Here is a 206,628-nt window from a genome sequence, read left to right as displayed (position 1 = left end):
CTCGATGATGAAGGCGAAGTTGAACTGGCCTTCCTCACCGGGGGCGTCCCAGCAGAGGGTTCCGGTGAGGGGGTCGATGGCGAAGGAGGGTGAGCCCCCGCTCTCGCCCGAGCGGCTGAAGCGGGTCGGGTCCTGGTAGGCCGAAATAAACCGACCCCTGCAGCCGGTGTCAGCGAAGCCTTCCTGTGGTACGCTCAGTCGGTAGGCTAAGCTGTCGCCATCGGCATCGAAGGCGGCTGGGTTGTGGCAGAAGCGCTGACCTACCCGGGCCGAGTCCAGAGGTGGGTTGAGCATGACCGGCGTAGAGTTGGTCAGCAGGGCGGGGTTGATCAGGATCGTCGTTGTAACAAAGAAGCGAATCGATTCGCTGGGTTGCGGTAGGTTTTTGGTATCGTCGTTGCGATTCGGTACCGTCACCGCAATCGTATACGGACCAGGTCCCGGATAGGTATGAACAACCCGGTAGATATTGATTGACGATGAGCCCCGGTTAATATATATTCTGGGTAGCCGTCTCACAGATTGCGACGTACCATCCCCAAAGCAGATGGTGTATTCTTCACCCGCATCAGCAGCCGGTTTGCCACCCGGAGTTTCGTCGAAGTAAGCGGTAAAGGTTATTTCGTAAGTCAGTGAGGTTTGGGAGATCCGTCGGGTGGTGATCTCCCCGGCCCGCACATGGGTCGCCTGGCTGAGTTGAGGCCATAGCAGCGCCCCAGCCAGCAGGCTCACCGTTCCTAGCAGATAAAACAAGCGCATAGATGTATCACATTTTACCCAAAACGAACAATGTGAGAAAAGTGTATTTGTAGGTCACAAAGTATACTTAGCGCCCAGCCTTAAAATCTAGCTGGTACGTAACGAAGCCGTCGCTTCGGCCGAATGTGGTTAACCAACCGAAAGCACAAGCCGGTCGGAGTGGCCCTCAGACTTTGTAGAAGCCTTGCCGGTTAAGCAGCGTTTTCCAGAAGAAACGAAAGAAGATACCAACCTGAGTGGCAAAAGCACGCTGGTTGTCGAGTTCAGCCCAGGGCGACTGGCCGTTACGTAGATTCACGGCTATTTTCCAGAAAAACACTATAGGAACCATCAGCAGGTAGTGAAGCATCAGAATCAGGTAAGCCATTGGACCGTACTGCTTACGGACCCACAACAATTGAGAAACCTGTATCTGGGGTTTGAAGCGGTTGATGTACGTAACAACGTGCTGCTGGTGGTCGCTGCTGCCGTATTCGAAGTGAACAAAATGGTCGTCGGAAATCAGCAGTAAGCGGCCGTGCTGGCCCAGGCGGTGCCCCCACTCTACATCTTCGCCGTACATGAAAAAACTTTCGTCCAACGCACCGGCGCGGGCGATGACTTCAGGCCGGGTCATTAAAAAAGCGCCCGACAGCCAGTCAACCTGCTGCGGGTCGGGGTACTGCGTGTCCGGAAATAAGCGGTACAGTACCTGCTGAAAAGCGGGTTTAATCGGTAAAATGTAAAACGAGCGACGTATCTGGCCGAACGTAGTAAACAGATTTGGGCGCAGACGGCCATCCCGGCCGACCTGGAGCGCGCTGAGTGCGGCTACGTCGGGCTGTTGATCCATCAGCCTGACGCAGTTGGCGACTAAATCACTGACGAGCAGCGTATCCGAATTCAGCAACAGGATATACCGTCCCTGTGCCTGACGAATGCCATAGTTGTTGGCGCGGGCGAACCCGGAGTTGTACCCCATCTGGAACCAGTGAATGCCCGGATGCCTGGCCTGAATGAGGTGCTGGCTGTCATCTTCGGATTGATTATCGACAATGAGTACCTCATACGAAATGCCACGGGTATGAGCTTCAAGCGAATCCAGACAGCTATTGATTAGCTCTGGTGTTTTGTAATTGACGATAATAATACTTAAGTCGAGCAAGACTTACTGGTTTAGTCAAGCTACAAAAATAGGCATAATCTAAGTGGCTTATTGACAACTTATTAAATGGGACCGCATCTCAATACAACACCCAGGTATCCTTACCGCCCCCGCCCTGCGAGGAATTTACGACCAATGAGCCTTTACGGAGCGCTACGCGGGTTAATCCGCCCGGAATTACGTTGACGCCGTCGCCGTACAGGATATACGGGCGCAGGTCAACGTGGCGTCCCTCGGCCTGGCCGCCCACAATACACGGCACTCGGGAAAGCGAAATGGTCGGTTGCGCGATGTAGTTACGGGGATTTTCCTGGATTTTCTTCCGGAACAATTCGTGCTCTTCGGGCGACGCTTTGGGGCCAATCAGCATACCGTACCCACCCGCTTCGTTCGCTTCTTTCACCACTAGTTTTTCAATGTTTTCCAATACGTACCGGCAGTCTTCTTCTTCGCGGCAGATATAGGTCTGAACATTAGGAATAATTGGCTCTTCGTTCAGGTAGTATTTAATGATACGTGGTACGTAGGCATAAATCACTTTATCATCAGCGACCCCCGTACCTGGGGCATTGGCCAGCGCAACGCGTCCTTTTTTATAGACATCAAAGATGCCGGGAACCCCGATCATGGAGTCAGGATTAAAGGCTTTCGGGTCGAGGAACGTATCGTCAATACGTCGGTAGATCACATCGACGATCTGAAACCCTTTGGTCGTCCGCATCTTAACGTACCCCCCCGACACCACCAGATCGCGGGCTTCAACCAGTTCAACGCCCATTTGCTGGGCCAGGTACGAATGCTCAAAATACGCTGAATTGTAAATGCCGGGCGTCAGCACAACGACCGTTGGATTCGGGCGGTCGGCAATGAACTGAAGCATCTGAAGCAGTCGGGTCGGGTAGTCGGATACGGGGCGCACACCGGTTTGGGCCAGCACTTCCGGGAACGTTTGTTTGGTCAGCTCCCGGTTTTCGAGCATGTATGACACCCCCGACGGGCAGCGCAGGTTATCTTCAAGCACCATATATTGCCCATCGTCGCCCCGGATCAGATCAGTACCGGTGATGTGGCACCAGATGCCCTTGGGCGGCTTAACGCCTAGACAGGGAGGCAGAAATGATTTACTTGACTCGATCAGATCGCGGGGAACGATACCTTCATTAAGAATATTCTGTTCGTTATAAACATCGTCCAGAAACATATTCAACGCTTTGATGCGCTGGATTAGTCCGGCTTCCATCTGGTTCCATTCCGCCGATTCGATGACGCGCGGGATGATGTCGATGGGCATGATACGCTCTGTGCCTTCTCCTTCGGAGTAGACATTGAACGTAATCCCCATGCTCATCAGCGCTCGCTCGGCCGCGTGCTGCCGTCCAATCAGGTCTTCCCGCGTTAGCTGCTCAACGCGCTGCCGGAACGGCGCGTACCCTGAACGGACCTGCGTTTCATTGGCAAACATTTCATCAAAAAAATTCTCGATTTGATAGTCAGCAAATGAAAAGTGGGCTGAGCTCTGGCTTTGTGACTGGCTCATACCGTTCATTGTTTGCGATTGAGATTGCAGGCGAGAATTCTTTTTCATGCAACAATGTATTGTTAAAGCCGCTTATGGCAAAATAATATGATGTTAATAGGAGCTATGTGCAAATTTTACCTTGAAAAAGTCAACCTGCTTTTAAAATTAAGTTTTGTATTGTCTGAAGAACGTGTGCTGTTCGGGAGTAGTCTTGTACTTGTAAAACGTATGCTCTTAGCTATGAAGAAGATTCTTTTGACAGCCGTATTTCTTTGTATAGTCTCATGGGTGGCGTCGGCGCAAACCGAAACAGGTCGCTGGATGGTGGGTGTAAGTGTTGGTAGCCTCACCTATCAGGACCAGCCCAGCACGGGTTACAAAACCTTTTCGGTGAGTTTATCGCCATCGGCGGGCTATTTTGTGATGGATAATCTGTTGGTCGGAACCGGTTTGCCGCTGAGCGTATCTACCTCGAAAACGGATAACCCAGGGCTGTTGCTCAAAACGACGACCACGGGTATTGGGCTGGCTCCCTTTGTACGGTACTACTTCGGCGAGTCGAAACTGAAACCTTACATTGGCGTTTCGTACAGCTATACGGCTAACCACTATACGTACAAAACCCGACTCGACAAGGCATCAGGGTCGGGTCACACAAGCCTGCTGGTGCCGGGGATTGGACTGGCTTACTTCATAAACCGAAACATTGCCTTAAACGCCGGTTTAAATTACACCATCCAAACTACGCAGACGCCTTATATACAACTCGCCCCCGCGCCCACGATCATTAACTCATCGTCTGATTTCAAGCTGATCACTCTGGGTGTTGGCTTCCAGCTATTTCTGGGTAACTAATCAACGTATCGGGCAGCCAATAAGACTGCCCGATACGTTGGCTAAGGAACTTTACCAGAGGTAATGAACCGGATTTCTGATGTGCTCGTCGTAAATCGTTTTTACGGCGGCCATCTGCTCCGCTGTAGGGGCGGGTCGGTTGGCGGCTTGCAGGTTCGATGTCAGGTGTTCGGGTTTCGACGCGCCGGGAATAATGCAGCTTACGGCATCAAACGTCAAAATCCAGCGCAGGGCGTCGGGAGCCAGGTTGGTATCATTCGGGAAAACAGTTCGTAGCTTATCTACGGCGGCCAGCCCTGTTTCGTAATCGACGCCGGAAAACGTTTCGCCTTTGTCGAAGGCTTCGCCCTGCCGGTTAAAGTTGCGGTGATCGTCTTTCGAGAAGGTTGTTTCCCGATTAAACGTACCCGTCAGCAGACCGCTTGCCAGCGGAACCCGGACAATGACCCCCACATCCCGGCGCTGGGCTTCTTTGAAGAACAATTCGGCGGGCCGCTGCCGGAACATGTTGAAGATAATCTGAACCGAACAAACGTTTGCGTATTCAATGGCTTTCAGCCCTTCTTCTACCTTTTCGACACTGACGCCCAGATGCTGAATCTTACCTTCGGCTTTCAGCCGGTCGAACTCCTCGAATATCTCGGGCCGGTAGTATACTTCCGTAGGCGGGCAGTGGAGCTGAATGAGGTCCAGCGTTTCCAGTCCCATGTTTTGCAGGCTGTCGTCAACAAATTTGCGCAGAGCCGCTGGCTGATACGCTTCGTTTACGTGGGGCTGCAACCGTCGTCCGCATTTGGTGGCTACGTAGATTCGTTCGGAGCGCGAGCGTACAAGTCGACCAACCGCTTTTTCGCTTTCGCCATCACCATATACATCGGCTGTATCGATGAAGTTGATACCCGCGTCAACGGCGGCATTAAGGATTTGGTCGGCATTGTCGTGGCTGAACGGGTTACCCCATTTCCCGCCGACCTGCCAGGTGCCTAAGCTTATTTCTGATACGTTAAAGCCAGTTTTGCCGAGTTTACGGTACTGCATATAAAGTGGGTTAATGAATTAGGAAAAGCATACACGGGTGTAACCAGCCTAACCGCAAAAAGGGTTATAATTTTACGCCAAAGCGCTCGCCGATTTCTTCCAGACTCTTCAAAACCGGTTCCAGCAACGGGATGCCATTGGCCAGCCGCTCGGCTTCCATCATCCGTTCGGGATCGCCCGGAATCAGTACCTGCCGGCCTTCAACCGCTTTGGCTTGTCTGAACCGTTGAATCCAGGTGTCCATGTGCGATTTGAACTCATCGGCAGGCCGGAATGCATCAATGCGCATGGCTCCGAAGAAATGCCCCGTTCCCTGACCAACGCCTTCGTTGGCCTGCATAAATCCGGCCGTCGCGAAGGGCGGAACCCACGGCCCGTAATTCGCGCCCGACAATACGCCCGAGAAAATATCGACGATGGCCCCTAGCCCATACCCTTTGTGGCTGCCATGCTCGCGATCGGTACCGAGGGGAAGCAGGGCTCCGCCGTTACGTATCGCGTTCGCGTCGGTCGTCGGTTGCCCGTCGGCATCCTGGGCCCAGCCCGGCGGAATATCCTGCCCTTTACGTTGCAGGATTTCCAGTTTGCCGTAGGCCACCGCTGTTGAGGCAAAGTCAGCCAGGAACGTTGGCTCTGTGGCCGCCGGTATGGCTACCGCGATGGGGTTGGTGCCCAGTAGTTTATCGAGTGAAAAGGTCGGTGCTACCAGAGGAGCCGCGTGAGTCATGGCCTGGCCGATCATGTTGTGGTCAGCCGCCAGCAGGGCGTGATAGCCCGCAATGCCAAAGTGATTGGAATTCCGCACGGCTACCCAGCCGGTACCCGCCAGCCGGGCTTTCTCGATGGCTACCTGCATGGCCCAGGGGCCAACCACCAGACCAAGCCCTTTGTCGCCATCCACCACGGCCGTCGATGGCGTTTCGTGCACAATCCGAATGGACGGTTGTGGGTTAATTCGGCCGTGGTCGTATAGTCGTACGTAACCGGGCAAACGGGCTACGCCGTGGGAGTCTACTCCACGCAGGTCGGCACTAACGAGAACATCGGCGGCTAGACGGGCGTCGGCTTCGGGACAGCCCATAGCGGTAAATATGGTTTCCGTAAAGGAACGGAGCTGGTTCGCATCAATCATGGCCGCAAATTAGCCAACCTGCGCCGAAAGGTTAAACTTTACTAAAAAATCAGCCAACTCGTCAATTTTTAGGTTTATTGGGAAGCTGTTACTGGTTTTTGCTTATGATCGCCACCATCGTTCGTTACGTCGTTAGAGCTGCCTGCTTTTTGTTTTTTTGTGTAAATGCTACCGCCCAGCCTCGTGATACGTTGAGTACAGAAGAGTTACTGCAACGCAGGGGCACGTCGTACGCGGCCTTGTTACGTCCCTCGCGGTACCTGGCGTTGGACGTCAATTACACCTTGGGCGGCTTTCGGCGATACCGTTTCTTTCAGGGTGATGAGATTCATTTTAAAGCGCGAAACGAGAAATTCCGGGAGCAGCTCTACGATGTTTCCGACAGTACGTTCACGATCCTGATGGCTAATGAAGTGATGAACCGCGATGAGCCCGTTACGTTCCGGCTCGATGAGGTACAGAAGATCATGCTCCACCGCCGGATTCCGTTTGTAACGGCCGCCGGTACGCTTTTCCCGATAGCCGGGGGCGTCTATCTGGTAGCCGATCTGGTCAACAATCGAGGATTTTATGCAAATACCTTGCCCGTGGTCGGTTCGTTGGTCGTAAGCGGAGCCCTATTCCACCTGATCAGTAATCCGCACGTTCGGATTAACAAGAACCACCGCCTGAAGGTACTGCGGACGTATTGAGGAGCGTGCTGTTTATACCTCCACAATTTCTCCATGTGTTTGCCGCATGACGCTACGTAAGGCGGGCCGGAATGTGCCGAACAGCCAGATGCCCGCTTCGGTCAGCCGCGGATGCCCAAATAGTTTCTGTACGTTTCGCCCCACCCATAAGCGTTGCGCAAACAAGGCTGACCAGCGTTGCTGGTATTGATATTCCAGCTGCGGCCGGGTGATCTGATTCCGAATGAACTGGTCGGCTAATCCGCTGGTCAGTTTAGACGCATGAATGGCCATGGCCATGCCGTTACCGCAAAGCGGAGTAATCAAGCCCGCCGAGTCGCCCGCCATCAGGATGTGGTTGTCAACGGCTCGCTTTGGGGCAAACGAAATTTCGTTAATCACCTCTGGCTTATCGAAGAGGAAATCAGCCTGCTGAAAAACGGTGTTCAGGTGCGGATTTTGGTGTAACACGGCCCGTTCCATGTCGGGAATATTGCCGTACCGACGCAGGTTTTCGCGGGTCGTCAGGTAGCATACGCAATATTTCCCATCTTCAATGGCCGACATGCCGCAGTAGCCATCCGGGAAATTGTGTAAGGCGATCACGTCATCGGGGAAATCCATCCGTACGTGATATTTAACGCCGATATAAGGCGAACGGGAGGCTGCATTGTCGTGACGCGTGAACGTACGGTCGAGGGTTTTGTCCAGCTTCGCTCGTTTTCCAAACGCGCCAATGACTACTCGGGCGGTCAGCACCTGCCCGTCCGTAAGACTGACCCTAAAGTGGTTGTCGGCGAAACGAACGTCGTCCACTTGTTTGCCGAGTTGAAACTGGACGCCTGCCAATTGGGTCAGCTGGTATAGCTCATGATCGAGTACGTAGCGGCTAATGCCAAATCCACCGAGGTCGAGGTTGCTTTCGAGCATCCGACCCGACGGGGCTGACACCTGGAAGCGCCTGATGTCAGCCACACCCAGACCTGCCAGATCGACACCCAGCGATTCGATATAGGCCCGAACTTCATTCGATACGTATTCACCGCATACCTTGTGAAAGGGGTACGTTTTTCGTTCGACGAGCGTAACGCTATGCCCGCCCCTGGCCAGTTCCAGCGCGCTGACCAGACCGGCTAGTCCCCCGCCTATAACAATAACATCCTGCATATCGTACGCTATACTCACTGCAAAGAGTAAACGCAGTCGACGATAAACAGTTTTACGCCTTACCGAATCAGGAGCCGTTGAACGAGCGTCTGGTCGCCAATGCGTACGTGAACCAGGTAGACCACAGCCTCAATTTGTTCCAGAGACAGAGTTGCTTCGTACATTTCTCTTGAGCAGACCAAGAGCACCGGAGCCAGCACGTTCATATCCGGTCGGTACAGCTCGCCGTTAGCATCCCTAAGGGTACCGTTGTATTCGCAGCCGTTGTTTAGTGTTCCGGGATTGGTCACGTCGTACGGGTCAGCGGGCGTATCGCGAACCAGGTCTCCGGCCGTTGAGCAGTTCGATCCATTGACCAGTTTCTTACCCGTGCCGCCAAAATCGAACGTATGCATCAGATTGAAGTAATGGCCTACCTCATGGGGCAGCAAATTCATCTGACGGCCTAGCCAGTAGGCGCTGACGTACACTTCGTTCGGGGATTGACCCACATACGGGCTGGGGTAGTAGGCGTAACCGGCTGCGTTGATCAGGGTGGGCGTCACCACAATGTTCATCGCGTTTTTGGGTAAACGTAACGGAAACGTATAATTGAAACCGTCCGACGGATCCCACGTTCGATTATTGAGCGCGTCCTCATCAATGAGGTTAACGTAGGCAATGTAATAGCTGATACTACTCTCGCGGTGGTATCGGGTCAGCCAGTAGAAGCTTTAGTTCATGTCCTCGTACTGATTCCGGCTTAGGGGCGGGCCCTGGCTGGAAGTCGGCCGGATGAACGTATACATGACGGGTACGTTAACGGAAGAACCAATGCCCATCCGGGCGCTGGGCGAGGTCCTGAGCCAGACAACCATTTGCTGGTATGTAGCCGGATCAGGGGGTAAGGTACCGCACGTAGCCGCGCCGTGCTGGGCCATAAGCACGGAAGCATGTAGGGCCATAAGGCCTATAAATAAAGTACGTAAAAGCAAGGGCAGGGATAGAGGTAAAGTGTATTCGATACGCTGATCAGGTGTATATAACCTCAAATGTGACCATTGCTTGATTCCGAAAATCAAGCAAATAGTAAAAACGAAACGAAGTAGGGGAGCCGTTTCGACTTCCCTGAACAGTTCGGCGGTTCTGGTGTTTTTATCTTTGTTCTATGTCTACAACCCTTAATGACCTGCAAGCCGACTGGGGTAAAAATTATACCCACTCCGTAGACGCCTATCAATCCGGCTACGCATCGTTCATTGCACATCTGCCCCCGCAAACGGCACTGCAGTTTTCTGTTTATCAGACGCTTGAGTTGCTGCACAAGCGTCTGGGTAACGAAACGTTACGTCGGGCATTAGACCCGGCCGAGACGGTAGACAGCCCGGCGAAAAGGTTCACGGATGGTACGTGGCTGAAGCAGAGCAATATGGTGGGCATCAACGTCCGGACCGTTGGCTCATTCTGGCGGGTCATTAAGTACGTACTGACCATACCGGCTTCGCACGATAGTATTCACCTGCTTCCGATCTGGGAGCCCGGTGTCGTGGGCAGTTTATACGGCATGGTCAGCTGGCAGATTAATCCGGAGTTTTTCGACGTTGAACTGGCTCAGTTTATTCCCGCGCTGAATACCGTCGAGAAGCAGCTCAAAGTCGTTACCAATCTCTTGCATGCCCTGGGACGTACCGTGGGGATGGACGTTATTCCGCACACGGATCGGTTTTCGGAGATGGTGCTGGCCTGCCCGTCGTTGTTCGAGTGGATACAACGCAGCGGGCCCAATCTGGTTGACCATTCGAGTTCGGTGTACCGCTACGTAGAAGAATCGATCTGGCAGTTTCTGAAATGCCACGGAGCGGCCGACGGCACACCGCTCACGTTTGCCAAAGACGGTTTTTTCTCAACGGAAATCAGCGTTCTGACCGATGAGCAGCGGCTAGGCATTTTATTTGGCAATCCACACGACTATGGCGTTCGGCTGAGCCGACGGATTGCGTTGATCCGCCACCTGACGGCCCAGGGGCTGGAAACCGTTCCGATGACCATGGGGCCGCCCTATCGCGGACTGCACATAGACCCCGCCGATTATGTGGTGGACGATTACGGTCAGATCTGGTATCAGTACGCCTTCGATAAGCCGCAGGCGATGTCGCGGGTGTTTGGACCGCTGGCTCGTTATCGGTTCTACGAATCGGAAGACAACAATCAGGCCTGGGAGCTTGATTTCGATCAGCCAAATCGTCCGGCCTGGGCGTACGTTTGCCGCAAGTTCAGTGATTGCCAGCGTGCGTATAACTTCGATTTTATGCGGGGTGACATGGCGCACGTGCAGATGCGGCCGGAGGGCGTACCCGCCCTGTCAGCCAGCGACCCTTCGGCTGACTTTTACGATCCGTTACGGGCCATCAAGAAGTATATACAACAGAACGGCGTACCGTATTATGGGTTCTTTGCCGAAACATTTCTGGCTCCCCCGGATACCATGGCGTATGGCGATGAGGTAGAGCATCTGGAAGCGATCGAGGCCGACTCGACGCTGGGTGATTTGCAATCAATGGTTGTCGGGTCCAAGGAGTTTACGAGGCAGTTTTGTCAGTATTACACCTACCTGAAAACGCGTCGGTTTGCGCCTAATTTTACGGTCATGACGGCCGATAAGGACGACCCGCGCTTTGATGAATTTTACCGGTATGGCAACGTGTTTCGGTATTTTACGGCTTTGTTCGTAACGGACATGCCCAGCTATGTAGCTTTAGGGTTTGAACTTCGGAACCGGCACGAGAAGCGCGGAGCGAATGAAGAATACAGCAAACTGTACGTCTTCCAGATCGAAGATGATAACCAGCCGGACAAGGTAACGCACGGTCCGTATCAATGGGGACAGAATGCCGGACAGTTTGTGGCGATCGCACGTATTCGTGAGTTTGCCGAACGGATCTGGCCCGAGATTAGGGGGAAAGAAACCCGTTGGCTGGCAGCACCCGGCGATGAATCTGATTATATTGTCTGGACCCATGTTGAGCCCACCGGCTATAGTTTCGCAGCCAGTATGACCGGCCACTTACCTGAATTAATTCCTGAATTGGCCACCAGTGAGCTGGTTTTTAAAGCCGAGAGTTGTCAGGTTTGGAACCATAAGTAACCCTTATCGGAACTTGTTCGTAGTAGTTCGTAGGCTTTGAGCGTACCTTTGTTCCATGAATCGCAACATCCAGGACGGTCTTAATTTTGCTTCCAAACTGACACCCAGGCGGGTGGCTAATGCCATAAAGGTACTATCGAGTTATTACGTAGCGAAGCAAACCGGTAAGCCGACGCACCGGGGCTTGCCAATGTCGGTGTCGTTCGAGCCGACGACCTCCTGCAACCTGCGCTGCCCCGAATGTCCCAGCGGCCTGCGGTCGTTTAGCCGACCCACCGGCATGTTGGGCGAAGACCTCTATAAACGGACCATCGACGAGCTGCATGAGACCTTACTTTACCTTATTTTTTACTTTCAGGGCGAGCCGTATCTCCACCCCCAGTTTCTGGATTTGGTCCGGTACGCAACCGAACGTAACATCTACACCGCCACCAGCACCAACGCTCATTACCTGACCGATGCCAATGCCCGAAAAACGGTGGAGTCGGGGCTCGATCGGTTGATTATTTCCATTGATGGCACCACGCAGGAAGTGTACCAGCAGTATCGGGTAGGCGGGAAGCTGGAAAAAGTACTCGAAGGTACCAGGAATATCCTCCGCTGGAAAAAAGAACTGAAGTCCCGGACGCCCCACGTCGTGTTCCAGTTTCTGGTGGTTAAACCGAACGAGCACCAGATTGCCGAAGTGAAACAACTGGCCCGCGACCTGGGCGTCGATGAAGTCGGATTGAAAACGGCTCAGATCTACGACTACGAGCACGGGTCTGACCTGATGCCAACGCTCGATCAGTACAGCCGGTACGCCCAGCAGGCCGACGGAACGTACCAGATCAAAAACGGCTTCGGCGACCATTGCTGGAAGATGTGGCACTCCTGCGTCATTACCTGGGATGGCCTGGTGGTTCCGTGCTGTTTCGACAAAGATGCCCACCACCGGCTCGGCGATCTTCAGACCGAATCGTTCGCTGACCTTTGGCACGGAGCCTCGTATACCGATTTCCGTCAGACCCTGCTTCGTTCGCGTTCCGAGATCGAGATGTGCCGCAACTGCACCGAAGGCACCAAGGTCTGGGCGTAATCACTTTTAAAAATAACCTCAACGGTTAGTTTGTAAGACCCGGTTGCGCCTGGGTACGACGGATCGAAACTGGCCGTAACGGATGACCGATAGTCCTGATCCTGATTGCGAATCCAAACCTTCAGTAGCTTGTTGTCAGGAACGTAACGTGCGGTGAGTTTACTTGCCCATCGGTTCCTGCGGGGTGCTCGCAGGCTATGCCGCTAACTAAAAGTAACGTAACAAGTACTGGGTAAACTCGTAGTTTCATGGCGAAAAGAGGTTGTCTGGCCCGGCAGAATTGCGCGGTTACTGTCCGATAACCTGTCTGCTTTGGGCTGAAACAACAGTTTAGGCAGGCGAACCGTAAAAGACTGACGGTAAGCCCAATGCTCTTTTCATTTAATGCTGTATCTTAGGCCAGTTTCCTGCTGGCCTTCCTGAATCGATGACGTACGAAGCGTGGTCTCCTCTTTTCCTGGGTATGGTGCTGGCCATGCTCCTGGCCAACTCCGTGCAGTGGTTTATGTACCGCGAACGGATCTACGGTATCTACTCGATCTATACCTCGATTTGGGCGGTTTACTTCGTGATCAACCACGTCCAGCTTCCAACCAACATTGCCAATTTCTGGAAGTTGCTGCTGTCCTATACTGGCTACATTCTGTATCTCGAACTGGCCAAGCTTTTCCTGACGCTGCGGGAGCGCCCGGCGTTTCTGAAATGGGTAACCCGGGTGCAGGCGCTACTCGTGCTGTACTGCGTCGTGAAAACGTATGTCTACCTGTTCACGGACTTCTGGCAAACGGGGTTGCACCAGCTTTTGCTTCAGCCCGTACGGCTGGCCTTACTGGGCGTTGGTACGTACATCGTTTTCTCATTTTATCGATCTCAGGACGTAGTAGCGCGCTTTTTTGTGGCCGGTACCGCTTTGTTATTGGTCAATCACGCCGTAACGACCGTACTGCTTTTGCATGCGCCGAACCTCAGCCTGAGTTTGCCTTTATGGCGTCATCCCGATTCGTTTGTGCAGCTCGGGGTGGTATTGGACCTGATCTGTTTTTCGTTGGGCATTTCGTACCGTCACCGGCGCGAAGCGGTACGGAAAGCGGTGGTCGAAAAGAACCTGGAGCAGGAGCGCGAACAACGCCAGCGCGAACATTTGCAGGCTGATCTGGCGCTGCAGCAACTGAAACAGGAAAAAACCGAAGCGCAGATGCAGGCGCTGCAAAGCCAGATCAATCCGCACTTTTTGTTCAACAGCCTGAATACACTTTCCTCGCTCATTGACGAAAGCCCCAACCAGGCGAGCAGTTTTGTGGATGAGCTATCGAGTGTGTACCGCTACCTGCTCCGCAGCAACGAAAACGATCTGACAACGCTTGGCGTCGAGCTGAACTTTATCCGTTCGTATTTTCATTTGCTGCGTACGCGCTTTGGCAACAGCATTACGTTGGAAATTGATGTCGCCGATCAATACGTCGAATCGCTGTTACCGCCGTTGACGCTGCAACTACTGGTCGAAAACGCCGTCAAACATAATATAGTCATGGCCCGGCAGCCGCTCCGGATTCGGATTCGTACCAATCCGGAAGAGCAGCTAATTATTGACAATACGCTTCAGCGCAAACGACTTAAAGTCGAATCGAATGGGGTGGGGCTGTCAAATATCGCTACCAAGTACCGCCTGCTGAATCAGCCGGAGCCACTGATCGAAGAGCGGGAAAACTGGTTCAGCGTAACGCTGCCTATTCTGCTGCCCAGGCCAGTCGTAGTCTCGACCCGATAAGAGATTTCAGTTCACTACGCTATCCCCGTTGTATCCCTCCCGGCCTTCCCTCGAAGGTGAGTCGGAAGGGCCAGCATCAATACTTTTTCATGATTTTGACCAGACTCCGACTGATGATGGCGTAGCCTTCGTCGGAGGGATGTAAACCGTCGTAGGTTTTCGCAACGGATTCGATTGGATACGGGTATTCGTCGGTGTCAGGGTTAAACGGAACATCAACGAACTTGGGGTAGGGATAATTGGTGTAAGCGCCCGTTTGAGGGTCTTTAAGTCGTTTATATTTAACTAATTTCTTAGGACTCAGTCCGCTGGTGTGGTACAGGTCAACCACCGGAAATTGCTCGTGCCGCCCGATTGAATCGATAGCGTTGGCAAAGGTTTCGAGCGACTGGCCGTTCTTGGATTTGTACGAGCCGAAGGCATTGTTTTTGAAATTAAACAGATACACAAAATCAACGCGCTGCATAGGTGTGATCAACAGGATGCGGGCCTCGGGATTGAGGCTCCGCAGCTTGTCGATAATGATTCGGAAGGAGCCGTATACCGTGGCCGTGCCGGTGTTGTTCTGGTAATCGAGGAAGCGGCCCAAAGGCTTGCCGCCCCACCAGTCGTTGGTGCCGAGAAATATAGAGTAAATGTCAGATTTTGTAATGCCCAGCGTATCAATCGACTGCGCAATACGTACCGCTGTCCACCCATTATGCCCCTGATTTTTATAGGTAATGTTGGGTAACTTCTCAACGACCCGCGTCATGTAGCCCTTGGTGACCCGGTTGCCTGTTTCGTTGAGGTGGTCGTTCAGGTACGTAATGGAGTCACCGATGGCTGTCCAGGTAAGCGGTTTCTGATCGAAGGAACTGAACAGGCAAACCAGGGCTGAGAGTAGTACGAATTTTTTCATGCGATCGTCTTTGGGCGAGTTGGCATAACATCGACCCGCATTTGCGGAAAAGACGTACGAACAGGTCGTTTACTGCTTTTCCAGGATTCAGAAACGCGTATTGCAGTGAACCGCTTGAGTTGCGTACCGACAAGCTCACCTTAACAAAAAAAGGCCAGTACCGACGAACGGACTGACCTTTTTGGCTTACTTCAGGCGTACTTACCCGACCGTAATCGTTTGGGCTGGTTGGTTCGTAGCCGGATTTTTGGGCAGAACCACTTTTAAGATACCATCGGCGTAGCTAGCCGAAATGCTGTCGACCAGCACTTTATTGTTCAACTGGAACGACCGCTCAAAGGCCCGCTGGGTGTACTCCTGATAGGTATAGGCAGTGGTTGACGCTGAATCAGCCTCCTGGTTTATGCCGGGGTAAGCGATTGCCAGTACGTCGTTTTTTACGGTCAGCGTTACGTTCTCTTTAACAAGGCCGGCTGCGAACAAAGAAATTACGTACTCACCATCAGTTTCTTCGATGTTGACGGGTGGTTGACTAAAACCGCCCGCATGGCGACCGAATCCGGGGCCACCCCAGAAGTTACCAAACTTGCCGCGTCCCCACGGACCACCGAATTTGCCACGGCCACGCGACCCGCAATTACCTGTATGTTCTGACTGAAATGCTTGTTTCTGATACATGGTTGTGTGTGTGTTAATCTTGTGTTTACTGATTGTACATGGCTACATACTAGCCGATTGGAATTACCCGGTCGACGCTGACCCGACTCATGGGAGAGCGATAAGCGGGATTGTCGATAGCAATGACATTCGTTGACTGCCAGCCACCCCGACCCAATGAACCTGCGGTCCGGCTCCAGATATACCCGCCGACCACCCGCACCACCAGCACGGCTGCGAATGTTACCAGGAGTAACTTGATCAGTACGGATAAGAGAAACAAAGCCAGTCCAGCCGCCAGGGCAAGACCCGCTACTCGATACATATTCATGGTGTTGTCTTGTTTAAAAGTTTGTGAAGCTGCAAACACCTGGGCCCAGCGCAGAACCGTACAATTCATTAATTACTTGCGTCTGCGGCTTCGAAAGGATAGTCGGAATCCGGGCGAACGATATTGTAAGCCGTCTTAAAATTTTTTGAAGAAAACGATTTGTCACCGCAGGTTGCTCACCTGTACATGGCTGGCATACGTTGCCCCGACAATACCGTGCCTTTCCCCAGAGAACCATACTTTTCAGCAGGTCGAACGAAGGAACGTAATGGATAATATTACCTTGGCGATTAAAGTTACCCCCGCGAGTTGCGCAACGTACCGCTTTAAATCTAGCTAAAGATCTCTTCCCCGATACTGAAACCAAAGGTACCTACTTGCCACGCGTCAACTCGCTGGCCAATATGATAAGGTAGCGAGGTAGATTCGAAGGTCAGTGTGACTTTTTGGGTGAGTAGTTCACTGACCAAGCTATGATTAGACTATCCGTACTCTTGTTCGCTGCTGTTCTGCTGGTCGGATTGTCGGCAGGCCGAAAACCAGGTAACAAGCGGCTGGCGCGGCCGAAAGCCCCCAACATCATTTTTATTCTGACGGATGATTTAGGCTACGGCGACGTAGGGGTTTTGTTTCAGAACGGACGGCCCGGCCGGGGGCAGCCCGCTCACCAGACCCCGCAGCTGGACAAGATGGCTCAGGAAGGGTTGATACTGACGCGCCATTACGTACCGGCTCCCGTGTGCGCTCCTTCGCGGGCATCGCTGATGCTGGGCAGGCACCAGGGCCACGCGAATGTCCGCAATAACCAGTTCGACAAGGCCTTGGCCGACGATCACACCTTGCCCTCTGTACTGAAACAGGCCGGATACGCTACGGGCCTCGTTGGCAAGTGGGGACTACAGGGCACAACCGGCAACAGCCCGCAGACCTGGGAGGCTTACCCAACCAAACGCGGATTCGACTACTTTCTGGGGTACGTTCGGCATGGCGATGGGCATAATCATTATCCGGCTCATAAAGCCCGGCAGCGGCAACCCGTTCAGCTCTACCAGGGTAACGACGAAATAGCGCAGCAGCTCAAAGGCGTTTATACTACTGATCTGTTTACGGCGGCCGCTAAAAAGTGGATAACCGATCAGCGGCAAAATCAGCCCGAAACGCCTTTTTTTCTGTACCTGGCGTATGATACGCCACATGCGGGCTTGCAGGTTGCTTCGTCGGCCTATCCGGCAGGGGGCGGGTTGAAGGGGGGAGTGCAATGGAAAGGGAAAGCCGGTCAGTACGTTAATACCGTATCCGATACCATTGATACGTATATACACCCCGACTATGCCGATCAGAACTGGCCGGATCACCAGAAGCGGTATGCCAGCATGGTTCGCCGGATCGACGATGGGGTGGGCGACATTATGCAGCTGCTGAAAGATCTGCGCATCGATGAGGAAACGCTCGTTGTGTTCACTTCCGATAATGGTCCGCACAAAGAATCGTACGGATATGGTGATTATAGTCCTGATTTTTTCGACAGCTACGGAGCTATGGATGGCATTAAGCGCGATGTGTGGGAGGGCGGTATTCGGGTGCCGACCCTGGTCCGGTGGCCGGGGCATGTTCGAGCCAATCAGCGCTCCGATGCGCCCAGCGGATTCCATGACTGGCTGCCTACATTTTCCCAACTGGCGAACGTACCCGCACCTGCCAGTACAGATGGGGTGTCGCTGCTCCCGACCCTAACCGGAAACGGAACCCAACGGCCGGGTACCGTTTATATCGAGTATCAGGTTGACGGCAAGACCCCCGACTATGCGGACTTCGAGCCGGCACGTAGAGGGCAGGCTCACGGCGAAATGCAGGTCATTTATCTGGATGGCTACAAAGGTGTTCGGACTACTATCCAGTCGGCCGAGGATGATTTTCAAATTTACGACACCCGAGCCGATGCGAAAGAACGTAACAACCTGGCCGGCAGCAGCCCCTACTTTTCGACGCTTCAGAAACGGATGAAACAGCGGGTGCTGCAAGTGCGTCGGCCCGATTCGAGCGCCCGCCGTCCGTACGATGAGGTTCCCGTTCCGGCGCTGAATACTGCACGTCCTTTAGTTGCCGGACTTCGTTACCGGGCGTATGAACTCGCTACGCCCTGGGTACCCGACATCGCCAGCTTACCCACGAAGCCCATTAAAACCGGAATCAGTAAGGGCATAGATGTAGGCGTGCGGACGCGTGACAACGATATCGTTCTTGAGTACGGCGGTTTGCTCGACGTGCCGCAGACGGGCGCATATACCTTCTCGTTGCAGACGGACCGGGGCGCTTTGGTTCGTTTACATGATGCTACGGTTCTGCACACGGAGAAAAGCTATAAACCGGGTGAGACTCTATCCGCTACCATTCAACTCGAAAAAGGCCACCATCCAATTCAGATCATCTACGCTGGAAAGAGTCAGGGAACACCCCAACTACGATTACAATGGAGCGGACCGGGATTCAACACTAAGCCTCTGGCCCCCGAACGCTTGTATCATTTAAACAATAAGGCCCGGTCAGGCCGGTAGTAATCCGACACTTATCCGTAACTAGTTGTTCAGAAGCCGGATGATGCTACAAAATACTTGTCAGAATGAACCTGTTGACCCCCGTATATACCAAAAGCTAAACCTTTGCTTTAAGATTATAAATTTTGTATTTATATATTTGATTCTTATATATTATTTCCATTAGCTTTAGGCCATGAATAAGGGACATAAAAACCGAGCTCTGTCTAAAGCTAAACATTATGTGGCGTAACTATTTGATCATTAGCAGGCGTAATTTATGGCGTAACCGCAAGGTGAGCCTAATTAGTATTGGTGGACTGGCCATCGGTCTGGCCGGAGGACTTGTCCTTTTTCTGCTCGTTAGTTACCTGTTCAGCTTTGATCGATACCACGCCAAAGCGGACCGTACGTACTGGATCGTTACAGACATCCGCCACGAGAATGTCATGCCCACCGACGCTACGCCCCGGCCGCTTGGTGAGGTACTGAGGCAGAACTACCCATTCGTGGAAAGCGCCGTTCGGCTCGACAATCTGTTCGGACGTATCATTAGTGTGCCAAATGGGAAAGGTGGCTTTTCGAAAAAGTTTGAGGAGTCACGTATTCTTTGCTTTACTGAGCCCCAATTCTTCGACATTTTTGACGTCAAATGGCTGGAGGGCGACCGCAAAACAGCGCTAGGCTCGCCTAATTCGGTTGTTTTGTCGAAACGGTACGCTCACAAATACTTTGGGGATGTGAATCCTTTAGGCCGCGTTTTAAAGTATGACAACCAAGCCAACCTGACCGTAACCGGACTTATCGATACCCCGCCCTCCAATACGAAGCTAAGGTATGAGGTGCTGATTTCGTACAGCACCATTCCGGTGGTTCTCGGCGCTGGAGGTAAAGCCCAGATGCAGCAGTGGGGCGATGTGAGAACCATGTGTTTTGTTACGTTGCGCGAAGGGACATCGCCGGAGCAGCTGACTAATACGTTCCCGGCTATCCAGCAAAAGTACATGAGTTCCGAAGAGGCCAGGAAACTGGAATTTCATGTCTTACCCCTGGGAGAGCTGGATCACAATCCTCAATACGGCGGTCGTACACCCCGTCCCGTCTTGTATGCACTGATTGTTGTTGGCTTGTTTCTGGTAGCGGCTTCCTGTATCAATTTCATTAATCTCGCTACGGCACAGGCTCTGAAACGTTCCAAGGAAGTTGGGGTGCGCAAAACGGTAGGCAGTACGCGCGGGCAGCTCATTGCACAGTTCATGATTGAAACATCGATCGTGGCACTGGCCGCTGTTGTGGTGGCTTTAGTACTGGCTCAGCTAAGCTTGCCCATCTTAAACCGGGCCTTGGCTGTTTTGAACGCTGACCTGTCGATACTGGATGTGTTTCGGCCCCGGTCTTTAGTTTGGTTCAGCGGATTGGTCGTTGGGGTAATTCTGCTGGCCGGTCTGTATCCGTCGCTGGTGCTGGCTCGTTTCAACCCCGTGGCTGCTCTGCGGGGGCGTCTGACTACGCAGCAGGTAGGCAGCGTGCGGGTTCGACGGGGGCTTGTAGTAATTCAATTTTTCATTACGCAGCTCTTTATCATTGGCGTCATTGTAATGATAGCTCAGGTACGCCACATGCGACAGGCGGATCTGGGTTTTACGAAAGACGCAGTTTTAACAGTCCCCGTGCCGACGACTAATCCACTTAAGCAGCAAACGATACGTGAGCGGCTGGGCCAGGCGCCCGGTGTTGAGCAGGTTGCCCTGGGGGCCGAACCACCAGCCGCTCAGCCGAGAATGCCAGTGCCTTTTACGTTCGATACGCACACGATACCCGAAAAATTTCCAGCTGTAGTTAAGATTGGCGATACACGTTACATATCGCTGTTCGGATTGCGTTTGTTGGTGGGGCATAACTTTCGTAACGATGACACGACAAACCGGGAAGCGATTGTTAACGAAACCATGGTGAGGCAATTGGGCTTACGCTCATCCGGTGACATTCTGGGTAAACGATTGCGGATCTGGGGCCGGGACGAAACGATAATCGGCGTCGTGCAGGATTTTCATACAACGGGCTTGCGCATGGGTATTCAGCCAATGGTTTTGCTTAACGATCCATCTGAAAATCATATAGCTGCGCTAAAAGTTAACCCTGCCAATCTGCATGCAACGACTAAATCCGTTGAAGCGAGCTGGAATAAACTGTTTCCTGAGCACGTATTCAAATCGAGTTTTGTCGACGACCTGGTTGCTGAGTTTTACCTTACCGAACGTATCCTGTTGGGCTTAGCCGAGGTGTTTGCCCTTCTGGCCATGCTGATCGGATGTCTGGGTCTCTACGGGCTGATCACATTCATGACAGAAGCCAAAACAAAGGAAATCGGCGTTCGGAAAATACTGGGTGCTACAGTACGTCAACTCCTGTGGTCGTTCGGCCGCGAATTCGCCAGGTTGATTGCAATCGGGTTCAGTCTGGCAGCGCCAATCGGCTGGTTTCTGATGAATGGCTGGCTACAAGGCTATGCCTACCGGATCAACGTAGGGTGGTGGGTGTTTGGAGTAACAATCATCCTGGCCGTATTCATTACGTTGCTTACGGTCGGTTACGAATCCATGAAGGCAGCTCTGCGTAATCCGGCCCAAAGTCTGCGGACGGAGTGATAAACGTAATACGTGAGCAATACCGGTTGAAGGCCAATACAACAGATAAACGAAAAGCGATAGTCTATCGGAAAACCTGGTAATTGATTGGTGCTTACGTAGATTCCCTGTTCACTTCCCGGATGGATTAGCCCATATTCGCAGCTATTGGCTAATCCTAGATTTTTATTTGTGGAACATTCCGTGGAACAGTCTTGGATTCGTGAAAACTATCCGGCATATTTGGGACTGCAACGCACAGACCCATGGGTAAAGTCATTGCTATCGCCAACCAAAAAGGGGGCGTCGGTAAAACTACGACAACAATTAATTTGGCCGCCAGCTTGGCCGCCCTCGAATTTCAGACGCTCATTGTTGACGCGGACCCTCAGGCGAACTCTACGTCGGGGCTGGGTTACAATCCAAAAGAAATCGAGAACAGCATTTACGAGTGTATGGTTGAGGGCGTACGCCCCCACGATGCAATTATCCAGACGGACTTTCCGAATCTGGATCTGTTGCCATCGCATATCGACCTCGTCGGGGCTGAAATCGAAATGATCAACCTCCAGAATCGGGAGGATAAAATGAAGAACGCGCTGGATAGCATCCGCGATTCCTACGACTTCATTATCATTGACTGCTCTCCTTCGCTGGGGCTGATTACGATCAACAGCTTAACGGCTGCCGACTCGGTCATTATTCCGGTGCAATGCGAATATTTTGCGCTGGAAGGGCTGGGTAAGCTGCTCAATACCATCAAGATCATTCAATCGCGCCTGAACACACATCTGGCCATTGAAGGTATTTTGTTGACGATGTACGACCTGCGCGTGCGTTTGTCGAACCAGGTGGTGGGCGAAGTAACGACCCATTTTCAGCAAATGGTCTTTAGCACCATTATTCCGCGTAATATCCGATTGAGCGAGTCGCCCAGTTTCGGTGTGCCAGCACTGGCGCAGGACGCCGACAGTAAGGGAGCGGTTAGTTACCTGAATCTGGCCCGCGAAATTCTGATTAAAAACGGCTTGATGCCGCAGGAAGCGTAAACGTCATTCGCCGTCAAGTGAAGTCATTCGCTGGCCTTGATCGTCAGACTGACAGTTGATGACCACCCTTGACACGTAATGACAAGAAATGACCTTTTGGTATGGAAAACGCGAACACCAAAGCACCGAATAAGAAGATGATTGGATTGGGCCGTGGCTTAGGTGCCTTGCTGCATGACAGCGAAGCGGTGAACCGGCAAACAAAAACATCTCCGTTCGAATCGATCAGTACGATGACCGAAATCGGTTTGTCGCTGATTGAAACGAATCCGTTTCAGCCGCGTACCCGATTCGACGAAGAAGCTCTTCAGGAGCTTGCCGAATCCATTCGCGTTCAGGGAATTATTCAGCCGATTACAGTTCGGCAGCTTGGTAAAGACCGCTATCAGCTTATTTCAGGCGAACGGCGTCTGCAAGCGTCGAAACTGATTGGCTTAACGACCATTCCGGCTTACGTTCGTACGGCGAACGACCAGCAAATGCTGGAAATGGCCCTGATCGAGAACATTCAGCGCGAAAATCTGAACTCGATCGAAATTGCCCTTAGCTATCAGCGGCTCATCACGGAGTGCAGCCTGAAACAGGAAGAATTAGGCGAACGCGTTGGCAAGAACCGCACGACCGTTAATAATTATATTCGGCTGCTCAAGTTACCACCGGTAATTCAGGCGGCTTTGCGCGACAATAAAATTTCGATGGGGCACGCCCGGGCCATCATCAACATCGAAAACCCCGACTCCCAGATTCGGCTCTTCAACCGGGCGGTTGATGAAGAATGGTCGGTACGGAAGGTAGAGGAAGCGGTACGTAACCTGTCCGATGAACTGGACGAACCCGCTACGAACCGTCGCGTCACGCTTCCTAAGCAGGAAATGCGTAGCCTGCAGTTTAAGCTGTCGTCGTTGTTCGGTACTAAAGTCTCTATCAAAGCCGACGAGAAGCACAAAGGCGAAATCAAAATACCGTTCACCTCGCAAGAAGAACTGGCTAAGATCTTAGAGGTGCTGAACTCACAGGCCTGATCGTGTTAAAGTATCTTAAAGAGAGCGAGCAGTGGGCGAATCAAAGATACGTTGACCGTTATAGAGGTATGAGATCGCTCATAAACCTCATTGCTGTCGTTTTTCTGGTGATGCTGCCGACCTGCCTGCTCTTCGCTCAGCAACCGGCCATTGCACCGGCCCCAACGCCACAAGCTACTGATTCGACCAGACAAGCACGTACCGCACTCGATTCAATACCCGCTTCCGCGCAGCCCGGCAATCAGTCCGGTGCGCCGATTCGGGTCGGCTCGTCTGAGCTGACGCTGGACGACAGTAGCTCGGTCAGGACCGATACGGTTCGCCTAACGAGTAGACAACAGGACCGGATCCATAAAATTATTCCTAAAAAAGCGACGCTGCACTCGTTGGTGTTGCCAGGATGGGGGCAAGCCTACAATCGACAGTATTATAAAATACCCTTTATTTATGCCGGTTTCGGCGTAATGGGCTATCTGTTTGTTAAATACCGGGGGCTGGCTAATGAAGCCGCCAACGGCTATCGGCTATTGTTATACGGTCTTCCAAGCCAGTCCGTTACTGCGCCCTTACCCACTACGGAAGCAATATTTAAACCCGTAACAATTCCCGGTGAAAAGGTAACAGAAGTCCAGATTGGCGAATTTATTTATCGTTCAACGGCGGGGGCCAAAAACGCGTATGATACGTACCGTCGTTACCGTGATTTGAATATTCTTCTGTCGGCCGCGCTGTGGGGTATTAATATTGTGGAAGCAAACGTAGCGGCACATTTAAAAACATTCGATCTGACCGACGACATCTCGATGCGGGTTGAGCCGAACGTATTGCCCATGCCGGGTACGGGATTTGTGCCCGGTATTCGCGTTGCTTTTACGTTTAAATGATTTATTGATCAATGAAGTAAAGAAGCGGGACGTAACGATTTGCCCAACGTAACTGGGGTTATTTGTCTCTCTTCCTCCTCGATTTTAATTATGAATATTCTTCTATTAGGTTATGGCAAAATGGGTAAGACAATCGAGAAGATTGCCCTTGACCGCGGTCACCAGATTGTTGGCCGGATCGATGCCGATAACCGTGACGAGTTGCTTGCTTTAAAAACAGACGGCGTCGATGCAGTCATCGAGTTCAGTTCGCCCGAGTCCGCCGTTGAAAATATCATGTACTGCTTTGAACGAGGCTGGCCAGTTGTTTGTGGAACGACCGGTTGGCTAAGTCACCGGCCGGAAGTTGAGCAGGCCTGCCTGGAGAAGAAGGGCGCTTTTTTCTACGCATCGAACTACAGCATCGGCGTAAATCTGTTTTTCCGGCTAAATAAAACGCTGGCTCAGTTTATGCGGAATTACCCGTCGTACCACGTATCGATGACGGAAATTCATCATACCGAAAAGAAGGATGCGCCCAGCGGTACAGCCATTACGTTGGCGGAAGGCATCGTAGAACACTTGCCAACCAAGCAACGTTGGGAGAGCAAAGAGGCTGACAGTGCCCGTATTAACTCAACCGACGCCGTTGAAATCGAGTCGCTTCGGGAAGGAGCTGTGCCGGGGACCCATGTAGTACGGTACGAGTCGGATGTCGACCGAATCGAGATTGCCCACGTGGCTCACAGCCGTCAGGGGTTCGCACTGGGCGCTGTAATTGCCGCCGAATGGATTGCCGGTCGTGAGGGTGTATTTGGTATGGATGACCTGCTGGGGAATGATGAACGTTAACCGATAGTGATGAATGGTTGTTAATCAGCCACTCATCTTTCGTAACTTCGCATTTCGTTACTCCTTCGTCAGCGCTCGTTTATCATTTGTCATTTACTGTTTAAGATACCGTGTCAGAAGTAAAAATCAGAGCCGCTCAGAACCCGGCTAAGCCGCAAAAGTCAGCCTTCCGAGAGTGGTTTGACTCTATTTTGTTCGCCGTTGTGGCCGCGACCTTGATTCGCTGGCTGTTTATGGAAGCGTTTACGATTCCGACGCCCTCGATGGAGAATAGCCTGATGGTTGGCGATTTTCTGTTCGTGAGCAAGCTGCATTACGGTACCCGGACACCCCGTACGCCTTTGCAGGTGCCGCTGACCCACCAGAAAATCTGGGGTACGAATATTCCGTCGTACAGCACGGCGATTCAACTGCCCTCGTACCGTTTGCCGGGTTTTACCCATGTGAAGAACGGAGACGTAGTGGTGTTCAACGTACCGCCTAAGTATCTGAACGACAACATCGATTATCCCGTCGATCTGAAAACGAATTACATCAAGCGGTGCATCGGTATTCCGGGCGATGTGCTTGAGGTTCGGCAGCGCGAAGTCTTTGTGAATGGCAAGCCTTTTGCGAAACCGCCCCGTTCGGAACAGAAGTATTTCGTAAAAACAACGGAGGTGCTCGACGCAAACTTCTTCCGTAAGTATGATATCGTAAATGATTACCGGGACCCCAGCCAGCCAACAGAGAACTGGAAGCCTCTGGAGCAGTACAACGATTCAACCAAAACATCGGCGATGGTTGGCTACAGCATCAACACGACCGAAGACGTAATCGCTAAATTCAAGCAGTTTGATTGGGTAAAAGGCATTGAGCCTATGGCCGATACGCCCGGTGAGATGTCACCCGGCATTTACGGGACGCCAACGTTCAAATGGAATCACGATAATCTTGGGCCGATTACGATCCCCAAAAAAGGCGCTACCATACAAATCAATCCACAGACGATTGCCTTGTATGGTCCGGTAATCGAACTGTACGAAGGAAATGAAAACGTTGAGCTGACACCGACCAGCGTTAAAATTGGCGGACAGCCTATTACGTCGTATACGTTCAAGCAGGATTATTACTTCATGATGGGCGACAACCGCGATAACTCGCTGGATTCGCGTTTCTGGGGATTTGTACCTGAAGACCACATCGTTGGCAAAGCGGTGTTCGTGTGGATGTCACTCGACCCCAACCCGGCCAACATCTGGAATAAAATTCGCTGGAACCGCCTGTTCCGGACGATTGATTAAGGAATAGGAGGAAAGGGAAGAGGGGGACGAATGGGACTAAAGAAGGCTTATAGTAAGCTCCTTTTCCCATGCGTCCCCCTCTTCCCTTTCCTCCCTTCCTGGTTTTACCAATCAATCGGGGCCAGCCCCTTGCTGATGAGGTACTCGTTGGCCTGGCTAAAATGCTTGTTGCCAAACCAGCCGCCCCATTGTGCGGCCATCGGCGAGGGATGCTTGGATTTCAGGATCAGGTGTTTCTTGCCGTCGATAACGGCCCCCTTTTTTTGGGCGTAAGCGCCCCAGAGCATAAAAACGACATGCTCTTTCTCATCCGAGATCAGTTTGATAACCTCGTCGGTAAAAGTCTCCCAACCTTTGCCCTGGTGCGAACCCGCCTGACCGGCCCGGACGGTGAGCGTAGCGTTGAGCAGCATAACCCCCTGACTGGCCCATCGTTCCAGGTTTCCTGATTTGGGAACCGGTTTTCCTAAGTCATCCTGGATTTCTTTAAAAATATTGACCAGCGAGGGTGGTTTGGTAATCCCGTCAGCAACGGAAAACGCCAGCCCATTGGCTTGTCCTTCGCCGTGGTACGGGTCCTGCCCCAGAATGACGACGCGGGTATCGTCGAATTTACATGCATTGAAGGCATTGAACATCAGACGACCCGGCGGATAAACCCGTTGGGTACTGTATTCTTGCCGTAAAAATTCGGCTAACTGGCGAAAATAAGGCTTGTCAAACTCCGGCTGTAGTCGTGACTGCCACGATTCTTCGATAGATACTTTCATGCGGGGAACTGATCGTAATGATTCGGCATTATAGGCCCATAAACGCCGGAATCCACTCCCCGAAAATTTTTTGAAAGTGGTTCTTGCGTAACAAAACTAATCAACTTAATTTTCGTTCTAAGGTTGCAAACGACACTGAATTTATGGTTTCGTCAGTCACAGAAGGTGTAAAGGTAAGCGTGAAAACAGAATACCAGTCGGACTACTCCAGTCCGCTCCAGGCACACTACGTGTTCACCTACCGAATCACGATCGAAAATGCCAGCGACTACACCATCCAACTGCTTCGGCGTCATTGGATGATCTTTGATTCAAACGGTACGGTCCGGGAGGTTGAGGGCGAAGGGGTAGTTGGTCTGCAACCGGTGCTGGAGCCGGGGGAAGTTCACGAATACGTATCAGGCTGCAACTTGCGCTCAAGCATGGGCAAAATGGCTGGTACCTACCTCGTCGAACGCATTATCGACGGAAAGCAGCTTCGCGTAACCATTCCCGAGTTTACAATGGTTGTGCCCTACCGGTTGAATTAATCCAGTAAGTACCGATCAATCGGCCTTCACCTTATCTTGAATGATGCCCGACAGTGTAGCGCCTTTGGCTCTGCGCCGGTTACGAGTCACCGTTCATTGCCAATGCTTCTTGCTTATCTTCGCTACTTAAGTCGTGCCCGCGACGAACATTCGCTTCACTCTCCGTTCTTATTTGCCTTATACTGTCAGGTTATTCGGAAAGACAATCGGCGGGAGCCCGCTTTCGCGCCACTGCGTGCGTTGCGTAAACAATTGCGGAAGAATCTACAGACAATAACCATCACCGATTACGGGGCGGGTTCAAAAGTAAACTCGTCGCGCCAGCGAACGATTCGTGACATTGCCCGCCATTCTCAGAAACCGGCTCGCTTTGGCCGGTTGTTATTCCGGCTTGTCGACCGATTCCAGGCGAAAACCGTTCTTGATCTTGGCACATCGCTGGGCTTAACTACGGCCTATCTGGGCGAAGCCACTAAACGTACTGCGGGTCAGGTGCTGACGTTTGAAGGATGCCCCACTACAGCCGCTGTTGCGCAGCAGAATTTCGCTCAATTAACGCTGCACCACGTAACGACCGTAGTCGGGAATATTGACGATACGTTGCCTAAGCAGGTTAAGGCACTTTCAAAACCAATCGATCTGGCTTTCTTCGATGCCAACCACCGGTACGAGCCAACAGTCCGCTATTTTGAAACCTGCCTGTCGAATATCCATAATGACACGGTGTTTGTCTTTGATGATATTCACTGGTCAGTTGAGATGGAACAGGCCTGGGCGTATATTCAGCAGCATCCCGCCGTCAGCGTAACGGTTGATTTGTTTTGGGTGGGGCTGGTGTTCTTCCGAAAAGAGCAACCCCGGCAGGATTTTGTGTTGCAGTTCTAAAAAGATTGCAGAGCTAATTTGTTACCTTTCAGGAGCTTTTAAGCAACCTCCTGCATGAACTTCTGCAACGTAACACGTTTCGCTTTAAACGCGCTCACCCTGGCCTTTGCGTTAAGTTCCTGTCAAAAATCGGGGACGGCTGTTGATGATCCCGATGCGCTGGCCTCGTTCGATCTGATTCAGCAGCGGATTTTAACGCCTTCCTGCGCTACGTCGGGCTGCCATGCTTCCGAAAAAGATGCTGATTTTCTGCAGCACGGCCTTGTGTTGGCCGTTGGGGTAGCCTACCAAAACCTGGTTGAGGCTGATCCGAGAAATAGTGCCGCTAAAGCCGATGGCCTGAAGCGGGTTAAGCCGTTTTCCTCGCTGGAAAGCTTACTTTATCACAAATTGAGCGTTGCCCAAAATCACCACGGCGGGAAGCAGTATGGCAATCCGATGCCGTTGGGTGGTAATCCATTGTCGGATGGGCAAGTCGATTTCGTTCGACGATGGATTGAAGCGGGCGCTCCTAAAACCGGCAGTGTGGCGGATGCAAAATTGCTGGATGACAAAACAAGTACGTCCACTACGTTCGAGCCGCTACCGGCTCCCGCTGCGGGTACTGGTTTTCAGATGAACATTGCTGCGTTCGACATTCAGCCCCAATTCGAGCGCGAACTGTTTATGCGTAAGCTGGTGGGCAATACGCAGGACCTGTATGTTAACCGGTATGAGATAAAAATGCGCAGTGGAAGTCATCACTTTGTGGCCTACGATTTCCGCAATAAAAATCTCTTGCCTGGCCTGAATGATGTCCGTGATCTGCGCAATGCCGACAACTCGCTGAACTTGCTAACGGCGTTAAGCATGTCGAACCACGTGTATCTGGCGGGCTCTCAGGCGCAGTATCAGGACTATACGTTTCCGGAAGGAGCGGCTTTACTGATACCGGCGGGGGCTTCGTTAGACCTCAATTCACACTACGTTAACAAGACCGATGCGGTGATGAAAGGCGAGGCCCAAATCAATCTGTATTCGGTCGACAAGTCGAAAGTTAGTATTGTAGTGCAAACGCTCGACTTAAGCAATATGGATCTTGATATTCCGGCCAATAAGCGGGTAACGCTCACGAAAACGTTCACGGTCAGTAAACCACGGAAGATTCTGACCCTGACCTCGCACATGCATAAGCTGGGTGAGAAGTTTGTCATTAAGATCAAAGGAGGATCTCGCAATGGCGAAATAATCTACACGTCTACGGACTGGGCCCATCCAGACATTGTTACGTTTAAAGCACCGATCGAATTGAAAAAAGGCGAAGGACTTACTTCCGAAATTACATATAACAACACAACGAATAAGACGGTAAACTTTGGCCTGACCAGCGAAGATGAGATGGGAATCATCTTTGGCTATTACTTCGAGGAATAAAAAGAAAACTTCCTGCTTCTGGCTGTAAATAACAAGAGCCGACCATAATGGTCGGCTCTTGTTATATCAATCTATTAAGTCGAATAATTCTAACCCTGAATTACCGCGCTACTTCTACGTTTACCCGGCGACCTTTGATGGTGTTACCTTCCATAGCATCGAGAACCACGTTGGCCATGTCTTTTGGCACGTCTACGTAGGTGAACTTATCAAAGATATCGATGCTGCCGATGCTGCTGCCCGGAATATTCGCTTCGCCGGCAATGGCACCAACGATGTCGCCAGGGCGGACAAAGTCCTTGCGGCCAATGCTAACCATTAACCGGGTCATGTTGGCATCACGTTCGCGCGGAGCACGCTCACGTTCAAACTTACCCCGGTCATTGCTACGTTCGCGGTCCGGTCCGTCACCACGGCCGAAGCGTGGACCCCGGTCGTTGTCGCCAAAGCGGGAACCTCCCCGGTCACGGTCGCCAAAGCGAGACGATCCTTCGCTACGGCCACCCCGACGGTCTTCAAAACGACCTCCGCGGTCATTCCGGTCGCCCCGACGGTCTGAGCCTTCACGTCGACGATCGTCTTCAAGACCCAGGTTCTGCTCAGCGAACTCATTTTTCTCAAGACCCATGCTGCGTTTCACCAGAGCGGCTACAACCTGTTCGGTCGAAAAACCGGCGTGGTGCAACTGATTCAGCATATCTTCGTAGAGATTAAGGTCCTGACTTTCCTGAATCGTTTGTTGAATCTGCTCAATAAAGCGTGCCTTGCGAACGCCTACGATGTCTTCGAAGGACGGAATTACGCCTTTTTCAACCCGTACTTTCGTATACGACTGAATTTCGCGGAAGCGGTATTTTTCATCCCGGCCCACCATTGAGAAAGCCCGGCCTGATTTACCCGCCCGGCCTGTCCGGCCAATACGGTGTACGTAATATTCTTCGTCAAGCGGGATGTCAAAGTTGATCACCGCGTCGACATCGTCTACGTCGATACCACGGGCGGCTACGTCAGTTGCAACCAGGATGCTGGTTGTACCTGAGCGGAACTTGCTCATTACGTTGTTCCGCTGTGCCTGACGCAGGTCGCCATGTAACCCTTCAGCCTGATAGCCCCGGATTTGGAGGTCTTCAACGATTTCGTCAACCTTGCGTTTCGTGTTACAGAACACGAGCAGCAGTTTAAGGTCATACATGTCGATCAGACGGCACATTACCTCAACTTTCGCCTTCGGTTTCACCTCGAAGTAAACCTGCTCAATGTTGGTGTTGGTCAGCTCTTTCTTAACCACCTTCACCAGCACCGGGTCTTTCTGGAACTTCTGGGTGATCTGCATGATCGGCTTCGACATTGTAGCCGAGAACAGAATGGTTTGCCGCTCTTCGGGCATCTCATCCAGAATGCTTTCGATATCTTCGCGGAAGCCCATGTCCAGCATTTCGTCGGCTTCGTCAAGAATCATCATCTTCACGTTGCCCAGTTTCAGCGTGTTACGTTCCATGTGGTCCATAACCCGGCCTGGCGTACCAATAACGATATGCACACCGCTCTTCAACGAACGAATTTGCCGGTCGATCGAATCGCCACCATAGATGGCTTCGATGCGAATACCCCGCTTATACTTGGCTAATTTCTTGATCTCGTCTGCTACCTGAAGCGCTAATTCACGCGTAGGGCAAAGAACAAGCGTCTGCACGGAGCGATCCTGCACATCGATCAGCTCGAGCGCTGGGATACCAAATGCGGCTGTCTTACCGGTACCGGTCTGAGCCTGACCAATCACATCGCGGCCAGCCAGAATTGGTGGGATAGCCTCGGCCTGAATGGGTGAAGGGCTAACAAACCCCATATCGGTAACCGCCTGTAACAACTCATCGGAGATGTCGAGGTTGGAAAACAGAAGTTGGTTTGGATCAGCGGCCTTTGGTGCGTCAGCGGGAATTGCTGCTTCAAGGCTGGTATTCTCTACATCAACGGGGTTATTGCCATCGTTGGCGTTATCCGTTGCAACTTGATTTACGTCCAGAACATTGTCCTGTTCGTCAGTGTTTGTGTTGTTCGTTTTCATTACTTGGAAAAATGATAAAAAACCATCCAAGCGAAGACGAGAATGTGCCTGTGAACGGCGCGATACTGCAGGAATTGCCCAACCAACGATTGCCCCAACGACCCAACAAGGACCACCAAACCACTTTGGCGACCCGGCCCAACCTACTAAAGGTAACAAGACAATATACCGAAATGTCGGTATGACCGATTGATGATTAGCCCACGCGCTATTGCTCTATACAAGAGCGTCCACACAGAAAACCCATCTGTACATCCGTACTGGCTCTGTTAGACCTAACTCAGCGTGTAAAAGGAGAGAAACAGAGATACGACGGATGTCGCTTGTAAAATTCTGGTACAAAAGTACGGATAAGTTTGTAAATATGCAAGCAGGGCTTAATTAAAATTGCATTTATTTTAGAATACGTATCTGGCCTACCCAGAATCAGCGCTGCTCGGCCAACCCGTGATTAAAGGGCTGTTTTTAGAAAACCTATGGGAATAGCCTAGTGTTATTCGAGAGCGCTACATTAACTTGAGTTATGAATTCGTCCGTTGGCAAATACATTATTCTGGCCGGCCTAGTGTTAGTACTTGTTGGCGCGGTCGTATATTTTTTAGGGGACAAGCTGAACGGGCTGGGGCGGCTGCCGGGCGATATACGTATCGAAGGCAAAGACGGGAGCGGGTTTTACTTCCCAATCGTTACGTGCCTTGTTGTCAGTATTCTCCTGAACGTTATTATCGCTCTGGTCCGTCGTTTTTTCGGGTCGTAGCATTGGAACCGGACTTTGTCGATTCGGCGCTGTAGGTCAGCTTGTTCAGGTAGAATACTTCACGCTGATTGGTGTAGTTTTTTGAGGGAGCGATTTTCTGAAAGCCACAGGCCAGGAAATGCCGATCGTACCACGCCAGTAAGTTATCCTGCGCCGAAAACGTCACTTTTTCATCCTCCGCACTGGTCTGCAACTTATACTTTTCCGTCTCTTTGAGGACTTTGCTGCCCTGGATGACTTCGGTGGTGATTTCGCCATCGTTCGGGTAAGCTAACACCATCTGGTCGCCCTGCTGGGAAATTTGTACCATCTCGGCTAATTCAGGGCTCAGCAGTTCTTTGATGGGCAGGCAGTTATCCCACAGCAGGGTCCCCTGTTTGTCGAAGCCGCAAACAAAGGCGTGGGTATAATGAAATCCTTCGTAGCGGTCAGCCCCGCGTAGGTAGCCCCCGTAGGCAAGGGTGCTGCCCCGATACTGCGGGTAGTAGACTTCAGCGACCAACACCAGACCCTCGGGCGTGGGCTGAAGGTCGTGCACCAGAAGTCGGTAATGAAATTTATAATCCTTGCCTTCTTCTTTTTTCTTCTGGGCCTTGGCCAACAGCTTCTGCTGCCGGTGGGGCTTTAGGTAGTTAAAGAAGTTTTTGAGCTGCGAGAACTCGATATACTGAATGTTGCTGACGGCTTCGGCTGATGCGTCCGCCGATTCGCCGTGCCGGATGCGCGTTACGTAAATCCCCTGCGAATACGGTGTACAGTCGGTAGAGTAGTTGCCAACCAGCAGTGATTCGTGCTCATCGACCGGCAGAAGCTTCCCTGAAATCAGGCTGTTTTTGGCCCCGTCGAAATCAATGGTACGGATGAGCTTGTTGTCGTAATTATACGTTCTGATCAGGAACTTGCAGTGACGTTTCAGCGAATGAACCAGGACGTTTACTTCCTGACGGCTTTCGTCAATTTCCAGGCTGCTTAACTCCATGCGGTTGACGTACATGCCGGGCAGTACTTTGGCGGAGCCGTCAAAAAAAGAGTACGCCATCACTACGGGCCGCGAGTGGTGGTAGCCACCCACAAACGCCCGGTTGCCCATCACTTTGAACTGCTGAATCGAAAACTGGTCGAGCAGACGCCCTTCAAACGTTTCGATCACGCCATCGTCCAGATGCAGCCGAAGAAATTGATATTTATCGGTGTCGTACTCGCGGAACAGATGATATATGTACTGGTCGTTTTCGTACGACAGTAAAGGCCGGTAGCGAATGTCCTGCTTATACTCAACGCGCCAGAGCGATTTCAGATTTGTATCAAATTTCTGGAACGTATACTCAGCGGGCGAATTGTCATAAAATCCGCCGGTCCGAATGGTAACGAGAACTCCGTGTTCGTTGAGGGGCGTTACGTCAAAAGCTTCGGCTTCGTTGGGATCTGATGGAATTTCGATACGTAACGAGTGTTCCAGTTGGGCCAGAGCGGGGCCCAACGTAACGAATAAAAGCACCAGACTAAGTATGTGACGAATTCGAAGCATATAGCCAAATTTACGAATTACGGGCCAGGATTTCTTAATACGTTACCGTACCAAATCGATTTCGCTACGTATCCAGCAAAAATCATACGGTAAGACGATATTACGTCACTTGTCCTGCCACCGTTTTCTAAGAAAGTCTTTCATAAATACGTTGATGTCCCACTGACTGGCAACGGGCTGATTGGTGTACGGGATGGTCGGCAGATAACCGGGAGCCGGGCCAAACTCACAGGTAACGGTCAGGGTAGGGGCATTCGCTTTTTGCAAACGCTCCCGAATGGCATCCCACCATTTGGCATGGGTTTCCAGCGCATCTTTCCATTCGGGAGCCCGTGGATCACTGACCTGGGGCGCTTCGGGCTGACCAACCCGACAATGAATGTGGTCACTGACGGCAATGGCCCGGTTGACGTTGTCGGATTGATCGCCGAGATACGATTCCGCTACGTTGACCCAATGCGAATAATCGGCCGTGAGCCGCAACTCAGGTAGTTTGAGCAGGTAATACTGAATGGCGGGGGCACTATATGAAAAGCGGCCCCGGTGCGTTTCGTGCAGAATCCGAATGCCGGTTTGCTTTTGAACATCCAGCGCGGTTTGAATCAGTTCGGCGTTCTGCTCGAACGTAAAGTAGTCGTGGCCGGTATGCGCGTTGATGAACGAGGGCTTATGCGAAGCAATGTCCAGCAGGTCGTCGCGGTATTTCTTTTTGTGCTCAGCGAATTTACTGCCCTCACCGAACGCCATCAGGACTACGTCTAAACCGTTATCGCGCATCACCTGAACGGCTTCCCCGCGTTTGCCTGGTCCGGCTGAGATTTCCATGCCGTCGTAACCAGCCGCTTTGACCCGTTTCGCGGCTTCAGGATACGGTATGCTTTCCATGCCCCACATCGGGCAGAAGAATGATGTTTTCAATGTTTAAGGGCTTATGTTTATCCACCCAAATATGCTGTAAAAAGTGTTAGGTAAAAAAGAACAGATTGCTTCAGGAAATCCATATCATCTCTGAACCGATCACCAGCCACGTTTTTGACCTTTTTTCCAGGAAGACTATATAACCGGCTCCTGCTTCGCCATCACTTACTTCGGAGGAATAGCATACCGCTTTAGTGCCGTTTGTTGAGTAGGTAACTTTAGAAAATTCTACTATCGTAGCAAAGTTTTTGTAGTCTCTGCGCAAGCCAAAGAACCCACGACCTTCACCGTTCTTTCCAAAATAGTAGTCACTAAGCGCCTGCGTGAACAAAATTGTTTGGTTTGTGAGTTAAACTTGTTTTCGACTGCTGATTTTCTGAACACCTATCTTAATAGTCAGTATAAAGTACACCCATGACGAATCGGGCACGAATGAGATTAACTTCCCTTGTTTAATTAGCTGCTCCTTTAAGTCAGTCAGGCGATGCTCATCCAGATACTGAGTATCCGTAACTGGTCGAACAAATACAAGGCAGCGTTCGTGGGGCACCCGTACCTGGTTACAATTGATAAATCGATTGATGAGTAACGATTGAATTTCATAATCTCCATCCGGAAGAGGTGGATAATCTGCCTGGCCGAAGGCGGATAGAAAAGACATGCTCCAGATTGTCAGCAAGCGGAGAACTGCATACATGGGATAAGGTGTTTTCAATGTGGAGGGATAGTAGCAATATTTCCATAATATCCCCAACTTTACCAACCGAAAACCAATAATTCGGCTGGTCGGGTTTCCATCGAATTATTTCTTGAACGAATCCAAAATTAGCCCTAATTATGAGCGAAGTAGCCACTCGTTTTGCCCCCGGCGTTGTAACCGGCGAAGGCGTCACCGAAATTTTCCGCCACGCCAACGAAAATGATTATGCCCTGCCAGCCGTCAACGTTGTTGGAACGGACTCCGTCAATGCTGTATTAGAAACGGCTAAAGCCGTCAACTCACCAGTAATCGTTCAGTTCTCAAATGGCGGTGGTATTTTTTACGCGGGAAAATCACTGCCGAACGACAAGCAGCAGGCGGCCATTGCCGGGTCGATTTCGGGTGCACTGCACGTTCATCATGTAGCCGAATTGTACGGCGTACCGGTCATTCTGCATACCGACCACTGCGCCAAGAAACTGCTGCCCTGGATTGATGGTTTGCTGGCCGCTGGCGAAAAGCATTTCGATCAAACCGGTAAGCCCCTGTACTCATCGCACATGCTCGACCTGTCGGAAGAGCCGCTCGAAGAGAACATTGAAATCTGCGCGAAGTACTTCGAGCGCATGGCCAAAATCGGCATGACGCTGGAAATTGAGTTAGGTGTAACTGGTGGCGAAGAAGATGGCGTTGATAACTCCGACGTTGACGATTCTAAGTTATATACCCAGCCCTCTGAAGTAGCGTATGCATACGAAGAGCTGAGCAAAATCTCGCCGAACTTCACCATTGCGGCTGCATTTGGTAACGTACACGGCGTTTACAAGCCCGGTAACGTGAAGCTGTCGCCGATCATTCTGAACAACTCACAGAATTATATCCAGGAGAAATTCGGCACCGGACCGTTGCCCGTAAACTTCGTATTCCACGGCGGGTCGGGCTCGAGCCGCGACGAAATTCGCGAAGCGATCCGCTACGGTGCGGTGAAGATGAACCTCGACACCGATATGCAGTGGGCTATGTGGGAAGGCGTTCTGAACTATTACAAAGCGAAAGAAGGCTACCTGCAATCGCAGCTTGGTAACCCCGAAGGTGCCGATTCGCCGAACAAGAAATACTACGATCCGCGCGTGTGGCTCCGTAAAGGCGAAGAAAGCATGGTGCAGCGCCTGAAAGTTGCGTTCGAAGATTTGAACTGCATCAACCGGCTAGCCTAATTCATTGCAAATTCAGTAAGATTCAAAAGTGTCGGGCCCTCACCCGGCACTTTTTTTACGGGCTGATGTAGGACAAAACCAATGGAATTTAGCGTGTGAATGCGTAACTTTTAGAAGCGTTTCTCTTTGAATGTAAAGGATTCAGGGAAAAATAGTCTTTTGCCTTAACCTAGTGCCGGAATCGAGTAAAAGCACTGAGGTATAATTACTTAACTGGCTCATTCGAGTTATGAATTTAATACGATCTGCGTTACGTAAACCGATTACCGTTCTTGTCTTAGTAGCGAGCTTGTTCTTTTTTGGTATCGGTGCCGTTCGAACAATCAAGATTGACATTTTCCCGAATCTCAACTTACCCGTCATCTATATTTCCCAACCCTTTGGTGGCTACACCCCCAACCAGATGGAGTCGTTCTTTGGGAAACAGTACGTGAACCTGCTGCTTTACGTATCGGGCGTAAAGAGTATTGAAACCAAAAATATTCAGGGCATCACCCTGCTGAAACTGTCGTTCTACGAAGGAACGAACATGGCGCAGGCGGCCGCTGAGGTATCGGCCTACGCCAACCGGGCGCAGTCTTCGTTTCCACCGGGTTCGCAACCGCCGTTTATTCTGCGTTTCGATGCGTCGACCTTACCGGTTGGGCAGCTGGTGTTGAGCAGTCCGATACGTACTAACAATGAGCTACAGGATTTAGCGAACGTATATATACGTTCGGGCTTTACGTCAATTCCGGGTCTGGTATCACCGGCTCCGTTTGGCGGCAACTCCCGGTCTATTGTCATCAAGGTCGACCCGGATCTGATGCGGTCGCATAACCTGACACCCGACCAGCTGGTGGCTGCGTTACGTATCAATAACCAGGCAACTCCTGCCGGAAATGTGCGGATCGGTGACCTGAACTATTTTACCCCTGCCAATACAACCGTCGAGAACATCAAAGATTTTGGCAACATTCCGCTCTATACGGGGAGTGTACAGAATTTGTACCTGAAAGACGTAGCATCGATTGAAGACGGGGCCGATATTACGCAGGGTTACGTACTGGTGAACGGAAAACGGTCGGTATACCTGCCGATTACCAAGTCTGCCGACGCGTCTACCTGGGAGGTCGTACAAAATTTAAAGGCGGCACTGCCCCGCTTTCAGGCGCTTTTGCCAGAGGACGTAAAGCTGACGTACACCTTCGACCAGTCGGTATACGTAATCAACGCCGTAAAAAGCCTGATGACGGAGGGCGCTATCGGCGCTATCCTGACGGGATTAATGGTGCTTTTGTTTTTGGGCGACTGGCGGGGGGCGTTAATCGTTATCATCACCATTCCGACCTGTATTATTTCGGGCGTATTGTTCCTGTCCTTATTCGGCCAGACGATCAACATTATGACCCTGAGCGGTCTGTCGCTCGCAATTGGTATCCTGGTCGATGAGTCTACCGTAACGATTGAGAACATCCACCAGCATCTGGACATGGGCAAGCCCAAAGCGTTAGCTATCTGGGATGCCTGTAAGGAAATTGCCTTTTCGAAACTGCTGATCCTGTTCTGTATTCTGGCGGTGTTTGCACCGGCTTTTACCATGAGTGGGATTCCGGGGGCCTTATTCCTGCCGCTGGCGTTAGCGATCGGCTTTTCGATGATTACTTCGTACCTGATGGCTCAGACACTGGTGCCGGTGCTGGCGAACTGGATGATGAAAGGGCATCACACCACCAGCAACGGGAAAGCCCATCAGCATGAGCCCCTGAACGGAAATCTGATCAAAGCGAATGGCAACGGAGCTGCTGCCAAAAATGGAAAGGGCGTGACCAACGATGTGCTGCATCAGAAGCAAGTGCTGGCGCATCAGCTCGATCTAAACCATGATGGCAAAATCGGTTATTTCGAGCGGGTTCGGGCGCGGTTTGTCAGGTTTATCAACCGCACAATTCCGTACCGGAAACCCATCGTTCTGGTGTACGTCGTTGGTTCGTTAGCTGTGGCTTTTCTGCTAATTACGTCGATCGGTCGGGACGTATTGCCAAAGGTGAACGGCGAGCAGTTTCAGGTACGTTTGCGGAACCCCGACGGGACCCGGCTCGAAAAAACCGAAGCGACCATGCTCAAGACCATCGGCGTACTCAACAAGCTCGTTGGCAAAGAAAATATTGAGATCACCTCAGCTATGGTTGGGATGCACGGCGCTCAGTTCTCGACGAGCCCGATTTATCTGTTTATGGCCGGACCGCAGGAGGGCGTTTTGCAGGTGAGTATGAAAGAAGGGTACGACGTTGACCTGGACGAACTGAAAGATCGGTTCAGAGCCAACATGAAACAGGCGTTGCCCGACGTGAAGCTCTCCTTCGAACCGATTGAATTAACCGACAAAATCCTTAGCCAGGGATCGCCTACGCCCATCGAAGTGAAGCTGTCGGGTAAGAACAAAAAGCAGAACGAAGAATACGCCAATAAGGTAATTGCCAGGCTGCAACGGATTCCGTATCTGCGCGACGTACAGATTGGCCAATCGACAAAATACCCCACCATTAACGTAGCGATTGATCGGACGCGAGCGGCACAACTTGGAACCGATATATCGGCCATTTCGCGTTCGCTGATTGCTGCTACGTCGTCGTCACGCTATACCGAGAAAAGTGTTTGGATTGATCCGAAATCGAGCCAGAGTTATAGCGTACAGGTGCAGATTCCCGAGAATCATATGACCAGCATCAACGACCTGGGCGAAATTCCGGTGTTGTCCAACGCAAACCGACCGGTCCTGAGCGACGTAGCCACTTTGCAGAAAGGAACGACCTACGGCGAAAACGATAACGTGGGCGCTATTCCAGTACTGTCGGTAACGGCAAATCTGAACGATATGGACCTGGGAACGGCAGCCCGGGATGTGCAGAAAGCCGTTGATTCGCTGGGGGAACTACCCCGCGGATTAACTGTAAAAATGCAGGGTTTAACCCAGGTCTTGATCGATACGCTGGACAGTCTGCAAACGGGTTTATTGACGGCTATTGTGGTGATTTTCCTGATGCTGGCGGCAAACTTCCAGTCATTTAAAGTATCGTTGGTGGTTTTATGTACCGTACCGGCCGTGTTGGTCGGCTCACTGGTTTTGCTGATGCTGACCGGCTCTACACTGAACCTGCAATCGTACATGGGCATGATCATGTCGGTCGGTGTGTCGATTTCCAATGCGGTATTGATGGTTACGAATGCCGAAGAGTTACGAATACGGCATGGCAACGCCCTACTGGCGGCTAAAGAAGCGGCTTCGGTACGTATGCGGCCAATTATCATGACGAGCGTAGCCATGGTTGTAGGAATGATTCCAATGGCTTCGGGTCTGGGTGAAGGCGGTTCGCAGGCGGCTCCGCTGGGCCGGGCCGTAATTGGTGGTCTGGTGGCTTCAACCTTTGCCGCCCTGTTTATTCTGCCGTTGGTGTTTGCCTGGGTACAGGGCAAAGCCACTACAGAATCTGTATCACTCGACCCTGAAGACAAAGAAAGTAAATACTATATTCCAGTACCGTATGAATCGGTTAATCCATAAATCAGTGTATAATCTGCTTGCCGCCGTTGGTGGCTTCCTGCTTATCAGTTCGCTAACTGGTTGCCACTCTTCCGAAGGTAAAGAAGAGGCTGCTAACGCATCTGAGGTGGAAGCGCCCGCGGCTACAGAAGTCATACAATTACAGCGTGGTAAACTGGCGTCTTCACTGAAAGTGCCCGGCGAATTAGTTGCCTTCCGCGATGTCGACATTTACGCAAAGGTCAGCGGATTCATTAAAACGATGTATGTAGACGTTGGTTCAGAAGTGAAACAGGGTCAACTGCTGGCTGTAGCCGAAGCGCCTGAACTGAGTGCACAATTGTCCTCGGCCCAATCGAAGCTGAAAGCGCAGGAAGCCCTTTCCATTGCCAGCAAAGCAAACTATGATCGTGTGCTGGAAGCCAGCAAATTTTCGGGTGCCGTATCAAAGAACGATGTCGACCAGGCGCTCGCTAAACGCAACGCGGATTTAGCCCAGCTGGAGGCTGCCAAGTCGGCTTATCGGGAAGTGTCTGATCTGAAAAGATACCTCGAAATACGCGCTCCGTTCAGTGGCATAATCAGCGCCCGGAACACCAGCACGGGCGCTTATATAGGCCCGTCGGGCAAAGGGTCCGAGTTTCCGCTGTTTGTCCTAACCGAGCAAAAGAAACTCCGTTTGGTGATCTCGGTCCCGGAAGCGTATACGGGTTACGTTGATTTGAATCATCAGGTTAGTTTTACCGTCAAGGCATTCCCCGAAAAGAAATTTACGGGACAAGTGAAACGCCAGGCGGGTGCCCTGGATAAACGACTACGTTCGGAACGGGTAGAAGTAGACGTTCTCAACGACGATCGAAAGCTTCTGCCCGGCATGGTGGCTGAGGTAAATGTGCCGTTGCCGACCAAAAGCAATACGTTGATTGTGCCCAAATCCGCCATTGTGAATTCGACAACTGGTGTCTTTGTGATTAAGGTTATCAATGGTAAGGCGGAGTGGGTGCCCATAAAGAAAGGGCTGGAAGCTGACGATAAAGTTGAAATATTTGGCGAGCTAAACGAAGGTGACCCCATCATCGCATCAGCCAACGAAGAGATTCGGAATGGTTCACCCGTTGCTGTGAAGTAACGTAAATTTCGAGTAGAGACCCCGTTTTCGGGAAAGCATTACGTTCTGCTCCCGGTAAATACCCCTCCCCTGGGGAGGGGTATTTACCGGGAGCGTTTTCAGGAAAGAAGTACGCAGAATTTACCTTGAAGTGTCATAATTTACCAGAGGGCCATATTCTCACTGCCTTTACTTCACATAGCCCAGCTTCCGGGGGATTGTATAGATTTCTGTTTGCCGTCCGTCGATGTAGCGGAAGGTCTGGCCGTCGAAAAAGCCGTCTTCTTCCAACATGATGCGGATGGTTTTCTTCCAGGCGGGTAACTCCACAGCAGCATTCAGCTCAATGGAGTATGCCGTATTGGCGAGTAGTGGATAGTCGCCGGAGCCGGAAACGCCTTTCTGCTGATCCCAAAGTCCGATAGTTGGACCAGCCGCGTGACCATGTACACCAATCGGGTGCGAATAGATCGTACCGTTGATGCTTTCTTTCTTGGCCTGATCCAAAGCTGCCAGCAGCATCTGGTTACCGGTCTTTCCGGCTTTGAATTGCTCCGTCAGAATATCCTGCAAGCGATTTCCCTGCTTGAACGCGGCTTTAATAACTTCAGGAACATCCGTTTCGCCGGGCTTCAGCACATAGGCATGCTGTTGCTGGTCGGTGTTCAGGCGCAGGTATGTAATGCCAAAATCCACGTGGAGTAAGTCACCGGGCATGATGATCTGTTTGTCGGGTCGCTTTGAAAAGGTTCGTAAATGGCTGAATTCCTTTTCGTCGGCGCGTTGTACGTCCACGGTTGGATGAAACCAGGTATCCAGTCCAAGACTGGTGATTCGTTGGCGAAACCACCACACTACGTCGTCCGTGGTTGTAACGCCAGGCTGGATAACGTTTTCCGAAAAACCCTCCTGAATGATCTGGTGCGACAGCCGACAAATCATCGGGTAGATGGCCATTTCTTTCTCGGTACGTGTTTCGAGCCAACCTACTGCCACCTTCTCGGCGGAGACAATGCGTTGCTGATACTCGGCTGGTAGTTTATTCAGGAATTCTTCATGTTCTGTAAACGACAAGCCATCGGCATGGCCGTAATTAGCCGAACTGTTCAAGCCAATCTTCCTGGGCTTACGGTCTTCGATGATCTTAGCCAGCGCTTCCCACTGATTCGGCCGGACGTCGATGTCCCAGGCACCTTTCAGGAGATTACCAACGTCGTACCGGGCGATGGCCAGTTTCTCAATGGCATCCGCTCCCTGCTTACCGGTATCAAAAAACACCATAATGGTTCGTCGGCGGGCCGACAGCCAGGTTGATGGCAGCATCGTGCGCAGAACGGGATCTTCATTGTATTCGCGGGAAATGATGATCCACATATCCAGCCCTGCCCGGCGCATAAGTTGGGGAAGCAGATTTATGAACCGATCTTCCAAGATTTCATCAACGACTCGTGCCCGTTCGCGTTCGGGAAGGATGGTGGTAGGCTGGGCAAATGAGGCAGTGAAGGCCAACAAGCTAAGTAGCAGTGAGTAGATCAGTTTAATCATCACTAGTTTTAGTGGTTGCGGAGCAAGATACGTAAAGCCGTTAAACATTTTTAACGTAAGCGGCAGGCAACGCTTTCCTAAATGCGTGCATCTTGCAGAGGAATGGCTATCTGGGCCGTTACTGCATAAAATCAATTACCTAATAATGATATACCGATGTCTATTCGTTAGTATACTACATTCGGGTGATAAAGACATTCTGATCGGTTCATGAAGACTTTTCTACTAGCGCTGTTGACTATTGGTTACGTTTCATTGGCTCATGCGCAGTCGACAACTACGGGCCTGCGCGGCAGCGTCAAGAATGCGCAGGGGGAAGCCCTGCCGTACGCAGCCATCATTGTGAAGGGCACTTCTACTGGTACCATTACCAATGCCGAAGGCCGATATGAAATAGCTTTAGCGCCAGGTAAGTATACGATCGTGTTCCAGTACTTAGGCTTTCAAACGATTCAGAAACCGGTTGAGATTGTCAGCGGCTATGCGACGTTGGACGCGACTTTAGAAGAACAGGCGTATCGATTAGCCGAAGTTCAGGCAAAAGCGGGGAACGAAGATCCAGCGTATACGATCATGCGCCGGGCCATTGCCAAAAGTCGCTTTCACCAGCTACAGGTGCAGCGCTTTAAAGCCAGAGTATACACCAAGTCATCGTTTACGGTGCTCGACTTGCCGAACCTGGCGGAAATGGCGTTCCGAAAGCAACTTAAGGAAGCCGAAAAAGAAGCTAACTTCAAAGTAGGCGTGCCAATCCTGAACGAAACAGTTTCTGAAGTTACGTTCACGCAGCCGAATACGTATCGTCAGCGCGTGATCGCGAACCGGAATTCTCAGGGTGACTTTTTAAGTCCAAGTCAGTTCTACAACGCGAGTTTCTATAACCCCACCATCGCCGGAGCCGTATCGCCACTGTCGCCCAAAGCGTTTGCCTATTACAAGTTTGAGTACAAAGGCACGTACCGCGAGCCGGGACCCGACGGCAATCCGGTTGAGGTCAGTAAGATTCAGGTGATTCCCCGACAGTATGGGGAAGGCGTGTTTCGGGGTACTATTTTCATTATTGAAAACACCTGGGCCATTCATAGTTTACAGTTAGAAACCATCACCAGCATCGGTGTGTCGTTTACGGTCCGGCACGTGTGCAGCCCCGTGAAAGGGGTGTGGATGCCGACGAATCAGCGCTATAACGGCTCCGGATCGTATCTGGGCGTAAAGGCAACCGGACAGTACGTTCGCAGCTTAACCTTCAGTGAATTTGTCGTTAACCCTGCCTTTGTTGAGGAGATCGAAGTGGTGGATGAAAAGAAGGCACCACCTACACAAACCTTAAGCAAAGGTGACATCAAGGGGAAGCAGTTCGACGAGTTGGTCAAGAAGCAGAAAGAGTTTTCGACCAAAAACCTGCGTCAATTAGTCAAGGAATACGAAAAACAGGAGAAGCAGGCTCGTAAGAATCGGAAAGAAGACGTAACGGTGGTGCGTGACGATTCGCTGGTGGTCGATTCGCTGGCTCGAAAACGGTCGAATGTCTTCTGGGATTCGCTACGTTCAGTGCCGTTAACGACGGCTGAAATCAAGAGCTATCGCAAGGCCGATAGTCTGGGCCTCGTTCGGGAAATTAAAGTGCCCGGCCGTGCCGATAGCACCAAACGAGACAGTACGCAGCGTAAGAAATCGCCTAAGTTCTCGGTGGGGCAGCTGCTCAGTGGCAACACGTGGCGGTTAAGCAAGCGCAGTTCACTGATCTACACCAGCCCGTTGATGCGCCTGGAGTATAATACCGTGGAGGGCTATTCGGCCGAAGGTGGCCTGAATCTTCGGTATCGGGCACGCGTGGATTCCGTCAATCGGTTTACGCGGATTTTGCTGGGCGAATGGAACGTTGGCGGGAATGCCCGTTATCAGTTTGGGCGAAAGCAGTTTGTGGGCTATGGACTGGCGAGTTATCAGCACAAGAACACAAAGATTGGCCTGTCGGGCGGACGTTATCTGTATCAGTACAATCCGGACAACCCGATCAGCCCGTTTCTGAACACCTTCACAACATTGCTGTTCGAGCAGAACTTTGCAAAGCTCTACCAGAAAGATTTTGTTAACCTGACCATCAATGCGACACCGTTCAAGCAACGGCTGACCTTGACGGGTAGCCTGGATTACGCGCAACGTACCGAGCTGGCGAATTTTAGGGAAGATATTAAACCCTGGATCAATTGGCGGAATCGCATTTTCACGCCGAACCGCCCGGACAATGCTGAGGTAGAAACCACCGCGTTCCCAACCCACCAGGCGGTTGTGTTAACCCTGACTGCATCGGCAAAGCTGGGAACAACGCAGTACGTGATCCGTAACGGTCGGCGAATTGCCCGGCGTGATAACGACAGTCCCTTGCTCAGCCTGAATTACCGGAAGGGGATGGGCGATGTGGATTATGATTTCGTGCAGGCTACGATCAGCCATTCCTTCGAAACGGGTATTCGCAGCCGGTTGAATTATCAGCTCAGCGCCGGTGCGTTTGTGAATGACCGGAAGCTGTATTTTCCTGACTTTAAACATTTTGCGGGTAATCAGTTCTTTTTCCAGCAGGGGGACGTAGTGTCGACGTATCGTTTGTTGCCGTATTATCAGTACAGCACCGGTAAGCGATTCGCCGAGGCTCACGTGCTAGCTGAGTTTCGTAAGTTTTTCATCACGCAGCTGACGCTGGTCCGGCTCGTCGGATTGAAAGAGAACCTGTTCGTACACTACCTTTATACGCCCGCTTCGAAGAACTACACAGAGATAGGATATGGGCTGGACGGGCTCGTTCCGCAGGTGCTGCCGTTTTTCCGGGTCGAGGTGATTTCGCAGTGGCAGGATGCGCAGTACAAAGGGCTTGGTTTTCGAATCGGTACCACACTTAAGTTTGGTCGGTAGTATAAACTCCCTATCGTCTATAAAGCCTCCTCAAAACACAATGGCCAAAGAAGCACTAATCACGTTTATTCAAAGTGACATATCTGTTTCTGGACCAGCCCTGACGCATATCATCGACCACTTTGAGGAGCGGATTATCAAGAAGAATGAGTTCTTTCTCAAAGAAGGTAAAACGAGTAATGACTATTTTTTTCTAGAAACAGGCTGTATGCGGACCTTTACTCATGACCCCGACGGAAACGAAGTGACCACCTACTTTTATTCAAAGCAGAGGTATGTCTTTGAGGTATCGTCGCTGTTTATGCGGACTGTCTCAACCGAAAGTATCCAGGCCTTGACCGACTGCACCGGTTATGCTATTACGTTCGAGACCTTAAACAAACTCTTTCATTCGTCACCCGAATTTCGGGAGTTTGGCCGCATGATGCTGGTCAAAGCATTTGCGACCTTTAAACAGCGAACGCTGGAACTCATCAACAAAAGCGCCGAAGAACGCTACGAAAACTTGATGAATACCGAACGGGAGGTATTTCAATATGCCCAACTCAAACACATTGCGTCCTATCTCGGCATTACCGACACGTCGTTGAGTCGAATTCGGCGCGAATTCGCTAAAAAATAGGTTGTGGTTCTTTCTTGCCAAATGGCAAGCAGCCTGATTTGAGTACTTAGTTCCTTTGCGTTGTCATCAAACAACAAGGTCATCGAGCATCTTCCTGTTTACATTCCTATTGTCTTCGGACTTACCGTTCTGGCAGGTAGTTGGCTATTCGCCAAAGCCACACGTTATAACCGAACGTTTCTGGTTGTCCTTACTACCTGGATTGGGTTTCAGTCGGTTATGGGCCTTGTCGGGTTTTATGCTGATAGAACCCCTGGTCTGCCCCGAATCCCGGTGCTACTACTGCCGCCTGTGCTCACGATCATTGTGCTGATGAGTACAACGCGAGGCAAAGCGTTTGTCAATCAGATCGACATGAAAACATTGACGTTGTTTCACCTCGTCCGTGTTCCCGTTGAAATCGTATTGTTCTGGTTGTTTACGTATAAAACCATTCCCCAGCTTATGACGTTTGAAGGCCGTAACTTCGATATTTTCTCGGGCTTGTCGGCGCCATTGATCTATTATTTTGGCTTTATCGGCAACCGGCCTAACAAACCGCTGCTGTTGATCTGGAATTTTGTCTGCCTTGCCTTAGTCGTTAATATTGCCCTTAATGGACTGCTGTCAGCGCCGACGCCGTTTCAAAGATTAGCCTTCGATCAACCTAATATTGCCATTGGTTATTTCCCTTTTAATCTGCTGCCTTCCTGCTTGGTACCGTTAGTCATTTTGGCTCATGTGGCATCTGTTCGGCAGTTGCTTCGCCAAAAAACAGTGACTACAAACGTAAATTCTCTACGAACATGAATATCTATTCTGTTCCAAAGAGCGTGCGTAGTGACAAGATCTCTTCCTATTTTCTTACGGTGACTATCACCCGCTGATACCGGGTCAGCGAGGGTGTTCCGTTGTCGGTTGCTTCCAGGATGAGATGAATCGTTTGGCCCCCTTTGGCATCTTTGGGGATCAGCACTTCCGTCCGAAGTGAGTCAGGATTCGCGATCACCACTTGATTCGGATAGCTGCCCGCCCGAAGTTGCCACCACCGGGTCGAGACGGCATGCCCATCCGGGTCAGAAACTACTCCATTGATACGTATCGTTTGGCCGGGCGTTACCAGGACCGTTAGCGGCCCTTCAAGGCCAACTACAGGTTCGTGGTTGGCCTCCGTGTATTTAGCCGTCACCGACCATTTCATACGGGCCGCAAAATCTCGCTGGGCCTGAGGAAAGAAATTTGGGAAGGCCAGTTCACCGGCATTTTTACTTTGCTGGGTATTCAACATGCTCAACGTAGTGGCCATGGCGTTGGCGCTGGTATCCGAAGAGGTTGCAACTCCGAACGGAGAGCTTGTTGTGGCTTCCGGCCTGCTCATCGCCTGACCTCCCCAACCTCCATACGTACCGACTTCGTAGGCGCGCAGGCCATTGCCCAGCATGTTCATGAACGTATGGTTATCGCCCTCGCCCAGCCAGGAGCCTTTCGGCTGCACGGGCATCCACACCACGTAACCCTTTTTCTTTAACTCCTCATTCGAGGTGCCCGAGAAGCCAAAATAATCCAGCTTGTCGTCTTTGACCATCTGCCTGCCATCGCCCCACACCCGATATAAGGCACCCAGCGGGCCCCGATCCGATATGTTCTCCTTCATCCAGGAGGCCGTCAGATAAGGGGCATTCTCCGGTTTAGCGCCCAACTGCGCCCCGTAGCCATAGTTAGGGCCAGCTTTAAATTGCCGGTACTCGATATCAGGCCAGTTCGGCTGGATGTAAGTGGCATACATGTCATCCTGATCGCCGGAAGGTAGCAGCACTACCTTCCGGGATACTTTTTGTTTAATCGCTTCCCATTGGGTGGTGTATTCATACTGCTCCTGAATCGATTTGAGGGCGCGGGCAATTGTGCTGTGTCCACCCCAGGCCGTAATGAAAAGCGGCCCTGGTTTATCATCCAGGATCAACGCTTTTATCAGGTCCGAACCCGGTGAATCTTTGCTGATGTCGCCGTCAAACTCAATGTTGCCATAGCGAATCCTTGCTTTGAGCTGGGCGGGAGCGGGATACCGGGAGTTATGTACTTTCAGGTTCGGATATACGTTCGCATAGGCGTCGACGATATCGTGGATGAAGCGTTCGTCTTTTGCCCAACGCCACGACTCGCAGGGGCACAGATTTAAGCCAAACCGGGTGTATTCCCTGCCGGGCACAAACCACTTGGTGCCCTTGCCATCGCCTTTCCAATGGAACTGACTACTGGTATAGATAAGTCCTTCGATATCTAAGTCGCTGCTGTAGAGCAGAAAGCGGATCAGCGAGTTGTTGTCGTCGAGTTCCGGGTCAGCCGTAACCACGATTCGGGGACGTACCGCTTGAGCAGTCGGCTGTGCATTAGTGTGCGTAGCAAAAAGGTTTAAACAAATGAAGCCAATAGCAACAGCTTTCAGTAGGCCGAGTGAATAAAGTTTCATAGATGGGAAGTACAGAGGTTAGGGCTATTGTCGGCTTTCAATATACTAAATCGGTATAACGTTTTGACCAGTTAGATAATCCACTAATCCGAAAGCGGTCAATGTATTACGTCAATACATAGTCTGACCTATTACCTGTCTACTCAAGAACGATGGTCATACGTAATAGCATTACTAACCTCAGGGGGTGAAGAAGCGCCAAACAAATCCGCTTATGTACCGTTCAGAAAGTATCCATTACGTCTGAAACCGACTGTTTCAGTTACAAATCATGCAACGTCGTCTGTTTTTGCAAACATCACTTACTGCGGTTGGCATGAGTCAGCTTACTCCTCTGATAGGCGCGGAAAACAACAGTCTGCCGGACCCAAAACCTGAAAAGCTGCCCCGGTGGCGGGGCTTTAATCTGCTCGAAAAATTCGTGGCCGGGAAGACCGGTCCGGAGCCGGAAGGACCGTATCAGGAACGCGACTTTGAGTGGATAGCCGACTGGGGGTTCAATTTCGTGCGGTTGCCGATGTCGTACCACTGCTGGGCGACACCCGATCCGGCTCACTGGACCGAGTTAAACGAACGGGTGTTAAAAGAAGTGGATGCGGCCGTTGAGTATGGGCGGCAACATACCATTCACGTAAACCTGAACCTACACCGTATTCCGGGTTACTGCGTTAACCCACCGGCTGAACCGCTGAACCTCTGGACCGACGAACGAGCCTTAGAAGCAGCTGTATTTCACTGGAAACACTTGGCCGAACGCTACAAGGGCCGTCCGAATAGTGAAGTATCGTTCGATTTAATCAATGAACCAAATACAGACGAGTCGAGTTACGTTCGGGTCGTGAAAGCGTTGGTAGAAGGCATTCGATCGGTTGACCCCGACCGGTTGATCATTGCGGATGGATTGCAGTTTGGTAATCAGCCGGTCGGTAAATTAGCCGATCTGAAGATAGCCCAGAGTACGCGTGGGTATCTGCCCATGAACGTAAGTCATTATAAAGCCTCCTGGGTGCCGATGCTGCAAGAGACACCGCCACCGAGCTGGCCGACTACCTGGATGAACGTAAAATGGGATGCCAACTTTTTGCGTAAAGCGGCCATAGAGCCCTGGCAGAAACTTCAGAAGCAAGGCGTAGGCGTACACGTAGGGGAGTGGGGCTGCTTCAACAAAACACCCCACGACATTGCCCTGCGCTGGATGGAAGATCAGCTTAAACTCTGGAAAGAGGCTGGCTGGGGATGGGCGCTCTGGAACTTCCGTGGAGCATTTGGCATCCTTAACAGTGATCGTGACGACGTTACGTATGAAACCCATCAGGGTATGAAACTGGATGCTAAAATGCTGGCGCTGTTACGTAGGTATTAACCCAACGGTGTATTTTCAAAGACAGGCAAGAGCAGATAAACAGTTTACTCAGACGACAGCCAATCATCATCACACGATGATCGGTTCAGACAGTATGCAGAATATTAAAGACTTATTCGAGGTATTCCCACAGGCCGGCAGGGTGGAGTGGATTGGTATCCGTCCCGAACGGGCAACGGCCGTTGAGGTGGTGCCATCCGCAGAAGTTTCGATTAAAAAAGGAATTCTCGGTGACCATTACAGCGGGCAAAGTGGTAATCGGCACGTAACGCTGATCCAGGCTGAACATCTGCCGGTTGTTGCCGCGTTAATGGGCCGCCACGCCCTTGATCCGGGCCTGCTCCGCCGTAATCTGGTAGTGTCGGGTATTAACCTGCTGGCCTTAAAAGATCAGCAAATTCAGATCGGTGATTCGGATCACGATCCGGTGGTTTTGCAGATTACCGGACAATGCCACCCCTGCTCGAAGATGGAAACTACGCTTGGGCCGGGTGGCTATAATGCCATGCGGGGCCACGGGGGTATGACCGCTAAAGTGTTGCAGGGGGGCACCATACGGGTGGGGGATAAGGTCACCGTTCTACTCGTAACTACTTCTGCTTAGTTTGCTCCGGGTCGGGCGAAATGCCGCTGGGCCGGTTGAAACCATATCGGAAGCGATTCCGAAGCTGCTGAATGGTGTTGATGAGGTCGTAATCCGATGAACGTAGCAAAAACTCATCGTTCAGTTCGCAGAAGTCAAAGAAACGGTCGATGTCAGCGCCTTTCAAGTCCGTGGCCTGATCGACCAACAGTCGAAAACGTTCGAGGGCCAGGGCGTGTCGCCGGTCCTGCTGCATAATGTAATACGCCTTTCGGTCCGATTTGGGGCGTTTCCCGAACAGCTCATACAGGAGCGTTACCCCGGCCCCGTCTGCCACCCGGTCGAACGCCTGCTCACCGGTTACTTTTTTAGACGCCGTTGGCTCATCGAGTATCTGTTGAATCTCTTTTTTGACTTCTTCGTATCGTTTCGCCGTAACGGTCACTTCGGCCAGATCAACCACGCGATACGGCATGGGCGGTAGGGCTTTGGCCACAATGGTCGGATTTTCGGAACCGTCGTATTTAATGCCTGTGCGATTGTAAAGCTGGCTCGTTAAAATCAGCGAATCGCCCGGCTGAACGGTCATGAAAAAGCGCCCGGCGGTATTGGTACGGGCCCGCTGGCGCGTCCGTTGGTTAATCACGGTAGCGCGGTCAACCCCCTGCTTGGTCGTCTGGTCGACAACTGTCCCGATCACGTACTTGCCCTGCGCCCATGCGTTGCTCGACCCGCTTAGCAAGCCAAACAGGCAAAGCAACAAAAGGCAGCGGCTCAGGGGCATGATAGCAAGGGTTGACGTTTACAAAATTAGGGATTAGACCGGAGCAGGCAGACGTTGATGCTGTTAAAAAACGTTAATCAGCCGCTGAACCCGCTCCAGGCTCATCTCCGAAAAATCCCGGATGGCGTCGTCTACAAACGGAAACAGTTCGTCGGTACTTTGCGTGGTTGCTACGCCCACGACATAAGCGCCTGAAGCCTTAGCCGCCTGGATGCCCGTCATCGAATCTTCGAAAATGACGCTTTCACCTGGTTCTACACCGAGTACAGCCATCGCTTTCTGATAGATTTCCGGATCAGGCTTGGGATGACTGACCATACTTTCGTTCAGCAACGCATCAAAGTAAGGGCGCAGAGCCAGCGCATCAATCACAAAATCAAGGTTTTCGACCGGGGCCGAGGTGGCAACGGCTGTACGGATACCAGCGGCTTTCAACGACGTTAAGAAGTCGACCAAACCCGGAACCGGCGTAATATCCGGTTGGTACAACTCTCGGAATAAGGCTTCCTTTTCGTGCGCTAAACGTAGTACGTCCTCCGGAGCCAGCGTCTCATTGGCAAATAGGTGCGCCACGATATCGTTGTTGTGTTTACCCGATACGTAGTTCACAAAATCCTCGTCGCTGAGGGTTTTGCCGTTCCGTTGGTAATATTCTCTCCAGGCGGTACGGTGGTGTGGGTTCGTATCAACGATAACCCCATCCATATCAAAAATAACTGCTTTCATGTTTTTAGTCATTCATGGTCCTTGATGCTCTTCGTCATGTGTAGTCATTAATGTGGCTTTGTGCAACCAATGACTATAGATTACGAATGGCTATCAAGAACCAATCGTTTATTTCATCTTTACAATCGTGACCCCGGCCCCACCGCGGTCGGCATGTTCGTCTTCCATGCGGGCCACTTGTTTATAGCCGCGCAGATGATTGCGTACGAGTGTTCGCAGAATGCCGTCGCCTTTGCCGTGTACAATACGTAGTTCAGGATAGCCAAGCATCAGTGCATCGTCAACGAAACGGTCGACTTCGCCCAGCGCTTCTTCGCCACGTTTGCCACGGATGTCGAGGTTGAAGCTAAAATTCTGCATCTTCTCGTTCATGTCGACACCCTGGCTACGGGGGCGATCATCCCTTACCTCAGTTGCTTCTTTGAACGTCTTTTTGCTGACTTTTTCAAGCCGGTTCAGTTTTATCGTCGACTTCAAATCACCAATCCGAATTTCAGCGTCTTTGCCCCGTACCGACAGCACTTCACCAATTGCATTCTGACCGGAAATGCGCACGTAGCTGCCAACCGTGATTGCGCCATTATCGGCCGAATCCACGGCGGCCACAAATTCTTCTTCGGCTTGCTGGGGTTTCTCAACAACGAGGACTTCCGGCTTTAGTTCTTTCTGTTCAAAGCGCTCTAACTCATGCCTAACCTGCTTCGTTGCGTCGCGCTCGGCTTTGTTCTCTTTAATCTCACGAATGGTGTTCTCAATCCGTTGATTGGCTTCCTGCACAAGCGCTTTAGCCTTTTGCTTCGCGTCGTTAACGATCTTTTTCTGCTCGTTGTCCAGGCGGGTCTTCAGCGCTGTGTACTCAGCAAGCTGCTGAGCCAGTTTCCGTTGATTGATGCTGACTTCAAGGTTCTTCTCGGAGAACACCCGCTTCTCAATATCCAGCTCTTTCAGCAGCTTCTCGAAGTTGACCTGCTGGCTGCCGAGCTTCTCTTTCGCCCGGTCAATAACCCCTTTGGGTAAACCGATCTTCTGCGCAATTTCGAACGCAAACGAGCTGCCCGGACGGCCAATCTCCAACTGATACAACGGTTCGAGGTGCTCGCCATCAAAGCGCATGGCACCATTCATCAGGCCCGGCGTCTTATCGGCAAAGACTTTCAGGTTCGTGTAGTGCGTATTGATGACGCCATACGCGCCTGACTTGTTGAGGTCTTCGAGGATCGACTCCGCAATGGCACCACCCAGCCCCGGTTCCGTACCCGTACCAAATTCGTCGATCAGGAACAGCGTCCGCTTGTTGGCACCAACCAGGAATTGCTTCATAGCGGTCAGGTGTGAGCTATACGTACTCAGGTCGTTTTCCAGCGACTGTTCATCCCCAATGTCGATGTACAGATTCTGAAAGATACCCATCTCTGAATAATCGGCCATTGGCACCAGTAAACCGCATTGCAGCATGTACTGTACAAGGCCGATTGTCTTCAGCGCCACCGACTTACCACCCGCGTTCGGACCCGAGATGATCAGGATACGGGCTTTTTCATCGAGCCGGACACCTAGCGGAACGACCGTTTTGCCCTGCTTCGTAAACGACAGGTGCAGCAGCGGGTGACGCGCACCGGTCCAGTTCACGAAAGGCCGTTCATGCAGTTTAGGCATAACGGCGTCTAACTGTACCGCCAGCTTCGCTTTTGCCCGAATAAAGTCGATCTGAGCCAGGAAGTTAACGGCTTTTTTCAGGTCGTCGAGGTGCGGCCGAACCTGATCCGTTAAAGCCAATAGGATGCGGTAGATTTCGCGCCGTTCTTCGTATTCTAACTCACGGATTTCGTTGTTCGCGTCGAATACTTCGGCAGGTTCTAAAAAGACGGTTTGGCCGGTTTGCGACTCGTCGTGTACAAAGCCTTTGATCTTGCGCTTGTGTTCGGCTGCAATCGGAATGACCAGTCGGCCACCACGTACCGTCAACGACAAATCATCCGGAATCCAGCCATTTTGCCGGGCCTGCCGAAGTATCGAGTCAAGGCGTTTGCGCAGGTTCGCCTGTTCGCTGATAATCCGTCGGCGAATGCTAGCCAGTTCAGGCGAGGCCGAATCACGGACTAGTCCGCGATCATCGATCACGCGCTCGAGCGCATCTGTCAATTTTTTATCGACACCAATCGGACCGGCTAATTCTTTCAGAAATGGGAATGCCGTTACGTCGTCGCGTTTGTTCAAAAAGCGCAGACAGTCCTGAATGGTACGTAATGCAAGTTTAAGATCAAAGAATTCGGCCTCGGTTAAGGCCAGGCCTTCTACACGGGCCCGGTTTAACTGAGACCGAACGTCGATATAATTGCTGCTTGGGAAGTCAGGTTCGTATTGAACAATCTGCTTGAACTCGTCGGTTTGGCGAAGCAGTTTATCGATCAACTGAGGGTTATCCGTGAACCGGATCTTCTCGACATAGTCTTGGCCAAGTGGGCTGACACAAGCTTCTTTCAGGCGTTCGCGGATGGTATCGAAACCTAGTTTATTTTCTAATGTGGTCGGGTAAAGCATCAATCGGATGAAAACGGGCAGTGGATAATAAGGCCCTATCTAAGAGAATAACGTTTAGCGAAGCTAGTGGGTTCGTGTGCATTGACATGGTAAATGTAGGGTATACTAATCAAACAAGGCAATCGTCACCGCAGGTGTTCCAGACGTTCGAGCATTTCGAGGCAGGCCCGGCTATTGTGGTAAGAGCATTTCCACATGCTTATTTTGTCGTTACCTACGACTTTATGGTTGGCATCAACGCCCATGAACCATTCGCCGTTTTTTGTGTCGAGCAGGTACTTTTTGATAAATTCCCAACTCTGCTCTGACTTGGCGAGGAATTGTTTTTCGTGGGTGAGCTGATACGCATTCATGAACCCGACCATGGCCTCGGCGATAACCCACCAGGAGCGTTCACGATTGAGGTGACCCGTTTTCGTATCGAATTCGTAGTTCATGCCGCCGTCCGGCTCTAAACCCGTGGAGGCAGCCCTGGCCATCTGTACTGCTACGTCATGCACTCGTTTTTGCAGGGCTTTATCTTCCTTATTCTTACTGGCCAGCACATCGGCGGCCTCGGGCAGGAGCCAGGAAGCTTCAATGTCGTGCCCGTATGAGATGGCCGTTTTCCGAATCTGCCAATCGTCGTTCAGAAACATATTCATCCGATACGTTTTGGGATCGACAATATGTTTTAGAAATACGTCCAGCATCCCACGAATTTGGGCGGCAACCGATTTGTGAGGCCAGACCCGGTACAGGCACGTAAACGACTCCAGCAGGTGGAGATGGGTGTTCATGGTCTTGGTTTCCTGATTCTCGTAACTGCTCATGACAAAATTACTGGTGTCTGACCAGTCACGGGCGTACGCATCCCGATACCCACCTCGCTTTGGATCGTAGGCATGCTCTACCATGGTTTCGAACTGTTCTTTGGCCAATGCAAGCGCCGGAGCCGATTGGGTGGCATGGGCGTACTCACTCAGGCCGTACAAGGCAAAGGCTTGACCGTATAAATGTTTGATCGGTTGCTTAGGTTGGCCATCAGCTGTGACAGACCAATACACCCCGCCGTATTGCGGGTCGATAAAGTACTTTCGGATGTAGTCAAACGATCTATCGGCAGTGGCGCGGTACTCGTCGTGCTGCGTGTGGCGAAGAGCCGCCGAAAATGTCCACAAGATGCGGGCATTTAAAACGATGCCTTTGTCGGCATTGGGGTCAGGGCGATTCTGATAATCGACGCGGCCATAAAAACCGCCTTTAGCCTCGTCAGGAGCGTAACGCTCCCAGTAAGCAAGAATGTCTTTATGTTCCTGACGGAGTTCGGCCCGCCACTGATTCAAATCGCCCATAATACAACGAAAAATGGATAATGAATAGGTAAGCAGATTTGAGTACATGAATACTCATAAGCCACTTCTTATTCATCATCCATTACGTTGCTGTACAGCTGTTTATTTGCGGCTGCCGTTCCGGCTGCTGCTATGCCCCGAATGGCCATGGCCACCCCGCTCGTCTGCGAGTTCGCCAGGTGTTTTATCGGTTACTACGTGCTCTTCTTCCGGACCTTGCTTGCTCTTGTTCGATGGCTGCATGGTCCGTTCGCCATTGGGGCGGGTGAAGCTTGTGTCATGTGCTTCATGGTTGCGGGTCCGTTCAGAATGCGGTTGCTTATCATTCGAACCCGGTTGATCGGTGCTTTTGTGATTAGCCATGACGTTGTGGTCTAGTTGTTGTGTAGATTACTAAACCGGCTCCATGCGGTATTGTTCAATAAAAAAAGCCAGCCTCACTCTATGGCAAGACTGGCTTTTTAACTGGATTAATTGAGCTAATTAATAGCCAGGATTTTGTTTCAGTACGCCTTTCTGAAGGTCAAGCTGAACCAGCGGGATTGGCATGTACTCGTCGCGTCCGGCGGTAAACTTAGCTCCTGCATAACCTAACGGAAGCTTCGTGCTTTCGTAAGCCAGGAACGAGTTCAGTACCGGAGCCGCTATGCCCCAACGAACCAGGTCATAGAAACGGTGACCTTCGCCCGAAAGCTCAAGCTTGCGCTCAAATTGAACAGCCGAACGAGCGGCTTCTTTGCTGGCGAAAGCAGTCGTATAGTTGCTGATTACGTAGTTCGCAGCGTTTTTGCCATCAGCTGTTTTAACCCAGGCGCTTTGGTTAGCGGCACGGGTCCGAATCTGGTTGATGTACGTACGTGCCGTTTCCAGGCTGCCAACTTCAATCTCTGCTTCAGCAGCCATCAGCAACACATCGGCAAAGCGAATGATGTTGTAATTGATCGCTGAGTAACCATCTGTCCATGAGCTACCATCGGTCAGCGTCTTATCCTGCGACCGGTAGAAGATAAACTTCTTCGGTGAATAAGGGCCAGCAAAGCTTTGGTCACGAATCCAGTCGAGACCGGGGTGATTCTGCCAATCGAGGTATGGAATGCCCCGGCGGCCAATCGACCAGTCGAGACGTGGATCGACTGGACCTGCATCCGGCGTAAATGCCGCTTTTGATTCAATACCCTGGTCGTTTTTCAATTCATTGCCAGCCTGGCTGTATAGACCGTTCGCCTGATCTTTTTCAGAGACGCCCGTCAGCAAAGGTAATCCAGTTGCATTAACCCGGAACGAGTTAGCCATATCGAAGCTGGGCGCGAAGAATCCGCAGCAACCAGCCGGTCCATTCGAACCGGTATTATACGGGAAGTTCAGATCCAGCTCCTGAGCCGAGTTAGCTACGTCGCCGGTGTTAACAGCTGCCTGAATGGCAAACACTGACTCTTCTGTATTTTCTCTTTCTGCGTTGAAAACATCAGTGTAGTTAGCGACCAGACCATACTTCTTACCATTGGAAGTAGCACCACTGGCGATTACCTGATCGAACAGAGCTTTCGCTTCAGTGTATTTCTTCTGATACAAATAGGTTTTAGCCAGATAAGCAGCTGCGGCCCATTTGTTCGCCCGACCAGCGGCCGTTTGTGTTGCCGGCAGGTTGTCCTGAGCGTATTTGAAGTCAGCTTCGATCTTTGGCCAGATGTCTACGTCGTTCTTCACTTGGTCTACACCAGTACCGTAGTCGAGGGTTTCGTCAACGTAAGGTACCATGTTGAACGAACGCTTCAGCTCAAAGTAGTAGTGAGCGCGTAGGAATCGAGCTTCGGCACCAATGCGTAGCTTATCAGCAGCCGATACGTCAGCGGAAGCCGAAGGAAGCGCACGGAGCACCGCATTCGCCCGGCTGATGCCTTCATACATACCCCGCCACTTATCGTTTACGTCCCCGTTACTAGGAAGCAACTCATAGCGCTGGAAGGTCGTCCAGTTACTGTTACCACCTCCATCACCAGGATTTGAGCCTTTGTTAGCTTCGCCCCCCGACATACTACCTCGAACGAAGTTGTAGGAGCTGGCGATCCGGGCAAAGCCCCGGCCGTTTAGTTGAGCGTACGAAGAAAGCAGTATACCCTCCAGCCCGGCCTTTGAAGTCAGCTGTGAGCTGGCTAACTGGCCCGTAACGGGTACCTCCAGAAATTTGTCTTTACAGGCGAACGTAACCAGCGTAAGCATTGCCGTTATCGCTGCGCCCTTAAAAATGGTTTTTTTCATGATATAATTCACCTGAATTATGAGATTGATTAACATGTTTGGAGAATCTGTCCGACGATTCATTCGCCGGACAGATTGCTCATTTTTGCCGGGTTTAGAAACCAAAGCTTAAACCTACGTTATAGCCGCGGGTAACAGGGTAGTTACCTACGTCGATACCGAAGTTCTGATCGGCTGCACCACCTACGGCTGGATCTAAACCTGAGTATTTCGTGATGGTAAACAGGTTCGTAGCTGACAGTGACAACCGTAACCGGCTCAGGTTAAGACGGCTGAGCGTGGCAGCTGGGAAGGTGTACCCTAAGGTCAGGTACTGCATCCGACCAAACGAGCCATTTTCAACGTAATACGAGTTTGCCTGCGTATTCGTACTGAAGTTCGACGTGTTTTCGAAAATCGGTACGTTCGTGTTCATGTTCGTAGGCAACCACGAATCTTTCACCCGAGCACTAACAGCCGCTCCTGGGAACGATGGATAAAAATCGGTGTACCATTTCTGGTTGTTGAAAATTTTGTTACCCAAGGATGTATACACGTTGGTATTCAGGTCAAAGCCTTTGTACCGAAGTGTCAGCGTAAGACTACCCGTGAATTTTGGAATTGGGCTGCCCAGATACGTACGGTCATCATCGTTAATTTGACCATCACCGTTAACATCAGCAAACCGGAAACGTCCCGGAGCAGCTCCGCTCTGCGTAGGCGCAGCATCAACTTCAGCTTTGCTGTTGAATAAACCCAGCACTTGATAGCCGTAGAACGAAGACAGATCATGGCCAGGCTCATTCCGAACAACGGGCGTACTTAACCGCTGACTGCCACCGCCGTAGAAGTACGGTACAGATGGCGCGATTGCCGTGATTTTATTGTCCAGGATACTACCAATTGCCGTCACTTCGTAGCTCAGGTCACCCGTTACGGTACCGCGGTTCGTTACTAACAGGTCAATCCCCTTGTTCCGCATGCTGGCTACGTTAACGTAGGGCGCATTTGCCCGAACCCCCACAACGCCGGGAAGTGCCAGCGGATACAGCAGGTCTCTGGTATCTTTCTGCCACACATCAAGAACGACTTCTAACTTGTTGTTGAAAAACGCTCCATCGATACCAATGTTAGAGGTAACCGAGGTTTCCCATTTCGCATCAGGGTTTCCAATCTGGCTCCGGTAATAACCGGCCTGTACAGAAGTGTTGGCACCGGTAATATCATAGCTGTTACCCGCATTTGACGCGAACAGGTTGAACTGGTTGGTCGAACTCAGGTAGTTTGAGTTACCCATTAAGCCATAACCACCGCGAAGTTTCAGGTCAGATACCCAGGGAAGGCTCTTCATGAAGTCTTCCGAGGAGATACGCCAGGCGGCCGAGAACGCTGGGAATACCCCGTAACGATTGTTCGAACCAAACTGCGATGAACCATCACGACGTACAACAACTGTTCCGATGTATTTGTCATTGAACGTGTACCGAGCCTGACCAAAGACCGAGAAGAACTTGTTACCAAGTCCGTAGCCGCTATTCACCTGACGGGTTGCGCCTGGTGTGGTCGTTGCAATCGTCACATAGTTCGGATCGGTTGTGAACGGGTTTAAGCCAGAACCGTTGATGTTACGTCCTGAGCCGGTGTTCAGCGCTTCTACACCTGCCAGTACGCTGATGTCGTGAATACCGAACCGCTTTTTGTATTGAGCAGTGTTCGTAAACGTCCATGACAATCCATAGGCTGCGTTTTCGCTGTAGGTGAAGTTGGTGTTGTTCTCCGAGTTTTCGTACTGCGAGCGCGAGTAATTGTTGCCATAGTTAGTGAAGTACGTACCACCCAGGCTGCTGCGCAACGTTAAGGCTGGAATCACATCGTACTCCAGATACGCGTTACCAAAGGTAATGAAGTTGTAGCTCAGATTGTTAGCTGCACCAATACGGTTGGCTACCGGGTTCCGGGCGTTGTTAAAGCCAGGAGCTGCTGTACCAGCGTATCCGCCAAATGAGTTGTAGACGGGTATGATCGGTGCCTGCCGGAACGCTAACAGGATGTCGTTTTCGTCATTGGCTGTACTGGAGTTGTTGTTAGTGCCATTACCAAGCGTACTACCCGTACTTCCCTGCAAGCCAGTGGCCGATACGTAGGCAAGCTGAATGTTTTCGCCAAACCGCAATTTTTTGGTAATGTCAAATTCAGTATTTGCCCGTAAGGTATACCGGTTGAAATTGTTGTACTGGATAATACCGGCCTGTTGCTGCATACCCAAGCTGAGGTAATAGCGGCTATATTCCGTACCACCCGAGAAGCCTAACGAATGACGCATCAGAGGAGCAACCCGCGTGATCTCCTTGTACCAGTCCGTTCCCTGTTTGTTAGATGGAATGACCAGGTAGATGGCACCATTGGCAGGGTTAACGTTGTATTTAGCCTGCTCAGCTGCTAAGTCAACAGCACCCGTCACACCTGAACGGTTACCTACCAGCAGGTAGTCTGGTAAAACAGGAGTCTGACCAGATCCATACTGGTTATTGGCGATACCCGTGAAGCTATCCGGACCAACTGGCGTTCCTGTTTGGAACAGATCGTTTTTACGTGCCTGCCAGGTCCAGTCAGCCTGTTCTTGTGGAGTTAAAATTTTCGGGCCATGTCCCGGATCTGTAACGCCGTACAAACCATCGTAGCTTACGCTCAATTTCTGAGCCCGACGCTGGCCTTTTTTGGTCGTTAACACAATAACGCCGGAAGCTGCCCGCGCTCCATATACCGATGCCGAAGCCGCGTCTTTCAGTACCGTTGTGGTCTCAATATCATCAGGGGCTAAGAAATTGATGTTTTGAGTTGGCACTCCATCGACCACATACAGTGGCTGATTACCGCCGAACGACGTAAAACCACGAACCCGAACCTGGCTACTTGTACCTGGTTGCCCGTTTGTGATAACCGTTACACCGGCTACCCGGCCCTGTAACTGCTGCTCCACGTTTGTAGATGGCACAACTTTAAGTTGCGCTGGTTTCACTGTCGATACGGCTCCGGTCACGTCCCGGCGATTTTCCGTCGAGTAACCCGTTACCACAACTTCCTGCAGAGCCGTTGCATCTTCGGCCAGTGAAATGTTGAGGGTTGACTGATTACCGACTGGAACTTCTTGTGTTTTGTAACCAATTGCCGAAATAACTAACACAGGATTTGTGCCCCGAATATTGAGACCAAAATTACCTTCAGCATCCGACGAGGTACCCGTTTGGGTACCTTTCAAGACAATGTTAGCTCCAGGTACGGCACCATCAGTACTAGAAATCTTTCCCGTTACACGTCGGTCCTGAGCGAAACCGCTCAAGCTGCATAACAGGATGAACAAGCCGAGCAATCCTGGCTTCAAACACCTGTAAAGTGTCGCTTTCATAGGTTGTAGAATTGGGTTTATTATTTGTATTTAACTTATGGATTTGTAAAACATGCAAAGATTATATCAGATAAATCATATTCCAAGTGCGTAAATGATTAAAATTTGAGTGCTCAGTGTCGATAAGTACAATTACTTGTAATAATTACTTAGCAATTAGTGAAAAATATTGAGTAATTAATTATTTAAATATTTGACATAATTTCTAAGTACTTATACTCAATCTTGTGTTCGTGCTGTTTGTTTATTATGCGGAAAGTTATACGGATCTTTCGTCTGATATAGACCAATAAAAAAGCCCAGACTGAATGTTCAGTCTGGGCTTTTTTATTGGTAGTAGGAATTAATATCCTGTATTCTGTTTCAGCACATCTTTGCCCTGAAGATCAATTTGAGTTTGTGGGATCGGAAGATATTCGTCCTGATTTGCGGTAAACCGAGCACCACCTAACGTTGTCGGTAGCTTGGTGCCTTCGTAAGCCAGGTAAGCATTGATGGTTGGCTCCGCGATTCCCCAACGTACCAGATCGAAGAACCGGTGTCCCTCGTCGCCAAGTTCCAGTCGGCGCTCGAATCGAACGGCCGTACGAGCTGATTCTTTGCTGGCAAAAGTTGACGAGGGATATTCCGCGATGACGTATTTGGCCGCTGGTGCACCGCCCTTCGTGACGAAGCTGGCTGGGTTAGTTGCACGCTTCCGGACCATGTTCGTATACTCCATTGCTTTAGGCAACGATCCTACCTCAATTTCTACCTCGGCAGCCATCAGCAGCACATCGGCAAAACGCATAAGTGGTACGTTTAGAGCGGTATAACCTGGTGTCCAGGAGCTATTATCCTGAAATTTGCCAACGTCTGACTTGTAGTAGGTAAACTTCTTTGCTGAATAAGGGCCGCCATTGGGCTGGTTCCGAATCCAGTCAGCGCCTGGGTGATCCTGCCAATCCAGATAAGGAATACCCCGACGGCCAACGGTGTGGTCAAGGCGAGGGTCTAAATTACCTGCGTCTGGCGTAAAGGCATCTTTCGATAGAACCCCCATGTCATTCTTAACCTCGTTTGCGGCAGCGTTGTAGGAGTTATCCAGCAAGGGCAGACCAGCCGCTGTTGTCCGGAATGAGTTTACGTATTCAAAACTGGGCTGGTTAAATCCGCAGCAGTTACCTGGTCCGTTCGGGCCTGTATTGTACGGATAGTTCAGGTCAAACTCTGGATTCGCATTGTTCACATTACCTGTGTTCGCGGCTGCCTGAATTGCAAAGATCGACTCTTCGTTGTTGTCGTTCGCTGCTTTGAACAGATCCGGATACGAAGGAACAAGGCCATATTTCTTTCCACCTGACGTTTTACCGCTCGCAATCACGAGGTCGAACAGCGCTTTTGCTTCGTTGTATTTCTTCTGATAAAGATACACTTTAGCTAAGTAAGCAGCTGCCGCCCATTTATTTGCCCGGCCAACCGCAGCCTGTGTTTCAGGAAGGTTATCGTAGGCGTATTTGAGGTCAGCTTCGATTTTTGGATATAGATCCGTGGTGTTGGCTACCTTTTCTATGCCCGCTCCGTAGTCGACCGTTTCGTCGATATAAGGGGTGTTGTTAAACAGCCGTTTCAGTTCAAAATAGTTGAATCCACGCAGGAAACGCGTTTCTGCCGAAATACGCTTCTTGTCGTCCGCCGTTACGTCAGCTCCAGCGCTGGCCAACAGACGTAACGTTGCATTAGCCCGGCTGATGGCTTCGTACTTACGCTGCCAAGAGCCACCGATTTCACCTGAGGTAGAGATGGTTTCGAAACGCTGCAGGGGGTTAATTGTAGAGAAGTCCCCTGGGTCAGTGCCTTTGTTAGCATCCCCACCACGGATTCCACCCCATACCCAGTTCGAAGCGGAAGCCAACCGGTCTCCACGACCACTAAGCATCGAATAGACCGAAACCAGCGAGCCTTCAATACCAGCTTTAGAGTTTAACTGCGCGTTACTTAACTGACCAGTTACGGGTACCTCCAGAAACTTATCTTTACAGGCAACCGCCATAATTGATAAGGCTGCAGTTACCCCGATAATGGAAAACTTGTTTTTGTAGTTCATGATATGATTTTACGGATTTGCCGACACCAGATGCGTTTACGTACCCAGTGTCGGGTTATCACTTGATTTAATTAGAAGCCAATGCTCAAACCGCCGGTGAAGCTCCGTGTGATGGGGTAGTTACCCACATCGATGCCGAAGTTAGTATCCGCGTTTCCGCCTACGCTTGGGTCTAAGCCCTGGTACTTGGTAACGGTGAACAGGTTGTTCGTCGAGGCAAATACCCGTACGCGCTGTAATTTCAGCTTGCCGAGCAGGCCAGCGGGCAGGTTATAGCCGATCGACAGGTTTTGCAGACGGAAGTACGAGCCATCCTCAACGTAGAAAGAGTTCGACTGCGTGTTCGTGCTGAAGTTCGATGCCGACTCGAAAATTGGGATATCTGTGCCGGTGTTCTGTGGAGTCCAGGAGTTCTTCACACGAGCACTAATAGCCGCTCCGGCAAACGATGGATAGAAGTCAGTAAACCACTTCGATACGTTAAAGATTTTGTTGCCAATCGACGTATAGGCATACGTCTCAATGTCAAACCCTTTGTAGGTGAACTTAAGGCTGAAACCACCGGTGAATTTCGGAACGGGGCTGCCCAGATACGTGCGGTCGTCAGCCGTAATTTGGTTGTCGCCGTTTATATCCGCGTATCGGAAACGGCCTGGAGCGGCTCCTTCCTGTTTAGGGGCGGCATCAACTTCAGCTTTGCTGTTGAACAGTCCCAGCACCTGATAGCCGTAGAACGATGAGATCGAGTAGTTTAACTGATTTCGGATTGGGTTAATACCCCGGAATCCAGGGTTTACCGTTGTCAGGTAAGTCAGACCAGGGGCCAGATACGTAATCTCGTTCTTCAGGAAGCTGCCTGTTACGTTGGCTTCATAGCCAACATCAGAACCAATCTTGCCACGGGTAATAATCTGTAAATCAAGGCCCTGGTTTAGCATTTTGCCGATGTTGACCGATGGGGCTGAAGCATACGTACCGATAACGTCAGGAATAGGTACGGCAAACAGCAGGTCTTTGGTATCTTTCCGCCACAGGTCCAGAATAACATCCAGCTTACCGTTGAAGAACGTTCCGTCAATACCAATGTTGGTTGTTACAGAGGTTTCCCATTTCGCATCGGGGTTACCAATCCGTGAACGGTAGAAACCGGCGACTGTGCTCGAGTTGGTGCCATTGATGTCGTAAGCGGAGTTACCCAAATCGCTGGCATACAGGCTGAATTGGTTGTTCGGGTCTACGTTGTTCGAGTTACCCATGATCCCGTAACCACCGCGGATCTTCAGATCGGTAACCCAGGGCAGGTTCTTCATGAAGCTCTCCGACGAGATACGCCAGGCTGCCGAAGCCGCCGGGAATACCCCGTACCGGTTGTTGGCACCAAAACGGCTCGAACCGTCGCGACGAATTAGACCCGTGACAATATACTTGTCGTTATAGGAGTAATTTACCCGACCGAACACAGAATTAAAGTTCACACCTTGTCCATAGTCACTACCAACGACACGACCGGTAGCCGATACGGTGTTGAGTGTAATGTAGTTCGGGTCGAACGAGAAAGGGTTCTGACCATTACCGTTGATATTCCGGAAAACGCCCGTGTTCAGGGCTTCCTGACCAACTAATACGTCTACGTTATGAATACCAAACCGGCGCTTATAGTTGGCAGTATTAGTTAATACCCATTGGAATGAATACCCACCACCTTCGTTAAACCCTGTTGCTGAGTTGTTTTCTGAGTTTTCGTACTGCAGACGGCTGTAGCCAACATTGTAGAAGCTGTTGAACTGACCACCGATGCTGCTACGTAGCGTCAGGTTATCGATAGGATCATATTCGACGTACAGGTTACCAAAGCCGTTCGCGTTAAAGGCCTTGTTGTTTTCTTGGCTCTGACGGCTGGCTACTGGGTTACGTGGGTTGTTAAAGCCCTTGGCCGCTGTACCAGCGTATCCGCCAAACTCATCGTATACCGGAATAATCGATGGCATACGGAAGGCCTGAAGAATATCGTTTTCGTCCGCTGCTACGCCCTGGCCACCGCTGCCACCACCCTGACCACGCACTGAACGATACGTAAATTGCAGGTTTTCACCGATGCGAATGCGTTTCGACAGGTCAAATTCCGTGTTGGCCCGGAAGGTATACCGTTTAAAATCGTTAGCCAGTAGGATACCTTGTTGTGTTTGTGCGCTTAAGCCGATATAATACCGGCTGCTTGTTGTACCACCCGAGAAGCCCAACGCATGACGCTGTAACGTGCCTGTACGGGTAATGGCCTTATACCAATCTGTACCTTCTTTATTCGCCCGCACAGTCTGAAAAATCGGACCGGCTCCAGAGTTGTTGTTGTAGAACTTTCTGGCGTAGTCCAGGTCGATATTGCCCACCACACCATAGTTGGTGCTTGGATTGCCACTGGCATCGGGCCGGGTCGCGATGAGCCAGTCAGGAATAACCGGGCTTGTGCCATTACCAAACTGAGGGTGGCTGTAAACAGGAGCCGTACCTGCCTGCGTACCCGTATTCCGGGCGGCATTCCAGGTCCACTCGGCAAACTCTGTCGGTTTAAGCATATCCTGACCTTTCCCTGGATCAGTTATACCCATTTGACCGTCGTAGCTGATAGACAATTTACGAGCTGTTTTAGAGCCTTTCTTGGTGGTGTATACGATAACGCCGTTAGCCGCCCGCGCACCGTAGATAGAAGCGGAAGCCGCGTCTTTTAGGACGGTAGTCGTTTCAATGTCATCAGGCGCTAAAAAGTCCGTTGACCCAACTGGAACCCCATCGACAACATTCAGCGGAGCGTTACCACCAAAAGCACCGAAGCCGCGTACACGTACCTGGCTGGTCGTACCTGGCTGACCATTTGAGATCACCGTCAGACCGGCAACACGGCCTTGCAATTGTTGTTCAACGTTTCCAGAGGGAACAACTTGTAGGGCTCTTGCTTTTACCGTTGATACAGCACCTGTAGTTTCGCGTTTGTTTTCGGTGGTGTACCCCGTTACAACCACTTCCTGCAGAGCTGTAGCATCATCTTCAAGCGAAACGTTAATCACCGACTTGTTACCAAGGTTAATTTCCTGGGTTTTGAAGCCAATTGCAGACACGACAAGAACAGGGTTAGTGCCCCGTACGTTAATAGCAAAGTTACCGTCGGCATCAGAGGAGGTCCCCGTTTGGGTGCCTTTCAAGACGATGTTGGCCCCCGGAACGGGACCGTCAACACCCGAAATTTTACCCGTAATTCTACGGTCTTGCGCCGAAGCGTTTAAGCTCCATAACAGCAAGACTGCACATAGTGAAGCACCACGCAGAAGCTTGTAGAGAATTGCTCTCATTATCATTAAGGTTGGTTATAAATTAGGTAATCGCAACAATGTTAAGCAGTTTATGTAAAAATGCAAAGAGTAATTATTACTTAAGTTAAAATGTTTTAGGAAAAAAATTAAGATTATTATTAAAATATTTATATTTGTAAATAACTTAAACTTTTGTTAATCAGGAAATTATGAAATTGTTCATATAAGAATAGAAAAATTACTTAAACAAATATTAACTCAATTTTTAATAGTTAATAATACTTATTTTTTGAAGTTTATTGGACAGCTATAGTTGAATTCGAACATGCATACAAATTTCTATTTCTTACGTCAGCTTGCTCCGGCTTTGGCCGCTCAGATCAACGGTTTGCGGTTCATGGAGTGCTACAGTCAGGACCGCGATGAGGTTATTCTGGTGTTTGCGCAGGCAAAAGGGAAGGTCAATTACTACAAACCATTCTACGTAAAAGCTAGTCTTCGTCCTGACTTTTCGGGGTTGGTATTTCCGGAGGCAACACGTAGGGCGCGAACCAACAGCGTTGATTTGTTTGGTGACGTTATTGGAGAAAGCGAAAAAGAACCGCTGGTGGTCGGTACGCGCTTCTTTGCAAATGAGCGTTGTCTGGCAATCCTGCTGGAAGATGAGTGTGCGCTCGTGTTCAAATTTTTCGGCAACCGACCTAACTTACTTGCCTTCCGGGGAGAACATGTAATCGACATGTTCAACCACAGGCTGGCCGCCGACGAAGAGTTAACGTTCAGCGCTTTCGATCGTCAGATCGACCAGTCTTATCTGGCGTTTGAGCAGGCTAATTTCGATCATCGCTCACTTTTTCCAACGTTTGGTAAGGTTGTGAATCAGTGGCTGAATGAGCAGGGACTGGATAAATCCTTAGCCGGGCCAGATAAATGGGCGATTATTCAAAACACACTTGCTCAGTTAGAACAACCCAACTTTTACCTAACCCGAATCGATCATAAACCCGCCCTGAGTCTGCTGCCAGTGGGCGAGGTGCAGCGGGAGTTTCAGGATCCTCTTGAAGCGGCAAACCGATTTTATACCGCCTTTTCGGGGCTCAGTACGTTTGAGCAGGAAAAAGCAAACCTACTTCGGCTCATTGAGAAACGACGAAAAAAGGCGCTGGCTCAGATTGAGGCTACTATGCAGCGACTCATTAGCCGGGAGGAAGGAGCAAGTCACGAAGAAATGGGTCATATCCTGATGGCTAACCTTCATGATATTGCTGAAAGCCCCGGCGCAAAATCGCCCGAACGGCTGACTCTGTTTGATTTCTACCGCGATGAGCCGATCACCCTCAAGTTGAAACCGGATTTAAGCCCTCAAAAAAATGCCGAGAACTTTTATCGTAAAGCCAAAAATGAAAAGCTTGAGGAGGAACATCTTACCAATCAGGTGGCGCTTCGCGAAGCTGAAATTACCCGGCTGGCGCAGCACAAGACAGAGATTGAAGCTATTCAAACGCTCAAGGAGTTGCGACGTTACGTAAAACAGCAGGCTTTGGTTGGCGAGCGGGACAGTCTATTAACAGGGGAGAGTACAAATGAGCTATTCAAGGAAGTAACGGTAGACCAGTTTCGGATTCTGATTGGACGTAATGCGAAGAACAATGACTTGCTAACGCAGAAATACGCTTACAAGGATGATCTATGGCTTCACGCTCGTGATGTGGCCGGATCGCACGTTATCATCAAATACCAGGCCGGTAAACCGTTCCCTAAAAACGTAATCGAACGGGCCGCCGAGTTGGCTGCCTGGTATTCGAAGCGACGTACCGATAGCTTATGTCCGGTTACTGTAACGCCAAAGAAGTTTGTTCGAAAGCCAAAAGGACTCGCCGAAGGGCAGGTAATCGTTGAAAAGGAAGATGTAGTGATGGTTGTGCCCCGAGGAGAATAAAGAAGGCCCGACTAGATGCTAGCCGGGCCTTATATAGACAGTAAACGTTTACTGATCGACAACCATAGAGAGTTGAGCCATCATCAACCGGTTCATATCGCGCCAGGTATGATCCCAGGAATTTTCGATCAAGAACGAATCAATGGATGACCAGTTTGTTGGGTGCTTCTTACGGAGTGCCAGCTCAATAGCCGTTTCAAAAGCCTGAGCTGTGTCGGCAATCTGCACAAAGTCTTCAGTTCCGTAGGTACGTACCACGTCGCGGATTGGGGTCGAGACAACGGGTAGACCAGCGGCCAGGTATTCCGGTGTTTTCGTAGGGCTGATGAACCGAGTGGAGTCATTCAGGGCGAAGGGCAACATCGCTACGTCCCAATTACTAAAATACGTAGGCAAGTCCTTATAAGACTTCATACCTAAGTAATGGATATTTGCTCCCTTGGGTAACAGCGCCTGATTTATTTTTACGATTGGGCCCAGCAACACAAACTGCCATTCGGGACGGCGCTGCGCCAGTTGACCCAGCAGTTCGTAATCGAACCGTTCATCGATAACACCACTGAAGCCGATTCGTGGATTGGGTAGCTGGCGTTGATCAACCGGATCGGGTTGTGGGCGCCGTGCCGCCGAAAAATGGGTGAAATCAATACTGCTCGGAAACGCAAAAACCTTTGGATGTCGCGTTTGTTTCGCTTCGTACAAACTATATCCACCCGTAAAGACCAGTTGAGCCTGCTTCATCAGCGTTTTTTCCTGCTCCAGCAGTTGAGGTGGGGCCCCCCAGAAAGCCGACAGTTCGTCCATGCAGTCATAGATAGTAAGCTTAGGACGAAGGTGATTGCTGAAGAGCAGAGCCATCGGGGTATAATACCAGGCAATGAATTCCGTGATTTGCTCACTCTGTATGAACTCATCCAGTAGTTGACGCTGTAGAACCAAGGCCTCTTCCGGACTGGTGCCCTGCGGCAGATGAGGTACCAAAACCGTTAAACGATCGGTTTGGCGGCAAACGTTCATCCGCTTATTACCATCGTAGATTGGCTCTTCAATAAACCAAACCCGGTAATTTTTAGTAGCCCGTTCGAGCAGGTGCTGCGGACGCTGATAAACAAAATTCCAGCGTAAATGAGAGAAACAAATTAAATCACGGACCTCACCAAATGGTAGTGGCACGGCAGCTGTTACCGTATTAGCTGGCCGATTTGTGTTTTGCGTAACAGCGATTGAATCTGGTGTTGAGTCCGTTATTTTCATATATTTTAGGAGAGGCTTAAACGAAGTAAGTTCGGATGGATCCTGTACTTCGGCATGTTCTTGTTGAAAGAACATAGCCCCCTCTAAAATGTTAAAGCGCAAAAGGATAAGTTAGCAAATGGCCCCAAGCTCTATTGCATCGGTAGGTGTAAAACAAAGGTAGCCCCTTCGCCTTCGCGGCTCACCGCCGTAATGTGTCCGCCATGAATATCAATGACTTTCTTGCAGATCGCCAATCCCGTGCCCGTACCGGTATAATGCATCCGGCCATGAAGACGTTGGAAGATGGTAAAAATGCGATCCAGATATCGTTCATCAAATCCTATGCCATTGTCCTGAATTTCAATACAAGCGTATCGACGACCGGCCTGTGACGAATCCGCAGCCAACAGGCTGGATGGCAATTCCTGAGAAGCCGCAACCCGTCCGCGGGCGGTTATTTGAGGCAATGCCAGTTCATCTTGTCGATTGGGATGCTGGAATTTCAGAGCATTGCTAATCAGGTTCTGGAACAACTGACGTAGCAGTGATGCATCGCCCCAAACGGCCGGTAAACTCTCTAGCCGGACGGTTGCCCGCTGATCCTGAATGGTTATTTCCAGGTCATCGACGATGGAAGCCATGAGGTGGTTTAAATCAACCAGACTGAACGTTTCTGTATTGCCCGACAAGCGCGAAAAAGCGAGTAAGTCCTGCACCAACGAGCGCATCCGGTTAGCCGAACGCTGCATCCGGCGAATCAGGTCGGCGGCTGATTCACTCATGCCGTCAGCAAACTGATCATTCAGGACGTCGCCAAACGAAACAATCTTCCGAAGTGGTTCCTGTAAATCGTGACTGGCTACGTAAGCGAACTGCTCCAGGTTCTGATTCGAACGGTGGAGTTCTTGCACGGTTGCCTCTAGCTGTTGCTGCACTTGCCGCTGGGTAGTAATGTCCTGAATGGTAGCCACAAAGCCATCATTCAGCCGCGTGAGCGTAATGTCGAGCCAACGGCCCAGAGCCGCTACAAACTCATCGAAATGAATGGGTTCGCCGGTGTCCAGCAGATGCTGCAGCCGCTGAATCCGCTTCGGACCGATCGGGTAAATGGCCATCAGCGTAGTGGCGGAGAAGAAAGCCGCATCGCGTCCGGTCATGGTTTCAAACACGCGGTTAACCAGCGAAATATGAAAGTCAACCAGTGCGCTTTGGCCATCCCGTATGGCCTCGAAAACCACAATGGCGTTAGGCGACGAGTTAAGTACCCCGTTCAGAAGCGCAGTTTGCCGGGAAACCCGACGGGCGGCTAAATGTAGATCGCTGGTTTCGGTATAGGATAACAGCAGTCCATCCTTTCCAAACGACGACGCGGACTGAATGATCCAGATGTCGCGTTTGTCAAGGGTGTACTGATGCTCGAACCGGTGGGTTTCTCCGGTTTCTACTACGTTGATGTAGGTTTCCCACAACGAACTGTGCTGGATGACTGGAAAAAAATCGGTTAAAAGCCCACCGATTAAATTCGTATGATTTGCCTTAGCCTGGATTGTGTCGCGGAGAGCAACCTGATTGACAAATCGATAGCGGAAATTGATGATTTGTTGGGCATCATCTCGAACAGCTTCTAATCCTACCAGGCCGTTCACAGAATAGTTCAGCGTTTGCTGCCACAACTGGGCCTGTTCCTCAAGGGTAAGATTGTCTGTATATGACGTATCCTGACTTACTGGCCCAGGCGGGGAGCCAAGTAATACATTATTCATAAAAGTTACGGTCGAAGTATGGTGTTTACGTATAAGAACAACTAGGAGATTGCTCTTTTTCGTATATATTTTTAAGGAAAGGTAGTTAAAAAATCTACCGTCTAATAAACATATTCGCCAGGCTTTAGTAAACGGCTTTCGGGAAAACAAACGGGAGGTATTTATGCAATCGGTTGCTAATTAGCTTATTGGCCCACAGTTAATAAACTATGCCCTGTCAGACTAACACTACTTGCTCTGTATACAGAAGAAAATCCATTATGCGCGAACAGAAAAGCTGTAGTCGCTGAGGGAAGAAGGCTTGAAATCACTGATGGAACCGGAAATTACGTTCGAGAACAAGCCAAAGTTAACGGGTTTGACCAGGGCTAAACCTGTTCATCATCACGTTAACCGCCTTCTGCGTGTGTCCAAATAGCGAACCGGATTGTTATTAACGAATCAATACTGGCCGACTTACTAACCCATCCGGTGTTTCAACGGTCAGAGTATATCGTCCGGCAGTTAACCCTCTTAAACTAATGGTCTGCGTATGATCGCCCGCTGATAGGTTCGTTTCTTGCTGCGTACGTACGCGTTGACCGAGTAAGTTGCTGAGCGATAAGGTGACAGGTCCGCTGAGAGACGTAACGAAGTCGACCTGTAGCAATTCAGTAGCCGGGTTAGGATAGATGCGTAGACGTGCGGCATCTGGTTCGTTAATCGACGTAACGACACTGCTCGTTTCAGTCGCTTTCAAAATCCAGTTATTCGGATCAATGGTAACGCCGGTTACCGGGCCCCGTGTAGGTACGGCAACTGTCTGGTCAGCGCTGTTGCTGAACACCGTTACGGTAGTATCGCCCGCGGCCGATTGCACCCGAAGCTGCACGGGCATAGTAAACGAAGTTGGGTTGCTGGCTATGGTATTGCGTTGCTGTAGTCGAACCGTTACCGATGGGCCAGTGCTGGATGAATACGAAACCCGGTACGTAGGATACCCTTCGCCATACGTCCATTGTTTAAAGAAGTAATCCAGATTTTGCCCCGATACCTGCTGAGCAACGGCCTTGAAGTCTTCAGTTACCGCCGTTTGATAGGCAACGGTTGGCGTAGCCGCATAGGTACGTAGTATGCGAAAGAACGTACTGTCACCGACTACCCCACGTAACATATGCAGTACGGTAGCGCCTTTGGCATACGTACGGTTGCTATTGAATACGTTGTTTTCGTTAGAAATGTCCTGTACAACCAGCGTACCCTGAGCGTTCCGGGCCGGGCCCAAAAAGCCTTGCATAGTGGCGTGGTAATTCGCTCGCCCTCCCGTCGACTCGGCATAGAGGGCTTCAGCGTAGGATGCAAAGCCCTCATTGAGCCAGATGTGCTGCCAGTCGCGGCAGGTTATTTTATCCCCAAACCACTGGTGGGCCAGTTCATGAGCGATGATGCCCGGACTAAACGCACCCATCGACGATATTGTCTGATGTTCCATACCACCACTCCAGCCGAACTGAGCATGGCCATACTTCTCCCGAAGAAAGGGGTAGGGGCCAAACAGATCCGAAAAAAGCCGAAGCATATCCGTGGTCCGGTTCAGGTTCGGCTGAACACTGAGCAGCGTTTCCGGATAGATGTAATGCGTCACTGGCATTATCTGCCCCTGATACGTAAATGGCGTATCGTACCGCTCATAATTGGCCATCGCCAGAGAAATCAGGTACTGCGCAATGGGGTAGCTATTTCGCCAGCGATACGTACGGGTGCCGTCGGGGTTGTCGACTGTTGCGGCTAACACGCCGTTAGAGACTGAAACAAACTGACGATCGGCGGTGATACTTACTGAGGAAGAGTCTGCCTTATCGGCAGGCGTGTCTTTGCAGGGAAACCAGTCCGGCGCACCGTATGGCTCACTCAGGCTCCAGATTGCGGGCGCATTCGCCGGGCCGTGGGCCGAAAACGCAAAGCTGCCAAACCCGCGTTGACTGGCCGGGTTTCCCTGGTAATAAACAACCAGCGTGAGCGCCTGACCTGCGTTTAGCGGTTGTGACGGCGTAATGATAATACGGTCGGTGGCCCGGCTAAACGTTAGCCTGCGTCCTTCGCTTTTGACAGAGTCGACGGTTAACTGCGGACGAAGATCCAGAAAGAACTGATTTAGATTGGCTACCGTACTCTTTAGCGTAATTGTAGCCGCACCCTGTAAATAGTTGGGAGTGTACATAATACGTAAGTCGAGGCCGTAATACGTAACGTCAATAGTAGGATCGCCGGGATAAGCAACCCTGGCTTTCGGGTTAGTTGCCAGTCGACCGAAATAACGCACTTTACCCGCCTGACAAGCCTCGCTGCCGGTCGTGAATTCCTGAGCGCTGGAAAGAATTGGGAGTAAAAAGAACAGAAGGTAAACAAGACGCATATCGTTGAATACTAGGTGCTGACAGTCCCACAGAACAACGTCCGAAATCCGGAAAAGTTATTTGCCTTCGGGGAGTTGTTTTGGCTGATTGGCAGCGGCTTCGGCTTGCGCTTTGGCGGTTTCTAGTCGGCGCTGGTCGGCCTCGGGCAACTGGAGCTGCCAGCCCATCGAACTCGCCAGCTGATACATCATATACTGAATCTGGTTGTTGGCAATTTTGGGCAGGTCGCTTTGCATGGCGCGTTCGTTCATCGCCTGCTTTGCCTCATCCAGAATCTGCGTATAGTCGGCCCCGCTAAAGTGATTCAGGATGCCCGCCTGGATGTCGTAAAATTTGTAATCCGTATCGATTGATAAAACCTCAGGTTCAGGAAAGGATTCAATGATCAGTTTCTTTTCGCCTTCAGCGGGCGTATGAAAACGTACTTTGGCAAAATCGAAACCGACCAGAACCTTTGACTTGGCGATCACCATCGCCTTCTTAGGGTCGCTGAGTACGTACAGAATCTTTCGCTGATCCTGGTAATTATAAATCTCGGAAAAATAACCTTCCGCCATCACTACCTTGAATACCTTCTCGATGCGTTCGAGCAACAGGACGGATTCCCGGCGTACGTCCTGAACCCCCGAGCGGTTGCGGAGTACGTTTGACATGGCGACCCCCGAGCCTGCGCCTACAATGAGGAGTAAAAGAGTAGTTAAAAAGTCCATCGAGCGTAAAGCTATACTAAAAATGTACAGTGTATAACGAGCACAAGCCCATTATACACTGTACATTTTTCAAAGGAAAGTATCTCTTAAAACTTACTTTGCGTAAGCCACCGCCCGCATTTCCCGGATCACTGTAACTTTAATCTGACCCGGATACTGCATTTCTTTCTCGATTTTCTGCGAGATTTCGTACGATAAAACCCCGGCCCGTTCGTCAGATACGTGATCCGCATCGACCATAATCCGCAACTCGCGACCGGCCTGAATCGCGTAGCATTTGGTAACGCCGGGGAAGTTGCTGGCCAGTTCTTCCAGTTCCTTGAGTCGCTTGATGTAGGACTCCATCATTTCCCGACGGGCACCCGGCCGCGAGCCCGACACGGCATCACAGACCTGAACGATGGGTGAGATCATGCTCGTCATCTCGATCTCATCGTGGTGAGCGCCGATCGCGTTGATAACTTCTGGATTTTCCTTGTATTTCTTGGCCAGTTCCATTCCCAGAATAGCGTGGGGCAACTCGGCTTCTTCGGGCCAGACCTTACCAATGTCGTGAAGCAGACCCGCCCGTTTCGCCAGTTTTGCGTTAAGTCCCAGCTCAGCCGCCATCGTAGCGCAAAGCTTGGCTACTTCGCGGGAGTGTTGCAATAGGTTCTGGCCATAACTCGACCGGAAACGCATCCGGCCCACCATTTTGATTAGCTCAGGGTGCAGGCCATGAATTCCCAGATCAATCACCGTACGTTCGCCGATTTCGACAATTTCGTCTTCGATGTTCTTGCGGGTTTTCGCCACGATCTCTTCGATACGAGCCGGGTGAATACGACCATCCTGCACGAGCCGGTGCAACGAAAGTCGGGCAATTTCGCGCCGGACGGGATCAAACCCTGAAATGATGATGGCTTCGGGCGTGTCATCGACTATAATTTCAACGCCTGTAGCCGCTTCCAGGGCCCGAATGTTACGTCCCTCACGACCGATGACTTTGCCTTTAACGTCGTCGGATTCGATGTTAAATACAGATACGCAGTTTTCGATGGCGTGTTCAGTCGCCGTCCGCTGAATGGTTTCGATGACTACCTTTTTGGCTTCTTTGGTGGCCGTCAGTTTCGCTTCTTCAACGATGTTTTTGATGTAGGACGACGCCCGTGATTCGGCCTCGGCTTTGAGCGTATCGATCAGCTGCTCACGCGCCTGATCCGCCGACAGACCCGCAATTTTCTCGAGTTGAGCCACCTGATCTGCCAGCATCCGGTCGGCTTCCTGCTGCCGACGATCGACCTCTTCCCGACGTTTGTTCAGCGCATCTGTTTGCTGGGACAGGCTGTTTTTCTGCTGAGCCAGTTCGTTACGTTGCTGGTTCAGTTCCTGTTCCCGCGTACGTTGCTGATCGGCCTGCTGGCTCAGTTGCTGCTCACGCTGCTTAAGTTTATTCTCGTTCTGTTGAAGCAGATTTCGCTTCTGATTGGACGTTTCTTCAAAATCCGCTTTCAGCTTGAGGTACTTTTCTTTAGCCTCAAGAATCCTGTCTTTTTTTATATTCTCGGCCTGAAGCTCGGCGTTTTTCAAGACAAGAGCAGCTTGCTCCTGTGCTTCATTCAGGCGTTTGCTATTGACGCGCGCCAGCAGCTTCCTGCCGACAAATATGCCGATGCCAATCATGACAATATTATCAAGAAAGAGCATCAGCCAGCTAGATGTGTTCATTGGACTGATATCGTTAGGGTTGAACAAATAAGTCATTAACCTGTCACGATACGAGTGCCCGAACAGCAACTCGGGTATTTCGGGGTAGCCCGCCGTTTTCGATTTATGTTGTAATGGTCGGCGTAACGACCTGATCTAATTGAGTTATTTTGTCAAACACCAGTTGTTGTAATCGTTGTACTTGTCGTTCTCCTCTGAGCTTAGTGACCAGACAATCGAAGGCTATTCTTGCCAGGGCATCCTGCGTATCGTGGATTTCCATATCCCGGTATCGTTTCAGTTCCTCCTGAACCAGCTTGGCGGCTTCGCGCACCACAGCTTCCGACTCTGGCTCTACGTATAACTTGTAGGTCCGGTCGGCGATTTTTACGCGAATTGGCAGTTCTTCCATCGCTACTGTCGGCTTAGCTGGGACTAAAGCCCCGGAGCCAATTTGGGTTTATGACAAACTACTCAAATGAGCAATACACCGTTCTATTTCCCGGATATACTCGTCGAGTTGTTGTTTTAATTCGGCATTCGTATCTGTTCCAGACAGATTGTTATTGACAATAATACCAAAATCTATTGACTTCGGCATCTTTTTTTCAGAATTGCTTTGTTTTTTCTGTAACTGTTTAGCCTGCGTCTGTTGTTCCTTTATTTGATCTTGCAAAACGGTATTTTGGCGCTCAAGCTGTTCGATTCGTTTTTTGGCGTCGTCGCAAACGCCCTTCAGCAACCCGATTTTACGCTCAAGTTGCTCAATTACCGCAATGATTTGATGCTCGCTTGCCACGATTAGTCTGACTAAAAGAGCAGCCGAACGAATAAGTGACCAGCGCAGGCCCCGTTTTGTTCGCTCGTCTATTCTTTATTTTCGGATTACGGCCCCTAACTCACGCTCGAACGCAGCCATGAGCCGTTGCATAGTTTTATCAATGGTCGCGTCATTCAGCGTCTGAGTGGAGTCCTGCAGGGTGAAACTTACTGAGTACGCCTTTTTACCAGCGCCCAAATTCTCGCCCTCATATACATCGAACGCATTCACGGAGCGCAGCAATTTCCGTTCCGTCTGTTGCGCCAGCTTGCTGATTTGCTCAAATGTAACAGTTTTATCGATGACCAGTGACAAATCGCGCCGTACTTCCGGAAAGCGGGAAACTTCTTCGTACCGGGCTTTGCTTGTTGTCAGTTTCAGCAGAGCCGCCCAGTCGAAATCAGCGTAGAAAACAGGCTGTTTCAGGTCGACCAGTTTCGTCAGTTCTGACTGAACCAGACCTAAGCTGACCAGGGGCTTCTTATTGACAAGATACGTTAAGCCGTACTGGAAGATAGCCGGGTCAGCAGGCTGGGTATCAAAGTGTTTAATGCGCAACAAATTGAGCACGCGCTGCACTGCGGTTGCCAGATCATGGTAGGCAACCGGCTGCCCTTTCTGAAGCCAGCTTTCGGCCTGCTGATTACCAACCATGGCGAGTCCTAACCGCATCCGTTCAACGTACTTCGAGGGGCCGTCTTCCTGATTAAGTCTGTGATAGACCTTGCCAAACTCAAATGTTTTGAGGTCTTTCTGGCGACGGTTCAGGTTGTATATCAGCGTTTCGAGCGACGAGAAGAGCAACGTCTGCCGCATAACGGATAAATCGTCGCTGAGCGGATTTAACAACGTTACGTCCGATCCCGGTAGTATAGACCGAATGGCTTCGTTATAAGCCGGGCGGGTCAGCGATAAGGTCAGAATTTCGTAAAACCCATTGGCTGCTAACAGTTGACCAACGCGGCTCTGCCACTGGTTGGGGTCAGTCTTAGGGAATTCAGAAAGCGAATCAGCCGACAGTACCGGTGATAGGGGAACATTGTCGAGGCCATAAATGCGTAGGACTTCTTCGATAACATCCGCTTCGCGGGTTACATCAACCCGGTAGGGCGGTACAACGGCCACAAACTGTTCGTCGGTGCGCTCTTCTGCGGTGATGTCCAGGGCTTCCAAGATCCGGTGAATCTCGGTCCGGTCAATCTGAATGCCAATGAGTCGGTCAATGTTGCGGTAACGTACCGGTACCCGGAACGGCTCAACCGGCGTTGGGTATAAATCGGTAATGTCGGAGGTGATTACGCCCCCGGCTACTTTCTGAAGCAGCAGAGCTGCCCGTTTGAGGGCAAACACCGGCATGTTGGGATCGGTACCGCGCTCGAACCGAAACGAAGCATCAGTTTTCAGGCCGTGGTGCTGTGCGGTTTTGCGAACCGACGTCGCCGAAAAATAGGCCGATTCCAGGAAAATGCGGGTTGTTTGGGCCGTAACGCCTGAGTTCTGGCCGCCAAAAACGCCCGCGATGCACATCGGTTTTTCCGCATCGCAGATCATAAGATCGGTAGCGGTTAATTTACGTTCAACGCCATCGAGCGTAACGAAGGGAGTGCCTTCAGGCAGCGTTTTCACGATCACCTGCCGCGGTCCGTCGCCACCGCCGGCAATCTTATCACCGTCGAACGCATGGAGCGGCTGGCCCAGGTCGTGGCAAACAAAATTCGTTACGTCAACAACATTGTTGATCGGGTTCAGGCCGATACTTAGCAACCGTTGTTTCAGCCAGTCGGGCGATTCGCCAACAGTCAGGCCACTGATAGTCAGACCTGTGTAACGTGGGCAAGCCGTCGGATCTTCGACCCGCACGTCGAGCGTAAAACTGGTGTCGCTTACCGTAAACGCGTCGACGGACGGCAGCCGCAACGGGCGGTTAAGCGCGGCTTTCAGGTCGCGGGCCGTACCCAGGTGAGAGGCCGCATCAATGCGGTTCGGCGTCAGGCCGATAGCAATCTGGTAGTCGGCTTCCAGGTTAAAATACCGGGCGGCTGGGGTGCCGTTCGGGAGGTCGGTATCTAAAACCAGGATGCCGGCGTGAGACGCTCCTAACCCAATTTCATCTTCCGCGCAGATCATCCCCTCAGAAGCAAATCCGCGAATCTTGGCTTTCTTTATTTGAAAGGATTGGGCGGCACCCCGCTCGCCCGACGATGGATGCAACGTAGCGCCCACTAAGGCAACCACAACTTTCTGACCGGCAGCCACGTTGGGCGCACCGCAGACGATGGGCAGGGGGTGGTCGGTGCCAACGTCGACGGTAGTTAAACTCAACTTATCAGCGTCCGGGTGTTTGGTGCAGGTCAGCACCTCGCCAATGACGACGCCTTCCAGACCGCCCGGAATCGCTTCCACTTTTTCGATGCCTTCAACTTCTAGGCCCGTTCCGGTCAGGCGTTTGCCCACTTCTTCCGGCGATTCGGGTAACTCAATGAACTCCTGTAACCATTTATAGGAAATTTCCATACAGCGTCAATGCGATAAATGCCGCAAAGATAGCAGGCCGTGAGCAGTTGGCAGTTGACGCCCGACAGAAAAGTAGTGGATCGCGTCCTTAATCGTGGGTGACGTAACGTTCTCCCGCTTTAATCGCAATCGGAAGTGTGTTTTCGGCAGGAGGAATAGGACAGGCATAGGTAGGATTATAGGCGCAATACGGGTTATAGGCCGCATTGAAATCCAGCACAACATGGTTGTCCGTTAACTGGTCCGGAGCCAGTTCCAGATAGCGCCCTCCGCCATAAGTCTCCCTGGTCGACGTCGCATCCCGGAAGAGAACGGAATACGTATTGCCCAGTTTTACGATTAATAGGCGACATGCTTTGTCCTGGAGACTGAACACCGCATGGGCGTATTTCGTGTATACTTCCTCGCTGCCGTCGCTCATGCGCACCACCAATTTCTGCGTTTTATCGGCGAAGGGTTCCAGCCGGGCGACAACACGGTAAGAAGGGTCGGGGGTGAAGTAACTGAGTCCCTTGAACGCGGCCTTGTCGGTGATCGGTGATTCGCCACTGGTCCGGAGAAATTTATCCTTTTCGGCTCGTTCGGCCACAACCTGCTGTCGATAAGTCTCCGGCTCAACCGGGTCGGCTAAGCCATTCGCCGATGTCATATTGCCGCCATCGTAAAACACGTAATACAGGACGGTCAATGTCAGCAGGAACAGACCGGTCAGAAAAAATCTATTTCGTAACATAACGTAATAAGGAATCTAGTAAACCGTAAATCAACGAAAAGCTATTTCAGAACACAACACCCCGCGTATTCTTAGCATTATCTGAAACAACCCATTTATTTACCGTAGAACGGTTCCTGCATTGATTTCTTTTTTAATAATTTTAGAGCAGAATTACTTAGTGACTTATACTAAGAAAAATTTCCTCTGCTTATGGCCCACCTTTACGAGCTTAAAACATTTTCATCCGATACTGGCAATTTAACGGTTTTTGAAAACATTATACCGGGCGTTATTCAACGCGTTTTTTACATCTACAAAGCCGGGCAGGCCGCCCGTGCGGGTCATCGGCATCACAAAGCCTGGAACGCCTTAATCTGTTTGAACGGCACCTGTCGGGTTTACGTAGACAACGGTACCGAAGAAACAACGTATCATTTGAGCAGCCCCGACCAATGCCTGGTGTTAAAACCCGAGGATTGGCACACGATGGACCGCTTTTCGGAAGATGCCATTCTACTGGTTGTCTCGAATGAGCAGTATGATAAAAACGATTACATCTACGAACCTTATCCCAACAGCCTCCCAACCAGTAAAACGGACATCCGTACGCTGACCAGTCTGCTGCCGCTCGTAGCAACTGCAATATGATTCCTTTTCTTGACCTCAAACGAGTCAATGAACCCTATGAATCGGCAATTCGGAAAGCTATCGAACGGGTTGTGCAGTCGGGCTGGTACGTGCTGGGCCGTGAAGTAGAACAGTTTGAAACGCAATTTGCGCAGTACTGCGGAACCGACCATTGCATTGGGGTCGCGAATGGATTAGACGCCTTAACGCTGGTACTAAGGGCCTGGGACTTTCCATCGGGGAGTGAGGTTCTGGTGCCTTCCAACACCTACATTGCTTCCGTGCTCAGTATCACACAGGCTGGTTTAACGCCCGTTTTTGTGGAGCCAGATCCAGAGACGTACGTACTTGATCCGGCGCGCATAGAACAAGCCATTACGTCGCATACGAAAGCGATGCTGCCGGTGCATTTGTATGGCCGCTGCTGCGACATGGAACCAATTAATGCAATAGCCCAGGCTTATGGCCTGAAAGTACTGGAGGATGCGGCTCAGGCGCATGGCGCTACGTATAAGGGAAAGCGGTCGGGGGGGCTGGGCGATGCTGCGGGCTGGAGTTTTTACCCAAGTAAGAACCTGGGTGCGCTGGGTGATGCAGGTGCCATTACAACCCATGATCAGGCCCTGGCCGAGCGGCTCCGGGCGTTGCGAAACTATGGGTCAGCGCAAAAATACCTGAATCAGTACGCTGGGGTGAACAGCCGTTTAGACGAGGTACAGGCCGCTATTCTTTCGAGTAAGCTACCGGGGCTGGAACAGGGAAATGAACGTCGTCGGCAGATAGCCAGCCGATATATAGCCGGGATTAAGAACCCGGCGGTAACGTTACCGCCGACGGATCGGCTGGAACAGGATAGCTGGCATCTGTTTGTGATTCGTCACCCGGAGCGCGATGCATTTCGGGCGTATCTGGGCGAGCGGAGCATTGGTACTGACGTTCATTATCCTATTCCGCTCCATCATCAGCAGGCGTATGCTCACTACCAGCATGTATCGCTGCCCATTGCGGAGCAGTTGCATCGCGAGGTAGTCAGTTTGCCCCTGAATACGGCGCTGACTGATGCCGATGCCGATTACATCATCCAGACTATCAATCAGATGCCTAAGGGGCTGGTTGAGATTTAACTTTGTTCGTTATGCACGTATCGGTCGTTATTCCCGTCTTCAACAGTGAGCAAACCATTGGCCCCCTGGTCGAGCGGTTGCAGCAGTGTTTAACGGGGCTTGCCTTCGAGATTATCCTGGTGGATGACGGAAGCAGCGACCAGTCTGAACGAATCTGCGAGCGGCTGGCGCAGACGTATCAGACCGTGCAGGCAGTCTTATTACGTCGAAATTTTGGCGAATTCAACGCAGTTTTGTGCGGGCTAAACCAGGCGAAGGGGGACTATACCGTAATTATCGACGATGACTTTCAGAACCCACCCGAGGCCATTCTGACGCTTATTGATGCGGCCGAAACCGGACAGTACGATGTTGTGTATAGTCGATATGCCCAAAAACGGCACCACTGGTTCCGGAATCTGGGCAGTTGGCTGGTCAACGTCTTGACAACGTATTCGCTGGGAAAACCCCGGAATCTTTACCTGTCAAGTTTTAAGCTCATCCGGCGGGAAGTGGTTGCCGAGGTTATTAACTATACAGGCCCTTACCCATACATCGATGGACTTCTGTTCCGGGTCACTCGGAATATAGGCAGTGTAGACGTTCCGCATAACCCGCGTTCGGCTGGGCGCTCTACCTATACGGTGCGTAAACTGATCGCTTTGTTTCTAAACGTATTTATCGGCTATTCGCTCTGGCCAATCCGGGTATTCACCATACTGGGGGCTGTTCTGTTCGGGCTTGGCCTGGTCGGCGGAATCGGGCTGCTGATCGGCGCGTTATCTCGTGTTTTTTCGGTGGCTGGCTGGCTGATTATTGTGTGGGGCATTGTAACCGGGCTGGGCCTCCAGATGCTGTTTTTAGGCATATTGGGTGAGTATCTGGGCAAATTATTCATGGCCCACAGCGGACTACCGGCTTACGTGATCAAGAAGCAGGTGAAGCAGCGTGCCGCTAGGTTACCGGTCTGCCTGGTCATGCCAGTTCTCGTTGTTCTCCTGGCGACTTAGTTATGATTGGTCGTTACGAAGAATATCAGAAAATGTTTCGGCTGGAGGGCCAATTGTGGTGGTATCGCAGCCTGCACGAACGAGTCGAAGCGGCACTCCGAAACCACTTTCCCAATCGACCTGACGTAGCGCTGTTAGACGCTGGCTGCGGAACGGGGGGCTTACTACAATTTTTAACGCAAAAAGGGTATACTAATTTACGTGGGATTGACGGCTCCGCGGATGCCGTTACGTTCTGTCAGGAACGAGGTTTCGAGGTTACCCTGGTCGACCTGAATCACCTAAGTGAATTTGAGCCGGAAACCCAGTACGACGCCATTGTTTGTAATGATGTGTTCTGTTATTTTCTGGGTTCGGAGTTGGAGCGGTTACTGAACGAACTGGCCCGGCGCTTAAAACCCGGTGGGGTACTCATTAGTAATAACAACGCATTTCAGGTCTTTAAAGGGCAGCACGATCTGGCCGTAGGCATCAAGCGTCGGTTTACCCGGTCTGATTTTGAGTCGTTATTGCCGAAGTCGGGGCTTCGTATCCAGTATGCTACGTACTGGAGCTTCATTTTATCGCCGGTTATTCTCGCCGTTCGGCAATGGCAGAACATTCAGCTTCGACTGGGGTGGCGCGCCCCCGAAGCGGCTCAATCGGATGTGTATCTACCCGCAGCCTGGCTGAATGAAACGCTGTACCGGATCGTGAAGACCGAACAAAAGCTGCTGACCCGAACCCCCTTTGGTAGTTCACTGTTTATAATAGTCATTGGGCATCGCCAGTCGCCATAATCAATCATGTTGGCCGCAAGTCGCTGATGCCCATCAACGGCTAACTATTACTGATTTACAGCATGTTTACTGGTATTGTAGAGACCACCGGTCGGGTGGCCGCAGTTACTCCGGAAGGAACCAACCTTACGTTCAGCATCGAATCGTCGTTGGCACCCGAGTTGACGATCGATCAAAGTGTCAGCCATAACGGCGTGTGTTTAACCGTGACCAGCGTGTCGGACGGAAGCTATACCGTAACGGCCGTTGATGAAACCCTCCGAAAAACAAATCTGGGCAAAATCAGGGTGGGCGACCGCGTTAACCTGGAGCGCTGCATGCCCGCCAATGGCCGCTTCGATGGTCATATTGTGCAGGGGCACGTCGATCAGACGGGGGTGTGCACCAACGTACAGGATATGAACGGCAGCTGGCTGTTCGATTTTTCGTATGATCCCAATGAAGCCGATAATGTTACCGTTGAAAAAGGCTCAATTTGTATCAATGGGGTGAGTTTAACCGTTTTTAACTCGCAGCCCGACAGCTTCCGCGTAACCATTATTCCGTATACCTACGAGCATACGAGCTTCCGTGAGCTACAGGTCGGCGATGTGGTTAACCTCGAATTTGATATTGTCGGGAAGTATATTAAAAAAATGCTGACCGGGTATCGGTCAACGATGGATAGTTCTGTTACTTTGTAGGTGGTGCAGAAACAGCAGTAAGTAAATACAACTAACTTACCGTGCGTTTGCACCGATTCCACCAATTTCACCAGCTCGAATGACTAAAATCAGCACCCGCTCGTTTCCTGACCTGCTGATTCATCTTGGCATTATCATAGCCCTGTTGGCAGCCTTATTTCTGGCTTTCTTCTTTATCTACCTGCCGTTTACAACGAATCACGGGCAAACGATTACGGTACCGGACGTAACAAAGCTGAGCTTTGATGAGATGCAGAACATCCTGGACGACCGTGACCTTCGGTACGAAGTCAGCGACTGCACATTCGTTGCCGGATCGCAGCCCCTGACGGTCATTCAGCAGTACCCGCGGGCCAACTCCAAAGTGAAAGAAGGGCGTAAAATATACCTGACTATCACCAAACGGGTTGCGCCGATGGTGTCCATGCCGAAGCTGGTCGATATGATTGACCGCAGCGCCGAGCTGATGCTGAAATCGATGGGCCTGGAAGTAGGCGAGCTTACCTACGTACCGGATGTCGGAAAAAACAAGGTCTTACGCCAGTTGTACAACGGTAAAGAAATAACCCCCGGTACACCAATTCAGAAAGGCGCAAAAGTCGATCTCGAAATCGGGGATGGGCTGGGCAATACAATGTTTGAGATTCCGAACGTTGTAGGATTGCCCCTCGATGAAGCCGAAGCCGCGATTCGGGGGTCTAATTTGAAAGTTGGCACGAAAATTCCTGTTGATGACCCTGAAAAGGAAGTTGGCACGGTAGTTCGTCAACGACCTGAGGCTCGGTCTGGCGAGCGCATCCGCGTCGGTGAAACGATGGATTTGTGGATTGTAGGGCCAGTAGAGCCGGATCAATAAGAATTGCTTCTGGTACTATTCGATGAGAATTGCTTTCGTTACTCAACTATATACTGCGCCTGCCAGAAGCCGCCTGGTCGGTCTGGTGCTGGTTTTTTTGACCATAGTCCGTTCGTCCGTTTTTGCGCAAACACCACTAAATCTTCCGTTCTTCGACGATTTTTCGACGGCCGGTGACCCCGCCGGTCGGGCGCAGCCTGATCCGGCCCGGTGGCAGCCCGGCAGTGGCGTATACATCAACAATACAATGGCCATTAACCAACCTACAGTTAACGTGGCTTCGTTCGATGGGCTACGGGCCAATGGCCGCCCGTACGTATTAAGTAATCAGTTTTCACAGGGATATACCGATACGTTAGCGACTTTACCCATTAATTTATCGGGGCTCACGGTTACGGATTCGGTGTATTTAAGCTTCTATTGGCAGATAAAAGGGTACGGCGAACTGCCCGATGCCGGTGATTCGCTAACGGTTCAGTTTCTGGATCGGAACGGGGCGTGGCGAACCGTCTGGCAGCAGGAAGGGGGAACCCCCGATAATAACTTTGTGCTGCAATTTGTCCCCGTTCGCGACGCCGATTTTTTTCACGCCGGATTTGCGTTCCGCTTCCGTTCGTATGGGCGGGAGTCGGGGCCGTTCGACACCTGGCACGTTGATTATATTTATCTCAATCGGGGGCGGTCAATTACCGACCGTTACGTTAAAGACGTCGCGATTCGTCAGCCGCTCAGTCCGTTGCTGAAACGTTATACGGCCATGCCTCTGACGCAGTATCTGGTGAATCCAGCCGCCGAAACTGCCGACTCAGTCACGACGGAGATCAACAACATTTTCAACAATTTCAACTTTACGACCTTTCGGTTTACGGTGCGCGATGAGGTGTCGGGGCGAATCATTCAGGATACCCCGCAAACGAATTCGGTGCTGATCGGATCGCTGAGTTCGCAGGCGAAAAGTGCCAAACCGATTCCCGCCACTGATTTGGGCGCGGCTACGTCAGCCACGTTACGTTATAAATTCGATCTGCTGACGACCGACGATCAGAATCCGTCGATCGAGGGCGTTAACCTGCGCCAGAACGACACGATATCGGCCGTAGCTACACTTGGCGACTATTACGCCTACGACGATGGTACCTGGGAGTACGCGCAGCAGATTCGGCAGCGCGAACAGATTGCCGTGCGCTACACCCTCAATAAACCGGATGCCATTGCGGGCGTTCGGGCCTGCATTGTGCCCTTCAACACAAACCAGACCGGGCAGTCGTTCGTCATCAATGTGTACAGCAACCGGGGTGGGCGGCCGGGCAATCCCATCTACCAGAAGTCCTTTGCCACGCAGTATCCAACCAGCCGAAACGGATTTGTTGAGTACCGGTTTGACCGGAGTGTAGCCGTTGCCGATACCTTCTATGTGGGCTATCAGCAGATCAGCAACAGCGATACGACGTTGCTGCGGCTAGGCTTTGACAAGAACAGCCCCTTCGGCTCGCAGATATTCTACAATGGCGGTTCAAACTGGGACCAGAATCTTGATCCGAATGCACCGAACAGTACGCTTAACATTCAGGGGGCTTTTATGCTTCGCCCAGTTATGGGCGGCAAACCTGATACGGTTGTAACCGCAATTCCCAAGCCGGAGCCACTGGCACCCTTACAGGTGTACCCGAACCCGACAACCGGGCTGATTCGCTGGGATGAGCCGCACCTGACCCGCCTGGAGGTCACCAATCTGAGCGGTCGCCTGCTGCACACGATCGAACCAAGTCGCGGCCAGCAAACGTTAGATTTGAGCTACCTGCCCGACGGGTTTTACCTGATTCGCTTATCGACGGACCGACGCACGGTGGTACAGAAATTTATTGTTCAACACTAACCGATCACACATGGATATTACCGTACAGGAGCTGAAGGAACGGCTCGACAAAGGCGAAAAATTAAATCTCTTCGACGTTCGTGAGCCAAACGAATACGAAGCCGACAACATTGGTGCTACGCTGATTCCATTGGGCGAACTGCCTTACCGGATGGATGAACTCGACGGCCTGCAGGACGAAGAGGTAATTGTGCATTGCCGGTCGGGGGCACGTAGCGCGCGAGCACAGCAACTGCTGGAAGAGAACGGATTCAACAACGTCCGGAACGTAACGGGAGGGATGCTGGCGTATCGGGCGCAGTAAATTTTATCCATAACTTAAAGTAAGCCGTATAGACTGAGAAGAAGGACAAACCCTCGCTCTCAGTCTATACGGTTATAGATCCAGTCAATTAGTCCGTCGTCATCCGGGTGAAACCAGGTATATGCACCCTGGTTGCGGAACCACGTTAGCTGGCGTTTGGCGTACCGGCGGGAGTTTCGCTTCAGCAGCCGGACCATTTCCTCATCATCGTAAACGCCATCCAGAAAGGGGAATACCTCCTGATACCCCACCGTATGCAGGGCGGGTAGATGGCGATAAGGCAATAGGGACTGCACTTCCTCCACCAACCCGGCGGCAAGCATAGCGTCCATGCGAGCATCTATTCGAGCGTATAATTCATCACGGGGACGTTCGAGCGCTATCAATACCGTTCGGAAGGGGCGCTCCGCCGGTTGCTGCCGACGAAACGACGAATACGGCTGGCCGCTACTTAGGCAAATCTCCAGCGCCCGCGTTACACGCACCGGATTTTGCAGGTCGGCGGTTTGGGCGTACTGCGGGTCAAGCTGGCGAAGCTGCTGCTGAAGCGCTTCCAGACCCTGCTCATGAAGTCGCCGGAACAGCTCGTCGCGCAGAGCGGGATCGACCGGTGGGAGATCGTCGAGACCAACACAAACGGCATTAATATATAAACCCGTTCCTCCCGACAGAATAACGGTATTTTTAACCTGAAACAACTCATCGAGTACCGCCAGGCATTCCCGTTCGTACCGACCGGCATTGATGGGATCTGTGATCGTATGCGAGTCGATGAAGTGGTGCCGGACTCCGTTCATCTCGTCCGGCGACGGCTTGGCAGTGCCAATACTCAATTCCCGGTACAGTTGGCGCGAATCGGCTGAAACCACATCGGTTTGCAGCAAACTGGCTAAGCGAACGCATAAAGCTGTTTTACCAACGGCGGTAGGTCCCGCAATGATAACGAGTGTTTTCAAAACTGGCAGGTAATCTTTCGCCCACAAAAGTAATGCGGTACAGGGGAAGGTGCAGGCACACAAGCGAGATTCTCGTCTGTGGCAATACAAATAAGATTTTAGTTGACTTATATTCCGCGATTTAGGGCCGTAGTATTTATAGCCATTCTTTCCCGTATATTACTTAAAAAAACTTTTTCGTTTTGATAAACATATCATTTCTGATTAGTAGGTATTTATGTTTTTTACGGCCTGCTTATTTAGGTGCAATGCCTTATGTTTTAGGAATAGTATAGCGTAAATCTATATATTTGCTTTGAGTACAAATGCCTTCAAATCAATAAGTTACCCACCAAAAGGTTAGTGAAATGCTTTCTATGAATGATCAAATTCGTATTCAGAGGTTAGGTGATACTACACATCAGGCTCTGAAAAAAACGCTGGACATTATTTGTGGTAAATGGCGACTGTATATTATTTACCAGCTAGGCATGGAGTCGCGTCGATATGGCGAACTACGTCGTATGATTCCTGAAGTAAGCGAAAAGGTTTTAGTTCAGGAGCTTAAGGAATTAGTTACGCTTGGGGTAATTCAGAAAAAATCATACGGTGAAGTTCCGCCCCGCGTTGAATACAGTTTAACTACAAAAGGCCAGGAAGTACTTCCAACGTTACTAAAACTTACCTCGATTGGCGAAACGTTTCTGGAGCCGTAGCCGCGTTAACTATTTCTGACTCTATAGTGTTACCAGTAAGACTATATTTAGCCAGAATCAATGAATTTAAGACTATGCTGCGGCCTACTACTGACTCTGTGGACTACTCAGCCGGTCCATAGCCATCTGCAGCATACCCGTTTGGTTTCTAAAGCTGCCCAGCCTGCTCATAAAGCAGGCTGGTCGATGACTTACAGTAAATCGCTGCGATTTAATGTATATACATTCAGCGTAACAACTGCGGACAGCGGAGCTGTCCGCGACATGACGATCAAGGCCTACCGGGGCGAGTTGTTATTAACAAATTTTCAAACGCGTATTGATGGGGCGGTTGCTGGGGCCGAAGTGGCCGATCTGGACGGCAATCGTTTTCCGGAGTTATACGTATACAGCGCTAGTGAGGGCAGTGGTTCGTTTGGGCGGGTATATGGCTGGCAGTTCCTGCTCGAACGTAAAGCGGATGTTTCTCTGGTAAACTGGAATCTTAACGCTGCTGACGGGTATATGGGGCACGACAGCCTCTGGGTGGAGCGCGATGTACTCTGTCGCAAATACCCCGTATATCAATTTGGAGATGCGAATGCCGAACCTTCGGGGGGCGTTCGCATGATGCGTTACCGACTGCGGCCCGCGGGCGAAGGATTTGCCTTGGTGGCTGAGCAGTAAGTACTTATAGCGAGAACGGCCAGCCCTCATGAAGGCTAGCCGTTCTCACGTAACGTATTGAATGAAGCGCTGCCCTAGAACACCTTGAAGCCCAACGAAACTGTGGCAATACCCAAGAAGCCGGTGATGTTTTTGTCTTTATAAACACCACCAACCGGCACCGCATACCGTACGTCGACGTCCAGGAAGGGAACGGGCGTGTAGCCAACTCCCAACTCAACAGCATACGTGAAATCCAGCACCTCCAGGTTCTGAGCTTCGTAGCGGTTAAGCAGATTGGTCTTACTGGTGGTTGCCGGAATCTCGGTCTGCGGAAAACCAACGGTGGCGTTGGCGTTAATGACTCCGGTGTTCGTACGAGTAGCCTCGGCCTTTTGTACAAAGATGAGGTTAGGCCCAATGTAGCCCCGAAGTTTACCATCCATCCAGCGTTTGCCGAACAGGATCGGTACGTTGACCGACTCCAGCGCCGATGCCGATACTACGCTCAGTGAGGCATTGACCAGACCGGGCTGAACGCTAACCGGCAAGGCATTGGATAGCGCGGGGTTGGCGTTTACGTCGAGGGTAACAGCGGTTTTTTGCTTCAGCACGAACCGGTTGTAAGTAGCTTCGGCCTGAATAAAAAACGAGTTGAAGTTCTTCCGAACCCAGATACCACCGCTATAGCCGTAGCCAATGCCGTTATTCTTGTTTTCGAGAGCGGGTACCTGAACGCCGGAGCTGCCGACTGACTGCGACGGGATGTTGGTGAAACCGTGGGTGAACGTAGCGCCACCTTTAATGCCGAATTCAAGGCTGCGAACTGGCGAAGTACCGGAGCCGGTCTGCGCCTGAGCTATGGATACCGCCGACACGAGCAGCAAGCCGACTACTGAGAGTTTATAATGTTTCATGGGTGTGTTATTGTTGCAGCAGCACACGACGATAATTGGCTGCGTTTACCTGCGGAATCGTTGAACCATACTTAGCGTTGATGCCCTTGATAATTTCATTGGCGATCAGGGCGTAGCCTGCGGGAGTCAGGTGAATGCCGTCGAGGCTAAACACTCCGCCCTGAATAAAAGCGGCCGAATAGGTTACGCCATTCTGCGTATAACCGCCCGCCTGCGCCAGCTGCTGAAAAATAGGGTTGACGTCTACGTAAGCGGCCCCTTTGGCGTCGGCCTGGGCTTTCATAATGCCGTTGAATTCAGTAATCTTAGCATTCAGCGTTGCCACTTCGCCCGCGTCGAGTACAAACTGCGTGGGTAATGGATTGGTAGGACTTAACCCATACGGTCCTTGTTTGGTACCGACGTTGGTGCTGCCAATGTTTACGTATTGCGTTGCGGCATTCGACAGCATCAGCAGGTCCCCGGCCTGCGTTGGGCGAACCCCATTCGCCGTTTGAATAACAAGGGCCGTAATTGGCGTTGCGGGTTTAACCAGAGCATTAATCTGCGCCAGTACCAACGGCACAGTGACGGTTGTGAAGTAGGGGATTCCTGTAATACTGGGAATACCCATCACCACTCCTTTACGTCCGCCTTCAGCCAGCTTGTTCATCATGGCCGTGAAGTTCGTAGTGAAGAGGTCAGTAGCTGTAGTAGGCGTAGCGCCACCCGAAAGCGCATAAGTTAGCGCATCGTTATTGCCTAACCAGCTCGAATAGAAAGTGGCTCCGTTCAGGTTGTTGCTGACGTATTGGAAGTATGTTGTTCCGGCTGCCTGATCAGCCAGCAGTCGCTCGAAATAAGGGTTACCCTGGGTTGAACCGTAGCCAGTTGTCAGAACATTAGCCACCTGAATACCCGGAACACCTAAATTCTGGTTCGCATCGGTGAACTTGGTGAGTAGGGGAGCGGCTGGCGTGCTGCTCGTCATACCGCCCCGGGCTGCGCCGGGCCCAACAGGGGCAAGAGAAGTAACCAGGCTGGTTGGATCGGCGAGCGAGGGAACTCTGATCAGCTTTAAATAACCGGATCCGGCGGCCTGAGCTTCCGTGAACAAAGGCTGCACAAAGCTGCCTCCGCCTACGAGCTTAAACTGCCCGGCTAGAATATTAGGATAGGAGTTAAGCTGGCCGTCACGATACAGACCACCGTCGGCGTATCCAGCCGTTAACGAGTTGCCAACGGCTACGTATTTAGTAAAATCGGCACTACCCTGACTGGGTGTGCCACCATTGCCACCGAACGGGTCAATGTCATTATCCTTACAGGCTGTCAGGCCAACAAACATTGTCAGCAACAGCCCCCACCTCATGTTAAATTTCATGCTCAAAAGCCGCTAGTAGGGTTACAAATAAAAAAGGAACGTAAAAGTAAGGGCTTTTGCCTGCATGGGTGGGTTAAAAAGGGATAAAACTTATCGAAGACATACTATGAATTCTAAAACAATCACAAAACCAGAGGGTTGTTTCTGACGAGCGGACTTCCGTACTTGTACGCCGTTCAATCATTGTTCCATCAAACCATATTAAATCAATGGGAATCTTATCGTTCTTCAAAGGAGTTGGTGAAAAAATCTTCCACAAAGATCAGGTCGCTGCACCGGCTGATGCCTCGCAGGCAGAGAAGGTTGAGCCATTACGGGCCCAGGCGTTGCTTGATCACGTTAAACAACTCGGACTTGCCTACAACAGCTTAACCGTTAAGACCAAAGGCGACACGGTTATATTGAGTGGTTCAGTGAAGTCGCAGGAAGACGCGGAGAAGATTGCCCTGGCGGTCGGTAACGTAGAAGGCGTATCGGCGGTAGATAACCAACTGGCTGTCGATCAGCCAACCCCCGAAGGTAAATTTTACACGGTGAAGTCGGGTGACACTCTGTCGAAAATTGCCAAAGAAGTCTACGGTGATCCCATGAAATATGGTATCATTTTCGAAGCTAACAAACCGATGCTCAAAGATCCGGATCTGATCTATCCCGATCAGGTGTTACGTATTCCTCAGCTGTAGAAAACACGTATCACGACGGAGGCCAGTGATCCAGCGTATTCGGTTATACGCCAGGTCACTGGCTTCTTGTCGTTTACGCAGAATAGCCTTTCCGAACATTCATACGTTCGCCCGGTTTATGCTACGTAACCAACGTATGAAAAATGGCCGTTCATTTATTATCCTTACTGAAAGATCAGTTCACACCCGGCGTAATTGATCAACTCGGCGGTGAGCTGAACGAATCTCCGGCTAATACGCTCAAAGCCGTTAATGGATCGCTACCGGTGCTGCTTGGCGGCCTTACCCGACGGGTGCAGGCAACCGGCGGAGCAACATCCATCATTAATTTTCTCGAAAAAAACGATTATAGCCAGACACCGTTCGATGTATCGCAGGTGGTGGATACCCACCGCGAAACCGCTGATACGACAGCCGCTGGCCGCCCTTTTCTCGACGAGGTTTTCGGGGATTCGCTCTCCCGCACCGGCGAACTGATTGGTACGTACAGTGGCACAAAACCCCAATCGGTCCTGACGATCTTAGGCTTGGCGGGATCGGTGCTGATGGGCGTGCTGGGTCGGCAGGAGCAGGAGAAGGGTTTGACCGCCGAAAGTTTGAAAACACTACTGTTAGGCCAGGCCACCGAGTTTCGCAAAGCGGTGCCGAGTGGTCTCGATGGAGTGAGCAGCCTGCTCGGCTTCGACCAACTCGTTACGCCCGCCGGTCCGCAAACCGAGGTGCAGGGCACTGACAACTTCAGCGGAACGATCGTTAACCCAAACATTCCAAAAAGTGCCGAGGGCGATCGTCGGCACGAAAATGTTCGCTGGTTACGCTGGGCTATGTTTGCGCTGGCTGCCCTGGTGATTGGCTTGCTGGTGCAGAAATGCAGCGAAAATCAGAATGGCGTCGATGGCGTAAGCACTGATTCAACGGCCAGAGTGGAATCGGATGCCGCCGAAGATACGTCGGCTGCTACCAAACAAAGCATTCGGGATGCGAACGGACAGGTTGCCGACTCGACAGCACCGGGTGCGTTGGGTATTCGGGATTCTGCTACGTCGGATGCCGGCGGGTCATCCGGTCGTGGGCCAGAGGTGCGAACCCAGGTCGAACTGCCGGGGGGGCGTCGGCTGAATCTGGTCGAAAACTCATTTACGGCTAAACTAGCTCAGTTCCTGGGCAGTAAGCCGAAGCAGCCCGAGCGCACGTTTACGTTCGACAACCTTACCTTCGAAACCAACTCGTCGCGGATTACCGTCGAATCTCGTCCAAATGTGAATGACCTGATTGAAATCATGAAAGCTTACCCCGGTCTTCACATTCGGGTTGAAGGTCATACAGACAATACCGGTGACGCCAGTACCAACAAAAAGCTTTCGCTCGACCGGGCAAATGCCGTTAAAGAAGCTCTTTCGGCGGCCGGTGTTGAATCGGATCGGGTAACTACGCAGGGATTTGGGGCCTCGAAACCAACCGCCAGTAACGATTCGCCGGAGGGACGGCAGCAGAACCGGCGGATTGACGTAGCCGTTACGAAATTATAAGGCGGATAAATCAACTAACTCAATGAATGAAAACGATGACACGTATGAATGCAAACCGGATTAAACACAGTCTCTTAACGGGTTTACTGGTCGGGGCCAGTCTGACCGTCTGGAGTTGTTCCGGAAACAAAGAAAATAGCAGCGAATCGACGTCGACAGGTACCATGAGCGATTCGGCCAATGCCACTGCCGATAGTTCCGTATTTGGCCGCCAGGGCGATACGCTTAACTCATCGAGCATGAGTGCTCCGCAGCAGGCACCACCCGATAGCGCCAGTGCCGGTGGGGCCGTAGTGCCCGCTGAAATAAAGGTGAAAGCCAAAAAGTAGACGGATTGAAGCAGCTACAAAATCGGTGAGCAAGTAAGTTGGCGGGTAATCGTTTATTTTGCCAATCAATCGACTTGCTCACCGACTTACTCTGTTGCTTATGTTTGTTGACGCCATTGAACGCGTTGATCCGTTTACCCGACCTGTGCACTCCATTGTCCGGCTGTATGGTCACGATCAGATCGTACCGGGCAGTGCTACGTTATTTTTTGTGAATGAAGAAGGCTGTGCCGTCACCTGCAAGCACGTAGCCGAACTCATTGCACAGACCGATACAATTCATCAGAATTACCGGAGCTTTCAGGGTGCCCGCCGGGATGTGCTGCGCGAAAAGGACGCCGGGCAGCGCATCAGTCAGCTAGAAACAACGTTTAAGCTGAAATCCGACACGATAATTCGGGTGCGAAACAGCTTTATTTCCTGCGTAGATCAGTACAAAGAACTGACCATCGACGCGCACCCAACTCAGGACTTGGCCATTCTGCGCTTCAAGGGCTACAACCGAACCCTATACCGATCCCATGCCGTACTGCTGGGCGATACCAGCCGCGTAAAGCCGGGTCGCAGCCTGTGCCGGCTCGGATACCCTTTTCCTGAATTTACGAACTATCGCTACAATCCATCTACGGACGATATTGAATGGACTACGGAAGGACGTATCGCTTCACCCCATTTTCCGATTGATGGCATCATTACCCGATTACTGAGCGATCAGCAAGCCATTACGGGTATTGAAATGAGTACGCCCGGCCTGCGCGGACAAAGTGGAGGACCGCTGTTCGATCCTAAAGGCATTATCTACGGTATGCAATCGGCTACCCGGCACCTGCACCTTGGCTTTGATATTGAAGATCGTCAGGTACTCGTGAACGGCCGCAAAAGCCGGGTGTCGAACTACCCATTTCTAAACGTTGGCCAGTGCGTTCATGTAGATGTAATCAAGGCATTTCTTCGGGAGCGGGACGTAAAATTCTACGAAGAGTAGATTGATCAGTTGTAGTTTAGACGACGGAGTCGTGTGTATAGTGATTAAGGTGAGTCAATAAGTGTACTGAATTGCCGGGAAGTGTATCGAACACCACAGCGCTCATCGTAAACAATATACTTTTATGTGATTCACCCCAGCAGAAGTGCACGGCGCACTTAACACCTGGCGGCTGCGGTACTTATTGTTTCGCTCTGTGTACTATCCCTGTGCGCAGATTATAAAGCCGAACGACGAAGCCATTCTTGGTGGCGTTCCCTTATCCTGATAATGCTTGAAACAGGAGCTGTATTTACGACCGAAAAGTGCCTTATCGGCATGGTCAGCACGGTATGCATGCTGGTATGTAAAAAATAGCGCCGTAGCAATACGTATTGAAACGGGTTGCTACCCAGGTCGATATGTAGTTGCCAACCCGTTTTCTGTCTGAGCGTGCTGACAGGTAAATCAGACCGGTACGCTTTCAGGAGAAGGGGCTGGTGATAAGATCCGGTAGGCCGTTACCGCAACGGTACCAAAGAAGCCGATCAGGGCTACCGCCTGCATAATTCCGCTGGTTGCCCGCCAAGCGGTTTGCTGGTGCCAGTCGCCCATGAGTCGAATGAAAAGGGCAAGGCTGTTTAAGGCTATCCACCCGTAATAAGCCGGGTGGAACAACACTTTATGCTGGCCCAAAATTCCGGGCAGGATAATAGGCGCATGCGCAAAAATCATGGAGAACACGAAGCCCAGAAAAAAACTGTGAAGGGCCGCATCGTACCAGAATACGGTCTGCTCCGGAAGCAGAAATAACCCTCCGCTGACGAGCAGCCAGCCATACCCGACGATAAGAGCTATACCACTATAGCGAGGTTGACCAGGCTTGCGAATCGATTTAAAAGCCATGTCGTAGCGGAGCAGCCACGTGGCAATCAGCAGTAAGCTAACTCCCGCAATAGAACCGCCAAACCCATGAAATGGCAGGAATAAACTCACCACGAACAAAGCCAGTGCTAGCCATAAAAGGGTAAGTTGCCAGATAGTTACGGGTAAAAAACGGCTCAGTTCGAGTCGTTCGGCCACAATGGTTAGCAGCAAAAAGGCGATCCACCACGGAGCAGCAAGTGGATAAAATCCTGTGTTTAGCAGTAAGATGTGCCCTACAACCAAGCAGACACTTCCGCCGAAAAGAACGTAGTAATAGCTATGCCGATGGCGAATCAGAAACAGATAAGTCATTAGAGCCATACTTAAGCTCCCGGCAACCAGCAAGGCATGACCCAGCGCCGGCTGGTTGAGCCAGTAAGCCGGGAGACTCAGGCCGTTCAAGGCGGGGCCCACCAATGCCCAGCGGGTCTTGAAAACCACGGCCCGTTCGAGCAGAATGAGCGTAGCCAAAAAAGAACCAATCATCAAGGCGCCGTGCTGACCAAGAGCTTCAGTGAGCGGGACATTCCAGCCTAAACGGCCTAATCCACTAAAGATACCTAGCAATAAGGAGGCAATGGCTATTGGCAGCACCAGTAGCGAATGAAGGGAGAAAGATGGAGTTCTCATATCCGGATGGATGAATACCAATTAACGTCGATAAGCATCAGTACTTCACTCATTGAGTCAATCGGTCAAAATAAGTAGGTCGCAAAGATTAGGATGATGACCTAAATCAGCCGGATACCTTACTTTGGTCAAGTAGGGTACTGAATGGCTTCTTTACTTTTAAGGCTGAATTAAACAAGCCACGTTCTATCGGTTGGTCAGTTCATAAACCATTGCTAGTTAGTATTGGCCGTTGACCGGTCAGAACGTGTATACACAGAAATATGATAACAGCATCTGATTTTGACGCCAGCGCCATAACGGTCGGTGAGATTGTTGCCGACGATATACGGACGGCTGAAGTATTCAAACAAACAGGCATTGATTTTTGCTGCAACGGAAAGCGAACGCTGGCTGCGGCCTGTCAACAGGCTGAGGTAGCTGTGGAAACGGTACTTGATGCCTTGCACCAACTTCAAACCACCGAGCGCCTGCCGACCGAACGGTTCGACGAGTGGAACCTCGACTTTTTAGCTGATTACATCCTGAACGTTCACCATGGCTACCTGTATAAAAACCTGCCTTTACTCGAAGAACTGGCTATTAAGGTATCGACTAAACATGGCGATCGGTATCCCGGCCTGAAGGTAGTACGTCAGCTAGTTGAGGAGCTAAAGGCGGATCTGCTGGCGCATTTGCACAAAGAGGAGATTGCCTTGTTTCCCTTTATCAAGCAGTCAGTAGCGGCCCGGCGTAGCCCTGAGTCGATGTCAGACGTTCAGCTCCTCTCGCTGAAAGCGCCCATTGACTGTATGGAGCATGAACACGACTCTGCCGGGGTGCTTTTGTATCAACTTAAAGAACTTACAAACAACTATATTCCCCCGGTCGATGCCTGTAACTCCCACCGGCTGTTGCTGAGCAAACTGGCCGAGTTGGAGACTGATCTTATGCAACACATTCACCTGGAAAACAATATCTTGTTTCCGAAGGCACTGGCACTTGAGGCTAATCAGTTGTAAGGCATCCTACTGCCTTAATTGAAGGGACACCACCAGAGCGTCGTTGCGTAATACCGTATTTTGATGAAGATGAATGAAGCGGGCGTGGTAAATGCTCTACAACACGAGCAGCGAGGTTGGCGACTGGCAATGGGATGGTGGGTCGTGGCGGGCGCGATTGGCGTCCTGCTTCGGTACCAACTCGTATGGCCAATTACCGAATTGAACTATACGTTTCTGCTCCATACACACTCCCATGTGGTGTTACTCGGCTGGACATTCAATGCCCTGTACCTGGCTGTTGTCAACACGTTTGTGGAGTCGGGGAAATCGGTGGCTTACCGGCGGGTGTGGATTGGGTTGCAACTGGCCGTTTTGGGTATGCTCACATTTTTCCCGATGCAGGGGTATGCCGCCGGGTCAATCGCGTTTTCCACGTTACACGTTTTTATTTCCTACTACCTGGCCTGGCGAGTTTGGCAGGATGTCCGGTGGGATCGGCGCTTGTCGACTCGTCTGCTGCGGTGGGGCTTGCTGTTTCTGGTAGCATCGACACTAGGCCCTTATGCCCTCGGCGTTCTAAAAGCGCGTGATCTGCAAGAAAGCATTTGGTACAACCTGGCCATTTATTTCTATCTTCATTTTTTGTACAATGGTTGGTTTGTCTTTGGCTGCCTGGCGTTACTGTTCCGCTGGACCGAACAGCGCGGTTTAGCCCTTACTCAGCCCACCGAACGTCGCTTGGTTGCCGTGCTAGTTGGGTCATGTATAGGCACCACCGCATTGTCAGCACTCTGGACGAATCCACCGCTTCTTGTCTGGCTGCTGAGTGGTTTGTCGGCATTTGTCCAGGCAGGAGTAGGAGCATGGCTGATTCGCTGGTTACTTGCGCATAGGAGACAAGTAAGTGAGCCGCTCGACTCCAACGCTTACCGGCTTTTCAGGCTGGCCCTGTTCAGTTTTTGCCTGAAGTTAAGCCTGCAGCTCCTGTCAGCCTTACCGTGGGCGGCTGCGTGGACGTTTCAGCAGCGGCACCTGGTTATTGCCTATCTGCATCTGGTATTTATCGGCTTCGTTACGTTCTTTTTGCTGGCCTGGGCTTTGCAGCGCAAAACACTACGTTGGTCAACAGGCGCGTTTGGGGCAACAATCTTGTTCTTTACCTTAACGGAGGGCGGACTCGTTATCGAATCGGTGTTGCAGAAAGGGGGAAGCTATCTGCCTTATTTCGGCGAGATTATGTTGCTATTATCCGTTGGATTATGGGCTGGAGTCGTGCTGCTGTGGTTGAAGCAGGTTAACGGACGTTTTGTGCAGGCTGATAAAGCTGATGGTACGTCCATAAAAGCACACGTCTAACCCGAACCGCGCTCGTTTGCTTTGTACATAATATACTGCTTTCATAGACAACCGCCAGCCGCACTCCCGCTATTCCGCGGGTTGGTTGTATCTTTGAGCGGCCAATCTTTCTTTTTATGCCTCAATTGACGGATGTTACCTCTCAACAAAATAGCCTGTCTATCGACGCGCTTGCCCTGCTGAAACAATTAATTGCAACCCCTTCATTTAGTCGGGAGGAAGACAAAACAGCCGCTTTACTTGAAGTATTCTTTCGGGCGAAGCAGATACCGTATCAGCGGCTTAAGAATAATGTCTGGGCTAAAAACCGTCATTTTGACCCGGCGAAACCAACGCTGCTTTTAAACTCACACCACGATACGGTTAAGCCCAACAAATCCTGGACGCTCGACCCGTTTGAACCCCTTGAGCGCGACGATAAGCTGTTTGGGCTCGGCAGTAACGATGCGGGCGGATGTCTGGTGTCGCTGCTGGCGACTTTCGCTTACTTCCACGACCGACCCGATATGGCTTATAACATCGTGATGGCCGCCACCGCTGAAGAAGAAATCTCCGGCCGCGACGGGCTGGAGTTACTCTTGCCCGAATTGCCCCCCATCAGTTTTGCGATTGTTGGCGAACCCACCGAAATGCAGCTGGCCATTGCCGAAAAAGGATTGCTCGTTCTGGATTGTACCGCACAGGGTGTCAGTGGTCATGCCGCCCGCAACGAAGGCGATAACGCGATTTATAAGGCTATTCAGGATATAAACTGGCTGACCACGTATCAATTTCCGAAGGTGTCACCAACGCTGGGGCCGGTGAAGTTATCGGTCACGATCATTAACGCCGGCACGCAGCACAACGTAGTGCCCGATGCCTGTACGTTCACGATCGATGTGCGCGTGACAGAACAGTATACCCTCGAAGAGGTGATCGAAACCATCCGGACCAACCTCCAATCGGAAGTCAAACCCCGTTCCATCCGGCTGAAGCCATCGAGTATTCCGGCCGATCATCCGATTGTACAGGCGGGTATTGCGTTAGGTCGCCATACGTATGGCTCACCAACTACGTCGGACCAGGCGGTGCTAAACTGCCCGTCGCTGAAATGCGGTCCGGGCCACTCCGGGCGCTCTCACTCAGCCGATGAGTTTATCTACCTCCGCGAAATTGAGGAGGGCATCGGCGGCTACATCCGTATGATCGAACAAGTCGTCTGAACTGATTGAGGGGCTGGTTTAACGTGAGTGTTGGATAACTTCTTTTTGTCATGCCTCGGGATGACAAAAAGAAGTTATGTATGCATAGCTTAGCTGTTCTCTTTAGCCGTTTCGGCAATCATAAAGTCAACAACGTCTTCGAGGCTTTCGCGCTTGGCATATTCCTTACGCTGCCGGGTAGCTCCGTTACCGCGTTTAAATAAAGCTCTGACGAGCGCCGAAACTTCATCCCACTCGCCATATTCCTCCAGCGCCGGTCGTACATAGGCCAGCAACTTATCAATCATAGCCCGGGCCGGAATGGCCTGACTGGCCGACGTATCAATCAGATTTTGCTCAAGGCCAAAACGCGCTGCCTGCCAGTGAGCCGCACGTAAAATCTCCGGTCGAACGTGACGAATTTCCACGAATCGTTCGGCTTCGTCAGCACAAGTGCGGGCCAATGCGCGTATTAAACCGGCGAGAAGAACAGCTTCATCGACCGTCAGGCACACGTCAGATACCCGAAACTCCAACGTATTGTAATGCGATGAGGGGCGAATGTCCCAGTAAATCTTGGACGCTTCGTCAATTATACCAGTCGAGATTAGTTCGGCCACTACGCGTTCGTACTCCGACCACGATTCAAATACCTGGGGCACTCCAGTCGTTGGCCAACGCCCCCAGAGTTCGGTTCGGAAGCTGGCGTAACCGGTATCGACACCGAGCCAGAACGGAGAGTTGCTCGCTAAGGCCAGTAGCGAAGCCAGCCACGGACGCGAGCGGTTCATGACCTGAATCGCCAGTTCCCGGTTCGGTATACCGACGTGCACATGGCAGCCAAAGATAAGCTGCTCCCGCGCCAGCTGCTGGTAACTTGTGGCGATCTGTTCGTAGCGCTTCTTTGCCGTTAGTTTTTGATCTTCCCAGTGCGAAAACGGGTGGGTTCCGGCGGCAACGATGCGGCTTCCTTCTTTCCCGGCGGCTTCAATCACGTGCCGACGTAAATGCGTTAGCTCCTGGCGCACATCGCTGACGGTATGGCAGATAGACGTACCGATCTCAATCTGCGACCGGTACAGTTCGGGCGTCACCTGATCGCCCAGCGTCGCCTGCGCTTTGGGCAGAATCGCCTGTACGCGGGAACGTAACTCACGGGTGTCAGGGTGAATGATCTGATATTCTTCTTCAACCCCAATGGTAAACTCTTCAGATTTGGTAGCCACAGAATGGTATGTTTAATACGTTACCAGTCAGACGCTTGATTTGTTTCGGCGATCGGGAACTTGGTTGAAATTAAGATGAGCCGATAAGAAAATGCGGTCTGACTGCTTTATGCATTGTACTCTGTCTACTGATTGAATCTTACTTATGAAAAAGTCATTTCTGCTTCTCACCGTATTTCTGATAAATTACCTGGCCCAGGCGCAGTCATCGGGTTGGCAACCGGTGCAGGGTAAAATTATGTCGCCCTGGGCCGATAAAGTAAACCCGGCCAGCGTCCTGCCCGAATACCCACGGCCACAGCTCGTACGGGGTAACTGGCTTAACCTGAACGGACTATGGGACTACGCGCTCTTGCCAAAGGCTGCCTCAGATACGGCACCCGCGACATTCAACGGCAAAATCCTGGTTCCTTATGCGGTTGAATCTTCCCTGTCGGGCGTCGGGAAAACGGTGGGGAAAGACAGCGTTTTGTGGTATAAACGTACCGTCGCGATTCCGGCCAAATTCAAAGGGCAAAATGTGCTGCTGCACTTTGGAGCCGTAGACTGGCAGTGTGACGTGTACGTAAACGGCCAGAAAGCAGGGTCGCACCAGGGTGGCTACGACCCATTTTCGTTCGACATTACGCCATTTCTGAAAAAAGGAGCGCAGCAGGACGTAACGGTGCGCGTTTGGGACCCAACCAGCGACGGGCCACAGCCACGCGGTAAGCAGCTGAAGCGTCCACAAAGCATCTGGTATACGCCGGTAACGGGTATATGGCAAACCGTTTGGCTGGAAGCTGTTCCAAAAACTTATATCGCATCTACCAAACAGACGCCGGACATTGACAAGAAAACGGTGGCCGTAAAGCCGACTATAAGAAATCTGCGAAGTACCGACCGGGTACGGATTACGGCTTTTGCCGATGGTCAGAAAGTAGCCGAGCAGGAAGTGAATAGTGGGCAGGATGCGGTCTTAACCCTAAATGAGCCGAAACTATGGTCGCCAGAGAGCCCGTTTCTGTACGACCTGACCGTAGCCGTTGTTCGCAATGGAAAGGTCGTCGATGAAGCGAAAAGCTACTTTGCCATGCGGAAGATTTCGGTTGCCCCTGACAATAATGGTGTGCTCCGGATGCTGTTGAATAACCGCTTTGTGTTCCAGTACGGGCCGCTCGACCAGGGTTGGTGGCCTGATGGGTTGTACACCGCGCCAACCGACGAAGCCCTTCGTTTCGATATTGAAAAGACCAAAGCAATGGGCTTTAATATGATCCGGAAGCACGTAAAGGTTGAGCCGGCACGCTGGTATAACTACTGCGATAAGCTGGGTATGCTGGTCTGGCAGGATATGCCCAGTGGCGACATGGGTAACGAGTGGGAGCAACGGCCCGGCATCATTGGCAAAGCGACCGACCGGAACCGTACACCTGAATCGGAGCAGACGTACCGAACGGAGTGGAAAGCCATTATGGATGCTAACCACAACTTTCCATCGATTGTGATGTGGGTGCCCTTCAATGAGGCCTGGGGCCAGTTTAAGACCGAAGAAATTACGAAATGGACGATGGAATACGATCCATCGCGACTAGTGAACAGCGCCAGCGGGGGCAACTTTCATCCGGTTGGCCACATCCTGGATTTACACAACTATCCCGCACCCGCCATGCCTGATCCTGCCTATTTTGGTCAGAAGCAGGTAATCGTTCTAGGCGAGTTTGGCGGACTTGGTTTACCATTGGAAGGGCATACCTGGCAGTCGAAGAACAACTGGGGATACCAGACGTTTAAGAGTGCCGAAGAAATGACCACCCGCTACATGACATTCATGGATCGCTTCGAGGATCTTATAAAGCGCGGTTTATCGGCAGCTGTATACACCCAGACAACTGATGTTGAAGTGGAAACGAACGGGCTGATGACCTATGACCGGAAGGTGGTGAAAATGCCCGAAGCTCAACTCAAGCAAGCACACTCGAAGTTGTATAATCCGTCGCTGGTTAGCTTGAAATAACGCGGATTACAAAAGCTGACGCGCGTCCCCGTTACGGCGGATACGCGTCAGCAAAGGGTTGATCATTAGGTATTTATTATGACGTTTATCCATAACTCACGTTAGATTGGGTTGTTGGCTCGTTTCCAATTTGGAACGCATACCTGGGCGCTTTTACGTAGTATGCAAGCGTTCGAAAAGATTCCTTAAAAAAGCATGGTGCATTCCTTCTTACTAGTTGGGCAGTCCAATATGTCGGGCCGTGGATTTCTGAATGAGGTTCCACCCATTTACGACGAACACATAAAAATGCTGCGGAATGGGCGCTGGCAAACTATGACCGAACCTGTCAATTACGATCGACCTTTTGCGGGAATTGGTCTTGGGGCTTCGTTTGCCGCGGCCTGGCGGTTGAAAAACGGGACTGAAGAGATTGGTCTTATTCCGGCTGCGGAAGGTGGTGCGAGTCTTGACGACTGGTCGGTCGGCGGAGTGCTTTTTGACCATGCGGTATTTCAGGCTCGGCTGGCCCAGCGGAGTAGCCAGATTGAGGGCATTCTGTGGCATCAGGGCGAGAATGATTGCTTTCAGAACCGATCCAGCCGCTATTATGAGAAGTTCGCTGTTTTGGTAGAAGCGTTTCGTCGTGAACTCAATAGCCCTCAAATCCCTCTTATCGTAGGCGAACTCGGTCATTACATTCCCAACGGACGGTATGGTACGTATTTTACGGAGTTTGACGCCGTCAATCAGGCGCTGTTAGCATTCGCCCGCTCACAGCCCAGTTGTTATTTTGTAACGGCATCCGGATTAAGGGCCAACCCTGATGAGCTTCATTTCAATGCCGTTTCGCAACGACGATTTGGTATTCGCTATTTTGAAGCTTATCAGCATCGTCGGCATGTACTGGAGCCGGTTGCCGACGAAACGGATCAGTTGGACCGTATTTATAGCCGACCTTTGTCGAACAGCGAGAAGATGACCCTGGTGGAAAACCAGTTTGCGAGTGGTCACCTTTCTCTGGAGGATTTTGAGCGGCAATTAGCTAGCCTACGTGAAAGCTAACTACTTGAAACGATGCTTTTTTGTCATTCCTGCCAAAATCGGGCTGATAAAAAATTGTTTACTCTTATCTCTTTTTTCTAAGCCTAAACAGTCAGCTCAGCTAATAAAACCATGCTACGTTCGTTGCTCGTCATTGTATTGATAATGTGCCTGATGGCGAGCAAATGGCCGGGGGAGCCTATTCCGGATACTAACTGGATGGAATACAACGGCGACGGCGCACGGAGTCACTATTCAGCCTTGTCGCAGATCAATCCCCAAAACGTAACACAGCTTCGGGTAGCGTGGTCGTATGCGTCGGGTGGGGTCGACACGGCGCTGAACCGGACGCAGATGCAGTGCAATCCCATCGTTATTGATGGTGTGTTGTATGGCGTTTCGGCTGGAACGCAGGCATTTGCGCTGGATGCGGCTACGGGACAGGAACGTTGGAAAACAGCGATTGCCGATAATGGTGGAACAACCAGCCGGGGCGTTACGTATTGGGCCAATGGCACGAATAGACGTATCTTTTTCGGGGCGGGTAAATGGCTGTACGCCTTACATGCACTGACCGGGAAACCAATCGAGTCATTCGGCGAGGGCGGACGTATCGACCTTAAAAAAGGGATAGAACGTCCGGGAGCCGATGAGTACGTAGTATCGAATACCCCCAATACCGTCTATAAAAACCTGATCATTGTTGGCGCTCGCGTGGCCGAAAGTGAAACCGCCTTGTTAGGGGATATTCGTGCTTACGACACCCGGACGGGAAAATTAATCTGGACATTTCATACCATTCCGAAGGCTGGCGAACTCGGTTACGACACCTGGTCACCACATCCGGCGCGGCAGCACGTGGGTGGGGCCAATGCCTGGGCCGGTATGGCTATCGATCGGGAGCGAGGCATTGTCTTTATCCCGACTGGCTCGGCCGCTTACGACTTTTACGGCGGCAATCGGAAAGGGAATAACCTGTTTGCGAATTGCTTACTGGCCCTGGATGCCAACACGGGTAAACGACTGTGGCATTACCAACTGGTGCATCACGACATCTGGGATCGTGACCCGCCCGCTCCGCCAAACCTGCTTACCGTTGTGCAGAAAGATCCCGATGGACGACCCAGACGTATTGACGCGGTCGCCCAGATTACGAAGCAGGGCTACATATTTGTGTTCAATCGGGTAACGGGCAAGCCTTTATTTCCGGTAAACGAACAGCCGGTTTCTGAGAAGGCAGTTGTGGGTGAGCAGCCCAGCGCCACGCAACCCATTCCGGTCAAGCCGTACTTCGCCCGGCAGTCGTTTACCGAAACCGATTTGAATCCGTTTGCTGCGAATCGCGATTCATTGCTGAACGTACTGCGGAAGGCTCAAACGGGTCGGGTCTATATTCCCGGTACAGAGAAGATGACCATTTTCTTTCCGGGCACGGATGGTGGTGGCCAGTGGGGCGGGGCCGCTGCTGACCCGCAAGGCATACTATACGTACCGTCGAAGGAGATTCCGGTGTACACGTCGCTGGTAAAACGTGAACAGCAGCCGACGGGAGCTGCCATGACCGGCGCGCAACTGTATAGCGTACGCTGTGCTGCCTGCCACGGTGCCGATCGTCGCGGTAATCATGATGGGTCCTATCCATCGCTGGTGGCCGTTGACAAGCGATTGTCTACAGCGCAGGTGAATCAGATTCTCTTAAAAGGTCGGGGCATGATGCCCTCATTCGCCCATCTGTCTGAAACGGAACGTACCGCAATCATTGATTTTCTGGCTCAGAAGAACACACAATCGACCGTTGTCAATACACGGCAGGCGGCTGTGCCGTATCAGCATACCGGCTATAATCGCTGGTACGATGCGAATGGCTATCCCGTCAGTACACCGCCCTGGGGAACATTAACCGCCATTGACCTGAACACGGGTGAGCGCCGTTGGCAGATACCACTCGGTGAATATCCAGAACTCATTGCCAAAGGCATACCGCCCACGGGAACCGACAATTACGGCGGACCGCTGGTAACGGCCAGCAAGCTCTTGTTCATTGCCGCCAGCCGGGATGAGCTGTTCCGGGCTTTTGATTCAGAGACGGGCAAAGAGTTATGGCGGGCCCAGTTGCCAGCGGCTGGCTATGCCTCACCGAGTACGTATGCTGTTCAGGGCAAACAATATATCGTCATTGCCTGCGGGGGCGGTAAACTCAAAACAAAGTCCGGGGATCGGTACGTAGCGTTCGCGTTACCCTAAGCAAAAAGGCGTTCCAGATTATCCACGACACTCAATTTATTGGCTTCTTTGCAGTCTAGACGTAATCAGACGACATGAAACATAAGGTTATGAAGGGCTTGTTGCTAACGAGTCTGTTAAGTATCTCCGTTGCGTTCGCACAGCAAAAGAACGATTTTCCCAAGCCAACGGCCCGCCAGCTCAACTGGCAGCAGCTTGAGACAACGGCTTTTCTGCACTTTACCGTGAATACGTATACCGATAAAGAATGGGGCGATGGTACCGAAAGCCCGGCTATTTTCAACCCGACAAAGCTGGATGCGCGTCAATGGATTAAAGCGTTAAAAGACGCCGGTTTCAAAATGGCTATTCTGACGGCGAAACACCACGATGGGTTCTGCCTGTGGCCGTCTAAAATGACCGGGCACTCGGTTAAAAACAGCCCCTGGAAAGGTGGTAAAGGCGATGTTGTGAAAGAAGTTGCCGATGCCTGCCGGGAGTTTGGACTTAAGTTTGGCGTGTATCTGTCGCCCTGGGATCGTCACGAGCCCCGCTACGGTACGGCCAGCTACAATGACTATTACAAAAGCCAGCTTCGCGAGCTGCTAACGAACTACGGACCGATTTCGGAAGTGTGGTTCGACGGGGCGAAGGGCGAGAACGCCAAAGATATGACCTACGACTTCGATGGCTATTGGGCGCTCGTTCGGCAGCTACAGCCGAATGCTGTCTTGTTTTCCGATGCCGGACCGGATGTTCGTTGGGTCGGTAATGAAGCGGGTAACGCGGGCGAAACCTGCTGGTCGACAATCAACACCGAAGGGTTGGCGCCGGGAAAAGCCGATTCTAAGTACCTGAACCGAGGGGATGCTGCCGGAAAGCAATGGGTTCCCGCCGAAACCGACGTATCGATCCGACCCGGCTGGTTTTACCATGCTTCGGAGGATAGCAAGGTCAGATCACCCCAAAATCTGGTAAATCTTTACTATCAATCGGTTGGACGTAATAGTTTATTACTCTTGAACGTACCGCCAAATCGGGAAGGTCTGTTGGCCGATCAGGACGTAGCAAATTTAAAAGAGTTCAGACGTATCCTGGATGAGACTTTTAAAAAGAACCTTGTTTCGGGCAATTCCAAACTGACCGACAAACAACTGGCTACGTTTACAACCCTGGCGGCTACGCAGCCACTGACCATCGATCTGGGCTCGGAGCAGACGTTCGATCGGATTGTGATTCAGGAAAACATTGCGAATGGACAGCATATCGCTAATGGCCGTGTCGAGTACTGGAATGGCTCCGATTGGCAACCGCTTCAGTCGTTTACCACAGTAGGCCATAAGCGGCTGTTACGTTTCCCGGCGGTACGTAGCAATAAGCTGAGGCTGATGATAACGAATGCGAACGGTCAGGTGCAGCTAGCCGAGTTTGGTGTATATAAAGCATCTGCGCGAGAAGAGTAAGCTAACGTGAATTAAGTAGTGGAGCTGTGCGCCCGCGATTAGTACTGTCATCCAGCCAGGATGCAACTCAAGTTATTCTAAGCGTGGCTATCACGTATGTCGTACGTGATAGCCACGTTGCTTTACACGGTGGAGTATCTCCCCGGCTAATTATTTAGACTTATTTTAAATAATGCATTGTTGTTCGACGCTTGTCTATTTACTTTGCACTGTTTAAATATAGTCTAAATAAGAAAAGCGTCCATGAGTTCACTTCGCTACCTCTCTTTGATCGGGGTTTTGTTGTCTATATCAGTGCCGGTTGTTGCCCAGCAGTTGGCTGCCATCAAGGGAAATGTAACCACCTCCGATGGTAATCCGGCCGAAAGCGTTACCATAAGCCTGAAAGGAAAAGGACAGGGAACTCTATCCAACAGCAAAGGCGACTACACAATCAGCCGGGTTAAGGCGGGAACATACACTGTTCAGGTTTCGTCGGTCGGTTTGAAAACCACGGAAAAAGACATTACCGTAGCGGCCAGCGAGAACGCAACGCTCGACTTTGTTTTATCGGAAAGCGCGGCCCAATTGCAGGAAGTGATTGTGAGCGCTGGCCTGACCAATCGGTTTGCCCGAACATCGAGCGACTACGTATCGAAGATGCCGTTGAAAAACCTTGAAAATCCACAGGTTTACAACAGCATTGGCAAAGAGCTTTTAACTGAACAACTCGTTTTTTCGGTCGACGACGCCGTTCGTAACGCGCCGGGTGTTCAGCGCATGTGGGAAGCAACGGGCCGCTCAGGCGATGGGGGCAGCTTCTACGGCAGCCGTGGTTTTATCCTGCAAAGTTCGCTCCGCAACGGCGTAGCAGGTTACGTATCCAGTGGTATCGATGCCGTCAATCTGGAGAAGCTGGAAGTCATCAAGGGACCATCGGCTACCCTGTTCGGTAGCGCTTTAACCTCGTACGGTGGTCTGATGAACCGCGTGACGAAGAAGCCCTACGAAACGTTCGGTGGCGAGGTGACCTACGCAGGTGGAAGCTACAGCCTTAACCGGGTGAGTGTTGACGTGAACACACCCATCGATCCCGCCCGGAAACTAATGCTCCGGGTAAATACGGCCTACAACTACGAAGGTACGTTCCAGACCCAGGGTTTCAACCGCAGCTTCGCCCTGGCTCCTAGCTTACTCTACAAGCCTAACGACCGCCTGTCGATTTTGCTTGATGCAGAGGTATTCCGGAGCACGAACGTTGGCAAGCAGATTATCTTCTTCTATTTCCCGGCCGCTCAACTGGGCGCTAACCGGGCCGACCAACTGAACCTGGATTATCGCAATTCGTATATGGGAAGCGGCCTGACCCAGCAGTCGAGAAGTACCAACTTGTTTGGCCAGATCAACTACAAACTGTCGCCAACCTTTACGTCATCAACGTACGTTACGTCCAGCAAGAGCTTTTCGAATGGCTTCGGGCCTTATTTCTACCTGGTTCCTGATGCAATGGTTACCGGCAATCCGGCCGATGCAGGCAAAGCCAACTACCTGGCCCGTGCCGATCAGTCGACGGATAACAGTACGAACGACGTGTTTGAAGTGCAGCAGAATTTCAACGGAGACTTTCAGCTTGGCGAACTCCGCAACCGGATCGTTGTTGGGCTCGACTTCCTGCGTATCAACTCCAACCAGAAGTTTTTCGGCAGTAATTTAGATATCGTTCCACTTAATATTCCTGGATATGATTACAGCCGGTTCAGTGGTGCCACGATGGACTCGATCTACGCCAATGGGGCACCGGGTTTTACGTATCCGATCATTAACAAGCGAAACGTTTACAGCGCCTACGTATCGGACGTGCTGAATATCACCGACCAGCTGAGCGTACTGGCGGCTCTTCGGGTCGATCGGTACGATAACAAAGGTGGTTCGGAAGGAGGACCGGTTACTGCTTACCAGCAGACTGCCCTTTCGCCAAAGTTTGGTCTGGTTTATCAGCCGATTAAAGATAAAGTTTCCCTGTTCGCCAACTACCAGAACAGCTTCAACAACCGGGGTGTGTATAATGCGTATGACGTAACGGCGTCGGACAGCATCACGCAGCGTAATGCGAAGCTCGAACAGGCCAATCAGTTCGAGACAGGGGTTAAACTGGACGCTTTCGGCGGGAAACTAACGACTACCATCAGCTACTACAACATTCGGGTCAAAGACATTCTGCGTACCGATCCGAACCCTCTGGCGGCTGCCCGCTTTGCGCAAACTCAGGACGGCACCCAACTCAGCAAGGGTATCGAAGTCGACGTGATTGCCAATCCCTTTGCTGGTTTCAATGTCGTGGCTGGTTTTAGCTATAACGATTCCAAACTCGAACGTGCCGATGCCGATGTGGTGGGCCGCCGGCCTACTACAGCTTCGTCGCCGTACCTGGCGAACCTGTGGTTGAGCTATCGACTACCCCAGCACCTGGTTAAAGGCTTGGGCTTCGGATTTGGCGGAAACTACGCCAGCGACAACAAAATCCTGAACAGTATCAGCCAGGGTGAATTTGTGCTGCCAGCTTATACGATTCTGAACGCGTCGGCTTTCTACGACCATAAGCGGTTCCGGATTGGGGCCAAAGTAGACAACCTAACCAATCAGCGGTACTGGATTGGCTACACGACGGCTAACCCGCAGAAGCTGAGAAGCTTTGTCGGTAGTGTCAGTTTCAAACTTTAAGTAGTCGCAGTCGATCCCCCTCGGATCGACTGTGTTTGCCGTTTCCCGATTTACCAGTAACCCCCGCGACCATGAGTACCACAAAACAGGTAAAGACCTGGTTCCAGATCCATAAATGGACGAGCCTGATTTGCACCGCTTTCCTGCTGATGCTGTGCCTGACCGGTCTACCGCTCATCTTCCACGAAGAAATTGAAGAGCTGGAAGGCAAAGCGTCACTGGCTCCGCCCATGCCGGAGGGTACCCCGCAGATAGGCCTTGAACGACTGGCGCAAACGGCCCGGCAGCAATTTCCGTCCAAGGTGATCCGGTATGCGTATCAGGACGAACATGAGCCGAATACTATGACCTTCACACTGACGGATTCGGTAACGGCTCCGGCAGACAACTATAAGCTCGTCATTCTGGATACCCGCACCGCCAAAGTGCTCGAAGAGCCTAAAGTGCAGGAAGGCTTTATGTACGTCATGCTTCAGTTGCACGTCGATATGTTCATGGGGATTGGCGGTAAGCTGTTTTTGGGGTTGATGGGTATCCTGTTCGTGGTAGCCATTGTGTCGGGATTGATGCTCTACAGCCCCATTATGCGTCGCTTCAACTTCGGCGTGGTACGTACCGAAAAATCGACCCGGTTAAAGTGGCTCGATCTGCATAACCTATTGGGCGTAGTGACGGTAGCCTGGGCGACGGTAGTAGGCCTGACCGGAGTTATTAATACGTTAGCTGAGGTTGTCGTGGGCGTATGGCAGCAGGGGCAACTGGCCGAGATGGTGGCCCCTTACAAAAATGAGTCTCCACTGACCGGGCAATTAAGTCCACTCGATCAGGCCATGAAGGTGGCCTATGAGGCTGCTCCCGGCATGAGCCTGTCGTTTGTCGCTTATCCCGGTTCGCCATATTCCAGCCAGCACCATTACGCGGTGTTTATGAAAGGCAACACCCCACTGACCGAACGGCTGATTAAACCGGCGCTGGTCGACGCCAAAACGGGTAAACTCACCGATATGAGAACGATGCCCTGGTACGCCAACGCCTTGTTTATTTCGCAGCCGCTTCACTTTGGCGACTACGGCGGACTGCCCCTGAAGATCATCTGGGCATTGTTCGATATCATCACCATTGTGGTGTTGGCCAGTGGGCTGTACCTGTGGTTTGCCCGCAATAAAGCCACTAAAGCTCATATGGCCCGCATGACAGTCGCTGAGCAGAAACAGGCGAGCCTACAACTGGAAGAAGCCGAAATTTTAACCCTTAGCGTACAGAAAGGAGAAGCACAATGAAAAGCGATTTCTGGCATGTCTGGACCATTCCTTTGCTGCTGACGGCGCTGAGCCTGATCGGCCTGATTGCTGCTCTGGTGGGCGATAATTTCTGGGATGGCCTTTCCTGGCTTACCTTGGGTGTTCCACTCGTTGTGATCGGCCGGTTTGTCATGAAACCCCAGCAAAGCAAACGGAAACGGGTGTAAGGTTTTTCTGGGCTCAAAGATAAAGTGACCGTAGCGGGGCTGTGCGTCAGCAAATCCGGCCAATACCAGCACCCTGAATTTTGGCATACTCTCCTGATTCCGGTGCGTTCAAGCGGAGCAACAAATGCGTTACTTTGCGGTTGATTGAGGAACAACCAATGACTCAATAATTCGCTATGCTATATCCGCTTACGTTCGAGCCTATCTTCAAAGATAAAATCTGGGGTGGTCAAAAAATCAACACTGTATTAGGTAAGGACTTTTCGCCCCTGCCAAATTGTGGCGAAACATGGGAAGTTTCCGACGTTGAAGGGAACGTCTCGGTTGTGAAAGAGGGAGGCTTACAAGGCAAGTCGCTGCACGAGTTAGTCCAGCAATACAAAGGCGAACTGGTCGGCGAACACGTCTACGAGAAGTACGGGGATCGCTTTCCGCTACTGATCAAATTCATCGACGCCAACGACGACCTGTCTATTCAGGTTCATCCGAACGATGAGTTGGCCAAAAAGCGGCAGAGTGGCCACGGCAAGACCGAGATGTGGTACATCATGCAGGCGGATGAAGGCGCAACGCTTAATTCCGGATTCAACCGCGAAGTCACCAAAGACGAGTACGTTAAGGCCGTTGCCGACAATACGATTCAGGATATTCTGAACATTGAGCAGGCTGGACCGGGCGACGTATTTTTCCTGCCTGCGGGCCGGGTGCATTACATCGGTAAAGGGTTATTACTCGCCGAAATTCAGCAAACCTCCGACACGACATACCGCATTTACGACTTCGACCGTGTCGATGCGACAACCGGTCAAAAACGCGAATTGCACACCGAGCTGGCTGTCGATGCCATTGACTACCACCATTACGATCAGTACAAAACGCAGTACGAGAAAAAAGTCAACGAGAGCGTAAACGCCGTTACCTGCGACTATTTCGTAACCAATGTCCTGAACTTCAATCAGGAAGTCGAACACGACTACACCCACATCGACTCGTTTGTTGTACTGATCTGCGTAGCTGGGTCACTGACCATTAAAGCGTCGGGTGGATATGACGTGCCGCTCAAAATGGGTCAATGCGCCTTGATTCCGGCTTCGGTCGATAACGTAACGCTTGTGCCCGACGGCGACATGACCGTGCTGGAAACCTACGTTCCCTAACTGATTTTACGTCTAAACAAGCGGTGGTAGAAGGAGAATAGGCGATGAACTGTCTTTCTTCTTCCGTCACCGCTCTTTTTTTGAAAGAGCGGGCAGATACGTTTAAGCGAGTCGCATTATGAATTTAAACTTACAGGATAAACTAATTCTCGTTACGGGCGGGGCCAAAGGGATTGGCGAAGGTATCTCTACAACTTTAGCCGCTGAGGGGGCCATCCCGGTAATCATAGGCCGGAACGAAAACGACAATCGACAGACTGTCGAGGCCATTGAGGCAACCGGAGGTCGTGCTCACCACGTTGTCGCCGAACTTACCCGACCAGAAGAATGTCAACGGGCGGTAGAAGAAACGGTAGCCAGGTTTGGACGTATCGACGGGCTGGTGAACAACGCCGGTGTTAACGATGGCGTTGGACTTGAACAGGGTTCGTACGATGCGTTTGTGGCGTCATTGCACAAAAATCTGGTGCATTACTACCTCATGGCTCACCATGCACTACCCGCGCTGAAGCAGTCAAAAGGGGCGATTGTCAACATTGGCTCGAAGGTAGCCGAAACCGGGCAGGGAAATACGTCGGCTTACGCGGCTGCTAACGGCGGACGTAATGCGCTGACGCGCGAGTGGGCTGTTGAGCTGTTGCCCTATGGTATTCGGGTTAACTGCGTGATTGTAGCCGAATGCTGGACCCCGCTCTACGCCAGTTGGATCAAAACCCTGCCTGAACCCGACAAGAAACTCCAGCAGATTGTCTCAAAAATTCCGCTGGAGCAGCGGATGACCACTGCCGAAGAGATTGCGAATGCGGTTGTATTCCTGCTTTCGGACCGGTCAAGCCACACCACCGGTCAGTTGATTCATGTTGATGGTGGCTATACGCATCTTGACCGCGCAATCACGGATTAATTCGTTTATTTGTCCTTCTTTGCCATTCCGGCATACATAAATCAAACTTCCTAAACCTAAAAGAAACGAATTAATGGCTCTCGGACCCGCTCCCGAAAACGTTAAACTCAAAAATGGTCAGGCTTCGGGCAACTATGGTATTGCCTTCGCTCTGGTTACCAGCCTGTTCTTCTTGTGGGGACTGGCGAATAGTCTGAACGGCTCACTGATCAAGCAATTCCAGATTGCGCTGGACCTGAACCGATTTCAGGCGGGTATCGTCGACTTTGCTTTTTATCTCGGCTATTTCTTCATGGCCCTGCCCGCCGGATACGTAATGCGGAAATTTGGCTATAAGCGCGGCATCCTGTTTGGCTTGTTGCTCTACGGGGGCGGTGCCTTTTTGTTCTACCCAGCGGCCGAAGTGCGGGTATATAGCTTCTTCCTGCTGGCCTTATTCACGATGGCTTGTGGCATTGCCTTCCTGGAAACGGCGGCTAACCTATACGTAACGGTACTGGGTGACCCCGACAAATCGGAATGGCGGTTAAACTTCTCGCAGTCGTTCAACGGAATCAGCATCATCCTTGGGCCCATCATTGGTGCCTTATTTATCTTCTCGGAAACGGAATACACGCCCGAAATGCTGTCGGCAATGACACCAGCGCAGGCCGAAACCATTCGTGTAGAAGAAGCGCTGTCAGTGCAGGGGCCTTATCTGGTCATTGGGATCATCATCGCGTTGGTGACGCTACTATTTGCCTTTACCAAAATGCCCGAAGTTGGGGCCGAAGAGGAGCAGAGCGCAGGAAAGGTTTCGATTCTAAGCGTGTTACGTCATCGGCATCTGGCCTTAGGCGTTATTGCGCAATTCGCGAATGTAGGCGCACAAGCAACCCTTTGGGGCTACTTTGTTGACCTTAAACTCGACTTCTCCCGCGATGGACACTGGGCATTAGCGGAGGGCTATATGAATATTATCAACTCGTTGACGGGTTCGCCTACCGACCTGTCTCCGACGCAGATTGCCGGTTTTCACGCATCGTTCGCCTTGGTCTTGTTCATGCTGGGCCGTTTCGTCGGTACGGCGCTGATGACCCGTATTCGTCCGAACCTGGTGCTGGCTATTTACGCAGGCGGAGCCGTTGCTATGGTAGTGATTGCGATGTTGGTAGGTGGCTTAACCGCCGTTATTGCTCTCAGCTTCACGTACTTCTTCCACTCCATCCAGTTCCCAACGATTTTTGCGCTGGCGACAAAAGGATTGGGCGCAGAATCGAAGATGGCGTCTTCTCTGGTGATCATGAGCATTGTCGGTGGCGCGCTGATGCCGTTGGTGGCAGGCGCTTTATTTGCGAGTGGTGCTGTGTATGCCCTGCTCGTGCCGCTGGTGTGCTTCGGCTACATCGTATTCTATGCCCTGCAGGGGTATCAGATCAAGGCCGACGATCTGTACGGAGCGAATGCTCCCGCTGAAGTGGCTCCATAGGTATGCGTTACTGTTTTGCCCTTGACCTGAAAGACGATCCGGCGCTGATTGCTGAATACGAACAGCATCACGAACGAATCTGGCCTGAAATCGAAGCAAGTATTCGAGAGTCGGGTATTACGAACATGGAGATCTACCGCATCGGTAATCGGTTGTTCATGATTATGGATACGGATGATACGTTTTCGTTTGCGCAAAAGGACGCTGCCGATGCGGCTAATCCGATTGTACAGCAATGGGAGAACTTTATGTGGCAGTATCAACAGGCGTTGCCAATGGCGAAGCCAGGCGAAAAGTGGTCGTTGATGAAAAAAATATTTCAGCTATAGACCGTTATTATAGGTAGCACTAGGATGGTCTACTACCAGAAGAGACGCACTTTAGCACCTATATTGGCTGGCCTTGGAAGAGGCTTCTCTTACTTATGAACGTTGCCTTATTTGTTCCTTGCTACGTTGACCAGTTTTATCCGCAAGTTGGAATTGCCAGCCTGCGACTCCTCGAAAAGGCAGGTGTCCAGGTTTCATTTCCAATGCAGCAGACCTGTTGTGGTCAACCGATGGCGAACGCGGGTTGCGAAGCGGATTCCATTCCGGTCTATCAGAACTACGTTCGCACCTTCGCCGACTACGACTATATCGTTGCGCCGTCGGCAAGTTGCGTGTACCACGTCCGCAAGCACTTTAACATCATAGACCAGTCACCGGCAGTAAAGCATGTCCGCGAACGTACCTTCGAGCTGGTGCAATTTCTGACCGACGTATTAGGGGTGACAAGCCTTGACGCTGAGTTTCCGTACCGGGTTGGGCTGCATCAGAGTTGTCATGGACAGCGTGGTTTGCGGTTAGCTACTGACTCTGAACTGACGCCCGTTCGGGATGGACACATCAGCCGCCTGCTGAAGCAGGTGCGAGGCCTAGAATTAATCGAACTGGATCGGTATGACGAATGCTGCGGCTTTGGTGGTGCTTTTTGCGTATCTGAAGCGGCTGTATCAGCCCGGATGGGGCAGGACCGTGTTGATGATCACGTTAAAAATGGTGCTCAGGTTATTACGGGGGGCGATGTCTCCTGCCTGATGCATTTAGAGGGGATCGTCCGACGTAAAAAGCTCCCCCTTAAGGTGATGCATGTAGCAGAGATATTGACCAGTGCGCACCTATAAGTATGCCCGACCTATACATACTCGCTGGGCCAAACGGAGCTGGATAAACCACGGCTGCTTACACGTTATTGCCGGAAGTGCTGAATGTAGTTGAGTTTGTAAATGCCGATGAGATTGCACGAGAGTTGCCGCCATTCAATGTTGAGTCTGTAGTTTTTGAAGCCAGGCGGATTATGTTGCAGCGGATCGATCAGTTGATGCGTGAACGTATTGATTTCGCATTTGAGACAACTTTCTCTACCCGATCTTACGTTATTATTAATAATAGCGGTGTACAACCAGAGCAAATGGCAAATGGAGAACGTATTGGGAATGAAGTGACTGACCAGTAATTGTGGAATTGGTTAAGAACGTCCTATGAAAACGACAACTAGAGGAGAGACTCTGTCGGCAAAAGTGCTGGGAGGGTTTTGGCTAGTTCATAAACGGTTAGTCGAAAAGGCAAAACGCGATGACGACGAATTGGTCATTGCCGATAAAGATGGTAACCCTGTTCGTGTGAAAGCGCGTGATCTCTAAGTTATGACACATCCTGAAGCCGCCGAAGTATTTACTGCCGATGCCGATCGGACAACCTGGCACGATCAAACCTTGTGGTTTGTCCGTCAGAAACGCGACCGAATGGCCTACAAGCTGCCTGAGTGGGAGCAACTCCGTGAACTGGCATCGCAGATCAAGAACCATGCGCTTAGTCGGCTGGATGACTATTTAGAGGAATTTGAACGGAATGCACAGGCAAATGGCGTTCAGGTCCACTGGGCTGCCGATGCGCGTGAGCACAACCAGATCGTTTTAGATATCCTTCGGAAGCATAACGCGCAACGTATCGTCAAGAGCAAGTCGATGCTCACGGAGGAATGTCACCTGAATCCATTTCTGGAGAAGAATGGCATTGAAGTCGTTGACACCGACTTAGGCGAACGGATCATTCAGTTCAATCATGAGCCGCCAAGCCACATTGTGCTACCGGCGATTCACCTCAAGAAAGAAGATGTCGGACGGATATTTCACGAGCACCTCGGTACACCCGAAGGAGAAAGCGACCCGCAACGACTGACCGAAACCGCCCGCCAGCACCTGCGCGAAAAGTTCGTCGCTGCCGATATTGCCATATCAGGTGTAAACTTCGCCATTGCCGAAACCGGCGGCTTTGTGGTGTGCACCAACGAAGGAAACGCCGATCTGGGCGTTACGTTAGCGCCTGTGCATATTGGGTGTATGGGTATCGAGAAAATCATTCCCAGGTTCGAACACCTGGGGGTCTTTACCCGACTGCTGGCTCGCTCGGCAACGGGCCAGTTGTCGACGACTTATACCAGTCATTTTCATAAACCCCGACCCGGGCAGGAGCTGCACATCGTTATCGTCGACAATGGCCGGATTGATCAGTTAGGTCGCCCTGATTTCCGGAACTCGCTGAAATGCATTCGCTGCGGTGCCTGCATGAACACCTGTCCGGTGTATCGGCGGAGTGGCGGGCATAGCTACGACTTTACCGTACCGGGACCAATTGGAGCGATTCTATCGCCCAATGTCGATCTGAAAAAACACAGCTCGCTACCTTTCGCCAGTACGCTCTGCGGGTCCTGTTCCGATGTGTGTCCGGTTAAGATCGACATTCACGTTCAACTCTACAAATGGCGGCAGATCATCGGCCAGGAGCATGCTATGCCTGCTGGTAAACGGTTGGGCATGAAAGCGCTGGCCAAAGTGCTGGCTCGCCCTAAAGTGTATGCCCGACTCGGACGTATCGCCCGGAAGGTCTTGGCCAACACGCCACATGCCATCAGCCATGCGGGCTCCATTAACCCGTGGGCCATTGCTCGTGAGTTACCCGAACCGCCAAAGCAAAGCTTCCGGGAGTGGTACGCGGCTAATGCGAAATAGACAAGCCCTGAAACGCCTGCTGCAAGCGGGCGTTTTTTGTGCGTAAAGGATTTGTCCGCCCGCTATATTTACGGGTGTTTATACCAATTCTTAATTCATTAACAGCATGAAAAATTGGCTTTATTGCCTAATCGCGGTTGTAGCGACGGTTTCGGCTCAGGCGCAGAATCAGCCCGCTGGCAACTTCGTCCGCGAGAATTACCAGAAATACGAATACAAAATTCCAATGCGCGACGGTGTGAAGCTTCACACCGCTGTTTACGTACCCAAAGACGCGTCGGCGACAAACCGCAGCGACGGACCGAAGTACCCATTTTTAATGCAGCGGACGTGCTATAGCGTAGCGCCGTATGGCCCCGATGCCTATCCTAACCAAGTAGGGCCATCTGCTACGCTCATGCGCGACAAATACATCGTGGTGTATCAGGACGTACGGGGACGTTGGGCTTCGGAAGGGACCTGGACGAATATGACCCCCACCGTCACTGATCAGCAACCCGTTACAGCCGCCAAAGGCAAAAAGAAGTCGGCTAAGGCAACAGGGCCAGTCTTGGTTGATGAAAGTTCCGATACGTACGATACCATCGAGTGGCTCCTGAAGAACGTACCGAACAACAACGGGCGCGTTGGGCAGTGGGGCATTAGTTATCCCGGTTTTTACACAATTGCGGGGGCGGTTGCGGCTCACCCGGCTCTGAAAGCGTCATCGCCCCAGGCTCCGGTTTCCGATTTTTTCTTCGATGATTTTCATCATAATGGTGCTTTTATTCAGGCGTATCTGTTCACCTTCCCGGTGTTTGGCGTTCAGCACCCACAACCCACTACGCAGGCCTGGTATAACAACCAGATGATTCAGACCGGCTCGAAAGATGGGTTTCAGTGGCAGTATGATTTAGGTCCGCTAAAGAATGCCGACAAGTATTACAAGGATAATTTTTACTGGCAGGAAACCGTCGAGCACCCGAACTACGACGAGTTTTGGCAGAAACGGAGCATTATCCCTCATCTGAAAAACATCAAACCTGCGGTAATGACGGTCGGTGGCTGGTTCGATGCCGAGGATCTTTACGGCCCATTGAACATCTACAAAACAATAGAAAAGAACAACCCCGGTACGTATAACACCTTGGTGATGGGGCCGTTCGGGCATGGTCGCTGGTCGCGCGAAACGGGGCATACCCTGCATAGCAACGTCTATTTCGGCGACAGTATCGCCACCTTCTACCAACGTACTATCGAAGCGAAGTTCTTCAATCACTTCCTGAAGGGAGCGGGCGATGGCAAAACGGGGCTGCCCGAAGCGTATCTGTTCAATACCGGACGAAACGAGTGGCGAACGTTCGACAAATGGCCAGCTGCCAACGCACAGACAGTTCAGTATCACTTAGCGGCTAATGGCCAACTGGCGCAGCAGGGCGGTGGAAGTGCTTATTCCGAGTTTATCAGCGACCCCATGAAGCCGGTGCCTTATACCGAGGACATTACGACCACGCAGGGCTTTACGCCGTTCAATTACATGTCGGAAGATCAGCGTTTCGCGGGTCGCCGTCCGGATGTGCTGACGTTTCAAACCGACGTACTCACCGACGATTTAACGCTGGGCGGAGAAATTACGGCGAAACTGAAAGTGAGCACCACCGGTACGGATGCCGACTGGGTTGTGAAGCTGATCGACGTGTACCCGCCCGATGAGCCGAACCATGCGTACATGCCGAACAAAAACATTACGTTGGGCAACTACCAGCAGATGGTACGTTCTGAAGCGATGCGCGGGCGCTTTCGTAATTCGTTCGAGAAGCCAGAACCATTTAAACCCGGTGAGGTAACGGATGTTACGTTCCGGTTGCAGGATGTCTTGCATACGTTCAAGAAAGGGCATCGCGTGATGATCCAGGTGCAGAGTACGTGGTTCCCACTCATCGACCGTAACCCACAGAAATACGTCGACAACATCTTCAAAGCCAACACCGACGATTTCCAGAAGGCTACGCACCGGGTGTATGATAATTCAGTAATCGAGGTGCAGGTGTTGAAATAGGGGCGGTTATGCTTATTTCGATGTAGAACTAAAGCACTTTTGTGTCATCCCGAGATACGAGGGATGACACAAAACGTTGTCAGAGTCACAACTCAAAACTATATGTTATGAAAGCGATCTGGAATGGTCAGGTTATTGCCGAAAGCGACGATACGGTCGTCGTTGAAAATAACCATTATTTTCCCAAAGAATCGGTCAAAGCGGAATACCTGACCGACAGCGCAACGCACACAACTTGCCCCTGGAAAGGGCTGGCGTCGTACTACTCGTTACACGTAGATGGCAAAGCCAATCCGGACGCTGCCTGGTACTACCCCGATCCGAAACCAGCCGCCAGCCAGATCAAAGACCGGATAGCTTTCTGGAAAGGCGTTCAGGTGGTTTCATAATGATCGAGGTACGTAACCTGACCAAACGCTTTTCGACGCAGGCTGCTGTTGACGATGTTTCGTTTACCGTAGCGCCGGGTGAAACGCTGGTTTTGCTGGGTACAAGCGGTTGTGGTAAGACCACCACGCTCAAGATGATCAACCGATTGATTGAGCCAAGCAGCGGCTCGGTATTCGTCGATGGTACAGATGTGCGCAGCCAATATGGTCCTGACTTGCGTCGCCGTATTGGCTACGTAATTCAGGACGGGGGGCTTTTTCCGCATTACACCATTGCCGAAGCCATTGCAACCGTGCCCAGATTGCTCGGGTGGGACGCTGACGCCATCCGACAGCGAACGAATGAGCTAATCAAAACGCTTCGGCTGCCCGAAACCGTGTTAAATCGTCACCCCGCCGAACTGAGTGGTGGACAACGACAACGGGTAGGGTTAGCCAGGGCGCTGGCTGCCCGTCCGCCGGTGGTGCTGATGGATGAGCCGTTCGGGGCGCTCGATCCGTTCACGCGTCGGCATGTTCGTCGCGAATTGTTTGGCCTGAATGAGTTGAAAGAAACGACGGTTGTGCTGGTCACCCACGATGTGAACGAAGCCCTCGAATTAGCTGATCGGATCGCGTTGATGGACAAAGGACGTATTGTTCAGATCGGGCCGCCCGATGAACTGCTGAATAGACCGGCTACTGATTTTGTCCGCGATTTCCTGGATGAGCAGCCACAACGATTCAAGTAATTTGTTACGCTGACTGCTCCACCCATGACTGATTTCTTCGCCTTCGTCCGTGACCAATCTGATAAGTTGCTGGAGCAAACGCTGACCCATATCGGGTTAACGTTTGTGTCGTTGCTGTTTGCTTTACTGATCGGTGTGCCGCTGGGTATTCTGATCGCGCGTCAGAAACGGTTGGCGAGTAGCGTGCTGGGCGTGGCGGGGGTACTGCAAACCGTGCCAAGTGTCGCCTTACTGGGTTTTCTGATCCCCCTGTTGGGAATTGGCGTTGGACCAGCACTGGTCGCTTTGTTCCTGTACGCTCTCCTGCCGATCATTCGGAACACGTATGTCGGTATCACCGAAGTGAGTCCCCCCATTATAGAAGCCGCGCAGGGCGTTGGCATGACTGACAGACAAGTTTTAACAAAGATAAAGCTGCCTCTGGCGTTACCCGTAATCTTCGCCGGTGTTCGAACGGCAACGGTCATCAATGTAGGCGTAGCGACCTTGGCGGCTTATGTTGCAGCCGGAGGATTGGGTGAATTTATCTTTGGTGGTATCGCGCTCAGTAACGTCAACATGATGTTGGCAGGGGCTATTCCAGCGGCTCTATTGGCCGTTGGCTTTGATTTGGGCTTAGCCAGACTGCAAAAACTGTCTGGCCGGAGACTACGCATAAGCGCCATCGTATTCGTTATCCTCGTTCCTTTCTTGTCGGCTTTTTACCTGTTGCCCGGACGTACTGATAAGCTCATTGCCGGATTCGCCCATGAATTCTATGGCCGTGCCGACGGTTACCCAGGTTTGCAGAAAACGTACGGTTTGCAACTGCGCCCTCGACTGATTGATCAGAACCTGATGTATGAGGCAATTCGTCGTGAGCAGGTCGACATTATCAGCGGCTATTCTACTGATGGACGTATTAAAGCCTTTGATCTGGTCGTTCTGGACGATGATCGGCACGCGTTTCCGCCCTATGAAGCCGCTCCGGTCGTCCGTCAGTCAACGCTTACGCGCCACCCGGAGTTAGGCCCAACGCTCGATCTGCTGGCGGGCAAGTTGACCGATTCAGTCATGACAGCGCTCAATTATCAGGCGGATTATCTACACCAATCGCCCGAAAGCATTGCCCGTACGTACCTGAAAGCCGTTGGTTTGTACCGAAGTTCTCAACCCGGTGACCGTCCGGAAACAATTGTGATGGGGTCGAAGGTATTTACGGAACAATACATCCTGGCTGAGATTTACCGGCAGCTTATCGAAAGTCACACGCGGCTCCGCGTAGCGTCGCGCACGGGGCTTGGCGGTACGCAGATATGCTTCGATGCGCTCCGTACGGGGGCTATCGACTTTTACCCCGAATACACAGGAACGGGTTTACTGGTCATTTTGCAACCGCCCGCCAACACGCTTCAACGTTTGCCTATGCAATCGGATTCCGTGTATGCGTTCGTTAAGGATGCTTTTCTGAAGCGATACAGTTTGCTCTGGCAACGCCCATTAGGCTTCGGTAATAGTTACTGCCTGATGATGCGACGTAAGCAAGCCAATGCGTTGGGCATACAATCAATTGCTGATCTGGCTCGATATGTACGGTCAAAATAGACGTACCGCGTTCTACCGCGCGTTAGTTGTTGCCTTCACTCGATTTTTTATCGTCGTTACTGATCTTTTTCTTCTGGCGTTGGCTGCCGTTCATCTTTCCAAATTCATACTTTAAGTTGAGCCGCCAGCCCCGACGGTACATGGCTACGTCTTGCGTTTGCACAAAATTCGGACCCACGAAATCGTTCCGCCAGTTAATGGTTTCGCTGAACGGATTGTCGTAGCCGAAGCCGATAGTGCCTTTTTTCTTCAGGACCTCTTTTTGCAGCACGATGTTGTAGAAACCAAATCCTCCGTACGTCCCCTGCAAGTTCACCCTGGCCGAGTTGTAAAAGCCGAAAAGCTGGGCCTTAATCCCTTTGCCAAAGTCGATTGTCGAGTTGAGGTTGATGCGGTACATCCAGTCCTCGTTCCGCGTTTTCAACTCGGCACTCTCCAGTACGCTGTAAAACAAATTAACCGATCCATTAACTGTCCACTGTTTTAGGAGCTTCGTATTGGCGCTCAGGTTGACACCATAGGCCGAATTCTGCGCTACGTTCTGGAAAACTTGCAGGAGAACCCCTTCGCTATTTACGGTATTGACGCTTTCGATGGCGTTGTTGGTCTGGCGCAGAAAGAACGAAGCGTTCAGGCTCGTTTGCTTAATGGAAATGCTGTAATTAGCCTCAATGGAGTGCGTTAATTCAGGTTTTAGGTAGGGGTTACCACCGTACAGATTCTTGGAATCCGCCTGATTTATGTAGGGATTCAGGTAAAAGAACTGGGGCCGTTGAATGCGCTGTGAATAGTTCAACCGGATTTGCTGCTCTTTTTTCAGACTACGCGACAGGCTGATACTCGGAATTAGATTGCCGTACGTATTCGAGAATGGGGCGGTTCCGTTCAGGAAGTTGGCCTGAATAAACGTGTGTTCGTAGCGGGCACCGAGGTTCAATCCCCAGTTTTTCTTGGGTGTGCGGCTGTACACTACGTAGGCAGAGGCCACCTGCTGGGCGTAATCGAATACGTTGGCCAGGGCCGGTTGATCCGTAAACGTAGTGGACCCATCGGCAGCAGTGGCTATTCGGTAATCGCTCAGAATTTGCCGGAAGATGGCTTTGGTGCCCAACTCAAGCTTACTCACACTGTCCAGCGGATTGGTGAAATCGAGCTGAATGGTGCCTTCTTTATTGTTGCTGATATTATAGCTCTTTTCGCGATAGTAAGGCAAATTAGCCCGATTTAACAACGTAGAGCCATAATTACTGTCTTCGCCCTCGAACGAGTACAGCATCAGGAAGGTGAGTTCTTGTTTCGGCTTCTTAAAAAGTCGGGTATAATCCAGATTAAGCGTGGCCCCGGACCAGTCGTAAGTACGGCTCATGTCCCGGCGAAAATACTGGTTAACCACCCCCCGGCTACTCTCCTCGAAGTTGATGTCGAAGCCGTTGGTATTGGCCCCATCGTAGTAATTCAAGCCTGTCCCGATCCGATTGAGGGAGTCAATGTCCCAGTCTACATTGAGCGTACCGTAAAAATTCTTCCCGTTGCCCCGTACCCATTGCGTCTGGTCCTGATCTGTGACAACGCCTTCGTTCGTGAACGACCGCAGAAGCCGTATGTACCGTTTGTTTTTCCAGTCGCTGAAACCACCGTTGGCCGAAAGAGAAACGCTTTTCATCCGGTGGTTGATGCTGGCGTTCGGCCAGTTGTTCCACTGACCGAAATTGGGGCTGACGGAGCCGCTGGTCCCTTGCAGCGAATTTTTCTTGGTAATGATGTTGATGATGCCAGCCGTCCCTTCGGCATCGTATTTGGCCGACGGCGACGTAATGACCTCTACCTGCTTAATAATGTCGGCGGGAATTTGTCTTAGCGCGTCCGAAATGCTGCGGGCAACGATACTGGACGGTTTGTTGTTGATTAACACCTTAATGTTAGAACTGCCCCGAAGCTGTACATTACCTTCAATATCAACGGCTATCGACGGAATTTTCTTTAATACGTCCGTAGCATCGCCCCCTTTAATGCTGATGTCTTTTTCGGCATTGTAAACCATCCGGTCCGACTTCTCTTCGAATAGGGACTTTTGATCGGTTACTGTTACTTCAGCCAGCTTCTGGACCGTCTGGGCCAGTTTGATGACGCCGACTTCCACATCCTGTCCGGCTGGGACCGTAACAGGGGCAACTGTTTTTGAGGTATAGCCGACGAACGAGATCTGAACGCTGTACGTGCCCGCGTCGACTTTCGAGAAAACGAATTTTCCGGTCGCATCGGCGGTGGTTCCCTGCACAATTTTACCGGATTTCAGGAGCGCGGCCGTGGCAAATTCCACGGGTTTGTTCGCCGTGGAATCAAGCAGTAAACCGGAAATTCTGGATTGCTGAGCCAATAAGAAGCCTGTGCTCGACGCGAACGCGAGCAGCGCAAGTAGAAAAGATTTCATGGGGGTTGGCTGGTTAGCGGATGTATTTGTTGTTAGCTAGTGAAGGAGATTCATTCAGGCTAACGACACAGGTTGTAGAGAAACGTTGCACGCACTTGCGTTAGTTGTGCTTGAGTAGTTTTCTGCGGGCGAGGTCAATTCTCAGAAAATATGCCCAAGACGTAGTGAAAGGACTCTAATTAGGCCCAAAAGGTACTTGGATATAACCTACTCTTAACGAAGGGGTTGCACGCATATCAACTGGACTGACGTTACAACTTACTTACAAACCGGTTGCCTTTTACGTAATATCGGTAGGGGAGGTCGGCGCCGTGGGTTAGGCCGATGCGGGTTGTCGTGACCATCTCAAAGTCGTGCAACACCGTTGGTCGAATAAAAATTGGGCCGTTCGTAAGCGACGAAAAATTGTGGTCATGCCGGTTGATACCCATCGAGATCACCAGCTTGCCGGGGCCGTTGCACAGGTTGCGGAAACCGGCCGGTGTTTTCGGGTCAATGGTGTTGTTGCGGTAGCGCTCGAACCCGGTTTTGAAGGCTTCGTTACGTCGTAAAGCCATTAACTCAACACCTTCGGTAGGTTCAATCGCCCGGATGAGTACCGCTTCGCCCACGTTTTCCGGTCCCGTTACAACGTTGATGCAGTGGTAATGATTATAAATCTGATAGACGTACAGCGTACCGGCGGGACCAAACATGGCCGCATTGCGCGTTGTTTTTCGCCGGTAGGCATGGCAGGCCGGATCACCGGTTATGTAGCCTTCGGTTTCGACAATGATGCCCGCCGTAGTGCCCTCCGGACTTTCGTGAACCAGTTCGCAGCCCAGTAACAATTGAGCCAGCGTTAACGTATCGTGGGTTTGGTAAAAGTCGGCAGGTAGTTTGTTCATTCGCTCGTCGTCCAATCAAATCACTGGCTTATCAAACAAACTTGACCGCAGACTGTTCATTGGTTTATCAAAAACATACCATCAACTACAAACAGGCTATGAAGGGCGTACTGGTTATGCTGGCTCAGGTCGGTTTCTGGGGGCTGTTGGGCTGCGCGCCCGACGAAGTGTTACCCGACACATTCACAAATCAGGCCGCCGAAATCGAACTGGTTTCGTGTTCGCGCGGCTGCGAGCAGTACGTTCTGAACACGGAAACGGTTGTGTTTCACATAGAAAACATGCCCGACTCGCTGAAGATAAGAGCCGTACCGGAAGCCTACGTGAATAATCGCCTGTCGGTAGTCGTTAGCGGCAGGCGGCTTGATGAACAGGTGCAGGTGTATACGCCTGGCCCTGGCGACAAACCAGAGCCAGCGTATAAGGCCTATAAGCTGCAGTTGACGGCTATACGACGTCGCTAACAGGCTCTAAATGACATTCATCGTTTGCTCTTTGATCTTCTCCAGCTCATCTTTCATCTGAACCACGAACCGCTGGATGGCTGCGTCGTTTGCTTTTGAGCCGATGGTGTTGATCTCCCGGCCAATTTCCTGCGAGATGAAGTTGAGCTTCTTGCCGTTGGCTTCTTCGGTTGATAGCACTTCCAGAAAGTAGCTCAGGTGATTCTTAAGTCGAACCTTCTCTTCCGAAATATCGAATTTCTCGACGTAGTAGACCAGCTCCTGCTCAAAGCGGTTCTGATCGAAGGTTTCGCTCTCCAGTAACTCTCTGACACTATTCCGCATCCGGTCGCGCACCGCCGGAATCCGCCGTACGTCCTGCTCTTCAATATCGGCCAGCCGGTCGCTGATGGTTTTAATATACTCCTGAAACTTGCTTTCCAGCACGGCACCGTCCTGTCTGCGGAATTCGTCGCAACGCCGGATTGCTTCCTGAACGGCCGCCTGTATGGTTGTCCAGTCCGAAGCGTCGGCCGAAGGGTCAGCGGATTCCGATACGTACGCATTGGGTTGCTGCAGAGCCAGTTGCAGTACGTCGCTGTCCGAAACGCTCATCAGCATGCTATTCGCCGTTTCCTTAAGATCACTCACGTAAGCCGCTACCAGAGGGCGATTGATAGTCACCCCCGGCCGAATGGCGCTGGTACGGGTCAGATTGAGCGATAATTCGACCTTACCGCGTTCCAGTTGTTGAGTGAGCAAGGCCCGAAGCTCAATTTCTTTATCCGAAAACTGACGCGGAATCCGGCAGTAGATGTCGAGAAATTTCGAGTTAAGAGTTTTAACCTCGGCCGTCACCGACAGGCCAGCGGCCTCTACAGTTGCGTTGCCGAAGCCAGTCATTGATTTAAGCATGAGTTATCGAGTTATACGGTCGAACTGTTATTGAATTATAAGATGCATTTATAACTCTGTAACTTTATAACTTATTTAAGAGCATTTGCTTCCAGTTCAGCGTGTTCTTTTCGTTGACGCGCTACGTCGACGGCGGTGTAAATGGCCTGTAACATCGACGTTTCGTCGGCCAGATTTTTACCTGCAATATCATACGCAGTGCCGTGATCGGGGGAGGTGCGAACAACGGGCATGCCCGCGGTAAAATTAACTCCTTCTTCAAACGCAATGGATTTGAACGGAATCAGGCCCTGGTCGTGGTACATAGCCAATACAGCATCGAACTTGGTATAGCCCCGCGTGCCAAAGAAGCCATCGGCGGGGTAGGGACCAAACACCAGATGCCCCTTGTTTTTCCAGTCGGCCAGCAGCGGCTTGATGATCTCCTGCTCCTCGTCGCCTAGTAGCCCTTCTTCGCCCGCGTGCGGATTCAAGCCCAACACGGCAATTTTCGGTTTTTCAATGCCAAAATCCTCCTTCAGCGACTGCATCATCAGCGATAGCTTCTGGGTAATACGTTCGCGCGTAACGTGTTGGCGAACGCGCCCCAATGGTACGTGCCCCGTTACCACGCCAACCCGCAGGCGCTCGCTGACCATGAACATCAGGTTATCCGCTACGTCGAACTCTTGCGCGAGGTATTCGGTATGCCCCGGAAATTTGAACTCCTCGGATTGAATGTTGTATTTGTTGATGGGTGCCGTAACCAGCGCATCCAGTTTGCCGGCTTTCAGATCGTCAACGGCGCGCTGCAGACAGGCAAAAGCGGCCTGGCCTGCTTCTGGCGTTACCTGACCCGGCTGAATATCCTGATTCTGATCCGGCCAGCACGTAATTACGTTCGTCATCTTGTGGCTAATCTGATGAATGGTCTGAGCACCGTTCAGGTTCCAGTCTTTGAAGTTCAGCAGATTGCGGTAGCGATTCAGTACGCGCATAGAGCCGTAAATAACGGGCGTACAGATCTTTTGCAGGCGGTTATACTGCAACGCTTTCAGGATTACTTCGGGGCCAATGCCGTTGTAGTCGCCGAGCGATATGCCGATGATCAGGCGTTCGTCACGGCCCGTATTGTCCAGCACCTGGCCGCCCTGGTCACCGGAGTCGCGTACGGCCGGGCTCTCGGGCCGACTGTCGCGTTCGGGCGAATTTCGCTCGCGGTTTCCCTGGGATCGGTCGCGGTCATTGGCCGGAGACGGGTTCTTGTTCGGGGGCGTATCGTTCCGGTTCGTCCGCTGGTTGTTATCCCGCTGGGTGAACGTCCGCTGATGGGGTTCGCGCTGGCCTGAGCCATCGTTACGGCCGTTGCGGTTCGTTTCGTTCCGATTATTGGGTTGCCGGTTCTCACGCTGGTTAGTTGCCCGTTGCCCGTTTCCGGGTTGATTGGCCTGCTGCGGAACCGGTGACTGGGTAGCGGTAGGGGGGGTATGATCAGGCTGAGGTCCCGTTGGCGGGGACACGCGCGCTTCGTTCGATCCTTCTGGTTCGCGTTGTTCCATGTACTTTTAGTAGTTTCGCCAGTTCGTACTCGTGATGTATAATGGCGAGTAAATAATGAACGGGCTTACAACCAACGAATCAAGCCGTTGTTCGGTATCCATCGTTCATTCACAATAGCTGCAAGTTACAAAAACCCAACGGATGTCCCAGAATCAGCCCCTCATTCTGATTGCCGACGAGATGCACCCGTCGCTGTTTGCCATGCTCGACGAAGCTGGCTTCACCTATGCCTATCAACCTAAAATTACGCGGGCCGGTTTGCTCGAACAACTTTATCCATTTGAAGGGCTGATCATTCGCAGTAAGACTACGGTTGATGAAGAACTGCTTGCCCAGGCTCCCAACCTTCGCTACATCGGGCGGGCGGGCGCTGGCTTGGATCTTATTGATTTAGAGGCCACCGAGCAACGGAAGATTGCCGTTTTTCACGCCGGAGAGGGTAATCGCGATGCCGTTGCTGAACACGTAGTGGGTATGCTGCTGGCTTTGCTGGCCAATATCCTCAAAGCCGACCGCGAAGTGAGACAGGGTATCTGGGATCGGGAAGGTAACCGGGGCTATGAACTTGGGAGCCTGACGGTGGGCATTGTCGGATACGGTAATAATGGACGTGCTACAGCCCGGCGGTTGAGTGGGTTTGGGTGCCGCGTGCTGACCTACGACAAGTATCTGACGAATTACGGCGACGAATGGGCGCAGGAAGCGACAATGGCGCAGGTAATGGCCGAAGCCGACGTCCTAAGTCTGCACATTCCGTTGACTGACGAATCTCGGATGATGATCAACGATACGTTCATTGAACAGCTTGCTAAACCCGTTTACCTGATCAACATCGCGCGGGGTGAAATCGCGTCGCTGTCGGCCGTTGTGCGAGGGCTGGAAAGCGGTAAGCTTCGCGGGGCCTGCCTGGATGTGCTGGAAAACGAAAAGCTGAACAAGCTAACCCCCGAGCAGCAAACGGCTTTCGACTACTTGCGCCAGTCGGACCGAGTTATCCTAACTCCACACGTAGCGGGATGGACGCACGAAAGCTACGTCCGGATCAATGAAGTGCTGGTCAGGCAGTTGAAGGCGATGTAATATCAGTTCAATAGTACTCTTACAGCAACGGCCGGCTCCTCTTTTCCAGTTGAAGAGAGGAGCCGGCCGTTGCTGTTCTGGCTATTTGAACACCGTAAAGTTTGAGGTTGTGCAGGCCGTACCGGCTTCATTGGTTAAGCAGATCTGCCCCGTAGCCGCTCCGACCGGAACCATAACGATCAATGAGTTACCGTTGATAATAAACTTCGCCGGTACAGATGAGCCACTGCTAAAGCGTACGGCCTGAATGGAAGCCAGGTTCTGACCTGTTATCACAATGTCCTCACCAATTTTGGCTGATTTAGGCGTGTAGTCCAAGCCCGACGGCAACCGTAGCACCGTAAAGGGTGTCGTAAGGATTCCATCGTTGGTTGCATTCACAATACGTAGCGGCCCTGTCTGGGCATCGTTCGGCACTAATACCCAACGCTCGGTATCTTCGTTTTTTCCTGCATCAACGGCCGGTACGTTGGTGCCGGTAAAAAAAATCTGTGCATCGAGTAAAAAGTCACCCCGCAGCACTATCCGCTCGCCCAAACGAGCTCTGGCCGGAATAATGTCGGTAATAACCGGATTCTGTACCACCACCAGCGGCCGGGCGGTCGTGGCTGAGCCAGCGCGGTTAACTACTGTAACCGGGCCGCTAACCCCGTTCGTCGGTACGTTCACCAGCAGCTGAGAGCCTTCGACGCGGTCGGTGATTGGAACGGCGATGGTACCAATGCGTACTTCCTGGATGCGATACAGATTCTGCCCGGTAATAGTAATCGGCCGACCACGTAACTGCCGGGCGAGGTTAACCGAAATGTTGCTCGGCGCTAAATAGAAAAAGAACGGATCGGCAGCCGTAGCCACACCGCCTACGCTGGTTGCCGATATTGTTACGTTGCCCGATGTTGTAAAGGCTGGTACGGTAGCTTCAATCTGTGTATCGCTCAGAACGCGGAAGTTAACCGACGTAGTACCGAACGTAACCGACGTTACGTCCCGCAGGCTCTCGCCCGTCAGAATCAGTTTATCCCCGGCGACCCCATCGCGGCTGCTCAGGCTGGCAATGGCAGGTCGCTGGATAATTTGCAGGCTATCGGTGCTGACCGCCACCAGCTTCTCAAATACCCTGACCGTTACCCGGCCCGACTTGGCATTCGTCGGAATCATCGTCCGGATTTCGTTGTCTTTAATGGTCGTCTGACTGCGGTCGGTGCCTAACTCGTTGATGTAAACTACGGCGTCCAGCAGGTTGGTCCCCTGAATGATGAGTTCCGAACCCGGTTTCGCCTGTTTGGGCGATATGCTGGTGATCTGGGGCGTTCCGGCAACGATAAAGATCCCCGATACGACACCCCCCGCCGTTTCAATATTGATTCCGATAGAGCCGCGCGGTACAGTAGCGGGTACGACAACCGTCAGCTTTTGGGCCGAACTGTCTTTTACGGTTGCATTAATCCCGGCGAATTTGATTGATTTGACCTGGTTGAGGTAAGCGCCCGTGAGTTCGACGGTTGTGCCGGGCAGGCCATTGCCTGGGTTTATACCGGCTATAGCGGGCGCAGGTTGCTGAACCAGAAAGGGAAGCGGGTCAGACAAGCCTTCGTCGGTTTGCACCCGCACCTGTGTGGAGCCCGGCGGCACCAGCGGTACCAGTACCCGAATGGTGTTGTCGTCGCTGCTGGCGACTTTGGCCGTTACGGCTGAACCCGCCGAACCAAACGTGACTACGGGCGACTTGCCAAACTGATACCCATTTAACGTAACGGGCTCATCAACGAATGCCTGCCTGGGTGTTAATCCCGTTAATTCGGGTGGGCTCTTCTGAATGCGGCAGCCCGACAAACTGATGATAAAAAGGAACGCGATAAAAAGAGGTAAAGTCGTTTTCATAAACGGCAGAAGCAACCGGCAGCGGGCGCAGACATTCGTAGAGGAAGGGTAAAATTAGTCATTTTGACTGTCTAAAAACCATTTCTTTCGAAAGCCTGTTAGGTTTAGTGGACGATGTAACCACCCGGCAGTGCCGTTGTGCTGTCTTATACATACGCACAATCAGGCCTCTATCGTATACGTTACATCAGCCGTTATACACTCAAAAACGCCCAATGAACTACCGCAGCCTGAAATCATCAAAATTATTGACGATCACTACGCTTGGCGAGTTAAAAGCCGCCGGGTACGAACCCCGCTCAATCAAGCAGGAATTGCGGGACAACCTGATTGACCGAATTAAAGAGAAAGAAGTTGTTTTTCCGGGTATCTGGGGGTACGAAGATACCGTTATTCCGGATGTGGAACGGGCCATTCTGTCTATGCACCACATCAATCTGCTGGGGTTGCGCGGGCAGGCGAAAACCCGGATTGCCCGGTTAATGGTCAATTTACTGGACGAATACATTCCGGTGGTGGCCGGGTCGGAACTGAACGATGATCCCCTGCAGCCGCTGTCCCGCTATGCGCTGGATGTGATTGCCGAGAAAGGCGATCAGACCCCAATCGCCTGGATGCACCGGAACGACCGGTATACCGAAAAGCTCGCAACGCCCGACGTATCGGTCGCCGACCTGATTGGGGACGTTGATCCGATCAAGGCCGCTACGCTTAAATTGCCCTATTCAGATGAACGGACCATTCACTTCGGCCTGATTCCCCGGTCGCACCGCTGTATCTTCGTCATCAACGAGCTGCCCGATTTGCAGGCCCGTATCCAGGTATCGCTCTTTAATATTTTACAGGAAGGCGACATTCAGATTCGGGGCTTTAAGCTTCGGCTGCCGCTCGACATTCAGTTCGTGTTTACGGCCAACCCGGAAGATTATACCAACCGGGGCAGCATTGTAACGCCCTTAAAAGATCGGATCGACTCGCAGATCGTTACGCACTATCCGAAGTCGATCGAGATTGGTAAGAAGATCACCATGCAGGAGGCCATTGTGAAGACCGAGCAGAAAGGTATGGTGAAAACCAACGACCTGATTGCCGATCTGATTGAACAGATTGCCCTCGAAGCGCGCGAAAGTGAGTACGTAGACGCGAAAAGTGGCGTATCGGCTCGTATGACAATTTCGGCCTACGAAAACCTGTTGTCTTCGGCCGAACGGCGCTCGCTGCTCAACGGCGAAAAAGAAACCTATGTACGTATTGCCGATCTGTACGGCGTAGTGCCGGCCATTTGCGGTAAAGTGGAACTGGTGTACGAAGGCGAAGTCGAAGGCCCTGTTATTGTGGCGCAGAACCTGATCGGGAAAGCCATCCGGAATCAGTTTCTGCAATACTTCCCCAACCCCGAGAAAGCCAAGAAAGACAAACGCGGCAATCCGTACAAGAAAGTTACCGACTGGTTTGGTGACGGCAATACGATGGATATTCTGAACGATCTGACCAACCGCGACTACGAAGCCCGTCTGAAAACAATCGATGGTCTGGATGACGTAGTGGATCAGTTTCACGCACGCCTGAGCAAATCGGAAAAGTTATTCATGATGGAGTTTGCCTTACACGGTTTGGCCGAACACTCGCTGGTTGGTAAGAAGGCGATGGATACAGGCCAGTCGTTTAAAGATCTGCTTGGCTCCATGTTCAATCCAAACAACGGATTCGGTGAAGAGGAAGAAGACGAGGACGACGATCGGTACTAAGCTGACTGATCAGTTTCGGTAACAAAACAGCACTCCAGATGGGGTGCTGTTTTGTTAGGATAGTACGCGTCTTATCTAGTGGGATTGTATACAAAAGCGAAAGACGTAGTATTGTCGCGCAATGCAACTGTCCATATGTTTGATCATTCGCGTTTGACGTTATGAAAATCACACTGTTTATCTGTCATTTACTACTCATTGCCGTCAGCGTTCCTGCGCAGCGGGTTCAGCCTTCCCGTTCGGCGAACGCAGCGAGTACGGATAACAAAACGTCTTCAATCGCTTCAGATTTGTCGGTTGGGCTACGGCTTGGAGGGAATATATACCTCGATAAAGGTGATGACGTTAATCAACAGGGAATCTCAGCCAAAGCCCAATACGCTCCTGGGGTCACGGCTGGCTTAGTGATCAATTATGCGTTTGACAAGTCATTCTCCATCCAGCCCGAGGTTTCGTATACCCAGTTAGGATCACAATACAAGGGAAGTTTCAGAGGCCAGGAGCTTAAGATCGGTTCTACCATCAATGTCGTTGAGGTTCCGGTATTGCTGAAATATTCGTTTGGCGAGTTCAGCCACGGCATTCAATTGTTTGTGAATACCGGGCCGTTTATTTATTATGGCTTGAGTGCTCAAACGAAGACCACCTTAGGGACCCAATCAGACACGCAGAAAACGACTTTTGATAAGGATACAGATGGTCGATTAATTTACGGAGTTGCGGCCGGTGTTGGAGCCGTAGCTCCGATAGGCCCCGGTTCGCTTTTGGTCGAAGCGCGCTTTAACTACGGGTTAGGAAACAACGCAAAAAATGCCAGTGACGACGATAAGACAAAAGTTGCTACGTTGTCCGTAGGCTATTTGATCAACCTGTCAACTTTAGGATTGTAAAAGGCGTAGATTCCTGATAAAAGCAGAAGGCCTGGCGGGACCAGGCCTTCTGCTTTTATCCGTTCAGAAAGACACCGTATGGCGCTATCGCAGTGTAGATTGCAACCCAAAATTGCGCACCGGACTGATCTCCCGATCCGTTGGGAATCGTAGGGATGTTTTATAGCTGATGTATTTGGAACCAGCAAAGCCGGTTACTCGACTACTACCGCTGTTCCGTTTGCCGAAACCATGAGCATAGAGCCGCTGCCCCCGATGGTCTGATAATCCAGATCGACACCAATTACGGCGTTGGCCCCCAGGCGGGTGGCCTGGTCAACCATCTCTTTGATGGCAATACTCTTCGCTTCGCGTAGTCCCTGCTCATAAGCGCCAGAGCGCCCCCCGACTACGTCGCGGATGTTAGCAAAGAAATCCTTTACCAGATTAGCTCCGATAATGGCCTCCCCATTGACTAAGCCAACGTACTGTTTGATGTGTTTACCTTCAATATTGGGCGTAGTGGTTACCAGCATTGTATGGACCGATTGTATGACACAAACTTCGCAAAGGTAAACCGTACGCCGTAAGTTTCATCACGGTCTTTCTTTGCTCCACTTATTTCTTCTCCGTGTATTGCTTACCCGGCTTCGGGGCGATTCTGAGGTAATGACCCATTACGTCCTTCCAGTTCACAAGGGGGAAATGACAGTTCAGGCGCAGTATCGTGCTGTTCACACAGTTGTCTGCTGGTGACCTTGCCCTGGCGTTCTACTTTTGACAAGTATTCGAACAATCACTATAACAGCATAACACAAATTCTTATGAAAGCGATGAATTTTACCCGCCTTTTCACCTGGGCATTAGTAGTGGCGATGCCACTGTGGTTTGGAAGCTGTAAGAAAGATGGCACCGACATCGTTACGCCTGGAGGAGGTGGGTCTTCGGTTGAAGGAACCTGGAGAATCTCAGGCTATAAAGTTAATCCCGGTTTTGATGATGGCAATGGTAACAAAGTTACCGACCTGCTTGCTTACCTTCAGAATTTACCTGGTGGAGTGGGTAAAGAGGCTGTTACCTGCCTGACAACAACCAAAATTACTTTTAACAGCAATGGCAAAATCACCGGAGTCGCCGGAACTGGCTGTGATGCCTCTTCAGACATGAATCCCGTCGAAGACAATTCAAACTGGAAGCTGGACGGTAATAAAATGACCATTACTTCAGGAAATGAGGTGACGGTATATGATACGGCCGTAAGTGGTAACGTACTGAAACTGTCAAGCAAGCAGCAGGAAGATTTTGATGGTGACGGTACTGAAGAAACGTATACCGTTACTATGGAACTGACAAAAGCATAGTCGAAAGGATTCTCTTTGAAAAGAGGTCCATCGCACGATGGGCCTCTTTTTTATGTTCCTTCTGTGCATTCATGCAGCGTAGCAATGTACCGCTCCAGGTAAATTGGCAGGTCTCTGGTTTTGTACTGGAGAATGTACCGTGGGTGATCGAGCGTAACGATACGGCCGAAAAAGCCCTGCTGTTCGTTGAGCCGACGCAGATACGTTTCGTTTTTACGACCTAAACAAACAGCTACGTTCCGGTCGGCTCCAAACCGTAACTGAGTTTGAATAGTCTCTGTAATGGCTGGCCACAAAGCCGCCGTAGTACTCTTGTCGTCGTAAAAATTATAATTCTTTCCATCCTTCGTTAAGGCTAGCGGAAAAAGCGAGGTCAGGAAGAAGCGGCCGTAAAACTCCTCTGCGCCACCAAAAGCTTCGACAACCTGATAAATGAACCGACTCGACAGTTCGGGCGTATCCGCAAGGTCATTAGCGATTCCGCAGTACCGGCGCAGATTCTGGGGCGTAGTAAACGATATGCCCGTAACTCCGGCCCCAAAGCGACCGGGATTAATGCCCAGTATGAAAACGCGGGGTTTCGTGTCGCTGTAAAATTTTGTATAAAACTCCGCAACGATACGCTGCACTTCGGGCTTCTCATAGGGGTTCATCACGCCAACGTCCGGAGGTAAATTTTGAGGAGCTGCAAGAGCGTGGTAATAAGTGATGGCCTGCTTGGCGAAGGTGTTCATTGATGCGAAAAATAGTTGTAACAGATTAATGAAATCTCCGCAATCGTTCGCTCAGCTTCGGACGTTGGAATACCCTGTACAAAGACAGAAAGCAGAAACGGGTGTTTCGCGTACACAATGCCCGCATCACCACGGACATACGCCAACGTACCGGTTTTGTGCGCAACGACCGTGGTTTTAGGCAGCAGCCGCGGAATGGTTTGCCTGTCTTCGTTCTGCTTCAGAATGCCAATCATCTGATCGCAAAGCGCAGGCGTAGCAACCTGATGGCGATAGATCTTCTCCAGCAACCGGTTCATTTCGTGCGCCGTTACGTAGTTCTCCCGGCCTTGTTTGGCCGCCAGCGTATCCATCATCACCCGATTCAACTGACTTTGCGTTAGCCCCAGCGTTCGGATCCGCTGGTTGATGGCGTCGCGGCCCAGTTCGTTGATAAAGATATTCGTTGCCGTGTTATCGCTGTATACCATCATCAGCCGAAGCAGGTCCCGGTAGCTGATCCGGCTGCGGTGCGGGTACGTTTTAAGGACGCCATCGCCCCCCGTTTTTTCGGAATCGGTCAGGATGTGCATGTCGTCCAGATCAAGCGTTTCCGCCTTTGCCCGCTCCATCACGTCAACCAGAATCGGCAGCTTAATGACACTGGCCGAAGGCACCCGTTCATTCTCCCGATGATTGAACACGACGCTGCTGTCGACCAGCGATTTTACCGCGATACTTACTCTGGCGCTAGCCGGTAGTCGACGCAGGTAGGTTGTCAACGAGTCAGTAAGACCAGGCCGGGACTGACTAACCGCATCAGTTGTCATACTAAAGAGCAAAAACAAAGTCGGGACAAGCGCCCCGACTTTTAGATAACGTAGATTCATCCGACCAGCCGTGATGGCAACGTGCATTACTTAATATTCTTCCGGCGGTTGCGCTGGAAATCTTCAAACATCATGTTGCCAAGACCCTGCAAACCGCTGTAATAGGCTCGTCCGTTGTTCACCTTCGTAAACTCCTGCACAAACTGCTTCAGGTACGGATCGGAGGCAATCATGAACGTCGTGATCGGAATCTCTAACCGACGGCATTGGGCCGCTAATGTCAGCGTTTTGCTGACAACTTTCCGGTCGAGGCCAAACGAGTTCTTGTAGTATTTGATGCCTTCTTTCAGACAGGTCGGTTTCCCATCTGTAATCATGAAAATTTGCTTGTTCTTATTCTTACGCCGACGTAACAGGTCCATTGCCAGTTCCAGCCCGGCAACCGTGTTGGTGTGATACGGGCCAACTTCCAGATAGGGGAGGTCTTTCGCCTGAATCTGCCACGCATCGTTTCCGAATACCACAATATCGAGCGTGTCTTTGGGGTATTTGAGCTTCACGAGTTCAACCAGCGCCAGCGCCACTTTCTTGGCGGGCGTAATCCGATCTTCGCCGTACAAAATCATCGAGTGGCTAATGTCGATCATCAGCACCGTCGACGTCTGCGTTTTCTGCTCTTTTTCGGTGACTTCCAGGTCGCGCTCCATCAGGGTGAATTCTTCAACCCCGCTATTGATCTGGGCATTTTTGATGGACTCGGTCATCGATATTTGCTCCAGCGTATCGCCAAACTGGTACGTACGCAGGTCGCTGCTTAGCTCGTCGCCCGTTCCGGTATACGGCGTCTTATGGTTGCCACCGGACTTCGAGCGTTTGAGTTTGCCGAAAATCTCTTCGAGGGCGGACCGGCGAATGGTCTGTTCGCTTTTCGGCGTCATTACGATACGTCCCTGCTCGTTGTCTTCGGTCAGATACCCTTTTTCTTTAAGGTCTTCAAAGAAGTTGCCGATACCGTATTTATCGTCGGTTAAGCCGTATTGACGGTCGAGCTGGTTCATCCACGACATCGCCTGTTCGACATCGCCAGCGGTAAGCAGCAACAGTTGCTGAAAGATATTCAGCAGTTGGTCGAACTTGCTGCCTTCTTTCTGTTCAGGCGGTATATAATCAGAGAATTGAAAGCCTTTCATTCGTTTGTTGTTCAGTTGTAGAGGTGACTGGCTGATCCGTAGCGGGCACGTTTGCAGAACAGAACGATTTACGTATTTGTTCGGGCTGCTTCAAAGACTTACAAATCGACCTGAATGGTTAGATCGGGTAGAACATCCTCGCCCGATAACGTAACGGCACCCCCTTGACGAATATCAATCGAACCGTTTTCGCGATAGATGAATACCTGCTTACCCGCCCGGTCAAGTAACCACCCCAGTCGACATCCGTTGTCGCGGTACTCTTCCATTTTGTCCTTTAAGATCTTTAACTCGTCACTGTTGGAACGGATTTCAACGACGAAGTCAGGACAGATGGGGGCAAACTTCTGTCGATCCGCTTCCGGTATGGCATCCCAACGTTCTTTACTCACCCAGGAGACATCTGGCGATCGAACTGCGGAGTTCGCTAGTTTGAATCCGGTCGAGGAGTCAAATACATGGCCGCGCTTGGTACGGCGATTCCAACTCCATATTTCGCCAGATAGATCGGCGTTATAACGTCCTGTTTCTGTTCCGGTGGGGGGCACAAGAATAATATTCCCATTTGCATCGCGCTCCAACTTCGTTGTTTCGTTGGCCTGGCACAAGGCAAAGAAAAAATCATCGTCGAATTCGCGGTAACGGGGTGGATGTAGGGTGCGAAGTTCCAGATCCATAATCAAGGGCTTTTGTCAAATATAACGAAAACCGGCGAGAAATGGCGTATTACAACTGAGCCAGCAGATACAGCACCGCCATTCGTACGGCTACCCCATTCTCTACCTGATCGAGAATAATAGAATGCGACGAGTCGGCCGCATCGGACGTTAGCTCAACCCCCCGGTTAATCGGACCTGGGTGCATCAGCACGATTGGCCGGTCCAACTCATCGAGCATCTGTTTGGAGATACCGAAATACAGCGAATACTCCCGCAACGACGGGAAGTACTTGATCTGCTGCCGTTCCAGCTGAATACGCAGCACGTTGGCGACATCGCACCAGGCCAGCGCGGTCCGCACATCATGCCCAACTTTTACGCCTAACGCGTCGATGTGTTTGGGAATAAGCGTCTTCGGGCCGCAAACCATGACTTCGGCACCTTGCTTCTGAAGACAGAAAATATTCGATAATGCCACCCGCGAATGGGTGATGTCGCCGATAATAGCTACACGTTTGCCCGCTACGTCGCCTAGCTTCTCGCGGATCGAAAACGAATCGAGCAGCGCCTGGGTAGGGTGCTCGTGGGTGCCATCGCCCGCGTTCACTACGTTCGCTTTGATGTGCTGGGTGAGGTAATGCGGAGCGCCGGGGCTGCTGTGCCGCATCACGACCATATCGACCTTCATGGCCAGGATATTGTTGACCGTGTCGAGCAGGGTTTCGCCTTTTTTTACCGAACTTCCGGATGCTGAAAAATTCACTACATCGGCCGACAGTCGTTTCTCGGCAAGCTCGAAGGAGAGCCGGGTACGCGTCGAATTTTCAAAAAAAACGTTGGCGATCGTTACGTCGCGTAACGAAGGAACTTTCTTGATGGGCCGGTTGATGACTTCCTTGAACTGACCCGCTGTTTCAAGAATTAATTGAATATCAGACTCCGTCAAGTCTTTGATGCCCACCAGATGGCGGACGCTGAGAGATTGGGCCATGGGAGGGATGCGAACAAAACTGGGCAAAGATAACGTAAACCTCGTTGGATTGAGAAATTCGTAATGAATGACTGCCCGATACAGACACGTTCTACTCTAGTCTCGTTTCTCCAATTAAACTGTGCGTCAGTACGTGCACCAGCGGATATTCGGTAAAAATATAGGCGTTCATTTGCGCTACCGTGTAAAAGCCGAACCGGTGGCCGAAGCAACTGAGCGGAAAGGCGGGTAAGCCTTTATTGTCAAAGCTGACCACGGAACGACTCCGAAGTAACAATGAGCGCTTAGAGTCGAAACCGTCTATTGAACCAAGCCCGGAACGACCTGGTTCGGTCATGGATTCAGGCTTTTGGAAAGTGGATGCCCGCAGTATTTGCAGTGGATCGCATCCGAATCGTGCCCCTGCCGGCCGCAACTCGAACACGCTTGCTGGCGAATGGGCTGACGGCTTGAAACGCCCGATAAACTCACGGCCACAATGCCGGTCGGCACCGCAATGATGACGTACCCCAGCATCATGATCAGGCTGGCAATAAACTTCCCTATGGAGGTGCTGGGAACGATGTCGCCATAGCCTACTGTGGTGATGGTAATGATCGCCCAGTAAATGCTGACGGGTATACTTTCAAAGCCATTTGTACGTCCCTCTACGACGTACATCATGGAGCCCAGGATGATCACCAACGTAAAAATAGCCACGAAAAAAACGGTGATCTTGGCCCGGCTTTCCCGCAGGGACGTAGCCAGCAAAGTGGCTGCCTGGGTGTATTCCTGCAATTTAAGAATGCGAAAAATGCGCAGCAGCCGTAAGATCCGGATGACGACCAGTTCGTGAGCGCCAAAATAAAACAGGCTTATATAGGCCGGCAGTATGGCCAGCAGATCCACGAAGCCGAAAAAGCTGAACACATACCGCCAGGGATGGCGGACGGCTAGAAGACGGATAATAAACTCCAGGCTGAAGAGGGCGGTGAATAGCCATTCCAAGGCATAAAAGAAAGTGCCAAATTGCTGATTGAGAGGGATAATGCTTTCCAGGATAACCAAAACGACACTAAGCAAAATCAGCACCAGCAGTGCAATGTCGAAGGTTCGGCCGGCCCATGTATCATTTTCAAAAACGATATTGTGTAGCCAGTGTTGGAAACGTTGCCAGCGCGTCTGCATGGGAATCAAGGCTGCGAAAGAAGATACGTAACGGGTGGTAATCGGTGCTTTCGAAATCAGGCCTGCTACAAAGTTGCAGCCCGGTTCCAGTATTACCTAATGTCGATGCACGCTAATTTAGCGGTCTGCTCCCGGCGAATAACGAGCCTGTTAGTAGAACTTATCAACAGCGACGTACCGGTTGTCCGGTTCGCTTCATCCCCCTCCTCTGCTGGTTTCAAGGCTTAGTTTGAAGGTTTTGTAGAAGTTACTCCCGGTTCTGCCGTACGTACCGATCACCTTTGTGACGTTCAATCAAACAAAGTCTCTTTAAACCATGACAACGTCTCAAACCCAGACTGGCCTTCAGGCCGACGCATTGCGGTGGCACAATGGCCATCTCATGAACTTTAAAGTAACAACAAAGCAAACTGACGGAGCCTTCTCCCTGCTCGAGGTGACCCTGCGCCGGGGCTGCGAGCCACCCCGACACACCCACGAACGTGAAGACGAACTGTTCTACGTGCAGGAAGGTGTTATGCGCTTTACCGTTGGCGACCGGGTAATCGACGCAAAGCCGGGCGATACGGTTTTTATGCCCCGGCAGATTCCGCACGCCTTTGAAGTAATCACTCCATCGGCCAAAGCCCTGCTGTATCTGACGCCCGGTTACTTCGAAGGCTTCTTTTACGAACTCAGCGAAGAAGCTCCCGAAGCCGTTCTGCCCCCTGCCCCGATAGGACCACCGCCAGCGGAGGTACTGAACCAGATTCTGGAAACCTCAGTGCGTTACGGCATTCAGTACGTCTAGCGTAAGTTGAAGAGGGGTAATCAGCTTAGCTACCCCTCACAACCGCACCTAAACCTACCAACCCTTACTACGTCTTTACTTTAGTCGCAACAATACCTATGAACCATCGTTTGCTCATCAAAAACGCTCAAGTCATAACGCTCGATGACGAGCTGGGCGATTTCTCGAAAGCTAGTATTCTCATTGAGAATGATACCATAACCGCCATTGGTCCCGATCTGGACGTGGTTGATGGCGAGATCATTGACGCCACGGACATGATTGCTATGCCGGGGTTTGTTGATACGCACCGGCACGTATGGCAGGGCCAGATTCGTGGTACCACGACCGACCTGACGCTGGGTCAATACATGCAATGGATGCACGGCGTATTGGGCGATAGACAGTCTCCGTCCATTGGCGCGGTCTATCGGCCGCAGGATGTGTATGCGGGCAATCTGCTGGGTGCTGTTGAGGCCATTGATGCGGGCATCACAACCTTGCTGGACTGGTCGCACATCATGAACTCGCCCGAAAACGCCGACGCGGCCATCAGAGCCTTACAGGACTCCGGTATACGGGCCGTTTTTGCCCACGGTTTTTCGCAGCTTAGCGGCCATCTACTGACCGATGTCGAGCGGGTGAAAACGCAGTATTTTGCAAGTGAAACGGGCTTGTTAACAATGGCTTTAGCAATTCGCGGACCCGAAATGTCATCAATGGCCGAGGTACGGCAGGAAATTGAACGGGCCCGTAACTTGGGGCTACGTATATCCATGCACGTTATCGGTGGGGCCGTCAAACCCATTGAGTTGCTCGCTGCTCATGACCTTCTGGGCCCCGACCTGAATTTTGCTCATTGCAATGCGTTGACAGACTATGAGTTCGCCCTGATCAAGGATACCGGCGGCTCCATCTCGATTACGCCCGAAGTTGAAATGCAGATGGGTATGGGATTTCCGGCTACGGGCAAGGCATTGTGGCACGGGATTAGTCCTTCGTTAGGCGTTGATATTGTGACGGCTACGGGTGGAGATCTGTTTTCTCAAATGAAAATCGCGCTGCAAACCGAACGCGCTCGGCAAAATGATGAGCAGCTCCGGAAAGGACAAATGCCGGAAACCTTATCTCTAACCACCCGGCAGGCACTCGAATGGGCGACGATCAATGGCGCGAAGGCGTTAGGGATGGATCATCGGACAGGGAGCCTGACGCCTGGTAAGCAGGCCGATCTGATTCTGATCCGCACGACCGCCCCCAACCTAAGTCCGGTCAATAATCCCGTTGGTTCCGTGGTGTTGCAGAGTCATGCGGGGAATGTCGACTCGGTATTTGTGGGCGGCAAAGCACTCAAGCGGAACGGCAGACTGGTTCATGCCGACTGGCAAAAGCTACGGGAGCTAGCCATTGAATCCAGAGATTACATTGCAGCCAACTCGCATAATCAGCTGCTGACCCAACTCACGTCGAACCTGGTTGTGGGGTAGTTACATCATTCGGTCATTATCTGCACGGGTCATCATGAAAACAACTAAGCAATTTACCATCATCGGCGGGGGCATTGCCGGGCTAACAACGGCGGTTGCCTTGCGGCAGATTGGTCTTCAGCCAACGGTTTACGAAGCTGCGCCCACGATCAAACCACTGGGTGCCGGACTGGGGCTGGCCGCCAATGCTGTCAAAGCATTTCAAAAACTGGGTATTGCCGAGCCTATTCTTCAGGCAGGGCGACTGCTGGACGCATTTGTCATCCAGGATCAGGACGGGCGTACGATTACCCGTACCGACAGCCGGGTTATCAGCCAACGCTATGGTATCGATAACTTCACGATTCACCGGGTGGCATTGCACCGGGAGCTGTTGCGGCAAGTGGGCGACACCCCGATTAGAGCGGGCAAGCGGGCGATTCGGGTTAGCCAGCCCGCCGGTCAGGTCATTGTGCATTTCGACGACGGGACCGAGCACGCAACGGACCATCTGATCGTTGCCGACGGTATTCATTCGGCCATCCGGCAGCAGCTTGTTCCCGGTAGCCAACCCCGGTATGCAGGCTATACGTGCTGGCGGTCGGTTATCGACAGCAGCGGTCTGAATTTGTCAGAAGCCACAGAAACCTGGGGGCCGAACGGGCGAATCGGATTAGTGCCTTTAGCCAATAACGCCTTGTACTGGTTCGCCTGTACCAACGCGCAGCCCAACGACCCCCGGATGCGGCAATCAACAATCGCGGATTTATTGACCTTGTTTGGTACGTATCACGCCCCGATTCCTGACATTTTAGCCCGCTCCAGCCAGCAAACGCTGCTTTGGAACGACATCTACGATTTAAAACCGATTCCGCAGTACGCCTTTAAGAACATAGTCCTGATCGGTGACGCGGCCCACGCCACGACACCCAACATGGGGCAGGGCGCTTGTCAGGCCATCGAAGATGCCGTTGTGCTGGCCGATGAGCTGAAAGGCAGCGGCTCGGTGGCCGATGCTTTCCAGCGATTTGAGCAACGGCGACTCAAGCGCACGCACTACGTTATAGATAACTCCCGGCGAATTGGCCAGATTGCTCAAACGCAGCGTCCCCTGCTGGCCTGGCTGCGTAACCGGGTGTTTCGGCTTCTGCCGCCCAGCATCAACGAGCAGCAATTGAAGCGGGTGTATGAAGTTGATTTCTGATCCACTACTTCCTCTTGTCAATCATGACACACCAAGAAACAAATTCACTGAACATTCCCCGGACGGCCAAACCAAGAGTCGTTATTGTTGGCGGTGGTTTTGGGGGCATCCATGTTGCTAAAGGGCTTATCGGAAGCAACTATCAGGTGGTTATGCTCAGTGCGCAGAACTACTTTAGTTTTTGGCCGCTGCTGTATCAGGTCGCCACCGCTGATCTGGAACCCGACGCCATTGCCCAACCGATCCGGAAGCTCTTTGCCAAGCGACTAACGAACTTCTATTTTCGGGTGGCGCAGGTCACGAACGTAAACAGCGCTGCCAAAACCGTGTCGACATCCGTTGGCGAATTGACTTACGATTACCTGGTGATTGCCACGGGAACGCGGGCTAACTATTTCGGTAATGAACAAATCCGACGGTTTGCTTTCCCCATGAAAGGCCTGCCCGATGCCCTGGACTTACGCAGCCAGGTATTGCAGGTGTTCGAGCAGGCCAGCCTGGCTCCGGACGTATCAAGTCGGCAGCAATTGTTGACGATCGTGATTGTAGGGGGCGGACCAACGGGCGTAGAACTCGCGGGAGCACTGGCCGAAATGCGCAAATACGTACTGCCGGGCGACTATCCGGACATGGATCATAAGCTGGTCCAAATCTACCTGGTAGAAGGGCATGACCGGGTGTTGCCGACCATGTCGAGCCAGGCCAGTGAGGCAACTTATCGTGACCTTGATCAACTGGGCGTTATTCTTCGTTTAAACACAATTGTAACGGAGTATGACGGCCAGTATGCTACGTTGGGTAATAACGAACAGATCCCAACGCGCACCCTGATCTGGACCGCTGGTGTTACCGGGGCAATACTTGAGGGGTTACCTTCTTCTGTACTGGCCGGAAGCCGGTATAAAGTGAACAGCTACAATCAGTTGGAGAACTATCCAGATATTTTCGCAATTGGTGATATCGCGCTGATGCGATCCGACGACTATCCAGACGGGTACCCCAACGTAGCGCAACCAGCTATGCAGCAGGGAAGTCATCTGGCCCAGAATTTACGTCGTCTGCAACGGGGAAAACCGCTTCGTCCGTTCAATTACCTGGATTATGGCTCGCTGGCGATCATCGGCCGCAACCGCGCTGTCGGTGACTTTCCGGGCAATCTGCACCTGACGGGCTTTCCGGTTTGGGTCGTCTGGCTGATGATTCACTTTACTCATCTGGTTGGCTTTCGGAACAAGCTCGTGGTGATGGCCAACTGGCTCTACCACCTGTTCACCTATCAGGGAGGTACGCGACTGATTATTCGACCGGTTGTTCGTCAGAACGAGCCACTAACTGATTCATAGCTCATTACGTATCCGCGTGATCCTGTTACCATCAACCAAACGTATCAACCATGAACTGGCAATTTCCTTCTGTCCGGCCTGCTGGCTGGCGCATGAAACCACTCTCCAGCGCAGCTACTGCCTTTCGGGTCTTACCGTATGGCAGCTTCGAGCTAACCATTGAACACGACTTGATTAAGGACGTAACGCCCGCGATGCTGGTCTGGTGGTTTACCCACATCGGCGGTACGATGCAATACCAGGGCCAGACGTACCCCCGATACCTGGTCTGGCACCCGCTCGATCATATTCATTGGGAATTGGCGAAACCGGCACCCGGTGGCGGAGCGGGCGTGGGCGCTCGGTTTAGAATTGTCGAGGCCTTTGGCCAGAACCAGAATCACCTCATCGACAGTACCGAAGACGTTATCAAGCTTGATGAGGAAGGCATTACGTTAGTCCGGCGCATAGCCGGGGTAGAAGTGTTTCGACTGGCCCACCGGTTTATTCCGGCTGAGGGGGGCACGCTGTACCGGTCCCGGATGCAGGTGGGCCACGAAAGCCGGTTGGGCAACTGGCTGATCAACCCCCTCATGCATCGGTTCATTTTTACCAAAGCAATGGGGTATGCCTGGCTGAAGCATAACGTAGAGGAAGTGGGCAATTTTGAACTCTTCCTGCCTGCACTGTATGACCAGCAGGCACTGGTTGCTACGGACTTTGGCCGTTTGGAAGGACTGACTCAGCCGGCTACTTACCCATCCACTTCTTAAATTCTCCCGACCGGTCGCGGCTGACCAGCACTTCGCCATCGGCGGCTGGCTGCAGGATAAGCTTTAGTTTGTAGTTAAAGTACTGATGTATTTTTACTACCGAACTGATATGAATGATGTACTGACGATTCGCCCGGAAAAACTGCGATGGGTCGATCATCGTTTCCAGATCATCCAGGGTGTAGTCAATCGGGTATTTCTGACCTTTAACAGTGCGGAACAAGCTTATCCCATCTTCAGAATAGAAGTAGGCAATGTCCGACACTTCGACGGGGATCCACTGGGAGAGGTGCCTCACCAAAAAGCGCCTACGGTACTCGACGGGTTGAATCTGCTCCCGCAACTGCTGGGCCAGTTCACTAATGGCTACTTTGCTTTCCCGCCCCGATCCTGCCGAAAGCAGTTTTTTGTGCTTGTTCAGGCTGGCTTCCAAGTCCTGGCGCCTGATGGGCTTGAGCAGATAATCGATGCTGTTCACCTTAAACGCCCGAATCGCGTATTCGTCGTAGGAAGTGGTAAAGATGACAGGCGAGTCTACGTCAATCTGCTCAAAAATAGCAAAGCTTTGTCCATCGGCCAGTTCAATGTCCATCAGAATCAGGTCGGGCGCTGCATGGTTTTGGAGCCACTCTACGGAGGCCTGTACACTGGCGGTCAGGCCCACAATCCGGAGGGAGGCATCGATCTGCGTTACCAGATCCATGATCTTTTCGGCGGCCAGTTCTTCGTCTTCAACAATCAGTACGTTCATTGTCTGAGGAGTTTAGGGGAGTTGGTTTCGGTTAAATATTTTTTTGTCAATTACGGAGAATCGGGGCCGTTGAGCAGCGGAATGGTGACGATGAAGGTCGTGTCGGTTTCCTGAACATCCAGGTCTCCCCGGCCCAGCAATTGGTATTTAGTGGCAATATTGGCCAGACCCACCCCGTTGGAGACAACTCGGGCTGGCTTCCGTTGCAGGGTATTGCTGATTTGCAGGCGTCCATCGTCGGTGATTCTAATGCAGATTTGTAGCGGGCGATGGGCTAAGATCACGTTGTGCTTTACGGCATTTTCCAGCAGCAGTTGCAATGTCAGCGGGGGTAATTGAGCATCCTGATACGTTGCCTCGACCTGTACCTGCAAATTAATTCCAGTGCCATATCGGGTTTTCAATAGGTGATAGTAGGACTGAATAAAGGACAGCTCTTCTCCCAGAGCGGTTAACGTACCCTGGTTCGACTGAAGCAGATACCGATACACGCTGGCTAACTCATCAATAAAGCGTTCGGCGCGTTCACTGTCCTTGTTGATCAGCGACGAAAGCGTATTGAGGGAGTTGAAGAGAAAGTGAGGATTAACCTGCTGTTTAAGCCCCTCCAGTCGGCTCTGTAGGTTCGTCTGCTTCAGCTTCTGCGTGCGTTGCAGCGCCTGCACCCACATCTCGAACGTATAGAATCCTTCGTGAACGACATTCGTGATCAGATTACCGATCAGGCCAAGTCCTAAGGTCCACGCCAGGCGGCTCCCCGAAAACGTATAGCCCGGAAACTGCACCCATTTATAGCCGTAAAACAAGAGTAAAAACGTACCCGATGACATCAACCCATGAATAAGCAGGGCCAGACTCAGGCGTATGCCCGTCTGTCGAATGGCCGGAAAACGATGCCGTAAATAAACCGCCGGCAGGGCGTGCATGAAATAAGCGGGTGTCCAGACGACTGCCGTACACAAGGTAGCCGCTACAAACAGATCGAATCGTTCGACATAGCGCCATCCAAACAGCATCGCGTTTATGAACAAAAAGTAGCCGGGCAGAATCCAGACCGCAATGCGCGTGTCCTGCCGGGTAAATCGGTTTAGGGGTAACCTGCTCATAGGCTCCTTACGATACGGGGGCGGTTCTGGACACTAGAGGTAGAGTAACCGAAAACAGCCTGCCGTCGTCGTGGATGATCGGGTCGGCCAACGCCAGCAGAGCGAATCGTTCGGCCAGCTGATGCAGGCCTCCCGGATGATTGTCTACGCGCAGCGTTTTAGGTGCAATCGTATTGGTCACGACCACCGCGGGCTGACCATTCATAGCGGCACAAGAGTCGATAGTTGCAATGGTAATACGTAATGGTTTGTCGACGAGGATACTGTTGTGGCGAATCGCGTTGTCGACCAGAACCTGCAAACTATAGGTCGGCAGGCAGGTCTCCAGCCAGTCTGGAGAAACCGCTACAGTGAACGTAATGGCCTTTCCGTAACGCACCCGTAAAATAGAAAACAGGGACTGCATAAACTGGATCTCTGCCCGAAGGCTAACCCACTGAATGGTATTGGATTGCAGAAGATACCGATACACAGCCGCTAACTCGTCCAAAAACTCATTGGCTTTTTGCTGATCGGCCGCCACCAGCGCGGAAAGGGAAGTCAGCGAATTGAACAGGAAATGCGGGTTCACCTGATTCTTCAACTGGTCGAACTGGCTTTGCAGGTTCGCCAATTGAATACGGTCAGCCTCTTCCATCGTCCGGCGGTATTGGCGCAAATAGTAAGCTACCTCGTAGGTTGTTCCAAAGACAACGATAGCCAGCAGGCCAATGCCCAGATGAGTAATGACAACAGCCGCCGTAACGGGTACGGGAGCGGTGCGGGTGTAGTGGGTAATAACTAAAAAAGCGAGTTGCGCACTGGCGGTAATCACTACGTAACCCAGGAACGAAACCGTGACGCGCCGGGTGGTTTGACGAATATCCGTGTAGCGCTGTCGAGCCCACTGTCTCCAGCGGTCTAAACCCATCCACACCAACCCGATGTACACCATACCCAGCAGCGACCAGCCCAGATACAGCCCTACACTAAACTGGTACTCCCGAATGTAGACCAGATTAGCCAGCAGGAGCAGAACCGGCAGCCCAATCCAGCGTATCCAGCGATCGTTTAATCGTTCCATTGCCTTCACCAAGCTACGTATCTTTTTTTATTTCTAAAGGGTTCGAATCGTCACTGATGATGTTGGAACAGTCAGTAACCGCCGGGAATTGACCAGAGCGTATGCAATGATTTGTCAAAATTGCCGTCGCCATGCACCCAATCCAGCAGGATCGTCCGTCAGACCGTCAACCTGGTCGGTGAATCAGGCAATCCAGGCCTTGAAGCAGCAATAGGGTTGCTTTATTGCCGAAGCCAATTGGTAAACATGGCCTCAGACAGGCCAGCAATCGGGGTCGGCTTCACGTTAATCTATTGAATGAGGCTGGTTGACGAATTCGGAGGGGGTAAGCTGGTATAGCTTGCGAAAACACTGGGAAAAATAGGAGGGGCTCGAAAAGCCGACCAGATAAGCCGTGGCTGTGATGGGCTGGCCTTGTCGTAAGTATTCGGCTGACCGCTTGAGTCGATAATTTTGAATCAGTTCGTTAACTGACAAACCCGATACCGCTTCCAGTTTACGATACAGACTCGCCCGGCTCATGCCCAGTTCACGAACCAATTCATTGATTCCAAAATCAGAATCGTCGAGGTGTTCGTTCAGAATGCTATAAAACTGGGTCAGGAACGGATCTGACTGAGCCAGCTCGGCGTCGGAGAGAATGGCATCCGGCTCCGCCAGGCTCTGACCTACCCACTCGCGTAGCCGTCGCCGGCTATCGAGCAAATTCTGGATTCGAAGTCGAAGCTCGTCTATGTGGAAGGGCTTAGTGATGTAATCATCGGCTCCCAGCTTTAACCCGTTCATCCGGCTGGCCAGCGTACTTTTGGCCGTCAGTAAAATCACGGGTATATGACTGGTGCGTGGGTCGGTCTTTAACTTTTCGCAGAGTGTATACCCATCCATCACCGGCATCAGTACGTCGCTGAGTACCAGGTCAGGCATGCGCTCGATCGCCAGCTGAAGTCCCTGCGCCCCGTCGCTTGCGCGTTCCGCCCGGTAGGAGGCTGGCAAACTTTCGCTAATAAATTCCGCCAGATCGTCATTATCTTCCACCAGCAGGATGAGGGGTGTTTCGGTAATTGGGGGGGGAGATATATGCAGTAGCGGGTTTGCCTGCGTATCATCCAGGACGGCCGGGGCTGCCGGCTCATGGAAGGCAGGTTGACACGGAAAGCAAACGGTGAAGGCCGTACCGACTCCTGGTTCGCTTTGAACCGAAACCGCACCGCCCTGTACCTCGACGAGCTCTTTGACCAGAGCCAGCCCAATGCCAGTGCCTTCCTGCGAACGGGTTGGGGAGTCGTCAGCCTGATAGAAACGATCGAAAATTAAGGGCAACTGCTCCGGAGTAATGCCGATGCCCGTGTCGGCTACCCTGAACTGAACAAAACCGTCGTCGGCTTTCTGCAACGTAACAACCACCCGATCATCGGCCCGGCTAAATTTGATGGCGTTGGACGCCAGATTGTAAACGATCCGTTCCAGCTTCGCCTGATCGAATAAAAAATCGCCGGTAAGCTGCGACTCATAACTAACCGTTATGCGCAACTGTTCCGCCTGCTCCTCAAACGACCTTACGATCGTTTCGATAAACTCGCTCACGTTACCAACCGACCGCTGGACCGGCATGGCGTTCGCTTCTAGTCTGGAGAGATCAAGCAGCTGATTAATGAGTTCCAGAAGCTGATAAGCGTTCCGTTCAATAACCCCTAGTTTACGCCCGTCGTTGGAGTCCGCATATTTTTGTTTTAGCTGCTGAGCAGGTCCTAAAATCAAGGTTAATGGTGTTCTGAACTCGTGCGTTACGTTCGAGAAAAAACGAGTCTTCATCTCATCCACCACCCGCAGCTGCTGGGTCTCCCGTTCCTGGAAAGCCAGATTCTGCTGCTGAAGTGTAAGCTCCTGCTGTAAGCGTAGTCGGCTGATGTACGAACGGAATAGGCCGTAGAAAACGCAAAAAAGGAGAAGTCCATACAGCCCATACGCCCACCAGGTTGCCCAGTAAGGTGGTTTTATAAGCACGGACAGGGTGCGGACATTGGGGCTCCACTGACCTGACGTATTGGATGCATTCAGCTTCAGGACGTAGTGGCCGGGACTTAGATTCGTGTAAATGGCCTGGGGCTGGTTCGACTCGACCCATTGGTCGGTAAGCCCTTCCAGTTGATAGCGGAACCGGTTCTTTTCGGGTTTGTTATACTGCGCCACCGCGAACTGCACCGTCAGAAAATTCTGGTCATGGGGCAGATTTAACTCGTGCAATACCTGCACCGGCAGGAAGGGTACAGCGGCTGTATCGGCCGAACTGCTCAGCGATAAGGGCTGGTTATTCACCTGAATCTGGGTGATTTCGACGGCAGGTGCAAAGCGATCGTCCCGAACCTGGCGGGGCGAAAAAGCCGTGATGCCTTCCAGCCCACCCATAAAAATCTGTTCGTCAACGGAATCTCGGGCGGGCACGTACAGATAATGAAAGCGGTTAAACTCCTCAGCCAACAGCCCGTTCTCTCGGGTGTAGGTGTGCATTTGGTGGGTTTTGCGATGCAGGCGCACCAGCCCTTTGTTGGTTCCCATCCAGAGGTACCCCTGTCTGTCCGGAATGACGGAGTAAATTACGTTGTTGGGGAGTCCATCCGCTTCGGTGATCCGTTGGCACCGGCCGGTGCGTTTGTCAAAGGCGCATAGCCCCCCACCAAACGTGCCGATCCACAAGCGATTCGGGTCGGTCGGGTCGGCTGACAAACAAAAAACAGTATTGCTACTTATCGAGGCCGGATCAGCAGCCACGTGGGTAAACGGCCGATGGACGCCCGTTCGCCGGTCGATCCGGAACAAGCCTCTGCCTAAAACAGCCACCCACAGCGCCTGTTGATCGACGACCAATTGTACAGGTACCTGCGGAATGCGGAGCTTATGGGCAAACGGAATCCATTGCTTCGTTGCTGGCTGGTACTGCCAGGCGAGTGAATCGTGGGCTATCCATACCTGCCCGGCTGGGTCGGTGGCCATTGGATAGGGAGTGGTTCCCTCTGCTGATGCGGGCATCGGTACGGCCGTTATCCGACCACTGACCAAATCCAGCCGTTGACAGGGTGGCCGTGCTACGTTAAACCAAAGCCCGTGCTGTTGATCGACGGTATATCGAAAGTCATACCCATTCGTATTGGCCACAAAGGGAGACGCCAGGGGGGGGCGAACGCCTAACCAGCGCCGAAGTAAATCGACGTGAAAGGACACCTGATAAGGCGCTGTCTGAAAAGGGTTTGCGGTCAGGTCGTACGTCTGGATACCAGCCCCATTGGTTCCTACCCAAAGCACATCGGAGCGATCTACCCACAAACTTCTACCGTGCTCCATAGCGGAGATCGTGGCAGGAGAACTAAGCAACTGAAGACCCTGCTGACTGGTGTATCGGTACAATAGGCCTTCGCGCAGAAAATAGATTGTCCCTTTGTGATCAGTTGCGAACTGCATTTGATTCCATATATGCTGCAAGCGGGGCAGGGGATACTGTTGCGTTTGGCCAGTGAGCGGATTAAGCCGGATCAAATGCTGGCTTGTTCCAATCATAAACTGGCCATCGGGCATTCGATAGAGCCCATTTAGGTCATCGTGAGGCACCGCAAAGGTAGGCGTCATGAAGCGCTGCTGTACGTCATCAAAATAGGAAAGCCCTGACCGAGTGGCAACCCAGCAGCGTCCCTGGTTATCTTCCGCAATACCGATTCCTGCATTGTCGGGTAACGTATTGCGTTCATTTTTCTGATGGCGAAAGAGCCGACATCGTCCCGTCTGGATATCATACAGGCCTACGCCCTGGTCAACGAACGCAATCCAGAGTCGATCCCGACGATCCCGCCAGACAGTCCCCGGCTGCTTAAATACGTTCCTATAGGCAGGTATTTGTGAGACATTGGTAAACGTTTCGGTGCGTGGGTCAAATCGGTCCAGATCACCCCGTTCACTCACGATCCAGATCACCCCCCGATGATCCAATACGAGCCGGATTAAGCCCGGATAAGAAAGCGATGCTTTTCCCGTAGATGACGGTTTGAAAACCCGAAAGGTGCGGCCATCATACCGGCAAAGCCCGTCGCGGGAAGCGACCCAGATAAAGCCTTGTCGGTCCTGGACGATGCCGGTGATATACGCCTGGGGCAACCCTTGCCGATCGTTAATCACCCTGGGCGGGGGTAAGGCAAACGACTGGGCCATGGAAACGTTGCCGAAAAGATTGAAGCAGCCGCTTAGCAGGAGTACAAGCGCGTGTCGTGTCAGGGTATGCAGGCCCATGCCAGGTCTGAGGATTTCGATGAGTAACGAAACAGCAGCAAAAAGTGAACCGGCCTGAACCGCTCACGAGCGGTTCAGGCCGGTAATCAACCCAATAGTTTCCTGCAATAGGCTAAGGCGCTATCTGGTAGAAGGTGGATTGAAAAAACGATGTTTCGAGCCTCCCGGCTAGCTGTTGAGACAGGATTAACAGGATTTGAGACGGAATTGACAGTCCTCCTGAGTAAAGAGCGGGACCTTTGGCGGGTTGGATCAAATATGTTTTCATTATTCATGAATCAATGACTTATAAGATTCATATTTTGATAAGGCCAACTTAGAAAAGAGTATATACGAGCAAAAAGCGTTCCTGGATTAACTACTACGCCTAGGGCTGTAAGATCGCAATCTATTCTCTGGCAACCCAGTCGGAGCGACGAGTTGGCTTATTGACGAATTCGTTTAATCGGGTACTGACTCTGCCATGAAACACCTTTTCTCAGCTATTACGCTTGTTCCTTCTTCAGTACAGCCCGGTACGTCCTTATGCCTGTTTACCGGCTCTACTTGCTTTTTCGCTCACTTTGTCTATAGTCAACACATAACTCGATTGCTAACGCTATGAACACAAACGTCTACTACACCCTCTTTTTTAGAGTGCCCAGCGGGCTGCAACCCGAACGCTTTTCGAATGAGCTTAGCCACCCGACGGCTTTTCAGCCCAGTCGAAGCCTCCCTATATATCAGGGCTCCCAGTTGATCAGGAGCTATTTGGCCATTGTCTTGTTTAGCTTACTCTGGCTGGGCTTAGCTTTAGGGACTAACGCCCAGACCCCGGATGGTGTTACAGTGGCCGGAGGTCTGCTTTCGGCAGCCACTCACTTCAATGGCCCCAATGACGTGTATGTGGATGGGCAGGGTAACATCTACGTCGTTGATGAGTATAACCACCGCATCCAGAAGTGGGCTCCCGGGGCCGCCCAGGGCATCACTGTTGCGGGCGGTAATGGCGCTGGCGGTGGGGCAAATCAGTTATCTTATCCCAGAGGTGTCCATGTGGATGAAGCGGGTAATATTTATGTGGCTGATTCAGGGAATGACCGCATTCAGAAGTTTCCCCTCAACTCGACTTCGGCTACGTCGGGCTCCACCGTTGCCGGGGGCAATGGTGCGGGGAGTGGGGCCAACCAGTTTAATGACCCCTATAGGGTGTTTGTGGATGGAGCGGGTAATATCTATGTCGCTGATTGGAGAAACTACCGCATCCAGAAGTGGGCACCTGAGGCCATTGAGGGTATCACCGTTGCGGGGGGCAATGACTACGGTGGTGAGGCCAATCAGTTATGGCATGCCGAAGGTATGTTTGTGGATGGAGCGGGCTATTTATATGTAACTGATAGCGATAACTTCCGCATTCAGAAGTTTCCGCCCAACTCCACTTCGGCTACATCGGGTTCCACAGTAGCAGGGGGCAATGGACGAGGTAATGGAGCCAATCAGTTTGATCTGCCCGATGACCTGCATGTGGATGAGCAGGGCAATATCTATGTGGCAGATACGCGTAATCACCGTATCCAGAAGTTCCCGCCCAATTCGACATCCGCGACTTCGGGCTCCACCGTGGCGGGGGGCAATGACTATGGTAGTATGGCCACTCAGATAGGTTGGCCCGAAGGAGTGTTTGTGGATGAAGCGGGCAATATCTATGTCGCTGACTCGGATAACCAACGCATCCAGAAGTTTCCACCCAACTCCACCTCAGCTACGGCTGGTACCACAGTAGCCGGTACTTTGCCGTTATATGACATCTGGAGCCTGGACCTGGATGGGCAGGGGAATGTGTACGTAGCCAACTGGTATTTTGACCGCATCCAGAAGTTTGCGCCTGGCTCCAGTGTAGGTACCACCGTGGCGGGGGGCAACGGGAAGGGGAGTGGAGCCAGCCAGTTGGATTATCCGTATGGAGTGCATGTGGATGGGCAAGGTAACCTCTATATAGCGGATGGAGATAACAGCCGCATTCAGAAGTGGGCTCCAGGAGCCACTGAGGGCATCACCATAGCAGGCGGCAATGGACGAGGTGGCGGAACCAATCAGTTAAACGAACCCACGAACGTGTATGTGGACGGAGGAGGCAATGTCTACATCGCTGACTATAGTAACAACCGCGTTCAGAAATTCCCCCCCAATTCGACTTCGGCTACATCGGGCTCCACTGTTGCAGGCGGCAATGGGCGAGGTAGTGGAGCCAATCAGTTAACTTCTCCTTCAAGCGTGTACGTAGATGGAGCGGGCAATTTGTATGTGTCTGACTATGATAACCACCGTGTCCAGAAGTTCCCGCCCAACTCCACTTCGGCTACTTCAGGCTCCACTGTAGCGGGGGGCAATGGGTATGGGAATATGGCCAATCAATTCGCTAGACCCTATGGGATGTATGTGGATGAAGCGGGTAATATTTATGTGGCTGATTCAGGGAATGACCGCATCCAGAAGTTCCCGCCTAACTCCACTTCGGCTACGTCGGGCATCACTGTAGCGGGGGGCAATGGTGCGGGAACTGGGGCTAATCAGTTAGATTCTCCTTTAGGTGTCGTTGTGGATGGGCAGGGCTATGTCTACGTGGCAGATACAGATAACTACCGCATCCAGAAGTTTCCCCCCTTACCGGCTACCGTAACGGAGCTAGCAGTCACGCCCAATCCGGTCTGTGCAGGTCAGCCCCTGACCTTCACCGCTACGGTGGGCAACGTAACAGGCAGTTATAGCTATACGCTCACCAACGCTACAGGCAGCCCGCTGGAAGGCAGTTCGGCATCTGCCGTCTTTAGCCAAAGCCTGACGGCCAGTGGACAGGGGGCACAAACTTACACCCTGACGATTGGGACTACGGGTGGCTCAACTACGGCAAGCGTAGGGGTTACCGTCAACGCCCTGCCCACGCCTGCCATCGCCAACCTGGCCAGCAGCTTCTGTAAGGATGCTCAAGCCATTACGTTGGCGGGCACGCCAGCCGAAGGGGGCGTCTTCACCATTGATGGCACGAGCGCTACCAGCTTTAATCCGACCAGTCTGAGTGTAGGCAACCACACAGTACGCTACGTAGTCATTACTAACGGCTGTTCAGCCTTCATTGAGCAAACAGTAGCCATCAACGCCCTACCAACTGCTCAGATCACTAACCTGGCTAGCTCGTTCTGTAAGAATGCTTCGACGGTCACCTTAACCGGTACACCCCCGGAAGGAGGGGTATTCACCGTTAATGGTCAGTCAGCTACCCTGTTCAGCCCGGCTAGTCTGAGTGTAGGCAACCACACAGTACGTTACACAGTGACCACCAACGGCTGTTCAGCCTTCACGGAACAAATCGTGGCTATCAAAGCCCTGCCTGTCCCGGCCATCACGAATTTAGCTAACTCTTTTTGTAAAGATGCTCAAGCCGTTACCCTGACGGGTACACCCACCGAAGGAGGCATCTTCACTATCGACGGGCAGAATACTACCTTGTTCAACCCGGCCAATCTGACGGTGGGTAGCCACACGGTACGTTACACCGTCACTACGAATGGCTGTTCAGCTTACAGTGAGCAGAGCGTGGAAATCAAGGCACTACCCACGCCTGCCATCACCAGTCTGGCCAGCAGCTTCTGTAAAGATGCTCAAGCCGTTACGTTGGCGGGCACGCCAGCCGAAGGGGGCGTCTTCACCATTGATGGCACGAGCGCTACCATGTTCAGCCCGGCTAGTCTGAGTGTTGGTACACACACGGTACGTTACACAGTGACCACCAACGGCTGTTCAGCCTTCACGGAACAAATCGTGGCTATTAACGCCCTGCCGGCGTCTGGTCTGAGTAACACGGGGCCACTTTCGTCCACCAATGCTACCGTTACGCTGATCGCTACGGGCGGCACCAGTTACAGCTTTAGTGGGGGGGCTTCCCAACAGGGTAGTGGTGCCACTGCTACCGTTACCACGCCGGGGGGCTACTCGGTCACTGCTACCAGCAATGGCTGCTCATCAACAGCCTCCACGACAGTAACCGGGGGCAGCAACCTGACCCTCTGTAGAGGAGGTACGGGCGTGATCAGTGTCACCGTAGAGGGTGCTCCCGTCAAGTTTGAGTGGTACAAGAACAGTCTGAGTACACCCAAGATTATGGAAACGCCCCAGCTCTTCCGGGGTACGGCGACCTCGAGTCTGACCATCATCAACGCCCAGACCAACACCCAGGGCGACTTCTACCTGAAAGTGACTGAGCGTTCAGGTAGTGTGCAAGTCTACGGTCCCTACCGGCTGATCGTCGATGCTACTTGCCGGGCTCGGGCGATTGCCGGGCTGGAGATACCCTTACAGGTAGAGCTAGCGCCCAATCCCATCCAGCAGGATCGGTTGCGGGCAATAATTCGCGGTGCTGCAGGCCGTTCTTTGCAAGTAGAGTTGGTGAACCTGCAAGGTCACTCCGTACGTCAGCAGGTGTGGCCGCAGGCCGAGGCTGAGCAGGTGGTCGACTGGGACCTACAAGCGAATTCAAGTGGGGTGTATCTCTTGCAGGTGGTCAGTGAAGCGGCTGCTTCTAACCCGGCTCAACGGCAGAGTGTAAAGGTGATCAAACCCTAATCGAGAGATGTATCAGAAGGCTTAGCTAAGCAGACTCACTGATGACAAAAACGCCTGACTCGAAAGTCGGGCGTTTTTGTTGGTAGAACGATACGGCGAATAACTGGGGTTTATAAACTCACCTGCTATGTAGCCATCTCATAGGCGAAGCTATTGATGCGGATAGCCGCAAACAAGTCAGTAACCGGGGTCGGCTCCGCAAAAACCTCCATTGTTCTTACCGCTGGAGCAGAACCGCCAGAGCGGATGATCAGGAAAAGATCGAAAATTGGCTTCAGAAAGAGTATTTTGAAAATTAAATGAAAAAATGAAAGTTCAATCTTAAACCTTTGAGCGGCACACTTTTTGGGAGGAGATCAGTAAGAGCTGACCTCCAGTCAAAACTGGCGCACCGGACGAGGTAAAGGGTGCTTATGGGTCTGGTTTATTAGTCTATATATGAAATTAACTCCATATAGCTAAACCGCTACGTGGCGATTTTCCGTAGTTTTAAGGTCAATTTGCCGACCCATGCGCTTTTTGTATTTGCTGGTTTTCTTGCCTTTGCTCGTCATAGCTCAGCCTACCTCCCAGTCGGCTAAAGGCTGGCAGGAACTGACCATCTCTGATGGGCTGTCGCAGGGAATGATTTATGACCTCAAGCAAGACAGAAAGGGATTTATCTGGGCTGCCACCAAAGATGGGCTGAATCGCTACGACGGCTACAACTTCACGGTCTTTACGCATAATCCCTACAATAAATTTAGTCTGTCGTCAAATGCGTGTTCGGCCCTGTTCATTGATCGTCATGGGCGGTTATGGATAGGGACACTGAACCGGGGACTCAACCTGTACGACGAGCGAACTCAGCGGTTTTACCACATTGACATGAGCGATCCGGCTTCGCCCGATGCCGGTAATTATGAGATTATTACGTTAGCAGAAGACCCCGAAGGCAACATCTGGGTAGGCACCCGACAGAATAAACTTGTTAAAGTTACTTTGCCGAGTGCGCTGAAAACAGGTTTTCCCCGGCAGGATGACGCTACATCTATGGTTCGTTTCAGTCGCTTCTCATTTCCGCTGAATGGCGTAAGCAGTGAAAGTGCCCCGGTCCGGATTCGATTTCACCATAATGGGCAGGCCGAGGTCAGTGCCGCCCGGGAGCTATACCGGCTGAATTGGCAGCAACCGCAGCCAACCCATTATACACTAATCAACCGATTTGGCGCATTAGCCACCTTATTCCAGGCAACGCCCGACGGGCAACAACCCGACTACTGGTTTGGATTCAGTGCCGACACGCTCATTGGCTGGCAGCAGACCAAACGAAAAGTTATCGGGATGCCACCCACTAAAAACTTCAATGTGCTTCTGGAGGCACTCGACAACCGTACGGTCGCAGTAGCGACGTCTGACTTTTTGTGGCTGATGTCTCCCGATCAGCTCTACGCGCAGGAGCTGCTGTCGGCACGTAATGCGTTTGCCGTGATGCCGCCCAACGTATTCGGCATCACAAAACTGCTCATCGATAAGACAGGTAATATCTGGGTAGGTACGTCGGGCTACGGCCTGCGTAAGTTCAGTCCGCGCATCAAACAGTTTCAGACTTACCTACCCAATACGTCGCTCTCGTACCTGTTTCAGGATCGGCAGGGACAGACGTATGTACGTAATCAGTTCAACTACGGACGACTAGACCGGTCTGCCAACCGGCTGATTGGGTTTTTGAGCAAAAGCGACGCGGTAGTCGACCGGTCAGTGTACCTGATGCAGGATCGTCAGGGGTTCTTCTGGGCATCCGTCGTCAATACGCAGACTAAGCCGATTACGCACCAGCTGGTAAAGTTTTCAGAAACCTGGCAACGGCTTAAGTCTTATTCGCTGCCCGCTGGCACAGCCTTTGGGTTCTATGGCAACCAAACCCGGCAGGACGAAGCAGGGTATCTCTGGATCGGCACCATGAACGGAAAACTTCTTCGCTTCAACCCGACCACTGAAACCTTCAGCGTATTTTCGTATCAGCACCTGTTTCCTCGTCAGGCCGCCGGAGTAGAAACCTATAGCCTGTATTTCGACCGACGTGGCACGGGCTGGATTGGTACGCAGAGTGGGCTCATCCGGGTTGACCACCCGCAGACAACGCCTGATTTTTCGATCTATAAAAACGATGTGGCCGTACGCGAAAGCCTGAGTAATAATTTCGTATCGAGTACCATCGATGATCCTGACCAACCAGACAAATACCTTTGGATCAGCACAAAAGGGGGAGGGCTGGAACGGCTCGACAAACAAACGCGGTCTGGCGCTCCGGGAAAATTCCGGCACTTTACCGAAGCCCAGGGGCTGCCCAATAAAGTGGTATATGGTATCCTGGTGGATGAATTCCGGCAGCTTTGGATGAGTACCAACCGAGGCCTGGCGCAACTTAACCCTCGAACGTTCAAGTTCCGTAATTATACCAAAGCGGATGGCCTTCAGGACGACGAGTTCAATACGGGGTCGTTTGTTAAAACTGTATCGGGTGAACTGTTTTTTGGGGGCGTAAACGGACTAACCGCCTTTCGTCCCAAAGACGTAGCGGCTTCATCGGCCGAACCTGTATCCCAAGTTCAGGTCATCGGACTAAAAATCAATAACGAAGCGGTGGCCGTGGGCGATTCCAGCGGTATCCTGGCGGAAAGCATAGAACATACCCGGCAACTCGATTTAGCGCATACGCAAAACTTACTGACCCTGGAGTTTGGGCTGATGAACTATACCAATGCCGCCAAAAATCAGTACCGCTACCGGCTGATAGGCATCGACCAGGGTTGGGTAGAAGCCGGTACCAACCGCTTTGCCAACTACGCGCAACTGCCCGACGGGGCCTATACGTTTGAGCTGGAGGGTTCCGCTAACGGAGAAGCCTGGAGCAGAGCGGTTCCCCTAACCATTCGAATCCATCCACCCTATTACCAGACCTGGTGGGCCTATCTGCTCTACGCAGTGCTGCTGGCGGTTATTAGCTGGCAGTTGTATCGGTTTCAGAAACAACGGTGGCTGTTGCAGCAGCAGGTGGCGTTCGAGCAGCAGGAAGCCAGTCGGCTGGCTGAACTGGATGCACTGAAAACGCAGTTCTTTACCAATATCTCGCACGAGTTCCGGACCCCGCTCACCCTGATTCTGGGGCCGCTCACGGAGTTGAAAAAACGGTTTCGGACCGAGGACGTGGTTACGCTGACCGAGCCGGTCGTAACGCTGATGGAGCGGAACAGCAATCGGTTGCTGAGCCTGATCAACCAGCTGCTCGATCTGAGCAGGCTCGAAGCGGGGCAACTCAACGTAGACCCGCAGCCCGGCGACCTGGCTACGTTCTTCCGCACGCTGGCCTCTTCTTTTAATTCGCTGGCGCAAAGTCATCAGATTCAGTTCACGTTTGTGCAGGAGCCGGTTCATTTTCAGGCCCGCTTCGACCGCGACAAGCTTGAGAAGATCGCTACGAACCTCCTTTCTAATGCGTTTAAGTTTACGCCTGCTGGCCAGCAGGTCCGGTTGCGGATTGACTATCCACCCTCCGGCACCACCGGTGAGCTGGTCATCCAGGTAAACGACACGGGCATTGGTATTGCGCCGGCGAACCTGTCGGCCATTTTTGATCGATTCTACCGGGTTGAAGGGAAAGTCGGCCGCACCTACGAAGGTACTGGCATTGGCCTGTCGCTGGTCAATGAACTGGTAAACGTGCTGGGGGGAACCATTACCGTTGCCAGCACAGAGGGCGTCGGCACGAATTTCACGGTGCGGCTACCGTTGCTGCCCCCTGAGCAGTTGCCAACCGACGAGAATGTCGGCTTGCCAGAACCGATACAGGATGGGGTAGCATCTCTGGCCGGGCTGACCGATGCTGACCTGCCAGCGCCAGCAACGGATATGATTATGCTCATTATCGACGATAACGCGGACATCCGGGCCTATGTACGCACGGTGTTTGAGTCGAGCTACCGCATCATTGAAGCCGAAGATGGCCTGGATGGTCTGGAAAAAGCAACGGCTAGCCTGCCCGACGTAATCATCTGCGATCTGATGATGCCCCGGCTCGACGGGTTTGGTTTCTGTCGGCGGCTGAAGCAGCAGGAAATTACCAGCCACATTCCGGTGGTGATGCTCACCGCCCGGGCAACTACGGAAGACCGCATCGAAGGTTTCGACCTGGGGGCGGATGATTACCTGACTAAACCCTTTAACCAGGCCGAACTGGCGTCCAGGGTACGTAACCTGCTCCTCAAACAAGCCCGGTTGCAGCACTATTACGGCCGTAGAATTGAACCCGTGAGCCAGGTAGCAAATGAGCCGGGTCATTCCGCAAAAGAAGAAGCCTTTCTGGCCAAAGCCTACGCGGTTGTGATGAGCCAGCTGGCCAATAACAGCTTTGGCGTAGAAGATTTCAGCCGGCAGATGAGTATGAGCCAAAGTCAGCTGGTTCGCAAACTGAAAGCCTTAACGGGGCAGACGGCCGTCGAGTACATTCGTACGATTCGCCTGGAGCAGGCGATCCAGCGGCTAAACCAGGGCCAGGGTGTTTCGGAGGTAGCCTATCAGGTGGGCTTCGAAAGTCTGTCGTATTTCACGCGGGTTTTTCAGGAAAAATTTGGCATATCACCCTCATCGCTCGTGTCCGGCGGGGGAACAAATGAATCTAAATCTGATGTGACTACACCTTAATATAGGTAAACTATTTGTCCGTTAAGTCCCCTGAAACCCTCTGATTTCAGGGGACTTTTCTGATTTTACTGCACTCAAAAAGGCCAAATGCCGAAAATGAGCAAAAGAATGCCGAAAATGGATTAACAAAAAAGAGCCAAACCGGGTGAGCTTTGCCCCGTACTAAAACGCCTGCAATCCCAACTCCCTGGGCAGACTCACGATGAAAAAAAATAGACCCCACAACCAGCAACTGGTGGACACTTTTCAGCAGACTAACTCTGCCGATAGCTTCGAACAACTCTACAATCAGTACGTACACAAAGTCTACCAGACCTGCCTGTCGATAACCAACGACGACCTGTCAGCTCAGGACCACACCTCGGAAATCTTCATCCGCGTTCTGGATAAAGTAACTACACCCATGGTAGTTGCTGCGGCTGGTTGGTGCCCGGTAGTTGGAGACACCCCCTTGTCGGTCGATTCTTCTGCTTACGCACCCATTCAGCCCACCCGCTGACCGCTGGGGTAGGGCCTTTGACAGGCTCACTTATGCTGATCGCTTTCCGCTTTACTTACACACCTTCTTCAATGAGTCCAGTGGATGGGCGGGTCAGACAGCTTATCGGGATATCTCTATATGAAACGTTAGTCTCTTTTATCTATGAACTCATCTTTACTTTTCTTTCAACGAAGTACGGGTCTGCGCATTTGTGTGCTGCTGATAGCCCTGCTGAGCCTGAGCCTGACGACCCAGGCTCAGACCCGACGTTACGTCAAACCGGGGGCCTCCGGTAATGGTACTAGCTGGGCTAATGCCAGTGGCGACTTGCAGGCCATGATCAACGTCGGTGGTGTGCAGGAGGTGTGGGTAGCGGCTGGAACCTATAAGCCCACCACTGGAACCGACCGGACTGTGAGCTTTGTGATGAAGAACGGGGTGGCCATCTACGGGGGCTTTGCGGCTACAGGTACCCCTACCTTTGCTCAACGCAACCCCACTAGTTTTACGACCGTGCTGAGCGGAGATATCGGAACGCTTAACAATACCACTGACAACAGTTACCACGTGGTCAACAACGATCAGACGGGGATCACCAGCACGGCTATTCTAGATGGTTTTGTCATCACGGGCGGCAATGCTAATGGAGATGGTAATGATGTGGTGGGTGGGGGTATGATTAATGTGCTGACCAGCCCAACAGTACGCAACTGTAACTTCCTAAACAATTTAGCTCGTCAAACAGGAGCAGGTGTGCATAATTATAGCAGCAACTCCATCCTGGTTAACTGCTCCTTTCAAAGCAATGCCACTTTCGCTGGCGGAGGGGTATATAATGAAGGTAGCAATCCTATCCTGACTAACTGCTCCTTCCAGGATAATACTGCTGGTGAGGGAGCGGGCATGTACAATTACAGCAACAGCAGTCCAAGACTGACTAACTGTTTGTTTCAGGACAATGCCGCTGTCTCTGTTGGTGGGGGAATGAGGAATAATAGCAGCGATCCCATCCTGACTAACTGCTCCTTCCGGGGTAACAGCGTTAGCAATTCCAGATTTGCCTATGGCGGAGGGATGTACAATGGGCAAAGTAATCCCAGCCTGGCCAACTGCTCTTTCCAGAGTAATACCGCTTCCCGCGATGGTGGGGGAATGGCCAATATACTCAGCAATCCCAGTCTGACCAACTGCTCCTTCCAGGGTAATACCGCTACTGTCAGTAGCGGGGCGATGTACAATGATCGTAGCAGTGCCAGCCTGATCAACTGTGTGCTGTTTGGCAATGGAGGAGCTAACACACTGTATACCGGAGACAGTGGGAGCGTGACGCTACGCTATAGTCTGATCGAGGCTTCGGTAACAGGCTTTGCCGATGGGGGTAACAACATCCGCACCACCATCTCGCCGTTTGCTTCTACTACCTCCACCCAGCTCAACGGCTGTGCCCCCGCTATTAACGCAGGGCTTAGCTCGGCCACCGGGCTGTCGGGCATCACTACTGATCTGGGGGGGAATCCGCGCCGGTATAACGGGGGCGTAGTGGACATGGGGGCCTACGAATATCAGGCGGCTCCCAACCCCGGTCTGACTCTGGCCAGTCCCTCCATCACCACCGCTACGGTTGGGACAGGCTTCAGTCAGACCTTCACGGCATCTGGCGGTACGTCTCCCCGCAGTTTCAGTCTGGCCAGCGGCAGTTTACCCGAGGGGTTGAGTTTGAATGCGACTACGGGCGTTTTATCGGGTATTCCCACAGGGTCGGGTAACTTCCCCATCACGGTTCAGGCCACTGATGTTCTGGGCTGTTCGGGGGTGAGTGCTACGTATACGCTGGTGGTGAATACCGCTTTGCCCATCCGCTACGTGAAACCAACGGCCAGCGGAAATGGTAGTGGCAGCAGTTGGGCTAACGCGTCGGCGGATCTGCAAAGCCAGATTGACCTGGCCGGCGTAACCCAGGTGTGGGTGGCGACTGGTACGTATAAACCCGGTGGTAACGCCAACACGGACCGGACTGTGAGCTTTAGGATGAAGAACGGGGTGGCCATCTACGGGGGCTTTGTGGGTACCGAGACAGCCCTGAACCAACGCCCAGCCATCAACCCCGCCAGTGCTCAACCTTCCAGCAGCACCCTCTCGGGCGAAATTGGCAGCGCCAGTATTGACGACAACAGTTACCATGTGGTTAACAATAGAGGAGTGGGGATCGACAACACAGCGGAGCTGGACGGCTTCGTCATCAGAGGAGGCAATGCCAATGGTGATAATAATGGTGATAACGACAAAGGTGGTGGTATACTTAACGCGTCGGCCAGCCCAACGGTCCGCAACTGTTTGTTCCAGGCTAATACCGCTTCTGTCGGTGGCGGGGCGATGGTCAATTCAAGCGGAAGTAATCTAAATCTGATCAATTGTTTTTTCCTGAGCAATACTGCTAACAGTGGCGGGGCGATGCTCAATGCTGGTAGCAATCCCCGCCTGATCAACTGTTCCTTCCTGAGCAATACTGCTGGCAGTGGCGGGGCGATGTACAATAGTAGTGGAAGCGCTCTCGCATTGACCAACTGCTCGTTCCAGGGCAACTCGGCTACCAGTGGTGGTGTAATGTACAATTTTGGCGCTAATTCCATCCTGACCAACTGCGTGCTGTTTGACAATGGAGGAGCCAACACTGTGTATAACATGATCAATGGGGTAGTGACACTGCGCTCCAGCCTGATCGAGGCTTCGGAGACCGACTACACCGATGAGGGCGACAACCTGACTACCACCATCTCGCCCTTTGCCTCCACCACCTCTAGCCAGCTCAACGGTTGTGCGCCTGCTATCAACGCGGGAAATAACAACGCCTATACTACGGCAGGCGGGCCTACTACTGATCTGGCCGCTAATACACGGGTGTTTGGTGGCCAGATCGACATGGGGGCCTATGAGTACCAGGCGGCACCTAACCCCGCGTTGACTCTGACCACTCCCAGCATCACCACCGCTACGGTGGGCAGTGTGTTCTCTGTGACCTTCACGGCATCTGGCGGTACGTCTCCCCGCAGTTTCAGTCTGGCCAGTGGCAGTTTACCGGCTAGCCTGAGCCTGACGGCTGGGGGTGTGTTGAGTGGTACACCTACCCAGAGTGGCAGCTTCACTCTCACCGTGCGGGCCATCGATGCCAACGGCTGTTCGGGGGTGAGCGCTACCTACGCGCTGGCAGTGAATGAAGCTACGCCCACCGTTACGAGTCTGGCGGCTACAGCTACCTCTGTCTGTGCAGGCAGCCCCATCACCTTTACGGCGACGGTGGGAAACGTAACCGGCAGTTACAACTATACGCTCACCAACGGCAGTAGTATGTCGATAGCAGGTACTACGTCCGGCACGGCCTTCAGCCAGAATCTGACGGCGGCTGGTTCGGGCTTCCAGAGCTTTACGCTGATTGTAAGTGCTAATGGACAGAGTGCCCGGGCAGCTACGAGCCTGACGGTAGTTCAACCTCCGATTCTTACCATTTCCTATCCCGGATCAACGTACTGTAGAGCTGATCAGCAATTAATAGACCCAACCAGAGAACTATCGGCGGGTTTCCCAATGGGTTCGGCAGCCTATACGAGCAGCCCTGCCGGACTTTCTATTGAAGCCGCCACGGGGCGAGTGGATACGCGAGCGAGTTCTCCCGGTGCCTATACGATTACATACACCTACACCAGTACGGCCGTATGTTCGGTCGTGACAGCCACAACGGCATTGACTATTGTAGGCGCCCCTTCGTACGTTAACCTGAGTCGTATTCAGCCGACCTGTGCTACGCCTACGGGAACCATCAGTGTTACGTTTACCGGCAACGGTACGCTTGAGTACTCGATCAATAACGGCTCCACCTGGCAAACCAGCAACCTATTTGGCGACCTGGCGCCGGGACAAACGTATACCATCATCGCCCGGTCGCAAAGCGAACCTACCTGCATAAGCAATACATCAACCTCCATCAATTCGCTGCAAAATACGGTACGTATCAGCTACCCGACGGGGCCGTATTGCCGAATCGCATCGACTAGCTATCCGGCCAGCGTGACAAGTACCGGAGGACAAGGTACCTTCACCAGCAGTCCGGCCGGATTGAGCATTGATGTTGCCGGTACTATTTTTCCGAATCAGAGTGAGCCGGGTAGCTATACGGTCAGTTACGTATCGTCGACCTGTACAAGTGTGACAGCTACCGCAGCCGTAACCATTGTGGGGTCGTTGGTTATCGGTCTCAATGTTACCCAGCCAACCTGCGCTACGACTACGGGGACCATCAACGCAAGTGTAACCGGGTTAAGTGGGGTTGAATATAACCTCAACGGTGGGGCCTGGCAGCCCAGTGGTCTGTTTAGCGGGTTAGCCGCCGGTCAGTCGTATACCGTTCGGGCTCGGTTGGCGAGTTCGCCCGTTTGTGAAAGCAGCATATCCGATATCATCATCAATGCGGTTCCGTCGCCACCGTCAGTGACAAATCCTACCGTTGCCACGGCTACGGTGGGGGTTGCCTTCAGTCAAAGTTTTAGTGCATTGGGCGGCACGGGAGGAGCCAGTTTTGACCTGGCCAGTGGTACATTACCCCCAGGGCTGACACTGAGCAATACCGGCGTGTTGAGCGGCACGCCGACGGCGCTCGGTAGTTTTTCGATTACGGTGCGGGCTACCAACGCCAATAGTTGTTCGGCGGTGGGGGCTACGTATACGCTGACGGTACAGGAGCCTTTTTCATCCATCCGCTACGTCAAACAGGGGGGGGCTGGCAATGGCAGCGGCAACAGTTGGGCCAATGCCAGTGGCGATCTGCAAAGCCAGATCGATCTGGCGGGCGTGACCCAGGTGTGGGTAGCGGCTGGTACGTATAAGCCGGGCGGCAATGCCAACATCAACCGGGCGGTGAGCTTTGTAATGAAGAGTGGGGTAGAAATCTACGGTGGCTTTGCGGGCAGTGAGACGGCTTTGAATCAGCGCCCATCGATTAATCCGGTAACGGGTCAGCCTTCCAGCAGCACCCTCTCGGGGGAGATTGGCAGCGCCAGTATCAATGACAACAGTTACCATGTGATCAACAACGATCAGACGGGCATTGACAGCACGGCGGTGCTGGATGGATTTGTCATCACAGGAAGCAACGCCAGGGGAGGTGATAATGGTAGTGGTGGTGGGATGTATAACGTGGGGACTAGCCCAACGGTCCGCAACTGCTTATTCCAGGTCAATACTGCTACCTTTGGCGGGGGGATGTACAATTCGGGCGGCAGTCCCAGGCTGACCAACTGCTTATTCCAGGCCAATACCGCTATTGCTTCAGGCGGGGGGATGTACAATGATGGTGCCACTACTAGTCTAACCAACTGTAGCTTCCAGGCCAATATCACTACCAGCAGTGGCGGGGGGATGTACAATTCGGGCGGCAGTCCCAGGCTAACCAACTGTAGCTTCTTGAGCAATACCGCCACTTCAGGCGGGGGAATGTACAATAATGGCGCCACTACTAGTCTAACCAACTGTAGCTTTCAGGGCAATACCGCTACTACTTCAGGCGGGGGAATGTACAATCTTGGCGGCAGTCCTAGGCTGACCAACTGTAGCTTCCTAAGCAATACCGCTTCTAACAATGGCGGGGGGATATACAATTTTCTCAGCAGTGCCAGCCTGATCAACTGCGTGCTGTTTGGCAATGGAGGAGCCAGCACTCTGTCTACCAGTGGTAGCGGTACGGTGACGCTACGTTACAGCCTGATTGAGGCTTCGGAGACCGACTATACCGATGGAGGCAACAACCTGACCACTACCGTCTCGCCTTTTGTCTCTTCCACCTCCACCCAGCTCAACGGCTGTGCGCCCGCTATCAACGCAGGGCTTACCTCCGCCACCGGGCTATCTGGGGTGACCACCGACCTGGCAGGCAACCCCCGGGTGTTCGGCGGCACCGTCGACATGGGGGCTTATGAGTACCAGGCAAGCCCCAATCTTGGGCTGTCTCTGACCACTCCCTCGATCACTACCGCCACGCAGGGCAGTGAGTTCAGTGTGAGCTTCACGGCAACGGGCGGGGCGGCTGCGTACAGTTTCAGTGTGGCCAGCGGCAGTTTGCCAACCGGCCTGAGTTTGTCCTCCGGGGGGGTGTTGAGCGGTACGCCTACTCAGACGGGTAGTTTCTCTATCACCGTTAGGACCATTGACGCGCTGGGGTGTTCAGGGACGAGTGCTACGTATATGCTGACGGTTCAGGATGCGTTTTCACCCATTCGTTACGTGAAGCAGGGGGGGGCTGGCAATGGCAGCGGCAACAGTTGGGCTAATGCCAGTGGCAATCTGCAAAGTCAGATCAACCTGGCCGGCGTAACCCAAGTGTGGGTAGCGGCTGGTACGTATAAACCCGGTGGCGACGCCAACACTGACCAGAGTGTCAGCTTTGTGATGAAGAACGGTGTAACGATTTATGGCGGCTTTCCGAATACGGGTAGCCCCGCTCTGGCAGAACGCAACCCCACTAGTTTTACGACGGTACTAAGCGGAGACATCGGTACGCCTGACGACAATAGCGACAATAGCTATCATGTCATTAAAAATACAGCGCTGAATGCAACGGCGGTGCTGGACGGTTTTGTGGTCAGTGGCGGTAATGCTGTCGGCTACGATTCGTTCGACTATGGTGGAGGGATGAACAACGAGGACAGCAGTCCGACACTGGTTAACTGCCTGTTTATGAGTAATTCGGCGGTGTATGGTGGGGGCATGAGCAACCAGAATAGCAGCCCAATACTGACTAACTGCCAGTTCGAGAACAACTCGGCAGACGAGGGTGCAGGGATGAACAATGTAAACAGCAGCAATCCGAGTCTGGCTAATTGTATATTCCGAAATAACTCGGCTTCTGTTGGTGGTGGACTGAAGAATGAGAGTAGCAGCCCAGCACTAGCCAATTGCTCGTTTGTGAATAATTCGGGCAGTACGTACGGCGGGGGAATCGTAAACTCAAATAGCAGTCCGAGTCTGATCAACTGTTTATTACAGGACAACTCGGGCAATTTTTACGGCGGTGGAATCTACAACGACAGCAGTAATCCGAGTCTGGTCAATTGCTCGTTTCAGAGCAACTCCGGCGGACTTTTCGGTGGGGGGATGTACAATCAAAGCAGCGATCCTACACTCACCAACTGTAGCTTTCAGGGCAATACCGCCAACGAAGGGGGGGCGCTTTATACTCAGGGCAATCCGGTTCTGGCCAACTGTGTGCTGTTTGGCAACGGAGGGGCCAATACCCTAGTTGGTCCGGTAACGCTCCGCTCCAGCCTGATTGAGGCCTCGGAAACGGGCTTCACCGATGGGGGCAACAACATCCGCATCACCGTATCGCCGTTTGCCTCTGCCACTTCCACCCAGCTTAATGGCTGTGCACCAGCTATCAATACCGGTAGCAACGCGGCCTATACCGCTGCCAACGGCCCTGCTACTGACCTGGCCGCTAATACACGGGTGTTTGGTGGCCAGATCGACATGGGGGCTTATGAGTACCAGGCAACCCCCAACCCCGGTCTTGCCCTGACCAATCCCAGCATCACCACCGCTACGGTGGGCAGTCCGTTGAGTGTAAGCTTTGGGGCATCGGGTGGTGCGGCTGCGTACAGTTTCAGTGTGGCCAGCGGCAGTTTGCCAACCAGCTTGAGTTTGTCCTCCGAGGGGGTGTTGAGTGGTACGCCTACTCAGACGGGTAGTTTCTCCATCACGGTGCGGGTTATCGACAACCTTGGCTGCTCAGGAGTCAGTGAGACCTATACACTGGTGATTAACGACGCTACGCCTACTCTGGCCGGGTTTGTAGCTAGCTCCAACTCGGTCTGCGTCGGCAGTCCGGTCAGCTTCACGGCGAGTGTGGGCAACGTAACGGGCGCCTACAACTATACCCTCACCAACGGAGAGAGTATGCCCCTGACGGGCAGTGCCAGCGGTGCTACCTTCAGCCAGGCAGTAACGAGCAGTGGGACGGGCGTGCAGAACTTTACGCTGACGGTGGAGCAGAGCGGACGGAGTAGTCAGGCTACAGCCAGTGTGAGCGTGAACAGCCTGCCAACCATTGAGCTTAGTGCTACCAACGTCTGCGCGGGGCAGGCCCTCAGCCTGTCGGCTACCAGCGGCTTGAGTAGTTACACCTTCACCGGGCCTATTGGGATGATCAGCGGTTCGGGCAACACCCGCAGCGTGGCAAGTCTGTCCGCAGGTACATACAGCTTCAGCGTAGCGGCCAGCAATGCCAGTGGTTGCGTGGACACCGATGTAGTGAGTGTCATGGTCGACGCCTTGCCTGTGGCAACACTGGTGAGCAGCGGTACGCTGAGTTGTGCCCAGACCAGCGTAACGCTGACCGCGGGTGGAGGATCTTCCTACACCTTCAGTACGGGAGCCAGTCAGGTTGGCACCACTAACCAGGCTACAGTCAGTAACGCGGGTGTCTACTCGGTAACGGTGGCCAACGCCAGTGGTTGTGTGAGCACAACAAGTGTCAATGTGAGCAGCAGTACAGCAGTGGTGTCCGTCTCCAACCCTAGTGTCAGCACCGCTATTGTGGGCCAAAGCTTCAGCCAGACGTTCACCGCTTCGGGGGGCGTGGCTCCGCTTAACTTCAGTGTTGTGGATAGTAACTTACCGGCCAGTCTGAGCCTGTCTGCTAGGGGCGTCCTGAGTGGTACGCCCACCGTAGCGGGCAGCTACTCGGTGCTGGTGCAGGCCAGCGATGCCAACGGTTGTGTGGGGGTGGCCAGTACGGCCTTTACCCTAACCGTGAGTACGACGGCTACGGTGACGACCGCAGCGCCTGCTGCTATCCAGGGCACCAGCGCTACGTTGGGAGGCAACGTAACGGCCGATGGCGGAACGCCCGTCACCGAGCGGGGGGTGGTCTACCTGGCCGGTACCGATACACCTACTACTGGCGACACAAAAGTCGCCATGGGGGTGGGCACCGGCCCCTTCTCCCAGACCATTATGGGCCTAAGCAGTAACACCACCTACTCGGTACGGGCATATGCCATCAACGCAGCCGGTACCAGCTATGGTGAACTCCAGGCCTTTACGACCGCTACGGCTCCTTCAGCACCCGTAGTCCTTACGCCCACCAATGGCAGTCAGCTAAACATCAATACACCTACTTACTCAGGCACCTCGGTGCCCACGAGTAGCGTAACCGTATCTGTTGATGGAAATTCCGTGGGCGAAATTTTGGCTGACGCCAGCGGTAACTGGAGCTTGACCTCCCCCGTTTCGCTGGGTGAGGGTTCGCATACGGTCAATGCCCGGGCCCGGCTCAACGGCCTTGACAGCCCGGGTAGTAACACGAATAGCTTTACCATTGATACGACTCCTCCGGGGGCTCCCGTCGTTACTTCGCCCGCCAATGGGGCAACGATTGGTAATAATCTGCCTACTTACTCGGGTACGGCTGAATCCAGCAGCACCGTAACCGTTATTGTTGATGGATCGTCCATCGGCACCACTACAGCCACCGGGGGGGGGAGTTGGAGCTTGACCCAGGGTAGCCCCTTAGCGACTGGCTCGCATACGGTTAGAGCCAGGGCGAATGATGGCGTGGGCAACACCAGTGTTGACAGCAACACTAATTCGTTTGTGATCGACAACACGCAGCCAACTGTGAGCGTGACCAGTTCAGCTACGACTCCCACCTCTACCAGCCCGATCCCGGTGACCATCACCTTCCCGAAACCGGTAACGGGCTTTGTGGTCAGTGAGATCAGTGTGAGTAACGGAACACTGAGTGAGTTCGCTGGGGCGGGTACTACGTACACGGTGACTGTAACCCCAGTGACCAGTGGGCTGGTCTCGGTCAGCGTACTGGCCAACGTGGCCCAGGACCAGGCGAGTAACTTCAATCAGGCTTCGAATGTGTTGAGCATTCTGTATGCTCCGGCTCCGACGCTGGCTGGGTTTGGGGGCAGCCCAAATGCGGTTTGCGTGGGTAGTCCGGTTACCTTCACCGCGAGTGTGGGCAACGTAACGGGCAGCTACAACTACACCCTCACCAACGGGCAGGGCATCTCGCTGACCGGCAACACCAGCGGTGTTAATTTCAGCCAAGTAGTAACGAGCAGTGGGACGGGCGTGCAGAACTTTACGCTGACGGTGGAGCAGAGCGGGCAGAGCAGCCAGGCTACAACCCGTGTGACGGTAAATGCTTTACCCGTGGCAGATCTGACCAACACCGGGCCTTTGAACTGTAGTAACACGAGTGTAACACTGACGGCAACGGGCGGCAGTTCCTACACCTTCACCAATAGCAACGGTGAGGAACTGGCTGGATCAGGTAACATCCGCACCGTCTCGGCAGCGGGCACCTACTCCGTGCGGGTAGCTAACGCCAGCGGCTGTGTGAGCACTACCACCACCAGCGTCGGCTTGGACAATACGGCTCCCGTGGCCAGTCTGGTCAGCAGCGGTAGTCTGAACTGCTCGGTGACCAGCGTGACGCTGACAGCCAGCCCCAGTGGGCAGAACTATATGTTCAGTGGGCCGGGTATCCTCGGTCAGAGTGGTAACACAGCAGTGGTCAACGCAGGAGGCACTTACTCAGTGACGGTGAGTAACCCCGTTACGGGTTGCAGCAGTACCACCACCACCACTGTGATTAGCACCACCGCCGTGGTGACGGTGAGTCGCCCAGCTACCGCTACGGCTAACTTGGGACAGGGCTTCAACCAGGGCTTCACGGCCAGTGGTGGAGCACCCTCCTACAGTTTCATCCTGGCCAGCGGTAGCGTACCGGCTGGGCTGAGCCTGGCCCAGGATGGGGTATTGAGCGGCACGCCAACGGAGTCGGGCAGTTTCCCGATCACAGTACGGGCGACGGATGCCAACGGTTGTTCAGGGGTGAGCGCTACCTATACGCTGGTGATCAACGATCCAATCCCGACGCTGGCTGGGTTTGGGGGCAGCCCAAATGCGGTTTGCGTGGGTAGTCCGGTTACCTTCACCGCGAGTGTGGGCAACGTAACGGGCAGCTACAACTACACCCTCACCAACGGGCAGGGCATCTCGCTGACCGGCAACACCAGCGGTGTTAATTTCAGCCAGGTAGTAACGGCTGCGGGCACGGGTAGCCAAAGCTTCACCCTGACGGTGGAGCAGAGCGGGCAACGGGCTGCGGCTCAAACCAACCTCAATCTGAGCACGGCTCCGGTTTTGAGCCTGAGCAACACCGGTCCTTTATCGTTCACCAACGCCAGCGTCACTCTGGCGGCCAGCCCCGGCTTTGCCCGCTACGTCTTCAGCAGCGGGGCCAGCCAGCCCGGTGGCGCTTCCAGCAACACAGCTCAGGTGAGTGCGGTGGGTGTCTACTCGGTGACGGCTACCACCAGCGAAGGCTGTTCGGCTACCGCTTCAACGACAGTGACGGGTGGGGTGAGCAGCCTGACAGTCTGTCGGGGCGGCACCGCGGTGATCAGTGTGGCCGTGAGCGGTAATCCAGTCCGCTATGAGTGGTACAAGAACAGCCTCACCACACCCAAGATCATGGAGACACCTCAACTGTTTAGGGGTACGGCTACGTCGAGTCTAACCCTGATCAACGCCCAGACCAACACCCAGGGAGACTTCTATCTCAAGACGACGGATGGGGCAGGGGTCGTCACCATCTACGGTCCGTACCGGCTGTATGTAGACGCCAGTTGCCGGGCTCGTGTGGGTGCCGAAACGGTAGTTGCTGAATCGTCTTTAAAGGTGGAGCTGGCTCCCAACCCCATCCAGCAGGAGCGCTTACGGGCGGTGGTACGGGGAGCCGAAGGTAGCTCGCTGCAGGTGGAATTGGTTGACCTGCGGGGCCGTCTGGTTCGTCAGCAACGGTGGTCAGCGGCTGCTGCTGAGCAGGTGATTGATTGGGATCTACAGGGTGAGCTTGGTGGCGTGTATGTACTGGATGTCATCAGCCGATCGAGTATAGATGGAGGTGCGGAACGCCGGAGCGTGAAGGTGATCAAGCCCTAAGTGGACAAAGCCTTCTGAGGGCTCCTAGTTGTACAGACTAACCTTTAAACAAAAACGCCCGGCTTCTCAGTCGGGCGTTTTTGTATCTAAGTAGATGAGCTAAAATAGTTTAGGTTATTTTACCCCTAAAGTCCCTGAAGGGAGACTTTGTCTAAATACGAGCTAAGTTCCCTTCAGGGGATTCAGGGGTAATGAGCTTTAGTCTAAAGTAATTTCACTGATCTTCTTATATCGAAATCGTTTAGTCTAAAGCTGGAACGACTTTATCGAGGTTGTAGAAAATGATGTCTTCTTTGCCGTTCTCGTCTTCGTTCATCATCATACCCACGATGGCGTCTTTCTGAATCCGGTTCGCCAGGATCTCTTTCGAGAGGGCGTTGAGGATGCGTCGCTGCATGACGCGCTTCAGCGGACGGGCACCAAACGTTGGGTCGAAACCTTCGCGGGCGATGAAGTCGAGGACTTCGTTGTCGGCTTCGAGCGTAATGCCCTGCTCGGCCAACCGCGCCTGAATCTGCCTGAACTGGATGTCCATGATCTTGCGGACTTCACGTTTGGTCAGCGGCTGGAACATGACTAACTCGTCGATCCGGTTCAGGAACTCAGGACGTACCGTTTGCTTGAGCAACTCAAACACTTCTTCTTTCGTGTCCTCAATTACCTGTTCGGCGTTGCGACCGTTGATCTCGGCGAAGCGCTCACGAATGATGTGCGAGCCAATGTTCGAGGTCATGATGATGATGGTGTTCTTGAAGTTTGCCACGCGGCCTTTGTTGTCGGTCAGGCGACCATCGTCAAGCACCTGCAACAGGATGTTGAACACATCCGGGTGCGCCTTCTCAATCTCGTCGAGGAGGATAACGCTGTAGGGTTTCCGGCGAACAGCTTCGGTCAACTGACCCCCTTCATCGTAACCCACGTATCCCGGAGGGGCACCAATCAGTCGGCTCACGGCATGGCGCTCCTGATACTCCGACATATCGATACGTACCAGGGCGTTATCGTCGTTGAACAGGAACTCGGCCAGGGCCTTCGCCAGCTCGGTCTTACCAACACCCGTGGTTCCGAGGAAGATAAACGATCCGATGGGGCGTTTGGGGTCCTGCATACCCGCGCGGCTCCGGCGTACTGCGTCCGACACGACCTGGATGGCTTCTTCCTGACCAGCCACGCGTTTGCCTAATTCGTCTTCAAGGTGGAGCAGCTTCTCACGCTCGCTCTGTAGCATCCGGCTTATCGGAATGCCCGTCCACTTCGCTACTACTTCAGCAATATCGTCGGCGGTCACTTCCTCCTGCAAGAGGTTATCGGCGCTGCCGTCTTTCTTGGTCAGATCATCTAATCGTTTCTGCGATTCAGGGATGCGGCCGTACCGAATCTCGGCTACTTTGCCGTAATCACCGGCGCGTTCGGCGTTATCCGCTTCAATTCGTAGTTGATCCAGTTGTTCTTTCAGCGTCCGGATCTCGTTTACCGATTGTTTTTCGATCTCCCAACGGGCTTTAAGTTCGCCACGCTGTTCGTTAAGATCAGCAAGCTGCTTGTTCAAGACAGATTCTTTATCCTTGTCGTTTTCGCGACGAATGGCTTCGCGTTCAATCTCCAACTGCATGATACGTCGGTTCAGCTCGTCCAGTTCTTCGGGAACCGAGTCAATTTCGAGTCGCATCTTGGCAGCCGCTTCATCCATTAAGTCAATGGCCTTGTCGGGTAAGAAACGGTCGGAGATGTAGCGGTTCGACAGTTCAACGGCAGCAATTACCGCGTCGTCTTTGATACGTACGCCGTGGTGCAACTCATACCGCTCTTTGATACCACGCAGGATCGAGATGGCATCCGTTACGTCGGGTTCGCCGACCATAACAGCCTGGAACCGGCGTTCGAGCGCTTTATCCTTTTCAATGTATTTCTGATACTCCTTCAACGTAGTGGCACCGATGGCGTGCAATTCACCACGGGCCAGGGCCGGTTTCAAGAGGTTAGCTGCGTCCATAGCGCCCTCGCCACCCCCGGCACCCGCGCCGATCAGGGTATGAATCTCGTCAATAAAGAGAATGATTTCGCCTTCGGAATCGGTCACCTCTTTGATAACCGCTTTCAGGCGCTCCTCAAATTCTCCCTTGTATTTCGCACCCGCGACGAGCAAACCCAGGTCGAGCGACACAATCGTCTTCGATTTCAGGTTCTCGGGAACATCGCCCTGCACAATCCGCTGCGCCAGGCCTTCCACGATGGCGGTTTTACCAACGCCGGGCTCACCCAGCAGAATTGGGTTGTTTTTCGTACGGCGGCTCAGGATTTGAAGTACCCGCCGAATTTCTTCATCACGGCCAATGACAGGGTCAATTTTTCCTGTTTGGGCACGTTCGTTCAGATTGATGCTATACCGCTCCAGCGAACGGTATTTCGCTTCCGCGTTTGGGTCTTTCACAGGATTATTTTTACCTCTAAGTTCTTTTATCGCTTCTTTCAATGTCTTTTCGGTAAACCCAACGTCGCGCAATAGGTTTGCGACGGAGTCCTTACCGCTGACCAGTCCCAGCAACATCAGTTCGACGCTTACAAATTCGTCGCCAAACTCTTTCAGTTGACTTGTTGCCCGCTGGAAAGCTGTATTCAGATCACTACCTAAGTACATGCCTTGCTGGCGATCCGCTGCACCGGGCTCCCCCGAAATAGTTACCTTCGGATAGCCGTTTATAATTGCATCCAGTGCTAAGGTCAGGCGGCTAGAGTCAATGCCAGCTTTTCTGGCCAGAAACCCGACGGTATTCGGGTCATCGTCCAGTATGGCTTTCAACACGTGGCCAGTTTCAACGGTTTGCTGGTTGTTCCCCTGGGCCATCTGAGCCGCCTGCTGAATAACCTCCTGCGCCTTAATGGTATAGTTATTAAAGTTCATGGCTTGGTCGGAATAGGTTCCTGTTCGTTGCTTACACGTATAGCGTAACAAATCCCAGACCAGGGGGTTTTCCCAGACAATTTGGCGGATTTTGTGATAATTTTAACTCAAATTGCGTCAAAATGGCGATAAGTATGCGTGAGCCTTATCTGGACATACAAGGATATTTTTCTTCAGACACAATAAAGGTTATCAAAGAATGCAGGCAGCTAGCTGATCGCTTACAGAGCGATTGTTTATCACTTTATTTTTTTCTATGGTTGTACCCAAAATATTCACCTGTAGAAACAAAAGAATTTGCATTCCCCTATAGCCAAAAGAAACAAGTGGACCTGCTACCTTTAACTGGACATTAAGTTAAGCATGATCTAACTTAGTGAACTATGAAAACCAGGAGGCAGTACGACGACGAATTTAAGCGAGATATTCTAAAAAAGGCGGTCGGCATCTTCTCCAGGAGCGACCGCGCGGCGGACCGTGGGAAATATTCGGATTTATAAAGGCTCACCAACGTGAGTTCCCCGTTGAGACGATGTGTAAAGTACTGCAAGTGAGCCGCAGTGGGTATTATTATTGGTTAGCCCAACGACCCACCAAAAGGTCAAAAGAGAATGATGCTATTCTGGTAATGATAAGTGATTCATTTACAGCTAGTGAAAAGCGTTATGGTAGTCCAAAAATCACGCAAGACCTTAGAGCACAAGGCGTAAAGGTATCCCGCCCCCGAGTAGCTAGATTGATGAAGCGGGCCAATCTGAAAAGTGTCATTCAGAAGAAATATGTGGTCACCACTACGGATTCCAAGCACACTTACCCAGTGGCCCAAAACCATTTAAACCGCCAATTCAATCCGGCAAAACCGGGGCAGGCATGGGTTTCTGATCTGACCTACATTGCCACGGGTGAAGGCTGGCTTTACCTGACCATGATTATGGATTTGTATGATCGGAAAGTGATCGGTTGGTCGTTGAGTACCTCAATGAAAGCGGCTGAGACGACCATTCCAGCTTGGCAAATGGCCCTTAAAAATCGGCCTATCGAGCGGGCCTTAATTTTCCATTCTGATCGAGGAGTCCAGTATGCCTGTCATGGATTTACCAAGCTGTTGAAAAAACACCCACTGGTTCTGCAAAGTATGAGCGGGAAGGGCAACTGTTGGGACAATGCGGTAGCGGAAAGCTTTTTCAAAAACTTAAAGTCAGAAATGATTTACCAACACGACTTTAAAACCAGAGCAGCGGCTAAACAGGCAACGTTTGAATACATCGAGATCTGGTATAACCGGCAACGGAGGCATTCGACCTTAGGCTATCTTTCACCATTTGAGTACAATAGAGTGCAGTGTCAAAATGTTGCTTAAACTTTTGTCCAATATTATGTTGCAAGTCCAGTTTTTGAGGGTTTGAAAAAATGACACACTTCATTGAACATTCCCGTACTCAACACAAACGAAGGGGCCAGGTGATTCACCTGGCCCCTCCGTCATGCTTAACTGGTCAAAATTACTTCGCCGAAAACTTGTATACCGTTGTTGTTTGATACGTTTCGCCGGGCTTCAACGTGGTTGTCGGAAATTTGGGTTGGTTTGGTGAATCGGGGTAGTGTTCGGTTTCCAGACATAAACCTGTCCGCTTTTTGTAAACCACATTCCCTTTGCCAGTCAACGTACCATCGAGGAAGTTGCCGGTATAAAACTGAACGGCAGGCTCGGTCGTCAGCACTTCCATCACGCGGCCGCTGGTTGGCTCATACACGGTGGCACCCTGTTTCAGTTTGTTGCTAGTATCGGTAAATACCCAGCAGTGGTCGTAGCCTAAACCGTATTTGATCTGCGTATCGGTTGAATCATTGATACGAGCCCCAACGACAGTCGATTTCGTGAAGTCGAACGGCGTTCCGGCGACTGGTTTCAACTCACCCGTTGGAATCAGTGTTTCGTTGACGGGGACAAAGCGGTCGGCGTTAATCGTTACCTCGTGACTCAAAATGTCGCTTTTACCGCCTGTCAGGTTAAAATACGAGTGGTTAGTAAGGTTTACTACCGTTGGCTTATCCGTCGTCGCCTTGTAGTCGATCTTCAGGGCGTTGTCTTTCTGAAGCGTGTAGGTCACTTCAACGGATAGATTACCGGGGTAGCCTTCTTCGCCATCCTTAGCCGTGTAAGCAAGTTTTAACGCGGGTTCGTTGCCTTCTACCGGGGTGGCAGTCCACAAAACTTTGTCAAACCCTTTGAGGCCACCGTGCAGGTGATTGCCCATGTTGTTGGTAGCCAGTGAATACTCTTTACCGTCGAGGGTGAATTTGCCCTTAGCAATCCGGTTACCGTAGCGTCCCACCAATGCGCCGAAGAAGGGATTGTTCTTTACATAAGCGCTCAATGAGTCAAAGCCCAACGTAACGTCTTCAAACGTACCGTTCTTGTCGGGGGCAGTGAGCGATACAAGAATACCTCCGTAATTCGTGATTTTAGCTTCCATGCCAGCTTCATTACGGAGGGTATAGATGTCCGCTTCCTGACCGTCGGCAAGTTGACCGAACGAAGTTTTTTCAATTCCGGCTTTCTGATCACCTTCTTTATTCGAGTTGCAGGAGGAGAGCATAGTTAGGGCAAGTAAGGATGAGAAAAGGGTAAACCGCTTGAAATAATGCATGCAAGTATCGGAGGTTTAGGGTAAAAGGTAAGGGTGAGTATTCAAAAAATTAGCGATGGTAGCCGAGTTTATAGGAAAAAGCGACGAAGCACAACTTAGCAGCCTTGACCGTAATAGGCGTTTTTACCGTGTTTCCGCTCGTAGTGCTTCATCCGGAGCGTATCTTTAATTCGAGGGGTATCAGGATTGATCTGTAGCGTTAGATAGGCTATGCGCGCTATTTCTTCCAGCACGGCCGCGTTGTAGACTGATTTTTCGGCGCTTTTTCCCCACGTAAACGGCCCGTGATTTTGCAGCAGCACCATTTCCATTTCCCCATGCGACAGCCCTTTTTCGCGGAAGATGTCGAAGATCTGGTTACCTGTTTCGTGTTCGTAATCGCCCTCAATCATGGCATCGGTCAATACCGGCGCGCACGGAATATCCTGGTGGGTATGATCGGCGTGGGTGGTGCCGAAAATGGGAATATCCATCCCGGCCTGCGCCCAGGCCACGGCATACGTACTGTGCGTGTGCGTGATGCCGCCGATGTCATCCCAGGTCTTATACAGCAGGGCGTGCGTTTTGGTATCCGACGACGGGCGCATGCTACCCTCCACCACACGGGCGTCGTAATCCATGATCACAATATCGGCCGGTTTGAGCAACTCGTACGGAACCCCGCTCGGCTTGATGGCAAACACAGCTTTGTCGCGGTCCACGGCGCTAACGTTCCCAAAGGTAAACAGCACCAGACCCAGCTTCGGGAGCTGCATGTTAGCCTCGTAGCACTCGTCCTGTAATGTCTTGTACATAATTTAAAGAGCGAATGAGCGAATGAGCGAAAGCGTGATTCAGCGTTTCGCTCATTCACTGTTTACATTTCCAGCACTATTACTGATACAGGCGGCAGCGTAACGGTCAGCGTGTTTCCATTAAGTTTGGCTCCGTTGAAAGCGACTGGCTTTACTTTAGCCGGGTTTTCAAACGTGTTGTGGTCCTGCACCTTTGCCGAGGTGAGAATGCGTCCGCTCACGGCCGATGCGTTGATACCCTTCAGGTTCAGTGTAATTTCCTGCGGCTTCCCGGCGTCGATGTTGACCAGCGAAATGTGCGTTTTGCCCGCCTTGTCCCGCGACGCCGATACCGATACCGCCGGAAGCTTATAATTTCCAACCTTATAGTCATCCGTCTTTACCTCAACGGGCAGCATCGTCGCGTCCTGGTGTACATTGTACATTTCCAGCACGTGATACGTTGGCGTCAGCAGCAGCTTGTTACCCTGAGTCAGAATCACGGCCTGGAGCACGTTAACGGCCTGGGCCAGATTTGCCATGCGCACCCGCTCGGCATATTTATGGAAGATGTTCAGCGTAGCGCCGGCCAGAATGGCGTCGCGCATGGTGTTCTGCTGGTACAGGAAACCGGGGTTCGTTTTGGGTTCAACTTCGTACCACGCACCCCATTCGTCGACCACCAGGGCGATCTTTTTCTGCGGGTCGTACTTGTCCATGATTTCCGAATGCTTCTGCACCAGCATATCCATTTTCAGGGCTTCGTTCATGGTGTGCGCGTAGTCGGTTTCCGTAAACTCTGTGGCAGAACCCTTCTCGTTCGGGCCCCAGCCGAAGGTAGAATAATGGTGCAGCGCCACGCCTTCAACCATCTTGCCCGGAATGTTTTTCATGAGCGTTTCCGTCCAGTTGAAGTCATCGGAACTGGCTCCTGACGCAATCCGGAAGATGCTTTCCTTACCTACCTTAGCTTCCATAAACGTAGCGTACTGCCGGTAGATGTTGGCGTAATAATCGGCCGTCATATTGCCCCCGCATCCCCAGGCTTCGTTACCGACGCCCCAGTAACGCACGTTCCAGGGAGTTTGCCGTCCGTTTTGCTGCCGAAGGGTCGACATGGGGCTGTTGCTGGGGAAGTTGACGTACTGTACCCAATCGCTCAGGTCCTGTACCGTTCCACTGCCAACATTTCCGGCCAGGTACGGCTCCGTGCCGAGCAGTTCGCACATGTTCAGAAAGTCGTGCGTGCCGAAGCTGTTGTCTTCCGTTACGCCCCCCCACCAGGTGTTCACGATTTTAGGCCGCTTGGCTTTAGGTCCAATCCCATCTTTCCAGTGGTACGTATCGGCGAAACACCCGCCCGGCCAGCGCAGGTTGGGAATCTTCATCTTTTTCAGGGCTTCTACAACGTCCAGCCGAACGCCGTTCTTATTCGGAATCTTGGTGTTGTTTTCACCGACGTAGAAACCATCGTAGATACACCGGCCGAGGTGTTCGGCAAAGTGGCCGTAGATGTGCCTATTGATGGTTATCTTACCTTCGTCAGCATTGACGGTCACCCGGTTTTGCGCCAGAAGGCCCAAACTGAGCGGGGTTAGGAGAAGGGTTGTAATATATTTTTTCATGAGTAAAGAGTGAAAGAGTCAAAGGCGAAATCGGGCCGCAACGGCGGACTGTCGCCGAAGCGGAGTGAAAGAGTCAAAGGGCGAATGGATGATTACCAGATCAAGTCTTTCTCTCATTCACCCTTTCACTCTTTCGCTCATTATCTGTAGGCGGCTTCGCTCCAGCGGAGTTCGTTTTTGAGTTGACGCAGGTTAGTGTTTTTGTCAATTACCACCAGCTCCACGCTGAAGATGTCGGCAAAGTCTTCGATGTGGTTCGTCGTCAGATTCTGGCTGAATACCGTATGGTGAGCGCCACCGGCCAGAATCCAGGCTGCGCAGCCGGTAGCCATATCGGGCATCGGTTTCCATAAGGCACGGGCTACCGGCAGTTTAGGCAGCGCTTCCGTTACGTCAACGGCTTCAACTTCGTTGACCAGCAAGCGGAACCGATTGCCCATATCAATCAGCGATACGTTGATAGCCGGACCTGCCGGAGCGTTGAACACCAGCCGAACCGGATCGGCCTTTCCGCCGATACCCAGCGGGTGGATTTCGCAGGAAGGTTTGTCGGCGGCAATCGAAGGGCAAATTTCAAGCATGTGCGAGCCTAACACCATTGGGTTTGTCGGGTTAAAGTGGTACGTGTAATCTTCCATAAAGGAGTTACCACCTTTCAGGCCAGCGGCCATCACCTTCATCGTGCGGACCATAGCCGCCGTTTTCCAGTCGCCTTCGCCACCAAAGCCGTAGCCGTCGGCCATCAACCGCTGCGACGCAATGCCCGGCAGTTGCGCCATACCGTGCAGGTCCTCGAACGTATCGGTATACGCGCCGAAATTGCCGTCCTGCAGAAAAGCCCGCAAACCGAGTTCAATCTTAGCGGCTTCACGTAGCGAGCTGTGTTGATCGCCCCCTTTTTGCAACGGAGCCATCAGCGTATACGTATCGGCATATTCGGTCACGAGTCGATCGATGTCCGCGTTGGCAACTTGATTGATAACCGCTACCAGGTCACCGATGCCGTACGTATTGACTGACATCCCGAAGGTGATTTCGGCGGTTACTTTATCGCCTTCCGTTACGGCCACCTGGCGCATATTATCGCCAAAGCGGGCCACTTTCAGCGTTTTCAGCTCATGAGCGGCTACCGCCACCCGCGACCACGAACCAATCTGTTCCAGCACATCGGCCTGCTGCCAGTGACCAACGACCACTTTGCGGTTCAGGCCCGGCCTGGACTGGTGCATCCGCGACATGATGAAGCCAAACTCGCGGTCGCCGTGGGCCGACTGATTCAGGTTCATGAAATCCATGTCAATTTCGCCCCAGGGAATATCGCGGTTAAACTGCGTGTGCAGGTGCAGCAAGGGCTTTTTCAGGATGCTCAGCCCCCGAATCCACATCTTGGCGGGCGAGAAGGTGTGCATCCAGGTTACGATACCCACGCAGGTGGACGTTACATTGGCATCCTGGCAGAGATTATAAATTTCGTCCGGCGTTTTTACGACGGGTTTAAACACCACCCGCACCGGAATTTGAGAAGCGTTGTTCAGAAATTCGGCGATGAGGGTTGAGTGTTCGCCTACCTGCCGGAGTGTTTCTTCGCCGTAAAGGTGCTGGCTGCCGGTAACAAACCAGATTTCAACTTGTTTAAGATCGAGCATTTCGCTGGTGAAAGACTGACGTGCAGTGGTTGTATTTAGAAAGAAATTGAGTCGTGATGATGAGGTGTACACGTAGCCCGACACCTCATCATCACGGCAAAGAATTATAGTGTCGGAACTGAACTTGCGGCCAGAACCGGCTTCTGCGTGCTTTGCTCAATGAATTCGCCCAGCTTCTGGTACTTCTGATACAGCTTTTGGTAGACCGCTGCTACGTCGGGACGGGGTTCGTAGCTGGCGTCAAAACCTGATCCCATCGATTTCTGGGCGGCCGCCATCGTTGGGTGCACACCCGCTGCTACGGCCGCACACATGGCCGCGCCAAGCGCACAGGCCTGATCAGAACTGGCAATCTTGATGGGCATATTAAGCACATCCGCTAGTGTTTGCATGACGAAGGGCGATTTCTTGGCTACCCCACCAATCGCAATGACCTGACGAATGGGAACGCCTTCGGTCAGAAACCGGTCGACAATGGCTTTCGAGCCATAAGCTGTAGCTTCTGCCAACGCTTTGAAAATCCGGGCGGTATCGCTACCCAGGTTTAGTCCTGAAATGGCTCCTTTGAGGGTGTGGTTGGCATCGGGCGTCCGGCGACCGTTGAACCAGTCGAGCGCAACGGGATCGTTTTCGGTAACAGGCAAGTCAGCCGCTCTGGCCGATAGATGTGGAATCAGGTTCCTGGAAAGCTCATCAGCGGCTTCAGTGCCCAGGAGGTCACGAACGGGGGCGACAATCACGCGCTGGAACCAGGCATATACATCGCCAAATGCCGACTGGCCCGCTTCCATACCCAGCATGCCCGGAATAATGGAGCCGTCCACTTGTCCACAGATGCCCCGGATTAGCAGGTGACCGATTTCTTCGTTGGGGGCCACGAGCATATCGCAGGTTGAGGTGCCCATTACCCGGACAAAGGTGTAAGGCGTCACTTCGGCGCCGATGGCTCCCATGTGTGCATCAAACGCGCCGACGCCGATGGTTACGTTGGTCGATAAACCAAGCTTTTCGGCCCATTCCGGTGAAAGCGTGCCCATCGACTCATCAGATGTAAACGTATCACGGAATAACTGGTCACGAAGGCCAGCCAGCAGCGGGTCGAGCGTAATGAGGAACGTTTCAGAAGGGAGACCTTCAAATTCTTCGTGCCACATGGCTTTGTGACCAGCCGCGCACCGTGAACGTTTGAGCGTGCGTGGGTTTGTATTACCCGTGAGAACAGCCGAAATCCAGTCGCAGTGCTCAATCCAGGAGAACGCGTTTTCGCGAACGGCTGAGTCTACACGTAGCGTGCGGAGAATTTTAGCCCAGAACCACTCCGACGAATAGATACCGCCGACGTACTTCGTGTAATCTACGTCCCAACGGTGCGCCAGGGTGTTGATCTCTTCCGCTTCGGCGTTGGCGGTATGGTCTTTCCACAGGATGAACATACCGTTCGGATTCTCGGCAAATTCAGGCAATAAGGCCAGGGGAGTTCCTGTTTCGTCAACAGCGACGGGCGTCGATCCGGTTGTGTCGATAGAAATGCCGACAACCTGCTGGCGAATGTCATGGGATGCATTCACCAGCGCCCCTTTGATTGATTGTTCTAAACCTTCGAGGTAATCAAGCGGGTGCTGGCGAAACTGCGAACTAGTCGGGTCGCAGTAAAGCCCTTGTTTCCAGCGTGAGTACTCATGGACATGGGTGCCCAGCGTTTCACCCGTCCGGGCGTTTACCAGCAGGGCTCTGACGGAATCAGTGCCGTAATCAACGCCAATAACGTATTGACTTTTCATAGTAATGAGCTCTCCGAATGGTTAAGGAAAGAGATGCCTCCTGAAGCTACGCAGCTTTAATTGTTCTTATAAGGTTGAAAAGCAAGCCGTCTACCATAAATCCGCCCAGGACCAGCCCTTGCTATTCTGAACGCGATGCCAGCAGGCTTAGGGTATTGGGAATCTTGATAAGTGTCTTTCTGACACAATATTACTTAGTTTGGTATTTATTCGATAAATAATAGCTATAAATTTTTAGCGACTGAATGGGGACGCATCGCAACGAAGCAGCGAACTTGTTTATGATTAAGGGAAAGCCATAAGAGTGAAACTCCGAGTATGTCTTGCCGGTGGAATGATAGAAAGTATTCGAAACCACACTCCCCAACAGCATCAGCGCAGCAAAACCGGATCAGGTCGACGAAGCAGATTTACAACCTGCGTAACATGAAAAATCCGGTCTTTTCCACAATTGAAAAGACCGGATTTGCAGAATGAGTGGACATGTTGTTAATCGATCTCGACCATCCGCTCGCGAGCGATCTCTGCCTGATGCGGCTCCTCCGTTTCGATGGGAGAGGCCATGACTTCAGCTTCGGTGTCAACTACAGAGCGTTCATAATCGCGAAATTTGCCTTTGGGGAGCCAGTACGCCAGCAGACCGGCGTAGGTTGCTGCCAGACCAGCGGCTGTCCAGCCAACCAGCGGCATCCGGTTCCATTGGCGAGTGGCGATACCGCCGAACCCCGCAACGAACGGCAGCATATACCACGGATCATTTAACCGGCGGGCTACCAGATAGCCAACTCCGGCGGTCGCCTTAAGAATGGCGACAGACAAAAGAGTATCCCGTTGCTTATCGCGCTTCCACCAGCCTAATGTCAGTAAAGTATCGGGTGTGCCAACCACGGTAGCGGCCGTTAACCAACCGGCGTATAAACTAACCGGAATTCGCAGGTACTTTTCGGGAGCAGGAACGTCCGTCTTGCCAATCTCCAGGCTTTGGTGCAAACCAATGGCAACCGGCAGATTGAGTTTCGTTGTGATGTCGGAAATAACTACACTTTGCGAATCATTCTGCGAGAAAAACCGGCCGAAAATCGCGTTCAGTGTCCAACTGGCCCACCACCAGGGCAGAGCGCGCTGATAACGCGGATTATCCTTTTGCGAGGACAAGGTCTGATGCACCACCAGCGCCCCCAATCCGGAATACACTGTTGACCATACCGCGCCGAACGCCCATCCTGCCGGAATGATCATATTCTTGTCGAACACTTTCTGGTATTCAACCGGCACATCGTACTCAGGCTCCGACTCGGCGTGTTTCTGCTGCTGACCCTGCCGACGCGATTGTTTGCTCGACAGGCTTGTATAGATAATACTGCCAACGGCGAATGCTGCGGTAGCAATACGCCAGAATGATGAGTTTTTCATACCTGAACTGTGAATTAGCCCGCAGACCGGCTACCGCACGCAACCGATCTGCGGGGGTAAAGACGATTGAAACTGGGTTATGCTAACGCTTCTTCTACCTTCGATTTCGCGTCATGATACGTACCATTCAGCGAGTCGGTCACGGCGGCTATCGCGTTCTTGGCGGAACGGCCCGCTGACTTCGCTTTGTAGCGATAGCGAGCCCGGTCGTAGGCATTGGTGTTGTTATACGCAATAATCAGGGCGGCTACACCAGCCGCTATGCCAGCCGCCACGCCGATACCCCAGGCCAGGTTCGACGACTGTTCCACTTCACTCTTGCGTGTATTCTTATGCCGCATCATCGCACCCGTCATTTCGGGAGGAGCTACGTAGCCCATCACTTCATACATCTTGTTTTTGATGCCGCCCGGTATCACTTTAGACTCGCCTTTCATCAGGGCTTTGTAACCATCCCGAGCCACCATTACCGGATCCTGCAACTCATCCGTTACCACAGTATCTGCTGCGCCCGCTTTGTTGAAGAAATCGGTGTCGGTTGCGTTGGGCATCAGCGCGGTCATCGTTACGTTCGTGCCTTTAAGCTCGTTGTTCATCGACAGCGTGAACGAATATACATACGCCTTAGTCGCGGCATACACAGCCTGCAGCGGGAACGGCACAACGGCCACCAGCGAAGACAGATTCAGCACACGGCCTTCGTTACGTTGGACCATGTCTTTCAGGAACAGCTTCGTTAAGTGGGTCAGCGAGATTACGTTGAGGTGAATAAGTTCACTCTCTTTCTCCCAGTCGGTCTCCGTGGCGAACATGCCATACGTACTAAGACCCGCATCGTTAACCAGGTAATTAACCGTAATACCCTGGCGTTTTACTTCGTCGTAAACCTCCTGCGCTGAGTTTTCCTGCGAAAGGTCTTTGCCGATTACCGTGATCTGCTGCGTGCCATAATTGCTTTTGAATACATCCGCTAACCGATTCAGGGTATCGTCGCTGCGGGCAACCAATACCAGGTTGTAGCCATCCTGGGCAAAAAGCTTAGCGAGTTCCTGGCCGATACCACTTGAGGCACCGGTAATCAGGGCGGTTTTTCCGGTTTCTGTGTTCATAACAATTGAGTTTTTTGAATTCTATACCGTTTAGTCAACTCGCATAATCGGAAGTTGTTTTCAATAAGCGTGGTTGGCTGGGCTGTTACTTAACTAACTCATGTAGCTCATTTTAAGACAAAACAGCGTTTTACCAGTTGAGTAACCACTAGCTAGAACGTTATGAAAACACTTGCAATAAGTCTGTCTATATGCATGGCAGTAGCCTTTGGCTGCTCGCCCTACCGGATTGTTCAGAACCAGTCTGACAACACCGCTACCTGGTCTGCCTACCGCACGTTTGCCTTTGTGGATACGAACCGGATCAGTTCAAACCCCCGCGATACGTATCAGGCCGCTATGGAACAGGTGAAGCAGGCGGTGGCGGCTGAAATGGCCAAACGTGGCTATCAGCAGACGAAGGACAATCCCGATCTGCTGGTGAACCTGGGGGCGGTCGTCAAACAGAAAACCCAGACCCGGCCGACGACGATCTATGAGGCACCGCTGTACATTGGTCAACGGCGGTATTCGTGGCGCAGCCAGGACGTGCCCGTGGGTACGTATCAGGAAGGAACGCTGAGTTTACACGTTGTCGATGCGCAACGTAACGCACTTGTGTGGGATGCGGCCGTTTCGAGCGTGCTGAATAAGAAAGGGGTTACCCCGCAGCAGATTGGTGATGCGGTCGGAAAGGTGTTCGAGAAGTTTCCGGCTAAGCCTGTTTAGCTGAAGATCCTTAACGCAAATAGCCCCACTTTCAATGGGGCTATTTGCGTTGAGCAGTTATCTAATTAGCGCCAGCAATTGTGTACGCACTAAACCAACGTTTCTTCAACTTTAGCTTCGCCGTTGTGATAAGCGCCCGCTACAGCGTCGACCACTGAACTTAAGGCACTCTTTGCGGAGTGAGTGGCTTTACCAGCTTTGTAGCGATAGCGAAGCTTATCGTACGTACTGATTGGGCTACTGATTCCACGATTGCGGTACTGCGCTGCGATAACAATACCCGCGATGGTAAGGGCGGCAATGCCAATGCCTAGGGCCAGCGCTGACGGCTTCTCCTCCTCAGCTTCGGTTCGATCTTTCATCTGCGCCCGAGCCGCCTGACTTACCATAGAGTCCGGTAACACGCGGAAGGCAGCCGCCTGCATTTTAGTCGATAAACCCGCGACGACTTTGTCTTTTCCTTTCATCAGGGCATCGTATCCTGCCTTCGCTACGTCGGCCGCAGGCATCGAACGAGCCTGTTCCTGAGCTACCGTATTGCTGGCACCGGCTTTGTTGAAGAAATCGGTATCGGTAGCGGGCGGCATCAGTACCGTGATGTTGACATTGGTGTCCTTGACCTCATTACGTAGCGCTTCCGAGAAGGAATAGATAAACGACTTGGTGGCACCGTATACCGCCATGAGTGGGTTCGGCATGATTGACGCAATCGAGCCCAGCATCAGGATCTTACCTTCGTTCCGTTGCACCATGTCCTTCAAAAAGAGCTTGGTCAAATGAACCAGGGCTGTCAGGTTCACCTGAATTACGTTCAACTCTTTTTGCAGGTCGGTTTCCGTAGCAAATAGGCCATATTCGCCAAAACCGGCATTATTGACCAGAACGTTGACCGTAATATGCTGGCGGGTTACCTCGTCGTATATCTCCTGAGGAGCTTGTGGACTGGATAAGTCTTTTTCAACGACCGTAATGGAGGAGGTGCCAAACTGCTGTCTGAACTGCTCGGCAATACCTTGTAACTTGTCCTCGCTGCGGGCTACCAAGACCAGATTATAGCCATCTTTTGCAAACAGCGTCGCCAGCTCGCGACCGATTCCGCTCGATGCCCCGGTGATCAGGGCCGTTTTGCCTGCTTCTGTTGTCATACTAGTTGAGTGAATTAATTAGGTTGTTTCTCTCTACTCAACTTGTAGGCCTGAAAGTTGTTTCAGGCGGCTTATTTTGCTACCACCTTCACATCAATTTTTCGAAGCGTCGGTTTTGGAATGCCTGACGTATCTCGTTTGCTGACTCCGGTTCCCCGGCCGATGGCATCAATCCGCAGATAATCAATGCCCGATGATACCAACTGCTGCTTGATCTGGTTGACGCGTTTGAACGACAGGCTCTTATTGGTCAGAGGGCCTTGCGCGTCGTTGGCATACCCAATGAGCTGTACCTGGAGTTGCGGATACGTTTTCAACAACGTCGCCAGCTCACCAACCGCCGTCGTAGAGCCGGGAGACATGGACAGCGAGCCCGGCTGGAACGTAACGCCCGTTAACGGGAATGTTCTGCCTTTCGGAAGGGCTGCATTGCCTACGTAAGGCGCTATCAGCTGCGTCAGCCCACCTGTTGCCGCAGTTGTCGCCGATAGACCTGGGGTCGCAACGGGCGTGGTTGCTGCAACAACGGACGTTGATTTCGGGGTTGTTTTTGACACCGGGTCCTTAGGCACTGCCAGCGATCTGGTCACTGTATCCGCCTGCGCGGTGTCGGCCGTAACCGGAGATACATCGCTTACCTCTTCGCTGCCATCGGCGTACTTCTGGGTGTTCTGATAGATGTAATATCCGCCGACAGCCACTGCTAACGCCAGTAAGGCTCCAACGCCCCATTTAGCGAGTGAGCTGTTGTTATCGTCGGCATCATCGTTCAAATCATACTGAACCGGCGGGCGGGTTGGAGCGGTAGCCGACCGGGCGCTGCCGGTTGCTGCAACGGATTCAACGGCGGTACGTCGGGCCGGAGCCGCCATGCCCGCTACGATCTGCTGCAAGCCAACTTTTTCGACCAGTCGGGGCATCAGTTCATCCGGCACAACGGCCACGAATGCTTCGCGTTCGGAGAAGAGCGACGACGCAAGGCCATCGGCATCAATCTTTTGCTCTCTGGCCCGTTTTCCTAATACGTGTAAAACAACGGTTGTAATTAAGCCCAGCAGCGAAATAGCTGACGAATTCCGGATGCCTGCGTAGCCCGAGATCATACTGCCGATCGAGCTTTTCATGGCAGGCAGCAAATGGCTGATTACCTCATTTCCCTGCGTGATAAGCGTATTCGTGTGGGCCGGGTCCCGGAGGATGGCCGGTAGATTGTCCAGCAAAGCTCCGTCGTAACGGCCCTTCTGAATGTGATTGTATAGTTGATTTACCCCGATTTCAGTGGTTGTGCGTTTCATTAAACCGCCAACAATTGTGTACACAAGGCCATCGACGGCTTTACTGGTTTTTTCGGCGGGCTCGTCGATATAAGCGGCTATGCGCGTTAGGGCATCCGAGTTAAGTACTTCGTTTAACGTGGCAAACAAATTCATAGAGAGTAGGCTCAATCAGGCGGAAAGTAGGTGCTATTTCTCACATCACAACCGATCAGCGTTCCGGCAAAAGCGGCACTAAGACACCTGGCGATAAAATTAGGTAAGGTTTGGCAAAGGTTGCATAACGCCACAAGATAAAATTATGGAATTTTATCGCTTAGGTAAACGCTCAATCACCTCCTGATACTCAGTTTCAACGGCGCGCAGCCGCTCCTGACAGAAGGTGATCAGGGTTGTTGCCAGCCGAATTTTGTCGGGAAGCTCATCGAGCGAAACCTCCTCATTTTCAATGTCGTAAACTAACGTACTTAGCTGATCGTAGGCTTCCTGATAAGTCATTCTCTTTAAAATATTGAGTTGCCCAGTTATAGAATTATAAAATTGTAGCTGGCCTAATCGTAAGATATACTATGAATGCAACTCTACAACCGTGCAACCTTACAACTTTATAACTCTCGTGTTAATGGTGCCGTCGTGCATTTGTACCTGCAACTCCTGACCGGCATCAACATCGGCGGTTTGGGTCAGAATCCGCCCGTTACGCAGCAGTAGCGCATATCCCCGGCGTAACACATTGGCGGGGTCGAGGTGACGTAACGTCACGGCTTTTTCGGTTAAGTCGGTGTGGCGCTCACGGAAGTAATTGTACGTCACAAATCGTAAGCGCTCGGTCTCTGAATCCAACTCCTCGCGGGCTGTCTGCAGCGCTTCACGGGCGGCAAAGGTCAGGCGGTCACGCAGCTGAAAAAGGCCTTCTTCAAACAGCCGGTTATGCTCAATCAGGAAGGCCGCTGCCTTCGTGGGTGTCTTTACGCTTTCGTGACACAACAGGTCCGTAATACTTACGTTCCGTTCGTGGCCAATGCCGGCCAGGATAGGAATACGGAACCCAGCCACGGTTTTTCCCATCAGATACGTATCAAACGAGCCAAAATCGAGTTGCGAACCGCCCCCCCGCACAATCACAACGGCATCGTAGGGTTTGTTGCCCGCTTGAATACGCGCTAACTGGCCGCAAATGGCCTGGTCGGCTCCCTGCCCCTGAATCTGGGTAAAAAACTCGTCGATGACGTAGTCATAGCCAAACGAATTGGTCGTCAGTTCATGCCGGAAATCCCGCCAGCCGTCGGAGTTCGGCGCGGTTATAAGCGCGATTCGTTGTAAAATGGCGGGGCGGGGCAGGAGTTGATTCGCAGTAATGTACTGACCGGCTTCCTGCCAGATCAGATCGGGATGATCATTGAGCAGCGCGTCCAGTACGGCCTGACGTTCGCGTTCAATATTGCCCAGCGTATATGAAGAGTCGATCTGAAGAATCTCTAACCGCAGGCCATATACGGGACTGAAGCCGACCGCTACTTTCAGCAGCAACTGAATATTGCGGGCAAAGGCTACGCCAGTGGCTTTTTCAAACTCGCGGATAATAGTGTAGTTCCGTCGCCAGATGCATGCTTCCAGTTTCGCCAGGGTTTCGTTACGTCCCGTCGGTCCATCTCCGCGCTCCACCAGGGTCAGAAAACAGTATCCTCGATCGGGGTAGTTTTTTATATCACTCGTTTCGGCAACGACCCAAACCGCTTTGCGCCCAAAAGCTTCGTCGACAACGGCTTCGAGCGTAAACGCTAAATCAGACAGGCGGATGGGAGACATAGATAAAGAGTGAACGCGCGAAAGAGTAAACAAATCAGCTACCAGAGGTACGCTCTTTCACTCATTCACTCTTTCGCTCATTAATTTATAGTCCTTCAAACTGTCGGAGGAACCGGACATCGTTTTCGGTATATAGACGAAGGTCGTTTACTACGTACTTGAGCTGCGTGATGCGCTCAACGCCCATCCCAAAGGCAAAGCCGGTGAATTCTTCGGGGTCGATTCCGCAGTTGGCAATAACCTGCGGGTCAACCATGCCCGAACCGGCGATTTCAACCCAGCCCGAATGTTTACAGATGTTGCAGCCTTTACCACCGCAAATCTGACACGAAATATCAATCTCGGCGCTTGGCTCCGTGAACGGGAAATAGGAGGGGCGGAAACGAATCTGCGTTCCGGGCTCAAACATCTCTTTCACAAAGTGATATAGCGTATCTTTCAGATCTTTGAAGCCTACATTCCGGTCAATATAAATGCCTTCGACCTGGTGGAACATGCAGTGGGCGCGGGCCGAAATCGTTTCGTTGCGGTAAACCCGACCCGGCATAATCGACCGAATCGGCCGGAAGCTCGTCGGCGCACCGTCCGTATCAGGTTTCTGCCGCTCCATGAGCCGGATTTGCACGTTCGAGGTGTGCGTACGTAACAAAATATCGTCTGGATAGCCATCGCTTTTCTTTTCCACGAAAAACGTATCCTGCATGTCGCGGGCGGGGTGGTTGTCGGGGAAGTTCAGCGCACCGAAATTATACCAGTCCGATTCGATCTCCGGGCCGTCAGCGACGTTGAAGCCAATCCGCTCGAAAATCTGGATAATCCGCTGGCGAACCAGAGTCAGGGGATGCTGCGTACCCGTCAGGTTAGGAATGGTAGGCAGCGTCAGATCAACCGGCGGGGTGTTGCTGGCCGATGTCTGCTGCTCCTCAATCTGTTGGGTAAATGATTCGAACCGGTCCTGAGCCAGATTTTTCAGGCCGTTCAACTCCTGACCTACGGCCCGTCGGTCGGCCTGAGGCACGCTTTTCAGCCCTTCAAATAATTCAGTAATAACGCCTTTGCGGCTGATGAAGCGTAAGCGAAATTGCTCTAGCTGCTCTGGCGACCTGACGTCATACTGCTCAATTTCCTGATATATGGTTTTAACCTTTTCCAGCATACATTCCGGCTTTTTTAGTGCCCTTGCTTACAAAGGTACGTAAAAGCCGGAATAGCATAGAACCGCGGATTGGGAATCCCGTAGGTTGGGGTCTTTATTACACACTATGAGGGTTAGCGTCGACATACGGTATAAAACCGACGAATATCTAGATGTTGAGTAAGTGGTGAAGTGGCTTTGATGGTTAAGGAGTTAGGTATTTTCTGCAAACAATATGATTGAACTGTGTTATGTAGGTCTGATTCTTGCGAATAGGTTTGGGCAGTGGGTGTCAACAAACAACGGATTCTGTCAGTAAGTAACGGACCTAAGTTTCTGAATGTCAGCCTCGAACTACTAGTTTTTAATCATCACTCAAAACGACTATGAAAGCATTTGCTAACGACTCAATCTTTGATCCTATGTCTATGCCGTTCCACAAAAGTGTGGAAAAAATTGCCGACTCTTCCTGTTTGCAAAAGCTCCTCATCCCGTTTTACGATCGTAAGCGTACCGTATCCGTTGATGAAATTGTACGCTTGGAAGGGTCAGGTAATTACACAAACTTCTTTTTGAAAGATGGTACGAAGATGCTCGTATCACGCACGCTGAAGGAATACGAAACGCTGCTCGATGGACAGGCGTTTGTTCGTGTTCACAAATCCTGCATTGTTAACCTTGGCTTTGTGCGGAAATTCTTTGTGAAGAAAGAAGGAGAACTGGAATTGATCGATGGACAGCAGGTGAAAATTTCACGTCGTCGGGCGCAAATGTTTATGGAGCGCATCCGGGAATTCCAACCGGTGGCTTTGAGCTAATAAAGCCTTAGGATTAATCCGCAGATAGGCTCTGAAGGTACGTACGCCACCTCAGTACGTAGTTTTACGTAATAGACTGGGTACATTCACTCAAAAGATATACTTTAAATCAGATTAAAAGCCTGATTGACAGTTGGTTGACTTTGTGAGTCGACGATTGCCAACCAGGCTTTCTTTTTTAAGGCGGCCCGAGTAGAATAGTTTTGTTTTGTCATAAGAGACGCACACTAAACCAATTCTATCTCGAAAATGGAAGCTAATCTTTTCGCCCCGGCTCAGCCAACGCCTATCGCCCCTCAGTTTCCCGCTTCGTATCAACGTGGTTCGCAACGGATCGCGCTCCCTTATCTGAACCGGACCATCTTTATTTCAGTAGATGATGTGTTGTTTCTACAGGGGGAAGGAAACTATACATTTTTGTATACCCGTGACCGTAAGCGGTATCTGGTATCGAAAACACTCAAAGAATTTGAAAAATCGCTGGACGGATCGATGTTTCTACGTATCCATAAATCGTACATCGTCAACCTAGGCTACGTTCAGTACAGCGTGTTTACCAAAGAACGGCAGGTTCGCCTGGCCGACGGTCGGGAGGTTGCCATATCACGCCGTCGGATGAAAGACATTTCGCAACAACTAGCGCTATATTGGCAGCGGTTAGTAAACTAGCGTACTCCTGATAGGTAAAACTACGGATATGGTGAATCCCTGATAGCTACGTTAGCGTAAATAGAATTTTAAGTTGGTTTTGCTTTTAGTCGGTTGGCCTGGTGCCAGATGCTGATTGCTGCGGCTACAGCCAATCTTTTTAGACGCATATTTAGTGGGTTAATTGAACGGACAACCGTTGCTGCAAACTCCTCTGGGGGCGGATGGCAACGGTTTGTTTTAGTCAGTCTATTCCTCAACTTCAGATACAAAAAAGCAGCCCACGTTTTCGTAGGCTGCTTTTTGCGTGCCTGGTTTAGTTTCGCTAGAACAGACGGTAGGCCAGCGTAACCTGCCAGGATTTGAAGCGCTGGTTAAACTGCCCGTTTGGATCATTGATCTGTGCAACGTCGGAGAGGTTGCCTTCGTAGCGGACATCGAGTCCGAACGAGCCCAAATCCAGTCCACCCCCTACCTGATACCCGTAATACGCTTGCGACCAGGCGTCGTTCAGCGTACCGCTGGTATACTGGCGTATGGCTTCCCCTAACTTCTGATTATCACCAACCCGGAGCGATATGACCGGACCGGCCATCACCCGAATCGGACCGCCTTTGATACCCAATAAAATCGGTATATCGAAACTGGTCGTTTTAACCGTAACGGTTTGACTTTGTCCGTTACGTATCACTTCAAATGAACCGGCCCGGGTTGAGTACAATACTTCAGGTTGCAGAAACAGGTTTTTGCCAAAGCGCGTGTAGATGCCGAAGGACGTACCGGTTCGGCTGTCGAAGCTGTCGCTGATGCTGTTGCGGAACGTCTGCCCATCGACGTTTACATTTGGCGAACCATTGGCATTGGTACTCGTCTTTATAAACGGCCCCAGGCTGAGCCGGGATAGGTTAACCCCTCCCTTAATACCAATTTGAAAGCCGCCCTGGGCGAATGTGAGTGCGGGCAATAACGTGAGCAGCGTGAAAAGCAGGTTTTTTTTCATGGTTGTATAGACTATGTGATTGGTTAAACGCTTAGTCGTCAGATCCGGTATTGGAGGTCAACTTATTTCGAGGAAACGGCGTTATTTATACGTAACGATTACCCCCAAAAATCAGCTTGCTGCAGCAGGTTTAGTCTGTTTCCTCTGGCTTAACTTATTCTTTGAGTGCCTAAACCTCGCCGGGTTTAATGACCGGGCTGCATTTAACAGAAACCAGCATATATCCCAACCAGACTCGTGTCAATGGCCAAGTTAAAAACTACCTTTTTTTGTCAGAATTGCGGCCAGCAAACGGCTAAATGGATGGGCCGTTGCCCAACCTGCGGAGAGTGGAATACAATTGTTGAAGAGGTTGTTCAGAAAGACGAACCCGAAAAAGGCGGCTGGCGGAGCCCCTCGTCAGGACCGGGTAGTCTGAAAGTAGCGGCTAAGCCCAAGGCTCTTCACGCCATTAATTACGAAGAACAACCGCGCATCCATACGACCGATGGCGAGTTGAACCGGGTACTGGGCGGAGGTATTGTCGCCGGTTCGCTGGTACTTATCGGCGGTGAGCCCGGTATCGGCAAATCGACGTTATTGCTACAGATTGCGCTGAGCCTGTCGGGCATGCGGGTGCTATACGTATCGGGCGAGGAAAGTGAGCAGCAGATTAAGATGCGCGCTGAACGACTCGACGCACCCACCAGCGATTGCCACATCATGACCGAAACGTCAACCCAGAATATCTTTCGGGTCGTGGAGCATTTTGAGCCGGAAATCCTGATCATCGACTCGGTGCAGACCATGCAATCATCGCTGGTCGAGTCGGGAGCAGGGAGCGTATCGCAGGTGCGGGAGTGTACCGCCGAATTTATGAAATACGCCAAAGAGAGCGGAGTGCCGGTGTTTATGATTGGCCACATCACCAAAGAGGGCTCCCTGGCCGGGCCTAAAGTACTCGAACACATGGTGGACACCGTGCTGACGTTTGAAGGTGACCGGCACACTACGTACCGGATTCTGCGCACCACCAAGAACCGGTTCGGCAGCACCGACGAACTGGGCATCTACGAAATGCTTGGTAGCGGGCTGCGGCAGGTAACAAACCCATCCGAAATCCTGATCTCCCAACGCGACGAAGCCTTGAGTGGCGTAACGATCGGCTCGATGCTGGAAGGTAACCGCCCGCTGATGATTGAAGCGCAGGCTCTGGTTAGCGTGGCCACCTACGGCACGCCACAACGTAGCAGTACGGGTTTTGATGCCAAACGGCTGAACATGCTGCTGGCTGTTCTCGAAAAGCGGGGCGGTTTCCGACTGGGGCAGCAGGACGTATTTCTGAATATTGCCGGCGGCTTACGTGTCGAAGACCCGGCCATCGACCTGGCGGTCTGCGCGGCTGTGGTATCGAGCTACGAAGACATTGCCATTCCGCCGTCGGTTGCGTTCGCGGCCGAAGTCGGCCTGGGTGGCGAAGTACGGGCCGTGAGCCGGATTGAATCACGTATTGCCGAAGCCGAAAAGTTGGGGTTTAAACAAATGTTTATCTCTAAATACAATATGAAAGGGCTGGACACTAAAGGCTTCAGAATCAACATCAAACCCGTATCGCGGTTAGATGAGGTATTTCAGGGCGTATTGATGTAAATTTTCTCGATTCCGGGTTCAGCAGACTACCAACATTCGCTATTTTTCAGGATAGTGGGAGCATATACCAGCCCATAGGTTGCTCGCTGCTTCGGAGCGCACCACCTAGTTTCAGGATCGTGAACAGATGGTGCGCTTCGTGAAGCAGGAAAAATTCAGTCCAGCCTTCAATCGTCATCGGCCCATAAACCGGATGCAGGCCAACCCGCGTGATCTGCTCTTCGTGCAAAACGCTGAGGAAGGCGTTTAACGTAGCGCGTTCACCCCGCATTCGCTCGATCAACTCATCAAACGAGAGTCGCGCCCAATCGGTAAAGCCGGGGTCATCGTCGGCTACGTAGCGCGAGAAAGCAGGCGTTTCGCCCGTGGTGATGTGCTGCATCCGATCCAGAAAAATCTCCTGATACCGGCCCAGGTGGGCTATGTGGTCAAGTATTGACCAGTGGTCGGGTTGGGGGCGTTGGCGTATCTGCTCATCGGTAAGTCCGTACAGTAAGTGATCAAGCGCATCGGGCTGGCTGGAAAGCCGGGCTAACAAAGATGGTTTCATGATGGAGTACTAGTGAATTACTGAGTAAAAGCCCAAAACGGCCAATTTGTTACGAACCATTCTGCGTAACTCTAGTTGACATAATGGTTATTTAACAAGTATCTAAAATTTACTTACGTTATGAGTTACATCAAAGCCGGCGTGGACGCCCAGGGCAACGACGTCAATTTATTTTACCAGGATTGGGGAACCGGCAGCCCTGTAGTGCTGATACACGGCTGGCCGTTGAGCCATGAAATGTGGGATTACCAGATGAACGAGCTGCCAGAACACGGTATTCGTGTCATCGCTTACGACCGGCGAGGGTTTGGTAAATCGTCGAAACCCTGGAATGGTTATGATTACGATACATTGGCTGATGATTTAAAAGCGGTGCTCGATGAGCTGAACCTACAGAATGTTACGCTGGTTGGGTTTTCGATGGGTGGCGGTGAAGTGGCCCGCTACATGAGCCGTCATGGTGGGGAACGGGTGTCGCGAGTTGCGTTTGTGAGCGCTGTAACACCGTATCTACTTAAAACTGACGATAATCCGGACGGTGTTGATCAGGACGTATTCGATGATATACTGACCAATTTGAAAAAGGACCGCGCTGACTTTCTGCAAACCTTTAGTAAGCAGTTTTACGGTGTAAGCCTGGTGAGTCATCCTGTAAGTCAGGCACATTTAGACGGTGACTTCATACGTGCCTACCTGGCGTCGCCTAGAGCAACCATCGAATGCGGAAAGGCATTTGCAATGACGGATTTTCGGAACGATCTAACACAGATCAACGTGCCGGCGCTGGTCATTCACGGCGATAGTGATAAGACCGTACCAATCGAATCATCGGGCGAACGAACCGCTGAAGCCTTACCGAATGCGCATTATATCGTGTACAGCGGGGCACCCCACGGGTTGTTCTACACCGAACGGGATCGGCTGAATCAAGACCTGCTGGCCTTTGTGCAGGAAGGTGCAACAGCCTATCCGTCAGCAAGTACGTCCACGGGTTATTAATCAGGTTCTGTTCATAAAACAGCCCGACTTCTGCGCAGAAGTCGGGCTGTTTTGTTATAACTCTCGATACGTTCTTACGTAAGTTGACGGCGTCTGCCCCGTGATTTCCTTGAACTGCCGATTGAAGTTAGATAACGTCCGAAAGCCACTCTCAAAGCTGATCTGCGTGATGTTCAGCTTGCCATCAATGAGGAGTTTACAGGCGTGCCCAATACGTACCTCCGACACAAACTCCGAAAATGTTTTGTTGGCGCGGGCTTTGAAATACCGGCAGAACGCGGGGGGCGTCATACCCGCCAGATCGGCAACCGTATCCAGACTAAGGTCGCCGGGAAAGTGACTCAGTACGTAGTCATGTACTTGCTGCATACGGTCCGTTTCGGCAGGTTTAACCGTATTTATGTACCCTGGGCTGGTCAGAAATCGGTAGTCGGTCGCGTGTGAAAGCTCATCGAGCAGGTTGAGCAAACAAAGCACTCGCCCGAATCCAACCGGCAACTGGCCTAATTCCCGCAGATACTCTTCGGCCCGACTGCGCGTTGGCCCCGTCCATTCCAACCCCTTTCGGGCATGGTTCAGTAACTGCCGGAGCGGTACCATTTCATGCTTATCGAAAAAGCTGCTGCCTAAAAAATCTTCGGAAAAATAAACAACGATTCCCCGGGTCGCTAACCCCGACGGTTTATTGAAATACGATTTATCACTTCGCCATAAATGCGGTAAATTGGGACCTAAAAACACTAAGTCGCCCGGTCCGAAGGGCCTGATCGAATCGCCGATAAACCGCGTGCCGGTACCTTCCTCTACCAGAAACAACTGGTAGTGGGGATGGAAGTGCCAGTTAGGGTCAAAATGGGGCTCAATCAACCCGCGTACGGTAAATGAAGCACCAACGGGTTCAAGATCTTTACGTAGCGCCTGCTTCATCTGAAATTCTTTATTTTAACACATAAAACCAAGTTAGTGCTCCAAGTAAGATAATATAAAGTCAATACTAGCCAAAAAAGGCTGAGAATACCACTATTTTGTTGAATACTTTTGTGTAATTATTTTCCGAACAGATATGAATAAGCTGGGAATGAACCTGTTCGTCTGGACAACAACGATGGATGAAGATCTGTCCAGAACGTTTTTATTTTTGAAGGAGCAGGGGTTTGACTTTGTTGAACTGCCCATCAATGAGTCGGGTGAGAATCCCGATTTTTTGGCGAAGTGGCAGCGCATCGGTCAGCAGCTCGGCGAGCTGGGGTTAGGCGTTCAGGCCTGCACGATTTGCGGACCGGAGTACTGCCTGATTAACCCCAATGAAACGGTTCGTCAGGCGGGGATTACGTATCTCAAGCGCGTTATCGACTGCACGGCTGCGGCCGGAGGAACCATTCTGATGGGCCCCCTGTATGCCGGGTTTAAAACCTTTACGGGGCAGCCTGCCACTGAGCAGGAATGGGCACGGTCGGTGGCCGCTATGCGCGAAGTCGCCGAACACGCGCAGGAACGTAACGTGACCCTCGCGGTCGAGTATTTAAACCGCTTCGAAACGTATCTGCTGACGTGTACCGACGATCTGGTGCGCTACGTAGAAGCGGTCGATCATCCCAACTGCAGGGCCGCTTTCGATACGTTCCACGCCAATATCGAAGAGAAATCAATGGCTGGTGCCCTGCGTAAGCTGGCGCCTTACCTGGCCCATGTTCAGATTTCCGAAAATGACCGCTCCACACCAGGACAGGGGCAGATAAACTTCGATCTGGTCTTTGATGCCTTGCAGGAGATTGGCTACGAAGGGCCTGTCGCTATAGAAGCGTTCGGTGTAAATCCGCCCGCAATTGCACAGGCCGCGCACATCTTCCGCCCCATGTTCGACTCGCCCGAGCAGTTAGCTGCCGATGGGTTAACCTTTTTAAAGAACGAAGTCATGAGTCGGACCGTCGCCGAAGCGGAGCGAAAGGCAGCCGCCGATGTTGAAACGCTTATTTAATCGCCTGGACTTCGTGTTTCGCTTTATCATTATTTCTCTCACTCACCCTTTATGAAACTGAACATTGCTATTGTCGGCCTCGGGTTCGGGGCCGAATTCATCCCCATCTACCAGCGGCATCCGCACACCAACATGTACGCGATTTGCCAACGTAACGTCGAAAAACTTAACCAGATTGGCGATGCCTTTGGTATCGAAAAACGGTATAGCAACTACGACGAGCTCCTGGCCGATCCGGCGGTTGATGCTGTTCACATCAATTCGCCCATTCCCAACCACGCTGAGCAAAGCCTGAAAGCGTTACGTGCCGGTAAGCACGTCGCCTGCACCGTTCCGATGGCCACGACAGTCGAGGAGTGCATGGAGATCGTGAAAGCGTGCAAGGAGTCGGGTAAAAAATACATGATGATGGAGACGGTGGTATATAGCCGCGAGTTTCTGTTCGTTAAAGAATTGTACGAAAAAGGCGAACTGGGTAAGGTGCAGTTCCTGAAAGCCAGCCACCAGCAGGACATGGATGGATGGCCGGATTATTGGCCTGGTCTGCCCC

At 51.9% G+C, this 206,628-nt stretch carries 156 protein-coding genes and 2 pseudogenes (1 of these 158 only partly in view); 83 read left to right on the top strand and 75 right to left on the bottom strand.

The genetic code is table 11. The features are described 5' to 3' along the window. The 3 genes and pseudogenes from ACYVBJ_RS26275 to ACYVBJ_RS26265 form a co-directional block, all read right to left on the bottom strand. Positions 1-759 (bottom strand): annotated as a pseudogene (locus ACYVBJ_RS26275) (gliding motility-associated C-terminal domain-containing protein); the annotation flags it as partial. Positions 760-925: 166 nt separating this feature from the next. Continuing rightward, positions 926-1,903 carry a glycosyltransferase family 2 protein gene (locus ACYVBJ_RS26270; RefSeq protein WP_460985258.1) on the bottom strand — a complete coding sequence of 326 codons (978 nt, stop codon included), beginning with the start codon at positions 1,901-1,903 and terminating at the stop codon, positions 926-928. A 79-nt stretch (positions 1,904-1,982) separates the two neighbouring features. Beyond that, positions 1,983-3,488: a circularly permuted type 2 ATP-grasp protein gene (locus tag ACYVBJ_RS26265; protein ID WP_460985257.1), complete on the bottom strand. Its 1,506-nt coding sequence runs from the start codon at positions 3,486-3,488 to the stop codon at positions 1,983-1,985. 174 nt (positions 3,489-3,662) lie between these two features. On the opposite strand from ACYVBJ_RS26265, the gene ACYVBJ_RS26260 reads away from it, so the two are divergent. Next, positions 3,663-4,277 (top strand): outer membrane beta-barrel protein, encoded by a 615-nt coding sequence (locus ACYVBJ_RS26260; protein WP_460985256.1) that lies wholly within the window; start codon positions 3,663-3,665, stop codon positions 4,275-4,277. Between the two features lie 51 nt (positions 4,278-4,328). On the opposite strand, the gene ACYVBJ_RS26255 is transcribed toward ACYVBJ_RS26260, so the two are convergent. Together ACYVBJ_RS26255 and ACYVBJ_RS26250 are read right to left on the bottom strand one after the other, a co-directional pair. Next, the gene (locus tag ACYVBJ_RS26255) at positions 4,329-5,315 is read right to left on the bottom strand and encodes an aldo/keto reductase (protein WP_460985255.1); all 987 of its coding nucleotides are present in this window, start codon (positions 5,313-5,315) and stop codon (positions 4,329-4,331) included. A gap of 64 nt (positions 5,316-5,379) precedes the next feature. Beyond that, positions 5,380-6,447, bottom strand: a complete 1,068-nt coding sequence (locus tag ACYVBJ_RS26250) for an Ldh family oxidoreductase (RefSeq protein ID WP_460985254.1) — start codon at positions 6,445-6,447, stop codon at positions 5,380-5,382. A 104-nt stretch (positions 6,448-6,551) separates the two neighbouring features. On the opposite strand from ACYVBJ_RS26250, the gene ACYVBJ_RS26245 reads away from it, so the two are divergent. Continuing rightward, complete coding sequence (locus ACYVBJ_RS26245) at positions 6,552-7,139, top strand: hypothetical protein (protein WP_460985253.1); 588 nt, start codon at positions 6,552-6,554, stop codon at positions 7,137-7,139. Between the two features lie 12 nt (positions 7,140-7,151). Here the strand turns inward: ACYVBJ_RS26245 and ACYVBJ_RS26240 are convergent, their stop codons facing one another. The 3 genes from ACYVBJ_RS26240 to ACYVBJ_RS26230 form a co-directional block, all read right to left on the bottom strand. Then, positions 7,152-8,285, bottom strand: coding sequence for an NAD(P)/FAD-dependent oxidoreductase (locus ACYVBJ_RS26240; protein WP_460985252.1), 1,134 nt, complete (start codon positions 8,283-8,285; stop codon positions 7,152-7,154). Positions 8,286-8,344: 59 nt separating this feature from the next. Then, a complete protein-coding gene (locus ACYVBJ_RS26235) occupies positions 8,345-8,842 on the bottom strand; it encodes a M43 family zinc metalloprotease (protein ID WP_460985251.1) in 498 nt (165 codons plus the stop codon). 156 nt (positions 8,843-8,998) lie between these two features. Continuing rightward, positions 8,999-9,229 (bottom strand): hypothetical protein, encoded by a 231-nt coding sequence (locus ACYVBJ_RS26230; protein ID WP_460985250.1) that lies wholly within the window; start codon positions 9,227-9,229, stop codon positions 8,999-9,001. Positions 9,230-9,432: 203 nt separating this feature from the next. Between ACYVBJ_RS26230 and ACYVBJ_RS26225 the strand changes: the two genes are divergently transcribed. Then, positions 9,433-11,409, top strand: coding sequence for a hypothetical protein (locus ACYVBJ_RS26225; RefSeq protein WP_460985249.1), 1,977 nt, complete (start codon positions 9,433-9,435; stop codon positions 11,407-11,409). Between the two features lie 55 nt (positions 11,410-11,464). After that, on the top strand, positions 11,465-12,487 hold the full coding sequence (locus tag ACYVBJ_RS26220) for an SPASM domain-containing protein (protein WP_460985248.1): 1,023 nt from the start codon (positions 11,465-11,467) through the stop codon (positions 12,485-12,487). A 121-nt stretch (positions 12,488-12,608) separates the two neighbouring features. Here the strand turns inward: ACYVBJ_RS26220 and ACYVBJ_RS26215 are convergent, their stop codons facing one another. Continuing rightward, positions 12,609-12,737 carry a hypothetical protein gene (locus ACYVBJ_RS26215; RefSeq protein WP_460985247.1) on the bottom strand — a complete coding sequence of 43 codons (129 nt, stop codon included), beginning with the start codon at positions 12,735-12,737 and terminating at the stop codon, positions 12,609-12,611. A 177-nt stretch (positions 12,738-12,914) separates the two neighbouring features. On the opposite strand from ACYVBJ_RS26215, the gene ACYVBJ_RS26210 reads away from it, so the two are divergent. After that, positions 12,915-14,255 carry a sensor histidine kinase gene (locus ACYVBJ_RS26210; RefSeq protein ID WP_460985246.1) on the top strand — a complete coding sequence of 447 codons (1,341 nt, stop codon included), beginning with the start codon at positions 12,915-12,917 and terminating at the stop codon, positions 14,253-14,255. Between the two features lie 76 nt (positions 14,256-14,331). On the opposite strand, the gene ACYVBJ_RS26205 is transcribed toward ACYVBJ_RS26210, so the two are convergent. The 3 genes from ACYVBJ_RS26205 to ACYVBJ_RS26195 all read right to left on the bottom strand — a co-directional run bounded on the left by ACYVBJ_RS26205 (position 14,332) and on the right by ACYVBJ_RS26195 (position 16,144). Beyond that, positions 14,332-15,156: an SGNH/GDSL hydrolase family protein gene (locus tag ACYVBJ_RS26205; protein WP_460985245.1), complete on the bottom strand. Its 825-nt coding sequence runs from the start codon at positions 15,154-15,156 to the stop codon at positions 14,332-14,334. Between the two features lie 201 nt (positions 15,157-15,357). After that, on the bottom strand, positions 15,358-15,834 hold the full coding sequence (locus ACYVBJ_RS26200; RefSeq protein WP_460985244.1) for an Hsp20/alpha crystallin family protein: 477 nt from the start codon (positions 15,832-15,834) through the stop codon (positions 15,358-15,360). A 49-nt stretch (positions 15,835-15,883) separates the two neighbouring features. Continuing rightward, positions 15,884-16,144: a hypothetical protein gene (locus ACYVBJ_RS26195; RefSeq protein ID WP_460985243.1), complete on the bottom strand. Its 261-nt coding sequence runs from the start codon at positions 16,142-16,144 to the stop codon at positions 15,884-15,886. A gap of 473 nt (positions 16,145-16,617) precedes the next feature. Here ACYVBJ_RS26195 and ACYVBJ_RS26190 point away from each other — a divergent pair, with 473 nt between their 5' ends. The 7 genes from ACYVBJ_RS26190 (at position 16,618) to lepB (ending at position 26,374) form a co-directional block, all read left to right on the top strand. Next, positions 16,618-18,699, top strand: coding sequence for a sulfatase-like hydrolase/transferase (locus ACYVBJ_RS26190; RefSeq protein WP_460985242.1), 2,082 nt, complete (start codon positions 16,618-16,620; stop codon positions 18,697-18,699). 275 nt (positions 18,700-18,974) lie between these two features. After that, complete coding sequence (locus ACYVBJ_RS26185; protein ID WP_460985241.1) at positions 18,975-21,326, top strand: ABC transporter permease; 2,352 nt, start codon at positions 18,975-18,977, stop codon at positions 21,324-21,326. 245 nt (positions 21,327-21,571) lie between these two features. Then, entirely contained in the window at positions 21,572-22,354 is a 783-nt protein-coding gene (locus tag ACYVBJ_RS26180; protein ID WP_460985240.1) for a ParA family protein, read from the top strand. A gap of 101 nt (positions 22,355-22,455) precedes the next feature. Beyond that, complete coding sequence (locus ACYVBJ_RS26175) at positions 22,456-23,376, top strand: ParB/RepB/Spo0J family partition protein (protein WP_460985239.1); 921 nt, start codon at positions 22,456-22,458, stop codon at positions 23,374-23,376. A 68-nt stretch (positions 23,377-23,444) separates the two neighbouring features. Then, positions 23,445-24,260 (top strand): DUF5683 domain-containing protein, encoded by an 816-nt coding sequence (locus ACYVBJ_RS26170; RefSeq protein WP_460985238.1) that lies wholly within the window; start codon positions 23,445-23,447, stop codon positions 24,258-24,260. Between the two features lie 90 nt (positions 24,261-24,350). Continuing rightward, entirely contained in the window at positions 24,351-25,091 is a 741-nt protein-coding gene (dapB, locus tag ACYVBJ_RS26165) for a 4-hydroxy-tetrahydrodipicolinate reductase (protein ID WP_460985237.1), read from the top strand. A gap of 110 nt (positions 25,092-25,201) precedes the next feature. Next, the gene (gene lepB, locus ACYVBJ_RS26160) at positions 25,202-26,374 is read left to right on the top strand and encodes a signal peptidase I (RefSeq protein WP_460985236.1); all 1,173 of its coding nucleotides are present in this window, start codon (positions 25,202-25,204) and stop codon (positions 26,372-26,374) included. A gap of 104 nt (positions 26,375-26,478) precedes the next feature. Here lepB and ung read toward each other — a convergent pair whose 3' ends face one another. Beyond that, positions 26,479-27,144: a uracil-DNA glycosylase gene (gene ung / locus ACYVBJ_RS26155; protein WP_460985235.1), complete on the bottom strand. Its 666-nt coding sequence runs from the start codon at positions 27,142-27,144 to the stop codon at positions 26,479-26,481. Positions 27,145-27,287: 143 nt separating this feature from the next. On the opposite strand from ung, the gene apaG reads away from it, so the two are divergent. The 3 genes from apaG (at position 27,288) to ACYVBJ_RS26140 (ending at position 29,972) form a co-directional block, all read left to right on the top strand. Next, a complete protein-coding gene (apaG, locus tag ACYVBJ_RS26150; RefSeq protein ID WP_460985234.1) occupies positions 27,288-27,674 on the top strand; it encodes a Co2+/Mg2+ efflux protein ApaG in 387 nt (128 codons plus the stop codon). 102 nt (positions 27,675-27,776) lie between these two features. Next, a complete protein-coding gene (locus ACYVBJ_RS26145) occupies positions 27,777-28,559 on the top strand; it encodes an O-methyltransferase (RefSeq protein ID WP_460985233.1) in 783 nt (260 codons plus the stop codon). Positions 28,560-28,613: 54 nt separating this feature from the next. Further along, positions 28,614-29,972: a monooxygenase gene (locus tag ACYVBJ_RS26140; RefSeq protein ID WP_460985232.1), complete on the top strand. Its 1,359-nt coding sequence runs from the start codon at positions 28,614-28,616 to the stop codon at positions 29,970-29,972. Positions 29,973-30,072: 100 nt separating this feature from the next. Here the strand turns inward: ACYVBJ_RS26140 and ACYVBJ_RS26135 are convergent, their stop codons facing one another. Further along, positions 30,073-32,037 carry a DEAD/DEAH box helicase gene (locus tag ACYVBJ_RS26135; RefSeq protein WP_460985231.1) on the bottom strand — a complete coding sequence of 655 codons (1,965 nt, stop codon included), beginning with the start codon at positions 32,035-32,037 and terminating at the stop codon, positions 30,073-30,075. A 523-nt stretch (positions 32,038-32,560) separates the two neighbouring features. Here ACYVBJ_RS26135 and ACYVBJ_RS26130 point away from each other — a divergent pair. After that, positions 32,561-32,794 carry a DUF2905 domain-containing protein gene (locus ACYVBJ_RS26130; RefSeq protein ID WP_460985230.1) on the top strand — a complete coding sequence of 78 codons (234 nt, stop codon included), beginning with the start codon at positions 32,561-32,563 and terminating at the stop codon, positions 32,792-32,794. On the opposite strand, the gene ACYVBJ_RS26125 is transcribed toward ACYVBJ_RS26130, so the two are convergent. The 4 genes from ACYVBJ_RS26125 to ACYVBJ_RS26110 form a co-directional block, all read right to left on the bottom strand. Next, positions 32,760-34,322: a hypothetical protein gene (locus ACYVBJ_RS26125; RefSeq protein ID WP_460985229.1), complete on the bottom strand. Its 1,563-nt coding sequence runs from the start codon at positions 34,320-34,322 to the stop codon at positions 32,760-32,762. The genes ACYVBJ_RS26130 and ACYVBJ_RS26125 overlap by 35 nt on opposite strands. 105 nt (positions 34,323-34,427) lie before the next feature. Further along, positions 34,428-35,240: a sugar phosphate isomerase/epimerase family protein gene (locus ACYVBJ_RS26120; protein WP_460985228.1), complete on the bottom strand. Its 813-nt coding sequence runs from the start codon at positions 35,238-35,240 to the stop codon at positions 34,428-34,430. Between the two features lie 70 nt (positions 35,241-35,310). Further along, positions 35,311-35,571, bottom strand: a complete 261-nt coding sequence (locus ACYVBJ_RS26115; RefSeq protein WP_460985227.1) for a hypothetical protein — start codon at positions 35,569-35,571, stop codon at positions 35,311-35,313. 18 nt (positions 35,572-35,589) lie between these two features. Beyond that, entirely contained in the window at positions 35,590-35,937 is a 348-nt protein-coding gene (locus tag ACYVBJ_RS26110; RefSeq protein ID WP_460985226.1) for a hypothetical protein, read from the bottom strand. Between the two features lie 140 nt (positions 35,938-36,077). On the opposite strand from ACYVBJ_RS26110, the gene fbaA reads away from it, so the two are divergent. The 3 genes from fbaA (at position 36,078) to ACYVBJ_RS26095 (ending at position 41,809) form a co-directional block, all read left to right on the top strand. Then, positions 36,078-37,157 (top strand): class II fructose-bisphosphate aldolase, encoded by a 1,080-nt coding sequence (gene fbaA / locus ACYVBJ_RS26105; protein WP_460985225.1) that lies wholly within the window; start codon positions 36,078-36,080, stop codon positions 37,155-37,157. Between the two features lie 229 nt (positions 37,158-37,386). Then, complete coding sequence (locus tag ACYVBJ_RS26100) at positions 37,387-40,701, top strand: efflux RND transporter permease subunit (protein ID WP_460985224.1); 3,315 nt, start codon at positions 37,387-37,389, stop codon at positions 40,699-40,701. Further along, the gene (locus tag ACYVBJ_RS26095; RefSeq protein WP_460985223.1) at positions 40,682-41,809 is read left to right on the top strand and encodes an efflux RND transporter periplasmic adaptor subunit; all 1,128 of its coding nucleotides are present in this window, start codon (positions 40,682-40,684) and stop codon (positions 41,807-41,809) included. The genes ACYVBJ_RS26100 and ACYVBJ_RS26095 overlap by 20 nt, the downstream gene beginning before the upstream one ends. A gap of 168 nt (positions 41,810-41,977) precedes the next feature. On the opposite strand, the gene ACYVBJ_RS26090 is transcribed toward ACYVBJ_RS26095, so the two are convergent. Further along, positions 41,978-43,333, bottom strand: a complete 1,356-nt coding sequence (locus tag ACYVBJ_RS26090; RefSeq protein WP_460985222.1) for a M24 family metallopeptidase — start codon at positions 43,331-43,333, stop codon at positions 41,978-41,980. Between the two features lie 210 nt (positions 43,334-43,543). On the opposite strand from ACYVBJ_RS26090, the gene ACYVBJ_RS26085 reads away from it, so the two are divergent. Genes ACYVBJ_RS26085 through ACYVBJ_RS26075 form a run of 3 tightly spaced genes read left to right on the top strand, consistent with a single transcriptional unit; the run spans position 43,544 to position 47,657 of the window. Then, positions 43,544-46,246, top strand: coding sequence for a DUF5686 and carboxypeptidase regulatory-like domain-containing protein (locus ACYVBJ_RS26085; protein ID WP_460985221.1), 2,703 nt, complete (start codon positions 43,544-43,546; stop codon positions 46,244-46,246). Between the two features lie 40 nt (positions 46,247-46,286). Next, positions 46,287-46,868, top strand: a complete 582-nt coding sequence (locus ACYVBJ_RS26080; protein WP_460985220.1) for a Crp/Fnr family transcriptional regulator — start codon at positions 46,287-46,289, stop codon at positions 46,866-46,868. A 60-nt stretch (positions 46,869-46,928) separates the two neighbouring features. Next, positions 46,929-47,657, top strand: a complete 729-nt coding sequence (locus tag ACYVBJ_RS26075; protein WP_460985219.1) for a hypothetical protein — start codon at positions 46,929-46,931, stop codon at positions 47,655-47,657. 46 nt (positions 47,658-47,703) lie between these two features. Here the strand turns inward: ACYVBJ_RS26075 and ACYVBJ_RS26070 are convergent, their stop codons facing one another. Next, on the bottom strand, positions 47,704-49,317 hold the full coding sequence (locus ACYVBJ_RS26070; RefSeq protein ID WP_460985218.1) for a DUF1593 domain-containing protein: 1,614 nt from the start codon (positions 49,315-49,317) through the stop codon (positions 47,704-47,706). A 271-nt stretch (positions 49,318-49,588) separates the two neighbouring features. Between ACYVBJ_RS26070 and ACYVBJ_RS26065 the strand changes: the two genes are divergently transcribed. Together ACYVBJ_RS26065 and ACYVBJ_RS26060 are read left to right on the top strand one after the other, a co-directional pair. Continuing rightward, positions 49,589-50,680 carry a glycoside hydrolase family 5 protein gene (locus ACYVBJ_RS26065; RefSeq protein ID WP_460985217.1) on the top strand — a complete coding sequence of 364 codons (1,092 nt, stop codon included), beginning with the start codon at positions 49,589-49,591 and terminating at the stop codon, positions 50,678-50,680. Between the two features lie 94 nt (positions 50,681-50,774). Continuing rightward, complete coding sequence (locus tag ACYVBJ_RS26060) at positions 50,775-51,284, top strand: MOSC domain-containing protein (protein WP_460985284.1); 510 nt, start codon at positions 50,775-50,777, stop codon at positions 51,282-51,284. Here ACYVBJ_RS26060 and ACYVBJ_RS26055 read toward each other — a convergent pair. The 9 genes from ACYVBJ_RS26055 to ACYVBJ_RS26015 form a co-directional block, all read right to left on the bottom strand. After that, positions 51,271-52,047, bottom strand: a complete 777-nt coding sequence (locus ACYVBJ_RS26055) for a hypothetical protein (protein WP_460985216.1) — start codon at positions 52,045-52,047, stop codon at positions 51,271-51,273. The genes ACYVBJ_RS26060 and ACYVBJ_RS26055 overlap by 14 nt on opposite strands. 63 nt (positions 52,048-52,110) lie before the next feature. Next, positions 52,111-52,773 carry an HAD family hydrolase gene (locus ACYVBJ_RS26050; RefSeq protein ID WP_460985215.1) on the bottom strand — a complete coding sequence of 221 codons (663 nt, stop codon included), beginning with the start codon at positions 52,771-52,773 and terminating at the stop codon, positions 52,111-52,113. 108 nt (positions 52,774-52,881) lie between these two features. Then, entirely contained in the window at positions 52,882-55,314 is a 2,433-nt protein-coding gene (locus ACYVBJ_RS26045) for an endonuclease MutS2 (RefSeq protein WP_460985214.1), read from the bottom strand. A 125-nt stretch (positions 55,315-55,439) separates the two neighbouring features. Beyond that, entirely contained in the window at positions 55,440-56,648 is a 1,209-nt protein-coding gene (locus ACYVBJ_RS26040; RefSeq protein ID WP_460985213.1) for an AGE family epimerase/isomerase, read from the bottom strand. A gap of 102 nt (positions 56,649-56,750) precedes the next feature. Continuing rightward, positions 56,751-57,011: a hypothetical protein gene (locus tag ACYVBJ_RS26035; RefSeq protein WP_460985212.1), complete on the bottom strand. Its 261-nt coding sequence runs from the start codon at positions 57,009-57,011 to the stop codon at positions 56,751-56,753. A 120-nt stretch (positions 57,012-57,131) separates the two neighbouring features. Next, the gene (locus ACYVBJ_RS26030) at positions 57,132-58,907 is read right to left on the bottom strand and encodes a RagB/SusD family nutrient uptake outer membrane protein (RefSeq protein WP_460985211.1); all 1,776 of its coding nucleotides are present in this window, start codon (positions 58,905-58,907) and stop codon (positions 57,132-57,134) included. 94 nt (positions 58,908-59,001) lie between these two features. Further along, positions 59,002-62,292: a SusC/RagA family TonB-linked outer membrane protein gene (locus ACYVBJ_RS26025; RefSeq protein WP_460985210.1), complete on the bottom strand. Its 3,291-nt coding sequence runs from the start codon at positions 62,290-62,292 to the stop codon at positions 59,002-59,004. Positions 62,293-62,635: 343 nt separating this feature from the next. Next, positions 62,636-64,378, bottom strand: coding sequence for a RagB/SusD family nutrient uptake outer membrane protein (locus tag ACYVBJ_RS26020; RefSeq protein ID WP_460985209.1), 1,743 nt, complete (start codon positions 64,376-64,378; stop codon positions 62,636-62,638). A gap of 71 nt (positions 64,379-64,449) precedes the next feature. Next, positions 64,450-67,722, bottom strand: coding sequence for a SusC/RagA family TonB-linked outer membrane protein (locus tag ACYVBJ_RS26015; RefSeq protein ID WP_460985208.1), 3,273 nt, complete (start codon positions 67,720-67,722; stop codon positions 64,450-64,452). Between the two features lie 286 nt (positions 67,723-68,008). Between ACYVBJ_RS26015 and ACYVBJ_RS26010 the strand changes: the two genes are divergently transcribed. Continuing rightward, positions 68,009-69,622, top strand: coding sequence for an NFACT RNA binding domain-containing protein (locus ACYVBJ_RS26010; protein WP_460985207.1), 1,614 nt, complete (start codon positions 68,009-68,011; stop codon positions 69,620-69,622). Between the two features lie 48 nt (positions 69,623-69,670). Here the strand turns inward: ACYVBJ_RS26010 and ACYVBJ_RS26005 are convergent, their stop codons facing one another. From ACYVBJ_RS26005 to ACYVBJ_RS25965, 9 genes are all read right to left on the bottom strand, one after another. Further along, positions 69,671-70,876 (bottom strand): glycosyltransferase family 1 protein, encoded by a 1,206-nt coding sequence (locus tag ACYVBJ_RS26005; protein ID WP_460985206.1) that lies wholly within the window; start codon positions 70,874-70,876, stop codon positions 69,671-69,673. Between the two features lie 131 nt (positions 70,877-71,007). Next, positions 71,008-72,621, bottom strand: a complete 1,614-nt coding sequence (locus tag ACYVBJ_RS26000) for a sensor histidine kinase (protein ID WP_460985205.1) — start codon at positions 72,619-72,621, stop codon at positions 71,008-71,010. Between the two features lie 433 nt (positions 72,622-73,054). Beyond that, a complete protein-coding gene (locus ACYVBJ_RS25995; RefSeq protein WP_460985204.1) occupies positions 73,055-75,016 on the bottom strand; it encodes a M1 family aminopeptidase in 1,962 nt (653 codons plus the stop codon). Between the two features lie 57 nt (positions 75,017-75,073). Beyond that, positions 75,074-75,727: a DUF4230 domain-containing protein gene (locus ACYVBJ_RS25990; protein ID WP_460985203.1), complete on the bottom strand. Its 654-nt coding sequence runs from the start codon at positions 75,725-75,727 to the stop codon at positions 75,074-75,076. 93 nt (positions 75,728-75,820) lie between these two features. Continuing rightward, on the bottom strand, positions 75,821-77,434 hold the full coding sequence (gene rny / locus ACYVBJ_RS25985) for a ribonuclease Y (RefSeq protein WP_460985202.1): 1,614 nt from the start codon (positions 77,432-77,434) through the stop codon (positions 75,821-75,823). Positions 77,435-77,537: 103 nt separating this feature from the next. Continuing rightward, a complete protein-coding gene (locus ACYVBJ_RS25980) occupies positions 77,538-77,825 on the bottom strand; it encodes a cell division protein ZapA (protein ID WP_460974920.1) in 288 nt (95 codons plus the stop codon). A 48-nt stretch (positions 77,826-77,873) separates the two neighbouring features. Further along, complete coding sequence (locus tag ACYVBJ_RS25975; protein ID WP_460985201.1) at positions 77,874-78,212, bottom strand: hypothetical protein; 339 nt, start codon at positions 78,210-78,212, stop codon at positions 77,874-77,876. 75 nt (positions 78,213-78,287) lie between these two features. Further along, positions 78,288-80,747: a phenylalanine--tRNA ligase subunit beta gene (gene pheT / locus ACYVBJ_RS25970; protein WP_460985200.1), complete on the bottom strand. Its 2,460-nt coding sequence runs from the start codon at positions 80,745-80,747 to the stop codon at positions 78,288-78,290. Between the two features lie 88 nt (positions 80,748-80,835). Further along, positions 80,836-81,480 (bottom strand): DUF1684 domain-containing protein, encoded by a 645-nt coding sequence (locus ACYVBJ_RS25965; RefSeq protein WP_460985199.1) that lies wholly within the window; start codon positions 81,478-81,480, stop codon positions 80,836-80,838. 192 nt (positions 81,481-81,672) lie between these two features. On the opposite strand from ACYVBJ_RS25965, the gene ACYVBJ_RS25960 reads away from it, so the two are divergent. The 8 genes from ACYVBJ_RS25960 to ACYVBJ_RS25925 all read left to right on the top strand — a co-directional run bounded on the left by ACYVBJ_RS25960 (position 81,673) and on the right by ACYVBJ_RS25925 (position 88,700). Further along, positions 81,673-82,110 (top strand): sugar 3,4-ketoisomerase, encoded by a 438-nt coding sequence (locus tag ACYVBJ_RS25960; protein ID WP_460985198.1) that lies wholly within the window; start codon positions 81,673-81,675, stop codon positions 82,108-82,110. Continuing rightward, on the top strand, positions 82,107-83,213 hold the full coding sequence (locus ACYVBJ_RS25955) for a DegT/DnrJ/EryC1/StrS family aminotransferase (protein WP_460985197.1): 1,107 nt from the start codon (positions 82,107-82,109) through the stop codon (positions 83,211-83,213). The genes ACYVBJ_RS25960 and ACYVBJ_RS25955 overlap by 4 nt, the downstream gene beginning before the upstream one ends. 11 nt (positions 83,214-83,224) lie before the next feature. After that, positions 83,225-84,202 carry a glycosyltransferase family 2 protein gene (locus ACYVBJ_RS25950; RefSeq protein WP_460985196.1) on the top strand — a complete coding sequence of 326 codons (978 nt, stop codon included), beginning with the start codon at positions 83,225-83,227 and terminating at the stop codon, positions 84,200-84,202. A gap of 2 nt (positions 84,203-84,204) precedes the next feature. Then, complete coding sequence (locus ACYVBJ_RS25945; protein WP_460985195.1) at positions 84,205-84,981, top strand: class I SAM-dependent DNA methyltransferase; 777 nt, start codon at positions 84,205-84,207, stop codon at positions 84,979-84,981. 62 nt (positions 84,982-85,043) lie between these two features. Next, positions 85,044-85,664: a riboflavin synthase gene (locus ACYVBJ_RS25940; RefSeq protein ID WP_460985194.1), complete on the top strand. Its 621-nt coding sequence runs from the start codon at positions 85,044-85,046 to the stop codon at positions 85,662-85,664. Positions 85,665-85,743: 79 nt separating this feature from the next. Beyond that, entirely contained in the window at positions 85,744-86,520 is a 777-nt protein-coding gene (locus tag ACYVBJ_RS25935) for a PASTA domain-containing protein (protein WP_460974928.1), read from the top strand. 22 nt (positions 86,521-86,542) lie between these two features. Beyond that, positions 86,543-88,396 carry a T9SS type A sorting domain-containing protein gene (locus ACYVBJ_RS25930; protein WP_460985193.1) on the top strand — a complete coding sequence of 618 codons (1,854 nt, stop codon included), beginning with the start codon at positions 86,543-86,545 and terminating at the stop codon, positions 88,394-88,396. Positions 88,397-88,406: 10 nt separating this feature from the next. Next, positions 88,407-88,700, top strand: a complete 294-nt coding sequence (locus ACYVBJ_RS25925) for a rhodanese-like domain-containing protein (RefSeq protein WP_460985192.1) — start codon at positions 88,407-88,409, stop codon at positions 88,698-88,700. 59 nt (positions 88,701-88,759) lie between these two features. On the opposite strand, the gene miaA is transcribed toward ACYVBJ_RS25925, so the two are convergent. Beyond that, the gene (miaA, locus tag ACYVBJ_RS25920; protein WP_460985191.1) at positions 88,760-89,656 is read right to left on the bottom strand and encodes a tRNA (adenosine(37)-N6)-dimethylallyltransferase MiaA; all 897 of its coding nucleotides are present in this window, start codon (positions 89,654-89,656) and stop codon (positions 88,760-88,762) included. A 356-nt stretch (positions 89,657-90,012) separates the two neighbouring features. Between miaA and ACYVBJ_RS25915 the strand changes: the two genes are divergently transcribed. Beyond that, positions 90,013-90,351 (top strand): winged helix-turn-helix transcriptional regulator, encoded by a 339-nt coding sequence (locus ACYVBJ_RS25915; RefSeq protein ID WP_460985190.1) that lies wholly within the window; start codon positions 90,013-90,015, stop codon positions 90,349-90,351. Between the two features lie 186 nt (positions 90,352-90,537). Next, positions 90,538-91,017, top strand: coding sequence for a hypothetical protein (locus ACYVBJ_RS25910; protein WP_460985189.1), 480 nt, complete (start codon positions 90,538-90,540; stop codon positions 91,015-91,017). 74 nt (positions 91,018-91,091) lie between these two features. Here the strand turns inward: ACYVBJ_RS25910 and ACYVBJ_RS25905 are convergent, their stop codons facing one another. Further along, positions 91,092-91,913 carry an outer membrane beta-barrel protein gene (locus ACYVBJ_RS25905; protein ID WP_460985188.1) on the bottom strand — a complete coding sequence of 274 codons (822 nt, stop codon included), beginning with the start codon at positions 91,911-91,913 and terminating at the stop codon, positions 91,092-91,094. Between the two features lie 7 nt (positions 91,914-91,920). Continuing rightward, positions 91,921-93,276 (bottom strand): DUF459 domain-containing protein, encoded by a 1,356-nt coding sequence (locus tag ACYVBJ_RS25900; protein WP_460985187.1) that lies wholly within the window; start codon positions 93,274-93,276, stop codon positions 91,921-91,923. 209 nt (positions 93,277-93,485) lie between these two features. On the opposite strand from ACYVBJ_RS25900, the gene lysM reads away from it, so the two are divergent. The 4 genes from lysM to ACYVBJ_RS25880 all read left to right on the top strand — a co-directional run bounded on the left by lysM (position 93,486) and on the right by ACYVBJ_RS25880 (position 96,802). Next, positions 93,486-93,959: a peptidoglycan-binding protein LysM gene (gene lysM, locus ACYVBJ_RS25895; protein WP_460985186.1), complete on the top strand. Its 474-nt coding sequence runs from the start codon at positions 93,486-93,488 to the stop codon at positions 93,957-93,959. Between the two features lie 143 nt (positions 93,960-94,102). Then, complete coding sequence (locus tag ACYVBJ_RS25890) at positions 94,103-95,488, top strand: OmpA family protein (RefSeq protein ID WP_460985185.1); 1,386 nt, start codon at positions 94,103-94,105, stop codon at positions 95,486-95,488. A gap of 44 nt (positions 95,489-95,532) precedes the next feature. Continuing rightward, complete coding sequence (locus ACYVBJ_RS25885; RefSeq protein WP_460985184.1) at positions 95,533-95,817, top strand: hypothetical protein; 285 nt, start codon at positions 95,533-95,535, stop codon at positions 95,815-95,817. Positions 95,818-95,917: 100 nt separating this feature from the next. Then, positions 95,918-96,802, top strand: a complete 885-nt coding sequence (locus tag ACYVBJ_RS25880; protein ID WP_460985183.1) for a trypsin-like peptidase domain-containing protein — start codon at positions 95,918-95,920, stop codon at positions 96,800-96,802. Between the two features lie 447 nt (positions 96,803-97,249). Here the strand turns inward: ACYVBJ_RS25880 and ACYVBJ_RS25875 are convergent, their stop codons facing one another. Then, entirely contained in the window at positions 97,250-98,338 is a 1,089-nt protein-coding gene (locus tag ACYVBJ_RS25875; protein ID WP_460985182.1) for a hypothetical protein, read from the bottom strand. Positions 98,339-98,601: 263 nt separating this feature from the next. Here ACYVBJ_RS25875 and ric point away from each other — a divergent pair, with 263 nt between their 5' ends. The 3 genes from ric (at position 98,602) to ACYVBJ_RS25860 (ending at position 101,879) form a co-directional block, all read left to right on the top strand. Next, on the top strand, positions 98,602-99,339 hold the full coding sequence (ric, locus tag ACYVBJ_RS25870) for an iron-sulfur cluster repair di-iron protein (protein ID WP_460985181.1): 738 nt from the start codon (positions 98,602-98,604) through the stop codon (positions 99,337-99,339). 63 nt (positions 99,340-99,402) lie between these two features. After that, positions 99,403-100,677, top strand: coding sequence for a hypothetical protein (locus ACYVBJ_RS25865; protein WP_460985180.1), 1,275 nt, complete (start codon positions 99,403-99,405; stop codon positions 100,675-100,677). Between the two features lie 116 nt (positions 100,678-100,793). Then, positions 100,794-101,879, top strand: coding sequence for a M20 family metallo-hydrolase (locus ACYVBJ_RS25860; protein ID WP_460985179.1), 1,086 nt, complete (start codon positions 100,794-100,796; stop codon positions 101,877-101,879). Between the two features lie 89 nt (positions 101,880-101,968). On the opposite strand, the gene ACYVBJ_RS25855 is transcribed toward ACYVBJ_RS25860, so the two are convergent. Then, positions 101,969-103,084: a carboxylate-amine ligase gene (locus ACYVBJ_RS25855; protein WP_460985178.1), complete on the bottom strand. Its 1,116-nt coding sequence runs from the start codon at positions 103,082-103,084 to the stop codon at positions 101,969-101,971. A gap of 145 nt (positions 103,085-103,229) precedes the next feature. Here ACYVBJ_RS25855 and ACYVBJ_RS25850 point away from each other — a divergent pair, with 145 nt between their 5' ends. The 19 genes from ACYVBJ_RS25850 (at position 103,230) to ACYVBJ_RS25760 (ending at position 125,280) form a co-directional block, all read left to right on the top strand. Next, positions 103,230-105,080: a glycoside hydrolase family 2 protein gene (locus ACYVBJ_RS25850; protein WP_460985177.1), complete on the top strand. Its 1,851-nt coding sequence runs from the start codon at positions 103,230-103,232 to the stop codon at positions 105,078-105,080. Positions 105,081-105,275: 195 nt separating this feature from the next. Continuing rightward, positions 105,276-106,124: a sialate O-acetylesterase gene (locus ACYVBJ_RS25845; protein ID WP_460985176.1), complete on the top strand. Its 849-nt coding sequence runs from the start codon at positions 105,276-105,278 to the stop codon at positions 106,122-106,124. Between the two features lie 144 nt (positions 106,125-106,268). Beyond that, positions 106,269-108,347 (top strand): outer membrane protein assembly factor BamB family protein, encoded by a 2,079-nt coding sequence (locus ACYVBJ_RS25840; protein ID WP_460985283.1) that lies wholly within the window; start codon positions 106,269-106,271, stop codon positions 108,345-108,347. 74 nt (positions 108,348-108,421) lie between these two features. Further along, entirely contained in the window at positions 108,422-109,789 is a 1,368-nt protein-coding gene (locus ACYVBJ_RS25835; protein ID WP_460985175.1) for an alpha-L-fucosidase, read from the top strand. Between the two features lie 243 nt (positions 109,790-110,032). After that, positions 110,033-112,489, top strand: a complete 2,457-nt coding sequence (locus tag ACYVBJ_RS25830; RefSeq protein WP_460985174.1) for a TonB-dependent receptor domain-containing protein — start codon at positions 110,033-110,035, stop codon at positions 112,487-112,489. A 71-nt stretch (positions 112,490-112,560) separates the two neighbouring features. Then, the gene (locus ACYVBJ_RS25825; protein WP_460985173.1) at positions 112,561-113,769 is read left to right on the top strand and encodes a PepSY-associated TM helix domain-containing protein; all 1,209 of its coding nucleotides are present in this window, start codon (positions 112,561-112,563) and stop codon (positions 113,767-113,769) included. Next, entirely contained in the window at positions 113,766-113,957 is a 192-nt protein-coding gene (locus ACYVBJ_RS25820) for a hypothetical protein (RefSeq protein WP_460985172.1), read from the top strand. Before ACYVBJ_RS25825 ends, ACYVBJ_RS25820 begins: the two co-directional genes overlap by 4 nt. Before the next feature lie 176 nt (positions 113,958-114,133). After that, positions 114,134-115,114 (top strand): type I phosphomannose isomerase catalytic subunit, encoded by a 981-nt coding sequence (locus ACYVBJ_RS25815; protein WP_460985171.1) that lies wholly within the window; start codon positions 114,134-114,136, stop codon positions 115,112-115,114. Positions 115,115-115,232: 118 nt separating this feature from the next. Next, entirely contained in the window at positions 115,233-116,018 is a 786-nt protein-coding gene (locus tag ACYVBJ_RS25810; protein WP_460985170.1) for an L-fucose dehydrogenase, read from the top strand. A 73-nt stretch (positions 116,019-116,091) separates the two neighbouring features. Beyond that, positions 116,092-117,486 carry an L-fucose:H+ symporter permease gene (gene fucP / locus ACYVBJ_RS25805; protein WP_460985169.1) on the top strand — a complete coding sequence of 465 codons (1,395 nt, stop codon included), beginning with the start codon at positions 116,092-116,094 and terminating at the stop codon, positions 117,484-117,486. A 2-nt stretch (positions 117,487-117,488) separates the two neighbouring features. Further along, positions 117,489-117,815, top strand: a complete 327-nt coding sequence (locus ACYVBJ_RS25800; RefSeq protein ID WP_460985168.1) for an L-rhamnose mutarotase — start codon at positions 117,489-117,491, stop codon at positions 117,813-117,815. A gap of 95 nt (positions 117,816-117,910) precedes the next feature. Then, entirely contained in the window at positions 117,911-118,651 is a 741-nt protein-coding gene (locus tag ACYVBJ_RS25795; RefSeq protein ID WP_460985167.1) for a (Fe-S)-binding protein, read from the top strand. Between the two features lie 68 nt (positions 118,652-118,719). Further along, positions 118,720-118,983: a hypothetical protein gene (locus tag ACYVBJ_RS25790; RefSeq protein WP_460985166.1), complete on the top strand. Its 264-nt coding sequence runs from the start codon at positions 118,720-118,722 to the stop codon at positions 118,981-118,983. 25 nt (positions 118,984-119,008) lie between these two features. Then, positions 119,009-119,170 carry a hypothetical protein gene (locus tag ACYVBJ_RS25785; RefSeq protein ID WP_460985165.1) on the top strand — a complete coding sequence of 54 codons (162 nt, stop codon included), beginning with the start codon at positions 119,009-119,011 and terminating at the stop codon, positions 119,168-119,170. Between the two features lie 3 nt (positions 119,171-119,173). Then, on the top strand, positions 119,174-120,538 hold the full coding sequence (locus tag ACYVBJ_RS25780) for a lactate utilization protein B (RefSeq protein ID WP_460985164.1): 1,365 nt from the start codon (positions 119,174-119,176) through the stop codon (positions 120,536-120,538). Positions 120,539-120,644: 106 nt separating this feature from the next. Continuing rightward, positions 120,645-122,576, top strand: a complete 1,932-nt coding sequence (locus tag ACYVBJ_RS25775) for a CocE/NonD family hydrolase (RefSeq protein WP_460985163.1) — start codon at positions 120,645-120,647, stop codon at positions 122,574-122,576. 107 nt (positions 122,577-122,683) lie between these two features. Continuing rightward, complete coding sequence (locus tag ACYVBJ_RS25770; RefSeq protein ID WP_460985162.1) at positions 122,684-122,965, top strand: DUF427 domain-containing protein; 282 nt, start codon at positions 122,684-122,686, stop codon at positions 122,963-122,965. Continuing rightward, positions 122,965-123,696 (top strand): ABC transporter ATP-binding protein, encoded by a 732-nt coding sequence (locus tag ACYVBJ_RS25765; RefSeq protein WP_460985161.1) that lies wholly within the window; start codon positions 122,965-122,967, stop codon positions 123,694-123,696. The genes ACYVBJ_RS25770 and ACYVBJ_RS25765 overlap by 1 nt, the downstream gene beginning before the upstream one ends. A gap of 24 nt (positions 123,697-123,720) precedes the next feature. Further along, entirely contained in the window at positions 123,721-125,280 is a 1,560-nt protein-coding gene (locus ACYVBJ_RS25760) for an ABC transporter permease/substrate-binding protein (protein WP_460985160.1), read from the top strand. 22 nt (positions 125,281-125,302) lie between these two features. On the opposite strand, the gene ACYVBJ_RS25755 is transcribed toward ACYVBJ_RS25760, so the two are convergent. Beyond that, positions 125,303-127,711 (bottom strand): TonB-dependent receptor, encoded by a 2,409-nt coding sequence (locus ACYVBJ_RS25755; RefSeq protein ID WP_460985159.1) that lies wholly within the window; start codon positions 127,709-127,711, stop codon positions 125,303-125,305. A gap of 251 nt (positions 127,712-127,962) precedes the next feature. Next, positions 127,963-128,598, bottom strand: a complete 636-nt coding sequence (locus ACYVBJ_RS25750) for a DNA-3-methyladenine glycosylase (protein WP_460985158.1) — start codon at positions 128,596-128,598, stop codon at positions 127,963-127,965. A gap of 59 nt (positions 128,599-128,657) precedes the next feature. Here ACYVBJ_RS25750 and ACYVBJ_RS25745 point away from each other — a divergent pair, with 59 nt between their 5' ends. After that, on the top strand, positions 128,658-129,062 hold the full coding sequence (locus ACYVBJ_RS25745; RefSeq protein WP_460985157.1) for a hypothetical protein: 405 nt from the start codon (positions 128,658-128,660) through the stop codon (positions 129,060-129,062). A 6-nt stretch (positions 129,063-129,068) separates the two neighbouring features. Here ACYVBJ_RS25745 and ACYVBJ_RS25740 read toward each other — a convergent pair whose 3' ends face one another. Next, entirely contained in the window at positions 129,069-129,956 is an 888-nt protein-coding gene (locus ACYVBJ_RS25740) for a YicC/YloC family endoribonuclease (RefSeq protein ID WP_460974962.1), read from the bottom strand. 71 nt (positions 129,957-130,027) lie between these two features. After that, positions 130,028-131,494, bottom strand: coding sequence for a 4-hydroxythreonine-4-phosphate dehydrogenase PdxA (gene pdxA, locus ACYVBJ_RS25735; RefSeq protein WP_460985156.1), 1,467 nt, complete (start codon positions 131,492-131,494; stop codon positions 130,028-130,030). A 142-nt stretch (positions 131,495-131,636) separates the two neighbouring features. On the opposite strand from pdxA, the gene ACYVBJ_RS25730 reads away from it, so the two are divergent. Then, positions 131,637-132,575: an NAD(P)-dependent oxidoreductase gene (locus ACYVBJ_RS25730; RefSeq protein WP_460985155.1), complete on the top strand. Its 939-nt coding sequence runs from the start codon at positions 131,637-131,639 to the stop codon at positions 132,573-132,575. An 81-nt stretch (positions 132,576-132,656) separates the two neighbouring features. Here the strand turns inward: ACYVBJ_RS25730 and ACYVBJ_RS25725 are convergent, their stop codons facing one another. Further along, positions 132,657-134,456: an IPT/TIG domain-containing protein gene (locus ACYVBJ_RS25725; protein ID WP_460985154.1), complete on the bottom strand. Its 1,800-nt coding sequence runs from the start codon at positions 134,454-134,456 to the stop codon at positions 132,657-132,659. Positions 134,457-134,671: 215 nt separating this feature from the next. Here ACYVBJ_RS25725 and ACYVBJ_RS25720 point away from each other — a divergent pair, with 215 nt between their 5' ends. After that, positions 134,672-136,204, top strand: a complete 1,533-nt coding sequence (locus tag ACYVBJ_RS25720) for a P-loop NTPase family protein (RefSeq protein ID WP_460974966.1) — start codon at positions 134,672-134,674, stop codon at positions 136,202-136,204. Positions 136,205-136,365: 161 nt separating this feature from the next. Continuing rightward, positions 136,366-137,094 (top strand): porin family protein, encoded by a 729-nt coding sequence (locus ACYVBJ_RS25715; RefSeq protein WP_460985153.1) that lies wholly within the window; start codon positions 136,366-136,368, stop codon positions 137,092-137,094. Between the two features lie 194 nt (positions 137,095-137,288). On the opposite strand, the gene ACYVBJ_RS25710 is transcribed toward ACYVBJ_RS25715, so the two are convergent. Next, on the bottom strand, positions 137,289-137,609 hold the full coding sequence (locus ACYVBJ_RS25710; protein WP_460974969.1) for a heavy metal-binding domain-containing protein: 321 nt from the start codon (positions 137,607-137,609) through the stop codon (positions 137,289-137,291). Positions 137,610-137,897: 288 nt separating this feature from the next. On the opposite strand from ACYVBJ_RS25710, the gene ACYVBJ_RS25705 reads away from it, so the two are divergent. Then, positions 137,898-138,434 carry a lipocalin family protein gene (locus tag ACYVBJ_RS25705; RefSeq protein ID WP_460985152.1) on the top strand — a complete coding sequence of 179 codons (537 nt, stop codon included), beginning with the start codon at positions 137,898-137,900 and terminating at the stop codon, positions 138,432-138,434. A gap of 50 nt (positions 138,435-138,484) precedes the next feature. On the opposite strand, the gene ACYVBJ_RS25700 is transcribed toward ACYVBJ_RS25705, so the two are convergent. The 6 genes from ACYVBJ_RS25700 to ACYVBJ_RS25675 form a co-directional block, all read right to left on the bottom strand. Next, positions 138,485-139,168 (bottom strand): uracil-DNA glycosylase family protein, encoded by a 684-nt coding sequence (locus tag ACYVBJ_RS25700; RefSeq protein WP_460985151.1) that lies wholly within the window; start codon positions 139,166-139,168, stop codon positions 138,485-138,487. Then, positions 139,165-140,064 (bottom strand): serine hydrolase, encoded by a 900-nt coding sequence (locus ACYVBJ_RS25695; RefSeq protein WP_460985150.1) that lies wholly within the window; start codon positions 140,062-140,064, stop codon positions 139,165-139,167. The genes ACYVBJ_RS25700 and ACYVBJ_RS25695 overlap by 4 nt, the downstream gene beginning before the upstream one ends. Beyond that, positions 140,064-141,167 carry a vWA domain-containing protein gene (locus tag ACYVBJ_RS25690; RefSeq protein WP_460985149.1) on the bottom strand — a complete coding sequence of 368 codons (1,104 nt, stop codon included), beginning with the start codon at positions 141,165-141,167 and terminating at the stop codon, positions 140,064-140,066. The genes ACYVBJ_RS25695 and ACYVBJ_RS25690 overlap by 1 nt, the downstream gene beginning before the upstream one ends. A gap of 98 nt (positions 141,168-141,265) precedes the next feature. Beyond that, on the bottom strand, positions 141,266-141,844 hold the full coding sequence (locus ACYVBJ_RS25685) for a Uma2 family endonuclease (protein WP_460985148.1): 579 nt from the start codon (positions 141,842-141,844) through the stop codon (positions 141,266-141,268). A 49-nt stretch (positions 141,845-141,893) separates the two neighbouring features. Then, on the bottom strand, positions 141,894-142,817 hold the full coding sequence (locus ACYVBJ_RS25680) for an aspartate carbamoyltransferase catalytic subunit (protein WP_460985147.1): 924 nt from the start codon (positions 142,815-142,817) through the stop codon (positions 141,894-141,896). 333 nt (positions 142,818-143,150) lie between these two features. Beyond that, positions 143,151-143,984, bottom strand: coding sequence for an ion transporter (locus ACYVBJ_RS25675; protein ID WP_460985146.1), 834 nt, complete (start codon positions 143,982-143,984; stop codon positions 143,151-143,153). A gap of 316 nt (positions 143,985-144,300) precedes the next feature. Between ACYVBJ_RS25675 and ACYVBJ_RS25670 the strand changes: the two genes are divergently transcribed. The 5 genes from ACYVBJ_RS25670 (at position 144,301) to ACYVBJ_RS25650 (ending at position 149,518) form a co-directional block, all read left to right on the top strand. Continuing rightward, positions 144,301-144,774, top strand: coding sequence for a cupin domain-containing protein (locus ACYVBJ_RS25670; RefSeq protein ID WP_460985145.1), 474 nt, complete (start codon positions 144,301-144,303; stop codon positions 144,772-144,774). Positions 144,775-144,872: 98 nt separating this feature from the next. After that, on the top strand, positions 144,873-146,240 hold the full coding sequence (locus tag ACYVBJ_RS25665; protein ID WP_460985144.1) for an amidohydrolase family protein: 1,368 nt from the start codon (positions 144,873-144,875) through the stop codon (positions 146,238-146,240). Between the two features lie 34 nt (positions 146,241-146,274). Then, positions 146,275-147,423: an FAD-dependent monooxygenase gene (locus ACYVBJ_RS25660; RefSeq protein WP_460985143.1), complete on the top strand. Its 1,149-nt coding sequence runs from the start codon at positions 146,275-146,277 to the stop codon at positions 147,421-147,423. Positions 147,424-147,446: 23 nt separating this feature from the next. Next, positions 147,447-148,766: an NAD(P)/FAD-dependent oxidoreductase gene (locus ACYVBJ_RS25655; RefSeq protein ID WP_460985142.1), complete on the top strand. Its 1,320-nt coding sequence runs from the start codon at positions 147,447-147,449 to the stop codon at positions 148,764-148,766. Between the two features lie 50 nt (positions 148,767-148,816). Beyond that, positions 148,817-149,518, top strand: a complete 702-nt coding sequence (locus tag ACYVBJ_RS25650; RefSeq protein ID WP_460985141.1) for a DAPG hydrolase family protein — start codon at positions 148,817-148,819, stop codon at positions 149,516-149,518. Here the strand turns inward: ACYVBJ_RS25650 and ACYVBJ_RS25645 are convergent. The 4 genes from ACYVBJ_RS25645 to ACYVBJ_RS25630 all read right to left on the bottom strand — a co-directional run bounded on the left by ACYVBJ_RS25645 (position 149,496) and on the right by ACYVBJ_RS25630 (position 156,635). Further along, complete coding sequence (locus ACYVBJ_RS25645) at positions 149,496-150,269, bottom strand: LytR/AlgR family response regulator transcription factor (RefSeq protein ID WP_460985140.1); 774 nt, start codon at positions 150,267-150,269, stop codon at positions 149,496-149,498. The genes ACYVBJ_RS25650 and ACYVBJ_RS25645 overlap by 23 nt on opposite strands. Positions 150,270-150,319: 50 nt before the next feature. Then, complete coding sequence (locus ACYVBJ_RS25640; RefSeq protein ID WP_460985139.1) at positions 150,320-151,375, bottom strand: sensor histidine kinase; 1,056 nt, start codon at positions 151,373-151,375, stop codon at positions 150,320-150,322. Positions 151,376-151,382: 7 nt separating this feature from the next. Then, complete coding sequence (locus ACYVBJ_RS25635; RefSeq protein ID WP_460985138.1) at positions 151,383-152,438, bottom strand: sensor histidine kinase; 1,056 nt, start codon at positions 152,436-152,438, stop codon at positions 151,383-151,385. Between the two features lie 285 nt (positions 152,439-152,723). Continuing rightward, the gene (locus ACYVBJ_RS25630; RefSeq protein WP_460985137.1) at positions 152,724-156,635 is read right to left on the bottom strand and encodes a hybrid sensor histidine kinase/response regulator transcription factor; all 3,912 of its coding nucleotides are present in this window, start codon (positions 156,633-156,635) and stop codon (positions 152,724-152,726) included. Positions 156,636-157,313: 678 nt separating this feature from the next. Between ACYVBJ_RS25630 and ACYVBJ_RS25625 the strand changes: the two genes are divergently transcribed. The 4 genes from ACYVBJ_RS25625 (at position 157,314) to ACYVBJ_RS25610 (ending at position 178,485) form a co-directional block, all read left to right on the top strand. Then, positions 157,314-161,312 (top strand): hypothetical protein, encoded by a 3,999-nt coding sequence (locus tag ACYVBJ_RS25625; RefSeq protein WP_460985136.1) that lies wholly within the window; start codon positions 157,314-157,316, stop codon positions 161,310-161,312. A 510-nt stretch (positions 161,313-161,822) separates the two neighbouring features. Continuing rightward, the gene (locus tag ACYVBJ_RS25620) at positions 161,823-165,995 is read left to right on the top strand and encodes a hybrid sensor histidine kinase/response regulator transcription factor (RefSeq protein ID WP_460985135.1); all 4,173 of its coding nucleotides are present in this window, start codon (positions 161,823-161,825) and stop codon (positions 165,993-165,995) included. Positions 165,996-166,197: 202 nt separating this feature from the next. Next, the gene (locus ACYVBJ_RS25615; protein WP_460985134.1) at positions 166,198-166,494 is read left to right on the top strand and encodes an RNA polymerase sigma factor; all 297 of its coding nucleotides are present in this window, start codon (positions 166,198-166,200) and stop codon (positions 166,492-166,494) included. 144 nt (positions 166,495-166,638) lie between these two features. Continuing rightward, positions 166,639-178,485, top strand: a complete 11,847-nt coding sequence (locus ACYVBJ_RS25610; RefSeq protein ID WP_460985133.1) for a putative Ig domain-containing protein — start codon at positions 166,639-166,641, stop codon at positions 178,483-178,485. Between the two features lie 241 nt (positions 178,486-178,726). On the opposite strand, the gene clpB is transcribed toward ACYVBJ_RS25610, so the two are convergent. Beyond that, positions 178,727-181,387 carry an ATP-dependent chaperone ClpB gene (clpB, locus tag ACYVBJ_RS25605; RefSeq protein ID WP_460985132.1) on the bottom strand — a complete coding sequence of 887 codons (2,661 nt, stop codon included), beginning with the start codon at positions 181,385-181,387 and terminating at the stop codon, positions 178,727-178,729. A gap of 442 nt (positions 181,388-181,829) precedes the next feature. On the opposite strand from clpB, the pseudogene ACYVBJ_RS25600 reads away from it, so the two are divergent. After that, positions 181,830-182,747: pseudogene (locus ACYVBJ_RS25600) on the top strand (IS3 family transposase); the annotation flags it as partial. Positions 182,748-182,889: 142 nt separating this feature from the next. Here ACYVBJ_RS25600 and ACYVBJ_RS25595 read toward each other — a convergent pair. The 7 genes from ACYVBJ_RS25595 to ACYVBJ_RS25565 all read right to left on the bottom strand — a co-directional run bounded on the left by ACYVBJ_RS25595 (position 182,890) and on the right by ACYVBJ_RS25565 (position 192,385). Continuing rightward, positions 182,890-183,987: an aldose epimerase family protein gene (locus ACYVBJ_RS25595; RefSeq protein ID WP_460985282.1), complete on the bottom strand. Its 1,098-nt coding sequence runs from the start codon at positions 183,985-183,987 to the stop codon at positions 182,890-182,892. A gap of 146 nt (positions 183,988-184,133) precedes the next feature. Then, complete coding sequence (locus tag ACYVBJ_RS25590) at positions 184,134-184,832, bottom strand: L-ribulose-5-phosphate 4-epimerase (RefSeq protein ID WP_460985131.1); 699 nt, start codon at positions 184,830-184,832, stop codon at positions 184,134-184,136. Between the two features lie 62 nt (positions 184,833-184,894). Then, positions 184,895-186,436: an alpha-N-arabinofuranosidase gene (locus ACYVBJ_RS25585; protein WP_460985130.1), complete on the bottom strand. Its 1,542-nt coding sequence runs from the start codon at positions 186,434-186,436 to the stop codon at positions 184,895-184,897. Positions 186,437-186,576: 140 nt separating this feature from the next. Continuing rightward, positions 186,577-188,082: an L-arabinose isomerase gene (araA, locus tag ACYVBJ_RS25580; protein WP_460985129.1), complete on the bottom strand. Its 1,506-nt coding sequence runs from the start codon at positions 188,080-188,082 to the stop codon at positions 186,577-186,579. A 104-nt stretch (positions 188,083-188,186) separates the two neighbouring features. Beyond that, positions 188,187-189,863 (bottom strand): ribulokinase, encoded by a 1,677-nt coding sequence (locus ACYVBJ_RS25575; RefSeq protein WP_460985128.1) that lies wholly within the window; start codon positions 189,861-189,863, stop codon positions 188,187-188,189. A 489-nt stretch (positions 189,864-190,352) separates the two neighbouring features. After that, positions 190,353-191,276 (bottom strand): tryptophan-rich sensory protein, encoded by a 924-nt coding sequence (locus ACYVBJ_RS25570; RefSeq protein ID WP_460985127.1) that lies wholly within the window; start codon positions 191,274-191,276, stop codon positions 190,353-190,355. A gap of 77 nt (positions 191,277-191,353) precedes the next feature. Continuing rightward, positions 191,354-192,385: an SDR family NAD(P)-dependent oxidoreductase gene (locus ACYVBJ_RS25565; RefSeq protein WP_460985126.1), complete on the bottom strand. Its 1,032-nt coding sequence runs from the start codon at positions 192,383-192,385 to the stop codon at positions 191,354-191,356. Between the two features lie 162 nt (positions 192,386-192,547). On the opposite strand from ACYVBJ_RS25565, the gene ACYVBJ_RS25560 reads away from it, so the two are divergent. Further along, positions 192,548-193,093: a DUF4136 domain-containing protein gene (locus ACYVBJ_RS25560; protein WP_460985125.1), complete on the top strand. Its 546-nt coding sequence runs from the start codon at positions 192,548-192,550 to the stop codon at positions 193,091-193,093. Between the two features lie 89 nt (positions 193,094-193,182). Here ACYVBJ_RS25560 and ACYVBJ_RS25555 read toward each other — a convergent pair whose 3' ends face one another. The 5 genes from ACYVBJ_RS25555 to pheS form a co-directional block, all read right to left on the bottom strand. Then, positions 193,183-194,238, bottom strand: a complete 1,056-nt coding sequence (locus tag ACYVBJ_RS25555) for an SDR family NAD(P)-dependent oxidoreductase (RefSeq protein ID WP_460985124.1) — start codon at positions 194,236-194,238, stop codon at positions 193,183-193,185. A 71-nt stretch (positions 194,239-194,309) separates the two neighbouring features. Beyond that, positions 194,310-195,668 (bottom strand): DUF937 domain-containing protein, encoded by a 1,359-nt coding sequence (locus ACYVBJ_RS25550; protein ID WP_460985123.1) that lies wholly within the window; start codon positions 195,666-195,668, stop codon positions 194,310-194,312. A 153-nt stretch (positions 195,669-195,821) separates the two neighbouring features. After that, positions 195,822-196,010 (bottom strand): exodeoxyribonuclease VII small subunit, encoded by a 189-nt coding sequence (gene xseB / locus ACYVBJ_RS25545; protein ID WP_460985122.1) that lies wholly within the window; start codon positions 196,008-196,010, stop codon positions 195,822-195,824. Positions 196,011-196,109: 99 nt separating this feature from the next. Further along, positions 196,110-197,321 (bottom strand): exodeoxyribonuclease VII large subunit, encoded by a 1,212-nt coding sequence (locus ACYVBJ_RS25540; protein WP_460985121.1) that lies wholly within the window; start codon positions 197,319-197,321, stop codon positions 196,110-196,112. An 85-nt stretch (positions 197,322-197,406) separates the two neighbouring features. Further along, positions 197,407-198,477 (bottom strand): phenylalanine--tRNA ligase subunit alpha, encoded by a 1,071-nt coding sequence (gene pheS, locus ACYVBJ_RS25535; RefSeq protein WP_460985120.1) that lies wholly within the window; start codon positions 198,475-198,477, stop codon positions 197,407-197,409. Between the two features lie 365 nt (positions 198,478-198,842). Between pheS and ACYVBJ_RS25530 the strand changes: the two genes are divergently transcribed. Both ACYVBJ_RS25530 and ACYVBJ_RS25525 read left to right on the top strand, forming a co-directional pair. Next, a complete protein-coding gene (locus ACYVBJ_RS25530; RefSeq protein ID WP_460975031.1) occupies positions 198,843-199,274 on the top strand; it encodes a LytR/AlgR family response regulator transcription factor in 432 nt (143 codons plus the stop codon). A gap of 249 nt (positions 199,275-199,523) precedes the next feature. After that, positions 199,524-199,943 (top strand): LytR/AlgR family response regulator transcription factor, encoded by a 420-nt coding sequence (locus ACYVBJ_RS25525; RefSeq protein WP_460985119.1) that lies wholly within the window; start codon positions 199,524-199,526, stop codon positions 199,941-199,943. A gap of 304 nt (positions 199,944-200,247) precedes the next feature. On the opposite strand, the gene ACYVBJ_RS25520 is transcribed toward ACYVBJ_RS25525, so the two are convergent. Beyond that, on the bottom strand, positions 200,248-200,922 hold the full coding sequence (locus ACYVBJ_RS25520; RefSeq protein ID WP_460985118.1) for a porin family protein: 675 nt from the start codon (positions 200,920-200,922) through the stop codon (positions 200,248-200,250). Positions 200,923-201,165: 243 nt separating this feature from the next. Here ACYVBJ_RS25520 and radA point away from each other — a divergent pair, with 243 nt between their 5' ends. Further along, on the top strand, positions 201,166-202,551 hold the full coding sequence (gene radA, locus ACYVBJ_RS25515; protein ID WP_460985117.1) for a DNA repair protein RadA: 1,386 nt from the start codon (positions 201,166-201,168) through the stop codon (positions 202,549-202,551). Positions 202,552-202,597: 46 nt separating this feature from the next. On the opposite strand, the gene ACYVBJ_RS25510 is transcribed toward radA, so the two are convergent. Further along, positions 202,598-203,101, bottom strand: coding sequence for a DinB family protein (locus ACYVBJ_RS25510; RefSeq protein ID WP_460985116.1), 504 nt, complete (start codon positions 203,099-203,101; stop codon positions 202,598-202,600). A 120-nt stretch (positions 203,102-203,221) separates the two neighbouring features. Here ACYVBJ_RS25510 and ACYVBJ_RS25505 point away from each other — a divergent pair, with 120 nt between their 5' ends. After that, on the top strand, positions 203,222-204,100 hold the full coding sequence (locus tag ACYVBJ_RS25505) for an alpha/beta fold hydrolase (protein WP_460985115.1): 879 nt from the start codon (positions 203,222-203,224) through the stop codon (positions 204,098-204,100). A gap of 54 nt (positions 204,101-204,154) precedes the next feature. Here the strand turns inward: ACYVBJ_RS25505 and ACYVBJ_RS25500 are convergent, their stop codons facing one another. Next, a complete protein-coding gene (locus ACYVBJ_RS25500; protein ID WP_460985114.1) occupies positions 204,155-205,027 on the bottom strand; it encodes an AraC family transcriptional regulator in 873 nt (290 codons plus the stop codon). Between the two features lie 136 nt (positions 205,028-205,163). Between ACYVBJ_RS25500 and ACYVBJ_RS25495 the strand changes: the two genes are divergently transcribed. Beyond that, on the top strand, positions 205,164-206,078 hold the full coding sequence (locus tag ACYVBJ_RS25495; RefSeq protein ID WP_460985113.1) for a sugar phosphate isomerase/epimerase family protein: 915 nt from the start codon (positions 205,164-205,166) through the stop codon (positions 206,076-206,078). 51 nt (positions 206,079-206,129) lie between these two features. After that, positions 206,130-206,628: the beginning of a Gfo/Idh/MocA family protein gene (locus ACYVBJ_RS25490; protein ID WP_460985112.1), read on the top strand. 620 nt of this gene lie beyond the right edge of the window; the window shows 499 of its 1,119 coding nt (coding positions 1-499); the start codon lies at positions 206,130-206,132; the stop codon falls past the right edge of the window.

Source organism: Spirosoma fluminis (assembly GCF_054778895.1).
Note: the sequence above shows the minus strand (reverse complement) of the source record. Positions and strands in the feature narration are given on the sequence as shown.

Excerpts from the sequence above, each read along its gene's own strand:
- ACYVBJ_RS26265 (WP_460985257.1), bottom strand. The coding sequence starts at position 3,488 with ATGAAAAAGAATTCTCGCCTGCAATCTCAATCGCAAACAATGAACGGT.
- ACYVBJ_RS26260 (WP_460985256.1), top strand. The coding sequence starts at position 3,663 with ATGAAGAAGATTCTTTTGACAGCCGTATTTCTTTGTATAGTCTCATGG.
- ACYVBJ_RS26255 (WP_460985255.1), bottom strand. The coding sequence starts at position 5,315 with ATGCAGTACCGTAAACTCGGCAAAACTGGCTTTAACGTATCAGAAATA.
- ACYVBJ_RS26250 (WP_460985254.1), bottom strand. The coding sequence starts at position 6,447 with ATGATTGATGCGAACCAGCTCCGTTCCTTTACGGAAACCATATTTACC.
- ACYVBJ_RS26245 (WP_460985253.1), top strand. The coding sequence starts at position 6,552 with ATGATCGCCACCATCGTTCGTTACGTCGTTAGAGCTGCCTGCTTTTTG.
- ACYVBJ_RS26240 (WP_460985252.1), bottom strand. The coding sequence starts at position 8,285 with ATGCAGGATGTTATTGTTATAGGCGGGGGACTAGCCGGTCTGGTCAGC.
- ACYVBJ_RS26235 (WP_460985251.1), bottom strand. The coding sequence starts at position 8,842 with ATGAACATTGTGGTGACGCCCACCCTGATCAACGCAGCCGGTTACGCC.
- ACYVBJ_RS26230 (WP_460985250.1), bottom strand. The coding sequence starts at position 9,229 with ATGGCCCTACATGCTTCCGTGCTTATGGCCCAGCACGGCGCGGCTACG.
- ACYVBJ_RS26225 (WP_460985249.1), top strand. The coding sequence starts at position 9,433 with ATGTCTACAACCCTTAATGACCTGCAAGCCGACTGGGGTAAAAATTAT.
- ACYVBJ_RS26220 (WP_460985248.1), top strand. The coding sequence starts at position 11,465 with ATGAATCGCAACATCCAGGACGGTCTTAATTTTGCTTCCAAACTGACA.
- ACYVBJ_RS26215 (WP_460985247.1), bottom strand. The coding sequence starts at position 12,737 with ATGAAACTACGAGTTTACCCAGTACTTGTTACGTTACTTTTAGTTAGC.
- ACYVBJ_RS26210 (WP_460985246.1), top strand. The coding sequence starts at position 12,915 with ATGACGTACGAAGCGTGGTCTCCTCTTTTCCTGGGTATGGTGCTGGCC.
- ACYVBJ_RS26205 (WP_460985245.1), bottom strand. The coding sequence starts at position 15,156 with ATGAAAAAATTCGTACTACTCTCAGCCCTGGTTTGCCTGTTCAGTTCC.
- ACYVBJ_RS26200 (WP_460985244.1), bottom strand. The coding sequence starts at position 15,834 with ATGTATCAGAAACAAGCATTTCAGTCAGAACATACAGGTAATTGCGGG.
- ACYVBJ_RS26195 (WP_460985243.1), bottom strand. The coding sequence starts at position 16,144 with ATGAATATGTATCGAGTAGCGGGTCTTGCCCTGGCGGCTGGACTGGCT.
- ACYVBJ_RS26190 (WP_460985242.1), top strand. The coding sequence starts at position 16,618 with ATGATTAGACTATCCGTACTCTTGTTCGCTGCTGTTCTGCTGGTCGGA.
- ACYVBJ_RS26180 (WP_460985240.1), top strand. The coding sequence starts at position 21,572 with ATGGGTAAAGTCATTGCTATCGCCAACCAAAAAGGGGGCGTCGGTAAA.
- ACYVBJ_RS26175 (WP_460985239.1), top strand. The coding sequence starts at position 22,456 with ATGGAAAACGCGAACACCAAAGCACCGAATAAGAAGATGATTGGATTG.
- ACYVBJ_RS26170 (WP_460985238.1), top strand. The coding sequence starts at position 23,445 with ATGAGATCGCTCATAAACCTCATTGCTGTCGTTTTTCTGGTGATGCTG.
- dapB (WP_460985237.1), top strand. The coding sequence starts at position 24,351 with ATGAATATTCTTCTATTAGGTTATGGCAAAATGGGTAAGACAATCGAG.
- ung (WP_460985235.1), bottom strand. The coding sequence starts at position 27,144 with ATGAAAGTATCTATCGAAGAATCGTGGCAGTCACGACTACAGCCGGAG.
- apaG (WP_460985234.1), top strand. The coding sequence starts at position 27,288 with ATGGTTTCGTCAGTCACAGAAGGTGTAAAGGTAAGCGTGAAAACAGAA.
- ACYVBJ_RS26145 (WP_460985233.1), top strand. The coding sequence starts at position 27,777 with ATGCTTCTTGCTTATCTTCGCTACTTAAGTCGTGCCCGCGACGAACAT.
- ACYVBJ_RS26140 (WP_460985232.1), top strand. The coding sequence starts at position 28,614 with ATGAACTTCTGCAACGTAACACGTTTCGCTTTAAACGCGCTCACCCTG.
- ACYVBJ_RS26135 (WP_460985231.1), bottom strand. The coding sequence starts at position 32,037 with ATGAAAACGAACAACACAAACACTGACGAACAGGACAATGTTCTGGAC.
- ACYVBJ_RS26130 (WP_460985230.1), top strand. The coding sequence starts at position 32,561 with ATGAATTCGTCCGTTGGCAAATACATTATTCTGGCCGGCCTAGTGTTA.
- ACYVBJ_RS26125 (WP_460985229.1), bottom strand. The coding sequence starts at position 34,322 with ATGCTTCGAATTCGTCACATACTTAGTCTGGTGCTTTTATTCGTTACG.
- ACYVBJ_RS26110 (WP_460985226.1), bottom strand. The coding sequence starts at position 35,937 with ATGTATGCAGTTCTCCGCTTGCTGACAATCTGGAGCATGTCTTTTCTA.
- fbaA (WP_460985225.1), top strand. The coding sequence starts at position 36,078 with ATGAGCGAAGTAGCCACTCGTTTTGCCCCCGGCGTTGTAACCGGCGAA.
- ACYVBJ_RS26100 (WP_460985224.1), top strand. The coding sequence starts at position 37,387 with ATGAATTTAATACGATCTGCGTTACGTAAACCGATTACCGTTCTTGTC.
- ACYVBJ_RS26095 (WP_460985223.1), top strand. The coding sequence starts at position 40,682 with ATGAATCGGTTAATCCATAAATCAGTGTATAATCTGCTTGCCGCCGTT.
- ACYVBJ_RS26090 (WP_460985222.1), bottom strand. The coding sequence starts at position 43,333 with ATGATTAAACTGATCTACTCACTGCTACTTAGCTTGTTGGCCTTCACT.
- ACYVBJ_RS26085 (WP_460985221.1), top strand. The coding sequence starts at position 43,544 with ATGAAGACTTTTCTACTAGCGCTGTTGACTATTGGTTACGTTTCATTG.
- ACYVBJ_RS26080 (WP_460985220.1), top strand. The coding sequence starts at position 46,287 with ATGGCCAAAGAAGCACTAATCACGTTTATTCAAAGTGACATATCTGTT.
- ACYVBJ_RS26070 (WP_460985218.1), bottom strand. The coding sequence starts at position 49,317 with ATGAAACTTTATTCACTCGGCCTACTGAAAGCTGTTGCTATTGGCTTC.
- ACYVBJ_RS26065 (WP_460985217.1), top strand. The coding sequence starts at position 49,589 with ATGCAACGTCGTCTGTTTTTGCAAACATCACTTACTGCGGTTGGCATG.
- ACYVBJ_RS26060 (WP_460985284.1), top strand. The coding sequence starts at position 50,775 with ATGCAGAATATTAAAGACTTATTCGAGGTATTCCCACAGGCCGGCAGG.
- ACYVBJ_RS26055 (WP_460985216.1), bottom strand. The coding sequence starts at position 52,047 with ATGCCCCTGAGCCGCTGCCTTTTGTTGCTTTGCCTGTTTGGCTTGCTA.
- ACYVBJ_RS26050 (WP_460985215.1), bottom strand. The coding sequence starts at position 52,773 with ATGAAAGCAGTTATTTTTGATATGGATGGGGTTATCGTTGATACGAAC.
- ACYVBJ_RS26045 (WP_460985214.1), bottom strand. The coding sequence starts at position 55,314 with ATGCTTTACCCGACCACATTAGAAAATAAACTAGGTTTCGATACCATC.
- ACYVBJ_RS26040 (WP_460985213.1), bottom strand. The coding sequence starts at position 56,648 with ATGGGCGATTTGAATCAGTGGCGGGCCGAACTCCGTCAGGAACATAAA.
- ACYVBJ_RS26035 (WP_460985212.1), bottom strand. The coding sequence starts at position 57,011 with ATGGCTAATCACAAAAGCACCGATCAACCGGGTTCGAATGATAAGCAA.
- ACYVBJ_RS26030 (WP_460985211.1), bottom strand. The coding sequence starts at position 58,907 with ATGAAAAAAACCATTTTTAAGGGCGCAGCGATAACGGCAATGCTTACG.
- ACYVBJ_RS26025 (WP_460985210.1), bottom strand. The coding sequence starts at position 62,292 with ATGAAAGCGACACTTTACAGGTGTTTGAAGCCAGGATTGCTCGGCTTG.
- ACYVBJ_RS26020 (WP_460985209.1), bottom strand. The coding sequence starts at position 64,378 with ATGAACTACAAAAACAAGTTTTCCATTATCGGGGTAACTGCAGCCTTA.
- ACYVBJ_RS26015 (WP_460985208.1), bottom strand. The coding sequence starts at position 67,722 with ATGAGAGCAATTCTCTACAAGCTTCTGCGTGGTGCTTCACTATGTGCA.
- ACYVBJ_RS26010 (WP_460985207.1), top strand. The coding sequence starts at position 68,009 with ATGCATACAAATTTCTATTTCTTACGTCAGCTTGCTCCGGCTTTGGCC.
- ACYVBJ_RS26005 (WP_460985206.1), bottom strand. The coding sequence starts at position 70,876 with ATGAAAATAACGGACTCAACACCAGATTCAATCGCTGTTACGCAAAAC.
- ACYVBJ_RS26000 (WP_460985205.1), bottom strand. The coding sequence starts at position 72,621 with ATGAATAATGTATTACTTGGCTCCCCGCCTGGGCCAGTAAGTCAGGAT.
- ACYVBJ_RS25995 (WP_460985204.1), bottom strand. The coding sequence starts at position 75,016 with ATGCGTCTTGTTTACCTTCTGTTCTTTTTACTCCCAATTCTTTCCAGC.
- ACYVBJ_RS25990 (WP_460985203.1), bottom strand. The coding sequence starts at position 75,727 with ATGGACTTTTTAACTACTCTTTTACTCCTCATTGTAGGCGCAGGCTCG.
- rny (WP_460985202.1), bottom strand. The coding sequence starts at position 77,434 with ATGAACACATCTAGCTGGCTGATGCTCTTTCTTGATAATATTGTCATG.
- ACYVBJ_RS25980 (WP_460974920.1), bottom strand. The coding sequence starts at position 77,825 with ATGGAAGAACTGCCAATTCGCGTAAAAATCGCCGACCGGACCTACAAG.
- pheT (WP_460985200.1), bottom strand. The coding sequence starts at position 80,747 with ATGGAAATTTCCTATAAATGGTTACAGGAGTTCATTGAGTTACCCGAA.
- ACYVBJ_RS25965 (WP_460985199.1), bottom strand. The coding sequence starts at position 81,480 with ATGTTACGAAATAGATTTTTTCTGACCGGTCTGTTCCTGCTGACATTG.
- ACYVBJ_RS25960 (WP_460985198.1), top strand. The coding sequence starts at position 81,673 with ATGGCCCACCTTTACGAGCTTAAAACATTTTCATCCGATACTGGCAAT.
- ACYVBJ_RS25955 (WP_460985197.1), top strand. The coding sequence starts at position 82,107 with ATGATTCCTTTTCTTGACCTCAAACGAGTCAATGAACCCTATGAATCG.
- ACYVBJ_RS25950 (WP_460985196.1), top strand. The coding sequence starts at position 83,225 with ATGCACGTATCGGTCGTTATTCCCGTCTTCAACAGTGAGCAAACCATT.
- ACYVBJ_RS25945 (WP_460985195.1), top strand. The coding sequence starts at position 84,205 with ATGATTGGTCGTTACGAAGAATATCAGAAAATGTTTCGGCTGGAGGGC.
- ACYVBJ_RS25940 (WP_460985194.1), top strand. The coding sequence starts at position 85,044 with ATGTTTACTGGTATTGTAGAGACCACCGGTCGGGTGGCCGCAGTTACT.
- ACYVBJ_RS25935 (WP_460974928.1), top strand. The coding sequence starts at position 85,744 with ATGACTAAAATCAGCACCCGCTCGTTTCCTGACCTGCTGATTCATCTT.
- ACYVBJ_RS25930 (WP_460985193.1), top strand. The coding sequence starts at position 86,543 with ATGAGAATTGCTTTCGTTACTCAACTATATACTGCGCCTGCCAGAAGC.
- ACYVBJ_RS25925 (WP_460985192.1), top strand. The coding sequence starts at position 88,407 with ATGGATATTACCGTACAGGAGCTGAAGGAACGGCTCGACAAAGGCGAA.
- ACYVBJ_RS25915 (WP_460985190.1), top strand. The coding sequence starts at position 90,013 with ATGAATGATCAAATTCGTATTCAGAGGTTAGGTGATACTACACATCAG.
- ACYVBJ_RS25910 (WP_460985189.1), top strand. The coding sequence starts at position 90,538 with ATGACTTACAGTAAATCGCTGCGATTTAATGTATATACATTCAGCGTA.
- ACYVBJ_RS25905 (WP_460985188.1), bottom strand. The coding sequence starts at position 91,913 with ATGAAACATTATAAACTCTCAGTAGTCGGCTTGCTGCTCGTGTCGGCG.
- ACYVBJ_RS25900 (WP_460985187.1), bottom strand. The coding sequence starts at position 93,276 with ATGAAATTTAACATGAGGTGGGGGCTGTTGCTGACAATGTTTGTTGGC.
- lysM (WP_460985186.1), top strand. The coding sequence starts at position 93,486 with ATGGGAATCTTATCGTTCTTCAAAGGAGTTGGTGAAAAAATCTTCCAC.
- ACYVBJ_RS25890 (WP_460985185.1), top strand. The coding sequence starts at position 94,103 with ATGGCCGTTCATTTATTATCCTTACTGAAAGATCAGTTCACACCCGGC.
- ACYVBJ_RS25885 (WP_460985184.1), top strand. The coding sequence starts at position 95,533 with ATGAATGCAAACCGGATTAAACACAGTCTCTTAACGGGTTTACTGGTC.
- ACYVBJ_RS25880 (WP_460985183.1), top strand. The coding sequence starts at position 95,918 with ATGTTTGTTGACGCCATTGAACGCGTTGATCCGTTTACCCGACCTGTG.
- ACYVBJ_RS25875 (WP_460985182.1), bottom strand. The coding sequence starts at position 98,338 with ATGAGAACTCCATCTTTCTCCCTTCATTCGCTACTGGTGCTGCCAATA.
- ric (WP_460985181.1), top strand. The coding sequence starts at position 98,602 with ATGATAACAGCATCTGATTTTGACGCCAGCGCCATAACGGTCGGTGAG.
- ACYVBJ_RS25865 (WP_460985180.1), top strand. The coding sequence starts at position 99,403 with ATGAAGATGAATGAAGCGGGCGTGGTAAATGCTCTACAACACGAGCAG.
- ACYVBJ_RS25860 (WP_460985179.1), top strand. The coding sequence starts at position 100,794 with ATGCCTCAATTGACGGATGTTACCTCTCAACAAAATAGCCTGTCTATC.
- ACYVBJ_RS25850 (WP_460985177.1), top strand. The coding sequence starts at position 103,230 with ATGAAAAAGTCATTTCTGCTTCTCACCGTATTTCTGATAAATTACCTG.
- ACYVBJ_RS25845 (WP_460985176.1), top strand. The coding sequence starts at position 105,276 with ATGGTGCATTCCTTCTTACTAGTTGGGCAGTCCAATATGTCGGGCCGT.
- ACYVBJ_RS25840 (WP_460985283.1), top strand. The coding sequence starts at position 106,269 with ATGTGCCTGATGGCGAGCAAATGGCCGGGGGAGCCTATTCCGGATACT.
- ACYVBJ_RS25835 (WP_460985175.1), top strand. The coding sequence starts at position 108,422 with ATGAAACATAAGGTTATGAAGGGCTTGTTGCTAACGAGTCTGTTAAGT.
- ACYVBJ_RS25830 (WP_460985174.1), top strand. The coding sequence starts at position 110,033 with ATGAGTTCACTTCGCTACCTCTCTTTGATCGGGGTTTTGTTGTCTATA.
- ACYVBJ_RS25825 (WP_460985173.1), top strand. The coding sequence starts at position 112,561 with ATGAGTACCACAAAACAGGTAAAGACCTGGTTCCAGATCCATAAATGG.
- ACYVBJ_RS25820 (WP_460985172.1), top strand. The coding sequence starts at position 113,766 with ATGAAAAGCGATTTCTGGCATGTCTGGACCATTCCTTTGCTGCTGACG.
- ACYVBJ_RS25815 (WP_460985171.1), top strand. The coding sequence starts at position 114,134 with ATGCTATATCCGCTTACGTTCGAGCCTATCTTCAAAGATAAAATCTGG.
- ACYVBJ_RS25810 (WP_460985170.1), top strand. The coding sequence starts at position 115,233 with ATGAATTTAAACTTACAGGATAAACTAATTCTCGTTACGGGCGGGGCC.
- fucP (WP_460985169.1), top strand. The coding sequence starts at position 116,092 with ATGGCTCTCGGACCCGCTCCCGAAAACGTTAAACTCAAAAATGGTCAG.
- ACYVBJ_RS25800 (WP_460985168.1), top strand. The coding sequence starts at position 117,489 with ATGCGTTACTGTTTTGCCCTTGACCTGAAAGACGATCCGGCGCTGATT.
- ACYVBJ_RS25795 (WP_460985167.1), top strand. The coding sequence starts at position 117,911 with ATGAACGTTGCCTTATTTGTTCCTTGCTACGTTGACCAGTTTTATCCG.
- ACYVBJ_RS25785 (WP_460985165.1), top strand. The coding sequence starts at position 119,009 with ATGAAAACGACAACTAGAGGAGAGACTCTGTCGGCAAAAGTGCTGGGA.
- ACYVBJ_RS25780 (WP_460985164.1), top strand. The coding sequence starts at position 119,174 with ATGACACATCCTGAAGCCGCCGAAGTATTTACTGCCGATGCCGATCGG.
- ACYVBJ_RS25775 (WP_460985163.1), top strand. The coding sequence starts at position 120,645 with ATGAAAAATTGGCTTTATTGCCTAATCGCGGTTGTAGCGACGGTTTCG.
- ACYVBJ_RS25770 (WP_460985162.1), top strand. The coding sequence starts at position 122,684 with ATGAAAGCGATCTGGAATGGTCAGGTTATTGCCGAAAGCGACGATACG.
- ACYVBJ_RS25765 (WP_460985161.1), top strand. The coding sequence starts at position 122,965 with ATGATCGAGGTACGTAACCTGACCAAACGCTTTTCGACGCAGGCTGCT.
- ACYVBJ_RS25760 (WP_460985160.1), top strand. The coding sequence starts at position 123,721 with ATGACTGATTTCTTCGCCTTCGTCCGTGACCAATCTGATAAGTTGCTG.
- ACYVBJ_RS25755 (WP_460985159.1), bottom strand. The coding sequence starts at position 127,711 with ATGAAATCTTTTCTACTTGCGCTGCTCGCGTTCGCGTCGAGCACAGGC.
- ACYVBJ_RS25750 (WP_460985158.1), bottom strand. The coding sequence starts at position 128,598 with ATGAACAAACTACCTGCCGACTTTTACCAAACCCACGATACGTTAACG.
- ACYVBJ_RS25740 (WP_460974962.1), bottom strand. The coding sequence starts at position 129,956 with ATGCTTAAATCAATGACTGGCTTCGGCAACGCAACTGTAGAGGCCGCT.
- pdxA (WP_460985156.1), bottom strand. The coding sequence starts at position 131,494 with ATGGAACAACGCGAACCAGAAGGATCGAACGAAGCGCGCGTGTCCCCG.
- ACYVBJ_RS25730 (WP_460985155.1), top strand. The coding sequence starts at position 131,637 with ATGTCCCAGAATCAGCCCCTCATTCTGATTGCCGACGAGATGCACCCG.
- ACYVBJ_RS25725 (WP_460985154.1), bottom strand. The coding sequence starts at position 134,456 with ATGAAAACGACTTTACCTCTTTTTATCGCGTTCCTTTTTATCATCAGT.
- ACYVBJ_RS25720 (WP_460974966.1), top strand. The coding sequence starts at position 134,672 with ATGAACTACCGCAGCCTGAAATCATCAAAATTATTGACGATCACTACG.
- ACYVBJ_RS25715 (WP_460985153.1), top strand. The coding sequence starts at position 136,366 with ATGAAAATCACACTGTTTATCTGTCATTTACTACTCATTGCCGTCAGC.
- ACYVBJ_RS25710 (WP_460974969.1), bottom strand. The coding sequence starts at position 137,609 with ATGCTGGTAACCACTACGCCCAATATTGAAGGTAAACACATCAAACAG.
- ACYVBJ_RS25705 (WP_460985152.1), top strand. The coding sequence starts at position 137,898 with ATGAAAGCGATGAATTTTACCCGCCTTTTCACCTGGGCATTAGTAGTG.
- ACYVBJ_RS25700 (WP_460985151.1), bottom strand. The coding sequence starts at position 139,168 with ATGAACACCTTCGCCAAGCAGGCCATCACTTATTACCACGCTCTTGCA.
- ACYVBJ_RS25695 (WP_460985150.1), bottom strand. The coding sequence starts at position 140,064 with ATGCACGTTGCCATCACGGCTGGTCGGATGAATCTACGTTATCTAAAA.
- ACYVBJ_RS25690 (WP_460985149.1), bottom strand. The coding sequence starts at position 141,167 with ATGAAAGGCTTTCAATTCTCTGATTATATACCGCCTGAACAGAAAGAA.
- ACYVBJ_RS25685 (WP_460985148.1), bottom strand. The coding sequence starts at position 141,844 with ATGGATCTGGAACTTCGCACCCTACATCCACCCCGTTACCGCGAATTC.
- ACYVBJ_RS25680 (WP_460985147.1), bottom strand. The coding sequence starts at position 142,817 with ATGGCCCAATCTCTCAGCGTCCGCCATCTGGTGGGCATCAAAGACTTG.
- ACYVBJ_RS25675 (WP_460985146.1), bottom strand. The coding sequence starts at position 143,984 with ATGCAGACGCGCTGGCAACGTTTCCAACACTGGCTACACAATATCGTT.
- ACYVBJ_RS25670 (WP_460985145.1), top strand. The coding sequence starts at position 144,301 with ATGACAACGTCTCAAACCCAGACTGGCCTTCAGGCCGACGCATTGCGG.
- ACYVBJ_RS25665 (WP_460985144.1), top strand. The coding sequence starts at position 144,873 with ATGAACCATCGTTTGCTCATCAAAAACGCTCAAGTCATAACGCTCGAT.
- ACYVBJ_RS25660 (WP_460985143.1), top strand. The coding sequence starts at position 146,275 with ATGAAAACAACTAAGCAATTTACCATCATCGGCGGGGGCATTGCCGGG.
- ACYVBJ_RS25655 (WP_460985142.1), top strand. The coding sequence starts at position 147,447 with ATGACACACCAAGAAACAAATTCACTGAACATTCCCCGGACGGCCAAA.
- ACYVBJ_RS25650 (WP_460985141.1), top strand. The coding sequence starts at position 148,817 with ATGAACTGGCAATTTCCTTCTGTCCGGCCTGCTGGCTGGCGCATGAAA.
- ACYVBJ_RS25645 (WP_460985140.1), bottom strand. The coding sequence starts at position 150,269 with ATGAACGTACTGATTGTTGAAGACGAAGAACTGGCCGCCGAAAAGATC.
- ACYVBJ_RS25640 (WP_460985139.1), bottom strand. The coding sequence starts at position 151,375 with ATGAGCAGGTTACCCCTAAACCGATTTACCCGGCAGGACACGCGCATT.
- ACYVBJ_RS25635 (WP_460985138.1), bottom strand. The coding sequence starts at position 152,438 with ATGGAACGATTAAACGATCGCTGGATACGCTGGATTGGGCTGCCGGTT.
- ACYVBJ_RS25630 (WP_460985137.1), bottom strand. The coding sequence starts at position 156,635 with ATGGCCCAGTCGTTTGCCTTACCCCCGCCCAGGGTGATTAACGATCGG.
- ACYVBJ_RS25625 (WP_460985136.1), top strand. The coding sequence starts at position 157,314 with ATGAACACAAACGTCTACTACACCCTCTTTTTTAGAGTGCCCAGCGGG.
- ACYVBJ_RS25620 (WP_460985135.1), top strand. The coding sequence starts at position 161,823 with ATGCGCTTTTTGTATTTGCTGGTTTTCTTGCCTTTGCTCGTCATAGCT.
- ACYVBJ_RS25615 (WP_460985134.1), top strand. The coding sequence starts at position 166,198 with ATGAAAAAAAATAGACCCCACAACCAGCAACTGGTGGACACTTTTCAG.
- ACYVBJ_RS25610 (WP_460985133.1), top strand. The coding sequence starts at position 166,639 with ATGAACTCATCTTTACTTTTCTTTCAACGAAGTACGGGTCTGCGCATT.
- clpB (WP_460985132.1), bottom strand. The coding sequence starts at position 181,387 with ATGAACTTTAATAACTATACCATTAAGGCGCAGGAGGTTATTCAGCAG.
- ACYVBJ_RS25595 (WP_460985282.1), bottom strand. The coding sequence starts at position 183,987 with ATGCTCTCCTCCTGCAACTCGAATAAAGAAGGTGATCAGAAAGCCGGA.
- ACYVBJ_RS25590 (WP_460985131.1), bottom strand. The coding sequence starts at position 184,832 with ATGTACAAGACATTACAGGACGAGTGCTACGAGGCTAACATGCAGCTC.
- ACYVBJ_RS25585 (WP_460985130.1), bottom strand. The coding sequence starts at position 186,436 with ATGAAAAAATATATTACAACCCTTCTCCTAACCCCGCTCAGTTTGGGC.
- araA (WP_460985129.1), bottom strand. The coding sequence starts at position 188,082 with ATGCTCGATCTTAAACAAGTTGAAATCTGGTTTGTTACCGGCAGCCAG.
- ACYVBJ_RS25575 (WP_460985128.1), bottom strand. The coding sequence starts at position 189,863 with ATGAAAAGTCAATACGTTATTGGCGTTGATTACGGCACTGATTCCGTC.
- ACYVBJ_RS25570 (WP_460985127.1), bottom strand. The coding sequence starts at position 191,276 with ATGAAAAACTCATCATTCTGGCGTATTGCTACCGCAGCATTCGCCGTT.
- ACYVBJ_RS25565 (WP_460985126.1), bottom strand. The coding sequence starts at position 192,385 with ATGAACACAGAAACCGGAAAAACCGCCCTGATTACCGGTGCCTCAAGT.
- ACYVBJ_RS25560 (WP_460985125.1), top strand. The coding sequence starts at position 192,548 with ATGAAAACACTTGCAATAAGTCTGTCTATATGCATGGCAGTAGCCTTT.
- ACYVBJ_RS25555 (WP_460985124.1), bottom strand. The coding sequence starts at position 194,238 with ATGACAACAGAAGCAGGCAAAACGGCCCTGATCACCGGGGCATCGAGC.
- ACYVBJ_RS25550 (WP_460985123.1), bottom strand. The coding sequence starts at position 195,668 with ATGAATTTGTTTGCCACGTTAAACGAAGTACTTAACTCGGATGCCCTA.
- xseB (WP_460985122.1), bottom strand. The coding sequence starts at position 196,010 with ATGACTTATCAGGAAGCCTACGATCAGCTAAGTACGTTAGTTTACGAC.
- ACYVBJ_RS25540 (WP_460985121.1), bottom strand. The coding sequence starts at position 197,321 with ATGTCTCCCATCCGCCTGTCTGATTTAGCGTTTACGCTCGAAGCCGTT.
- pheS (WP_460985120.1), bottom strand. The coding sequence starts at position 198,477 with ATGCTGGAAAAGGTTAAAACCATATATCAGGAAATTGAGCAGTATGAC.
- ACYVBJ_RS25530 (WP_460975031.1), top strand. The coding sequence starts at position 198,843 with ATGAAAGCATTTGCTAACGACTCAATCTTTGATCCTATGTCTATGCCG.
- ACYVBJ_RS25525 (WP_460985119.1), top strand. The coding sequence starts at position 199,524 with ATGGAAGCTAATCTTTTCGCCCCGGCTCAGCCAACGCCTATCGCCCCT.
- ACYVBJ_RS25520 (WP_460985118.1), bottom strand. The coding sequence starts at position 200,922 with ATGAAAAAAAACCTGCTTTTCACGCTGCTCACGTTATTGCCCGCACTC.
- radA (WP_460985117.1), top strand. The coding sequence starts at position 201,166 with ATGGCCAAGTTAAAAACTACCTTTTTTTGTCAGAATTGCGGCCAGCAA.
- ACYVBJ_RS25510 (WP_460985116.1), bottom strand. The coding sequence starts at position 203,101 with ATGAAACCATCTTTGTTAGCCCGGCTTTCCAGCCAGCCCGATGCGCTT.
- ACYVBJ_RS25505 (WP_460985115.1), top strand. The coding sequence starts at position 203,222 with ATGAGTTACATCAAAGCCGGCGTGGACGCCCAGGGCAACGACGTCAAT.
- ACYVBJ_RS25500 (WP_460985114.1), bottom strand. The coding sequence starts at position 205,027 with ATGAAGCAGGCGCTACGTAAAGATCTTGAACCCGTTGGTGCTTCATTT.
- ACYVBJ_RS25495 (WP_460985113.1), top strand. The coding sequence starts at position 205,164 with ATGAATAAGCTGGGAATGAACCTGTTCGTCTGGACAACAACGATGGAT.